The following is a 230,686-nucleotide window of genomic DNA, read 5'->3' on the forward strand; positions in this document are numbered from 1 at the left end:
TTCGCTGTCGTTCTGATCGGATTAGGCTCCGCTACCTTTCATCCGGAGGGAATGCGGGTCGCTCATATGGCTGCAGGCATGCGAAAAGGGTTGTCCCAATCGATCTTTCAAGTAGGGGGCAATGCCGGGCAGTCACTTGCTCCGCTTCTGACACGATACATTTTCGTACCGTTCGGACAGTTTGGCGCGATTGGCTTCACCTTCGTTGCCGCAGCTGGTATCATCGTGCAATCCTATGTTGCCCATTGGTACCACGGCATGCTGAAAGCCGGTTACACGTTTAAAAAGAAAGCTGCCGGACGCATGCTTGATCCCGCCCGCCGCAAAAGCGTACGCAATGCCACGCTGGTTCTCGTCATTCTCGTGTTTATCCGCTCCTGGTACGGCGCAGCCATTAGCAGCTATTATGCCTTCTACCTCATGGATGCATACAAAATCACGATTGATAATGCTCAGATCTATATTTTTCTGTTTCTTGCATCGGGAGCTGTGGGCACCTTCTTTGGCGGTCCGCTGGCCGACCGCTTTGGCCGTCGCAACATGATCATGCTCTCCATGATCGGCACGGCGCCCATTGCGTTGATTCTCCCGTTTGCCTCCCCGTTCTGGGCGGCCGTGTTGCTGCTGATCGGCGGGTTTGTTCTATTGTCCAGTTTCTCGGTCACTGTTGTGTATGCCCAAATGCTGCACCCTGGCAATATCGGTACGGTATCCGGGCTGATTACCGGGTTTGCTTTTGGCATGGGCGGGGTCGGTTCGCTTGTGCTCGGTAATCTCGGGGATGCTTGGGGAATCGGCAATGTGATGATCGCCATCGGCTTCTTGCCGCTGCTAGGTCTGCTCGCCCTGCTTCTTCCGGGTGATGACAAGTTGGATCAGTGGTCAAGGGAATAGTCGTACTATGGAAAAAGACACTCATCGGGCTGCACAATGGTGCGTTGGTGAGTGTCTTTTTATTTCATTTTGTTGACGAGTTTTATGAACCAGTATAGGAATATCCATGGGAGCACGTATTTAGTCACCCACTCGAAGCTCAACTGAATAGCTCCGGCTTCTGATCCCTCAACCAGATTCCCCAGTACAGAAACCATAACGAAAAATAGCACGATTGCAATGGTTGCATAGAACACTGTTCTATATCTCATGTCCTCCCACCCTTCATCGAATTCAGGCGCTACCAAAATATTACACACGCCGGAATATCGAATCAACCTATTTGTAGCAGCCAACACCATTAAAAAGAGGAGATGCCCCATCACGTTGCATGATATGGAGCAACTCCTCTTTAGCTCAATCAGAATTGTATTGAAGCAGCTTAGCCTTCATTAAATTTTATTCAGATAATCCAGCAAACGGTACACAATGACGGATACCTGTGCCCGAGTGGAAGTCTCGCCCGGTGCAAAGCGGTTGCCACTCACTCCCTTCACCAGTCCTTCGTTTACGGCAAAGGCCACGGCCGCACGTGCATCCTCCGAAATCAGATTCGTATCGCTAAATGACAAGGATGCCGTTTCGGAATCCAGCTTCAACGCTTCCGCAATCATGACTACCATGTCCTCGCGGGTCAGCGGATGCTTCGCCCCCGCCTCTTTGCTGCGTGTTTCCCAATCGCTGCCTGTCTCGAAAATACGATCAAGCAGCGTCGCAAATTCGGCACGGGTTACCGCATTGTTCGGCGAGAACCGTCCTGCACCGGTACCGTTCGTGATATGCTGCGAGGCGGCAACTTCAATCTCATCCTTAGCCCAGTGGCTGACGATGTCGTTAAAGGTTACGTTATTCTCGGCAGCTGCATAAGAACCCGGTCCGTTGATACGGAACGTGATCGATCCGCGCTCAGCCGATTGCAGCAATCCTGCGGATTGCAGGTCTCCTTTTTCCGACTGCACGTAGGCACCTACCTTGCGTGTATCCTTCACTTTTGTATGGTCATAATTCAATGTCAGTAAAAGCGGATGTTTGAACTTGTCCCCATGTTTGACCGAAACGATCGAGGATACAGCGTTCAAGGCGTTACCAGATCCCGCTTTGCTTGCAGCTACGGAAACCGTCAAACTGAATCCGCTGCTCGTCGTGAAATCATCCAAGGCATCGACAGGCACCGTCAAGGTAAAACCGTTACCCGTGATAACAAGCGGTTTGCCTGATGCTTTCAGTTTATCGATTGCTGCCTTGCCAAGGGTAATAGCTACGTCGCTGTATTTGCTGAAATCCAGCTTCGATACGTCCAGCTTCACTTCCTTACCGTCACTAGTAATTCCTGCCGTAACCACTGCTTCAGACAGAGCTGCCGTTGCGGACTCGGTGCCATCCGCATTTTTCTTCGTCGTTACTTTGGCATCCCCTGATACTTCAGGAGCCGGAGTGGACGGTGTTCCCGTGGAACCGCCGCCGGAGGACGAGCTGCCACCGCCTCCTCCACCGGATCCGCCACCTGGGTTACCTGGATCCGGGTTCCCTGGTCCAGGCGCGCCTGTCAGCTGCAAGGATACGGAAGCCGTTCCTTGGAGTCCTTGACGGTCTTTGACGGAAAGCTCAACGGTATAGTTGCCTGAAGACAATCCGTCTAAGGCAATGTTAAATGCACCATCTTGCTCGACATCAAAGCTGCCTTCCTTCGCTACCGTTTTATTGGCTCTTTTAATCACATAAGTGGCATCCAACCATTCGCTGACGTCAAAATCAATGGCCCATTCATCCCACAAAGCCGGAACAGCCGTTACGTAGAGATCTTCGATCGTACCGCTTAGTGCAGGATTGTTCTTGCCGGAGATTTTGACATCTGTATTCGTTTGAATCGAAGGTGCTGATCGCTTCACAAAGAAAGGAATCGTGGCATAATCCGAGTGAACCACGAAATTCGTATCCAAGGAAAGAAGCTCGATCGAATATAATCCATCCCGAACCTCTACCTCTTCCTCGGTTTCATATTCGGCATACTTCCCGTTCCAACCGATCGTAAACGAGGTGTTGGCATCAAAATAGGCTTCTCCCCCGAATATTTGACCGATAATCCCGTCACCGTCAACGCCTGCTTCCGGATTAAGGCTATCATACAAGTCCACGATGACGATCTGCATCGGATTGTAGAATTCGAAAGCCAGGTTGAGCTTGCCCAGCTCACCGGTCTCGGTTAACGGAACATGCGGCAAGTAGGTTTCGGTGTCACTATAGGCTTTTGTATATTTCACGCCCGTGATTTCAAGATTAAAGTACGCTACGTAAGGAACCGAATAGGAATGGGTTCCATTCGAAAACGTGATGTAGCCTTGCTGTTCCGATATCCCGTCTATCCCTTCCGGCACTTGAAGCGTTACGATAATCTCCTCTTGACCGTTGAGGGTGAAGGTGCTTTTATCGGTTGTAACACTTACTCCCGGCGTGACCTGCGTGTTATTGATTTGCACATTAAACGTGCCGCCCGCGTTTCCAATGCTCTCTACCTTTATTTTTTTCTGAACGGTCTTGGCAGACTTGCCGGTAAAGTTGCCGAAATTTATGCTTCCAGTGATGTTTTCCTTTTGGTTGGAAGTTCCGTTCTCTTGATACGAAGTCTTGTCCAAGACCTTAACCAGCGCCTCTGCCTGGATGGTCTGGAGCGCCTGTACGCGTCCGGCCCCTTGATCCGTCACATCGTAGGATTCGGTATTCAGCACTTTGGCGTTATTCATCAAGGCGACTTTGACATCGAACGGGGTCCAGTCGTTGTGCTTCTCCAGGATGAGAGCCGCAAGCCCTGCCACATGCGGGGACGCCATACTAGTGCCTGTTAAGCGGTCATAGGACTGACTGTAATCCGCACCTGCAATGTCCTTACCGTATGCCGGAACGGATGACAAAATGCTCGTTCCCGGCGCTACCACGTCAGGCTTGATATCCAGCGTCTTCTTGGCCGGGCCTCTCGAGCTGGAATCATTAATCTCATCGCCTGCGGTTCGGTTTTTAATAAAATCGGAGAAATTCACTTTCAGATCCGGGTTGGCATCGAGCAGCGATTTGATATAATCGCCGTCTTCTTTGCTCATACTAAAGGTTGGAATGAAGGCAAAGCTGTCTCCGAGCAAGACGCCGATCGGCCCAGGGTTCTGATTGAATACGATGGCACCCGTCGCGCCTGCTGCCTTAGCATTCGCAATTTTATCGACGAAAGCGAGTTCACCGCGTTTAATCAATGCGATTTTGCCCGCTACGTCTTTGCCAGCGAAATCCTCTGGTTTACCCAGATCCGCATATATCAGTCCGAAATCCCCATCCAGGACGACTTCTGGGTCCTCGGCCAAATTCCACGCCATTAATTCAAGCTTATACGTAGCATCTACTACCGTAACCGGAGCGGCATCGTCAGCCTGAGGGGCTACTTCATCCTCGGCAGATTCAGCAGGCACTTGATCAGTGGCCGGCTCCTCTGCTGCACCGTCACCCGATTGAACTAAGTTTGAATCCTGCTCCGGATTAACGGAAGGCGCCGTGTCATCGGTCGATGATGCCTGGGCAGCTTCATCAATCTGTGCTTCTGCCTGCTCGTCAGGCGTGACTGATGGTGCTGATCCTTCTCCAAGCTCAACCGTGCCTTCATTGTTTTCAATGGGCTCACCCGGCAATTCCGCGTCCGTGAAAAAGTGCGATGTTGCCGCCATTTCGTCGCTTGGCCCTGTTGAGTTTCCTACCGTAATCGGAAAAGCCGCCGCCCCCGGCGATCCAACCGTCCAGCGGTTTGGCCCTGTATTGCCGCTTGCAACGACTGGCGTGACACCAGCCAGTGCAGCATTGTTAAGTGCTACGGACGTTACATAGTCCGGATCATTTCGGGAATTGCCCAGGGAGAGGTTGATTACATCCATTCCGTCCTGAACGGAACGGTCAATACCTCCCAGCACCCAGCTGGAATAGCCGCTGCCGTACGGGCCAAGAACCCGGTAAGCATAGATATCCGCTTCGGGTGCAATGCCCACGACTCCATATTCGCCGGCATCGCGGGCTCCGATGGTACCCGCTACGTGCGTTCCATGATCGGTCCAGTACGTGCTTCCCCTGTCATCGACCTGCGGGGGATTGGAAGGATCATTCTCCCAATCGAGCGGAGTTGTCTCATAAGGATCATTATCATTGTCAACGAAGTCGTATCCGCCCTTATAAGCATCCTTCAAAACCGGGTGTGCGTAATCGATACCTGTATCAATAACGCCGACTTTAATGCCTTTGCCCGTATATCCGAGATCCCAGACATCCGGAGCACCGATGAACGGCCCCGTGTCTTTCATGTATGGATTTACTTCGCCCTTCGGTCCAACCGTTACCTCCAGATCGGGATAAACGCCTAGAACGCCAGGGATATCCAGCAGCGCTTCAACCTTGCTGCCATCGATCTCCATAGACACCCCGTTGAATGCGTAGCTATATTGATCGGAGATTTCATGCGTGATGTTCTTCGTGTTCAGGCTGCGTATAAAAGTCTGCTGCTCCAATTGTACCTGTGCCTCGACCTTCGCCTCCGCGGAAGAACTAAAAGATTGGCCCTGAATAGAGGAAAGCCCTTTGGCCAGAGCCACTGGTTCGGTAGACAATTCTACGATAACCCTTGTAGGACCCCCGGCCGATCTTTGCAGGCTTTGATCAAGCGCGGGAAACTCCGCAAGCTTCGCTCGCTGTTTCAGCATATCCTTTATCTGCCTAGCTTCTTCGGCACTGAGCGGATTGTCCAGCTCGATCTGCCGTTCGGATGGAGCCGCCCCGGCCGCTGGCGCAACCAATGATAGCGTTAATACAAAACTTAGTAGTGCAGACCATAACTTTTTACTCAAGGCTTTACCCCTCCCATAAGATAGAATTCCCATTCAAATTAGGGTCCGGGATGTCATCAGCATATCTGCGCTGCCTTACGATGGTATCCACTCCTTTCCGCATAAGACTGACCCGTGGTAAATTATTCTAGAATCCAAAATTAGATTCCTTCATCCTTTTCTGTATGTTTTTGTTAAATTGAGTCGAAAGTTTAGGAGCTTTTGACGAATGATCGAAAACGTCATAGTTTCAAGGAAAATATGGCTTACATCGCAAGTAAGGGAGGAGAAAGGAATTCGGGAAAAAGAAAAAACCGAGGCTATCGATAGCCTCGGTTCTTAGGGAGTTGCAACTGATATTGCAAAATATATCCAGGGTATGCTGTTATTCGTTCAGCAACCGCACGAACTCTTCTTCATCCTCCAGGATGTCGATGCCGAGCTGCTGGGCTTTGGCCAGCTTGCTGCCGGCTTTTTCGCCTGCAATGAGGAGGTCGGTTTTCTTGGACACGCTGCCGGTGACTTTGGCGCCGAGCGCTTCCAAGCGTTCGGTTGCCTCTTCGCGGGTCAGCAGATGGAGGGTGCCTGTCAGCACAACCGTTTTGCCGCTGAAGTAGGAATCCGTGCTGACCGGCTTCGGCGCTTCCGGCGCTTTCGCTTGGACGCCCAGCGAGAGCATCTTCTGGATGCTCGCTTGGGCAAACGGGTCGGCGAAGTATCCCGCGATGCTTTCGGCCACGATGCCGCCCACGTCCGGCAGCTCGACCAATTCTTCCGCGGTCGCCGCCATCACGCGAGTCAGATCACGGTAGTGATCTGCCAGCATTTTGGTAGTGGATTTGCCGGTATTCGGTATACCCAGCGCAAAGAGGAACGATGCAAGATCCCGCCCCTTGCTCTTCTCGATGGCATCCAGCAGATTCTGGGCTTTTTTCTCGCCGAAGCGCTCCAGCTTCAGCAAACTGTCAAAAGATAGCGTGTAAAGATCAGCCGGTTCTCTCACGCCCAGTTCATCATATAACTGGATCGCGGTTTTATCGCTGAACGTCTCAATGTCCATGGCGTCCCTGGAGGCAAAATGCGTGATCCGGGCTACGATTTGCGGCTTGCATCCCGTCTTGTTGTTGCAGAAGAGGTGGGCGCCGCGCTGCTCCAGCGGAAATCCGCAGGATGGACACTGTTCCGGATACAGGATCTCTTCGCCATCCTGCTCCTCCGTTACTTTGCCGAGGATCTCGGGAATGACGTCATTCGAACGGCGAATGAAGACCCGCGAGCCGAGCGCGAACTTGAGATTCTTGCGCTCAATATCCCCGATATTATTCAGCGTACAATTTTGCACCGTAACTCCGGCAAGCTCAACGGGCTCTACACGGGCTAGTGGCGTGATTTTTCCGGTCCGTCCCACATTCCAGGTAACCGACTGCAGCACGGTCGTGGTTTCTTCCGCTTCAAATTTGTAAGCGACCGCCCAGCGCGGGAACTTGTCGGTATATCCGAGCACATCGCGGATGCGGAAATCGGTCACCTTCACAACCGCCCCGTCGATGAGGTAATCGAGCTCGGAGCGGCGTTTTTCGATATCGGCCAGCTGCTCCATCACATCATCAAACTGCTCGAAATAGAAGATGTACGGGTTGACCTTGAGCCGATTCTCGCGCAGGAAATCCATCATTTCCTTGTGGTCGGCAAAGGTGATTCCATCCGAGTAGCCGACATTGTAGAAGTACGCGTTCAGCTTACGCTCGGCCGTCACCTTCGGATTCAGATTGCGAAGCGCTCCTGCGGCAGCATTGCGCGCGTTCTTGAGCGGCTCGGCAGCGGTTTGATTGTATTGTTCCAGCACGGACAGGTTCATGATGCCCTCGCCCTGCACTTCGATCGTGCCTTCCGCGTACGGGATCGTCATTGGCACCGACTTGATGGTCTTTACCTGAGCCAAAATGCCTTCGCCTACCGTTCCGTTCCCCCGAGTCGATGCTTGAACCAGCTTGCCGTCCTGATAGGTCAGATTCAGCGTCAGCCCGTCAAACTTCAGCTCCAATGCATAACAAGGCTTCGGCAGAGGATTGCCGGGATTCTTCGTATTATAGTCATTGACCAGCCTGACCACGCGATCATGCCAGGTACGGAGCTGCTCGATGTTCTGGGCTTTATCGAGACTCCATAACGGAGCCAAATGGCGGTGTGGGGCAAAACCTTTCAGAATCTCCCCGCCCACCCGCTGGGTCGGAGAATCCGGGAGCGTCACTCCGGTCTCTGCCTCCAACGCTACCAGCTGGTCGTACAGGGCGTCATACTCCTTGTCGCTTACAAGCGGCTGATCCAGCGTGTAGTAATGGTAATTGTAATTGTTCAGCTCCGCAATGAGCTTCTCCATCTTTTCCTTGAAATCCATGCAGGGGCAATCCTCCTTCAATATAATAAGGCCATCGTGGGTTACGTTGCTTTAGATCATATTTACCTAGTTCTATCCCTTATTCCACCTTCGTAATCGGCGCAAAGCCGGCAAGCAGGCGTTTCACGCCCACAGGCGCCGGGAATGCAATCTGCAATTCCATGTCATTGCCGCTGCCCTTCACCGCTACGATCGTACCGGTCCCCCATTTGCCATGGGCGACTTTGTCGCCGGCCTTAAAATCGCCGCTGCCCGAGGCAGCCGCTGGACGGGATGACCCACCGGTTGTCATCGTCACCCGGCTCTTCGGCGCGGCTTGCGCGGAAGCCGTCGATCCGCTGAGGGAGAGGTCTACGCTGCGGCTTCCGCCAAAGTTGCTGCCTCCACCGCCGCCGAAGCCGCGTCCCGCATAGGATCCGCCCACATTGTTTCCGCCGCCACGGCGGTAGCGGTCATGCGCCATCTGGGTGTCTTCCTTCAGCTCTTCCGGGATTTCCTCCAGGAATCGCGATGGCATGTTCGCCGTCGTGCGGCCAAATAAGGTACGCATGCGCGCACAGGATAAGAACAACTGCTTCTCGGCGCGCGTGATGCCTACATAAGCAAGTCGGCGTTCTTCTTCCAGCTCCTCGTTATCCATAAAGGCACGGCTGTGCGGGAATACCCCTTCCTCCATGCCGATGATGAATACCACCGGGAACTCCAGGCCTTTGGCGCTGTGCATGGTCATGAGCACGACAGCATCGTCGCGGTCTTCCTCGTCATCGTTCATCGAATCGATGTCCGCGATCAGCGCAAGATCCGTGAGGAAGGAGACGAGCGACTTATCCTCGTTGTTCTTCTCGAACTCTTGCGTAACCGACAGGAACTCGTCGATGTTCTCGAGGCGTGATCTGGATTCGATCGTATTCTCGTTCTGGAGCTCGAGGCGGTACTCGGACATCTCGAGAATTTTTTCCGTAAGCTCGGTCACCGACAGAAACTCGACCATTCGGCTGAGCGCGGCAATCATGTCGTAGAAGCCCACCAGCGCATTGCGCGTCCGTCCGGCAAAACCGAGGTCGTCCACGATTTCTAGCACGCGGAAGATCGAGATGCCCCGTTCTCCGGCTGCTGCAGCCAGCTTCGCGACGGTTGTGTCGCCGATGCTTCTTTTGGGCACGTTAATGATCCGCGTCAAGCTGATATCGTCGTCCGGGTTGGAAATCAGGCGCAGATAAGCAAGCATGTCCTTGATCTCTTTGCGATCGTAGAACTTGATGCCGCCGACGATCTGGTACGGAATATCCGACTTGATCAGAATTTCCTCGATCACCCGGGACTGCGCGTTGGTCCGATACAGAATCGCGTGGTCCTGATAGCTCTTGCCGTCCTTGATGTTCTTGCTAATTTCCGAGGTGACAAAATACCCCTCATCATGCTCCGTATCCCCACGGAACACTTTGATCTTCGGCCCTTCGCCCTGCTCGGTCCACAGATTCTTCGGCTTGCGGCCCGTGTTCAGGCCAATAACATTGTTGGCAGCGTTCAAAATGTTCGCTGTCGAACGGTAATTCTGCTCCAGCAGAATCGTGCGCGCCTCCGGGTAATCCTGCTCAAAATTCAGGATGTTCGTGATATCCGCGCCGCGCCAGCGGTAGATCGACTGGTCGCTGTCCCCGACAACGCAGATGCGGTGATGGCTGTCCGCCAGCATGCGGCAGAGCATGTACTGCGCCCGGTTGGTATCCTGGTATTCATCCACGTGGATGTACTGAAATTTGCGCTGATAGAAGTCTAGAACCTCCGGCACTTCCTTAAACAGCTGGATCGTGGTCATGATCAGATCGTCGAAATCGAGCGAATTGTTGCTCTTCAAGCGTTTCTGGTATTCGGTGTAGACCTTGGCAACGAGGGTTTCAAAATAGTCCCCGGCTTTCTGTTCATACTGCTGCGGGGAGATCAGCTCATTCTTGGCCGCGCTCATGGCCGCTTGGATCGCCTTCGGCTCGAATTTCTTCGGATCGATGTTGTGTTGCTTCATCACGTTCCGAATTACGGACAGCTGGTCTGTCGAATCCAAAATACTAAAATTCGAAGTAAAGCCGATCCGCTCAATGTCTTTGCGCAAAATCCGTACGCACATGGAGTGGAACGTCGATACCCAAATGTCCTGGCCTTCCCGGCCGACCAGCTTGGATACCCGCTCCTGCATCTCGCGGGCTGCCTTATTCGTAAACGTAATCGCCAGGATGCTCCATGGTGCGGCTTTGCGCGTGGCGATCAGGTACGCGATCCGGTGTGTTAGCACCCGCGTCTTGCCGGAACCGGCTCCGGCCATAATGAGCAGCGGTCCGTCGGTTGCTTCAACGGCTTGGCGCTGCTGCGGATTGAGACGTCTGACGGCGTCGTGTATGTCAATGGAATGCATAAACATTGCCTCCTAATAGGTGTAGATTTGATAAGGGGGAAACTTGAGTAAAAGTAAAAATTCAATAAAAAATGGGATATAGTCTAGCAGATCGAATTGATTAAAGATGATGAATCGTACCGAATGCTGCCTGTCTAAGGCACAGTGCGTTCTGCATGGATATTCAATGAATAAATACATGCTTACCAGCAGAGGAACTGAAAATGTGATTATAGAGCCTGAGCTGGCTGGCTAAACGCGCCTCTATATTTTTCAGCAGATCAGTTACTAGTCCCATCAGCCCTTCACGGCCTTGACCGTTTCGAGCGCCTGCTCCAGATGATCGTACACCACGTTGCCCACAACGATCGTGTCCGAAATAGCTGCAGCCTCCATCGCCTGCTCGGCATTGGTTATTCCGCCGCCGTAGAACAACCGGGCGTTATCCAGCGATCTTCGAACCGTGCGGACCGTTTCCATATCACCGAACGCACCGCTGTATTCCAGGTACACAATCGGCAGATTCATCAGCTTGTCCGCAATCTGGGCATAAGCGGCAACCGCGCTCGCTTCAATCGAAGTCTCTGCTCCGGTCAATCTCGCCACCGCAGCGTTCTCGTTCAACACGATATAACCCTCGGTCACGACCAGATCCCACGGGATCATGTACCCGTAGCGCTCGATTCCCTCGCGGTGCCGGCCCATGATCCAGGTCGGATCCTGCGTATTCAAAACCATCGGGACCATATATAGATCAAAACCGGGTACAACGGCTTCCAGATCGGATACTTCCTGTACGCACGGCAGCTCGTAACGCCGAACTCGGGACAGCAGATCCACGGTATTTTCATAAGTGACTCCGGTTGAGCCTCCGACCATAATGGCATCGGTTCCTGACAAGCATACCGCATCAAGGGTCTCGTCATCGACCTCCTTGTCGGGATCCAGCTTAAACACATGCCTCCAGGATTGTATCATCTCTTTCAAGCGTCATTCCTCCACGTTCACGGGTTACTATCATACTAAAATAAGTCTATGCTAGCACGGTAAGCAAGTCAATTTATGTTCGTATAAAATACGAACATTTTTTTGGTAATTGCGGTTTATCGTTTCAGCCGATATACGAACCGCGTCGCTGAGAAGAGATTTGGGCGGATAACTGGTTAAGAAAAACGTCTACCGACGTACAATCCCAGACCGCATGAGGCACAATCCCAGAGATATAGATGGTGGCTTTCTGTGATATCAAGTAGGCCAAGCTTCGAAGTTTATATTTTCTGATAGCATGAAAAAAGCCCGCAATCTCTTATGGAGATCACGGACTTCCATGCTCTGCATTATTATGGATGCAAACTCAAACTTTTCCACAGACGGACGCGATATGAGGCGTGCCTTGTAAGGTACATCTACTCCAGTCGCTTTGTCATCGTATATCTCAAGCTGTTCCGCTCCAGCTCCGGCTCGGTCAGCAGATCCGAGTAGACGCCGTACACGCCCCATTTTTCATAATTGTTCACGGTGTTCGTGTCATTGATGGTGTGGACATAGGTCACGGCTCCCGCTTGCCTTAGCTTGGCTACGAAATTCGGGCTGACCTTGTACTCCGGCATGGTAACCGCGTCAATGTGGTTCTCCTGTACGAAGGCAGTGATCTCAGCAGGTGAGTCCTGCGTGGCATACAGCGTATATATAATCGATTGAAACGGGTAGATGTCCTGAACCATATCAAGCATCGGCTCATTGTAAATTTGGACGACGACCCGATCCAGAAGCTTCGGATCCCGTTCTTTAGCAGCGTTTACAATCTCCGCGAACAGGTACTGTATATCCCGGTCCTTCTGCTCCTTCGTATCCGTCACGATGTAGATATCGGGATGACGCTCCATCATATCCATAATCCCCTCAATATCCATCGGCTGGTATTGTTCCAAAATCGGCGTGTTAATAAACTCCTCATGGCTCAGGCGGGCGGCCTGCTTATCGTCCGGAAGCTTCTCCTTCTGACCCAGCTGCTGCGTCATGCTCTCCGTCCACTCATGCCTGGCTACGACTTTGCGATCCTCCGTCAGCATCAAATCAATCTCGAATACCCGGGTGCCTTTCTCGTAGTTAACAACCATGGCTTCATAAGCGTTCGTATAGGGCTGTTCGCCGATGCTTCCCATGGCATGGGCAATCAGGCGATAGGCCGCGAATCCTTGCGGCGCTTCCTCCTCCATCTCCAGATGAGTCAGAAGCAGTATCATAATGGCGGAAAATAATAGAAGGACAGCTGCGATCCGTTTCATGGTATCCCCACCCTTTGTTTCGTTCATTGCTGTTGCTAGGTAAATACCCGGTTAATGGAGGGGCCAAACAAAAAAACCAGCTAATACTTGTCAAGCATTATAACTTGGTTAAATAATAGAATACTGATATACTTTTCTAAACAGCACAAATAACCTTCAGTGGCGTGAAGGTTATGGGAAAATATGGTTTTTAGGCTTTGTAGGGTTCGCTTTTACTTAGGATGGCATAAATGTGATGGAGAAGCTTGTTGGCGCAAGCGATCACGACCACCTTGTAGGGCTTGCCCTCTTTTCTTTTTTTGTCGTAGTAATCACTGATCCTGCGGTTTGCACGTCTGCGAATCCCGCACTGTACGGCAAGATAGAGTGCTCGCCGTAGTCTTTTTGAGCCTCGTTTCGTGATCCGGTTGCTTGTAGCCGTGAATTTTCCTGAGCTGTAAATCCCCGGATCTAATCCTGCGTAGGCTACAAGTTGCTTCGCATCCTTGAACTGGCTTGCATCGCCCAGCTCTGCCACGATGGCTGCCGCAAGTTTGTTCCCTACACCCGGGATACTTTTGACCAATTCCACTTCAGGCAACTCCCCAGCCAGTTCTTCCATCTGCTTTTCCAAATGATTTAACTGTTTATCGAATTCCAACAGCAGGGAGACCATGCTAGTCAACGCTATGCTCTGGGATCGACTCCTCTCTTGTGTTTTCCAGCCCAACACGAGTTCTTTCAACCGTTTTGTTTTCTCCGTAATCCATCCTTTGGAGTGGGATTTACCTACACATTCAAGGATCAGATCCCCCACATCTTCGACCTTGTTCTCCAAACATCGCTCTAGCACTTTTAATGATGTGGTCGCATACAGATTATGAAATAATCCGATGAAGTCCGGAAACACCTGCTCAAGCAAAGCTCTGCTGTTTAACTTGGCCTGTACGTACATCGCGGTTACAAACTCATGTTGCCTCGTTAAGTGTTGAAGCTCGGTGTAGGTTTCCTCCCACTCTCGATGCGCTTTAACGTCCCCTCGGTAGTACATCTCAGCCAAATGCCATGCATCTGCTGCATCTGTTTTCACCTTGCGAAGTTGCGTACCTTTCGATCGTTTCGCTTGCAGAGGGTTAACGATGTAATGAGTCCATCCACTACGTTTAAGATACCCTACCAGACTTCGATGGTAATGTCCGGTCGCCTCAAGGACAACAACGGGCTCGACGCCACTTTTATGTTTGAGTGTTCCTAACAGTTCCCCTAGCCGTTCAAAACCTTCCGGCCCATGATGAAGCTTCTCCATCCTCCCGAAGGGTTTTTCGCGACCGATAAAGGCCTGGATAACGCTAACCCCTTTGGCCACGTCTATTCCTACTACTGGCTGCATAATAACCTCCTTGATTCGATACCGGCATTCCCACATGGTCTCCAACCCCATAGCTTCGCTTGTGATGCGAGGTCTAAAGCCTCTACCAGCTCAAACATAGTCGTTGGACGGTAGTGAGAGAACCGTTTTTTTGACGGGATCTGCGTCCCTAAGCCACCTTCGTTCTCCCGGCTACCACCATCGTATAATGCCTACAAAAATAGGCCAACCAGAAATCTGGTTGACCTAATAATACGAAACGTCACTTGGCGGCTGCCAAATGACGGAACGATTTTTGTAAATACTACGGATCACTAGCTCTTGGCCTTCAAAAGGTGAATATACCATTTCAATCCCGCGTTGTGATTAAACACGCTGACTTTATCTACGACGTCAAACCCATCACAGCTTTCGATTTCGCCGATCTTATGCTCTACCATGAGATAATCAGGATCCTGGGTATTCTTATGTGAATATAGGGAAGAGATGATGACGCCATCCGGGGTCAGGTAACGGGCATATTCCAACAGCTTGCTAGCGGTATTGGGCACATACTGCAGCGATTCATTAAAAACGATGACGTCGTAGCTTTTATGAGGAACATAATGGTTGATGTCCGCGCGCTGGAATAAGTCCCTTGACGTTTTGCCGGATGCGATTCTGATCGCTTCCTCGGACAGGTCTACACCGGTATAATTCGATTTTTCATCGTCCAAGAGCATGTCATACAACAAGCCGGCCCCGCATCCCATATCCAAAATGCCCTCTTCCCCAAGAAACTTTCGGATGTATCCGTACACGACCGAATATCTGGCATATTCCGTGATGTCCGATAAATAATCCCACATGCGGGATCTGTACTCTTCGTCCCATTGCTCTTGGCTGCTTTCGATGAAATCCTGAACCTTGGCGTTTTCCATATCGATTCCTCCCATAAAGCTTATTGGATGTGATCTTTCCTTTGGGCAAATGAAGCGGCAAGATGAAACACGGTTATTTCGAAAACATTAGAAATCTGCATAACACTGAGATTGGACCATCATATTTAACCTGCGACTCTAAGTAATGAACGAACTCTAGCAAAGCATCGACGAGTCTAACATTTCATTATAATAGTATTATAGTTATATTTTGTAAATCATTCCAGACTACTATTGTTCGCTGTGTTCTACATGCATGTTTAAGTGAGCGGAATGGATCGAATGTCCGAAGTTTTTCTCGGGTATGTCACAGACTTACAGGAAGCGACAGCATTCGGTATCTCTACAAGAGGCGAGCGGGACTTGGTAGGCAGCTTTAGTCGAAATGTGCTTCTAGGACAGGTAAATAAAAGACGCCATCCGGCTCATGCCAGATGACGTCATCATTTAAATTTCAATCAATATGCGTTTTTGAATCCGTTGCGGATCGTGCGCAGGATGATTTTGATATCAAACAGAATGGACCAATTCTCGATGTAGAAAATATCGTGCTTGATCCGCTCCTCAATCGAAGTGTCCCCGCGCAGGCCGTTGCTCTGCGCCCACCCCGTGATGCCCGGGCGTACGTGGTGTTTCACCATGTACTTCGGAATCTCCTCTTTGAACTGTTCAACGTAATAAGGTCGTTCCGGTCTTGGGCCCACCACGCTCATATGTCCGAACAGGACATTGAAGAACTGCGGCAGCTCATCCAGACTGGTCTTCCGGAGAAAAGAGCCGAACTTGGTGCGGCGCGGATCATTCTCCACCGTCCAGCCCGTATCCGGCGCCCCTTCCGGCAGCGGCTTCATGGAGCGGAATTTATACATATAAAAGTTCCTGCGGTTCAGCCCGACCCGCTCCTGCTTGAAAATGACAGGGCCCCGGGAGGTCAATCGGACACCGAGGTAAATTCCGATCATCACCGGCAAGGTAAGGATAATCGCCACTAACGAGAATACGATATCAAACGCCCGCTTGAACAGTCGGTTCGCCGCTAGATCGAGCGGGATATCGCGCACGTTGATCATCGGCATGCCCGCAAAGTTATCAAACACCGGCCGTGCCGGGAGATAATCGAAGAAGTCCGGGATAATTAGCGTTCGGACACCTGCTTTTTCACAAGCAGCAATGATCTCCGGATACTTGTGGTGGGCATTCAGAGGAAGTGCCAGTACGACCTCATCGACAAGCTTTTCGTTTAGCACCTTATGTAGATCGCCGACCGAGCCCAAAATGGGTTTAAGCCGTCTCGCTTCAATCTCATCCCACTGCTGGTAATCATCCAGGAAGCCGATGACTTCATACCCCAGCTCCGGATACTGCTTCAGATTTTTGAAGAAGCGCTTGCCGAGCGATCCTGCACCCACGATGAGCACGAATTGGCGGTTGTAGCCTTTTTCCCGAAAATGCTTGAGCGATTTCTTGAGGAAATAACGGTATAGGATGATGAATGCTACATTGAGAATCATGTAGATGGCGAGATACCAACGGGAGATATTCACCTCTTTAACAAAAAACATAATACTGAGGAGAATGAACATCCCGATGAAATGCATCTGGAAAATCTTCATGAACTCGTCGGCAAAACGCTTTTTCCGCTTCGGCGAGTACAAGGTAATCATGATGCCGACAACCACGGCAACCGCGCCGTATACCAAACTCCACATTCCGTACGATTCGATGGGCAGCGGTTTTTCGTACGGAAACCAACCGCTCTCGAATTTCACCCACCATGCGAGCAGAAACGCCAACTGGATGAAGGCAAAGTCGGTCAACATATACAATTTGGTCAGAAAGCCCTGATTCTGGCGGATCATGATTTCACCTCCACTCCACCTGAAGATTGCGTTATCGTTGCTGGACGAATAGGCTTCAGCCGGTTCGTGAGCAGGGACAGGAGCAATTTTAAACCAATGCCCGCATACACGGCTCCATTAACGAATATGTTGTATTTCTGCCGGTAATGCTTCCGATGAAAAAGAATCATCGCCCGATGGAACTCATAAATGATCTTGAACGGCCGGCGCCGTGCGCTGCCGCCTTTATAATGGATGATCGTCGTACGAGGATAATAGTGAATGCCCCATCCCGCCTGCTTGATGCGATAGCACCAGTCGATATCCTCCCCGTACATAAAAAAGGTCTCGTCCAGCCCGCCCACCTGATCAATCGTCTCGCGGCGTACCAGCATGAACGCACCGACCAAACAATCCACCGGATACTCTACGTCCGGATTCAAATACCCCAGCTGATACTGGTTAAACTCCGGCTTGTTCGGGAACAGCTTGCTGAGACCAAAGGCATAATAGAAGGACGCCGAAGGCGTTGGGAACCCTCTCTTTTGCAGGCCTTATCCAGCGAGCCGTCCGGGAGGACGATTTTGCAGCCGGAAGCGCCTACGATCGGGTTATAGTCCATAAAAGCGACCATCGTCTGGATCGTATCCTGCTGGATAATCGTGTCGGAATTTAGCAGCAGCATATAGCGACCTTCCGCCACTTCCATCCCCTGATTGTTGGCTTTGGCAAAGCCGGTATTCTCCGTGTTCTCAATAAGCTTGACCTGCGGGAATAGCTCCCGGATGGTCTGAACGGACTCATCCTTCGAGTTGTTATCTATCAGAATCACTTCATATGTATATTCCGTCTCCGATGCAAACACGGATCGCAAACAATCCACCGTCAGCTGACAGGTATTGTAGTTCACGATTAAAATGCTTAAATCCATTGCATAACGTCTCCTGACAAATATAGTAATCTATCGACATTATAGCACAAAGACGCAGAATGGGCAGGAATAAAGAACTTCTATTGCTAAAATCTAGTTATTGATGACTCTTTATATATAGCCCACAAGAATTAAAAAGCGAAAGAGTAACTGCTCTACAATCGATTGACGATATAGTTTTGATCTTTGAAGAAAATCAATTTTTTCTCTAAGTCGTCCCCTGGGGGCAATAAAAAGTTCGAGTTGTTCTCTCTTACTATCCTCCATTAAATGACCGTACACTCGATAAAACTCACTTGCTTGTTTGACAAGAAGATGCTCTCCTTTATGTTTTATGTAACTGCGGTACTTCTGTTTTAGTTTGTTGAATAATGAGTTACTCCCACCTACAACATTATTTTCATGCTGGCGATACAGCATCGAAGGATTCTTATCATACATTACATTGCCGAAACCAGATACCAATAGGTAAAACCACCAGTCGTGCATGATGATCTTGTTGGGATCTATCTGATTACTCTCCATAAACTTATTCCTCGCTGCCTTGTTTAACGTAATGGTTGCTCCGACAGCAATATTTTGCACCAAAGCATTGTAAAATGAGGGGGCTTTCAAAGGGGGCTTCGGCCAAGTACCGAGAGAATTTAAATCTTTATCGGTAAGCTCCGTAGATGTGAATACCATCCCAGGAACATAATCCGCTTGAGAACTTAACATAGTTACAGCACGCTCAATTTTATGCTCCAGCCATACATCATCCTGATCGCAGAAACAGTAATAATCTGCATAGGAGTTGGATTGCAGAACCAGCTCAAAAAAACTAGAAACAACCCCCACATTACTTCCGGCAATCACTTTGATTCGGTCAGGATAAGTTTTAGCATATTCTTTTAATAAGGCTAGCGTTTGATCGGATGATCCATCATCTCGTATAAGAACAGAGATATGAGGATAACTTTGCTTTAAAATACTTTGTAGCTGGTCGGATATATATTGCTCCCCATTATATGTAGACAAAAGCACCTGAACCTGTTTCATTCTGTAACCTCCAAATAAACGCTAAATACGACATAAGACCTGATCATACAGATCAGGCCAACATTTGCTGTATTCATTTCAAGTATAGTTCAGGGTGTTGTTTCATATCCAGCATAAACTGCTTCAATCCTTCTCGCCAATGCGGCAGATCTTCCAATTGATTTAAACGGATCGAAAGATGATCCAATACAGAATTGGCTGGCCGAGGAGCCGGCCGAAGGAACTGTGCGGTCGTGCATGGCTGCAAACTAGCCATAATCTTTATACCCAGCTGTTCCTCTGCTTCTTCGAAAATAGCTTTCGTAAACTCGAACCACGTGCATGATCCGCGGTTAGAGGCATGGTAAATGCCGTATTTTTCAGTAGTCGATACTTGCAGTAAGAAATGAGCCAAATCTACCGTGTACGTAGGTGATCCCTTCTGGTCATCAACAACTTGCAAAAGCGGTTTCTCTTGTCCTAGGCTAAGCATCGTCTTCACGAAATTACTTCCCTGAAGTCCGAATAACCATGAGGCACGAACAATAAACCACTTAGTACTAAAATCTCTTACGATCTGTTCTCCAGCAAGTTTGGTTTGGCCGTAAACTGTTCTCGGATCGGTTGGATCATACTCATGATAGGCTCTGTCATGGGTACCGCGAAATACATAATCCGTGCTAATATAAACGAGCTTAGCTCCAACTTGTTCGGCTGATCGAGCAACATTTCTTGTACCAATAGCATTGACTAGATAAGCTCCGTCGATATCACTCTCCGCGGCATCCACTGCTGTATAAGCAGCGCAGTGAATGACACAATCTGGACGGTGTGAAGCGATTATTTGTTGGCATTGATTCAGGTTTGTAACATCCAATTCTTGTCGGCTGCAAGGAATCACTTCATGTCCGACCTGACCAAAAATATGAATGACGTCCTGACCGAGTTGTCCTTGAGCCCCAGTTACCAAAACCCTCATTGGTCTTTACCTAATCGACTGCCATATTGCTTGGTCAGATATTCACGATATTCCCCAGATTGAATTCTGGTCCACCATTCCTTGTTACTCAAATACCAAGTGATGGTTTCCTTAATTCCGGTCTCGAAGTTATGCTTCGGCTTCCATCCGAGTTCTTTCATTATCTTGGTTGGATCGATGCCATACCTACGATCATGGCCAGGTCGATCCTTGACAAATTGAATCAGCGTTTCAGGTTTGCCAAGCTCCTCTAAAATTGTCTTAACAATATGAATATTTGTACGCTCGTTATTGCCCCCAATGTTGTAAACATCACCAACTCGGCCTTGATGAATAACAAGATCAATTGCGCTGCAATGATCCTCAACATACAGCCAGTCACGAATGTTCATGCCGTCGCCGTAAACCGGCAAAGGCTCATCATTTAGTGCACGAGAAATCATGAGCGGAATTAACTTTTCGGGAAATTGATACGGACCGTAATTATTGGAGCAACGTGTAATATTCACCGGAAGGCCAAAGGTTTCGTGATATGCTCTGACGAGCAGATCTCCACCCGCTTTGCTGGCAGAGTAGGGACTGTTTGGAGCAAGAGGTGTCGATTCGGAGAAGAGTCCTGTTTCCCCTAGGGATCCGTACACTTCATCCGTCGAAACCTGCACAAATTTGGTTACTCCGTATTTTTTAGACGCGTCCAATAGCACCTGTGTACCGAGTACGTTTGCATTCACAAATACTTCTGGCTCCAAAATACTACGGTCTACGTGGGATTCAGCAGCGAAATTAACTACAACATCGATGCCTTGTTGAAAGATTTGATCTACTGCTTGTTTATCTGCAATATCCGCCTGGATAAAGGTATAGTTAGCTTCCTTCTCAACAGGCTCCAAATTTTCCAGGTTCCCGGCATACGTAAGATCATCCATGTTAATGATCTTATAATCTGGATGCTGCTGCATCATGTATAGAATAAAATTACTACCTATAAAACCGGCACCACCGGTGACTAATAGTCTCATGGCTAGATACTCCCCTACTCAAAATTCATTTCAGCATCCTTCAATAATGGATGCCTCTGATCTTTATACGAAAGAATCGGGTTCGATGTCGGCCAATCAATCCCTAAAACCGGATCACTCCATAATATGCCGCGGTCATGTTCTGGGGAATAATATTCGTCTACCTTGTATAAGACTTGGGTATTCGGTACAAGCGTACAAAATCCGTGCGCAAACCCTTTAGGCACAAGCAGCTGACGGTGATTGTGTTCACTCAGAATAACACCTACCCATTTACCGAAAGTAGGTGAGCTTTTGCGGACATCAACGATGACATCGTAGATTGCCCCGGTCAGGACGCGAATAAGCTTGTTTTGTGCTTTCGGATTCAACTGGTAGTGTAGACCACGGACTACCCCCGGTTCAGTCGAAAGAGATTGGTTGTCTTGTACAAAATTGAATTTGACACCTTGCCCTCCCAACACGGCTTCATTAAAACTCTCCATAAAAAAACCCCGGTTATCTTTATGGACAACCGGTTCGATCAGAAATGCAACTGGCAGATTTAAAGGAGTGACTTTCATAATTGGATTTCCTCCTGTCACTAATGTCTAAGCTTTCCAAATTCGTCCCCAAAAACAACGTCTTTTGCAAGTTCATTTGCACGCGATAAAGAAGCATGCGTGCCCGCATCCGTCCACCAACCTTGGAGAATATCGAAAGTGAGCATATTACTTTTAATATATGCATTATTGACATCGGTGATTTCCAATTCACCTCTTGCGGAAGGCTTTAGTGTTTTAATGATATCGAATACTTGATGATCGAACATATATATTCCCGTTACAGCATATTGACTTGTAGGATTCTGTGGCTTCTCTTTAATTGAGATAATCCGACTACCTTCAAGTTCAGGAACACCAAAACGATGAGGATCAGCAACTTCTTGAATAAGAATCTTTGCACCCTTTTTCTGAACCCGGAAATTATCCACGTATGGAGTAATATCATCTTCAAAAACATTATCCCCTAAAATAACAACCATTTGCTCGTTCCCTACAAATTGCTCAGCTAAAGCGAGAGCCTGCGCAATTCCGCCTGCTTCATCCTGAACTTTATATGTAAAAGAGACACCCATCTCGCTTCCACTACCCAAAAGATTCACCACATCCCCCATGTGATCTTTACCAGTTACGATGAGGATATCATGAAGACCCGCCCGCGTGAGTTTATGGACCGCATGGAAGATCATTGGGTACTTACCGACAGGAAGGAGGTGCTTATTAGTAACCTTTGTCAACGGGTAAAGTCGGGAACCTGTCCCGCCTGCTAGGATGATAGCTTTCATAAAATACACCTCGAAGAAATAAAGAAATTTATCTGTAAAAAAGAAATTTAAATAAAAGTTGCATAGCTTGTTACAATATGCATTAAAAGTCTATCCTCTTTATAATTTTAGCAGGGTTTCCAGCTACAACGGTGTACTCCGGTACATCCTTAGTGACAACTGCCCCAGCTCCAATAATCGCTCCCTTTCCAATTGTAACTCCAGGCAAAATAATTGCACCTACCCCGACAAATACACCGTCATTAATAACAACTGTTTTTTTGATTAATTCGCCATAGAACCCAGCAATAGTTTCAGTTGGATGGAAGTGGCTTAATATTGTTACATTTCGAGTTATTTTGACATCATTACCGATATAAATTAATTCTGGAGTCATATTGTCTATTGTTACGTTATATGCAATAAAGACTTTTGTTATGTCTTTTATATTCACTCCTCTTATTTTATGAAGAAAAGCTATCAATACCGAGGGCCATATTATAATACTAGCTATACTACCAATAACACCTTTGATGAATATTTTCAAGTAAAATTCCTCTCTTAATCTTGATTTTGTTCTTGTTCTAGCATTAGCACTTTGTTGTTACCCTTAAATGTCCAAAACTTATTTATTGCAAAATTAAATATAGGTACCACAATCACAGAAACTGCTTGTCCTAGTATATAATTCAGGTTCAATTTGTATACAATATAATACATTATATATAAATTAATAATTAAACCTGAAACAGACACAATGAAATACTTTATTAAAAACACTTGATTATGATTTTTAATATTAAACGTCCATCGACGATTCACTACATAAGTAAGAAAAATTACTAATACGTAACCAATTATTGTGGAGATAAGCGGTCCAATCTTAAAATACTCTACAAAAATTATTATAAGCAGCATATGGAAAATCGTACTTATTCCACCAACCACCCCGTATTTTAAAAACTGCAAAAAAATTTTTAGCATACTATTATTTCCAACTCACTTATTTTTCATCTTTTTTAAATTGCTCTATTTCTCTTTTTAGAAGCCCAATTTCTTGAGTAAGGTCCTTTATTTTACTCGCATTTCTGGATAACGATACAGTAAGGCTGTAAAGTATAAAAAAAGAAGCTATTATTGCAGCTAAGAAAAGAGCGTTAACGGGCGTTTCAATAAATAACAAATTAGAAATATAAAATAATATATCTGGAAATATGGAAAGCAATATTCCGATTAATGTAAACAAGAACCACAACAATGCATACTTTAGTTCTAGATGAAATTTCCTTATCTTATGCGTCAGAATAATTAATACGAAAAAACAAAGAGTCAAAAGAGTAATTTGAAGTTGAATAGGTATCATCTTACGACAATACCTCATAAGATACTCTTCCTCTTAATACATCAATGAAGATAGCTAATGAGACCTTTATCATATAATATATGGATTTAATTGTTGTTATAGAAGACACTCCCTCTTGTCTTTCTTTCATAGTTACCGGAATCTCTATTACATTATGATTGGATCTTATCAAATGAACTATAGACTCAGGTTCAGGATAATCCACCGGGTAGTATTTTGTCGCAAATACTGACATAGCCTTCCGATTGCAGGCTCTAAATCCTGAGGTTGGGTCTGTGATTTTAGTTTTAGTCAATAAAAAGATTAATTTACTAAAATATGTGATACCAAGCCTTCTTAACTTAGATGATTGAAATCCAATTTTATTAATATACCTTGATCCTATTACCATATCAGCATCCCCGTTTAAAATTGGCAAGATAAGACTGTGTATTTGTTCTGGATCATGTTGACCATCTCCATCTACTTGAACTGCAATATCGTATTTATTCTTTAGAGCGTACTTATAACCAGTTTGAACTGCCCCACCTATACCTAAGTTGCAAGGTAAATCAATTGTGTTGATATTAAGACTCTTACATATTGACGATGTATTGTCTGTCGAACAATCATTAATAACTAATATATCATATTCTTTACCTCTGAATTTCGTAAGAAGCTGTGATATGTTTTGGCTTTCATTAAAGGCTGGAATAATGACTAAAACCTTGTTCATCTCTAACCTCCTGCTTTCTCCCAAATTCCGCAAAACATAGTGGAATTAATATAAACGTACAAAGAATTGATGGAAATAGATATCTCGATTGTTGTGCAGGAATTGCAGCAAGCAATCCTAGTGCATTAAGAAACACAGGTAGAACTGTTATTAATATCTTCAATCTGTTTCTAAACATTAATACAATACTAAATATTATTGATAAAAAAATGTAAAATGCAGGCCGCCATAAAAACCAGACTACATCCGATTCTTGGGTTCTATTTAGAATTTTCGTAATCTTACTCTTAAGCTCTGGTGTTATAGATTCTGATTTTAATTTATATCTATCAAGAGTTTCTACTCCCGTTACAGGAATTTCACGTTCTGTGAAATATGTATTCGAATTGATAGGTTCACTAATTCTCCATACTATAGAAGTTTGATTTATCCAACTTTTAATAAAGGTTATTGGATGTTTGTAAGCTAATTCCACCCATACTTTTATAAAATCCTTTTTATATTCTGGTTCATTAAATACTAGCATATTAAAGTTTGGATTAAATACTATGGTATCCACTAAATACGGATTATAATTTTTTGCCCATAATTCTGTTGGCATAGCTTTATCAATTACACTTTTTTGGTATTCGTCAATTTCGTTACTAGAAGAAGCTAAAACAGATGCAATTTGTTGAATTGGAACATTAAATGTAAGTATGCTGGGACTTGGTGACATATTTAGAGCCTTAGTAAGAATAAATTTTGATCCGAAAAAACATAGTAAAACTGATATTGAGATAAGTAGAATTTGTTTCCATCTTGATTTAAATGCAAATAATAAAGCTACAATTAACCCAATTACAGGAATAATTCCATTATGCCTGAACATTAAAACCAGTAATAAGGAGACTGCAAACAGAATAACATTTGATTTTTTAGAGAACCATGCTTGTTCTTTTGAATATATATTTATTAAAATTACAGTTAGCAATAATATAGAAATACTATAGGTTATATCTTTCCATATACTTATAATCATCATGGAATTTGTCGGTATTACAGAGATAATAATAGAAGTTAACCATAAGACCTTGCTACTAACTTTATGCTGAGCTAGTGTATGGAAGGCATATAGTAATACCATTAATAGAAAAATCATTTGTGCTAATACAATAGCAGCAGGTGAATACCAAATTCTTGTCACTAGTAATTTAAACAATGTATCATAAATTGGATGAGCATCTCCAAATTCAAATGTTGATAATTGCCTCCATTGATCCAATGAGTCACCACTCATTAAACCGGGGTAAAAAGAAAAAAAGTAAATCAACCAAGATATTAATATAGGAATTGTATATTTATAAACATTACCAATTCGATTTTCTGAATTAGCGCTATAAGAGGAGGTACGAGTTATCAAATAAAAAATAAGAAATGAAAGTAAGAATAAATCTGATACGAATACAATACTCTTTTCAAATTTTGATGTATTAGACAATAAATTGTTTAAATCAACTTTCTTAATATTGTTATCTGAACTATATAAATCAATAATTTCTTCTCTTCCATCAATATTAAGTTTAACAAGTCCCGAATATGGATGATTACCTAAAATAATTCCTGCATTCTTCCTTACTCTTCCTTCCCAAATAATTGAGGAATTCATACCATCTGTGTAAACAGGAGTGTTATCTAAAAATTCCCATTCACCTACAAACTTCAATTCATTATTTAATAGATTCTTTTCGTCTATATTGATTTCTTTAACCCATACTTCATTGCCCAATGCTTTTTCATTTTTGGTTCCTAAAGGTTGTATTTCAATTTTATGATAATTAGTAATATTAAATGGAAGCATTAAAAGAAATAATAATGATAGAGAGATGCTAGCAAATAAAATTCTATTTAAACCACCACTTCTCTTCATTTTAAATACAAGAAGCTTTCTAAAAAAGGAATTACTAACAGAGCCAATTATAATCGTGAACAAAAACAATACACTAAGAAAAAGTGTAAATCTGTTAGTTAAACTGATACAAAAGTGGTATATCAAACTCAAGCCAAGACATAAAGCAATAATATACGAAAAATATTTATAGATATTTTTTAAATTCATGTCATTTCTCCATTTATCAAACTATTTAAGCCTTTTTACTTTCACCTTATATTTTACTTTTCTTAAGATATTAAACACCTTTGGAAGGCGATTACGGACTACCGATTTTAAAACACTATAAATATTCTCTTTAATAATAATTGAGTCACTCTTGGCTTGCTCTGCAATAACATACCAGTCAAAATAAAACTTACTCTGAACTTCAATTATTTCTCGGTTATTGATTTGTGCCCCTTTACAGATATCAAAGACAGCATCAAAAAATTTTTTCGATGCTTCATCCCAACTAGGCCAAGCATCTGCCGTTTTAATCGCTGCACTTTTTAATCTTTCCAACTCTTTAGGTGATTCCTTAAGAAGATTAAGATATTCAAGAACCTTATTATCATGATCTCTAGGCGCGACCAATCCATTTTCACCTGATACGATGTATTCATCGTGACCAGTCACATCATATGTTATTGAGGTTCCGCCACAATGGAACATTTCAAGCGGCGGACCAAACATACCTTCTACATAGCTAAGCTTAATAATCACATCACAAGAACGGTAAATTTTTGGAGTCTCAAATATGGGGACTTGAGAAAAGACCTTATCTACACCTGGATATGAGGTTATCGGGCTTGAAGTTAACAACCAAATTTCATCTGCACTTGACTTTTTACAAATCTCAATAGTTTTGGGTACATTTTTAAATGGAACATCTATTGGTCCCTCCACCAAAACTCTTAATTTTCCATTCTCTCTATTCTTGATGAGTTCGCCCTGAACAAAATAAATGTCTTTTCTTATGCCATTGGGTACAAGTACCGCATCCTGATTAAAATTATCTTTTAAGTATTCTTTAATCCATTTTGCCTCAGTAATAATGTGTAAGGGAAGGAGATATGTTGAATCAACTAGTTTTCGAAGAGACCACTCACTCTCCTCATAAAAACGTGACTCGATAGACTGTACGAAATAAGCATATTTTTCAGCTTTAACCCTGTATAGCTCATAAACAGTACGCCACCATGTTGCAATACAAACATCAAAATAAATATCGTCTATTTCCCTAAAAGTTTTCCATATTAGCTTCCTTGCTTCTGGATGCCAATGGAGCCTATCCATATTGACGTGCTCTTCAGTTATTATGGTTACTTCTGCCCCAAGTTTAGTGGCTCTTATTGCATGTTCAAAGATTACATAAGATCCTCCACTTATATCTGGCGATCCTAATAAAAAAGCCCATTTCATATTAAAATACCTCTTTGTTTTATTCTTCTTGCATTCTTTTTGAAAGACTAGCTATCAATGAATCTCTTTCATCTATCATCTTAGTCATGCTTTTAATTGCTGCATCTCGATCATCAATCATTTTTGTCATGTTTTTAATTGCAGTATCTCGGTCGTCGATCATCTTTGTCATTTTTTGAATTGTTTCTTGTTGCTCAGCTAAAGTCTTTTTGAGTTCTTTTGTCAATAGTGAGTCATTTTTTTCACTATAATCTTTGTTATTCCTAAATGTTTTATAGTATTTATATCGGCCATAAAGGGGAATAAGATAACCCAAACCTTCACTTTTAAGCGTTATTGGCCCCCAAAAGCCCCTATCCAGTATTCCGCGAGGATTTTTAAAGAAGGATAGGCTATTCTTAATTGTTCTATTCAAGTTAAAATGTTTACCCTCTTCAATATTAAAAGTCGAGAACTTAAACACCCCAAAATTCTCATAATGGTATAAACCGTTAAAAAATTCAAGCTCAGTTTTAGTAGGAAAAAATATCATTCTAGCGTGAATTTTCGCAAAATGTTCTATTAATATTTCATGATTGATATCCTTCTTGCAAAAGATATCACATAACTGCCCAAACCATTCAAAGATGCTGCTTTGAAGTGGTGATATTATTGTTTCAAAAAGTTCCTTTTCCTTTTCAGTTTGAAAAGTTTCGACTTCCACCGATTTTTTTTGGGTCACATATTTATTTGCACTACCGTGCGATGCTCCTAGCAGAACTTCATATAGTGCTCTATTTTCATTAAATACATTGAAAAATGGGGTTCTGGATGGAATTGAGGAGAATAACACCCCATGTTTGACATTATCTTTACTGGCATCCCCTGGCGCGATCAACCCTAGATAATAACCCTCTACCCTTATTTTCTTGTCTAAAATTTTGAACAGATTATCCTGTATAGTTCCCTTCCAACCAACATCCACTATGGATAACCCTTCCTTAATCTCTACATTGAATTGTTTTAAATAATCGCAAAAATTTTTTTTCTGTTCTGTTCTGATTGATTCAAAGGTTTTAGAGAAGAGATCATGATTAATCAGCTTTGTAAAATACTCACTTTCAGGAAAATTATGGATCGTAGTATATAGTTCGATATTGAGCTTTTCAGATATTTGATTAATTATATCTTCATCAAAGTTTAGACTTGATAAAAAATCATATACGGAAATATTAACATATTGTCTAAACAAAACATCAAATTTTTCTTTATCGAGAGACTGCAAACTTGGGATAAAGGTAGCTTTTCTTGAAACTTTTAGGTAGTGCGCTTTGACACGTTGTGCTTCAAAAAAACCCTCTTTATCTTGGTATAAATCAAACAATTTCAGTAAAAATTCCCCTTCACGCGAAAAAAAGAAAACATTTTTCACTTTGCTTTTAAGAAGGTTTTTGTGAAGTGAAGCTATAAAATAAAATAAAGAGCATGCTATTTCAAAGAATTTACCTTCTACCATCATTTTTCTTGATAAATCATCAAGTTCTTTTCGATAGTAGGATAAATTCCCCACCTTTTCTCGAAACTCCCGATAATATTCGTGTTGCTTTATTCTATTTAAATGAATTGCATCTATACCAAGCGATGTAGGAACATCAAAATCAGAATGTTTATTATCTCCGATCATTAAAATCTCTGAAGGATTCATATTTTCTCTGTTAATAATCAACTCATATAATCTACCACTTCTTTTTGTTAGCAAATATTCGCTGGAAACATATAACTTATCTATAGAATCATAAAGGTTATGAGCAACCAATAAGTTATCCATAATTTCTTTAGTTAAATAAAAATCTGAAACACAATATATTTTAATGTCGTGTTTTTTCAATTCATTAACAGTATTAATCCACTTATTGTCTACATATTGAACACCAAGTTCAACTTCTGTTTCTACTTGTACACATTTTCGTAAGAAATCATTGTAATCATTATCTAGTTGAATCATTTTTTTTTGAATAAGTGTCTCGTGGAACAATTTAATCATACTTAAATAATTAAATTCCAAATCCAGGCCAGAATCCGCATTACTTTGACAAATTGAAACCTCTAATTCTTGTCTTAGGGAATACAATTCACTGTAATCCAAAAAACCACCTAACTCGACACTAATTCTTTTAGCCCATATTTTTTTTACATACTCCGGATCCACTTTACGATATAATATCGTATCAAAAACATCAAAAAAAACGACTGTTTTATTCTCACGTAGAACTCTTTCAACTAAATTATCCATTAAAGGTAAGCTCCTTATTACATTTTCCTTCTAAAATTAATTATTATTTTTTTGTTTTGATAACAATTGATTTTCTCTGTAAACTCCTTTAATTTTTCCTCTTGATCGATAATAGTACTGTTTAATTCTAAAATCTCATTTCTAAGTTTCTCAGAGACGGTGTTTTGTTCCTCAATAAGCACTCCCATTTCTTTAATAACTTTATCACGTTCTCGTATCATCGCTTCATTACTTTCGATCGTCTTATCGCGTTCTCGTATCATCGCTTCATTACTTTCGATCGTCTTATCACGTTCCCTTATCATCGCTTCATTACTTTCGATCGTCTTATCGCGTTCCCTTATCATCGCTTCATTACTTTCGATCGTCTTATCGCGTTCCCTTATCATCGCTTCATTACTTTCGATCGTCTTATCGCGTTGTTGTATCATTAATTCATTAACACTGATGACTTTGTCACGTTCCTCGACCATTTTCGTAAGATCCTTATTTTTGATCTGTTCCAATTCATATAATGCTCTACTAGTATAATAAAGTATTTTATCTTCAATATTTTCTTCCATTAGTTTGTTATACGTATCGGTTCCTTTAGGAAACAATATCCCTAATCCCCAACTATGTTTGAATTCCAAAAATAGGAAATTACCTCGTAACTCTTCCCAATATCTATTCGATCCATATTCCAACGGACTGTAAACATCATGAAAAAAAACAACCCCATTATTTGATATTTTAGGGAGCCACGTTTCAAAATCATGTTTAACTGCTTCATATGTGTGCAAACCATCAATATGTAACAGATCAATCGAATTGTCTTCAAATTCTCTTAAAGCTTCATCAAACGTTTTTCTTTTCAATTGAATATTCAAATTTTTATAAAATAACTCTATTGTTTTTTTTACTGTTTCAAACACTTCTTCTTGATAATAACCAGCCTGAATGTCTCCAGTCCATGTATCGATAGCAGCAATGCTACTTTCCATACTCAAGTCTTTAATAGCCTGACAAAATGAAAAAAAAGAACAGCCATAGTGTGTCCCTAGTTCTACAATTGTTCTTGGTTTAGCAAATCTAACATAATCATAAGCAAATCCTCTGTGTCCCTCCCAAGGAGCGACTCTTAATTTTTCATTATAGCTATCTGATTCAAAAATTGGTGTGCTAACCTTCCATTTTTCCAAAGCAATCTCTCCTTAGCATTCTTCAATGGAAATATAATTAATCTTGTTATTAAAAATTGCATGGATAGTAGTAAGTTCAATATTCTTTAAATGAATAATATTATGGGCCCAACATTGTATAGTGTGTTGCATTTCATGAAACCCTTCTCCAATTCCAATTGTTACGAAGTACTCATTTTCTTGAATTTCAGGCCAATTAATTTGAAACCCTATGGTATACGGCTTATTGGCTAATACAGAACCAATTTCAAGATTTGAACCAATCGTATTCTCACCAAAAATGGCATTACCATATTTATCGTTCACCAGGTATCCGATTATAATTTCAGAAGTTACCTTAGTGCTTTCAACCAGAATGTTAATATTTAATTTATCATTAGCTGAAATATATCCCTTATATTCTTCATCGTTTACCGTGAAATTAACTGCTTTAATTTTAATCTCTTGAGCCCCACCAAGTGAATCCTCTTCAACCGGCATCCAATTTGATGGAACAGAGTAGTTATTGACAGTGGGCACAGTTGTTTTATCAGTAGAAACCGTAGACCGAAACACTTCGGAATGAACAGATTTAGTATAGAATTCTATAGCTTTTAGCGGTTCGCCTTCAAATACCACTCTGCCATGCGAGAGAACGATAGCCCTATCTGCCATACTTGCTATGGAACTGAGATCATGAGTAACAAGTAATTTCGTAATATCTCCCATTTCCTCTTTCATATATCGATTGCATTTTTGTTGAAAAAAAACGTCACCAACAGATAATGCTTCATCAACTATTAGTATTTCCGGTTTAAAACTAATCATTACCGAAAAAGCTAGTCTAGCGAACATGCCACTAGAATAAGTTTTTACAGGTTGATTTATAAAATCGCCTATATCAGCAAATTCAAGGATTTCACCGATCTTTTTACTCATTTCTTCTCTTGAAATCCCTCGCATTGTCCCATTCAAATAAATATTCTCAATACCGGTATACTCTGGATTAAAACCTGTCCCTAGCTCCAGCAAAGCCGAGATTTGACCTCTTACCTCCTTTTTACCGTTCGTTTGGTTAAGTACACCTGTAATTATTTTTAACAAAGTAGACTTTCCTGAGCCGTTTTTCCCTATAATTCCGAGAGTTTCGCCTCTTTTCACCTTTAAAGTAACATCGTTTAGTGCATAGAACTCCGAGTGATAAGAGCGGCCCCAAATATTTATAGCCTCCTTAACTCTGTCGGCTGGTTTGGAATATAACTTATACTTTTTGTACACATTTTCCAACTCAATAACATAATCACTCATAATATTCTCCTCTGTTTATAATACATCTGCAAAATGAGGCTTTAGCTTTTTAAATAAATAACTTCCTATAAGGAAAATAACTATAGAAATCACCCAAAAATAAGCCGTTTGGTTGTATCTATGCCAAAACCAAACATGATTAATAAATGTATCACGATAGCCTTCGACCAAATAATATACCGGGTTTAGTTTAAATATTTTTATAAATTTATCAGAAATAATTTCTGGAGACCAAACAATCGGAATTAGCCAAAATCCAATTTGAATAATTATCCCTAAGACTTGGCCGATGTCCTTCATAAACACAATTAATGATGACATAATTAAACTAATTCCTAAGAGCAAAAACATCATACAAGCCAGATAATAGATGACTTGCAGATATATTAATTCCGGGTGATAGCCAAAATAAAAAAGAATTACTATCAAAAACAATAAGAAAAATAAATGAATAAAAAAAGACGAAATTATTTTCACTATAGGAAGAAAACCTATTCTAAATGCTACTTTTTTTACGAGATAACTATATTCAATAAAGCTGTTCGATGCGGTAATTAAACTTTCAGAAAAGAAAAACCACGGAACCATTCCGCACGTTAACCATAAAATAAAAGGTGTACCGTCGGGTCTATTTCCTGAGCGAAAACCAATTTCAAATACAAACCAATACACACATATTGTCATTAACGGCTGAATAAATGCCCAAATTATCCCAAGGTAGGAACCTGCATATTTTGTTTTAAAGTCATTTTTAGCAAGCTCCATTATAATTTTAAGATGAGACTGTATATTTTTAGTATTCACAAGTATTCTTAAACTCCTTCTGATAATAACCTAGCGTACTTCTCAAACCCTCTTCTAATGAAAATCTAGGAGTCCACCCCAGCAATTCATACGCTGACTTATTAGATAACGAACTACGAAGAATATCCCCTTCTCTATAATCCTTGCATATAGGTTTTAATTTTGTCCCTATAAGGGACGCTATTAATTGGTAGAGTTCTAAAATACTGGTTTCGCTATTTGTGCCAATATTTATAGTTTTATTATCCCCTCTATTAATTGCAAGTAAATTAGCACGGACTATATCATCAACATATATAAAATCTCTTGTTTGTTCTCCACCATATATAAAAGGCGTCTTATTATCTATTAATTTATCTAGGAAAATAGAAATAACCCCTCCCTCTCCCTTCGGGTCTTGCCTAGGCCCGTATACGTTTGCATATCTAAAAATGGTGTACTTTAATCCATATAAATCTGAATAAGTCCTAATATATTTTTCTGGGGTATATTTAGAGATTCCATAAAATGATACCGGTGAGATCGGATGATCCTCATCTATACTTAGGTACCTAGGTGAACCGTAAACTGCTGCTGAAGAAGCATAAATTACTTTGTTGACATTATACTTTATTGAAAGTTCTAACACGTTAACAGTACCTATAATATTTGTTTTGGCGTCTTCTATCGGATGTTGTAAAGATTCATAAACACTTACCTGAGCGGCATGATGTATAACTATCTGCGGAGAGCAACTTAAAAAAACCTCATTTAATTTAGCATAATCACAGATATCTACATTAAAAAAGGTTGCTTTAGAATTTATATTATTTAGATTTCCTGTTGCTAAATTATCAACAATTGTAACTTCATACCCATTATCAAGCAGTGAATCTACAATATTTGAACCAATAAACCCAGCTCCACCTGTAACAATTGCTCTTTTCATTATTCTTCCCTTTCTGAATATAAAGTTAGAAGATTTCTTGTTTGTTAGATAGCATTAACTTCATTTTCACAACTATTTCTTAGTTTTATGTAATTTTCAAAAACTTTCGTCATAGAGTAACTCCAAAAACTAGTTCCTGACAACCTAACTATGCTAAAATATTGTCGTATCTACAAGAAAAGGAGCTAATTACGTTGTCGAAACCAGTATACGGCAAAAAAGCCACTGAGTCGAGGAAGAGAGAGACAAGATCGGCTTTATTTTGGATGTTAATAGTAGGAATCATTCTTTTTCTAGCATGGACGCCATTCCAAACCGCATTATTTAACGGACAAATGTTAGAATTTGAGAAACCGATCTTTTGGGCTGCTATCTTAGCATGTCTACTAATATTCCTTTGGATTGCTCATTCCTATAAAAGCATCCAATTAAAAGATCAAAGAGATTGGTTGGCTGTGGGTGTGCTTTTACTTCCCTTAACTTACATACTCTCGCTAATTAGCGCTGTCTCCCATGTTCTTGCCATGAATATGGTCATCATTAATTGTATCTACGCCATCATGTTTATCATTGGACTGTACGTGCTCCATGACAATTTAGGAAACCGAATCATTCAAAGTACGATTATGGCCGTAGCATATCTTATTGTTGGTTTCGGTCTACTCCATTGGTTTGGCCAGGGAAAGACTGCAGGTGCAATTGCTAAGTGGTTTTCAAATACCGTCTTAAACGGTACATACACTCATGCAGTCATGACCGACTCCAATGGTTTACGTCTCACTTCCATATTTCAGTACGCCAATACTTATGCCGCTTTTCTCATGGCTTTCTTGTTTGCAGCAGTCTTTTACACTACGACATCAAGAAAATGGTACGGTCAAGCCTTTCATAGCTTCATGCTGGTACCCATCATTGTTTCGCTACTCCTGACGTTGTCTCGTGGCGGTCTCGTAATGTTACCTGTTGTGTTTGTTTTGTTACTCCTATTCCTGAAGCCGGCTAAACAATTATTATGGATCCTGTACTGCGGAATAGCAGGCGTGGTTTCGCTGATTATCTCTAAACCGGTTACTGAGCTAGGATTGAGTTTAAATGAAGCCTTCAGCGGCAGTGGTGCCCTTAAGGGCTGGGGAATTTTGCTCGGTGCGTCCGCTATTGTAGGACTCCTCGGATGGTTTATACAAAGTTTTATCGCTCCTAAACTTGAACAAGCTTTAGGCAGTTGGTCCTCTAAAAAGACATCCAACCTATGGATTCCGCTTGGTTCCGTTATAATTGGCGGCCTACTGATATTCCTATTCATTGGTACTGGTTTGAATAATATACTGCCCCAAAGCATTAGCGTCAGACTCGAGAATATTAACTTTAATCAGCACAGCGTTCTGGAACGTTTTACGTTCTATAAGGATGCCATGAAGGTGCTAGCAGACTATCCGATCATCGGAGCCGGCGGGGGAGCATGGGCTTCACTCTATGAGCAATATCAAAACAACCCCTATACAAGCCGTCAAGCGCATAACTTCTTTTTACAGTACCTGATCGAGGTCGGAATTGTCGGATTTCTGATATTCATGTCGTTTATTCTGTATACTTTCTATAAGTATATCCGAGGTTATATCAAAGGCAGTGAGGAAGAACGCAATAGTCACTTCCTGTATCTCATCATCGTCCTTTCAATTTTAATTCATAGTATCTTGGACTTTAACTTGAGTTACGTGTTCATGGGAATTCTTGTATTCCTGGGACTTGGCGGAATGGCTGCGGTAATGGATAATAAACCAATGAAAAAATGGAGCGTAAAAGATTCTACGGCCAGAGGTACTTACAGTACAATCGTCGGTCTTTGCGCTATTCTCGTCATGATTACATCCATCCGGTATGTACAAGCTGCAGACTCGGGAATGGAAGCACGTAGAGTCGTTCAGGTCAGCACTTCCTTTGAGGAAATTAAAGTTCCCCTTGATAAAGACCTGAGCATACGACCGAGCCATCCCGACTCGGTACTGTTAACCGCATCACTCTATCAGAGCGTGTTTAAGCAAAATCAAGATGAGAATTTTTATAACGCATCGGTTGCATTGCTTAACAAAGCATTAAAAGATGAGCCTTATAACAAATCGATGCTCAAGAGTCTAATCGAAAGTTATGAAATGAAACAGGAACCCGAACGGGCTTATGAAGTACTTATCAACAACGCTCATAAATTTAAATGGGACATTAATTGGTACGAACAGATTATCAATAAAGGATACGATCTGGGAACTAAAGCTCTCGGTACAGGTGATACAGAAGCGAAGGACAAATACTTCAAGCAAGCAACTGAGGCATTCACTGATGTTCAAGCCGGCATTCAACACCTAACTACATTACCTGAAGGCCAATTCCAAGGTAATCCTTTTGAAAACACACCCGACATGATTCTCCATGCAGGCAAAATGTACTTCATGATGAATCAGCCGGAGCAAGCAGCGGAAGCACTTAAGCTTGGCATACAAGAAGATCTCTCGCAAACAACCCAACAGGAAATTGTTCGTTGGTATCTGGCAGCATTGCAAAAACAAAACTTAAGCGATGATGCCCTTATGGGGAAATTAACTCAAGTTGATCCGAATGCGAAGCAAAATGTTCAACAGCTTGCTGATCTTCAATTCTAATTAAAAAGGGACAGTTCGTGGTAGAAAACCTCTACCCAACTGTCCCTTTTTTCATATGTTATGTCTTATTAGATTACTCTACTGAACCTTCGTCAAAACTCCACTCAAATACGCAATCAAATCATCTCTCAACTCTTCCCGCTGCAATGCATAATGAATGCTGGTTTCAATAAAACCTAACTTCTCGCCGACATCATGGCGCATCCCGTCAAAGTGATACGCGTAGATGGGGCTGCGATGAGCTAAGGTGGAGAGCGCATCGGTCAGCTGGATCTCCCCGTTCTTCCCAACCTCCTGATTCTCCAGCAAATCGAAGATATCCGGCGGCAAAATATAGCGGCCCATGATGGCCAGGTTGGAAGGCGCCTCGGGACGGGATGGCTTCTCTACCAATCTCGATGTTTCATAGATTCGGTCTGATTTCTGAAGTCCATCTACGATCCCGTACCGATTGACTTCGTTCCAATCGACGGGCTGAACGCCTACAATAGCAGATTGGTGGGTGTCGTAGACCTTCATCATCTGTTTTAGGCAAGGCACTTCCGACTCCACGATGTCGTCGCCGAGCAGCACCGCAAACGGCTCGTCCCCGATGAATTTGCGTGCGCACCAAATGGCATGGCCTAGTCCCTTGGGTTCTTTTTGCCGAATATAGTGGATGTCCGCCATGTTGGAGGGTTTACGCACTTCTTCAAGAAGTCCCCACTTACCCTTCTCCGCTAAATTATGTTCCAGCTCAAAGGAAGAATCAAAATGGTCCTCAATCGCCCGCTTCCCCTTACCCGTTACAATGATAATGTCCTCGATACCGGAAGCGACCGCTTCTTCGATAATGTATTGTATGGTCGGTTTGTCCACAATGGGTAGCATTTCTTTAGGCATCGCTTTCGTAGCCGGCAGGAACCGCGTGCCAAGCCCTGCAGCCGGTATGATCGCTTTACGAATGTTCATCCTATCTTCTCCATTCCCGTATATCTCCCAATATATTGATGCCATTGTACCATGAGTCCAACCAACCTTCGATTAAAATCGGTTTTTGTCAAAATCAGACGACTTATGATTCGTGACTTTGCCGCTTTGGCCGCGTTGCCCAGTTTGACGTTACTACAGTCGGTAAATTGGTTATTGGAACAGGACATGCTGCTAAACGTCTGCGAAGAAGGCGCTATTAAGAATCTAGAATTAGCATCGGCCATATCCTCCTTGGTAATCAGCGGTCCGCCGGACATCAGCCGCTTGATTCCTCCGAAATTCCTCTTCCATCTCAAGTCGTATTTCGAGCAACTCAGAATGACTCCTTCGGTCTTTTATCGGCTGCCGGCACAATTTTCACAAGCTAAATCCGATAACTCCAGATAGCCCAATCCAGTTTTATCCATGGAAATGACCAAGACCCCTCCGATATACTAGTACGAAACTTCGATGGACCAAAAAGCCAAAGGAGCTGGTTGCTGATGAAAGAGAGAGACGCCTATTTCGATAACCTCAAATTCATACTGATCCTGTTGGTGGTCGTAGGACATCTCATCGAGCCGTTTAACGGCGAAGCAGCGATGGGAGCGATCTATCAGTTCATTTACTCGTTTCATATGCCGCTGTTTATTTTTGCGGCCGGTTATTTTGCCAAGTGTATTCAATCCCCCAAACAATACGTCGGCCTGCTGTCGGGATTGGTCGTGCCGTATTTCATATTTGAGACGCTCTATACCCTGTTCGACTATTATATGCAAGGCTTGGATCGGCTCGATTTCACGTACTTTTACCCCAATTGGATCCTATGGTTCCTGTTCAGCATGATGCTGTGGAAAATGCTTCTGCCGTACCTGCTGATGCTCAAATACCCGCTCGTCGTCTGTTTCGCGATGTCCATCATGCTCGGGTACTCGATCGATGTCGACTATTACGCGAGCATTTCGCGCACGCTGTACTTCCTGCCCTTTTTTCTCATCGGATATGTTTTCAAAAGGGAATGGCTGGATGCCATCACGGCCCGGCCATTTCAACTGCTATCGATCATCCTGCTCTCCGCCGGATTCGTCTTACTGTACGTCATATCGCCGATCCTACCAACTAACTGGTTCTACGGGGCGATGCCTTACCTGGAGTTTGGCTTGGACTCGTGGTATGCAGGCCTCTACCGTATGATCACCTACGCCTTCACCGTCATCATGGGACTATGCGTCCTCTCCCTCATTCCGAGGTCGGATACGCCCTTCACGGACCGTGGGGTGAATACCATGTACGTCTTTTTGCTTCACGGGTTCATCGTCAAAACGATGCAGCATCTGGGCTGGTTCGAAGCGTTCCGGTCCACGGGAGGCAAGCTGCTGCTGATTCTGCTCGGCGCAGTCATAACCTGGCTGCTATCCTCGTCCTGGATCACACGTGGCTTCAGTTGGATCGTCGAGCCGAACGTCGGGTTTCTATTCCATTATCGATCCAAGCACCGCCATGAACGCGCAGAAACGAGGCGTTCCGACGCAAAAAGGAGTGATGCCTAACTTGGCATCACTCCCTCATATTATCTCGGTATAAACGCAATCCGCGTACTGCTTCCTTACTTCACCAACTGCCCCCGCGTTACGCCAAGCTGGTTGGTCGCCTTCAGCTTCTTCCACACCTGAGTGCCGCTGATCTCGCCGCGCAAGGCGCGGTTGTAGAGATCGATGACCTCATGGACTTGCTCCGGCGTTTCTTCGAGGAATTCCACGCGGTAACTGGATACGCCCAGCTCCATGAAGTTGGCCAGGTACTCGGCGCCGGATTGCTCGATGGCGTTGTACACGGTATTACGGCAGCCTTCATCTACCCGTACCGGGTGGGACATGCCAATCCGGTCCTGCAGGGACACGCGGCTCTCTTCGCACGGACGACCGCAGTTCGTGAAGTCCGTTCCTTCGCTGAGGAACGTACAGTACACGCAGTGCTCGGTATGGAACATCGGCAGATGCTGATGGATGACGATCTCCATCTTGGATGTGTCGGCCTTCCCGAGAAGATCCACCATCTGCTGGATGTTCAGGTCATAGGAAGGCGTGACGGTGTCGCATCCGGCTTCGACGAACAGGTCAACCGCCTTGTGGTTGGCAATGTTCAGGGAGAAGTCGCCGATCAGCCGGGGATGCTTCGCCCCCGGGTTCTCCATCCGGTGGCGCAGGTAGAAATACAGCGCACCGGTGTTGCGCACCAGCACGGCGTCCGGCTGGAGGCGCAGGATGTTGTTGTGGTAGCCGTTCTCGCCCGGCATGTGAATGCGCGGCGTTGCCAGCGCAATCTGTTTGCCGGCTCCACGCACGGCTTCCACCGCTGCCGGGAACTGCTTGATGAACTCGAAGTCGGCGTAGATCATCCCGACGCCGGCCTCAAGCGCAGCCTCAACCTGCGGGAGGCTGCGGCACAGCGCGGTGAGCTTCGCCTCACCGCGGGCCACGGGCGCTGCGGGCACAGCCGCATCGCCATACACCGACACCGCCCGTTTCACGTACACGGGCGGCTTCGGCCGCTCGCCGGCGAGCAGCTCCACCGCACGGCGGCGGATGCTGTTGAGCTCGCGAATCGGCACGATGACGTCGCCGTACAGGTCGACGTCGAGTGCCTCAAGCTGGAACACCGTTCCGCCCAGGCGGCCAAGCTGCTCCTCCAGGATCTCCTGGCTGAGCGGCCGCTTCTGGGCGATCTCCAGTTCCAGCTCCGAATCCACCTGGACCGTCGTGCCCTTCTGCACATCGGTCCACCAGGTCGACAGCGGCTGTCCGGGACGGCCGCTGACGCGCACATGTACCGGGAATACCCGGTACGGCTTCTCCGTCTCGTATGTCTGACGGAGGCGCTTATCCAGCGCCGGATCGTTCGTCTTCCAGATCCGGTCGCCGACATGCAGCTTGCGCAGGTCCACGTCGCTCCGGCCGGGAACGATATCGACGATCCAGCCTTCCTGCGCTTCGCCCTCCAGCTTGACGCCTTTGCGGCGCACGTCGTAGACGCGTCCGCCTTCTTCTTTTTTCGTTGGGTCCCCGGCATCAAACACGATACCGTCCCCGCGCTTCAGCGGTGCATCCAGCTTGCAGACGACCCCATCACGCAGAATCTGCTCCACCCGCCCGAGGTACACGCCGCGGCTTTTCGGGAACGTGCCCTCGACCAGCTTTTTATTGTTCGTTCCATCCAGGAAGCCATGGGTGAAGCCACGGGAGAAGCTCTGCTGCAGCTCGCGAACCTCTTCCTTACTCGGTCTCGCATCCTCGCCGTCAAAATACCGGTCGATCGCCTTCCGGTACTTGCTCACGACGTTAGCCACGTATTCCGGGCTCTTCAAACGGCCCTCGATTTTGAACGAGGTGACGCCCGCTTCAATCAGCTCCGGCATCAGATCGATCGCGGCCAGATCTTTTGGCGAGAGCAAGTAGGCAACGTCGCCCATCGGCTTCTGCTCGCCATCCACGATCAGATCGTACGGCAGACGGCAGGCCTGGGCGCACTCTCCTCGGTTGGCGGACCGGCCGCCCCACATTTCGGAAGTCAGGCATTGGCCCGAGTAGGATACGCATAGCGCACCATGCACGAATACCTCCATCGGCAGCTTCGCCTGCTCCCCGATCTTCTGGATTTGCTTCAGATTGTTCTCGCGCCCGAGCACGACGCGTTCCATGTTAAACGGCTTCGTAAACTCGACGGCCTCCGGCGACGTAATCGTCATCTGCGTTGAGCCATGGATCGGGAAATCCGGGGAAATCTCGCGAATCATTTTCACCAAACCCAGATCCTGCACGATCACCGCGTCCACGCCGGCATCCACGCACGCATCGATCAGCTCCTTGGCATCCTCCAGCTCATTCTCGAACACCAGGATATTGAAGGTCAGGAACCCCTTAACCCCGTAACTGTGCAAAAAGGCCATAATTTCGGACAGCTCGTCCATCCGGAAATTGTTCGCCCGTGCGCGCGCATTAAATTTTTCGACCCCAAAAAAGATCGCGTCCGCCCCGTTCGCCACCGCGGCCCGCATGCAATCCCAATCCCCTGCCGGCGCCAGCAGCTCCACGTCTTCTCTTCGTAGTGCTTTCGTGTCCATCTATATCCTCCCAGACCGGTCCAAGCCGGCGTGCTGTGTACTACTATTCTTCCATTGAAACCTGCTAGCCATACTCTATGTTCATAGAACAGGGCATCCGACATCTATATCAATTGTTTGTAAACCATTTGAAAGCTTTTCAACTTATCTAGTGTACCAAAAGTCCGGCTTCTCTTCTACCTGCTAACTTGATTTCCACACATTTGATAGTGTTGCCATAATCCGCATGGCACTCGGTTTTGTACAATAACAAAAACAAGCCTTCCCATCGGAAAGCTTGCCTCACATTATCCTCTGTGGCTTTACTGGCGCATGATCACCGTGCGGGGCTATTGCCCTTAACTCTCTTTTCTTTGCCTAAGGAGATTACTTTCCCTTACCTTAATGCCAGGGATACCGCATTGGGATTTCAAAATCCTGTGGTCAGAACCTCCTTAACATCTCAGCGGTCGACAGCCATCCAAGAATGCCCCAACGACCACGCACCGTACGCACAGGGAGCAGTGCACACGATGTACAAAACTTTAGATCGGAATCGTACCGTACCGTCACCTGGTTCCAGGATTCCTTCACCACAGGTTCGTCTGTGCACGACCTGCCCCCAGGTTTGCCAGTACATCCCCTGCACCACGCCCCCTACTCTTACTCCGCGCCCTCCAGCACAAAATCCATGCTGGCCAAACGCTTGCCGTTCACGACGATGTGAAGGCGGTGATCGCCGGAGTAGAAACGGCGGGTGGAGATCGGCTTAAACGATTGCTTCTTCTCGACCTTCCAGCATCCCGGCGCATAAATCTTGTCCGAGCATTTATAGCGTTTCGGTGCAAGCTTGCCGCTTGCCTTCATATAATCGATCTCGTAATCGATGCGGAGCGCCATCGGATAGCCGGTTTCGTTGACTAACTGAAAAGCGAACTCCAAATCGTCCCCCATCGTAATCACGGAACGTTTGATGCGCAGCTCGCGCACCTCCAGTCCTTCCAGCTTCTCAAGCTCCTCGTATCCGAAAATAGCCAGTGCCCGGATATCCCCTTTTCGAAGCAGCGAACGCAGCGCATGACGTACGATCCAATCCGTTAGCGGATGCTTGCCATACCATTTGGCGGCGATCTCCAGCACAAGCTCCGGGTGATCCTTGGAGATATCGTTCAAGTGATTGGCGACGCTTTTTCTAACATACAAGGAGGAGTCCTCTTTCAGCTGCTCCAGAATCGGCAGCGCCGGACGCGGATCCTTGATCAGGGCCGGCAGCTGCGGGGCCCAAGGCAGGCGCGGTCTGCAGCCTTCGCTCGCCAATCGGCGCAGATGCTCGTCATCGGACTGCGCCCATGTCATCATCTGGGCCAGCATCCGATCCTGGTCCCGGATGATAAAAGGCCGGACGGCAAACTCCGCCGTGGAAGAATGCGTGAATACCGCCAAAGCTCCCATCGACGTCTCCAGATCATCCATGCCGTTCACCTCGACATAATCAGGAAAAAACACGTATTCCACGCCTCTGAAATGCGGAGCCACCTGCTTCAGGATCCCGACGGCTTCCGGGTAAGAAGCAGGCAGCGTGTCCGTTAAGGCCAGCGTAATATGCCGGATGCGCTGCTTGAACTCCTCCTGCTCCCAGGCTTCATTATGAATCAGCGTCATGAACCGGTCCGCATCGAATGCCGGATAAGCCTCCTTCAGCCGGTCGGTCACTTGCTGGAACAACGTATTCGAATATAGATCCTTCAGCGTTTCTCTCATATCAGATCTCCCCAAAAAATAATTTTTACGATCTTGCAGCCTCGTCTCATGGAATCCTGAAAGCCCTTTATTCATGCGATAAATCGGCGGTTCCACCTCATCCCCATATGAGCCGCCTACCGCTCTAACCCCATTCCCCGCCTCTTCCCAATCCAAAACATGTGGTGTAGGATGAAGTTGCACGCCTTTCGCTTTAGTGCGGTAGTCTGGTTGATTCCAGTTTACCAAATTGGGGGGGCGTTTTGCTTTATCCGCATCCGGATCGCCCTGTTGGGACCTCAACCGATGCACGGATGGACTGAACACCAATCGAGACCGCAAAGTCATACGTTTATCGACGTACTTACTCCAATGAAAGATCCACATGTAAAGGAAGCGTTTCTTCCAAAAATAAGGCGGGTAAGCCCATGAAGCTTACACTTTCTTATTTCTGATACATGTAATACATACACCATTACTTATCTAAAAAGATGGGAGGCGAAGCTCGAAGGAGTACAACAAATCGCACATCAGGAGATGAAGAAGACATGGAAAGTTGGAAAAAGAATTTATGGATACTATGGTTCGGCTCATTTATCGTTTCATCAAGCTTCTCGATGGTCATACCATTTCTCCCGCTTTTTCTGATTGAGCTCGGCGTTACCAAGCATACGGAATTGTGGTCGGGACTGCTGTTCAGTTCCGCTTTTTTTGCGGGCGCCTTGTCCTCTCCCTTCTGGGGAGCCGTCGGCGATAAATATGGACGCAAACCGATGATTATCCGCGCGGGCTTAGTGCTCTTTGTCATCTATGTACTGATGGCATTCGTCACGAACGAGTATCAAGTGCTGATTCTCCGCCTGCTGCAAGGCCTGCTCTCCGGCTTTATTCCGGGCGCGATCGCGATCGTAGGCACCAATACCCCTGAGAAAAAAGTCGGCTACGCCCTCTCCATGATGTCCACGGCCACCGCAACCGGCGGCATCATGGGCCCGATGATCGGAGGCACCCTGGCCTCCCTGTTCAGCAACCGGATGGCATTCGGATTGGCAGGGATGCTGTGCTTCGCAGCCACGCTGCTCGTCATATTCTGGGTCAAAGAAGAGAAATTCGTACCCAGCAAAGAGCGCGTCTCCGTCATAAACACGTTTAAGGTCGCCGGACACAACAAGGCGCTGATGACCGTGCTCATGCTTACGGTACTGACGCAGTTCTCCGTCATGACGATCGAGCCCGTACTGCCGCTGTATATCGCTCAGATCGGCGGCTCTTCATCGCATACCTCGATGATTGCCGGCTTTGTGTTCTCCATCGTCGGGATCGCCAGCATCCTGTTTGCGGCCCGCTGGGGACGCCTGGCCGATAAAATCGGGTTCCAAAAGGTGCTGCTGATCGGCCTGCTCGCCAGCGGAATCGGATCGCTCGCCCAGATCCTGTTCAGCAACATTTGGGCATTCTCGGCCATCCGCTTTGCTTACGGCGCGTTCTTTTGTGCCGTGTTCCCGGCACTCAACGGCCTTGTGGTCAAACATACGCCTAGCGAATTCCGCGGGCGCGCGTTCAGCCTCAACCAAACCGCCAACCAAATCGGCGGAATGGCCGGGCCGCTCGCGGGCGGCATGATCAGCGGCATCTTTAACATTCACTCGGTATTCTTAATGACAGGCGTCTTAATGCTGATTACGACCGCCATTACGTATTGGACGATGCGGCCGTCTCGCGGGCAGCCTGTAGAAAAAGGCTCTCTTTCTTCATAAATGTCTCCCGTATGCGCACGCGTTAAGTTTTGATATGACGCGTGCGTTATTCATTACGGATATCAATAAACCCTCTCCCACGTTCTTTCCGAGAAGCTCTTTTTCATGAACCAGCATGTACATACACGAATCCCACAGCTATCTTCAATCACACTTTATTGAATCCCTCGTCTCCCTTACAACCGCGAACCTCTTGCCTAACCACTTAGTCTCTTCCACCGCTTCACACATGCATGAGACGATCCGCTTCATCCCAAGGCACCGCATAACCGCTGCCCTTGGCGCAGAATATCGAAGAGGAGCTGTATTCCGGGTCTGCGTTCTTGTCGTATCCTTTGCGTTCAATGACCTCTGCCTCGTTATGGCACCGGTCATATCCGCCGTATACCAGCGATATCGTTCCTCTTCCTTTGGTGTACGCCGCTAATTCCATTCCATATTTCATCATGGTGGATACGGGTGCCGATCCCGTCACCGTCACCTTGTCTCCCACCGTTTCCGGAGGATCGAAGCTTGCTTTGGCCTGGGTCAAATCCGACATTAACCGTCCGATAAACTCGGCATCCACCTTTACCTTGAAATGATAGTATGGCTCCAACAGCAGACTGGTTGTTTTCTCCAGCCCCTGTCGCAAAGCGCGATACGTGGCTTCCCTGAAATCGCCGCCATGCGTATGCTTGTTGTGCGCCCGTCCCTTCAGCAGGGTAATTTTCATATCAGTGACCGGCGAACCTGTAAGCAGCCCGTGATGATCCCTCTCGCCAACATGCTGGGCAACCAGATGCTGATAATTAACCGGCAGCAGATCCGGATGGCACGCATTGGCAAACACGATGCCGCTGTTCCGCTCTCCCGGCTCCAGCCGGAGGTGCACCTCCGCGTAATGCTTCAGCGGTTCAAAATGGCCGCTTCCCACAACAGCCTCCGTTATGGTCTCTTTATATAAAATCTCCGGCTCGCCAAACGCAATGCGGTAACCGAACCGCTCAAACACGATTCGTTCCAGCACTTCAAGCTGAATGATGCCCATCACATGAATATGAATCGCCTGTGCCGGCTCGTCCCACTGCACGGACAGGGAAGGATCCTCCGCATCCAGCAGCCGGAAGCAGCGCAGCATATCCTTGGGATGAATCGAGGACTCGAATTGCACCTTGGACTTCAGCGTCGGCACCAGCTCGTACACCGTCCGGCCGCTAAGAGCCCCCATCCCGACTCCTGCCGCAGCAGCGGAAATGCCGGTAACCGCAAACAGGTCGCCCGCATGCACACGGTCGACAGGGGTTGCCCGCCCCCCATTGATCAAGCGGATATGCGTCACCTTCTCCGTGATCGTCTCCGTTCCGGAGACATACGTGATTTCTTCCCGCACCTGCAGCGTGCCGCCAGTGGCTTTGATATAGGTCAGCCGGGCGCCCTGTTCATCATGGCGAATCTTATAAGCCCTCCCGGCAAATGCCGCCTCGGGATCGTAATCCGTTACCGTCAGCAGATCCAACTGATGCATGAAATGGGTTACGCCCACGTTCTGCAGGGCGGATCCGCTGAAGCACGGAAACAGCTTCCCCTTCCGTACCATTGCTATCATTGCATCCAGCCACCGCGAAACCTCATATCCCTCTTCCATATAGAGCTCCAGCAGCTTCTCGTCCCGCTCCGCAATAAACTCAATGAGCGAAGACTGCATCAGGCCTTCCTGCAGCACATCCTCCTCGGTGACCCAACAGACGTCTTCGGCAAGCTCGCTGCGAATCTCCGCCAGCACGCGCGGCACGTCTGCGCCTACCCGGTCGATTTTATTGATAAACAGGAACGTCGGCACGCCATGCTTGCGCAGTAACTGCCATACCGTCTCCGTATGCCCCTCGACACCTTCCACGGCGCTGATGACGACAACGGCGGCATCCATGACTTGTATGGCCCGCTCCATTTCCGGCGAGAAGTCGACGTGACCCGGCGTATCGATTAAATAATACGTGGAACCGTTAAAATGCATGGTGGCCTGATCGGCAAATACGGTAATGCCCCGTTCTTTTTCAATGTCATGACGATCAAGATATGCGCTCTGGTGATCCACCCGGCCGCGCTCCTGAATCGTATGGGTCGTGTATAACAACTGCTCCGCCAGCGTGGTCTTGCCCGCATCCACGTGGGCGAACATGCCTATCGTTTTTTTCATCCGCTTATCCCTCTTCTGCAAGCCGGTTTCATGAATGATCCATTTGCTCTCACTTTTTAATTTTAACATATCAGGCTCCCTGATCGGCACATATGTTCTACATTATTCGGATGAGGGCCCGTCATTCCGCTGCCTAAACCAAAATAGCTGCCCATCCGCACCATGAGTGCAGCAGGACAGCTATCAGTGTTATCAAACATTCGCTTTATTCCATATGATGTGAGTTCATAATTCCATTCTGCGGGTTATTTCACGAGCTCAAACGAGGTGAGCGTACGCGCCAGCGCCGCTTGCTGCACTTCCGTTGCATTGGCATCATTCAGCGTTGTCATGATCGTGTACGCGATATCCCCGCTTTCAAAGACGATTTCCTCGGTCGCATAACCAACGCCGTTCTTCACCTGATGCACCTTGAACGACACGGCAGGCACGCCGGCAAACGTGATCTTATCGACGCCCAGCAATTTCACCGACGAAGCCGCGCTGGCTTCGTTATAATACCGTTTCAGATTGCTGACGATGACTTCAGCTGTTGTATCCTTTTGGGCGGTAATTTCAAAGCCGCCCCCGGCAAAGCCATACTCCACGATTCCCTGCTCGAACTGATCGTTCAGCGGCTCCCAGTACCTCGGAATATCGATATGATAGCGGTACGTCTCGGAGCTTTTGCTTCTCATCTTGGTTTTATCGGTCAGGTAGCCCTCTTCGCCGATGCGGCCGAAATTTGCCGGTACCACATCGTAATCGATCTCGATTGATTCGAGAACCTTTTTCCAGTTGGAAGCCGTCCGTTCCTGCCCATCCGGTATCGCATACTCCAGATAATAGCGGTAGCCGTTCTTCTGGACTATCACCTCATATTCCGTTATCCATTTATTCCCGAAGTTGTACCGAACCTCTTGAATCTGCCCTTTGACGCCGGAAATCTCCACAGGCGTAAGTCCGACGTATTCGTACGATTCCTCGACAAAGGATTCGGCCAGCCAGTCTTTAAGGCGCTGCCCCCAAGCGGCGAGGGTACCATCGGCCCCCGTCGGAGCGGATGTCACCGAGACGGACAGATAGCCCTCTCCTTCGCTGCCGTATAACATATCCTTGTTGTTGATTTCCCAGCCTGCCGGAATGCCGAACCATATGCCGTATTCTTCGTTTCCTGCTTCGCGGAACCCATCCACGATGGAGGATACGTCTTTTACCGATTTGTCTCCTGCCCGATAGGCCGTTCGGAAAGAGCCCAGCAAGCCTGCGTGTTGGTCCATATCTTTATAGTGAACCGCTTCGGCATCGGCAAAATACAGTTCATAAACGCGGTCGTTGGCATAGTACTGCCGACCTTCCCACAAGACGCCGTCGACATCGCGGGAGACCACTCTGGCATACGGAACCGCTGCGCTTGTGACCGTCTCTTGGTGCAGCACAACGTCTCCGGAGTCGCCCACTTCCTTCAGGAGCCGTTCCATCAGATCATCGGGACTCAGCTTCACCTTGTGGGAGGATGCGTGCACCTCCAGGTAATAGCGGCCCGTAGCATCATTGAAAGCCGAACCGCTCTCATCGTCCGTGCCTCTTCCAACCATCATCCAGGAGGGATAATTCAAGCTCCATTCATAATAGCTGTTCCCGATTCGGGTCTTCCCGGTCGTGTTGTTGATTTCGCTCTCGTCCTGCTTCTCTTCCTTATCCGTGACCATGAGGCTGATGGCCAGCTTGCCCTGGGAGGAGCTTACCTTGGCGCCGATTCCCGCCGCAACCGGGCGAAGCGGCACCATCAGCGTACCGGACACCATGGTCGGTTCCACCGGCAGCTGCACCTTTTTCCCGTCGATCCATGCCGTCTTGTTGTCCATGACGAGCACGACCGTATGCGGCCCTTGCAGCAGCCGTATCCGGTTCTCGCCTTCCAGCCTGATCTCGCTGCCAAACGCTTTCTTGAATACGCCCAGCGGTACCATCAATACGCCATGCTTCAGCTGCGGCTTGGCAATCGTGTAGGAAGTGCCATTGACCGAAGCTGTGCTGCTGCCGTTTTGCACGGTCAGTATGCGCTTCTCCGGCACAACCACTTCATCTCCCCATGCGGGAAGCGACAACGTCGTAAATAACATCAGCGCCGATAAGGTTCCGGCTGTCACCTGCCGCAGGCGCCGGCTTGTTTCCGTTCTTTCTCTCTTTTCCATTACTCGGCCTCCCCAACGCTTGACGAAGCAGCTCCGTTACCATCCTGGCTGAGCGTCAGTTTTACGTTCACGATATCCCCATCCCGCTGCATCAGCAGCTGAACCTGCTGACCGGGCATATAGGGCTTTAACCGTTCGTTGATATCAACAACGGAATAAATGCGCTTGCCGTTAATCGCATATAATACGTCATCCTCTTGAATGCCGGCCTGCTTGGCCTGCTCGGACAACACCTTCGTAACGGTCAACGGATCGTCCGAAGGGAGACCTACGATGGCGGACCAGCTCTCTTCCAGCTCCAATCCGAGTCCGGCTCTAATCACCTCGCCGTATTCCAATAAATGGCCCACAACGTAGCGGACCGTTTCTGCAGGTATGGAGAAGCCCATGTTTTCAATGCCGACGGCGGCGAACTTCTTGCTGTTGATCCCGATGACCTCGCCCTTCAAGTTGACGAGCGGGCCCCCGCTGTTGCCCGGGTTAATGGCGGTATCGGTTTGAATCAGGCGATAAGAGCCGTCTACGCTCCGGTTTAGCCCGCTTACCACGCCCACCGAGGCCGAGTTTCGCAGCGAGAACGAGATCGGCGTGCCAATGGCAACAACCGTCTCCCCGACAAGCGCATGCTGCGCTGTTGCCGCAATTTTGGCCGGCTTCAGGGACTTGGCATTGATTTTGACCAATGCAATATCGCTCTTGGGATCGCTGTATACGCCCTTGGCTTTATAGGATTTGCCGTCTGCGGTCACGACCGTGATTCCGGTAAGCCCGTCCACCACATGGGCGTTCGTCACGATCCAGCCGTCCGACTTCCAGATGACTCCTGTGCCATGCGCCAGATTGTATCTGTCGTCCACTTCGCCGCTTCCTTGAGCGGCCTTCCCGATAATGCCGACCACCGACGGCGACATCCGGCTGATGACTTGAGGCACCTCGTTTTGCTCATATGTATTCTTAGGCTTCGCGCTTGCTGCATCCGCAACCTCTGCCTGTGTGAGCATGCCGCTGCTTCCTGCCAAAATGACGGTCCCCAGCAGCATGGCCGCGGATCTTTTTTGCCATTGTACGTTTTTCAATTGGTATGTTCCTCCCCCGGTTCCATCCTCTACCCAACTTGTACTCCTCAATTTATCATGTTTTTCCATTTGTAACCATTGCTGATAGACCTATTTCTTTTACGTTTTTCCTGCGGATCGTGTAACTTGCCCTCGAAGAAACAAAAAGACGCCTTCACGCTGCAGGGTAGCAGAAGGGCGTCTTGTTTGTATGTATTTCATTCCATTCGTCATGAAGCCGCTTTAATAGCGTGCATCACGCCAACCTAATTGTTAAACCATCCTGTAATCATGGCATAGTCAGAATACAAGAACACAAATAAGCTGACGAGACCGAAAGCGATTGCGAATTTATTTTTTTGACGGGCCATCAACAGGCGAACCACGCCAACAAAGATCAGAATCGTAAACAAAATCATGAAAATATCAAATGTCTTAAATGTCGCGGTCGCATCCGATGCTGCTGCAAGGATCATGAAACGTACCTCCTCGTGGGTTTCTTCTCGGGCAAATTTACATATCTTCTTCTATGTTATCCATGTGCCCGTCCAGATGCAAGCCCTCCGCCCCGAAAAATGAAAAAAAGTCATAGAAATTTCTCATTTTTAACCAAATTGTCAGACATTAGCATGACTTTCATCATGGCAGGGACTAGATCAAGCTAACGAAATGGAAACTTGCACAGGTTCTTCCGTTATCCAAGAGGTACCCGGGTGGGATCGAGAATGGGATCCTCATACTCCTCCTGATCCTCCTGATCCTTTTGTTCCTCTGGAGCCGACTCCTGCCCGGTTACCGTCTCCTCCGCCAGATCCTCGCTTGGCAAAGCCACGGAAGGATCCATGATCGTGATCCGATCCACGGGGTCCTTTCTGACATCCAAAGTTACCTCGTTGGACGGTTCGCTGCGGATATGCCATTCGTTCACGGCGACAACATGAATCGTATACCGGCCGGGCAGACCTGCCAGCATATGGAGATTCGGAATGAGATAGGCCGGACTCTCTAACGGTTCATCGTTCAAACGTGCCCCAGCTCCGTCGGGTCCTGTGTAGTATACATGATAGGTTACGCCTTCCTGTGCATCTGACCAGGTTAAAGCAATGGATTCATCTTCCTCATTTAGGATGGCCTGAAGGCCCGACACTTTATTCGGGCGGCTCGAAACTTCGTTAGAATAACCGCTCTTGCCGAAGCTGTTTACAGCCTCGATCACATAGTAAGAGGGTTCTTGAAAACGTACATCCGTAATGGCATAAGAACCTGCGTCCACATTCGATCCCTCAGCCAATAAGGCATACCCCGATCCCGATTGTCCGCTGGAATAGATATTGTAGGTTACGCCCTGCTGATGCGTCCAGGTTAATTGAGCCTGCCCCTTCACATGGTGGAACCTCAGATCATTCGGAGCTGATGGTGCCGTTGTCGGCAAAGCCTCCGATACGGTAGCTGAAGGTCCCGTCTCTGTCGGAGCTTGCGTTGGTCCGGAATGAACAGGAGTTGCCGAGGTTGATCCCGATGAAGTAGCAACGATGCCATGAATGACCGGAAGAGGGCTATTCGGCGGCGGTGTTTCCGTTTCGCTCACGGCAGCGTTCAAATCGATTGACTCCACGGATTCCAGCCATTTGGCTGTAGCCCTGACAGCTTCTTCCCGAGTGACGGTACCCTTGGGGTTCAAACCGTCAATGCCGGATTCCAGAAACAGTCCTAATTCCAAGGCCAGTGCCATTGCTTCCTTGGCATCATTGCTGGAGGATCCTTCCTGTAAGTTCTGCTGTGAAGGTGAAGGTTCCGCCCCGGATCCGATCTTATCGGAAATTCCTCGCAGAGCTCTTTGATACAGCATAGCCATATCCTGACGCGTCAGCGGCAATCCAAGCCCGAATCGCCCGTTGCCGACCCCTTCTACCAGCCCTTCCTGAACCGCAGCTTCGATCGCGGTGAAGGCATAATGATCCTTAGGCACATCCTTAAAGGTAATGACTTCCGGAGGACTATCCGCATTCAGGTTTAACGTATGGACGATGAATATGACAAAATCCTGCCGGCTTATAGCCTCTGTCGAGCTAGACTTCCCCTGCCCGTCTAGGGTAAGGAACCCTTTATTTAATCGGGTAAGGGCTTCCTGTGCATTGAAGTGTTTCACACCCGAAACGGATACCCCCATCTCTGCCTGCACGCGATCCGTAACGGGTCCCCCTACCTCTGCCTGTACGCCGTCGGTTGAGTTTATGTATAAAGCACTTGCTGCCAAAACGATCAGAATGGAACAGGTGATCCTCTTCATACAATCCCTCCGTTTTAACGAAATCACCAAGATCATACCATATCTTGGAATACGAAGATATTGGAGGATAGCATGAAAATAACGCCGGACATAGGTGCATTCCTTGAAGGTTTCTCTAAATGACTTGCTCGCCGCTCCCTGTTCGCACGGTTCGTGGTCCGGGGCATGCTTCGATGGCTGTCGACCATCACAAAAAAAGAGCCCCTGGCAATTCCACCAGGGACTCCTCTCATTTTCTTATCGATGCCGGCATTGAGAATGGCAATGTGCCATTCCCATTGCTAGGCAATTCCCATGCCGACAAAGAACAACTTTACGTCCGCTAACGTTTATTAGCGGGCTGCTTCCACCTTGTTCAATTCCTCGGTTCGCTTCGTATCGCGTTCCAGAATCGGCTTCAGATACTTGCCTGTGTAAGACTCAGGCACCTTGACCAGATCCTCAGGCGTTCCCGTAGCGATAATGGTACCGCCGCCGCTGCCGCCCTCCGGACCCAGGTCGATCAGATAGTCCGCGGTCTTAATGACATCGAGATTATGCTCGATGACGAGGACGGACTCCCCGGATTCCACCAGGCGGTGAAGCACGACGAGCAGACGATCGATATCGTCCACGTGCAGGCCGGTGGTCGGCTCATCCAGGATATACATCGTTTTGCCTGTGCTGCGGCGGTACAGCTCGGAAGCCAGCTTCACGCGCTGCGCCTCGCCGCCGGACAGCGTGGTGGCAGGCTGCCCCAGCGTAATGTAGCCCAGGCCCACATCCATCAGCGTTTGCATCTTACGGTGAATTTTCGGAATGTTCTGGAAGAAATCCGTTGCATTCTCCACCGTCATCTCCAGGACTTCGGCGATGTTCTTGCCTTTATATTTGACTTCCAGCGTTTCGCGGTTGTAACGCTTGCCCTTGCACACTTCGCAAGGCACGTAGATATCCGGCAGGAAGTGCATCTCAATCTTGATAATGCCGTCTCCGCGGCAGGCCTCGCAGCGTCCGCCCTTCACGTTAAAGCTGAAGCGGCCCTTCTTGTATCCGCGAATCTTCGCTTCATTCGTCTGGGAATAGATATCCCGGATATCGTCGAAGACGCCTGTATAGGTTGCCGGGTTGGAACGCGGCGTACGGCCGATCGGAGATTGGTCGATGTCGATGACCTTCTCGATGTGCTCCAGACCTTTCATTTCACGGTATTGCCCCGGACGTACCTTCGCCCTGTTCAAATCCCGAGCGAGCGTCTTGTACAGGATCTCGTTGACCAGCGTCGACTTGCCGGATCCGGATACGCCCGTTACCGCCGTAAACACGCCAATCGGAATCTTCACGTTAATATTTTTCAGATTGTTCTCTTTCGCGCCCTTAATCTCCAGCCAGCGTCCATCGGTCTTGCGGCGCTTGCTGCTGACCGGAATGAACTTACGCCCGCTCAGGTATTGGCCCGTCAGCGAGTTGGGGTCGTTCATAATCTCCTTCGGCGTTCCTTCCGCAATGACTTGGCCGCCATGAATACCTGCGCCCGGGCCGATGTCGATGATATAGTCCGCGGCCATCATCGTGTCTTCGTCATGCTCGACCACAATCAGCGTATTGCCCAAATTCCGCATATGCTCCAGCGTGGAGATCAGGCGGTCGTTATCCCGCTGATGCAGCCCGATGCTCGGCTCGTCCAGAATGTAGAGCACGCCCATGAGGCTCGATCCGATCTGCGTGGCTAACCGGATCCGCTGCGCTTCGCCGCCGGACAGCGTTCCCGCCGAACGGCTGAGGGTCAGGTAATCCAGCCCGACATTAACCAGGAAGCCCAGGCGGCTGTGAATCTCCTTCAGAATGAGATTGGCAATCTGTTTTTCTTTCTCGCTAAGCTCCAGATGATCGAAGAATTTCAGGGATTCTCCGATCGACAAGCTGGTAACATAGGCCATGTTGCGATCATTGATCGTAACGGCCAAGCTTTCCTTACGGAGACGATGGCCTTTGCACACATCGCACGGCTTGCTGCTCATATAGCCTTCGATGTATTCGCGTATGCCCTCGGAGTTCGTATCGCGGTAGCGGCGTTCCAGATTCGGAATGATGCCCTCGAAGGTGACGTGCGCTTCCTTCCGCTGACCGAAGTCATTCTCATAACGGAAGTGAACCTTCTCGTTGCCCGTGCCGTACAACAGCTTATTCATCTGTTCCTGGCTAAAGGTACTGACCGGCTTGTCCAGCGGAATGCCGAAATGCGCGCAGACCGATTTCAAAAACTGCGGATAATACGTGGATGTGCCCCCGCTCCATGCGGCAAAGGCGCCTTCCTCGACGCTTTTGCTCATATCCGGCACAAGCAGCTCTGGATCCACGATCATCTCCACGCCCAAGCCGTCGCAATCCGGACAAGCACCGAATGGCGTATTGAAGGAGAACATTCTCGGCGTCAGCTCTTCCATGCTGAAGCCGCAGATCGGACAGGCAAAGTTGGAGCTGAACCGCAGCTCCTCCTGGCCCATGATATCGACCAGGAGCTGGCCGCCTGATAGGTTCAGTGCCGTCTCGATCGAATCGGCGAGGCGCGCCTCGATATCTTCCTTAACCACGATCCGGTCCACAACCACCTCGATCGTATGCTTTTTATTCTTCTCAAGCTCGATGTTCTCCGACAGATCGCGAAGCTCCCCATCGACGCGCACCCGAACGAAGCCCTGCTTCGCAATGTCGGCAAACAGATTCTTGTGCTCGCCCTTGCGGCCGGAAATGACCGGCGCGAGAATTTGCAGCCTCGTCTTCTCGGGATACTGCATGATGCGGTCGACCATCTGCTCGACCGTCTGGGAGATAATCTCCACGCCATGCTCCGGACAGTGCGGGTGTCCGACCCGGGCGAACAGCAGACGCAAATAATCGTAAATTTCCGTCACGGTGCCTACCGTCGAGCGCGGATTGCGGCTCGTGGTTTTCTGGTCAATCGATATCGCCGGCGACAGGCCTTCAATGGAATCGACATCCGGCTTCTCCATCTGTCCGAGGAACTGGCGCGCATAAGCGGACAAGGATTCCACGTAACGGCGCTGCCCCTCGGCATAAATCGTATCGAATGCGAGGGAGGATTTGCCCGAGCCGCTAAGCCCCGTCAGAACGACAAACTTGTCACGCGGTATCGTGACGTCGATATTTTTCAGATTGTGTGCGCGGGCGCCTTTGATCACAATTTTTTCACTGGCCAAACGATATCATCTCCTACTCCATATGGCATGCATGTGGTGCTTATATTTCACAAAGAGAACGACCGCATAGGCCGTCCCCCTTGTCATTCGTCTCTCCATATTACTCGGCTTGCAGTTCCAGCAGCGCGTCACGAAGCTCGGCCGCACGCTCGAATTGCAAATTCTTCGCCGCTTCCTTCATCTCGGCCTCGAGGCGTTGGATCAGCTTCTGACGCTCTTTCTTCGACATCTTCTGTCCTTCGCCCACCAGGTAATCCGCCTTGCCCTCGGCGACCTTCGTCGCTTCGATGACATCGCGCACCTTCTTGCGGATCGTCTGCGGCGTGATGCCGTGCTCCTCGTTGTAAGCAACCTGGATGCTGCGGCGGCGCTCGGTTTCCTTGATCGCCCGATCCATCGAATCGGTGATCTTGTCCCCGTACATGATAACCTTGCCTTCCGAGTTCCGGGCCGCCCGTCCGATCGTCTGGATGAGCGAGCGGTCGGAACGCAGGAAACCTTCCTTGTCCGCATCCAGAATCGCTACGAGGGAAACCTCCGGCAGGTCGAGTCCCTCCCGTAGAAGGTTAATACCCACCAGCACGTGGAATGTACCAAGCCGCAGATCGCGCAGGATCTGCATCCGCTCCAGCGTCTTGATATCGGAGTGCATGTAACGGACCTTGATTCCGATTTCCTTCAGGTAATCGGTCAGATCCTCGGCCATTTTCTTCGTGAGCGTGGTGACGAGCACGCGCTCATCGCGATCCACGCGGTCATGGATCTCGCCGATCAAGTCATCGATCTGCCCTTCGGTCGGACGCACGTCGATGATCGGATCAAGCAGGCCTGTCGGCCGGATGATCTGTTCGACCATCGTATCGCAGTGCTCCATCTCATACGGTCCCGGCGTAGCCGATACGTAGATAATCTGGTTCACCTTCTCCTCGAATTCCTCGAACTTCAGCGGCCGGTTATCGAGCGCGGACGGCAAGCGGAAGCCATGATCGACCAGCACCGTTTTACGTGCCCGGTCACCGTTGTACATCGCGCGGATTTGCGGCAGCGTAACGTGCGACTCGTCAATGACGAACAGCATGTCGTCCGGGAAGTAATCGAGAAGCGTATATGGCGTAGCCCCAGGCTCCCTGAAGGTCAGGGGACCTGAATAGTTCTCGATCCCGGAGCAGAATCCGACTTCCTTCATCATCTCGATGTCGTAACGGGTGCGCTGCTCCAGCCGCTGAGCCTCCAGCAGCTTGCCTTCCGAGCGCAGCAGTTCAAGGCGCTCTTCCAGTTCGCGTTCGATATTCACGAGCGCTACCCGCATCGTCTCTTCGCGGGTGACGAAGTGAGACGCCGGGAAGATGGCGATATGCTCGCGTTCCCCAACCAGCTCGCCCGTCAAGACGTCGATCTCCGTGATCCGTTCGATCTCGTCGCCGAACAGCTCGACGCGGACGGCATGCTCTCCCTTCGAGGCCGGGAAGATCTCGACGACATCCCCGCGCACGCGGAACGTGCCGCGCACGAAGTTGATATCGTTCCGCTGGTATTGGATATCGACCAGCCGCGACAGAATCTCGTTGCGAGGCTTCTCCATGCCCACCCGGAGCGAAAGCAGCATTTCTCCGTACTCGTGCGGCGAACCCAAACCGTATATGCAGGATACGCTCGCCACGATGATGACGTCGCGCCGTTCGAACAGCGAGCTCGTGGCGGAGTGGCGAAGCTTATCGATCTCTTCATTAATGCTGGAATCCTTCTCGATATACGTATCGGAGGAAGGAATGTAGGCTTCCGGTTGATAGTAATCGTAATAACTCACGAAATAATCCACCGAGTTGTTCGGGAAGAATTCCTTAAACTCGCTGGCCAGCTGCGCAGCCAGCGTCTTGTTATGCGCAATGACGAGTGTGGGACGGTTTACCTTGGCGATTGTCTGCGCGATCGTAAACGTCTTACCCGTTCCTGTTGCACCTAGCAGCGTCTGATGTTTTTTCCCTTGGCGGAGTCCTTCGACCAACGCATCAATAGCCGTGGGCTGATCGCCCTGCGGCTGGAATTCAGACTGGATCTCAAAGGATTTGGTACTGACAACTAAATCGCTCATTGCCCTTCATCACCCTCATACTCTAAAATGAAATTCATGCTAAAAGATATGTCGAAACTTCCCGATGATATACTATGGGAAATTAGTGGTGTCTGCGTAAGGAATAAGAATATTTGTTCCCGTCTCATTATACCCTTTACGTTTTTTTGATGCAAACAGTTTAGTGAAAATTTCAATAAGTTCCAGGGCAAATCTTTAAGTCCCCGGCTTCCACGACTTCGGGAGCCTTCAGTGTTCATGTCGAACTTGTGGCATACGAACCGATGATCTTAATTAACTTCCTTAAGGAGATGATACAGCGTTATGGATATTACGATTATTCTTGGCATTCTCGCCGGTCTGGCCGCGTTGATCGGAGGGTTTTTATGGGAAGGCGGGCATCTGAGCGGCCTGCTGCAAGGCGCGGCTGCGCTTATCGTATTCGGCGGGACCATCGCCGCCGTCATCGTCAGTTTCCCGGCCACCCGGCTCCGTACGATCCCCGCTGCGCTCAAGCTGGCCTTCGGCCGCAGCAACCGTTCGACGGACGAGCTGATTGATGCCATCGTCGATATGTCGGTAACGGCCAGAAGAGACGGGGTGCTGGCGCTCGAGCGCATCTCGGCCGAACACGAGGATCCGTTCCTGCGGGAAGGCATGCAGATGGTCGTGGACGGCAACGACCCGGAAATGGTGCGTCAAATCCTGGAGCTCGATATCAATGCCGCCGAGCAGAAGCACGAAGGCTATGCCAAAATTTTCGAGTCCGCCGGAGGCTATGCCCCTACCATGGGGATCATCGGTACCGTCATGGGATTGATCCACGTGCTGGGCAGCCTGCAGGACCCGACCGGTCTCGGCCCGTCCATCGCTGTCGCGTTTACCGCCACTTTATACGGCGTCGCAAGTGCCAATATTATCTTTTTGCCCATTGCGTCCAAGATTAAAGCACGTTCCGAAGAAGAAATTGTAAAAATGGAGCTGCTGCTCGAAGGAATCATGGCCGTTCAGAACGGAGAGCACCCGCTGTTGGTTCGCAAAAAGCTAGCCTCCTTCGCTTCCGCAGGCACCACGGACATTCCGTCCTCAAGGGGGATCGCGCATGAGACAGCCGAATAGACGGCGGCGTCAGCGCAAACAGGCCGAAGGCGAACAGCGCGACCGCTGGATGATCACTTATGCCGACCTGATTACGCTGCTTCTGATCTTTTTTGTTGTGATGTATGCCATGAGCCGGCTCGACACGGAAAAATACAAGCTCGTCACCCAATCCCTGCAGGCCACCTTCCAGAGCGGGGACAGCATTCTGGAGATGGGCTCGGGGATTACCGGAACTGCCGATACCGAGAACCATAAAAATCCTCCGCCGATGCCTGCTGCCGACGAGGAAGGCGAGGACAAGGATAACGGGCAGGAACCGCTGACCGAGCGCGAGCTTGCTTTCCGTGCCCAGGAGGAAGAGCTGGCGAACTTTATGGGGCTCATTCAGCAATACGTGAAGGATAACCAGCTCGAAGAGGACATCTTCATCTCGGATGAGCCGCAGGGGATTGCCATTACGTTAAGCGACCGCTTCCTGTTCGATGTTGGTAAGGCCGAGCTTAAACCTGGCGCCGCTCCGGTTCTGGGCAAATTAGCCAGCCTGTTCGGCGATTTAAACACCACGGTGAGCATCGAGGGGCATACGGACGACGTGCCGATCGGCCGCTACTCCAGCTATAAGGACAACTGGGAGCTCTCCGGCGCCCGAGCGATGTCGGTGCTGCGATTCTTCCTGGAGCACAGCAAGCTGGACCCGGGAGGCTTCCAGTATGCAGGCTATGCCGATACGAGGCCGGCCGCGGACAACGCGACCGCCGAAGGCAAGCAGAAGAACCGCCGGGTTGAAATCACGGTGTTACGGCAGCTGAAGGAGTAGGCAATTGCCGCTATGACCGGCCCATGTACTTCCATGCTTTGCGTTGAAGGAAATCGTAACACATCCGCATAAACCGAATAAGCGCCCGGCAGACTGAATCGGCATGGATTCAGATCTGACCGGGCGCTTTTGCATATATAAACAATGGTTGGATCACTAATAACAAACCTGGGCCTCACGATACGGCACCAGGATATGCAACCTCCGGTCGAAGCTTCAAGAGCTTTATTACGGAGGAACTCCTGGAGCGAATAATTTAAGCGCCGTGCCCAACCCCGCTCTCGCTCGGCCGCAGGACAGCGGAACCGACGGCCAGCAGAATGATTGCCATCAGGCCCAGCACGGCAAGCGGCAGTGCGATGTCGGATAACGTGCCGCCCGTAGCAGCGGTCTCCACCGCCTCAATGGCCCATTTTTGCGGGATGAAATTGGCGATCTTCTGCATGAATTCCGGCATGATGGCAAGCGGCCAGAAGCACCCGCCCAGCATGCAGGTCGGCGTGACGATCATGGAATTGATCATGGCCGCATTTTGCCCGTTCCGGATCAGCCCCGCGACCGTGCTTGCCACGCCTAACGATACGAGCATAAAGGCCATCAGAATAAGGAAATGCAGCACGAACGGAACTCCGTAATCGTAACGAAGGACATACCGGCTGAGCACGAGCACGATGACCACCTGCAGCGAGCCGACCACCAGGCTGCCCAGAAAATTACCTAAAGCGATCTGATAGGCGCGTACCGGCGCCGTATACATGCGGGACAGCGTTCGCTGCCTGCGGTCATCAATCATCATCGACACCACGCTGGAGATAAGGGTCATCATGAACATCAGGGTAAATCCCGTTACGTTCGAGAGTCCCGGCTTCGCATATAGATTCAGATCCGTGACCTCGGTATCCACCCGATTCAGCGCGGATTGCTTGAGCACCTCTTGCAGCGCCAGCATACGATCCGCGTCCGGCTCCGAGGTTTCCCGGATCAAGGCGGCCGTACCGCTCAGGCGCGTAACCGCGGAGTCCGCCGTCATTCGGATCATTACCGAGGCCTCCGAGGTGGAGACTTCGTATATTTTAACTGCCGGCCGTTGGCCTTCTATTAATCCGTCGCTGAACCCCTGCGGAATATAAACGCCCACCGTGCTTTTATTCTCCACCAGGTCTTCCCTCAGCATATTCTCGGACCCGGACTCCTTGAGCACGTATTGGCCGCTCCGCTCCAGTTCATTCATCAAGTACCGCCCTGCAGGTCCCTCATCCTCGTTCACGTAAGTGACCAGAATGCTCGCGGCCGTGGTCTGCCCCATGAGAAACACCGTCAAGGTGACCACTACGCAAGGAACCAGCAGGTAAACGATCCAGCCTCTCTTTCGCCCGAGCGTCCGTCTCACCATATGCCAGGCAATGGTTAAGCTATGCATGGTATCCCACCTTCCTGTACGTAATCATGGCTGCAGCCGACAGGGCCGCGGTAATGGCCGCCAGCATGCCAACGCATGTGACAATCAAATGCACGTCGCTGTTCAGCATCATCCGCAGCATGCTCTGCATCGCCCAATGGTTGACGGTGAAGGCGCCGAGCTTCTGGAAGAACTCCACGGGCAGCGGCATAAACCCTCCGCTGACAAACGTCATGGCGATAATGATCGCCTGCATCAGCCCTCTGGCTCCAGCCGCCGTGGAGGAGACCAGGGTTATGAACGTGGCGATGGTCATGGACGATAACGTGATTAATACGCAGACCACGATGAGCAGCAAGGGGTGCGGTCCCCATTTAACGCCGTACAGCCACATGGATCCAAGGACGATGGCGGCTGCCTGTACCAGCGTAATCAGGCTGGATCCGATAATTTTTCCGGCAAACACGGTTCCGGGGTTAACGGGCGCGCTTTGCAAGCGATATAAGGTCCGGCTTTCCCGCTCGCCCAGCAGGCTGCTGCTGGCCATCAGACCAGAATACAGCAAGAACATGATCAGCATGGAGGCAGCGTAATATTGGGCTGCGGAGTACGTTGCTCCTTTCTCGCTCAGCTGCCCGATCGTAACGTTGGGTCCGTCCGACGCATCGACAGGCGCTGCCGCTTGAGCCGCAAGAACTTGGTCTCCGCCCATAACGACTACCTCCGCCTGTTTGTGATTGGCATCTGCGATAAAGGTCTTGAAGACAGTGTCTGCCACGAGGTTTAGATCACGGTCTCTTCCAGGTAGCAGCTCAAGCTTCACATCCGCTCCCTGGCTCATTCGTTCATCAAAGGAAGCAGGAATCACCACCGCGTAATCGACCTCGCCCCGGCGCAGCTTTTCTTCGACTTCTTCGCGGCTGGATACCACCTCAGGTTCCAGTAGGTCCTGAATCTCCGGCAAGCCGGTCAGCGTCTGCATGCTCCCCGGCAGCTGTCCTCCAGCCTCGGCATCTAACACCAATCCCACTCGGACCGATGGCTGTTTAAATTCCTGATCATTGCCAAACCAGCCCGAAAGCGCGTTTCCCAATATGAAAATAAGGATCAGCGGCAGCAAAAATTGGTTGATCAGCACCGATCGGCTGGTGGCCATCCGCTTCAGCTCGAACCAAGCGATAATCATCGTATTCATCTTCGGTATTCCTCCTTCATGGATTCCTCTGCTCGTGTCCGTTATGATCAATCGCGAAGCGTTCGCCCGGTCAGGCTGAGAAACAGCGTTTCAAGCCCCGGCTCCTCGCACTGCAGGGAGCGAAGCGTCGTATGGTGTTTACTGCAAATGAATAAAATATCCTGCAGCTCATCCTGAGCTGACGGTACATAGACTTCGACCTCGTTATCATTCTGCGCCACGCGCCTAACGCGCGGGTGAATGGTCAGCTCCTCCACCAGATCCGGTGTGATCCCATCGGCAGTAAGAATGATTTTTTCCTCATGCGCCACGCGTGCCCGAAGCTCCTGCTGCGTCCCGCAGGCGATAACATGACCTTGATCCATGATGGCCACCCGGTCGCTGATCGCGGCAACTTCCTCCATGTAATGACTTGTATAAATAACGGTAGAACCCATGCGGTTCAACGTCTCCACCGATTCCAGGATATGATTCCGGGACTGCGGATCAATCCCCACCGTCGGCTCATCCATGATAATCAGCTTCGGACGATGCGTAATCGAGCATGCAATATTCAGTCTTCGTTTCATCCCCCCGGAGAAGGTGGACGGCCTTTCTTTTGCCCGATCCTGCAGCCCGACAAACGCCAGCGCCTCCTCCACCCGTTCCTTCAGCAGCTGGCCGCGCAGGCCGTACAATTTGGCGAAAAAAGCGACATTATCCCAAGCCGTCATCTCTTCGTACAGGGCCAGATCCTGGGGCACCAGCCCAATTCTCCGTTTCACTTCCAGCGGCTGCTCCTCGATGGAGATACCGTCTACTTTGATGATGCCCTGATCCTTCGCCAGAAGGCCGCAGATCATATTGATGGACGTGCTCTTGCCCGCTCCGTTCGGTCCCAATAATCCAAAAATCTCGCCTTCGTGCACTTCCAGGTTCATATGATCCACCGACAGCTTGCTACCATATCGTTTTACGACATCCTTCATCTCCAGAAAGACCGTCATAATCATCATCTCCATTTCCCTCGTATCCATCTGTTGATTACATTCTATCTGGAATCGCCGGATTTTGAAGGTAGAGGAAGTCACCTTATGGGGTGACGAAAGTCATCTCCTTGCCGAAAACATCCATGTGCTATAATGAAGCCAATCGTTTGAACGGTTTGACTTCACAATGGAAAAGGGTTGGATCGCACGTGACATCTCCACTTGCCTATCTCAGGTACGGCCTCATTCTCCTGCCCGCCGCAGCGGACATGTTTTTGCAGCAGCTCGACGATTACGGGGAGTATATGGTGTACATCCTGCTTTTTCTGGCGATTGCGGTGCTGAGCCGTTTCCTGCCTTCGCCTGCTTACCGGAAAGCAGCCATACTGCTGGAAATCCCGTTGTCCCTATGGCTATGCCACCAATACGGCTTCATGATGGTATTCCTGTCCATATCCTCCCTATGCGTCTATCTGCCCTTGTTCGAGCGGCCTGGCAGGCTGTGGCTGGCATTCGGTCACCTTGCGCTGCTCAACATCGCGATTACCGATTACGATGCGCTGCTGCATACGACGGCCAATCTGCTGTTTCTGTTCTTGGCGGTCACACTCCACCGCATCCATGAAATGAACCAGAAGGAATTGGATCACATTCATTTATACGACGAGCTGAAAAGACTGCATTTCCAGCAGGACGAAGCAGGCAGGCAGCTGCTGCAGTTCGCCCATCAGGTGGAAAGCGCGGCGCAGGCCGAGGAGCGTAACCGCATCTCCCGCCAGCTGCATGACGATATCGGCCATCGGCTGATTCGCGTCAAAATGATGATGGAAGCCGCTCTTCATATCGTGCCGCAGGATGCCGCCCGGGGCATGGATATGCTCCATCAAATCCGCGACCAGCTGGGGGAGAGCATGGAGCAGATGCGGACCGCCGTGAAACAGATGAATCCGTCAAGGCGGATCACGGACGATTATTCCCTGGATCGGCTGCTGGAGGAGACCGGCAGGGAGACCGGAATCGAGACCGAGCTTGTGCTGCAGGGAATTCCTTATCCGCTTTATCCGAGCCAACAGGTGGTATTATACAAAAATGCCCGCGAAGCCATCACCAACGCCATACGCCACGGCGAGGCCAAGCAGGTCCAAATTTTTCTCCAGTACGGAGACGAGGAAGTTCGAATGGAGGTCTCCAACGATGGCACGGTCCAAGAGGAGGCGAACCCGATCGCTGCGGCAGACCGCCATGGCATCGGGATAAGCGGCATGCTCGAACGAACCAAGGTGGTGGGAGGAGCGCTGGAGGTAAGAAAATCCGTACCTTTTACCGTCATCACCCGGCTGCCTGTCTACCGGAAGCGCGAAATTATGTAACTGGCACGACGGCAGGACCCTAATTTATAGAAAGGATCGTGGCTATCCATGATATCCGTATTGATTGCAGACGATGACCCGTTCATTCGGGAAAGCTTGAAACTGTTGGTGGGGATGGATCCGGATATCGAAGTATCGGCTGTCGCGGAACACGGGGAGGAGGCACTATCGTTATTGATGGACGGACTTCATGCCGACGTCGTGCTCATGGACATTCGGATGCCGGTATGCGACGGCGTGGAAGGAACCCGGCGCATTCGCGAGCGATACCCTGATGTACGGGTGCTGATGCTGACTACCTTCGATGACGATGATTACATCGTGGAGGCGCTGCGGAACGGGGCCAGCGGTTATCTGCTGAAGAACATTCCGCCCGATCGCATCATCCAGGGGATCAAAACGGTGCAGGACGGTAACATGCTGATACATCCCGATATCGCTCGCAAGCTGACCGGCATGCTTCGTCCAACCCCGCAGCCGGTCCCGAGATCCGCTGAGCTGGAACAGTTCGGGCTCACCCCTGCCGAGAAAAAGGTCGTCGCCCTTATCGCGGAGGGCCTGTCCAATAAGGAAATTGCCGCGCAGCTTTACCTAAGCGAAGGCACCGTCAAAAACTACGTCACCGATATTCTGGGCAAGCTGAATCTTCGGGACCGGACGCAAATTGCTATCTTTTATTTAAAAAAGGTGCAGGGCTAGTCCCGCCTATTCATTACATAACGGCATGAAGCTAAAAAACGGGCCCTTGTCCATATTGGACAAAGGCCCGTTTGCCGTATCACGATGAAGGGAATCCGGCTTCTTCGGAACCGCCGGACGTCTTGCTGCCGGAAGCCCCCCGCTTGCTGCGAATATGAAGTTTATTCGCCAGCAGCGTGATCAAGCTTACCGGCTTCAACCCCACTGCAATGCCATCCCTCGGGTCTGGCGCCACGATAGCTCCCAGCTGATGATGATCCCCGGCGTAGATCGCACGCTGGAGAAATTTGCTCTCCCCTTGATGGTTCTGAACCTCCAGCTTGCAGAAGGCCGGATTCTGTCGCAAGGCGCTGTGCAGCTGCTCCTTGCTGTGAATCAGCTTACCGTTCACCTTGAGGATCGTCTCCCCTGCCAAAATGCCGAGCTCGCTCGCCGGACTGTCCGGCAGCACGGCGAGAACGCGTAATCCGCGTACCGGATGTACAAACATCGGGCTGCGTTGCTGTTCTTCGTATCTGCTGTACCATACCAAGCCTTCATGCAGCAGCAGCGCCGCTAATGCGGCCGCGATGGTAAGCGGCGACCACCACTCGGCCAGCAGGCTCAACGCCAGCACAATCGCTCCATAGAATATGAGACGCTTCGACGTGATCCCTGCCTTCTCCTGGGGGAGCATGCTCTGCGTCATCTCTCCGAAGCCGATCACGACCGGAAGGGCCATCATGGTAAAGCCCGTACTCCAAGCATCGCCGCCAAAGAACGGCGTCCACGGCAGCACGCTGCCCCCGCCAACCGCCGGAACGAGCAGGAACAACGGCAGGGGCCAGAAGCTCTGCATATGATAGCCGCCGACAAGCTTGCCGCGCTTGCCCTCCAGAAACAGCGGGGTGGCAAATCCCGCCCCTTGTATCCTTACCAGCAAAGCTTCCGCAAAATGCAGGACGGCGGACAACGCCAGCAAGGCCGGAATGTCCAAACCAAGGATCGTTGCCGTTACCTGATGAATCCAGCCTTCCGGCTGCCAATTCGGAAACCAGCCCAACACAAACTGAATGATCCCAAGCAGACCGACGGAATAGGCAAAGCATAAGTACCGGATATGAAACAGCATCAGGATCAGCGAAGTCACCCATATGCATATAATGGCTTCCAGACTTAATGATATCCCCAAGAAGGCCACCACGATGGACACGCCGATGCCTGCCGCCAGTCCCCCTAGAAACGTACGCCAGGTCTGCAATCCCCAGGAATGCAGCTTCACATGGAACAGCTTGCGCTCCACCAACACCTGCCTTCGGTAAAACAGCATGACAAACAAAATCGAAATATAATAAAAGGGCTGCGTCAGCAGTTGTATGCCTGCATCTATCCCATACATCAGCAGTTGTTTCAATGTCTCCAACGGCTTGCCACGCTCCTTTCGGTTCCAAGATGCTTCGAAGTTTACGCTTTCTGATATCTCCAAAGAAAAAAGAAGGCTAACGTTCAGCCTTCTTACTTGTTCGACGCCTTAGCGGCGATTTCCTTCCGAACCTCGGCAATTCCGCGATTCATTTGATTATCCTCTTTCGGATCCTGAATCTTCTCGATCAATGCCGCTTCCAATGCCTCGGCTGTAGCGCTGTTAATGATGCCGTCCGCTTTCAGCTTGTGCTTGCTCTGGAAGCTCTTGACCGCCTTCTCCGTATTCCGGTCGAAGTAACCATCCGTGCGTCCTGCCGCGTAACCAACCGCTTCAAGCATAATCTGCGCGTTCTTCACATCCGTGCTGTTCGTGTCGTACGCATAAGTTTTCTTCTTATCGATCGGCGCGACGGTAAAGTATTCAGGCTGCGACACCTTAATATCCGGCTCGATTCCCTTCTCATGGATCCAGGTACCGTTTGGCGTCAGCCATTTGGCAATGGTTACCTTGAGCAGGCTTCCGTCGCCAAACTGTTTGTCAAAGCTCGTTTGCACGGTCCCTTTTCCGAAGGAGTGCTCGCCCATCAGGGTAGCTCCGGCGGACTGCTGCAATGCGCCTGCCAAAATCTCGGAAGCGCTGGCGCTGCCCTTGTTCATCAGCACCGTAATCGGGTACGATTTCGCCACGCCATTGGAAGGATGCTTCTCCCGCTTCCTATCCTTGTCTTCGACCTGAACGATCAGCTCGCCTTTAGGCACGAACTGCTCTGCGATGTCAATGACAACGGACAGCACGCCGCCGGGATTGTTCCGGACGTCGATCAGCAGTCCCTTCATGCCTTGGCTTTCCAGCTTCTTGAGCTCTTCCTTAAAGCGTTCGCCCGTATTCAGCGAGAATTGGGAAATCTCGATCACGCCGATTCCGCCCTTCTCCATCCGTGCCGACACGGTTTCCAGATCGACGTCATCCCGAACGATAACATACTCGATCGGCTGCTCGGATCCTGCCCGCTTGATCTGAAGGACGGCCTTGGAGCCCTTCGGACCGCGAATCTTGTTAACGGCCGCATTCAGCTCAAGGCCCTGCAAGGATTCGCCATTGACGGAAAGGATGGTATCCTTGGCCCGAATGCCGGCTTTATCCGCAGGCGATCCCTTGATCGGGGATACAACGACGACGCTGCCGTCTACGGAGGACACTTCCGCGCCAATCCCCGTGAAGGAGCCCTCAATGCTTTCTTCAAACTGGGCCGCCGTTTCTTTGCCCATATAGTTGGAATACGGATCTTCCAGCGCTTCCATCATCCCGTTGATGGCGCCGTCGATCAGCTTCGACCGATCGATATCCTTGTAATAATTGCTTTCGATGAGGTCAATCGCTGTCCCCAGTTTCTTCGCTTCAGACTGCTCCAGTCCATTCCTGTTCGCGATGCTGGCCAGCAATCCCTCGCCGCCGTCTCCGGTCTGACTTGGAGCAGGCAGCTGGGTCAAAGCCATCGTTAACAGTCCGCCGCACAGCATGGCAGCGATGACCAGAAAGACAGCCGTTCGTTTTTTCAGCAAGTACTTCACCGCCTTTGTACGTTTCAACTGCTACACACAGGGGAATCCCGTCCACCTAGTATATGATTGGCTTGCCGGGAATATTTATACAGCGGTATTGAAGGTTATATGGTTTGCGTCATCATTTCTGTTACAGATAAGGCGAAGGATTCACCGGCGATCCGTTGACCCGAACCTCAAAATGAAGATGCGGTCCCGTGCTCTGACCCGTGGAGCCTACTTCGGCAATCTTCTGCCCTCTGGACACCTTGTCGCCTTCGCTGACTTTAATGCCGCCGTTGCGGATATGCCCATACAAGGTCCATACGCCGCCCCCATGATCAACAATAACACAGTTTCCGTAACCGCTCCACCACTCGGCCAAGATGACGGTGCCGCTCTCGGCTGCCCGGATCTCGGTCCCTTGCGGAACCGCGAAGTCCTGACCCGTGTGCATCTTGCCAACCTCGCCCGTTACCGGATGGACGCGCGGTCCGTAACCGGAGGAGAGTCTGGCTCCGGAGACCGGTATCGCGAACGGTCCGCCGTTGCCGGTATACCCGCCGCCGCCTTTGCTGCCGCCGAGGGTTGTCGCCTTCGCTCTCTTCGCCGCAGCCGCTTTGGCAGCCGCCGCTTTACGAGCCGCTTCTTCGGCGGCAAGCTTATTCTTTTCCTTCTGCAGGTCCGAACGCTTGCTTGCCAGGGCAACCAGCATTTTATCCTGTTCTTCGGTCAAGATGTCCGCATCCTCGATATCCTGATCGTACTGGGCCAGCAGAACGCGCTTCTCCTGTTCCTTCTCGTTCAGGATGCTCTTGCGGTCCTCCATCTGGCCGTACAGATCCTTGGCGGTTGCGTACTGCCCTTCTAGTTCTTTCTTCTTGTCGATAACCAGCAGCTTGTCCTGCTTATGCTGTACCAGCAAATCCTGGTCCTGATCGACGATGGTCTTCAAGGAATCGGCACGCTCAATAAAATCGCTGAAGCTGGTTGCGGAGAGCAGCACATCCAGATACGATACTTGCCCATCCATATAGATGAGGCGAATCCGGGATTCCAGCAGCTTCTCGCGGGAGGCGATGCGCTCCTCCGCCGCTTCAAGCTCCTTGGTCGTTGTTCTCAGCAAATCCTCCGTCTCCTCGATCTTGACGGAAATCTTCGTCAATTCATTGCTGACGATGCTGATTTGCTCCATTACGTATTTCAGGTTCTTCGTCGTTTTATTCTTATAATGCTGGGCTTCTTGTTTATCATCCGCAGCCTTGCTCTTCTGCGCCCGCGCTTTCTTGACCTGCTCCTGAAGCACCCTCAGCTCTTTGTCTACATCGGCTGAAGTCTTCTTCTCGGCTTGTCCGACGGTCGGTTGGATCATAACAGTGGCCAGTAATAAGGCTGCTACTCCTGCGGCGATTTTCTTCAAGTTTCGCTCCCCATCCTTTACCTTGTTTTATACTTTCAAAAATTTACGTATCGACATGGTGCTGCCCCAAATGCCAATGACGATGCCCAGGGCCACGATGATGGTCCCGAGCAGCAGCCACAGATCTCCCAATGGAATCAGGCTCTGCGCCAGCGTCAAATCCGTCTGCGACGCGGCGTACAGGCGATTGTAGCCTATAAACAGCAGTGTAACCGTAATGATCGAGCCCAGGAGGCCGATCATGGCTCCTTCCACGAAGAACGGCCAGCGGATGAAGTTGTTGGTCGCGCCGACAAGCTTCATGATGCCGATCTCGCGGCGACGGGCCAAAATCGTTACCCGAATGGTGTTCGAAATCAGAAACATGGACATCAAGCCGAGTCCCGCTACGAAAATAAAGCCGATATTCCGCACCGTTTTCGTAATCTTGAACAAGGTTTCTACCGTTCCCTCCCCGTACTTGACGCGCAGGATCGGCTCTTCCGCATACTTCTCGTTCAGCGCGGTAATCTTGTCGGCAACGAACCCGACCGTGGTCGGTTCGATAACGGAAACCTCGAATGCGTCCGGAAGCGGATTCTGGTCCGCTTCGCTGAAGCCTTCCACCCATTCGGAGCCGAGGCTTTCTTCAAGCTCCTTCATGCCCTCTTCCTTGGACACGAATTTGATGGTGTTGACTTCCGGCATGGCCTCGATCTCGCCTTTGATGGTTTCGCGCAGCTTCTCGTCCACATTGAGATTCAAGTACGTATTGATTTGCACGTTGCTATCTGCTTTATCGGCTAATGCGTTCACATTCATGACTAACAGCATGAAAACGCCCAGTATAAATAATGACACCACGATGGACGTAATCGATGCGACCGACATCCACCCATTCCGGAAAACGCTCTTCGCCCCTTCCCGCAAGTGCCGCAAGAAGGTTCTAAAATTCATACCCGTACTCTCCTCTCTGCTGGTCGCGGACGATTTGTCCGTGCTCAATCGCAAGTACGCGCTTACGCATCGTGTTCACGATATCCCTGTTGTGGGTAGCCATTACGATGGTGGTTCCCCTGAAATTGATTTCGTCCAGCAGCTGCATGATGCCCCAGGAGGTTTCCGGGTCCAGGTTGCCCGTAGGCTCGTCCGCAATAATGACGGACGGATTGTTCACGATCGCCCTGGCGATTGCGATCCGCTGCTGCTCCCCGCCGGAGAGCTGGGAAGGCTCGCGGTTCGCCTTGGCTTTCAGGCCCACCAGATCCAGCACCTCCATAACCCGTCTCTTGATGAGACGCTGCGGCGCTTCGATAACCTCCATGGCAAAAGCTACATTTTCGTAAGCAGTCAGCTTGGGCAGCAGACGATAGTCCTGAAAAATAACCCCGATATTTCGGCGAACATAGGGGATTTTGCGCTGCTTCAGCTTCCCGATATTAAATCCGTTAACGGAAATTTGGCCTTTGGTCGGCACTTCTTCTCTATAGATAAGTTTCATGAATGTCGATTTGCCGGCACCCGACGGTCCGACAACATAGACGAATTCATTGCGGTTAATGGTAACGGAAACTCCTTGAAGCGCATGGGCGCCGCTTGGATAAGTCTTCCATACGTCCTGCATTTCGATCACTTCATCACTTCCCAATCCATAATTAGCCATTATACTTTCGACAGTTTCCATCGAATTCCTTTAAAATCCAAGAAAAATCCTCACGACATCGTCTATTGTAACAAATTTGTTACCTTTTGAGTACCCGAAAGTTTGAGCCCACCGTGACATATACATGAACAAGTGCATGTACTGCGGCCAATACGAAGTTAAGAAGGTGGTTTCAAATGAAAAAAATTCATCTCGGTCTCATCTTTGTCATCAGTATCGCTCTTCTCCTCTCCGTCGGTTTCGGTCTATTGACGATGTACGCGAACCAAAAGGAGCTGCCGAAGGGAGTCGTTCTCTCCGGCTGGCAGGTAGGGGGGCAACCCGCCGACGAGGTATTGTCCGAGCTGGAACAGCGGCTCCACGCCATGACAAGCATCAAGGTGACGCTGGAGTCGGAGGCCCTCAAAGGGCGCACGGAAAGCTTCAGTCTCCAAGAAGCCGGCGTTCGGTTCAGCGCAGCCGATTTCAAAGAAGCCATTGCCAAGCTGTCCGAAGGATCGCTATGGGAACAGGTTCTTTACCGGCGGCAGTTTCAGCTGGAATGGCATATATCTACCGACTGGAATCGCGACGTATTGAAAGGGCGGTTAAACGAAGACTGGCAAAAAGAACGCTTTGGAGAGCCTGTCAACGCAGTGCGGAGCATTTCCGAAGACGATGTGGTCCGGTATACCCCGGAGAAAACCGCGTACCGCATCGATTGGCCTGCGTTCTATGAAGGGTTCAGCGCAGCGCTTCCGAACGAGTCCCACTTCACGGAACCGTATCCGGAAGAAGCCATTGCGGTGCAGCTGCCTCTTATCCGTCAAAAGCCCCCCGTTACCGTAAAGTCGCTGCAGGACGAGGGCATTGAGCGAAAAATCGTTGAATTCTCCACCGGTCTTGGATCCAGCGGGCCCGGACGCGTACATAACGTAACCGCTGCCGCCAAAGCCGTGGACGGCATGATTCTGAAGCCCGGCGATGAGTTCAATTATGCTCATATCATTGATGTTGCGAAGAAGGAGTATGGATTTGAGGAAGCTCCCGTCATCGTGAACGGCAAGCTGGTGCCCGGTATCGGGGGCGGGATCTGCCAGGTATCCAGCACGGTGTATCATGCCGCCCTGCTGATCGGGCTGGAGATCACCGAAAGGCGGAATCATTCCCTTCCGGTCAGCTACTTGCCCAAGGGACAGGACGCCACCTTTGCCGAAGGGGCGATCAACTTTCGCTTCCGGAACAATACAGGCAAGCACCTGCTTATCCTGTCCGAGGTATCGCACGGCAATTTAACGCTGAAGATGTTCGGCACCTTCCCGGAAAATACGGAATACGAGCTGGTATCCACCACGATTGAAACCTTGCCTTCGCCGGAAAAGGTCATCCACAACAACTCGCTGCCGCCGGGATTGAAGCAGGTGGTTCAAAACGGAAAACCAGGCTATGTGGTAGAAACCTACCGAACCAAGAAAGTGAACGGGAAGGTCGTGGAGAACGTGAAAATATCCAAGGATACCTACCGTCCCCAGAACAACATCGTTGCCATCAATCCGACGAACGAGGTCCCGCTGCCGGATGCGAACGAAACGCCCAAAGAGGAAGTCGTTGAGGACGGTATCAGCGCTCCGTAAATCGAAGCTGGCACGAAACAGCCCGCATTCGCGAATCGAATCGCGAATACGGGCTGTTTTCCTTGCCGTTATTTTAATGTCGTGCATCGATTTTATAATAGCTTCCGATTTCCGCCTGGGCATCTGCGCTGAACGTCTCGGTATATTCCACCCGGCCGATGGAGCAGCCCTTTCCGATATGGACTCTACTGCCCCTGACAATGGCCGCGCTCGTATTCTCCAGACGGATATCCTCGCCTTCAACCAGCTCGGCATTCAGATATCCGATCCGTGAGGAACGGAACCATTTGGCCAGCACCGTTGGAGCTACGAAGACCGTGCGGCTTCGTAGCTCGTTGACGCGCGAGGCTTGCGCAACGAGCCTCAGCGTCAATTCCCGAGCTATCACGGACCCGCTCACGCGTAGTATGCCGCGGACCGTCATCTCTTCGGCTTCCAGGTTGCTGCCAACATCCAGGGTACCGTTCACGACGCCTTTGACCGCAAACAGATCGGCTCCCGTGCTCAAGCCGCCATTGATTCCGATGCGGCTGATCCTAACGCTTCCGCCGGCATCCAAGCTTCCATTCACCCGGACGTGCTCCATCTGGACATGATGGGACACCTTCACATGGCCGTTCACTCTAGCCTGCCTTCCGAGCAGGCTTCCGTTTATGACCGCGCTCCCGTTGCAGCTTAGCAGATGGCAATCCGTGTCGCCATGAATGCCGCCTTCACCGTTTATCCGAAGCTTGCCGACAATACCGCCGCCAACGACACCGTCACCCGTTATGGAAACACCGGGTCTTTCTACGGCTGTTCCGTTATGCACCATATCGCTGCCTCCTTGCCATCTATTCGGCCTATGCCCGGATGTTTGGCCCAATGTCGCCCTTAAAACTTAAAACCGCCGGGATGCTCTGACCTGGGCTTCCGGATGCTGCGTCAATTCATCCCGGTATTCCACTTGCCGAATCTCGCACCCTGGGCCGAGAATCACCCGGTTGCCGCGGACGATATCGGCTTCGACATACTCTAGATCCAGGACATCGCCCTCAATAATGCGTGCCTCCAGCCGCGTTCCCCGTAATGGCAGGGACAGCATCTCCCAGAGACGCTTTCCTTTTTTGCGGATCGTGATCCGGTCTCCGACGATTTCCTGCGCAAGGCAGCGGCCCAACAGCCGAATATCCGCTGTTCCTACATGCAGGCGGCCATCGATCTTGAAGCCCCCATGAAACGTGGCCGTCTCACTCCGCACGTCACCATGGCTTCTCAGGTTTCCGGTTACATCAAGCCTCTTCGATTCGGAATCACCGTGAATGCTGCAATGCCCCCCGATAAAAATGGATCGGCTGCGCACGCCTCTCTTCACGCTCAGGCTGCCGGCTACATGCAGCTCCTCCGCGTCCACCGTCCCCTTAATGGTTCCCGAACCGTTCACGCGAATCTTGTCGGCAGCTACGTCGCCGTTCAAACTCATCGTTCCGTTGCCTGTTAATTCCCGGCAATCCAAATCTCCATTCACCTGCCCGGCACCATCGATTCGCACCTTGCCGTATTGGCCGCCGCTTGAGCTGCCGGTTCCCGTAATCTTCAGATCGGACAGTTTATCGTCATGTGGTATCATGAGCATACTCCTCCAGATTCACAAATAGGATCATCATGCTATATCTTAATTGGACACTCGCTGAACTTCTAAATTTATGCTATTGAATCCTCCACCAGATGGAGCCATAATCTCCCTCTAAGATAACACAACGCAGCGCATCATAGAACAGCCCGATGGCTGAACCTCGCCTCGGTCTGAAGACCGAGGCGTTTTATGCACGGATTCATTCCATCCGTTTCGACTCGGTCGCCGACCGCCTTTATGCTCCTGGAGAATGGCGAAGCTTCCGAATGCAGCAGACTTTAAATGCGTTCTCGCCCGCCGCAGACGATGACTTAGATTTACTTGGAGCAAGGGGGATCGATTGTGATATGATCCTAATAGGCTCGTCACTTTGATCTCTCATTTTCAAAAATGAAAGGGGATACATAATCCATGGCTCTTATGCTATGTCACTTTTACTCGGAGGTGCTCGGTCTCAGCACGTCCATGACCGTCATTCTCCCTCAGCAAACCTCTTCACAAATCGGCATGACGAATCATGCCAAAAGCGGTCTGCATCCGACGCTCTTCCTCCTGCACGGCCTGTCCGACGACGATTCCATCTGGCTGCGCAGAACCTCCATCGAACGCTACGTGGCCGAGATGGGCATTGCCGTCGTTATGCCGCAAGTGCATCGCAGCTTCTATACCGACATGGAATACGGCGGCAAATACTGGACCTTTATCAGCCAGGAGCTGCCGGCCATCGCCCGTTCCTTCTTCCCGTTATCCCACGCGAGGGAAGATAACTTCGTCGCCGGGTTGTCCATGGGCGGGTACGGAGCGTTCAAGTTGGCCCTTCGCTGTCCCGAATCCTTCGCCGCTGCTGCCAGCCTGTCGGGCGCGCTCGACATGGCGGGTCATGTTAATAGGAACGAGGCTTTGTTTGAGCATCGTTTAGTCTACGGAGATCGGGACATTACCGGCACCGACAATGACCTGTTGTGGCTGCTTCAGGAAGTGGACCGCTCGGAGGGACCGAAACCGCTGCTGTATCAATGCTGCGGAACGGAAGACTTCCTCTACCAAGACAATCAAGCGTTCCGCAAAGCCTGCGAAGCAACCTCCCTGGATCTCACGTATCAGGAAGGGCCGGGCGGTCATGATTGGGGATATTGGGATACCCACATCCAGGATGTTCTGAAATGGCTTCCGTTGAAAGCCTGATGAGCCCAAAACATGCACGCCATGAACGTGCCTGTGGTTCATTCGCGGTTCCATGAGTGTACTCGGTGTACTTCTCTTCATGAGAGGATTTTAGGCAATCCCCATTCAACAGATCTCATCGTTACACAACAAAAGGTGGATCAGCAAATGTAACATTTGCCGGTCCACCTTTATTTTTGCTACGTCAGGTTTTCTGTATCCTTACTCTACATTCCCCTGGCGGAGACCCAGCCATTCTTCCGTGACCTGAAGGGTCTGCACGCTGCGGTCGATCGCCGCCTTCACCTGATCGGTTGCCGTGCCGCCGTAAACGTTACGCGCATTGACCACCGTCTCGGGTTGAAGCACGCCATAGATGGAGTCGTCGAACAGCTCGGAGAACTGCTTGAATTCGTCCAGCGTCAGGTCCAGCAGATATTTGTTGTTCTGGATGCAGTACAATACGGTCTTGCCGATCACTTCGTGCGCCTGGCGGAACGGAAGACCTTTGCCGACCAGGAAGTCCGCAATGTCCGTTGCATTCGAGAAGTCGGTGTTGACCGCTTCGCGCATGCGGCCTTTGTTGACCTTCATCGTGGCGATCATCGGCGCGAACAGCTGCAATGCGCCTTCCAGCGTAGCCACCGTGTCGAACATGCCCTCTTTGTCTTCCTGCATGTCCTTGTTATAAGCAAGCGGCAGCGACTTCAGCACGGTGAGCAGACCCATCAGGTTGCCGTATACCCGCCCGGTTTTGCCGCGGACAAGCTCGGGCACGTCCGGGTTCTTCTTCTGCGGCATAATGCTGCTGCCCGTGCAGAACGCATCATCCAGCTCGACGAAGTTGAACTCGGTGCTGCTCCAAAGCACCAGCTCCTCGCTCAGGCGGGACAAGTGCATCATGATGATAGAAGCATCCGAGAGGAATTCCAGAATGAAGTCGCGATCGCTGACCGCATCCAGGCTGTTCTCGTAAACGCCGTCGAAACCGAGCTGCTCGGCCACGAAATGGCGGTCGATCGGGAACGTTGTGCCCGCAAGCGCGCCTGCCCCGAGCGGCAGCACGTTAATGCGCTTATAGCTGTCGATCAGACGGTCGATATCCCGCTGGAACATGGACACGTAAGCCATCAGATGATGCGCGAACAGAATCGGCTGCGCACGCTGCAGATGCGTATACCCTGGAATAATCGTATCCAGGTTATCCTTGGCTTGCCCAATCAGCGCGGTCTGCAGCTCGTGAAGCATGCCGGTCAACGCCACGACGCGGTTGCGCAAATACAAGTGCATGTCCGTTGCCACCTGGTCGTTCCGGCTGCGGCCCGTGTGGAGCTTGCCGCCGACAGGTCCGATTTCCTCGATCAGATTCTTCTCGATGTTCATATGGATATCCTCATCCGATACGGAAAACTCGATGCTGCCCTCACGGATGCGCTCCAGCACTTTGCCCAATCCTGCCTTGATCGTCTCTACGTCTTCCGACGGCACGATGCCGCATTTGCCCAGCATGGACACATGCGCAAGGCTTCCCTGGATGTCCTCCTCGGCCAGCTGCTTGTCAAAACCGATGGATGCCGTATATTCCTCTACCAATGCGTTGGTCTGCTTCGTAAAGCGTCCGCCCCATAACTTGCTCACAACACTTGCCCCTCTCTGATTTAAGGCAGAGGGCCGCTTCCCGCTTAAGAGGTTCCGTTCATCCCGTTGCACGAGAATCGACGGAGCTCTCCAGCATGAAAACGGCCTTCAGCCTGTTCATTATTGTAAACTTATTGATTCTGATTCACGCCGGTTGCCACTTTCAAACGCAATGCGTTCAAGCGGATAAAGCCGGTAGCGTCGCCTTGATCGTAAGCTTGCGTCGGATCGGCTTCCATCGTAGCGATGTCCGGGTTGTACAGGCTCACCGGACTCTTCACGCCTGCGCCGATGACGTTGCCCTTGTACAGCTTCACTCGCACCGTGCCCGTAACGTTCTTCTGGCTCTCGGTCACCAGCGCCTGCAATGCCAGACGCTCCGGCGCAAACCAGAATCCGTTATACACCAAGGTGCTGTAGCGGGTAATCAGGCTGTCGCGCAGGTTCATCACTTCACGGTCCATCGTGATGGATTCCATTTTGCGATGAGCGGTGAACAGGATCGTGCCGCCCGGGGTCTCATAGACGCCGCGGCTCTTCATGCCGACGAAGCGGTTCTCCACCATATCCACGCGACCGATGCCGTGCTTGCCGCCCAGCTCGTTCAGCTTCTCCATCACTTGCAGCGGGCTCATCGATTCGCCGTTCAGCGCAACGACATTCCCTTGCTCGAACGTAAGCTCGAGGTATTCCGCCTCATCCGGCGCATCCTCAGGCGATACGCTGAGCAGGTACATATCCTTGCTGTCCTTCGCGCTTGCATCGAACCAAGGATCCTCCAGAACGCCGCTCTCGTAACTGATATGGAGCAGGTTGCGGTCCATGGAGTAGGATTTGGCTGCGGATGCCGTTACCGGAATGCCGTGCGCTTCCGCGTAAGCGATCATCTCCGCGCGTCCCGGGAAGGAGTTACGGAACTCCTCGATGCGCCAAGGCGCGATCACTTCAATGTCCGGTGCCAAGCCGGCAACGCCCAGCTCAAAACGAACCTGGTCATTCCCTTTACCCGTAGCGCCGTGCGCAATCGCCGTCGCGCCTTCGGCACGTGCGATATCCACCATGCGTTTCGCGATCAACGGGCGCGCGATGCTGGTGCCGAGCAGGTACTGCCCTTCGTACATGGCACCCGCCTGGAACATCGGGAAGATGAAATCATTCGCAAATTCGTCGCGCAGATCGTCGATGTATACTTTGGAGGCGCCGGTCGCCAGCGCTTTTTCCTCAAGTCCGTCCAGCTCTTCCTTCTGGCCGATATCGGCCGTGAAGGCAATGATCTCCGCATCGTAGGTTTCTTTCAGCCACTTCAGAATGACGGACGTATCCAGACCGCCGGAATACGCCAGTACGATTTTTTGTTTTGCCATGGTTTAACTCCCTCTCTTTGTTACTAACAACCCTGTCCTTCATTATACTAAAGATAACGTCCATTGACGCATTTTCATAGAGAATGTTCGCTGGTCATGGGCGGCTTTATGCCATCAAAGCAACCATTAAAGCCTTCTGGGCATGGAGACGGTTCTCGGCCTGATCGAAAATGACGGAATTGGCACCGTCGATCACGCCTTCGCTGACCTCTTCGCCGCGGTGGGCCGGGAGGCAATGCAGGAACAAGTAATCCGGCTTCGCCGCTTTCACCAGCTCTTCATTTACCTGGTAGTCCGCAAAGGCGGCTTCCCGCTGTGCCTGCTCCTCTTCAAAGCCCATGCTTGCCCATACATCCGTGTAAATCACGTCCGCATCCTTCGCGGCTTCGAGCGGGTCTCGGGTAATCGTGATTTTGCCGCCCGTTTGCGCCGCGATTTCCTCGCTCAGCTTCACGATGCTGGCATCCGCCTCATAGCCCTTCGGACTGGCCACGGCCACATGCATGCCCATCTTGGCACCGCCGATCAGGAGCGAATGCGCCATGTTGTTGCCATCGCCGATAAAGGCCATTTTGAGGCCTTTCAACTTGCCCTTGTGCTCCAGCACCGTCTGCAAATCAGCCAGCACCTGACATGGATGCGCCATGTCGCTCAGGCCGTTGATGACCGGAATCGAAGCATATTTCGCAAGGTTGACCACGTTGTCGTGCCCGAAGGTACGGATCATCAGGCCGTCCAGATAACGGGACATCACCTGCGCCGTATCGCTGATCGGCTCGCCGCGTCCGAGCTGAATATCGTTTTTGCTTAAAAAGAGTGCGTGTCCGCCCAGCTGGAACATCCCAGCCTCGAACGACACCCGCGTCCGCGTGGACGACTTCTCAAAAATCAAGCCGATCGTCTTGCCTTTCAGCGGCTGATAGACCTCGCCGTTCTTCTGCTTGCGCTTAATCTCGATTGCCGAATCGAGCAAGAACTGAATCTCTTCCGTCGAGTATTCGTCCAGCTCGATCATATCCCGCCCTTTCAGGCTTAATTCCTTCAATTGTCCGCTAGCGGCCATATTCTTCAGTCCTCCTTAACCATGCTGTTATTGTCCATAATGCTGCTGCACGATTCTTCTATGCTTGGCTAACCGCCGTATGCTCATGTATAAGTTCCGTAACGATCGACACCGCCTGGTCGATCTCTTGTTTCGTGACGTACAGATTCGGAAGCAGCCGGATCACGTTCGGTCCTGCCGTTACGAACAGCAGCCCGCGGCTCTGTCCTTTCAGCACCAGCTCCCCAACCGATTCGACGCATTCGATGCCGATCAGCAGGCCTTTCCCCCGGATCGCCTTCACAAAAGGATGACTGCCCAGGCTCTCATTCAGCTTCGTCATCAAATATTCTCCGGCTTCGGCCGCGCGCTGCGGCACGTTGTCTTCCAGCATCGTCTCGATGGTGGCCTGGATGACGGCGCTCGCAATCGGCGTGCCGCCAAACGTCGTGGCATGGCTTCCTGCCGTGAAGGCTTCGCGCAAGTAAGCCTTGCCCAGCATCGCGCCGACCGGGAACCCGGAGCCGAGCCCTTTGGCCACGGTGAAAATATCCGGCTCGATGCCGTAATGCTCGTGCGCAAACAGCTTGCCGGTCCGGCCCATGCCCGTTTGCACCTCGTCCACGATCAGCAGCAGTTCGTGCTTCTTGCACAGCCCAGTGACGGCTTGAAGGAATTCCGGTTCCACTGGATGCACGCCACCCTCCGCCTGCACCATCTCGATCATGATGGCTGCGGTATTGTCGTTGATGGCTGCTTCCAGCGCCGGAAGGTCATGCAGGGGAACGCTTTTGAAGCCTGCCGGAAGCGGAAGGAAGCCTTCCTTCACCTTATCCTGGCCGGTGGCCGTCAGCGTAGCCAGCGTCCGACCATGGAAGGACTGGGTAAACGTAATGACCTCGTAGCGGCCCGTTCCTTTCACCTTCTGATGGTAGCGGCGTGCCAGCTTAATGGCCGCTTCGTTCGCTTCGGCCCCGCTGTTGCAGAAGAAGACCGCATCCGCGCAGGTGTTGGCTGTCAGCAGCTCGGCTGCTTTTTCCTGGCCCGGAATGTGAAACAGGTTCGAGACATGCCACAATTCATCCAGCTGGGCTTTCAGCTTCTCTTTCACTTTTACCGGGGCATGGCCGAGATTCGTTACCGCCAGACCGGCCATAAAATCAAGATACTTGTTGCCTTGATCGTCCCATAGCCAGCTGCCCTCCCCTTTGACCAGGGCGATTGGGTATCTGGCGTACGTTTGGAATAACGAGCTTTCATTAGCTGCTTTAACACCGCCTGCTGCTTCTTTTCCCATAGCCTTCACACACTCCTTTGCATTTGGCATAGCTTCGTTTTTCACGTTTGAACCGTCCTACGATATGAATATCCATTAAGCTTAACCAGCACTGCGAATTCGGATCATTCCTCCGATCCCTGTTGCCCACAGATTTTTATGGAATCATGTAATCAAGGATAAATTCCGTGGACAAAGGGGCCCGCTTCGCTTCTCCGGAATGATTCCGCCTTCTCCGTTGAAGTTTTTTATTATTTCGGTTTGAATATCAAACCGTGCCTTATTACATCCGCACGATACGCGTGCCCAGCACTTCGCCTCCAAGCACCCGGCTCAGCACGTTCGGCTCGCTTCCGTCCACGATGACGACCTCGCTCACTTTGCCGTGAATGCAGCTGATGGCTGCTCTTACCTTCGGTATCATCCCACCATAAATTTCGCCCGTTCCGATCATATCCTCGATCTCCTGCACCGTCACGGTCGGAAGCACCCGCTTCTCGCCGCCCGATCCCTTCATGATCCCCGGCACGTCGGTGACAACGATCATCCGGTTAACGCCCAGATGAGAAGCCACGGCACCAGCCGCCGTATCGGCATTGATGTTATAGCGCTGACCGGATGGATCCACCCCGATCGGCGCAACCACCGGCATGTATCCCATCTCCAGCACGCCGCTCAGGATGGATGACTTCACCAACGTAACGTCGCCGACCCAGCCGACCTCCGCGTGGTTCGTCACCGGTTTGGCCTCGATCAGCCCGCCGTCCGAACCGGACAAGCCGATGGCAGAGCCGCCCACGCTTTGAATCCGACGTACAATCTGTTTATTGATGGTGCCCGCAAGTACCATCTCCACGACGTCCAGCACATCCTCCGTCGTCTTGCGCAGCCCGTTCACAAACTCGGTCTCGATGCCGAGTTTCTCCAGGTTGCCGGAAATTGCGGGACCGCCGCCGTGCACGATAACAGGGTTAACCCCTTTATCCTGCAGATTCTTCAAATCCTCGAAGAAGCTGTCCGGAAGGGCCGCGAGCGTGCTGCCGCCGCATTTCATCACAAACGTATCCGCGCTTGAGGTTTGAACCGGCTGCGAATTCTCCTGATCGATCGTGCTCTTCATATCCATCTCCTCCGTCCTGATTTTTTAGTTATCTAAGTACGATAAGCCGCATTAATGCGGACATAGTCATAGGTTAAATCACAGCCCCAAGCCGTAGCCGACCCGCTGCCGATATGCAGCTTCACGTCGATATCCACGGTGTCGCCTTGAAGGTAAGCCAGCGCCGCATCTTCGTCAAAAGCAACGGGCCTTGACTGCTCCAGCACCGAAATCGGACCAATGGCAATATCCACCGTCTCCGGATTGACCGGACGGCCTGCGCGGCCCACAGCCGCAATGATCCGTCCCCAGTTGGCATCCGCACCGAACACCGCCGATTTGACCAGGCTGGAGCCGATGATCGTCTTGGCGATCGCTTGCGCGTCATCGTCGCTTTCGGCGCCGTCCACGCGAACCTCGATCAAGCGGGAAGCTCCCTCTCCGTCACGTGCGATCGCCTTCGCCAGCTGCTGGCACACATAGTGGAAGCCGGCAGCGAATGCATCCCAATCCGGATGCTCCGGCGTTAACACGTCATGCCCCGCCAGGCCGCTGGCCATCGCAACCAGCATATCGTTGGTGCTTGTATCGCCGTCCACCGTAATCATATTAAAGGTCAGGTTGGTCGTTTGGCGCAGCAGCAGCTGCAGCGCTTCCTGACCAATGACCGCATCCGTCGTCATGAATCCGAGCATGGTCGCCATGTTCGGATGAATCATCCCCGATCCCTTCGCCGTGCCGGCGATGGTCACCTTCGTGCCGTTAACCTGTACGGTAACGCAGGCTTCCTTTTTTACCAGATCGGTTGTCAAAATCGCTTGGCTGAAGCTTTCAGCCCCTTCGCTTTCACCGCTGAGCCGTGCAGGCAAGCCTGCAATACCGGAGGATACTCGGTCCATCTTCAGCAGCTCCCCGATGACACCCGTCGAAGCAACGGCCACATCGTTCACGTCCAGGCCGAATTGCGCAGCCGTGCTGGCGCGCATCGTGTATGCATCCTTTTCGCCCTGCTTGCCCGTGCAGGCATTGGCATTCCCGCTGTTCACGACAATCGCGCGAAGCTTGCCGTCCTCCAAGCTTTCACGCGTTACCTTCAGCGGTGCCGCTTGGAACAGGTTCGTCGTATAGACGGCAGCCGCCACGGCAGGCACATCGCATACAATGACGCCCAGGTCGTTACGGTCGGTCTTCTTAAGTCCACAGTGGAGCCCGGCAGCCTTGAAGCCTTGCGGCGTTACGATGCTGCCCCCATCGATAATCGCATACGTATTCTCTCCCATGTCTGTATCCCCAGCCGCTTACGGATAAATCGGCGTAAACGTAAGTCCGAGGCTCTCCTCCCATCCCATCATCAAATTCAGGTTCTGGATCGCCTGCCCGGCCGCACCCTTCACCACATTATCAATGACCGATATAATGGTCACCCTGTTCGTGCGCGCATCCACCGCAAAGCCGATATCGCAGAAGTTCGACCCGCTGACTTCTTTTGTTGCAGGCCATACGCCCAGGTCGCGGATTCTCACAAATTTACGATCCTTGAAATACTGGCGGTACAGTTCAATGAAATCCTCTTCCGTGTAAGGACCATTCAGCGTGGCATACATGGTGCTCATGATCCCCCGCGTCATCGGTACCAGATGCGTCGTAAAGGTGACCGTAATCGGTTCGCCCGCTACCTGCGTCAATACCTGCTCGACCTCGGGAATATGCTGATGCTTATTCACCTTGTAGGCTTTGAAGTTCTCGTTGATTTCGGCATAATGCGTCATCAGGCTCGTTCCCCGTCCTGCACCGGACACGCCGGATTTGGCGTCGATAATAAGGGATGCAGCATCGATCCAGCCCGCGCTGATGGCCGGAATCAGACCCAGCAGCGTCGCGGTCGGATAACAGCCCGGATTGGAGATGAAATCCACATCGCGGACCTCTTCGCCAAACACTTCGCACAGGCCGTATACGGCCTTTTCCAACAGCTCCGCGCTCGGAGCCGCGTGTTTATACCACTGTTCATAAACGGCTCCATCTTTCAAGCGAAAATCGCCCGAGAGATCAATGACCTTCAAGCCTGCATCCAGCAGCTCCGGTACCAGCTTGGCACTGACGCCCGAAGGCGTAGCCGCAAATACCAAGTCGGCCACCTCGGCGATTTCCGCCGGGTTAACGCCATCCAGGTTGCGTGTGATGATATTGGTCAAATGCGGAAATCCGTCCGATATCGGTACGCCTGCCGTCGATGAAGAGATTACCGATGTAATCTCAACGCGCGGGTGCGCTTGCAGCAAGCGGATCAGTTCCACGCCACCGTAGCCGGTAGATCCAACAATAGCAACTCTTACTGTATTTGTGTCCGTCATATCCTCATCCCTCTCCCCAAGGAACAGCTGAAGGACCTTATGCAAGGTCCCATTCATCCATCCTTCATCTCTACCCCATGCTCTTCCGTTTCCTTCTTCCGATCGAGCCATGCCGCCGTCTAAATTCCCTCTTCATCCTATGTTGGGTATCAAAAACCACGCGTGTCCGCTGATGATTCTTGGTATCATTTTGCTTCAAGAAGTAGTCAGGCTGGTCATGAACTTCTTCGGAAGCGTTCCGTTTCCTGCGTCAAAAGCGATATGTGCTTCCAAGGTATTCATTGACTTTATCCGTCTCATAAATATGTATTATTATACGACCGTATTCATATAAATACAATGGATTATTCAAATTTGGTCCAAACTGCTAACGGGCTCCGAGGCAATGTCTATCGAGATGGATCGAACTCTTCCTTCAGAATGGAATAGAGCTTGAGGTCCCAATGCTGGCCCTTAACCTTGATCCCCTTCCTCACCGTCCCCTCATAGGACATGCCGATCTTCTCCATTACGCGCTGAGAGCCGATATTCTCCACCAAACATCGAGCCTGCACGCGTACAAGCTCCATACGGCCGAAACCAAGCTTGAGCAGCGCGGAGGCCGCCTCGGTCATGATGCCTTGTCCCCAACAATCCCGTGCCAGCACATATCCGATCTCCGCGGCCTGCTGCTCGGGCTTCCACCATACAAAATCAACCGTCCCGACCAGTCGCCCGCTCTCCTTCAGCTCGATCCCCCACGGGGCAATATCATGCTTGGCATACTGAGCCAGTATGAATTGAATAAACCGCTTGCTGTCATCGATCGAGCGATGGGTCTCCCAAGTAACGTATTTCGCCACCTCATCGTCTGAGGCATAGGCATACATCTGATCGGCATCCTGCATCGATACTCTGCGAAGGCGCAGACGGTCGGTTTCCAGCACCGGCAAACTGCCGTAGATCTGTTCGATTTCCATTCGTAAGTCCCCCTTACTTGTTCTATAAACTAAGACTTCACGCTCCCTATTACTTTTAACCTAATAAATAAGTCTATCGACCTAAACTGCGCTTGATATAATCCTCTTAAGGAAATATGTTCCTACAACTTAGATTCCTGGAGGTAAAACCATGATATTCAAAAGAACGACGGGCCTATTATGTCTTCTCTTACTGATCTGCCTAACGTCGCAAGCTCCTCATCCCAGTTTCGCTGCCGCTTCAACCACCCAAGCAAAAACCAAACCTGCGCCAATGTTAATCCTCAACAAGAACACGGCGGCTTATTTGAAAAAAGGAGTCATCCCGGGCTTTGGCGGCGTCCAATTCGGCATGACCCAAAATCAGATCGCTTCCAAATTGGGAAAACTTGTGAGTTCATTCTACCACTACGGCGGCGAGTTTTGGAAATTCAAAAATATTTCGTATGCCGGATTTAATTTCGAAAACCCTTATACAGGCTCTAACGGCATGTGGTGTTTGTTAATAGGTAAAGAAGGCTTGCCGAACCAAACCTTTGCAGACGTCAAAAAGCATTTAGGCAGCGCCTACGAAATGTATTATAACGACATGGAAGAGGCGTACGAGATGGTCTACACTTTCGGCCAGACCCGCATCTCCTTCATGGCGGACACCTCCAAGGCAAAGATTACGCTGGTTCAGATCCGTCGGTAACGATCCCATTACATAAAAAAAGAAGTAACCCATGTTCAGACTACGCCGTCTGTCGAATGGGTTACTTCTTTTTTATAGAGAGTATGCTGACGAGCCGCGAGGCTACGCCTTAATATTGCGGAATCCTTCGCCCAATACCTCATGGGCATTGCTAATGATGACGAAGGCATTCGGATCCACCGATTGGACCACCGTTTTGAGACGGGGAATTTCGCTCTGTCCGACGACGACCATCAGGACCGTCCGGTGTTCGCCCGTATAGCCTCCCTCTGCGGTCAGCTTGGTTAAACCGCGGTCAAGGTCCTCGAGAATGGCCTTGGTTATCGGCTCCGTATGATCGGATATAATGTAGGCCACCTTGGTAAAGCTAAAGCCCAGTTCAATGGCATCAATCACCTTGCCTGTTACGTACAGTCCAATCAGTGCGTATAACGCCTGCTCCAGCGAGAGCACAAGGGCTGCCGACGAGATTACGATCGCATCCAGCAGTACGACGCAGACGGAAAAGCTGAGGCCGCTGTATTTTTGCAGGAGCTGCGCCACGATGGTCAACCCGCCGGTTGACCCCCTGCCTCGATAGACCAGCCCCATGCCGATACCGACGCCGATACCGCCATAAATGGAAGCCAGAAGCGGGTTTGAGGTAGGAATCGGCCAGTCCTTGGTCAAAAAGACGAACAGCGGCAAAATCACGCTTCCCAGCAGGGAGCGGATGCCGTAGTCGCGCCCAAGCAGCCAAAAGCCAAGCACGAACAACGGAATGTTCAGTGCCCACTGCGTAAAGGCCGGTTCAATGCCGAGCCACGCTTGCGCAAGAACGGACAAACCCGACACGCCGCCCGAGGCGATATGATTGGGCAGGAAAAACAGATTAAACGACAGCGCCATAATAAAGGAGCCGACGATAATAAAGATTGCGTCCACCGTCTGCCGGAGCGGACCGTTGATCGGAATCAAGGGTTCTCTTTTTCGTTTGTTGATCGATGGATTGCCAGCGGATTGCGCCATAGTTCTATAAATCTCTCCTCAACGTCCTACTCGACTTCCTGCTTGATCTGGCTGCGCAAATATCCGTCGATAAATCCGTCCAAATCTCCGTCCATGACGGCGCCGACATTACCGGTCTCTACTTGCGTCCGATGATCCTTGACCATGCTGTACGGATGGAATACATACGAACGGATCTGGCTGCCCCAAGCAATATCGGACTGCTCGCCGCGGATTTCCGCCAATTCCTTCTGCTGCTCCTCGATTTTGCGTTCGTAGAGCTTGGAACGAAGCATCGTCATCGCCCGCTCGCGGTTCTTGATCTGGGAGCGTTCATTCTGGCACGTCACCACCACGCCGGTTGGCAAGTGCGTAATCCGAACGGCCGAGTCCGTGGTATTGATATGCTGACCGCCGGCGCCGCTCGCCCGGTACGTGTCGATCTTTAGATCCTCGGTACGGATGTCGATCTCCACGTCATCCGTAATTTCCGGTACGACGTCACAGGACACGAAGGACGTATGCCGTCTGCCCGAAGAGTCGAACGGAGAGATCCGAACCAGTCGATGGACCCCTTTTTCAGCCTTCAAATATCCGTAGGCATTAAAGCCTTTGATCAACAGGGTTACGCTTTTGATTCCCGCTTCATCGCCAGGGAGATAATCCAGCGTCTCCACCTTGAAGCCGCGCTTCTCGGCCCATCGCGTGTACATGCGGTGCAGCATTTGGCCCCAGTCTTGAGACTCGGTACCGCCCGCGCCGGGATGCAGCTCAAGAATCGCATTCATTTTATCGTAAGGCTGGTTCAGCAGCAGCTGAAGCTCAAATTCCTCCACGCGCCCAACCAGGTCCTTGATCGTCTCTCCGATCTCTCCCGCAAGGGAGTCATCGCCCTCTTCATCCGCCAGCTCGATCATCACGACGGCATCATCGTAATCCGCCTGTAGCTTCTGATACTGATCCACGGAAGACTTCACGGCATTCATTTCGGCGATGAGCGCCTGAGCCTTCTCATTATCGTCCCAGAAATCCGGAGCCGCCATCTTCTCCTCAAAATTCTCAATCATTTCCTGCTTGAGATCTAAGTCAAAGAGACCCCCTAAGATTGGTTAGTTTCTTGCTGATTTCACGCAGGTCCTGCTTCACACTTGGATCGATCATGAGTCCTCGTCCTTTCTTATCTACACGTAATAATTTCAGTATACCCTCTCCTCCATGGAAAACGTTCCATTTCAAGAGAATTTTACGTTGCCGTACCAGTAATTTCGCTGTTTATTCAGATAAACTCCCTTAAGCGCGGCAGGGTATTCGGATCACCGTGGAAAAGACCACCATCACCCGATTCATCTGCCGCTCTTAAGGGAGCCAGAAAAATCCGCGCCCATCACCTGGACGGACTATTCTATACGATTCACTGCCTTTGGGACGGATCGCTTACGCGTTCTGTCCATGGCAATGCTTGTACTTCTTTCCGCTGCCGCATGGGCATGGGTCGTTCCGGCCGATCTGTTCAGCTACCTGGACCGGTCGCTTCTCGGCAGGTTCGCTGCTGCTGTTCGTGGAGACTTTGTTCTCGTCCACGACCGCTTGACGCTCCTGGTTCGTTGCGATTTGAGCCTTCATGATGTAGGTCGCCACTTCTTCCTGGATCGTAGCGATCATCGCATTAAACATTTCGAAGCCTTCGAATTGGTATTCGCGAAGCGGATCGGTACCGCCGTATGCACGGAGGTGGATGCCTTGACGCAGCTGGTCCATCGCATCGATGTGATCCATCCACTTGCTGTCTACCGCGCGCAGCACGATAACCTTCTCGAACTCGCGTACCATTTCCTCGCCGATGGCTTGCTCGCGCTCTTCGTATTTCTTCATCACGCGATCGAAGAGATACTCGGTAAGCTCTTCAGCTTCTTTGCCCCACAGATCCTCGCGGGTAACGGCACCCTCGTCCAGCAGCTTGCTGTTCACGTAGTCTGCCACTTCCTGCAGTTCCCAGTTCTCCGGAATGTCATCGCTGCAGTGCGCCTGCACGACGCGGTCAATGACCGGCTTGATCATCTCTACAACGATTTGCTTGATGTCTTGGGATTCCAAGATCTCGCGGCGCTGCTTGTAGATGATCTCGCGCTGCTGGTTCATGACGTCATCGTATTGGAGAACGACTTTACGCATGTCGAAGTTGTTGCCTTCTACCCGCTTCTGCGCGGATTCAACAGCACGGGTAATCATTTTGCTCTCGATCGGCTGATCTTCTTCGAAGCCAAGGCGTTCCATCATGTTCAGCACGTTGTCCGTACCAAAACGCTTCATCAGCTCATCGCCGAGGGACAGGTAGAACTGGGTAGACCCCGGGTCACCCTGACGACCGGCACGGCCGCGCAGCTGGTTATCGATCCGGCGCGATTCGTGACGCTCCGTACCGATAATGTGAAGTCCGCCAATATCCTGTACGCCTTCGCCAAGCAAAATATCCGTACCGCGCCCCGCCATGTTCGTCGCGATCGTTACCGATCCCGGCTGTCCGGCGCGCGAGATGATTTCCGCTTCCTCCGCATGGTATTTCGCATTCAGCACTTTATGCTGGACGCCTTTGCGTTTCAGCATTTCAGACAAACGCTCGGAGTTCTCGATGGACACCGTACCCACCAGAATCGGCTGGTTCTTCTTATGGCGTTCCACGATCTCGGCTACAACCGCCTTAAACTTGCCATCTTCGCTCTTGTAAACCACATCCGGCATGTCGATACGCTGATTCGGTCGGTTCGTCGGAATTTGAAGCACTTCAAGACCGTAAATCTTCTTGAATTCTTCTTCCTCCGTCTTCGCCGTACCCGTCATACCCGCCAGCTTGCGGTACATCCGGAAGTAGTTCTGGAAGGTAATCGTCGCCAGGGTCATGCTCTCGTTCTGAACCTCGATGCCTTCCTTCGCTTCGATCGCCTGGTGGAGACCGTCGCTGTAGCGGCGTCCAGCCATCAGACGGCCCGTAAATTCGTCAACGATGACCACTTCGTCGTCGGTAACCACGTAATCCACATCGCGGCGCATGATCACGTTCGCTTTCAGCGCTTGTACAATGTGGTGATTCAAGGTTACGTGGTTGTGGTCATACAGGTTCTCGATTCCGAAGGAACGTTCAGCCAGCGCCACGCCTTTTTCCGTCAAGGCTACGGATTTGACCTTAATGTCCACCGTATAATCCTCTTCGGCCGTCAGACGCTTCACGAACCGGTCGGCTGCAAAATACAGCTCGGTCGATTTCTGAGCTTGTCCCGAAATGATGAGCGGCGTACGCGCTTCGTCAACCAGGATGGAGTCCACTTCGTCAATGATACAGAAATACAGCGGACGCTGTACCATCTGCTCTTTGTAGAGGACCATGTTGTCACGCAGATAGTCAAAACCGAACTCATTGTTCGTCCCGTACGTAATATCGCAAGCATAAGCCTGCTGTTTATCCGGGTGCTCCATGCCGCTCAGGTTAACCCCAACGGATAGACCCAGGAAGTTATATATTTGCGCCATCTCTTGGCTGTCACGCTGTGCCAAATAATCATTGACGGTAACCACGTGAACGCCTTTGCCAAGCAGGGCATTTAAGTAAACCGGCAGCGTACCTACAAGGGTCTTACCTTCACCGGTCTTCATCTCTGCAATTTTGCCTTCGTGGAGGGCCATCCCCCCGACCAACTGCACGTCATAGTGACGTTTGCCAAGCGTCCGTCTGGAAGCCTCGCGGACTGTCGCAAACGCTTCGGGAAGCAATTCCTCCAGCGTCTCACCTTTCTCGATCCGCGCACGGAACTCCTCGGTTTTGGCTTGCAGCTGCTCATCGGAGAGCTTCTCAAAATCCGGTTCCATTTTGTTGATTACATCGACCGTCTTCATGAGACGTTTGACATCACGCTCGTTGGTGTCGCCGAAAATCTTTTTGACAAGTCCTAGCATGGTTAACCCCTTTCGTGCAAAACAAGTGATAGAATCAACTTCATTAAATGCCAAAGGGTTAAATGATGAAATCGATTCATTGATTCCTTATGATGGTCCCATTTCATGCAGGCTAAAAAGCCCGTCCCATAAAATGAGGGTTTGCATAAATTGTAACAGTTTGTAAGGGATGCCGCAACAATATGTGCTATTACAAGAGGTGTCTGTTACGCGAAGCCTTACTCTATGAGACGCGGAGAGGCCCAAAAAAGTTGCGTGGAGCATTTTCCCGGCGCGCAGCAATGGAATTATCTTCATCCCCGAAGTGAAATTCTACATCTAATGAGGGCTGAAAACTCGATGTCCATTGTACGGAATAAGCTGAGGATGAAGCCTGGAGCCACCGGCTGAAGCCAGCGTTAAATAAGCGGCTAGATGGGCCTCGATCCGGCTATATAGGAAGTCCTGGCTTTCTGTCATCTGAGGCTGTTGTAAGAAGGACCCATGAAGTTCCTTATGAACCCATTCCATTGATAAAAAGGTTGCACTATTCGGCATACACCGATGGGCCTACCATCAAATGCCATCCTTTTCGCGATTCTTACGCGTCTCGAAGCCGTATATCCAAATAAAGAGCCCCACCCGCTTGCACGGATGAAGGCTCATCTTACATTTCGATTTCATTTTAAAATTCGAACCGGGCTAGCTGCCTCCGCATTCCCTCAGGAATGCTGCCGCTTTAAACTCAGTCCCGCTCGATCAATCCGTACTTGCCGTCATCACGCTTGTAGACGACATTTACTTCTTGTGTGTCAATGTTGGAAAATACAAAGAAATTATGGCCTACCATGTTCATCTGCAGGATCGCTTCTTCCACGTCCATCGGCTTCATGGTAAAACGTTTCGTACGGACGACTTCGTATTCGTCCTCGTCATACTCCACTTGCTCTGCATCCACCTGACTGGTGGCCGCTGCCCCGTTCTCCGCAATGAGCGTCTTCAGTCCGCCCTCTTGCTTGATCTTGCGGTTCAGCTTGGTTTTGTGCTTGCGAATCTGACGTTCCAACTTGTCCACAACGGCGTCAATGGAAGCGTACATATCATCGCTTCGGTCTTCCGCACGAAGTACCACACCGGTAAGCGGAATGGTCACTTCCACCGTGTGCAATCCTCGAATGACACTCAGGGTGACGTATCCTTCGGAGGTGGGGGGTGCATCAAAATACTTATCTAGCCTGCTGAGTTTCTTGTCAACATAGTCCTTCAAAGCATCGGTCACTTCAATTTGTTGACCTCGGATAGTGAATTGCATTGGGCACTCCTCCTTTGCACCTTCATTATAGCATTTTGTTAAGGCTATGTAAAAAGACAGAATTGTGAATTTTAGCACAATATTTTTCGGAGGTCGGACACAAAAAAAAGACCCCGGAAGTTCCGGAGTCTTGGGCTAGCGAATCTCCAATTGTTAACCATCGATTACCGTTTATGTAGGTCGGCTATGCCGGGATGATTATAATTTGATTACGTTAGCTGCTTGCGGGCCACGAGCGCCTTCAACGATCTCGAATTCTACGGATTGTCCTTCTTCCAGAGTCTTGAAGCCCTCGGATTGGATCGCGGAGAAATGTACGAATACGTCGCCGCCGTCCTCAGTCTCGATGAAGCCATAACCTTTCTCTGCGTTGAACCATTTCACTTTACCTTGCATGCACTAACATTCCCTTCATTGTCAAATAAAGTGTGACACTAATTGTCCACATTTCCGACTATAGCACCCGACTTATCCAGTGTCAATTACCAAGGAAAAGGTTTTCTTTTGCAGAAAACCGGGAAAAATGTCGACTTGGCTTCACGACTGAGTTGGCGGGCTAAAATAGTTTGCGGACAAAATAGGTTTATGGTTATTTAACCAGGGAGGGAGGGGGGTGAAACAGAGGGAAATACTTTACTAGTTATATTCTCAAATTAATAAATACTGAGAAACATCAAAACAAAGATCAGCTCTCAACAACATTTAGCTATTCCTTAACTAATATAGTCAATAAAGCCCATGTATCAAAATTGCTGTTTTTAATATGATCCGTTAATGACTTCAAAAAAAGTGGGCTGTGATCAATAACTTTTGAAAAAGCTTGTATAATGCTCATTGCTTCATTGACTGACATTTGTTTTGTGTACGCTGCCACACCCTGAATATGAAATCGTAACATGCTATAGAGTGATACTAATAGTGTATATTCCTCTAAGATATCGGAACTTCGATTAAATAAGAATGTTCTCTCAAAAACCTGATTGACCAGGTAATTTTCAAGTATATAAGAATGCTCCTCTATAAAAGGCTTATAGTAATTGTTATAACCCTCAGAGTAGCGTTCTTCAACAATAGTTTGATCCATTGTATCTAAAGCAAATGCGATCGAAGTTTGTTCTGAATAATTGTTGTATCTGATATGGTTACTCTTTCTAGGTTGAAGCATTTCCATCAACAGTTTTATCTGCACGTGCAGAACTTTTGGAAGATCTGTTATCTGTATCTTAGTACTAGGATTATGCATTTTTGTTTGAAACTCATTAATAACATTCATTATTTGCGATTGTGTAAAATCACTAGACCTGGATATGTTAAATAATTTTTCGCAAAAAAATCCCAAAAATATAAGCCGCTGAGAAATTGTATAATTTCTATTTTGAAGAATCTCAATTACGAAAGACCTAACTTGCCAAAAGCAACTATGCCAAATACTTTGGCTACTATTCATAGTCATTCGATAGCTATGCCTTGTATCAAGTTGCTCCTCCTCAATATTAAATTCCATCTTTTCAGGATTCAATAATACTAGCCTTGCTATTTCAGGACAAGATAATTTAGCAGATAGCTCTACTTGTCCATCTACATTATTAAAAACACGCGGGTAAGATAGACACGTTTTAGATAAGTAATCTTCGCCTAAATTAAGTTGTATGTCACACAATCCATTATTTAGAAACCCACAATTACCACCATTCGTTTGAATAGATGCGTATAAATCCTCATTTTTATTATCTTTATTCCGTTTTACTTGTTCTGATATCTTTGTAGCCATTTTCTTATCGTTAATTTTCCGATAATTTTTATAAGTTCGCTTGTCAATATCAACTCGCCACCCAGAACAGCAAGTATCTGAGCAGGCAGCACCTATACACTGAAATTCACTCATATACTGAGGTTTTAGAACTATAAATTCCTTTTTCATGTTTGCTCCTTTCTAAGAGGCTCTCATATCTCATTAATGCAGGCGTATAACCCCTTGTATAAGAGTATCGGTACATTTCTAATGCTTGTTCATAGTTTTTAAGCAATTCGTAATAAATCCCCAGATTATAAGCAGCTTTAAAACTTCCTACCCCAATATAACTTTCGTACTTTGACGAACATTCCCCTAGCTTCAGACAACTTATAAACGCATCTTCTATATTTGCAAATAAACTAGGATCTTGTAATTGTATTAATAACTCGCCATATAAAAAATAGAGGTCTGTATAATCCGGGTACCTATACATAGCATCTGAAAGAGAATTTAATGCAGAATGCCACTCTTCTAGACTCATCAGATTTCGAATATGAAAGTAATATGCAGAGGATAAAAATCCGTGCTGCTTATCCCCTACAATTGCAAAGCATTTATCAAATGACTGTTTTGAATCATCAAATTTTCTGCTTAAATAGAACGTCCTAGCCAACTGGTATAAAACATATGGATCTTCAGATTCATTCTCGCTCTCTTTCAACAGAAGCTCCAAGTTCCTTTTTGATTTGTCTTTTCTCAAAATTTCTGAAGAAAGATAGCCATAGTGATGTATTACAATATCTGTGTTTATTGATGCACAATGTTCTTCATTTAACTTAAGCTGCTCATGTATAATACCGGAATAGCTATATTGGGGTTCATTCGGGAAAAGCCGGGTCGCATGTCCAAGAACTTCACTTTCATCATCTAGATGATTTATTATTGTTACCCTTGCTGCCCCCGGCATACCAATATTTATATATCTTAATATCTCATCTTTGCTATTAATATCAAATACTTCATCTGCATCGAGCATTAATATAAACTTTGAACTTGCCACTGAGATTATTCTATTTCTTGCCTTCGAAAAATCATTTTCCCATGGGATTTCAATAATACTTGCTCCAGTTTCTTTAGCAATATTGATTGTTTGATCTGTTGAGCCCGTATCACCTACAAGTACTTCTCTTGCCCATGATGATACCGATTCAATACATTTTTTTATATTTGTTTCTTCGTTTTTAACCAAGATGCATACAGATACGGGAAACGTCATTTTTCTACACTCCTTTAAAAAATAAAGCAGGTACCATTTCCGGTCCTGCTTCATTCTTTAAATATTTATTTATAGGTATAACCCACAGTATTACTTCCTGTTCCTTCATTATTAATCAGTTGTACTTGAACAGTTTCTCCCGAAATACCCGGTGGCACAGTAACCTTCAAACTTCCGGTATAGGTGCCAGTAATATTGGCTTGCGCATTGCCGAAATAAACAGTCATACCCTTGGTTAAATTTTTCGCATAAATATAAACCGTCTCCCCACCTCCAGCATTTCCACTAGATGAAGTCAAACTTGTGATAACTGGTGCTGGTGCTAGAGCCGGTGCTTCATAGATTAATGTAGCAGAAGCAGTTTGTCCGTTAGTAAAGTTCAAAACAACTGGTGCTTCACCTACAATTGCTAGTACAGGTGCAAAAAAACTGAAAGATTTGTCATTAGTAAATGAAGAAATCGGGACGTTTACTCCACCTACTGTCAGAGTCATCGTTCTCTCAAAGTATTCACCACTTACGTAAACAGTTCCACCCTTGTTGTTAATAACCTTATTAGGAGTGAGATTGTTGATTTTAGGCTGAACTGGCTGATAAGTGTATCCTTGAGGCAATGTGATTGTTCCACCGTCACGATTTGTAAGAACTACATCAACAACTCCTACAACTGTAGAGGCAGGTACAGTAACACTGGCATTAGTTGAACTAGTAATACTATTAACTTTCCCTCTAACCCCGTTAAAATCAATTGTCATTCCAGACTTGAAATTTGACCCTTGAATATACACAACATTTCCACCAAGTATTGAACCAGTATTAGGCGATATTGAAGTAAAGGTAATAGGTTCAGGTAGCGGGGTGAAGTAAGTATAAGCAGATGGAGAAATTGTCTCTTGTCCATCAGGTAATACAACTTTAACATCTACCACTCCGTTGTCATCACCTTCCGGAACAGTAACTTTCAGAGTTTTTCCAGACGTGTTCAGTGTAACGGTCGCTTCTTTTGCACCAAAAAACACCTTAGATCCAGTAGCAAAATTTGCGCCATTTATATACACATTATTTCCACCTGTTAATAAACCCTCACTTGGAGTTATTGATGTAATTGTAGGTGGACTAAGTCTTGGCGGCTCCTCATAAGTATATCCTTGGGTCAAAACAGCAGATTGCCCATCTGGATTTACTATTTTAATATCAACAACTCCAGGATTGCTAGTTGGTGGGGCGATAACTTTAATTTGCGTGTCATTATAGTACGTTACTACACTTGCTTCTTGTTCACCAAAGAAAACATTTACTTCTGGGGAAATGAGTTTACCCGATATATAAACACCCTCACCACCAGTTAACAAGCCTTTATTAGGACTAATTGCTGTTATTTCAAGTTTTGGAACAATTTCATCTTCGTAAGTGTAACCCGAAGGGATTGTCAATTGTGTACCGTCAGGATTAACAAACTTAACGTCTACTGGACCAGAATTATCGGCCGGAGGAGCGATGACTTTTAAGTATGTTTCAGAAGTATTCATCGTTACTTGTGAAGGCTTATCCCCGAAAATAACTTGTATGCCTTTCATAAAGTAATTCCCTTGTATAGTTACTGTATTTCCACCAACAAACGGGCCGATATTCGGGCTAATAGAACTAACAATTGGATCAGCTTGATATGTATATATACCTGTAGCTGATTGTTTATCTGGGTTAGTAACCGTCACAATAACTGGACCCTGTTTTCCAGAGGGAACAATCACTTCCAAATTATTAGCATCAATAAAGCTCACATTTACAGACGTGCTTCCAAAAAGAACCTTTGCACCATTCACAAAATTCTCACCTTGGATCTTAATAATTTCGCCACCAGTAGGGGATCCAACGTTTGGGTCAATCGCTGTAATTATTGGAGCTGGGAGCATTACCTGCAATAGACTGTTTGGTATACTTTTACTTCTACTAGCACCTGCAAAATCTTTGTATGAGATTACGGAATTAATAGTAGATACATTAAACTTTCCATTCTTTGATTTATCTACTGGGCGAACTTTATAAGTAAATTTCAAGTTCTTGTCCTTTAATTCGTTAAAACTCCATGTAAGTGTATTACCATTCACAACAGGCTTAGGAATATTATTATCATATGATCCTGGAACCACTTCAAATTCAGGCGCAACTATGTCTACTACTCTCAAATCGTAAGCACTTGCAACTCCAATCTCCTTAACAATAGCTGCATAAATCTCGGCAAGACCCTTAGAACCAAGAACAAAATGATGATGATTAGAAGTTGTCGCCATATCTTTCAGGAGAATATTGGGTCCACTAGTATCTGGATTATCATTTGTGTTAAGAAGCGCAATTGTATAAAAAACTATCCCCTTTTCTTTTGCCTCATTGGCTTTTTGCAAAGCATATGCATACGCATTACCTTGTGGTTCCGTGGCATCACCATCTGTCAATAAAACAATGACTGGTTGAGCATCCTCACGGACATTTACTAGTTCTGTCATCGCTTTATCTATAGCTGCTCCTGTACCCGTTCCTCCATTAGCGTTAATCCCAGATATATAATTCTTTGCTGCGTCCACATCCGTACCTAGAGGAAACAAACCAATATTATTTTGAGAGCTATAATCAACCACACCGACACGATGCACGTTAAGATCCATCAAATCAATAAATCCTTTAGCAGCATCTTTTGCACTGGCCATCTTATTCTCGGTCGACATACTTCCAGATTTATCGATTACTAGAATTACATCGTTCGGTTTGATTACATTGACTGGTGGAGTTCCAATAATATCCAACACCACTTCTGCTTCATCATTTACAGTAATTGACGTTGGATTAACAGAACGTGTCACATTTACATAATCATAAGTTGCTGCGTTTGATACAGGTACACATATACTTGAAAAAACAATTAGAAATGAAAGAAATACTAGCCAATTAAATTTTATTTTTTTCATCTACATTCCTCCTAAGGTAAGAGATTAATTACTCCTATCAATGTACGACCCGAATTCAGAGTAATCATCTCCTGAATATACTTGTCGTATTTTTTTAGCCGTCTCTAACTTGTTAATTGCAATTCTGGATTTCTCCTGCTCATTGGCTAAGGTAGAAGACAATTCAACCTCCATTTGATAGCATGATCGCAATATATCACTGATATCATCCGGCCATATGGTAATTTTATTCAGATCTTTGTATAGTTGTATTTCATTTCTAACTTCACTTTGCTGCTCTTGGATAGTTTCGACTTTTTGTGCAAAGTCTTCATCGGCTATCGAGAGCTGCAACAACTCTTGGGTTAATTGCTGCAAAAATATTACTTTGGATTTTACATTCATGGTTTTACCAAACCTAGTGCTTCATGCCAGGTATCTCTTAATTCAGTCATCAATTTGATACTCTCCATAAGTGGCTCCTGCTCAGCCTTTACATTTGCCTTAATAATTAATTCCTTTATATAATTGTATAAGCTTGACAATGATTGAGAGATATCATACTTCATATCCAAAGTGATGACTAACTCATCCAATATATTAATTGCTCTTGTCAGGTAACTATTCTTTTGTTCATAGTTCCCATTGTCCATTTCCTTGACTGCTAATTTCAAAAATTTAACACAGCCACTATATAACATAAGTGTTAATTCGCCTTTTGTTGCCGTATTAATCTGTGTATTAAAATAGGTGTTTTGTGCCTGATACAAGAGTCTTCACCTCTTCTCGTCAACAATAGCTCCTCTGGCTAACTGTTGCAATTTTTCTACAAGTTCAATAAGTTTCTCCGGTGGGATTTCTCTAATGATTAAATTTGTGTCTTTGTTAATAATCTTTACAATCACGTCTCCCGTGTTCTCATGAATTTTGTATTCAAATTTTTGTGGAGCACCTTCAAGCACTTTATTGACCTTGTTAATTGCATCCAACACTGCTTGTTCTGAGACTGTTAACCTTTGATACTTCTGTTTATTTGCCAATTCAGAATGTTCTCCACCAACCAGACTGTATGATGGATCCTCTGTTCTCTGTCTTAGACTGGGTGTAGATATCACTGGACTATTTGATACTTCCATATGTAACCCCCCTTTATCCAAATTGTTGTGACAACCACGACATTTGACTATTACTACTCTGCAATGCTTTCTCCATAGCTGAAAACTTTTTATAGTATTGATTTTCTTTTTTTAGGAGTCTTTCCTCCCACCTAATAACGTCTTTTTGAAGATCTGAATACTGCTTCCCTAATTCTGTAGAAACATCCAATAATCCCCCACCTGATCGTCCAGCTTTTTTTGTGATAGAAGATACTGTATCATTCATAGTTTCGTAAAGACGATGTGCAATCCCTTTAGATCCATCATCTACAGAAAAATTTGTAAATGCATTTATAACAGATTCTGGATCTTGTTCAATAGCTTTGAGAAGTTTTTCTTCATCAATGACAATTTTCCCTGTATCTTTTGGATTGTACCCTCCTTTAACAAATTTTCCAGTTGTCAATCCCATTTTATAAAGTGAATTATACTCCTGGGGCAACCCATCAATCGTAGCTGTTATGATTCCACGCATGTCCGTGGCCACATTACTTAGAATTGAATCGTTATGAAGAAGCCCTGACTTCACTTTATCTTCCCATAGCTTTATGTCGTTATCGCTCATTTCTTTTTTTCATCCGATGTCAAAGGGTCGTAACCCCTAACCTTTTTATCCGTTAGTTTTGTATTAACTAATTCAATAACCTCATTAAATTCCTTCACAAAACCTTTTATTTTCTCGTATATTCCATCTATATCCCGATCTGCTTTTACTGTAACAGGCGTAGAGGTCTTATCTAGAAGAGTATATGTCATTCCATCTATGGTGAAATTGTTCGAGTCTCGAAACGAAGTAACACCATCAATCTTTACGTTGGCGTCTTTACCAGTTGCGACCTGAAGATCGACTCCTATAGCGTCCAGGAAATTTCCCGACACATTTTCAAGCTTCACTTGAGAAGCTGCACCTGTTGTTTTAGATGTAATAGTAAAGCGATCAGATACACCATCGTATGACATTTTCACTCCAGCTGCTGACTGGTTTACCTTATTCATGATACTCTGCACGCTATCGCTACTTGAATAACTGATTTCTATGCCATTTATTTTAAAGCTATGGGTTCCCGTTCCTGATGGGATTGTCAAAGGATTATTAAAGCGATTTCCTATTTCACTAATTGGTACGCTTATATCTAACTTCGACGACTGTCTTCCATTAAAACCGAGGGATGCAAGTCCTCCATTTCCTTCACTTACTGTAATTGGAGGAAGGGATCCTGGGGTCCCGATCGCACTTAACTCAATAGCTCCATTATTAAGGGAAGCGCTAATACGATTTGGGCCAAATGCTAGATCAATCTTACTTTGTAATTGAGATTGTAATTGAGATGGGGTATAGCTGCCTGCGTCTAATGTTATGGTTCTTGCCACTCCGTTAAGTGAAACATTCAGGCTATCATTAGTGCTTGATATTACATTAGTAGTTGCAGGAAGTGAATTGCCGGATAAGCCAATACTAGAAACACTATTCGTACTTGATTTAATAGCGTTGGTAGCTAGTTCGAAGACCTCAATCGTATGAGAAGAACTTTGATTGGCTGAACCAGTTACTTTTACTTTAGTATCATCAGATGATGAAAATTTCGACACAGCAATGTTACTCGATAGTCTAAAATCCTTCATACTATCTCGAAATGAACTTATTTTCAAATTCACTTCTCTATATGCATTCATTTTGAAATCTACAAGGTCTCGTTTTTGAATAACCTTCTTATAAGGGATTCTCTCAGCGTTCATGAGCTGTTTGATCATTGAGTCAATATCCATTCCTGACGCCATACCCATTATTCTCATTGGCATTTATATCGCCTCCTTATCAAGATTCTCTATATAATATAAATATCGTAAATTCTCGTTAATTTTATTAGAGTGTGTTGATATTTAAAAAGCCCGCTATTAGATAGCGGGCTTCATAACCATTAAGACGATTAACGAAGCAATTGCAATACACCTTGAGGTGCTTGATTTGCCTGTGCCAGCATTGCTGTAGAAGCTTGCTGCAAAATATTGAATTTAGTATACTTCATCATTTCTGCGGCCATATCTGTATCACGCACACGTGATTCAGCAGCTTGAAGGTTCTCAGCAGTGGCACCGATGTTATTGTAGACATGATCCAATTGATTCTGATAAGCCCCTAGTGTTGCACGAGCAGTATTAACTGTTTCGATAGCAGTATCAACTTTCGCCAACTCTGCCTGAGCATCGGTTGCACTACCTACACCAGCAACTCCAAGAGTTACCGCTTTAACATCAATAGCACTTAAATCAATAGTAACCTTATCGCCACTATTAGCACCATATTGAATATCAGTTGTTGCTGAACCTGTACCATCAAGCAGTTTCTGACCGTTAAAGGTAGTTTTAGTTGCAATATCATCAATTGCAGCTTTCAACTGTTGGTATTCCTGATCCATTGCAGCATAATCATTAGTAGTATACGTAGAGTTACTTGCTTGAGTAGCTAGCTCTTTCATACGTCCCAACATATCAGACACTTCAGTCATTGCACCCTCAGCTGTTTGTACCAAAGAGATACCATCTTGAACGTTACGCATGCCTTGGTTCAAAGATTTGATCTGAGCGCGCATTTTCTCTGAGATTGCAAGACCAGCAGCATCATCAGCAGCTCGATTGATACGGTATCCTGAGGATAATTTTTCACTTGACTTTCCTTGTTGGGTGTTGTTAAACACCAGGTTACGATGAGAATTCATCGCGTTAAGATTGTGGTTGATAATCATTGTTTTTCCTCCTTGAGATTTAAATTTCACATCCTTGTGAAGTAGGCATCTCGTCCTACATTATTTATATCGGAAGGAACCAGAAAATGTTGATACCAAAACCAAAATTATTTTTTTATTTTCAATAATAAATTCGGATCAAGTACTTTTGATATCGCTTCACGATTACTCGCCTCGACCTCTTCGACTAATTCTTTTCTAAGAACAATAACATGTTCCGGAGCCCTGATTCCTATTTTCACATTATCCCCTTCGATTAACGAAATATATATCTCGATATCGTTGTTAATTATTATTGATTCTCCGCGTTTCCTAGATAGTACAAGCATTCATACCTCCTCCTCTTCCAGGTCTTTCTTAACGATTAACGGACTCTTTGCTTGATAACCCACTTTTTGAAGTACATGCTGATTCCCCAGCCTTTTCTCAACATTCACTATCAATGGAGCTACTAAGTTAATTGTCGAAGTATCAAGAGAGTCTTGCAGAGTGACAATACACAGCACTAAAGTGCCTTCAGGATCCTCTAATAGCAATTTATTTTTTATACGTTCGTCTAGAACAAGGGAATAATCTGTGTACCATTCAAACGGCGATGTTGTTAAAAAAGCAATATCGGGTTGTTCAAGACTTTTTAGATATAGAAATGAAGTGTCCTTTATCACCTCTAATTCAAACTCATTTAGTTTTTCAAATCCAAGAATACTTCCTTCAAACGACACTCTCATCGCATTCAATTGTTGTACCATTTTGCATCGCCTCCTATAAGAAAAAACTACAGCTAAGCAGCTATAGTTTTCCTTAAGCAAATATATCATAGTTACTAACCCAAATATCAAGGTTGTTTTTATTCTTTAGGTAGATTTCAACTTTAGCAGGGGAAAAAGAAATATCCGGGCGCTTAGGATTGTAATTAACAACTGTCTGATGCGGGGTCCAATTCATATCAAGTACTGTAGGATTATATCGAACCCGTACATGATCTGAAGATGCTGCCCCATTGTATTCAACGATTGTCTTCTCTTGTATACGCTGCGCCATTATATCTGCAATCGTGTTTCCCCTCTTTGTAAATTGCGCAAGCCTATTACCTTCCTCAACGATTCTAGATACATTGACTAAATATTGTTGCTCCATTTGAGAGGAAATCATTTGCATCCATTCTAAATGGTTTCCTTTTCCTAATGCCATCCAAGCTTTGGAACTATCAACTACTAATTCCCCTGATCTTTTTTGAACATCTAAAGCTGCAGGAGCCGTCTCGACAGTCAACTCTCCAGGAGGTGATTGAATATTATGTTGACCAGAGCGCGTTTCGATCCCTATACTAGCAAAGGTCTGACGTATGGACAAACGCTGTAAATTCATTCAATCACCTTCCAACCAATTTTATGTCATACTCTTTTTACTATCTCAAATAATCAAGTAGACTAACTTGCATTATTTTTGCACTTGTAGCCAAAGAGGCTTGATACACACTTTCATCTTGTTTTAATTTCATAATCGTTTCTGCATAATCTGCATCTTCTACTTTTGATTGCATTGCAGTAAGGTTCATTTCCAAATCACCGAGCCGATTGTTAATAAGATCAACCCTATTCGTTTTGGCTCCAATTTCTGAACGGGCCTCATTTATTTTTGCAAGTCTAGTAGACATGTTCCCTAGTTCAGCTTGGGCTGCGGCCTTATCATCTAGATTAAGTGCTGCTTGGATTCTTTGAATGACTCCAAATAAATTATCTGGATCAGTTGGGAGACCAAACACATCCTGCCCTGAAACGTTAACAGCTAAGGAAGCTCCTTCTGTAAACTTATACGTAATTCCAAAAGTATCTGTATCCTGTGTAGGTGCCAACGCCTCATCATATGGAGCTTGATCAGTTAACTGACCATTAAAAATATATTTATCGTTAAATTTACTATTTCCTAAAGTTACTAATTGCTCATAAATTTGCTGCAGTTCAGTATTAACAGCATTTAACGCTTCTTGAGGATTCGTGCCGTTCACGGATTGAACTAACAATTGATTAGCCCTCTGCGAAATATCATTGACCTGACCAATTACCGTGTCCGTATATTCTAGCCATGATAGCGCCGTGTCCGCATTTTTCTGAAACTGCTCATTAAACGATAACTCGCTCCGATATCTTAATGAATATGTAATCCCTACAGGATCGTCAGACGGCTTATTTAGCTTCATGCCTGTAGAAAGCACATTCATATTGCCGTCCATTCTCACTAAATTCGTATTAATATTCCGGATCATTTGCAGGTTCATCATACCTGGTGTAACGCGTAAAGCCATGAACTATCGCCTCCTCTATCTACCTACAACGCCCATGCTGTTAATGATTTTATCCAGGTTTTGATCCACAGTGGTCATAAAACGGGAAGCAGCTCCATAAGAGTGCTGCAACTTGATCAAATTCGACATCTCTTCATCTAAAGAAACTCCGCTTACCGATTGTCTTCTGGAATCAACCTGATCTACTAGCAGCTGGTTATTATCTTGTTGTCTTAAGGCTTCCCGGCTCTGTACGCCTAATTGCCCCATAACAGCCCGGTAGTAATCGTCTACGGTACCTGTCGTTATGCCATTGTTACTTGCTATGGCGTTAAATGTAAACGGCCGTTCTCTAAGCTGAGACATCAATAAAGCAAGCGTATTATTTCCTTTCACTACTTCATCCCCATTAGTGCCCGCTACAACTCGCAGTGAGGAAGCAATTTTATTAGGATCCTGGACAATGGCATTATTAACACTAAATGAGGCAGCCGTGATTGGCCCACCATCCTTCGAGCTAAAGAAGTCCCCGGCAGCCTGAGCGGGTGAAGTAAATAGATACCCAAGTTTATGAAGCCCATTCAAGCCTTTGACAGTTACTGTCGTATCCGCGGTTAATGTTCTTGTAGTCCCGCTATAGGTTATACCATTTAATACGGTTCCTTCAGGAAGTACCGAACCTGCTGGAATCGTAATGCTTACATCCCCGTTAGCTATCGTATTGGCCAACTCGTTCAATTGGTCCAAGTAATCTTTTACGATACCATCCCTGGATTTAATGATGCCGAAAAGTTCCCCGCTATTTAGCCCGTTGCTTCCATAGGCCGTCTCTAGTTGAGCAGGAGTAACAGGGACAGCAGCGTCTCCGGCGACTAACTCAAGCCCGCCCACAGTAACCCGGTATCCTGTTTCTTCTTCCACCACAGTTACATTAGCCATACGGGATAATTCATCAATGATGAGATCACGTTGATCCCTAAGATCATTGGCATTATCACGAAAACCTTCAATGCGGTTAATCTCATAATTCAGCTGCGCCACTTGAGTGGTCAGGGTATTAATATGATCTGCATTTACAGCAATCCCTTGGGTTAGATCAGCCTGCATATCCGTAATTTTCTTGCTGGTTTCGTTAAAAGCTTCTGCCATCGCCAAAGCATTTTCCCTGACGATCTTTCTTGAAGTTACGTTCTCAGGGTCTTTGCTGAATTCAGACCAAGCCTTCCAAAAGTTATCGATAACCGTTGTTAACCCAGACTCAGAAGGTTCGTTAAAAATCGTTTCCAGTTTAGAGAGCGTTCCTGCTTGTACTTCCCAATCACCAAGAGAGCGATTGGCGTTCCAGTATTGTTGATCCAAAAACTGATCTCTTACACGTTTGATATAATTAACTTCGACACCTGTGCCCAGCTGGCCAGGAGATATCTGATTATACATCCCTGGCATAGCCAGCGGACGTGAAGCGATCAAGCCTACAACTTGCCGTGAGTACCCCGGAGTGCTGGCATTTGCTATGTTATGACCGGTCGTGTTCATGCCTGCCATCTGAGCAAAAAGGCTGCGCTTCGCGGTTTCAATCCCGTGAAATGTAGATACCATGTGTTCTCTCCTTAATAAGTGCCACGCTACGCTTTGGCATCAAAAAAATTGTTTTTATTCGAAAGAGCCGGTGGAGTGTCCGTAGGCTTCTTATAGATCATTTCCTCATCCACACCAACGATTATATTTAAAGAGAAGTCAATAAAATGCAGAGACTGCTCAAGCAACTGGGTCGTTAATTCATTCTGCCTTTTTAATATCATGGCGTTACTCAGCAAGCTATCACGGATTTGCATAAGCTCTTGCTTTTCGTTCGGATCGAATACAAGCCGCGATAGCTCGGTTACGCTTAGACTCAATTGGGAACGTATTCCCTTTTCCTGCAGGAAAAAATTCACTTGCTCCACGCGCTGCTGTTCCAGTTCGTTCATCTGTCTTAACAACCGATTTTCAATCGTCATCAGCCGAGTCAAGTTCGACGAATCATTATCAATGATTGCCTGTTGTTTCTCTTTACTGACGTCTATCATTTCAAGATGGACATCATTTAACTTCGTCATTGCTAAAATGACATTCTGTACACTCACTTGGACTCACCTGATTTATTGTAGGATTGAAAATACGGGAGTAATTTGTCTGCCAAACGGTCAACCGGCACTTCATATGTGCCGTTGGTTACAGCTTCCTTCAAACGCTGGATCTTCTCCGCGCGTTCCGGATCCTGTACTTTACTCTGTGCACTCAGTTCCATCGCCTCCGGGGAGATTGATACTTCATCCTTGCGGCGTTTCTTCTTATCGATATGCTGCATCTCCCGAGATTCAATATTCCGTTGATACGAATTGATGCCGTTCACACGTCCCGATTCGTTAATCTTCACGCCCTATTCACCTCACTTAAAATAAAAGACCGATAAGCTTTACTAAGTTTATCGGCCGGATATGAAACATTGTTAATAGTTCAAAAGTTAGTATTTGCGCAGTTTATCGACTGCACTATAAGTCTCTCTATCTTTGCGGGACCCAGGCTGATGTTCCTGGTCGCCAGCAGCAGCCTGCCTCAGTTCCCTCGTTAATCGGGTCCGGCAGGACTCGCACATATTGCTCTCGCGAATCAACGTTCCGCACACTTCGCAAGGATACGCCAGGTTCGGAGCGTTCGCAATCGAGATCCGGCCTTCCTTGATAAACTTCGTAATCTGCCGCACGGATACTTCCGTAGCCTCAGATACCTCATGGATGGTTGCGCCTTTTTGCTCACGCAGGAAGGTTGCGCATTTCTCGTATTCCTTCTCAATCACTTTCATGCATTCAGGACACATTTCCCGAATATTCACCGTATATAACTTGCCGCACCGAGGGCAATTCCCCAAATTCATGCTCAACAACCTCCATGCCACATAGAACCTTTGATACCCCTAGATTACATTATCTGAAGGCCTACGTCTATCATTCGAAAGGAGAATCCACATATTTTTCCTATTTCGGTTGTTTATGAGCGCGCCCAGGTTAAACTATAAATCTCGATGGGCATTTCCAAGAAGGATTCGTATCCTCGCAAAACCTGCGCACAAGCGTTAATCGTACTGCCGGTGGTATAGATATCATCGACAAGTAATATACGGAGAGGCCCTATGATCCGAGATATCCTCTCTGGAGAACCGGTATTCGCTGCGCTCCGCTTACTTATAGACCACAACACTTCGGGTGCTTGCTGTAACGCGCCAAAAACACCCTCCAGATCCTTTAGCCTGTCCACCCGGCTCTTAAAACTCTGTTTATCCGTGTGACGATTACGTTCCAGCAGCGGAGCATAAGGAGTTTTAATACTAGCGGCAAGCCCCATAGCGAGCACTTCCGCTTGATTGAATCCCCTCTCCCGCAGCCTTTCCTGGCTAACTGGAACCGAAGTGACGGCATGTATGCTCCAAGGCACACAACGAGCGTTCCTCAAACGAGGATTAAACATACGGACGTTCGCCTCTCGATGGAACATCGTATAGGCTCGCAGCATCATCTCGACCAAAAGAGACGCGTACCGCTCATTCCCCCTATATTTATACTGGGCCAGCCACTCCCTCATCTGCGCGTCATAGGTTACCGCACTCCGATTCAAAACAAAGCTCCGATCGTTCACGCCTAATCGAGTACAGTCGGGACAACCGATTCCCCGCCCGCATCGCAAGCATCGGGGTTTGTTGATCCATGGAATCTGCCGATAACAGGCATGGCATATCCCCGGAAGTTCCTGGTTACATGAGCCTATTTTTCCGCAAGCGAGGCAGATCTCGTCCATCGGTTTTAGCAAACGATGCATGTGCCCGAAGAGTTGACTTAAGACGTTGGATATCAAATACAAACCTTCCTTTCTTGGTTAGATTGAAAAAAGAATGCCGCTCTGCGGATAAAAGACTACAGAGTGGACAAACAGTAGGTACATATCGCCATTGCGGCCACTGATACAACCTTTTATTTCGCTTATTATTGAATGAGTTAAATGATTCAGGATTAATATTTACTTGCGCTTTGACCGCGAACTCTCGATTCGGATGAAACCGCAGTTTACTAAATCCCCATGCACAGGAGCTGTTGAAGCTCTCGATCCATTACCATGTCCCCAACAGTCATCTTCGGTCATCTATTATCCTCGTTATGTAAGGATGGTTTGGAGTTATAAGAATCAAAGAACTATGAGAGACACTGGGGATCTAACAGAATCTAAGAAATCCAATAGACTATAAGCATCTATGGAAGACTGCGAGTATCTATGAGAGATGAGAGTGTATGGGAGCAAAAAGTATCTAAGTGAATCTATTAGATTCCATAAGGCCATGAGATTACATCAGGAGGACGAGAACTCTAATTAACGCTCATACGCTGGCTCACAGTCCCCCTTATTTACCCGACAATTCTTGAACTTGTCGTAAATATCCGCCCTTACCAGCGATTCGATTCATCGCCTTGATTTGCCGAACTGCCGAGCTTTGGCACCTGGTCCATTGCGGCGCAGCAAACACTACCCTACCTGCCGGATCATCCTTGGATCGGCCCGCACGACCGGCCATCTGAATCAAGGCTGCTTCATCAAAAAGCTCGCTATCTGCATCCAAAATGAAAACATCACTCTTGGCAACCGTTACCCCACGTTCAAGAATGGTCGTTGTCACCAGCAAGCGAATCTCGCGGTTTCGGAAGGCCATCACTTTGCCCGCCCGCTCCGGGTCGATGGATGAAGTCCCTTCAATCGGCATATGGGCAATCGCCTTGCGGAGCAGTTCCAGAATAGGATCAATATGCTTGATCCGGGAAACGAACAGGAACACTTGAGCTCCGCGTCTCAGAGAGGCACTCAGGCTGCGAACCAGGAGTGGGGAAAGCTTTTTTTCTTGTAGGCAGCGGCTCACCGCAAACATTTTCAGTTTCTGAGGAACGGGTAACGGATGGCCATGGAAGCGTGCGGGAACTTTCGCATGTGGCAATCGGCCAGCAGCTGCTTCGCGCTGTAGAGGCGTTGGCGGGGTAGCCGACAGATAGATATATTTCCCCCCGGTTTGCAAGCACCCTTGGCCGCGTAATCCAGCATCGGATCATTATGATAGGGGAATGCATCAATCTCATCGATCACGATCAAATCAAAAGCTCCCCTGAATCGCAGCAGCTGATGCGTCGTTGCCAGCGTGATGCTCCCCCGCTTCCAACGCTCCGGACTTCCGCCATATAACGTGACCACCGTCTCTTGGGGAAATGCCTTGGATAACCGAGGTGCCAACTCCAGCACCACATCCCGCCTTGGCGCGGCGACCAAGACGCGCCCGTCCGCATCCAAAATGGACTGCAGCAGCGGAAAGATCATTTCGGTCTTTCCGGCACCGGTCACCGCCCAGATGAGAAACCGGGCGGCAGCTCCCGCGGAGCCCCCTGCGGGCGGCTCCGCCAAAAACCGCAGCGCAGCGCCAGCGGCGGCGCTTTGCGCTGCGCTAAGCCCCCACCGGCCCAAGGCCGCGGTGGGGGAACCCCCGGCCGTGCCCCGCACGGCCGACCCTGCTGTGCCATGCAGCAGCAGGGCACAAGCGCGGCTGCGCCCCATCGCGAGGCAAGCCTCGCAATAGGCGCAAGCCGCCGAGCCGCACGCGGCGCATGCCGTGCGGCTCCTGGCCTCGCTGCCGCAGCGCCGGCAGCGTAGGGCCATGGCCCGACGGCGGAGCCAGCCGGGCCCTCTGCGCGGGGCGGGCTGTGCCAGCCCCGCTTCCAAGCGCAGGCGGCCCAGCAGGACGCCGAGCTGGGCCGCGGCGCGCCAGTCGCCGGTGCCCACGGCAACCTCCCCCAACAATGCTTCGACCTCGCCAGCAAGCAAGGCTCGTCCGGCCATGCACTCGATCAGCAGCTCCGCCTGCTGCACCAGTGCGTCCCAGTCCACTAGCACGGCTCCCTTTTCGATCAGGGAACTTAGATAAGTCCCATCCAACAGTTGAGTTTCCTGCAACAAGGCGCTCCATTTGGACCTACTGCTCTCCGGCTCTTGCAGTAAAAACGGGCTTAATGCCCGATACATATATCTCAGCCAATCCGGCCTCTCCCATCGATCCATGTCTGGAACCGGCTGAAATTTCGCTTGGATTTCTACAGCCCATCCCAGTGGTGCTCGAGAGGACAGCAGCACCAAAAACGGTGTACCAGCCCTTTCATCTGCCTTTCTCATTCTTCCATACCACCATTGAAGATCCGCCCTCATATCCAGCGAGAGATAGCAATTCCATTTCTCTGCTTCTCGAATGGCATATATGGCAATCTGCATGACATCAACTCCAATATTGAGACGTATAAACAGCTCAAAAGATCATGTATGGGTACTGGAACTTGGTAGTTCACAACATGCTTCAGTTGCTTTTCAAATCCTTGTTCAAAAAATTTGGTGGATCTAATACCAGTCGGGGAAGCATTGAATGAAAGATTCAATAGAACTCCGTGAATAACTATTAATTATGCTCCTTTCTCGAATACCTATCTTCCTCATCTTCAACAACTCAAACCCTTTAGCCGATCCTGCTAATAGAAGATAGAATCTCAAGCCAGAGTTTGAGTTAGTTTCAAATCAATATAGATGCACAATCGTCCTGATCTAACTGCAGTGACTTCCATTTCCTATTTGTTTCTCACCTCAACGCTCAGATCACCCAAACCAAAACACCTCCCTTTCACAACGCCTTTTGTCGAATACTGTCACAGCTACGATTTATTAGCATCTGATCTCTACATCTTCCACCCCAATACGCCAATAAACGCAAAAAGCACACCCCTCTCTATACGCTCGGAGTGTGCTTCACGCCTTCAACAATATGAGTATCATCCCGGGAACCCAAACAACTTGCCGATGTTTATCCCTGTACATATGGAATCTGAACAGCCTCCATCGGGTTTCTCAGATCGACTCGTATAACTTCGTCTTCATTCGGATCGACATCCGTTTCTTGTGATGCCGGATCACCGGATCTCCAAGTCCCGTATACCAGTTCAATTCCGGACAAATGAGTCAATCTCTTGACAATCTTTAACGTATCATCATACGACTGGTCATCAAGGACGGTGACGCGCACGCGCGTCCCGCTCAGCAGGGCATACCAGGAAAGGGCTCTCAAATACCATTCCACCTGCCGCTCATGGTTGGACGTGATCAGCACATAATGCCTGCGCCGCCCCGTGCCTTCACTAGCTCTTCGGAGATGACGGGCATGCACGATATGAACCAGAGCAACAGCGATCCCGTACACCGCGAGTATCCACAGCAATTGGGCAACCATGAGACTCACCTCCTTCTCTTATCAACAATATATGCTGATCAGGAAAGGACGGTGACAGTTATGTAACCGGTGCCCACACGGAACTTGTCGGGAACGGCTTTTTTGCCAGAAAAACATCTACCGTAATTACTTCACAGTCACTAGACCGCAGTTAAGTGGTTGTTTTTCTTGCGATATCCGTATTCCCCTGCTTCGGTGCTAGTACGAGATGATATCTTAACAAAAGCACCTATCGAGGTTGCTTCACAGAGCCAGACCGCTTAGCGGATGTTTTCTTGCGATATCAGAATGCTCCTGGCTTTTTGAACCTGTACGGTTCGATATCTTGTTACCGTCTAATCGATTGTACCCTCACAGAAGAGACAGACCACGGCTCATGGGTTGTTTCCCCCGGTTTTTCAGGATACCCTTGCCTCGAGACTTTTAGGGTCTGATATCTACACCAAGACGTTTATCTACATTCCCTCATACAAGATAGGCCGCCGTTCTTGCGATACCAATAAAGCCCTGGCACTGTATTGAAAAAAAAGGCAGCGGTATAAGCAGTTATTTATTATGTATGCTTGTTAGCGAAAGGGTTAAGCCATGCTGTAACCCCCCAATGATCATAACAAAAAGGAACCGCCCTTGGCAGTTCCCTCCCTATGTAAGACGCGTCCGTGCATTCGGATCGGCGATTACAACGTCACCCAGCCATATTTGATCGAGTTGATAACCGCTTGCGTACGGTCGTCCACTTCCATCTTCTGCAGGATGCTGCTGACGTGGTTTTTTACAGTTTTTTCACTAATGAACAGGTATTCCCCAATCATCTTGTTGCTCTTGCCTTCGGCCATTAGTCTAAGCACTTCCGCTTCGCGCCTTGTCAATGGGTTGTTCTCGCCTGCCACAAACTTGACTCCAGCTTCACGCGAACCGCTCTCCGCCATCGCGCCTGCTTCGTTTACATACGTCATCCGGCGGAGCTGGTGGATCAGCTTGCCCGTTACTTTCGGATGGATAAATGCATATCCCTCATGTACCGAACGAATCGCATTAATCAGTGACTCGGCTTCCATATCCTTCAGGAGGTAACCGTTCGCTCCCTTACGGAGCGTTTCAAACACATAACTTTCGTCGTCATGAATCGACAGGATAATAACTTTGATCTCAGGAAACATTTCACGTAGTTTCTCGGTCGCTTGAACGCCGTTTTCGGTCGGCATGTTGATGTCCATCAGCACGATATCCGGCTTCACTTCGTTGCAGAACTCCAGCACTTGAATGCCGTCGCCGCATTCGCCGATCACGTCAATGTCGTCCTCCATATTCAGTATGCGTTTCAGACCCTCCCTAAACAGCTGGTGGTCATCCGCTAATAATACTTTGATAATCGTGTTCTCTTTCTCCAAATGTTCCATCCGATTACTCCTTTCTCTTTTCTACGTTCGTCGGGATATGAATCACGATCTTAGTTCCTTGATTCTCGGCTGAATCGATCTCCATTCTCCCTTCGAGCAGCTCAACCCTCTCCCGCATGCCAATTAACCCAAAGTGGTCCTTGCTTTTCTGCTCCAGCAAATCGACATTGAATCCCAGGCCATTGTCCTGTACCACGATTTTGACCAATTGCGCCTGGTACGTGATTTCAACAAGCACATAAGTCGGGTAAGCATGTTTTGCAGCATTCGAAAGTGCTTCCTGCACCAACCGGTAGATGGCCGCCTCCATCGCAGAAGAGAGACGATGCTCTTTCCCCCGTGTCTCGAAGATCGTGCGGATTTTCGATTTCTCTTCATAATCATGCACATATTTACGCAGTGTGGGGATTAATCCTAGATCATCGAGTGCCATTGGACGCAGATTGAAGATAACTTTTCGCATTTCCTCCAGGCTCGAACGCACCTGGCCCTTCAAATCTACTATTTCGTCCTGCACCATCTTAAATTCCTGCTTTGCAAGCATTCTTTCTACAATTTCCGTCCTAAGAACCAGATTCGCCAGCAATTGCGCAGGTCCATCATGAATCTCTCTGGATATGCGCTTCCGTTCCTCTTCCTGCGCCAGAATAATTTTGAGTCCAATGACCTGCCTGTTCTTCGCAGATTCGATGATTCGGGATACCTGGCCCAGCTCGCCGGACAAGTATTCCAACACCACGCCCATCTGAGATCCGATCGATTCTGCGCGCTCCACCGAGTTCTCGACATTGCGAACCCGCTTTTGCAGCTCATCTCGTCTAGCCTTCAGATACATTTCCTTCTCCCGGTAGATCATGAGGTCAAGCTGAAGCTGCGTTGCTTTCTCATACGCCTGCTTGATGTCCTCTTCCTTGTACCGGACGAAATCCCGGCTGACCTCGGTCAGCCGGATCCGGGATCGGCGGTAGTTCAGCTCCAGCTGATCCACCTTCTCTAAGGTTTCCGTCGTTTCTTTTAATGTCCGCTGCAGTTCATGATTGAGAGACGCGAGCTCCTGCCGCGACGCCTCCAATATTTCGAACATTTGGTATTTGCTGTCCTCCATCACTTTGATGGCATTTTTTATGACACGGTCGATGGCATCGGCTTGATAATCCACGCACTCTACTCCATTTCTAACGTTTCATATACATATCATACCATATCATGATTCGATCGTAACGGTCTTCGTGTTCTTGTCCCATTTTACTTTAAGGCCTAATTGCTCGGAAACGAGACGAAGAGGGACCAAAGTCCTACCGCCTTGAACCATAGGTGCCACAGCCGCCGAACTGCGTTTACCGTTGAGGATGAATTCCTTTTTGCCTACCGTCAATTCCATGAGCATGCCGCCTCTCAGAACGCCTACCCGCTGCGCGGATTGGTTCCAGGTCGCTTGCCCGCCGAAGGCGTCGAGCACATGCTTAATCGGAACATAGGTCGTTCCGTTTTTCAGGATTGGCGCGGAATCGATTGCCACTTTCGAACCATTCAGCATGAGCGATTTTTGCCCAATGGTCATGACCGCTTTTCCGGTTGGAAGTCCTTCATTTCCTGACAGGGACGGCATCGTGAAGCGAATATCGTCAAAAGACACAGCCCCAGTCAATGCACGCTCGTCCTGGCCCTCTTCCACGTTCACGACATACAGCCGCTTCATCTGAGCCGGGAACGCAATGTTATATCCGCTCAAATCGATGCTCAGCGTCTTCCAACCGCTCCAATCAATCGCCTTAGCCAGATCGACGTACACGGTTTTCCCGTTATTGTCCTTGAGCTCCGCACGCAGCCAGTTCAGGCTGTTATCTCCCTCCACATCAATTGCCATGGACGTAGCCTGTGCAGGAATCCTCTTGCCTGTCGTGCCATTCAGCTCGGCATAAGCGTACATTTTTTGCCCCAGCCCGCCTGTCATATCATAGGTTAGGTTCAATACTTTGGAGGTTGCCTTTGTTCCGCTGCCATTTTGGATCGCTGCCGTTCCGGTAACTGCAGGCACGTTGGTCGTGAACTTCACCGGGTAATTTACATTCTCGAAGTTCTCCCACGTGCTCTCGCCTGCTGCCGACAAAATAACGACCGTGCTAAATCCGTCATATCGTGCGATGGCATAACCGACTTTCGTATTGCTGTTCACGGAGGATACGTTCAGGCGGCCGTCTTTGACGCTGCCTTTGAATCCGATAAACTCCCATTTCAGCGCACTGCTTGGAACCTCCAAGCTTTGGCCGTTGCTCGTTACGGCGGTTACCGGTACGGAAACGCTCGTTCCAGCCTGCAGCGGTGCACTGGAAACGCCTGTAGTCAAGGCAACGAGATCATCCGCACCCAGCACCTTGACCTGCATCGTCGCTTTGGTGCTGCCGCTTACCGCCGTCAGGGTCGATGTGCCCGGCTTCGTCGCTTTTATGCTTTGGCCGTTAACCGCAAGGTTGCCATTGCTGGATTTCCAGGTCGGTTTAATCGAGCCAGCCTCAATGGGATTATAGTAGGTGTCGTAGCCTTTGAGTTGATATGTTCCGATCTGCCCGATCAGCAGTGTATTGCTGCCGCTTACCTTCAAGCCCTTCAAGCTGCCTTTAGGCGCCGTGGAGAACACGCCGAGTGCATTAACGATGCTTCGCTGCGTCGTCCCGTACTCCGTGTTGAAGGTCAGCTGGGTATTCATCTCGGCTAATGGACGGTTGACCATCGTGGTCGATCCGCCGCCGTCGAGGTTCATTCCCTTCCATACGCCAACCTTCGTCATGAAATCCTGTAGCTGCTGCAGCGTCATGCCTTTGCTGTTATCGTTGCTCTCCGTGGCGATCAGGTAGGCGTAACGTCCGTCTTTGGAGTAACCCACCGCCGTACGCGCACGATTGCCTCCCAGATCATTCACGTTTCTTGAAAAGGACGTCGCTTTGCCGTTATCCACCAGGATCGTATGGCCGCCAATCATCATCTGCAGATTCGTAGGATCCAGCTTTTGACCGGTCTTTTTCGATACGAGCGCATAATCCGCTTCTAACCTCTGGCCTACGGCCAGGTTGTTCTTCACGAACTCGGCTGCGGCGCCATGCGTACGAAGAATGTAGCTTCCTTCCGGAACTGCCGAAGGTATTCCGGCCATCACCGAAATATCCGTAATAACTCCGTCGGTCACCATCACTTCGGTCGGTGTGCTAGAGCTGTTTTTCGGACGCTCGAGAGCCTTCCATGCACTTGTGTATATATAAGCTGCGTTCACATGGCTATAGTTCGATCCGGTTCCCTCCGGCGTGTATGCGGTTTTGTTCATGCCTGCCAGCGGGAATGTCGTTCCGTTCTCGGCGGTAATGCTTCCCGAAAAAGCAAACTCGTCCAGGATCGGCTTTCCGTCATTCGTTACGGCAAAAGCATACATGCCTTTAAGATCCGAAGGCGACGACATCAAAAGACCATTCGAGACCTGAGCGCCCATCGGGGCTCCTTCTCTGCCGGTGTTAAAGAAATCCCCGTTGATCGCTGCTACTGCACCATTTTCCTTCGCCATTCCGCCCGTGCTTTGTCTTGTTGTAAATTGATTGCCTTGCCCTGTCATGACATCCAGCTTCACATATTTGTTGTTGAGATCCACCCGGATGACATTCGCCAGCGATTTCGCGCCGGCACTGTTGGTATACTGATACTTCATCAAAACCGCGCCGGACGTAATGATTTCCTCACCCAGCTTCTTCGCTGATGTGGTTGCCGCGTATGCTACCGGGGAAGTTGATAGATTTCCTATCACCGGTATTCCGCTGCTCAGCACAGGGCCCACCCAGATAACCCCGGCCAATGTGATAATCAACCATTTCTTGCCCACGCCTGATTTTGCAGACTTCAGTGTTTTCCCCTGACTAACCATGTAATCGTAACTCTCCCATCTCTCGTTCAACACGGATGCCGAACATATAAAGTCTCTATTTAATAGACTTCATTTTTGAGGAAAAGTTACGAATTTGTTATAAAAAAAACACTTTCGCGTATCGTACACCAAGTCTTAGCAAAATTGTAGCGGCATTTTTTAGGAGCCTATGTAAATCAATCCTATGTTACTATATTTTCATCTAACAGTAACTAGTTTGTCATAAAGTATATTCCTATATTACCATTTATTAATCAAGAAAAGCCGACGCTTATAATAGGCATCGGCTTTGTAATTATTGCATTTTTGTCATAAACTTAAATTCATCTCCAGTTTCATCACTACATCTTGAAAGGATTTATAGCACAAAAAGGCATGTGCCTTTTTCAAAAGAAAAATGGAATGGCACATGCCTAAACTTTATATCCGGAACATATCTTAAAAATACCTTAGTTTACGCCAGCTTGTTCTTTCAGCGCTTCGGCTTTGTCAACGCGTTCCCAAGGCAGATCCAGGTCAGTACGTCCAAAATGTCCGTACGCCGCCGTTTGCTTGTAGATCGGACGACGAAGATCCAGCATGCGGATGATTCCAGCCGGACGCAGGTCAAAGTTGTTGCGCACAAGCTCAACCAGCTTCTCTTCGCTTACTTTACCTGTACCATATGTGTCGACACTGATCGACACTGGGTTAGCGACACCGATGGCGTAAGCCAATTGGATTTCGCACTTGTCCGCGAGTCCTGCGGCAACCAGGTTCTTAGCTACGTAGCGCGCCGCGTAAGCAGCGGAACGGTCGACTTTTGTAGGATCCTTACCGGAGAATGCACCGCCGCCATGACGAGCGTAGCCGCCATAGGTGTCCACGATGATTTTGCGGCCTGTCAGACCAGCATCGCCTTGAGGACCACCGATGACGAAACGGCCGGTAGGGTTGATGAAGTATTTAGTTTCTGCGTCCAGCAATTCAGCCGGTACGACAGGAAGAATGACTTGTTCTTTAATATCCTTTTGAATTTGCTCCAGTGTTGCTTCTTCGGCATGTTGAGTCGATACCACGATCGTATCCACGCGGACCGGCGTATTGCCGTCATACTCGATCGTTACCTGAGTTTTACCGTCCGGACGCAGGTAATCCAGCGTACCGTCTTTACGAACTTCGGACAAACGACGAGCGATACGGTGAGACAATGCAATTGGAAGAGGCATCAATTCTGGCGTCTCGTTGGTTGCAAAACCAAACATCAGACCTTGGTCACCAGCACCGATGTTCTCGGTTTCCTTGTCCACTTGGGAAGGATCACGATTCTCCAGTGCAGCGTTTACCCCCTGTGCAATATCGGCCGATTGCTCATTCAGCGATGTCAGCACCGCGCATGTATTGGAATCAAAACCGTATTTAGCACGGGTATACCCGATTTCCTTCACGGTATTGCGTACGATGGATGGAATATCCACGTATTCAGATTTAGTGCTAATTTCACCAATGACCAAAACAAGACCAGTCGCAACGGAAACTTCACAAGCTACGCGTGCGTTCGGATCGTTAGCCAAAAAAGCATCGAGTACCGCATCAGAAATCTGGTCACAGATTTTATCCGGATGTCCTTCAGTTACGGACTCAGATGTAAATAAACGTCGCCCTGTTAAAGACATGAGATCAACCTCCCATATGAATAGTATGTGATATATCAAGAGGTCCTACACAAAAAATGAACCTTTTCCGACAGGAAAAGGTTTGAAATGTACAATCCTCAACATGCATATTAACTTATTTGTTACCAGGTGTCAATCCAGTTAGTGAGCTGTTTTTCAAGGATTTTCTTGGGTTTTTCAATCGGATGTTATTCAAGAATAAGTTCCATCTTATATCGAAAAATGACTACAGTCTGCCGAAGAGGCTTTGCTCGGCGTTCTGAACCAAACGCTTCGTGATCTCTCCGCCAACGGATCCGTTCTCGCGGGATGTCAGATGCCCCCATCCAGCACGACGGCTGGAGGAACCTCCTCCGATGGCTCCAAGCTCAGAACCGAATTCCGTATCTGCTCCATACGAGCTGCTGCCATATCCCACCGGTAATCCAAACTCTGCTGCGATTTCGTATTTCATTTGCTTCAGCATTTCACGACTCTCCGGAACCACTTGACGATTACGACTGCTGCGTGCCATGAAAATACACCTCCTGTATTGGTTTTTACAGAAGTAGTATGAGTCGATTTCAAAGCACTCACACGTATAAAACGTTGTCACAACTGGCAATAATTATAAGAGGATTATACCTAGTCATCACGTACTTGGTGGAAGAGGCAATATTAACAGGGGGCTAACCGCCCCTAGTTGCTGACACTATTTAATGGTATAACCGCCACGTACCATGACAATCAGATTGCTTGTCTGGCCTTCTTTCACCTGGATACCGCGACCTTCACGCGGGAAGGAAAGCAGATGGTTCTTAGGCGCCGTTTCGCCGTTTAACAGGTCTTTACCATCGGTCAGATCCGCAACGCCGCTAGCGACTTCTGTGTAGATCACAGCATTGCCTGAACGCACGATGAACTCCGTACCTGCATCGGCGATTAGAATCTTGCCTGGCTTCAGCGCCACGTTCTTCACTTCATCGGCACCTTGGAATGGTTGTGTAGGATTGGTTGGGTTGGTATTCCCTCCACCACCTCCATTGAGTGCTTGCTGGATTTGTTGGTCTACGTAGCTTTTGGTGACGACCGGGTCGTCGGTGGTGCCTGGGGTGGTGCCTGCGCCATCGGCGGGGGTGTTGAGATTATTGAAAACCCACATGCAGCCTAATAACATTACTATGATCCCAATTCGTTTTACTGGTTTCATCATTTACCTCCAAGAAAATCTAATAAAAAACCGAATCCTCGGTTGAGGATTCGGTTCATGTAGAAACTAGAATTAGTCGATGTTTTGGTATTGAGCTGCAAGGTTGATTGTTTTCAAAGCGTTCTTGTTCCAGTCAACAACAGCTTTTGCACCAGAGTTAGCAGCGCCATCGAACACTACAGATACTACATCAGTAGCAGCTGGAGTTGTTCCAGCTTTTGGTGTTACATTCAACGTAATTTTGTTCGCGCTATATGCAACAGTGTTAACGACGGCATCATTTCCACCGATTTTAACTGTAAACAGACCTTTAACAAATGCATCTGTTACAGCAGCAGAGTTTGTGCTAACAGTCTCAGTAGTAATGATTTCGATGTCGTAAGTAGCACCAGTTGCAGTTTTAATATGGAAGCCTTCTTCTTTAGCTTCAGGAGCTACCTTGTCAACAACAGTTACTCCGTTGATTTGAGCGATACGAGTACCGAACGAATCTTGGGTAGATGGTGTTTGACCAGTGTAAATTTTGTATCCTTGAAGATCTGCAGGAAGTTTGTTTGCAAAGTTCAATGTCAAAGTTGTTTTATCAGCACTCAAAGTGTAACTAGTTGGATCATAGTAAGTAGAGCCGTTTGCAGTAACGCGGAAGTCAGAAACATTCACATAAGACAATGGACCTGCAAATACGAGTTTAACAGTTTCATTGCTTTCAGCTACGACATCTTCGTTAGCTTTCAGACCAACTGCAGCTAGACCTACCGTTTCAGTGAACACATAGTCACCAGCTGCGTTAGTGATGAATTTGCCATCAACATCCGACACAAGGTTGATAGTAACGTTTGCAGCTGTTACTTTAGGAGCTACAGAGATACGTACAGTGTCAGGAGTGTAGAGGATTACGTTGTCATCGCTGTCCAAATTAACACCGTTCACTTTGTACTTAGCTTTAGCAGTTGCATCACCTACACCGCTAGTTGCAAGTGTTTTGTTAAATTGAACAAAGATGTAAGATTCATTAGAAGTTGTGGAGTCAACTTGCCATACACGTTGAACTCGACCTTCAGACGCTACATTAGAATCAACAGTTGTAGTAAATGGAAGCATTTGATTAGGAACGTAAGCTCTGTCTTTCACACCGGAAACCTCGAGCGTGTATGTTCCGTTATCCAATTTGCTAGCCAAGTCAATTGTTACAGTACGGCTGTTAGCATTGTATACTGGAGCCAATACTGGTTTACCATTGTTGTCCAAACCTACAGCTTTAGCAGGTTTTCCGTCTTTATCTTTCAAGACGTAGTTAGCGCGTGTTTGAGCGGAAGGAGCATCTACATTCTCGCTGAACTCAATAACAAGCTCATGGTTGGTATTGTTCTTTTGTTGTTTCAATTGAGCTTTAACAACGGTTGGACGCTCAGTATCCAAAGTAGGGTTTACTTTTGCATCACGGTTAGCTTTGTTACCGCTGTAATCAGCTACACCTTCGATGTAGATTGTGTTTTCGTTCAGGTTCAATGGGTTAGCAAAAGTCACAGTAACTTTGTTGTCACGCGGCTTGCCAATTGTGCCCGTGTTACCAGTTGTGTTAGCGTAAACTTTATCTACACTCTTAACTGTTTCATTGAACTCGATTGTAATTTCTCTCAGATCATTTGTTTTGATTGAAGCAACAGTTGGAGCCTCAGTGTCTTCTACAACAGTGAAGGTTTTCTCAACTGGAGCAACTTTCAAACCAGAGTAATCTTCAACATTGCTAACAGTAAGTTTATGCTCACCAACTGCAAGTGGAGTGCTTACGATAGCAATGTTAGGGTATTGATATTCAACAGTAGCGCCGATTACCTTACCATCGATACGATAGTTGTTAGTAATAATCGCTCCAGCTTGTTTAACTGGTTCGCTGAATTCAACTTTGAACGCACCGGTACCAAGAGCTACAACTTCTTTCACTTCAGGGATAGCTACATCTACTGGAGTGAATTTGATTGTTTGTTCGAATGTCTTGGATTTGTCTTCGTTCTTAACATTTTTAACAGTCAATTCTGTTTCCACTTGGTTAACAAGTCTGTTGCTGTCTCCAGCATTAAGTAACAATGTTACGGACTTGTTATCGTCAGCTACAACAGCTTCTTCGATATCGAGTTCACCTTTTACAGTGTAGTTATCTTCGTTAGAAGCACTAGCACGGTCTACAGTACCGTCAAATTTAACAACGATCTCTTTCAGGTTGGAAGCAGATACAGAGTCAATCTTAGTAGCTACAGTCACAACCCAAGTTACGTTATGTGTGTACTCGTAGTTGTTATGTGTAAACTTAACGTCTTGTGCTACGTTAGCTTTCAAAGCAGTTTCCAAAGTTACTTTCACAACTTCATTGTTAGCCAGCGTGAACTCAACTACTTTACCTTCTTCAGATACTTTGTAGGAAACTACAGCTGGTTTTTGTTGAGCCAGGTAGATGGAGTAAGCAACGTCAACCAGTTGGGAACGGGAAGCGTTCGCTTTAGGGTTCGCTTTAGCGTCTACCAGACCAGCGTTGATTGCTGCTTGCACATAACCTTTAGCCCAGTCAGAAGCGTTGTTGTTCGTTTCAGTTGGGATTTCGAGTTTTTGTGCAGTAACGAGAACCTTCGCCATTTCTTGAACGGTGATTTTACCGTTGAAGTCGAAGATCATTTTCGTTGTGTTTTTACCTTCCATCAGACCTGCAGCGTAAACTGCTTCTACGTAAGGAGCTGGCCATTTGTCAGCTTTGTAGTTTTTGTCTTTGAAAGATGCTTTGCCTTCGATTGGCTCAAGACCCATGATACCAACCAGGACTTTAGCGAACTCAGCGCGAGTCATTTCTTTGTCCAGGCCAGCAGTTCCGTCTGGATAACCAGTGAAGATCCCTTTTTCTTTCAGTACATCAAATTTCTGTTGAGTGTTGAGTGCGTCGTCACCGAATGCAACAGAAGCAAACATGGAGAATGCCATTGCTGTAGACAGTGCTACGGATAAAATTTTCTTCATAACCTTTTTTTCTCCTCCTTGAATCATCACTTGATTATTTTCTTTAATTTGGTAGCTCTTATCACTCATTTGTCCTGCACCTCCTTTCCCGAGTTGAGCATAAATCATAAATGATGTCTGTGACGATATCACAGAATCTTGTTAACGAGAGAACACTACATACTAGAATAGATTCCTAATCCTACCTAGGTATTATACAACGAGTCCCCAACACCGTAAAGAACATTTTTCTAATTAATAGACAATCTTCTTGCATCGGATAATCTTGGTTACCTCGTTGGGCTCTACATTATAAACGTTTGATTTTCCAAAAAGTTGCGGCAGTTGCAAAGTTTTTTTAAAAAATTTTTTCGAAGTTTCTCTGCTTCTTATAACAGCGCCCCATTTACATATTGCGACAACAAAAAAGACGCCTTATCGGCGTCCTTTGTAGAATGCTAGCGAATCTTCATAGCGAGTTGGATAATCCGCGCGCGCATCTCCGGGTTGCTATGCAGCGTGCTGTACATCTGATCGATCTCCGCTTTATTCGTACGATATGTCTTATCATGTTTAATTGTAGTATGTGACCATTGGATCAACGCATTCTCAGCCGCTGTCATTTCGTTAAATGAATCATGAAAGCCTGTCTCAACAACGAGTCCCTCCATGACTTCCTGAGTTATCTCATCATGAGTGGCACGAGCCAGCTCAATCTTCTTCTCCATCACTTTGGCTTTTTCCTCGAACTTGGTCTTCGCCTTCATGTAGTCGAGCTGCGCTTTTGATAATATCGGCTTCATAAATTCATCTTCACCCTCTAAAAATAGTATGTGCTTCCGCTATTGTAGCGTATTCTACATGAAATTACAAAACAATAGATATTGGTAACTGCTGACTAACTAGGAAAAACAAACTGCTCCTGCCGCAGAATGTTCTACGTCAGGAGCAGTTTCATTCATCCACTAACTCAAATTTTTAGGGAATAAACTTGTACTTTTCTTCAGCAATTCAACGGCGATCTTCCCTGCTTCTGCACGGGTAAGATTTCCTTTCGGATTGAAATTATACAGAGGTTTCTTCTGTCCTTCTACTGTAAATGGACTGCCTTCCATGATTTTCGCCTTTGATACGGCTACAATCGCAGGACGAGCGTAGAAATCTGCTCTTGAGGCGTCTGCAAACGATTTGGAGAGCGTGTCTCCTAGTTTGTTGTCATTTGCTGCTAATTTTAATTGCAAGGCTCGTGCAATCATGACAGCTGCTTGTTCTCTTGTTACTTTTTGTGTTGCGCCGAAATATCCATCACCTAAGCCTTGAATGATTCCGGCTCTTGCAGCCGTCTCAATATGAGCATAGGTCCAAGTTGTTGTTCCAGTACCCGGTTGGATATCAACGAAGGTGGGCTGATTATCATAATTGAGCGGGAGATCCAAGCCTTTAACGAGAAGCATGGCAAATTCTCCTCGAGTTGTTTGGTCATCCGCCCCAAATTCGCTGAAGCGAAGGTTGTTCATGATTCCTTTAGAGTAAAGAGCATTCAGAACATTACGTGCCCACGGATGATTCGTAATATCGCTATATCCAAGACGCATCTTCATTACTTTATAATAACCAAACTGATCAAAGGAAACTGTAATCGTGTTGTTCTTCGTATCGACCTCACCGCCAATATTCTCCCATTGTCCGTTATCTGTGTAGCGGAATACGGTAACCGTTGTCCCAGCCTCATCTACAATGTTACCGTCAAATGACAGGGTCAATTCTCCACGCAGGGAAGGTACAATTTTTCGGTCAGGCGTATACTCTGTGAAGTTTCCTTCTATAGAATAGGGAGCCAAACCATTGGTTCCAGGTTTATAACCATTCTGACCTCGATCATTCTGTTCTCCAACACCACCGTGAACCCAATAAATATTGGATACCAGCGAGAAATTATTTGTATTTGCCGTAGAGTTAAACCGCTGCACCAGATATTCAGGTATGGTTATTGTATTTAATCCTCCCGGTGTCCGATCATCCGTTGTTACATTTATAATATTTCCATAATCGTTGCGTCTCTCTACTACACCGTCTCTTGGATCCGCAATCCCAAATAAAATTTTGTTATCCGGATAGAACTTCGTAACACCAGAACCTGTCATATTCGCTGACTGTAAAACGGTCCCCTTCGGGAATGACAGTTCTAATTTCTTATTAAAGACCGAATACTTGTTCGCGACCTTCTCTGCCATAAACTGCGAATCAACAGTTACCGAAGATGTGTAGTATACATAGACGGATTCCTTAATTGTCCCTCCTGGACGAACAACCTGAATATCGATTTTGTTTGATTTGTTAGCTTTCAGACCAATGTAATCCAGGACAAATCGGTCTTTTAGATCTGTACGCTTTACAGCCGATTCTTTTCCAATCAGAACCTCCGTTGCTCCTTCAGCCTCAATGTCGAATCTCACAAAGTTCTTATTCACAACGATTTGATCACCGACTGAGGGCTGAGGCGCAAGAATTCGATATGGGACTACCTCACGGATAATCTCCAAACGTTGCGTCGTGCGCGCCCCCGTACCATTAATCAATTCCAAGTTATAAACATGACTTCCAGGTTGTTCAAATGGAATATCCTCAATACGGAGAATGAAATCCTTCTCATCTCCAGCAAAACTGTAAGTGTAATCCTTGCCATTATAATTAAATACAGACGATGGAATATGCTCAAATGAATCTCTGGTTTTAATCTCTTTGGTAAAGAACAACTGCGATCCCGAATACACATTCAGTGTGGATGCACCATTACCACGCAATACAAGATCATACTTGTGCTGACTCGTTACATATTTCTCATTATTCCATACAAAATCAGGAGTGACCGAGAAAATCCGATTCATTTTATCATTAGGATATACACCAGGATTTCCCGAATCAAATGGTTCTCTGGTTGAAACAGAAAGGGTTGGCATAAACTTAGAAATGGTTGAAATGTTTGTATCAATGATATAGATTCTAAGTTCCTTGCGAATTTCGCGGGTATTACCTGCGCCATCTGTTGCGGTCCCAGTGAACACAATTCGGTTTTCACCGTAGACGAGTGGCCTGCAGCGTCAATCTGGAAATTCAGATTAAATGTAGCCTTCCCTTGACTGATCGTCAGCCAACTGCCAGGACTGCTTGGATTCGGATCCATATTTAAGCCGTTCACAAACACCTGTGCATTAAAATGGGGGCTATTAATATTCTCAAACCCTATATATTCACCGGTCACATTTAGTGAGTGTGTCAATCGTGAATCAAATGAGTAGGTCTGCCCATCTTGAAGATTCGCAACATAAATGTAGTTTTTCGATACATAAGAAATATCGGCTGTAAAAATGGCTGTTGAGCCAATATAGTTGAAGCCAACTTTCTGTTGTCCATTGGAGAAACCCGTAATGCGATAAACTTCTTCATTAGCTGAGAGTCCCGGCGGTTGTGGGCTCACTCTGGTAATATTCAAAGGATTTGTTCCTAGTGGCAAGTATTTGGCTTCCAGGACACTTGTTGGCGTTTTATCGGCTTTAACTACGATGTAGAAATCCGCCTTTTCGGTCTGGGATCCTTGCAGAGGAATCCGAGTTACTCCGGAAACATTGTCAGATCCATTATAACCAGGAAGCATGTCCATTCCTATAATGACGGTCTCATTAGGCAGGTGTCTGTAATTAACATTGTAAGCCGATGAGAACGTATCATAAGTGACAACTAGATTGACGGATTGACTCCCGGAGGCAACCGTATATGATTGCGTCTTGAATTTGACCAGTCGGTATGCCGGAGTAACTCCATTGGGTCCAGGAATTATAATCTCACTGATTACATCTCCAGTTGATACGGTTACCAGAGGTTGGCCTGCAAGACTATAGGTAGCCTTACCTCCAAAAGCATCAGAATGATACGGCACGAGAATTTCAACCTCTAATGAAGCGTCAGTGGCTGGATTTGTCAGCGTAGGTGTCTTTCCGATTGCAGGGTACTTATTTCCCCCGTGGACCACATCAATGTTTGTAAAAGGTTCATTTTTATCAAAATAGTAAACGCCTCGCGTGATTTTGATCGAATCGGAAGCATTCTGAATAACAAGCTCAATGGTATTCAGCCCAGGTTTAAAATTCAAGGCAGGCGTAAAAAATGTTCCATCATCCAATAGGGAAGACATGAGTGCTGTAGCACCGTTCAATGCTACTGTGACTTGTGTGGCATTCTTTGCGCTCCCCTGAAGGGTACCCGTCTGATTAGTAACAACAACGTGAGTGCCTTCATTCAAGTTAATTGGCGTCGAGCCACTACCCATTAGCTGCAGATTCTCAAGGAAGGGAACTTTGTCATACAAAACATAAAACGTATCCGACCGCTCCACGTTGCCTTGCAAACCGTTAAACGTGATTTTGTTGAAACCAGAGAAGAGCGTCATGTTGCTGGCGGTATATTTATTTGTCGAATTGGTATCAGCTGTTACCGGGGCTGTTATAGCCGTTGTACTGTCAGTTACCCATCGTACGCCCCCTCCTACGACAGGTACAGAGGTTAATTGCTCGATCTTCACCGATAAGGTGTCCTTCGACACATGAGAATACGTTCCCGTGATTGTTAATGCCGGGTTATTTGTCTTATAAACATTCTCCCGTGTAATTTGGGAAGCTCCCGGTTCAGTCGTCAATAAGGCTGTATTTCTAAATTCAACAATATCTGGAATAAAGTAGGTTGCTGCAGACGGTGCCGCATGGGCTGGGCGATCTAAGCCCGTAGGCAACAGAGTACCCAGCATAGCCGACAGCATCAACCACACAATCGATCGTTTCATACGCTGCATATTAGTTCAATCTCTCCCTTGGTATTATTTTTCGTTACCTTGCTTCCATATATATCGGTCCCAGACATTCAATTATTTAGAAAAAAGCACAAAAAAGCCTCACCCTTTTTGGGCGAGGCTGGCATGTCCGTACCGGACTCATAATGAAAAAGAATAAGTTCTATTTGGTGCGGCTTTCGGGATTTGCCTTCATCCGCATCCGGTTAATCAGCCCGAGAATCGGCCGTTTGGTCTTGCCGACCAGTCCGATGACTTCGGCACCGATCTGCATGAAACACATCATGACGCAGATAACCACAAACGTCACCCAGTTCGCTTCATACATGGCAGCCGACGATTGAATGACGGCCAATACGCCGAAAAACGCGGCAATGACGTAAATGATCAACACGGTCTGGCGATGGCTGAATCCAAGCTCGCGCAGGCAGTGATGCAAATGGCCCTTGTCCGGAGCAAAGATCGGTTTCTTCTGGATTTTGCGGCGAATGATCGCGAAGAACGTATCCGACAGCGGAACGCCGATAATGATCAGCGGCGTAATAAAGGATACAATCGCAATCTGCTTAAATCCAAGCAGGGACAGCATGGCCAAACTGAATCCAAGGAATAATGACCCCGTATCCCCCATGAAAATCTTTGCCGGATGGAAGTTGAAAAACAGGAACCCGATAATGCTGCCGAGGAGCAGCAGGCAGAGCAGGGCTACGGTCGTGTTGCCCATCAAGACGGCCATGACCAGGATCGTGCCGATCGCAATGCCGGATACGCCTGCTGCAAGTCCGTCGAGCCCGTCAATCAAATTAATCGCGTTCGTTACGCCGACGATCCAGAAAATCGTAAGCGGAATCGATACCCAGCTCTCCAGCATGGAGTACCGGTCCTGGAACGGTATATTTACAAAGTCCACGGTAATATTAAATCCGAATACAACCACGCAAGCAGCTGCAATCTGAGCCAAAAACTTCACTTTGGCCGAAAGTTCAAATCGATCATCCAAGGCTCCGATCAATACGATCATGGAACCGCCGATCAGAAATGCCTTCATGAAGTTGGCATCACGAGGCGACAGGCTATCCGGCAAAAAAGGAAGAACCGCAATCAGTCCAAGAATAAAAGCCAGATAAATGCCGAGTCCCCCGAGTCGGGGCATGATCCGGGTATGAACCTTGCGGGCGTTAGGAACGTCAACGGCACCAATCTTAACCGCAAACTTCTTTACAAGCGGCGTTAAGAGCAGAGCGAGCGCCAGCGATACGATAAACCCGATGATGTATATCATTAACATGTAATCATTCGACCCCCAATAAAAGTCTACCGGTTGAATTATACTCCCTTCGGGTCCGAAAACCAATGCCAATTTCCGGTGATTTCCCGGATTTTACCCACAGAAATGAGCCATTTAGCTCGATTTCGTTACGTTTTCTTTCTCGCGCAGCACTTTCACTACGAATTTCGGCAGCGCAAGCATTCTTTTGTAACGGGTGGGCTCCTTCAGAAGGCGATAAAACCATTCGAGACGCAGCTTTTGGAACACCTTCGGTGCCCGCTTCAGTTTGCCGGAGATAATATCGAACGATCCCCCGACGCCCATCACGACCGGAACCTGGAGCGACTGTTTATGCTGGGCAATCCAAGGCTCCTGGTTATCCGCACCGCGCGCCACAAACAAAATATCCGGTGAAGCCGCCCGTATCTGTTCGATGACGGCAGCATCTTCATCAGGCCCAAAAAAGCCGTCCCGGCAGCCGCATATAATTGCAGCCGGATATTGCATTTGTAACCTTTCGGCAGCTTCCTGAATCACTTCGGCGGTAGTTCCCAGCAGAAAGAACTTCCATCTATAGGTTTCCCCGACCTTCAACAATTCATGTAAAAGCTCGAAGCCGGTTACGCGTCCCTCCAACGGATCGCCGCCCACACCGGCGGCCCAGACGATTCCGGTGCCGTCCGGAACGATGATTTCAGCGCTTTGCATCATCTCTTTATACTCCGGATTGTTGACGGCCGTCATCACCATGATCGGATTCGCCGTGATCACATGATGGGGCTGCCCCGACTGCACAGCCTCTGTCAGGTATTTCACCGTATCTTTCATGCTTAGCTTGGAAAAAGGAATCTCGAATACCGATACGGTAGGAAATGGATAGGTCTGTTTCATGTTTATCATCCTCTATGGCGTAAATATTGGGCAATATGGCGTGCAGGCATGGCAGCCTCGCGTTTCAGCACGGCAATCTGCTCGCCATGCTCCGCCTTCCATGCCGCTGCATCGTCCAACAGCTTCAGCATCTGATCCTTTAATACGTTCGGGTCAAGAGATTCACTGCTTCCGACAGGCTCGCTGCCAAGCCGCTTCAAGAAGTGGTTGATTTTCGGATCATAAGAAATTCCGAGCAGCGGCACGCTCTGATTCGCGGCATAGATCAGGCTATGCAGGCGCATGCCCAATATCATATCACAACGGCTAACCTCGCGCAGCATGTCCTGCGGCTGCTTCTCATCGCGATAGAAACTCAAGGCAGAGCCATTCTTGGAGATATCGCCCATGGCATCCGCTATAAACTGCGAAGCCTCAATATCATCCGGCTGATGAAAAGGAAGAAAGCGAAGATGCACCGGTCGTTGTCCGGCCAACGCCTTTAAACCTTCCGCTACAGCCTTCAGCTCTTTTCGTTCCGGATGCCAATACCGAACCGAAATGCCGATGACCGGCAGAGAGCCTTTCGTGTCTCCGCTTGATGACGAGGATGGCTTTACGGGTTCTTCGGATGATTCGTGCTGCTCTTCTATAGAAGAAACTAGTGCAGCTTCATTCTCTTTCAACGCTGATCCCGGGTGGGAATCCCGATGGACACCCTCTCCGGCCGGCAGCGGCAACCCCATTACCGGGTCCGGCACGACGTGCACGGCTTCCCCCGATATTCCCATGGACTGAAGCAGTTCGCCCGACTGCATGTCCCGCACCGAGATATACGTGCATTTACGGAAGATCGAGCGAATCATCGGATAAAACAGTTTACGGTTCACCGGGCCAACGCCTTGGGCATAAATAAACGTCGGTTTACCGAGCCACTGCGCGATCTTGAGAACGCCCAGATAATAAGGAATGGTCTTCGGACTGGTAGCATCCTGCAGCAGGCTTCCTCCGCCGCTGATCAAGCCGTCGCTGTCCTTGATCGCCTGTCGAACCTCACCGAGCTTCATCCGATGAACGGATTTAACCCCGTAGGCAGCCGAAGTCCATTCCGGATCAATGGAAAGCACAACGGGGTTGATATCGACCCCCGCTGCCTGTCCTTCCTGCTCTAATGCGGTCAGAATCGATTTCAGCACCGCTTCGTCACCGCTATTTTTAAATCCGTAATATCCGGAAATGACTATTGTCTTAGAAGTGGAGACCATCGTTTCCAGATCCTTTCTGCCACTTGCCATACCAATATCGCGATCAATCCGATGATCAGGCCGAGTCCAAGGCCCAATACGACGCGAATCGCCGAAATATAAAGAGGCGTGTGAATATGCGTGAATGTTCCGACCATCGACAGCTGCCCCATCACGCCGATAATGAGAAGGTATACGGCATGACGATACTTAAATGACAGGAACACGCCGAGTACCATCATCGGATGGGCAAGCAAGAATTCCTTGTTACGCGGACGTACGCCAAACGTATTTTCCAGGAATGTACGGAATGTCATTTCGATCGAAGATACGGACCCTGCATTACCTGTACGGGTGAGATAGTACCAGCCAACAATGGCCACAATCCCTGCTGCGATGACCCATGTCAACGAGATCGGTGCTTTAAGCAGCTTCAGAATTGCGCTGTAAGTCGATCCTCCGCGATATAGAACCACGTAGATCGCAATAAGTCCAATCGGAGCTGCAGCCAGCAAGCTCACGCCACGGAACTGATCCAGCACGAGCATATAGGTCACATTGTTCAATAACGCAACAACGATCGGTACAGCCGCAAGCGACAAAATCGAGGTTTTGACCAGCAATACGATCGAATGGGTCATTCTTCTGCCAGGACTCATGTCCGGAATGCTCTTCTGCGTTTCATTGACTTTGCGAATGGCCAATATGACGGCAACCGTTGGAGCGCTGATCGCGGCAAATAAAGCCAAGGCTTGTTCAAGCAATGTCGGCTTTAGAACATACAATCCGGCGCTGCCCACGAGCCCGATCAGGAAGGCTGCAATCGTCAAGAACGGAATGTAATAGGAAATCATGAGCGAAATCAGCGCGATGGCTCCCACGACCGCCCCAAGCTTGAAGTAACGCTGCAAGGACGAGTCGGTTACCTTAAACGGCTCTGCAGGACCCATGGTGAAGCCATTGTCCTCGATCTGCTTGATGGCTTGGCCCGATCCGGTCAAACTGTCAATCAGATTGTCGAGCGGATGCGTAACGGTAGCCTTGGTCATATCCCGGCTCGGCTCTGCATTCAAATAGAACATCCGAATGTTACGGTCTTTGGTTGCCAGGGCAAAGCGGTCCCCGATAACCTCGGGCTCCAGATTAGCATCCCGCTCGCTTAAGGAATAAATACGGGTTACGTTGTAATCCGTTAAATAGGCAAGTTTCGTAAAGCCTTTTTGCGGACGCTTGATATTCTCAATCGCCACGAGGCCGATCCCATGTTCGTTCAACAGTTGGCCAAAGGAATCCAGGCTTTTCATGTCGGCTTGATCATTAAAACCTCTGGCGGAATCCCCTTCGAACAGAATGCGTTTCACGCCGTTATCCGCGAAGTACGCCATCAGCTTCTCCATGTAAGCCTGATCATACGGAAGGCTGTCCGACAGACGCGGCACAATGTTAAAGCCCTTCTCCCTCAGCATGCTGATCGTAATCGGGTCTGGAGACAACGGTTTAATGACCGCATTGGAACGCGGAGTTTCCAGCACCAATCCGTCCACTGCGCGATCGAACTGCCATGATCTTACCGGAATCCCCAGTCTCGTGAACGTATCTTGAATGATGGGTTTAATTAAAGCTGCGCTTTCCTCGTTCAGGAATGCAACATACGTAAAATTCTCGTTCGGGGAGACCGTCGTACCTGTCAGATCGGCGACCTGCTGCCCGTCATATACCGATATCCGCCGCGATTTCGCCAGCTCGTCCAGCGTGCTTTCATAAATCGCCATACTGATCACGCCAGCTTCTTTCAGGCGATCCAGCTGCTCGGATATAAAATCCTGCGGCTTGGATTGATACACCGCGACATCCAACAAATCCCGATAATCAAACACCAATTCAACGTTCTTTGATGTTGATTCTGTTTGCAGTCGGTCATAACCTACAGGCAGGGCCGCTGCAACGCCAAGAACAACCAGAATCCACAGCCACTTGCGGGCTGCCGTGTTCCAGCGTTTCCATTTCTGAACCACGAAAGTACCTCCTCATCGAACCTGCGGGGATTTACGATGGAGGGCAACGGCAATTTGATGCCTTGCGCAACCATCGTAAATCCCCTTCGTTCTCTTCTCTCATTAAAATGTATCTATGGTTAAGCGTCTACCCGGGCCATGACTTGATCCGAGAGCGATTGAATTTTGGCCTTCGCATCGGCGAGAGATTCGCCGCACACGGCAAAGTACACTTTGATCTTCGGCTCGGTGCCCGAAGGTCTCAGGCAGAACCAAGAACCGTCTTCAAGCAAATATTTTAACACGTTTTCCTTCGGCAATCCGTCCAAGCCCTCCGCATAGTCAAGGACCTGCTTAACCGTTTGGCCCCCGACCTTCTGGGGCGGATTGTCGCGCCAATCGGACATCTTGGCTTGAATCTGGGCAACGCCATCCTTGCCTTTGAGCGTCCGGGATTCCAGCGTCTCGAGGAAATAACCGAACTGCTCGTAAAGCTCCTGCAGCACATCGTACAGCGTCTTGCCTTGTCCTTTATAGTAGGCGGCGGCTTCGCATATCAGCATCGAGGCCAGCACGGCATCCTTATCGCGGGCATAGTTGCCTGCCAAATAGCCGTAACTCTCCTCATAGCCGAACAGATACGTATGGCTGCCGGACTCCTCGAACTGGGTCATTTTCTCGCCAATGTACTTGAAGCCCGTCAATGTATTCAACACGGCGGCACCATAATGTTCCGCAATCGCCGCTCCCATCTCGCTCGTAACGATGGTCTTGATGACGGCACCGTTATGAGGCAGCTTGCCCGCTTCCTTCAATTGACCCAGCAAATAGTGGATCATTATCGCGCCCGATTGATTGCCTGTCAGCACGACGTATTCGCCCTGAGCGTTCTTCACGACGGCCCCCATGCGATCTGCGTCCGGATCCGTTCCGATCAAAATGTCGGCTCCCACTTCCTCGCCAAGCTTCATCGCAAGCGTGAACGCTTCCCGTTCCTCCGGATTCGGAGATTTCACGGTGGAGAAATTGCCGTCCGGCTGGGCTTGTTCAGGAACGACATGGATATGCTTAAAGCCGATGTTCCGAAGCACCCGCTCGACCGGGGCTTGCCCAGTTCCATGCAGCGGCGTGAATACGATTTTGAAATCCTCGCCCAGCTTGGACGCGATAAGCTCCCGATTCACGCTGATATCAGTCACCGTATCCACAAAAGCCTGATCTTCCGCTTCGCCCAGCCAAACCAGCAGACCCTGAGCCTCGGCATCCGCCTGCGACAGCCTTTTCACGGCGGAGAAAGAATCCACCTCCTGAATCCGGGCAATCACGTTCTCCGCTTCGTCCGGCACTAACTGGCCGCCTTCACGGTTGTACACCTTATAGCCGTTATATTCCGGCGGATTATGGCTTGCCGTGATGACAATTCCGCCAGTAGCGCCCAGGTGGCGCACGCTGAATGACAGTTGCGGCGTAGAACGCAAGGAGGGGTACAGCTTGGCTACAATTCCGTTGCCGGCCAGAACCAAAGCAGCCTCCAACGCAAACTCCGGCGAGAAATGCCGGGAATCATGGGCGATGACAACGGAAGGCTTGCCTTCCGCATCGCCGTGAGCCTCCAGAATATACTGCGCAAAGCCTTGCGTTGCGCGACCTACCGTATATTTATTCATCCGATTGCTGCCTGCACCGATGACGCCGCGCAGACCGCCCGTTCCAAATTCCAGATCACGATAAAACCGCTCTTCCAGCTCTTTGGCATCGTGCTCGAGTGAACGCAGCTCCTGTTTCGTCTCCTCATCTACATAAGGATCATTCAACCAACGCTGTACCGTATCGATTGTTCTCTGACTCATCTCTGACATGAAAAAAAGTCTCCCTTCCTCATCCAAACAAGAATAGTCTGAAAATTACTCCTTATCCGCGAGAGCAAACATAATTTCTCCCTCGGCCACTACGCGTCCATCCACCGTTGCGGTCGCTTTCCCTTTGCCGATCATGCCCTTCAGGCGAATGATCTCGACTTCCAAGCGCAGCGTGTCTCCCGGTACCACTTGTCCACGGAAACGGAAACCGTCAATGCCCGCCAAAAAGCCGAGCTTGCCCCGATTGCTCTCTACGTTGAGAATCGCCACAGCGCCGACTTGCGCCAAAGCTTCTACAATCAGGACCCCCGGCATAACGGCATATTCAGGGAAATGCCCGACAAAAAACGGTTCGTTGATCGTCACGTTCTTGATGCCGACCGCCCGTTTGCCATCCTCGATCTCCACGATCTTATCGACGAGCAAAAACGGGGGACGATGCGGAATAATCTCTTGGATCTGTTTGATGTTCAACATAGTATTAAATCCTCCTTATGTACGTACCCGCCAAGCATAGCGTTTGAAAAGGGGAGTTCGTTCCAGTTGCGCCGCTATGCCGCTTTCTCAAGCAGCGGAAGGTATTGCTGATGGTTGTATCATGCTTCATCTTCGAGGTTCTTTAACGAATTTCGGATCATTTGCATAAAAAGAAGGAGTTGCGGAAAAAATGATGGATATCCTTCACCGCTGCAGAAGTGAAGGTTTCAGATAAGGGGCTTTCTCCTTCGGACATTCCGTGTACGAGGAGAGAGCCCTTTTACAAGTTTTTTGGGGTCCCCGCAAAGTATTTGGAATAAGCATCGCAGCATAGGCTCCACTTTGTGGGGTTATTTTATATACATCCGTCCATTGTCATGAAATGACAAAGTTAATACGCAAGTCCCATCCCATTATACCGTTTAACCCTAAAAAAAGAAAACTCCCTTACAGGGAGTTCGGCATCTTATCAACGACGTTGTATGTCACCCCGACCTTCATCACGGTGCGAAAATCAAATCAAAAACATGCTTCCATGTGCCCCATTCAAACACTTCACTAAGCTCCTGATCCCCCAGGACAACATATCCGAAGACCATGCCCCCGAATAATGCCAGTACGAGCAATACAGGAATCATGATACGGACGGCGATTTTCCATCCGGATGTCTTGGAGCGTTTTTTGGCGTTTGATTCACTCATGATGCCCACCTACCCTCGCATTGTGTTGGCAAGGTTCATCATGGTATCGCTGGAACTAAGCGCGCGTGCCGTCAGCTGGTAGGCCCGCTGAACTTCCATCATCTTGGTCAATTCATCGGTCAGGTTCACGTTGGATTGTTCCACAAACCCGGACAGCACCTTGGATTTAGGAGGCTCGCCCGGAGCAGGCGGCGTCGTATCGAATACGTCGCCTTCCGCTAAACCATTCCCTAAGACGAACAGGTTATCCCCTACAGCGACCAGTCCCTCCGGACGCTCAAGCTCAACCAGCTTCAAGGTGGCATAAGGAGCCGTACGGCCACCCGTTGGGGTCTCCACGATAATCTGACCTCTCTCATTGATGGCAACTTTCCCTTTGGCCGGAAGAGAAATCGGATTATCGTTCACGTCAAGCACAGGATAGCCTTGTGAATTGACCAGCAGCAGATTGTTCGGATTACGGGCGTCCGGGGATACATGGAACCCGCCTTCACGGGTATATCCGATCGCGCCGTCTCCCTGAACCGCAAACATGGCTTGCCCGTCAATCATCAGATCGAGCGGGTTGCCGGTTTCCTTCATGGCGCCCTGCTCCATGTTTGGCACAACGGAAGATAATCTCATGCCGTACCCGAGTGTATAGCCAAGCGGCGTCGCACGGCCCGTTCGGTCGAAATCCTTGTGATGGCCCTGAACCTGTGTCAGCACATCCTCAAAGGATGCCTCCTTTTTCTTATAACCAGCCGTGTTGACGTTTGCCATATTGTCCGCAATGACATCCAATCGCTGCTGGAGGGCATTCATCGACACCATGGCGCTTATCATCGAGTTGTTCATTACTTACCTCCCGTGGGCTCCCATTATTTCGGCAGCAATGTGCTGCCTACCTGCTTACAGACGTTAGCTTAGACGCGGCCAATCTCATTGACCGCCTTCTCCAGCGTTCTGTCGTAATATTGAACGATTTTCTGATTCGTTTCATACGCGCGCAGCGCAGCGGTCAATTCCACCATCGACTGCGTTGGATCCACGTTGGACCCTTCGATGAATCCCTGTCGGACCACTCCGTTATCGGCCGGCGCCATAAAACGCACTTCACCGTCCGGATCAGCCATGCGGAACACGCCATGCCCTTCTCGAATCAGTCCATGAGGCTGGCTCACGATGCTGACGCCGAGAATGATGCCCGTCCCTCTGCCAGCGGCGTCCATGATTTCTCCTTGCTCATTCACTGTAAAGTCACTCGCCGGACCTGTCAATACAATCGGTCTGTTATTGTTATCCAGAACCTTATAGCCGCTCTCGCTCAACAGGTTGCCTTCGGGGCTGACCCGGAAGCTGCCGTTGCGGGTGTACCGGACATCTCCGTTCTCGTTCTGAACCGTGAAAAATCCTTCCGGCCGGTAAATCACCTCGCCGTTCTCATCCACGAATCTGCCCGAAGCATCAAACGGATAAGCCTGGCCCGTTGCCGGATTCTGTACCGTAAACGAGGATACCAGCGCAAAGTCCGTTGTCTTGTTCGTTTCCCGGAGCGCACCTTCGGTATAGAGCGAAATGCTCTCCTCGGCGTATACGCCCGTGTTGAACTTACCCAGCTTCCGTCCCGCATTCGACGACTCGTTGCCGCCGATCATGGAGACCAGCACTTCAGGGAACGAGCGCTGTACGCTGTTCGTTGCCTTATAACCTGTCGTGTTAACGTTGGCGATGTTCTGCGTCACCGTATTATGTCGCTGCTCCTGGGTCATCATCCCTGAAGCGGCTGTATATAGACCTCTTAACAATGAAGGCACTTCCCTTCCATTAACGAATCATAAGAACCTTAGTCGATAAACGCTACGGTTCATCTCCATATTCAACTTGTCCTATCATCTATATCGGAAGGTTAGAACTTTTTCTTAACGACCTTGTCCAAATTATCCAGCATAATTCCCGTTCCTTTAACCACACAGTGCATCGGATCTTCAGCGACAAGCACCGGCACCCGAAGCTCGTCCGTCAACAGCTCGTCCAATCCATGAAGCAGCGCGCCGCCGCCCGTTAGAATAACGCCGCGATCGATGATGTCCGCCGACAGCTCGGGCGGAGTACGCTCCAATACGGATTTGGCTGCGAGCACGATCGATGACACGGGATCCCACAGAGCTTCCTGCACTTCCTCTGACGACACCGTTACGGTAAACGGCAATCCCGATACCATATCGCGTCCGCGAATGTCCATCTCAGCCTGTCTGCCGCCCGGGCGAACCGTTCCGATCGCCATCTTCAAATCTTCTGCCGTCCGTTCCCCGATCAGCAATTTATATTTATGCTTCACGTACTTCGTGATCGCCTCGTCGAACTTGTCCCCTGCCATTTTAATCGAAGAAGCGGTGACCACATCGCCCATGGACAGGACGGCCACATCCGTGGTGCCGCCCCCGATGTCCACGACCATGTTACCGCTCGGTTGGAAAATATCCATTCCTGCGCCGATTGCCGCCGCCTTCGGTTCTTCTTCCAGGAACACATCCCTTGCGCCGCTGCGCTCAGCCGCTTCCCGGATCGCTTTCTGCTCCACCGAAGTAATGTTCGTCGGTGCACAGATCAGGATTCGGGGCCGGCTGTGCCAACTGCGCGCGCCCACGCGATCAATAAAGTACTTCAGCATCGCTTCCGTAATTTCGAAGTCGGCGATGACCCCGTCCCTCAGCGGGCGGATCGCCGTAATGTTGCCGGGAGTACGCCCGACCATGCGCCGTGCTTCCTCACCGACGGCAAGGACTCGTTTGGTGTCGGTCTCAATAGTGACAACGGAAGGTTCGTCTAACACTACCCCCTTCCCCTTTACGTGAATGAGCACGTTCGCCGTTCCGAGATCGATTCCAATATCCTTGCTCAACATCATGAAAAGCCCCCAAAGTGTTATTTTATGGTAAAAGAGTCTGTTCGCTGTACCGTACCACCCTTCGACATAATCTAGCAATCGATGATGATCTTCGGCAAAACAGGTCCCATATTTCGATCCTATACCAGCTTTTAACATATCATACTTTAGGGGAGGGATTCAACGCCAATCTAGCGACCAAAGCCCTAAAAAATCAGGATTTTGCCGTGGCCACCGGTTCACGGTTGCTGCCGGTTTTTTTGTACTTGATCTTGGTAGCTTCTCCGCCTCTCAGATGGCGGATGGATTTGTGGTATTCGAGAATGTGCTTTACCTGATCCGCCAGGTCCGGGTTGATCTCCGGCAGACGTTCGGTTAAGTCCTTATGCACCGTGCTCTTCGACACGCCAAATTCTTTGGCTATAGTTCGAACCGTATGCCTCGTTTCCACGATACAGCGTCCGATCTTAATGGTCCGCTCTTTGATGTAATCGTGCACGCTCCCGCCTCCCTACTGTGTGGATAGTTTGGTACATTATATGAGGGGCCTGACGGGATATTCGCGGTTTCAAGTGCTGACAAGCTTACTTGGACCCATTTATTTTCTGGACATGCCGATCGCGGACAAGCAGAACAACTCCATAAAACAAGGCGCAGCAAGGGTTGGACTTGCCATCCGAACCCGCAGCAAAAAAAAGACAGGATCCCAAGATCCTGCCTCTTCAAGTGCGCGGTGGGCGCATATGACGAAGAAATGAAATTATTTTTGCGGAAGCACGCTCACAGGGTTGACCAGTTTCCCGCCCTCATACACTTCAAAGTGCACGTGGTTGCCGAGATCCTTCTCAAGCTCGCTGCGTCCGGCCGTCGCGATGGAATCGCCCTGCTTCACTTCAGCGCCTTCCTTCACTTTCACTTCGTTCAAGCTTTGGTACACGGTTTTCGTATCGCCGGATGTAATCTCCACGACGTTGCCGTTGACCGGATGATTCTCGACCCGGGTTACTTTACCCGTAAGCGCGGCTCTAACTTCGAACATCGTGTCATCGGCGGCAGCCAAGTCGATTCCCAGATTCGGCGTGAAGGTGTCGTTATATTGCACCATCGCCTCTTGATGGGTCTCCGGATTCGTCTCGTCAAAGTAAGGTTTGACGATGCTCACCGCCACGTCGTCCGCTACCGGCCAGATCATCGCTTGCGCATTGGCCGTCACTTCTACAGCCTCTCCGTCATTGCCTTCGGTTGCAGCAGGCTTCTCCGAGCCTTGAACCGATTCCGATACGGTTGTTGCTTCCTCTTGTGGGTTCAGCGTCTTTTGGCTGGCGTCCTGGTAGACCCACACGAGGGTTAGTATAATTGCCGCTGCTGCTAAGTATGCTGCCGGGAACACCCACCGTTTGGATAATGCTTTCTTCCACGAAGATGACGTTACCGCCGAATCTCCTTGCACAGTTTTAGGAGTTTCTTCGTGGGGTTTACTATTTTTGTTCTGTTCATTCATTTGCAATCACCTCAGTAACCATTGTTACCGGGGCCAACTCTTTTATACGTTATCTCACTATTATTTTTTTTGAGAGGTTGTTCCAAAAGTCGTCTTTTAATCACGGAGTGAATCAAGGGGCAACTAAAGAGAGAAGATTTGAAGTTTTGTCAAAAGAAATATTCGTATAATAGTGCTCCAGGATCGCTTTCGCTTCATATCCTTCGCGGGCCATGCCCTCTGCTCCGTACTGGCTCATGCCGACTCCGTGGCCGTTGCCGTAGGTCGTAATCTCAATCTCTCCGTCTTTCATATGAAGGGTGAATTGGCTGGACCGGAGCCCCAGCTTCTCTCTCACCTCGCGACCGGTGAACTTCTTGCCGCCGACCCGTACGCTCTCAATGCGATGGCCTTGCGTATACGAGAGTACTTTCAAAAAAGAAGAACCCCCGTCCCCGCCTGCCGATACCGGTACGGCTCCATCCGCCAGTCCAAGCTTCCCGATAAACTCCGACCTTGGCATCGTGACCGTTGTCTTGTATTTGGGCGAAATCTTTTTATCCCATGGACTCTCCACGCTGCGCAGGTAGGGAATCTCGTTCTTCCAATAATCCTCTGAATTTTCGGTATACCCGTTGCTGGTGGAGAAAAAAGAAGCCGTAATCGGCTTACCTTCATACGTCATCACCACACCCGCCGTTTCCTTAACGGCCTGCCGCAGCTTCGCCAGCTCGGCTTCCTTCCCCAGCCGACGCCATTCCTTCGTCAGCTCGTCTTGGGCGATATAAGCCTGGTGACTGACCGTGTCGGTCACCAGGGCCTTGCCGTCCGGCACGCCGCTGCGGTCGCCGGACGCCAGCCGCTGCACGATATAGGTTCGTGCCGCGATGGCCTGGGCCTTGAGCGCCTCCAGCTGGAACTCCGCCGGCATCTCGGCGGCCAGGACGCCTACGAGGTATTGTTCCAGCGGCAGCTCCTCCACGGTATCCGTCTTGGTTACATAAACGGATACCGTGGGCTCTTCCGCCGCCTGCGGCTCGGCGGAAGGCAGCGGGGCCGGCCCGGGCGGCAGCGGCTCTGGCGCGTTGTTGCCGGGGGCAACCACCAGCAGAGGCAGCGCCAGCGCCAAGGCCAGCAGCCCGGCCACCGCCCAGACGGCGGGGTGCACCCGCACCCGCCGCTTCCCGGCGGCCGGGCGCCGCGCGGCAAAGCCGCGGCGCCCCCAGCGCGCAGGCCGCACACGGAACGTGCGGCCGCCGCGCGGCACGCGGCCCGGCGCCGCTTGCGCGAAGCGCTGCGGCTCGGCCGCGGAGTGCGGGCCCTGCGGCATGGCCGCCGGCCCGCCGGGGTCTGGCCCGGCGCCATGCGCAGGCGCGCCGGCAGGGCGTTCGGGCGGCGGCGTCTGTGCCGCCCGCGGGCCATGGCCGGACTCGCCGAAGGCGTCCGGCCTGCTCCTCGGGCCGCGGTGCCCGCGCGGCCCTTCCTCCATGTCCTCTGTATCCGGTATCGAACGACGGCTTTGTTCTTCTGTCAGCCCGCCTTTCTTCTCGAGCCCCTCAGGAAATTTCCACTTCAACACGGGAGCCGCCGATCCTTCGGACGGCACCTGATAAGACTCAGCACTTCCTTCTTTCCGAACGTCTTTTGAATCGACCGCTCGTTTGTTCCCTGCGGTGCTCACATTCACACGAACCTTCGAATCTTTCATTGCGTTTCCCTCCTGTGCCTTTTCCCCTGGTATAGGCTCTCGTTCATGCTCCATCACGCTCTACTTATACTTATGAGATACGGGCATTTGATAGAACTATTCTAAGAGACGGGAAAAGTATATGGATGAAGAAACGCTACGGCTGACTACAAGCAAGCTAGCAAAGAGTCTCCTATTCATCCGGAATCCCAACATAAGAGGAGGAGGAGTACCTGCAATGATGATGGCATACCCAAAAAAAGAAGAGGCCTTGCCTCCATCGGCAAAGCCCCTTCTTTGACTTATTGCATCTATTCTGAATGAACAGATCCAGCCTCCCGGTTATACCCAGGTTGGCTGCACTTTAAAATGTTTGGCGTCCTCTGCTTCAGTTGCCGCTTTCTTCGAAACCTTCTCCGTGCTCGGTTCCTCCGTCGAAATACGCCAGATATCCGCGCCAAGTCCGGACAGCTTCTCCGCCAAATGAACATAACCGCGATCAATATGCTGAACGCCGCCAACTTCGGTAGTCCCCTCAGAGACAAGACCGGCTAAAATCAAGGCGGCCCCTGCACGCAGATCCGTTGCCGTTACTTTGGCTCCTTTCAGCTTCGCGCCGCCGGTCACGATGGCGGAACGTCCCTCCACCTTGATCTCCGCATTCATCAATTGGAATTCGTCCACGTGCATAAAGCGGTTCTCAAATACGGTTTCGGTCACGACACTTGTACCTTCCGACACCAGCAAGAGCGCCATCATCTGGGATTGCATGTCGGTTGGGAATCCAGGGTAAGGCAAGGTTTTCACATCCACCGACTTTAACGGCTTGTCAGCGATGACGCGAATCCCGTTCTCGTCCGGCTCGACGGTGATCCCCATCTCCTCCATCTTGGAGATGACAGGGCCGAGATGATCGGCGATGGCTCCTTCCACGTATACGTCCCCGCCGGTAATCGCTGCGGCAGCCATAAAGGTGCCTGCTTCGATCCGGTCAGGAATCACGTTATGCTTCACGCCATGCATCTTCTCAACGCCTTCGATGCGGATCACGCCCGTGCCCGCACCGCGAACTTTGGCTCCCATCGCATTCAGGTAATTCGCTAAATCGACAATTTCCGGCTCTTTCGCCGCATTTTCGATAACCGTTGTCCCTTCAGCCAATGTGGCAGCCATCATAATATTTTCAGTAGCACCTACGCTCGCAACGTCCAAATAGACCTTTGCCCCGCGCAATCTGCCATTGCTCTTAGCTTCAATATATCCTTGTCCGAGGCTGATTTCCGCCCCGAGAGCTTCAAATCCTTTTAGATGCTGATCGATGGGTCTTGTGCCGATAGCACATCCCCCGGGAAGCGAAATCCGGGTTCGTCCACAACGTGCCAATAAAGGTCCCATGACCAGAAAAGACGCCCGCATCTTCCGCACCCATTCATAAGGCGCTTCACATGTCGTTATGTGCTCTGCATTCACACGTATCACTTCATCCTGATATGTAATGCCCGCACCAAGCGACTCCAATACTTTGCTGATTGTAATTACATCGTCAAGAGGAGGCGCGTCAATAATAACACTTTCCCCAACTTCCCCTAGTAGAGAGGCAGCGATGATCGGAAGAACTGAATTTTTTGCTCCGCTGACTTTGACGCTTCCGGTCAGTCTTTTGCCACCGCGGACGATAAATTTGCTCATCATGGTTTCCCTCCGCGTCCATAATTTTCCTGATTGCGTGTGTTAGTAATTAGGTGTTGCTAATTCCCTAACTTTCATCTTAACATTAGTGTTTTCCGCTAAACAAGCGATTTTTGAACTATTTATGACATCTGATACGGTGTCTACATCAGGAATTGAACAATCCATGATGCCACCTTATGAAGCATCTGTTATCCGCAGTATGGACCTACGAAAGGTACCATGACCGACCAGCACTTGTCAATGCGCAACAATTACCGGGTGAACATTATAGTCCGGAAGTCATAGCGTCCGCCCGATCAGTTTCTTGATTTAAGTGTTAACATAATAAAATGCGTTTATTCGACATCTTCTTCTGAAGCAACCTAACAGAGATATAACCATTCATACCGCAATTAAAACAGACACGTAAAAAGATTGCCGAACACATAACCATCCTACAACTCATGTCTTTAAAACAAGCTGCTCCAACACGTTATGTACCACGCCCGTCTTTCGCGTTTAAAACATATATCGGATCATTTGACTCCATGTAATATAGTCAATTAGGAATTCAGCAACGAATCGTCCAAGCACCACCGCCAGCAGCAAATGCAGCAGCTTTCCCTGCGGCCCTTTCGGATGACGGACAACCAAATCCAGCTTTACTTGTTGTAATGCCCACCAAGCCAGTGCGATACAGACCAGTGAAACAACAATCGATATCAATCCGCTAACACCGACGGCACCGATTGAATTGGATAAATCCTGATTCATACTCCCTCCTCCTTCGTGAATTTGTCAGCCCTATTCAGGACCGACTCTTCTATAATACTTGGCTGGAGCCTAAGAATCCAGCACTTTCTATACGACATTTCCTCGGAAATAATAAAATTTATCGACATTGCCCAAAAACGATCAGGAACGCGCCATTAGCCGAAGTCCAAAAAGCTGTTCTTATCGCAATCATGAACCAATGAAACACTAGGAATGGATATAGTTTCATTCCCCATGCTCCTATTTATACTTATTATATTACAAAAAATTACCGGTCCCTAACTTAGCGGCGGTAAAGCTTCCAGCATGGTTAATTCTTGGAATGACCTTTCTCGCTTAGACGCTATATGTTGTGCTGCGACTCTATAAAAGCAAGGCTTAGATACTTGGGATATCCAACATTTCATAGAATCGCAGGCTCCATGAGCTTCATATGACACTGTTAGAGAGCTGCTTTAGCGAATTCATCCTACTATTCTGATCCTTTAAACGATCAAAAAATTAACTATAATCGACGCGGTTTTCAGAAAACGGCCCTTGTTTTCCCCGCTTATCGAAATTCTCCTTGCGATTCAGAGCAACAGGATTCAGCTTCTCTGAAATCCTATCCATGCTGTAAACAAAAAACAGCTTGGCTGCAAGATTGCAGCCAAGCTGTATTGTTAGTTCCGCGTCACTTTAATCCGGTTCATCGCTCTTTGCAGAGCCAATTCCGCGCGACGATGGTCAACTTCATCTTGTCTTCCCTTCGCATGCAGGCGAGTCTCTGCTCTTTCCTTCGCGGCTTCCGCACGCTCCAGATCGATTTCTCCCGCTCTCTCTGCGCTTTCCGCCAGGATGACAATCTTATCTTTGCGGACTTCGACGAAACCGCCCTGTACCGCAAACGGGGTTCTCTCGTTGCCGATCTTCACAAAGACTGGCGCTATTTGAAGCGGCGTAACGAAGGAAATATGACCAGGCAAAATGCCCAGCTCTCCCTCGACCCCACGCACCGTAACACTGTTCACCTGCTCCGAGTAAACCAAGCGGTCCGGCGTTACGATTTCCAACAAAATGGTGCTCACTTCCATCCCTCCTCACCGTTTTCCGCAGAAAACTCGCGCAGCAGACCTCACAGTCCCAATGAGAGCACTGTTTCGGTCTGCCGATCACGGAGCGTCAGCTTACAATGTTTTTGCTTTTTCAACTGCCTCTTCAATCGTACCTACGAACAGGAAAGCGGCTTCCGGAAGGTGGTCGTGCTTGCCTTCCAGGATCTCTTTAAAGCTGCGTACGGTTTCTTTAACCGGCACATATTTACCAGGAATGCCGTTAAACTGCTCGGCAACGTGGAAAGCCTGGGAAAGGAAACGCTGAACACGACGAGCACGTCCAACGATCGCTTTATCTTCCTCGCTCAGCTCATCCATACCGAGGATTGCAATGATATCTTGAAGCTCGTTGTAGCGAGCCAAAATTTTCTTAACGCCTTGAGCTACATTGTAATGCTCTTCACCAACGATTTCCGGAGCCAAGATACGGGAGCTGGATGCCAGCGGATCTACCGCAGGATAGATACCCATCTCGGAAATTTTACGCTCCAGGTTCGTCGTTGCATCCAAGTGAGCAAACGTCGTAGCAGGAGCCGGATCCGTATAGTCATCCGCCGGTACATAGATCGCCTGGATGGATGTTACAGAACCTTTTTTCGTGGAAGTGATCCGCTCTTGCAAGCGTCCCATTTCGGATGCCAGCGTTGGCTGGTAACCTACCGCGGAAGGCATACGCCCCAGGAGGGCGGATACTTCGGAACCGGCTTGAGTAAAGCGGAAGATGTTGTCGATAAAGAGAAGCACGTCTTTACCTTCTTGGTCACGGAAATATTCCGCCATCGTCAAGCCGGTCAACGCTACGCGAAGACGGGCACCCGGAGGCTCGTTCATCTGACCGAATACCATCGCGGTTTTGTTGATAACGCCGGAATCGCTCATCTCGTGGTAAAGGTCATTACCTTCACGAGTACGCTCACCTACGCCGGCGAATACGGAAATACCGCCGTGTTCTTGAGCAATGTTGTTGATCAATTCCTGGATCGCAACGGTTTTACCTACGCCGGCACCGCCAAAGAGACCGATTTTACCGCCTTTTTGGTATGGAGCTAGCAAGTCGATAACTTTAATCCCCGTTTCAAGCATTTCTGCTTGCGTGGAGAGTTCATCGTATGCAGGAGCTTCACGGTGGATCGGGTTATTAACTTCGGACACTACGGCACCTGCATTATCGATCGGCTCACCCAATACGTTAAATACGCGTCCGAGTGTAGCGGAACCTACAGGAACCGTGATCGGTCTGCCCAAATCCACAGCTTCGATACCGCGAACGAGACCGTCCGTGGATGACATCGCGATACAACGAACCAGGTTATCACCCAAATGATTGGATACTTCCAAAGTCAAATCAACCGAGCGGCCGCCTTCCAACGTAGCTTCAATCTTGACAGCATTAAAAATCTCGGGAAGATGACCGCGCTCAAATTCAATGTCAACTACAGCACCTGTAATGCTGACAACGCGTCCTTTTTTCATTGATTCGTTTTCCCTCCTACCCGTTCACCTTCGGCGGTGAACGATGATCGTAAAAGCGGCTGTTCATCACATCGCCGCATATCCGTTAAATACTAAGTTAAGAATTCAAACGTACATTATTGCTGAGCGTTGGCTCCGCCCACAATCTCGGAAATTTCCTGCGTGATGGCAGCCTGACGAGCACGGTTGTAAGTCAGGTTCAACTCGTTGATCAACTTGCTCGCATTCTTCGTTGCTGCTCCCATCGCGGTCATCTTCGCTCCAAGCTCACTTGCCTTCGCATTGAGCATTGCGCTGAAAATCAGCGTTTCCGCGTATTTCGGAAGCAGAACCTCCAGCACGCCTTCCGGAGACGGCTCATACTCATAACCAGTCAGGTTCTCCCCGCCGCCAATGTTCTCCATCGGCAGAAGCTTTGAGATCTCCTGAAGCTGAGTCAAGGCATTCACGAATTGGTTATAGCACAGGTATAACTCATCGATCTGACCCAGCTCGTATTGGTGAACCGCCGCGTTAGCGATGGTCTTAATATCCGCATAAGTCGGACTGTCGGATAAATCGGTGAGCTCCTCAACAACCGGAAGTCCACGACGGCGGAAATAATCGCGTCCTTTACGTCCGATCACAAACAGGCAATACTCGTCCTTGGACTGATGGCGTTCTGCGATAAAATTCGATACTTTACGCAAAATATTGGAGTTCGAAGCACCCGCAAGACCACGGTCGGAAGTGATCACCAGATAACCGGTTTTCTTCACTTCGCGCTTCTCCAGCATCGGATGGCTGATTCCCTTGGTTCCAGCAGCGATGCTGCCTACCACTTCTTTCAGCTTCTCGGAGTATGGAAGCGCGGAGGTCGCCTTCTCTTGAGCTCTTCTCAGCTTGGCAGCAGCAACCATTTCCATCGCCTTGGTGATCTGCCTTGTGTTCTGAACACTCTTGATCTGCCGCTTAATATCACGTAATCCTCTTGCCATGTTTTCACCACCTTAAAACTTTGGCGGAGCCAAAGTTACTTCGTAAGCAATTCGCGCTTTGGCTGGGGCCAAAATTACTTCGTACGGGTAGACTTAGCTTTGGCTAGGACCAAAGCCACATCTGTTGTAATAACCACTTTGGTCACAGCCAAAGCTACATTCCATATGATGAAAGAGGATGCCGGGCTTACCCGGCTCCCCTCCTATTACTTGCCTGAGGAGCTTAAACCGAAGCGGCAAAGCCCTTCTTAAATTGATCGATTGCCGCTTTCAACGCGTTTTCGTTGTCGGACGTCAAATCCTTCGTATCCGTAATGGATTGAAGAATTTCCGGTTTATTGCTTCCAATAAACGCGAGGAATTCGCTCTCGAAACGACGCACGTCAGCAACCTCGATATCATCGATATATCCTTTAACGGCTGCGTACAAGCTAACCACCTGTTGTTCAACGGACAACGGCTGGTTCACGCCCTGTTTCAGGATTTCCATCAATCTTGCACCACGGTTCAAACGAGCCAAGGTTGATTTGTCCAGATCGGATCCGAACTGGGAGAACGCCTGGAGCTCACGGTATTGCGCAAGATCCAGCTTCATGCCGCCCGCAACCTTTTTCATCGCCTTGATCTGCGCGGAACCACCGACACGGGATACCGAAATACCGACGTTAATCGCTGGGCGTTGTCCGGAGTAGAACAGCTCGGACTCCAGGAAGATCTGTCCATCCGTAATCGAAATTACGTTGGTTGGAATGTAAGCAGATACGTCAGAAGCCTGTGTTTCAATAAATGGCAGTGCGGTTAATGAACCACCACCAAGCTCATCGTTGAGCTTCGCTGCACGCTCCAGCAAACGGGAATGCAGGTAGAAAACGTCACCCGGATAAGCTTCCCGACCCGGAGGACGACGGAGGAGCAAGGACAATTCACGGTATGCTGCGGCTTGCTTCGACAAGTCATCATAGATGATGAGCGCATGCTCGCCTTTGTACATGAAGTACTCGCCCATTGCGCAGCCTGCGTATGGAGCGATGTACTGCAGCGGAGCCGGCTCGGAAGCCGAAGCCGTAACAACGATCGTATACTCCAGCGCGCCATGACGGCGAAGAGTTTCAACAACCTGTGCTACAGTGGACTGCTTTTGCCCGATGGCTACATAAATACATTTAACGCCGCTGCCCTTTTGGTTCAGGATCGTATCGATGGCAACGGTGGTTTTACCTGTTTGGCGGTCACCGATGATCAGCTCGCGCTGACCGCGGCCGATAGGTACCATCGCGTCGATCGCTTTAATACCGGTTTGCATCGGCTCATGAACGGATTTACGGTCGATAACGCCTGGTGCACTGCTCTCAACCGGACGGAATGCAGTCGCTTCGATCGGGCCTTTGCCGTCAAGCGGCTGACCCAGCGGATTCACGACGCGTCCAAGCAGAGCTTCGCCTACAGGAACCTCCATGATACGTCCTGTACGCTTTACCTGATCGCCTTCCTTGATTTCGGAGTAAGGTCCCAGGATAACGACACCGACATTGCTCTCCTCAAGGTTCAGCGCCAGACCGAACACGCCGTTTTGGAACTCCAAAAGTTCCCCGGACATCGCGTTCTCCAGGCCGTACACGCGAGCAATACCGTCACTTACTTGAATTACCGTACCTACTTCAGAGACAGTGATATCGGATTTATATTCTTCAATTTGACTTTTGATTAAAGTACTGATTTCTTCAGGTCTGATACTCAACGTTTTCACCCCTATCTACTATGCTCGTCTATTAAAAGACTTTTCGAGACGTTCCAGCTTCCCGGCAATGCTTCCGTCATACAGCTTGTCGCCAATGACGACTTTCAGGCCGCCGAGCAAACTTTCGTCCACAACATTGGTCACGCGGATCTTCTGATGTGCTAACTGTCCGAATTCCGAAGCAACCTGTTCTTTTTCCTGATCGCTAAGCGGGTAGGTGGAGTACACAGTGGCGTCTGCCAAACCCAAGCTCGCACCTTGTATCTTCACATAACTGTTCAGCAGTTCTGCGAACATTTCTGCACGCCCTCTGTCGAGAAGCAATTCGATCGTGTTCAATACAGGCTGCGATACCTTCCCTGCCAACGCCTGGCTGATTACGTTCATTTTCACGGACTGGGGAACATTCGGCGTGGCGATGAATTTCTGGATGTCGGCATCGCCTTCAATGGCATGCACAACAGCCCGCAATTCCTCTTCCACTTCCAGACCCTTCTGCTGCTGAGCCGCCACTTCGAACAGCGCCCGCGCATACCGCTTGGCTGCTACCGTATTTTGGCTCATGGTCTGCCTCCTACCTCTTTAAGGTATTGATCCACCAGTTCTTCTTGAGCTTGGTCGTTCTTGACTTCACGTTCGATCAGCTTGGTCGCGATCTTCACGGAAACGCTGCCGATTTCGCTGCGAAGCTCTTCGACCGCTTTCTTCTTCTCATTCTCGATATCACGAACAGCTTCGGATTTCAGGCGAATCGCCTCTTCCTTAGCTTGTTCCATAATTTGCTCTGCTTGTTTGTTGCTAGTTTGTCTGGAACGCTCGATGATTTCGTGAGCATCTTGACGCGCTTGCTCCAGTGCCTTCTTCTGCTCTTCCACATATGCAGTCGCCTGCTGGCGGGTCTGTGCCGCTTCGTTCATCTGGCTCATGACCAGCTCACGACGCTGCTCCATGATGCCGAACAATTTGCTGAACGCAAACTTTTGAAGCAAGAGGTAAAGAATAACAAACGCGATAATAGTGATTACCATATTTTCCCAAAGAATTGTCATTGAGGTCACTCCTTTCCATCAACACGAAGTGCGGTGCCTAACAAAACGAAGGCGCGGATGGCATCGGCCCTCCCCGCCAAACCGTTGTATTGTTATTAAGAGAACATGATCAAGAACGCGATTACAGTAGCCGCCAAAGGAATAACCTCTACGATACCAACACCGATAAACATCGTTGTTTGCAATTGACCACGTGCTTCTGGTTGACGAGCGATAGACTCAACTGTTCTGCTTACGATCATACCGTTACCCAAACCTGCGCCAAGGGCGCCCAGACCTACTGCAATAGCTGCTGCCAAAAATTCCATTGTTAAATATCCTCCTTAAAATTGTTTCAAAATTGAAATTTGGTGAAACTATAGAAAATATCTCTTTCGAAAAACACCGCTGTTACGGCGGATTCGTCCGAGTTGATCAATGCTCTTCGTGAATCGTAGTTTGCGAGATGTATACCATTGTCAAAATCGTAAAGATAAACGCCTGCAATGCACCGATGAAGATACTGAAACCTTGCCATGCGGCCATGAACGGAATGCCCCAGAAGCCGGTTTTCAGAATCACCGTGATCAATACCTCGCCGGCAAAAATGTTGGCGTAAAGCCGGATTGCCAGAGCGATAGGTTTTGCCAGGTTCTCAATGATATTGAGCGGCAGGAAGATCGGGAACGGTTCGATGTAATGCTTCAGGTAATGCTTGCGATTCAGCTTCAGGCCCAGGTAGTTCATGAGCACGAACACAACGATCGCAAGACCGGCCGTAACGGAAATGTCCGCTGTTGGCGACTTCCACCACAATACGTGAGCATAGTGGCCATGTTCAAGTCCGAGTGTAGCCAGGATTGGCTGACCAAAGACCGTGAAGTTCTCCGGCAAGTCGGTGATAATTGAGAACGGCAAGCCCAGCAAGTTGGCTACAAAGATGAACAGGATCAGAGTAAGCCCCAACGATATGTAAGCTTTCCCTTTCTTCAGATCCATCGCACTCGCTACGACGCCTTGCACAAATTCCACTACCCATTCCATGAAGTTTTGCAGTTTGGAAGGGTTTTCGACAGATAGATTACGTACCGCCAGCCGGCATAATACGAACACCACCACACAGGTGACAAGAAGCATTATGACCGCCGAAAGGTCAATATTCAATCCGCCAAGTTTGATAATCGGTGAATCATGCATATAATTGTTTTCACCCCTTTCCAAGTTAGCGCTGATCAATGATTGTTTCTCAAACTGAACACAATGCTGACAGGAATGGTCAACAATTGGGGTATGAACAGACCGGCGATTGCACCGCCGAGGGATACCTGTTCGAGTTTTACGGCGAAGATCACAATCAGGAGCCCGATGCACAATCTCGTAATGAAGCCGAAGTTGTACTTTTTCGGTTCCGGATCGACAGCCAATTGCGCCAGCTGCTGCACTTTCATGGAGAGGAAGCGTACATTAAACAAGCCCGCCGCCATGCCCATGATCAACCCCATAATTATCGGGCGGAATTCCGGATAGAGAGCCCATCCGAGAAACAAGGCAGACAATAAGAGTAACGATACTCTAAATACAGCGTTCACAATGGAAGTCAAATCATTCACGCCTGCGCCCCCAAAAACTTTTTAATGAGAAGAGCGATATTCAAAATCCCTACAAAGAGCCCCGAAAGCGTACCAATGGCAAGCCACACTCTGGGCCCGTCCAACTGATTCATGAGCCATCGCCCGGTAAAAAAACCGATGAGAATGTAAGCGGCAAGCAAACCGCCCGCCCCGCTAATGTATAGCGCTATCAACCAAGGGTTATCTTGACTTTTCGGATTTTTCATATGAACCTCTAATCCCAACTCATTTTACTGAATATAACAAGAGTTTGTCAATGAATCGATTTGATGGATTTCCCGTGTAAAATCGGCGTTTTGAGCAGTCTGAATTGCGCAAAACGCCGCGGCAACCGTACAGTTCAACTGTATGCTGTCCCCTTGCCAATCAGAATACGGTAAACTATGCCTTTGTGAACATTCTGTGAAATTCCTCAGGACGCTCTTTTCGAATGCCAAAATGGTGCAAAATCGCATTGACAATTCGCTGGGAAGCTTGTCCATCCCCGTAAGGATTAGCGGCTTTGCTCATCTTGTCGTAGAGCTCCTGATCGGTCAGCAGAGCCTTAATGCGTTCGTACACATTCTCTTCCTGGGTGCCTACCAGCTCCAGGGTGCCGGCTTCAATGCCCTCCGGACGTTCCGTCGTGTCCCGAAGCACCAGCGTCGGCACGCCGAAGGACGGAGCCTCCTCTTGCATGCCGCCCGAATCCGTAATGATGAAATGCGTACGGGTGTAAATATTGTTCATATCCACGACATCCAGCGGTTCAATCAGCTTGATGCGCGGGTGGTTCCCCAAAATGCGGTGAGCCGGCTCTTTGACGGCAGGGCTCGGATGCACAGGGTAGACGATGGCGATATCCTCGAACTCGTCGGCAATGCGCTTCACCGCTTCAAAAATCTGACGGTGCGGCTCCCCTTGGGATTCGCGGCGGTGCGCCGTCATCAGGATCAGGCGCTTGCCCTGTGCCCAATCCAGAACCGGGTGGGTATATCCTTCCCGAACCGTATACTGGAACACGTCCGTAGCGGTGTTGCCCGTCACGTAAATGCGGGATTCCGGCTTGTTCTCCTTGCGGAGATTCTCGGCAGACCAGTCCGTCGGCGCAAAGTGCAGATCGGCCAGCACGCCGGTCAGCTGACGGTTCATTTCTTCAGGATAAGGATTCAGCTTGTTCCATGTGCGAAGACCGGCCTCTACATGGCCGACCTGAATCTGCTGCAGGAAGGCTGCATAGCTGGCCAGGAACGTTGTCAGCGTGTCGCCGTGCACCAGCACGATGTCCGGCTTGGCCTCGCGCAGGACAGGCTCAAGCCCCTCCAGAACGCGTACGGTGATCTCATTCAGCGTCTGACGGTCTTTCATCACGTCCAAGTCGTAGTCCGGAACAATCTTGAACACGTCAAGCACCTGATCCAGCATTTGCCGATGCTGCGCAGTTACACAAACCACCGATTCGATATGCTCCGGATGGCGCTGAAGTTCCAGAATAAGCGGCGCCATCTTGATCGCTTCGGGGCGGACCCCAAATATCGTCATCACTTTCACTTTTGACATGTTTGAAATTACCCCTCTTTGCATGCTTGTTTTTTCAATTCAAGTCGTAAGAATGACTGGCTCGGCTCTTATTTCGTGCCGTACAGCCGATCTCCTGCATCACCCAGGCCCGGTACGATGTAGCCATGGTCGTTGAGCCCTTCATCCAGAGCAGCAACGTAAATATCCACGTCCGGATGGACGTCATGCACGGCCTTTACGCCTTCCGGCGCAGCTACGAGATTCATCATCTTGATCTGGGTGCAGCCGCGCTTCTTCAGCACGTCGATCGCAGCGATGGCCGATCCGCCCGTCGCCAGCATCGGATCGATGACGATCAATTCCCGCTCCGTCACGTCGGTTGGAAGCTTCGTATAATATTCCACGGGCTGAAGCGTTTCCGGGTCGCGGAACAATCCGACATGCCCTACCTTGGCAGCGGGAAGCAGCTTGACCACGCCGTCCAGCATGCCAAGACCCGCACGCAGGATGGGCACGAGGCCGAGCATCCGGCCGGAAATGACTTTCCCTTGGGTTTCGGCTACCGGCGTCTGAACAGATATCGATTCAAGAGGAACCTCCCGCGTAATTTCATAAGCCATCAAAGTCGCGACTTCGTCTACCAATTCGCGAAAGTCTTTTGTGTTAGTCCGCATATCGCGTATAAATGTAAGTTTGTGTTGAATCAACGGGTGATCACAAATCACCAATTTTCCCATGTCTGGTCCCTCCGGTTTGAATGCAAATGTTATTTCAATATGGGCGTAAATACTTGTGAGCTCCATAAATCCTGTCTATTATATCATTCCCTCTAGTCAATTGACACCTGCACGAGTCATGTTTATTTCCGTGAGTTTTGACCTTATAACCGGATCTTCGTCAGCCCTGCACCTAGGTTTTCCATTTTCGCCTATATTGATCCTCACCGCCAAGCGACCCGACCGGGAGCATGCGAGCATAGCAATCTGGCCAGAATGTGACAGCTCCTAAAAGAGGACCCCACCTTCAGGTGGGGTCCTCTTATCATAGGCCTCTTATGCTGACGAAACTGTGATTAATATTTCATTTCGGCATAAAGAGGATATTGATCCGTAAGCTCAGCCACCAAACGGCCCGCTTTTTCCAGCGTTGCTTCGTCTTTAGGCTGCTTCAAGGTCATGGCAATAATCTTCGCGATTTTCACCATCGCCTGCTCATCCATGCCGCGGGAGGTTACTGCCGGCGTACCGATACGGATACCGCTCGTGACGAACGGGCTCGTCGGATCAAACGGGATGGCGTTCTTGTTGACGGTAATCCCGATGGAATCCAGCACCTTCTCTGCGTCTTTGCCGGTGATGTCCAGATTGCGGGTATCGACCAGCATCAGATGGTTATCGGTTCCGCCGGAAACGATGTTCAGGCCTTCCTCGATCAGGGTGTCAGCCAGCACTTTCGCGTTCTTCACGACGTTCTCTGCATACGTCTTGAAGGACGGATCCAATGCTTCGCCAAGCGCAACGGCCTTGGAAGCAATGACATGCATGAGCGGTCCGCCCTGGGAGCCTGGGAACACCGCTTTGTCGATCGCCTGTGCCCATGCCTTCTTGCACAGAATCATGCCGCCGCGAGGTCCGCGAAGGGTCTTGTGCGTCGTGGTGGTTACGAAATGGGCATGCGGAACCGGATTCGGGTGAAGACCCGCGGCAACAAGACCCGCAATATGAGCCATATCGACCATGAACAATGCGCCTACGTCGTTCGCGATGGCAGCAAGCTTCTCGAAATCAATGATGCGAGGATATGCACTTGCACCCGCCACGATCAGACGAGGACGGTGTTTGAAAGCCGCTTTGCGGACTTCGTCGTAATCGATAAGGAACGTGTCTTCCTGCACGCCGTACGCAACGAAATTGTACAGAAGGCCGGACGCGTTAACCGGGCTTCCGTGAGTCAAATGGCCGCCGTGGGCCAGGTTCATGCCGAGCACGGTATCTCCAGGCTTGAGCGCAGCCAAATACACCGCCATGTTCGCTTGGGCGCCGGAGTGCGGCTGAACGTTGGCATGCTCGGCACCGAACAATTCCTTCGCGCGGTCACGGGCGATATCCTCCACGATATCCACTCGCTCACAGCCGCCGTAATAACGCTTGCCAGGGTAGCCTTCCGCATATTTATTCGTCAGTACCGTCCCCATGGCTTCCATAACCGCTTCGCTGACGATGTTCTCGGAGGCAATCAGCTCAATGTTGCTGCGTTGACGCTTCAGTTCCAAATCCATCGCTTCCAATACAGCCGGGTCATTCTTCCGCAAATGTTCCATCATGTTCATATCCTCCCATAATCAATCGTTATTTTCTCTTGCCAAGTCAAGACTACAAGTTTACCTAATGACTAAAGCGGGCTCTCATTCGAATCAATCGCACAGCGTGGAATCATCCCGCTGCTCAAGCCGGTACACGGCACGTTCTCCGCCGATCAGCTTCGGCCGGGTGTAAGCCGCCGTTACGCGCGCATCGCCGACATAACGCTCGCTCGGCCTGAACGGAACCGCCACTCTTCGCAAATGCATGCCGATCAGCGTCTCGCCGATATCGACACCCGCATGGGCCTCAATGGATTCCGCAAGGCAGGGCTCCTTCATACTCCGATACGCCGCCGAGGCCATGGAGCCTCCCGCCCCCGGAATCGGTACAGCCGCCACTTCCGTCAGGCGCAGCTCTTCAAGCAGCCCCCGCTCCATGACTAGCGCCCGGTTCAAATGCTCACAGCATTGATAGGCTACAGCGAAGCTGAATTCCGCTTGAACCTCGGCAATGCCCTGAAGAAGCTGCTGCGCCGTTTCAAGAGCGCCGCCCGTGCCGATCCGGCGTCCGACCACTTCACTGGTGCTGGCTCCGATGACCAGCACCTTGCCCGGTCCTAAGGCTGCCGCTTCGGCCAGCTCGCGGACGATCCGCGCCGTCTGTTCGCTCAAGGAAACCTTGGGGATATCCGTCATGTCACAGTCCTCCCGATGATTTTTTTCACAGAAGATGCTTCATTCCATACGCAATAACCGCAGCAGCTTTACGCGTTGACCTATCGCGATTCGCTCTTCAGGTAACGCTCCTCGATGGCCTTGATCTTGTTCACGCGGCCGACATGGCGTTCGCCCTGGCTGAAATCCGTTGTCAGCCATGCGCTGACGATCTCGGCAGCAAGCCCGGGGCCGACGACGCGCTCGCCCAGCGCAATCACGTTGCTGTCATTATGCTCACGCGTGGCTTTGGCCGAAAATACATCATGCGTCAGCGCGCAACGGATGCCCGGCACCTTGTTGGCGGCAATGCTCATGCCGATTCCCGTTCCGCAGATCAGAATGCCCCGATCCGCTTCACCCGAGACCACCTTCTCGCACACCGGAAGCGCGTAATCGGGATAATCCACGGAATCGGAACAGCCGCAGCCAAGATCCTCCACCTCGTGTCCAAGACCCCGAATGACCTCCACGATCTCCTCTTTCAGACGAATGCCGGCATGATCGGTACCCAATGCAATTTTCATCTATGAAAAACCCCCTCGAATGTTCGCTTTTGCGTTTTAGCTTGTTTCATTATAACCCAAACTCCACGCAAAAGACGAAAAAAGAGCAGTCGGCGCACGTATTGTGCTCCAAATGCTCTTTGCCCAGGCGACCGGCCGTATATTCCGATGCTCCATCGTGGTTTCATCCACTTCGTCGCCAGTTACATCGGATTCATGTTTTTCACCTTCATCTTAAAGCAATACCCTGCGAAAGGCAAGCGGCTTTTTTAGCCAGATTGAGCCCGGATCCAGATTCACTCTTCGTTTCCGTGGAACCCGATCCTATTTATGCTGATCCGCTTCCAGCTTGTCCAGCAGGCGGAAGAGCGCCGTCCGAATCTCCGCCGCCGTCGCCTCGTATTCCTCCCGCGAGCCGCCGAAAGGATCGGAGATATCGAAGCTCGGAATGCGCTGGCGCAGCTCGATCAGACGCTCCCGGTCGCGGTCGCTGACATCGCGGCCCAGCGATCTGGCCAGCTCAAGCGTCGCGTACAGGCTGTCCTGCTCCCGCAGATCATCCAGCACCCGCCGGTCATCCTCCACAAACTCCTTCAGCGTGTGCATCTTGTCGGCCGCATGCGGGAACTGCCGAATCGCATACTGCTTATGCGACTGGGTCAGCGTCAGAATCAGGTCTGCCCATTCCACCAGATTCGCGGTCAGCGGCTTAGATACCAAACGATCTTGAATATCCTGGTCCCGCAGTATCGATTCCGCATGACGGGATACCGGCATGCCGTCCACGGCCGAGACGCCGGCGGATTGCGTTTCCAGGGGAATGCCCCGCTGTTTGGCGAGCTTGCGCAGCATCCCTTCCGCCATCGGGCTGCGGCAGGTATTCCCCGTGCAGACAAACAATATATTTTTCACGGTCCCGTACCTCCCGTTGTAGGTTGTTTTGGGATTATTGTAACAAATATTGCATCAAAAGATAAACATCACGCCAAAGATGATCAAAATCAGTCCGCCCAGCATCTCGCCGTACTCCCCCAGCTTGTTGCTCACCTGACGGCCGAGCAGCAGGCCGAGAATGGATAGCAAACCGCCCACGACACCGAAGGAGATCACGATCAGCAGCACATCATCCACGAACATCCCAAGCGAAACGCCTACCGAGAAGGAGTCGATGCTGACGCTGAGCGAAAACAGCAGCATGCCCAAGAACGCGGTAGGATGAATGCGCTGACCTTCCCCGCCCCGCCAAGCATTATACAGCATATGCCCGCCCAGCAGGAGGAGTAGCCCGCCTGCTGCAAACCCTGTGACGTGCCCCAGCAGCATGCCTACATAGCGGCCGGCAAACAAGCCTGCCAGCGGCATAAGCATGTGAAACATTGCGATCATGAAGCTGATGCCCAGCATATGGCCTAAGCGCATGCCGCCTCTCATTCCGACTCCGATGCCAAGCGAAAATGCGTCTAGCCCGAGTGCAACCGCCATCAGCAGAATCGCCGCAAGCTGTCCCGATTGGACAGACGCCTCCAACATCCCCATTCCCCCAAGTCCCATGGTCTTGTACACCATATGCGGACAAGGGGGAAATCATGCTAAAACCGTTCAATCGACCTCTTCATGGACGTGGACGATGTGATGTCCCGCGGCCTTCAGCAGCCGGTTCATGACGGCTGCGCCAAGCCCCTGCTCCGGGCACGCTTCGGCCAGGATGAAAGTCGCGCCTTCTTCATCGAAGCGGCGCAGGCCGGCGTACAGCCGGCGGGCCGCTTCCTCCGGCTCGGCCAGGCTGCCGAGCGAGACGGCAACGTCCGCGCGGTAGCGACCGATGTGCTCGTCGAACGACAGCACGCCGGTCACCTCCCCGCGCCGGGCCGCCGCCTCGAGCTCGGCCGCGATGCGTGCCGACACCGCGTCGGCACGCGGGCCCTGCACCACGCACATCGCACCCTTCGGTGCGTAGTGCGTGTACTTCATGCCCGGCGAGCGCGGCGCCGGGCTCTCCGCCTCCCCGGCAGCGCGCTGCAGCGCCGGGTCCTGGCGCACGCTTGCCGCCACCGCGGCAAGCTGCTCGAGCGTGACGCCGCCCGGGCGGAGCACCGTGACGGCACCGTCTTCGCCGACCTGCACCACCGTCGACTCGACGCCCACCCCGGCCGGGCCGCCGTCGAGCACGCCGTCGATCGCCCCCGCCAGATCCTCCAGCACATGGCTGGCCAGCGTCGGGCTTGGCCGGCCGGAGCGATTCGCGCTCGGTGCGGCAAGCGGACAACCGGCGGCGCTGATCAGAGCCAGCGCCACGGGGTGATCCGGCATCCGCACGGCAACCGTATCGAGCCCGGCCGTCACGCGAGGCGATACGGCGCCCGGTTTCACGGGCAGCACCAGCGACAGCGGTCCGGGCCAGAACGACGCCATCAGCGCCCGCTCCGTCTCGTTCACCTGCTGGACCAAGCCGTCAAGCTGAGCCAGCTCCGAGATATGCACGATCAACGGATTGTCCGATGGCCGACCTTTGGCGGCGAAGATGCGCTCGACCGCCTCCGTATTGCCGGCGTCAGCACTAAGTCCGTACACCGTTTCCGTCGGAAAAGCCACCGTACCGCCCTGTGCAAGCACCTGGCCTGCTTCGTGCAGCGCCTGCTTCGCTTCCTTCTCGGACCCGAGGCTCTCCTTGGAGAGGGAGCTTAAGACGTGCCACACTTTGGTTGGCTTCGATGCAGCATTCCGGGAGCCTTGTTCCCGCTGCAGGTTGCGTTCCTTGTCATTTCCGTTCTGTTCCATACCTATCCCAAGCTTTCTGTATATGAAATATATAAACATCCAAACGCGTTTTGCCTATACTCCAAAAGAAAAAGCGCTTCTCGTTCTTCAGTCCCGTGCCGGTTCCCATGGAAACCGGTCGCGCCAAAGAGAAAGCACTCTTCTAGAGGTTGTTCAAAAAGTCCGCTTTTGATAAGAAAACCCCTCATCGAAGCCACTTCAAGGATGAGCGACCGCGATGCATAGGTAGGTTTTCTTGCGATATAGAATTTCATCAACTCCGTTGATAACTTATAAATCCTATATCTAACACGAAGCGAATCAAGAAGCAGCTCGGCATCGAATCTTGAATTCAGCCGGGCCTTCCGGTGCTCACGTACCCAAAACGTACGCTCCACTCCTCAGTCCCTAGCTTCATCCAACTGAAGCGTTTTGAAAAAACGCACATCGGAAGCATTAGCTTCGGTGCTGAAAATCCACCTTTTTGAACACGTACTTCTTCATCCAAGTTTATCATACCCTGTCCGTATTGGAAATCAATACGCGGGATCATCCTAGAACAAGCTTGCCACCCAATTCCAGAGGCCCAGGAACATATCCCACAGGAAGAAGCGGACCTCCGGCTCGCTTTCGCTTGCCTTCTTCGGCGCTTCCTCCGGAGAAGCGTTGTCGCCCGCATCGGCGGACACCGTTTGAATTCCCGTCTCGACAGGCTGAGCTGCCGCATCCCCGCTGCCGCCGTCGATGAAGCACAGCGGCGGGAACAGGACGCACCACCAGTTTTGTCCTTGACCTTCGCCTAACGTAATCCGCAGCGCATCGTAATCGCCCGCCGGATACACCGTGCCCCCGTACAATTTGGTCGGGAACGGCACGACGCCAAGCTCTACATGGTAATTGTAGGTGATCCCTCTTTTTCTCAGCTCTTCACCCACCAGCTGGCGGATTTCCGGAAGATGCTGCCGGGTTAATGCTTTGGCGTCTTCCAGGCTTTGCGGGTTCTCCAGCTCCAGGACCCAAAGCTGCATTTGCTCAACGACCGCGTCTCGAATCTCTCTTTTGACGAGCTGATCGGACGGGTTATCTGAATTCGCGAGAATGCGAAGCCTTATCGATTCTTGAGGGATCGGACCGCCAACAACGGAAGCATCGATCTGCTGTCCCTCCCAAGCCATGATGAACATAAACATGCAGGATAAGAGCACAACCATTTTTTTCACGATAATACGGAGGGTTTCACTATAATTTTTCATCTCGGACAACCGCCTCTCTATGAACGAAACTCTATGATGCTATCAGTATGTCCGACTGAAAAAGATATAAACGTGGAATCTAGCAAATCGAAAAAAATTCATAGATTGGCGCGTCACGACTTTAACAAAAAAAGATGCCGTTCCCATGGGAACGGCATCCTCTCATATAAATGACGATTCGGTTTTGGTTATTTTCCAGACCGCGACGAAGTTCCACCCGACCATCAAGCCTGCTGCTTAGCGGCCGCCGGGCGATAAGCATGCGGATCCGGCATATCTTCCTCCACTTCCTGACCATGCAGCTTGACGCTCATGGCGACCCCGAGACTCGCCATGCTAATCACAAGGGACGTTCCCCCGTAACTGATGAAGGGCAGCGTAATCCCCGTCAGCGGCATCAAACCGATAAACATCCCGATATTCTCGAAGATCTGATATAAAAACATGGCCACGATTCCTATGATTAGAAACGGTCCCGCACGCTCCCGGGATTCCAGGGAGATCAGGATCAGCCGATGGATCAGGATGAAATACAACAACAGCAGGACGGAGGAACCAATAAATCCGAACTCCTCGGCAATCTGCACAAAGATGGAGTCGGAGTACGCATAAGGCACCCGGCCCGACTGTATCGACGAACCCTGCATGTAGCCCTCGCCGCTCATGCCGCCGGAGGCGATGGCAAGCTTCGCATTCGTCGTATGATAGCTGGCCTTGGCGGTCGCTTTCTCCGGATACAGCCACGGATCAATCCGTTCCACCCAGTGCGGCTTCAGTATTTTCGATTCCAGCAGTTCATCATGATAATGAATGTAAGCCTGAGCGCCGCCGAAGGCCACTCCTGCCACCAGCACAAGCCCGATCAGCGCATGGGAGAACTTGACGTTCCCGATCCAGAGCAGCCCCAGCAAAATGATGACATAGCTAAGCGCGTTACCCAGGTCATTCTGAGCCATAACGAGCACGAAAGGCACGAACGCCAACAGCCCGATCGGAACGACGTCCTTCCAGAAGGACAGCAGCGGTTTGTTTTTTCGCACCAATACAAAAGAAAGAAATATGATCAGGATCAGCTTGAACAATTCAGCAGGCTGTATACTTAAACTGCCAATGTAAATCCAGCCCTGGGCGCCGTTGATGTCCTTCCCGATAAACATCACGAGGACCAGCACGGCTAAACCGCCTAAGTAAATATATTTGGCATATTTAATCAACAACCGGTAATCCAGCAGGCTAATTCCGAAAAAAGCCATGAAGCCGACAATGTAAAAAGCAATCATGCGGATATGAGAGCCTTCGAACTTGGTGTCGACGGTCGTGCTGTATATGGACGTAATGCTGATACCCATCATCAAAACCAGTACGAAAACAATAACGTAATCCATCTTCTTGAATTTCTGAAGCATGCTTTGATCCCCCTGTGCCCGGAGACACGAACCCCCGGTTTGCCTATACAGGCATATAACGATTATTCGAAAAGAAAGTTTGCCATTGCTTATCGTCGTTGATACTCATCATTCCATAAACCCTAATCTGAAGGTGGCATTACGTTCAAGATTTTCAGGGATCCTGCCATGCAAGCCCCTAATGAATTATTCTAAAAGATTTTCACCGCTAACACAATTCGCGATCCTCTTTCCTGGATACGGAGAAAAAAACAAAAGAGATGCTGCTTTCGATAGCATCTCTCCGATTCTAAACCCTAATCACCCGAGTTAAGCCTGTTTGGTTGGCGCGGAACGGTATGTTTGCGGATTCGGCATATCCTCCTCCACTTCCTGTCCGTGCAGCTTCACGCTCATGGCAACCCCGAGGCACGCCATATTAATGATGAGCGACGTTCCGCCGTAACTGATGAAGGGCAAGGTGATTCCCGTCAAAGGCATCAAGCCGATAAACATGCCGATGTTCTCAAAGATTTGGTACAGCAGCATGGCAACGATGCCGATGATCAGAAACGGACCCGCTTTTTCCCGGCTTTCCAGCGAAATCAGGATCATCCTGTGAATGAGTATGAAATATAACAGCAACAGCACGGAAGAGCCGATAAAGCCGTATTCCTCCGCAATTTGCACAAAAATCGAATCCGAATACGTATAAGGTACGCGCGAAGATTGCACGGAGCTGCCTTCCAAGTACCCCTCACCGCTCATACCGCCTGAAGCAATGGCCAGCTTTGCATTGTTCGTATGATAGCTTGCCTTCGCGGTAGCTTTTTCGGGCACCAGCCATGGATCGATCCGTTCCATCCAATGACCGCGGCTCTCCATGATTTTCGATTCTTTAATCTCATCATGAAAGTGGATGTAGGCCTGTGCTCCGCCAAAGGCAATGCCCGCTACCAGCAGCAGCCCGATCAGCGCATGCGAAAACTTCACGTTGCCGATCCATAACAATCCGAGCAGTATGACAATATAACTGAGTCCGTTCCCCAAGTCATTCTGAACCATGACGATGGCAAACGGAATGAACGCCAGAAAACCAATCGGTACGATATCCCGCCAGAAAGACAGCCTCGATTTGTCCTTGCGAATAAGGACATAGGTAATAAATATGATCAATACCAGCTTAAATAATTCGGCAGGCTGAATGTCTACGATGCCGAGATTGATCCAGCCCGTGGCATTATTTTTGGTTTGACCGATGAAGGAAGGCAGCAACAGCGTGATTAACCCTCCGATATAGATGTGCAGCGCATATTTATTCCATATTCGATAATCAATCAAACTAAGCCCGAAGAAAGCCGCGAAACCGAGGATATAAAATACCGCCATTTTAATATGGTGACCCTCGAACCCAGCGGTATCGAACGTGGCGCTATATATCGACGTGATGCTGACGACCATTAGCATCAGCAGCACAAACACAATGACAAAATCTATCTTCTTGAACTTCTGAAGCATGCTTTAGGTCCCCCTGTGCCCGGAGCCCGCAAACCCCGATGTGCCATTCAGGCAGAATAACCATCTGGGCGAACAAACCAACGTTCATTCTGCAGCCCATCCTCTATTTTAAAAGAAATCGGACCCGAATACAATTAACGGAAAATTCCCAGAACATGCCGGTCAATCCCCGCCAAATCGGGTACCGTGACGATTTCCTCCCAGTATCCTGCCTTCCGCAGCAGTTCCGCTACATCCCCGGCCTGTCCCATGCCCAGCTCAAAAGCGATCAGGCGCGGCGGCGCCGACAGCAAGGGCAGCTGCGCCATCATGATCCGGTACGGATTCAATCCGTCCGGCCCGCCGTCCAGAGCCGTACGCGGTTCATAGTCCCGGACTTCCGGCTGCAGCTCTTCGATATCCTCCGCCGGAATGTACGGCGGATTGGAGACGAGGATGTCCGGCCCCGTGCCGGCGAACGGCTCCAGCAGGTTCCCCTGCCGGAACTCAACCTGGGCGCCCAGCTTCTTCGCGTTCCGCGCGGCAACCTCTAGCGCATCGGGCGAAATATCGCTCGCCAACACATCCCATCCCTTTGACTGCAAAGCCAACGTAATGGCAATGGCCCCGCTGCCTGTGCCGATGTCGACGACCTTCAGCCCTCCATCCGGTCGCGGGGTGAGCTCCCGTCCATACTTCAGCACCGCTTCCACGAGCAGCTCCGTTTCCGGGCGCGGAATGAGCACCGCCGGCGTAACTTCAAACGGCCGGCCGTAAAACTCCTGTTCGCCGATAATGTACTGCGCCGGAACGCCTTGCGCTTTTCGATTGATCGCTTCTTCCAGGGCGCGGCGACGGTCCGCCGGAAACGGCTCCGCGAGCGCCATATAATATGAGGTTCCCGACAATCCCAGCACATGCTCCAGCAGCAGCTGCGCATTCCGCTGCGGCTCCATCACCCGCATGCCGTCTAAAAAAGAAGAAGCCTCCACAAAGGCTTCTCTTACGCTGCGCTGCGGCGTCAATTCAAATATCGTCCGCTTCAAAGCGTTATACTCCTTTTTCCATCGCTTCAGCCTGCTCCGCAAGGGTCAGCGCCGAAACGATCTCTTCAATCTCCCCGTTCATCACTTGATCCAGCTTGTGAACGGTAAGTCCGATCCGATGGTCGGTCACGCGGCTTTGCGGGAAGTTGTACGTCCGGATCCGCTCGCTGCGGTCACCGGTGCCGACTTTGCTCTTGCGCTCCCCGGCGTACTTCGCTTCTTCCTCTTGACGCATCATATCGAAGATACGGGCGCGAAGCACCTGCAGCGCCTTCTCCTTGTTGGAGTTCTGCGATTTGCCGTCTTGGCATGTAGCCACGATGCCGGTCGGAATATGCGTTACGCGCACCGCCGACTTGGTGGTGTTAACGGACTGACCGCCTGCGCCGCTGGAGCAGAAGGTGTCCACGCGGATATCCTTGTCATGGATTTCGATGTCCACTTCTTCCGCCTCCGGCATAACCGCCACGGTGGAGGTGGAGGTATGGATGCGGCCGCCGGATTCCGTGGTCGGAATACGCTGCACGCGGTGCGCCCCGCTCTCGAATTTCATTTTGCTGTAAGCGCCGCGGCCGTTGATCATGAAGATCACTTCCTTGAACCCGCCCAGATCGTTGGTGTTGACGTCCATCAGTTCAACCTTCCAGCCCTGGGTATCGGCATAACGGGTATACATCCGGTACAGGTCGGAAGCGAACAGTGCCGCCTCGTCGCCCCCGGCTGCGCCGCGAATCTCGATAATGACGTTCTTATCGTCGTTCGGGTCCTTCGGCAGCAGCAGAATCCGAATTCTTTCGGCCAGCTCTTGCTCGCGCTGGGTGAGCTCCTCGATCTCCATTTTCACCATTTCGCGCATCTCGTCGTCCATCTTTTCGCCCTGCATGGTTTTGGCGGCTTCGAGTTCTTCAATGACGTTTTTATATTCAACATAAGCCTCATAAGCAGGCTGTAAATCGGATTGTTCTTTGGAATAATCCCTGAGCTTCTTGGAGTCATTAGCGACATCGGGATCGCACAACAGCTCGCTCAACTTCTCATAACGGTCCGCAAGGGATTGTAATCGGTCCAACAAAGGAATTCACCTCTCTAAGATATATTCCTGAAGATATGCCATTTCGCACTCCATTTCGTATGACTCATGAAGTGTAAACGACTTTTTATTTTACCATGAAACGACACGTTTGACTAGCAGGCAGTTGACCGAAGAAAGGGTTCTCGCCTTTCCCGTTCGCTTCAAAAAAACCACGGTCCCATGCACAAAGCGACATGGAGCCATGGCCTTTGAAACCTTCATCGATTACACGTTAAAACGGAAGTGCATAACGTCGCCGTCGTTCACGACGTACTCTTTACCCTCCAGACGAAGCTGTCCGCGCTCTTTCGCGCCGTTCATCGAGCCCGCCGCAACCAGGTCATCGTAAGCAACGACTTCCGCACGAATGAAGCCGCGCTCGAAGTCGGTATGGATGACGCCGGCCGCTTGCGGTGCTTTCGTTCCCTTGCGGATCGTCCAGGCACGCACTTCCTGCACGCCGGCGGTAAAGTAGGTATACAATCCCAAAAGACTGTATGCCGCCTTGATCAGACGGTTCAAACCGGACTCTTCCAGTCCCAGCTCCTCAAGGAACATCGCTTTGTCCTCGCCTTCAAGCTCGGCGATCTCGGCCTCAACCTTCGCGCTGATCGGCACCACGATCGCGTTCTCCGCGGCCGCGAAATCGCGAACCTGCTGCACGTAAGGATTGCTGTCGGCTTCCGCAACGCCGTCTTCGCTCAGGTTCGCCGCGTATAATACCGGCTTCAGCGTCAGCAGGTGCAGATCGCGCACGATCAATTTCTCATCGTCGCTCAGCTCCACGCTGCGTGCCGGCTGGTCATTGTACAGGGCTTCCTTCAGGCGCTCCAGCAGCTCCACTTCCTGAGCATACTGCTTGTTGCCGCCCTTCATGTTCTTCTTCGCGCGTTCGATCCGCTTTTCGACGCTGTCGAGATCCGCAAGGATCAGCTCCAGATTGATCGTCTGAATGTCGCTGACCGGGTTCACTTTACCGTCGACGTGGGTAATGTTCTCGTCTTCAAAGCAGCGGACCACATGAACGATCGCATCCACTTCCCGAATATGGGCTAGGAACTTGTTCCCAAGACCTTCCCCTTTGCTCGCGCCGCGAACCAAGCCCGCGATATCGACGAATTCGAAAGCGGTCGGTACCGTCTTGTTCGGCTGAACCAGTTCGGTCAATTTGTCGAGGCGCTCATCCGGCACTTCCACGACGCCCACGTTAGGATCAATCGTACAGAACGGGTAGTTTGCCGACTCGGCGCCCGCCTGCGTAATCGCATTAAACAATGTAGATTTGCCAACGTTCGGCAAACCGACGATTCCAGCTTTTAAAGCCATTTATGTGACAACTCCTTATCAGGTTTACTCTTATTTATAAGTATACGAAGCTCGGGATCTATACGCCAAGCCTCTATCACCAGCTAAACAATCTTATTAATTATAGCAGATACCCCATAGACTTCAACACGAATATACTGCCATCGCGAATTCCCGTTCTGCGGTGTTCTGCGCGCTGTTTTAGGCACGAATCAACCGCTTGGTGGACTTCAGGGCCTCGATATTCCCCGCGCCGATACCGAACATGGCCGTCCGCAGCTCCAGCTCCACCTGGGCAAGCCGCTGATCGAGCGCTTCAACCGAATCGACCGCCGAGTCCAGGAGTCCGCGGCCGAAACCTGCCAGATCTGCGCCAAGCGCGAGCGCTTTGGCCGCATCGACGCCGCTTTGCAGCCCGCCGCTGCCGATCAGCGCGCAGGCCGGCGCGGCTTCGCGCACCTCCGCGATGCATTCCGCGGTAGGATTGCCCCACCCGGCAAAAGCCTCGGCCGCAGCGCGGCGGACCGGATCCGGGCTGCGGAATTTCTCGACCTGGCTCCATGAGGTGCCGCCCGCACCGGCCACGTCGATGAACGCTGCCCCGACGTCCAGCAGAGACCGCGCCGTTTCGCCATCGATACCCCAGCCCACTTCTTTAATCCCGACCGGTATCGAAAGCGTGCGGCACAAATCCTCGACGCGCCCCAGCAGACGGCCGAACCGGGTGTTCCCTTCCGGCTGAAACACTTCTTGCAGTCCGTTTAGATGGAGAACCAGCATATCCGCACCGGCGATATCCACCGCCCGCTGACAATCGTCAAGGCCAAAGCCATAGTTCAGCTGCACCGCTCCTAGGTTCGCGATCACCGGCACGCTCGGCGCGCTCTCGCGCACGCGGAATGTCGAAGCAAGCTCCTCCTTCTCCACCGCAGCCCGCACGGAGCCGACACCCAGCGCCCAGCCGCGCCGTTCCGCCGCTTCCGCAAGACGCATATTGATCTCTCCGGTGGCCTTGCTTCCGCCAGTCATGGAGCTGATCAAGAATGGCGTTCGTACGGAAAAATCAAGAAACGTCGTGTCCAGCTTAATCTCTCCAAAGTCGATCTCCGGCAGTGCGGCGTGACGAAAACGGTATCGTTCAAAACCGGTGGTTACCCCCACGGAGCCCACTTCTTCGTCCAGGCATAATCGAACATGCTCGATCTTCCGCTCGCCGGTGGGCACTTCCGGCATCAGTCTGCCCCCAAATCTTCCTGATCCTCCGCCTGAAACGGTTGCAGGTTTGCCCGCAGTCTGTTCATGTTCTGAGTTCATACCGTGCCTCCTTATCCGATTCACTCATCCTTAATAAAACCGTATTTAAAGCATATCATTGACGTCGCAGGTTGTCCCAGCTGCATGATATGTACATCCTTTGACAATTTTAATACCGATGTTCTCACGATCTCCCGTATATTCGAAACCCAACAACCTTCCCAAATAGCATTCTGCCCCGGCTTCCCGGGATCATCCCCAAACGCGGTGCTTGCCGAATTGCAAAAACTGGAGTGCGTCAGGGCAGCACTTTCATGTTAATTAAAGAAAAGATAGGAGGATGGGTGATCTTGGACTTCCGCCATTTGTTCCTTAACCGCAATTCAGCTAAACCGCTTGCACCGGGTCCAGGCACGCAGCCCCTGCCAGAAAATCCTAATGCCAAAAGCTCCCGAATGCGAAAAACAATATTCATGGGTCTTGTCCTTCTCATGCTATGGCTTATCGGCGTAATGATCTATCAGACTCATAAACCTCTTCCGAATGGAATCTCCTATGAAAGTCCAGTCTACCAGAGCAACGTGAGGATGTGGATCGACCTGACCTATCCCGGACCGGACGGCCAGCCTGTCCACGATCAAGAAATCGGACCGCGCATCGGCCAAATTATCGACGAATCGCGAAAATTCCTGGTGATCGATATGTTTCTGTTCAACGGATATGCCCATAAGGACCAAACATTCCCAAAAGTCAGCGAAGAGCTTGCCCGTCGCCTGGTTACCCATAAGAAGAACCATCCCGATATGGATATATTCTTTATCACCGACGAAGTGAATACCGGGTACGGCTCCTATACGCCGCCGGAGTTCGAGTCCATGAAGGCAGCAGGCATTCATGTGATTGTAACTGATGTCAACCGGCTGCGGGACTCCACGCCCGCTTATTCCGCCGTATGGCGCACGTTCATTCAGTGGTTCGGCCAGTCCGGCAAAGGCACGCTCCCCAATCTGATGGCAACCGAAGCACCCGATATTACCGCTCGCTCCTATCTGCAGCTGCTGAACGTGAAAGCCAATCACCGCAAAGTCGTGATCAGCGAGAACACCGCGCTGGTGACTTCGGCCAACATGCATGACGCCAGCGCCTTCCACTCGAACATCGCCTTCGAAACGAGCGGTGACATCATCGGCGATATGCTTGCGGCGGAGCAAGCCGCCGTTAACCTTACAAGCCCGATCAAGCTGCCGGAATACGAGCCCTGCTCCAAGCCGGCGGTGCAGCCTTCAGGTCAACCAAACGGCGTCGATGTTCGTTATTTGACGGAAGGAAAAATCTATAAATATGTGCTGGAGGCCATTGAACAGTCGCAGCCCGGGGACACGCTTTGGATGGGGATGTTCTACCTGGCCGACAGTAGAGTCATGGAACGGCTTCTGCAAGCCTCGGACCGAGGCGTTGACATCCGTCTCATTCTGGATCCGAACCAGAACGCCTTCGGCCGGGACAAAATCGGCATCCCCAACCGTCCGGCTGCCGCCGAGCTCATTCAGAAATCCAAAGGAAAAATCTCCATTCGCTGGTACAACACCGGCACCGAACAGTATCATACCAAGCTCATGTACATTGCCAAACCGACAGGCAAATCGATTATTACCGGCGGGTCAACCAATTTCACAAAGCGGAACCTGGACGATCTGAATTTGGAGAACAATCTGTGGATCGCCGCCCCTCAGAATCATCCGCTCACCCGGGATTTGGACCGTTACTTTCATCGGATATGGTTCAACGAAGATGCCCAGTTCAGTCTGGACGTCGACGCTTATCTGGGAAAAACCACATGGATGAAGGACATCCTGTTTAAATTGCAAAAAAGCCTGGGCTTCACTACCTTTTAAAATTCTTACAAATAGATGGAACGAACAGGTTTAGGGAAGCGGCCGTTCCCGGCTTCTTCCGCTGCGTTTACAACAGGGGGGACATCAGCCGGGCAGCGGATTCAAGCAGCCGTGTCATGATTCTCTTCTTGCGGGTATGATGGCGGTCGTACACGATGGCGGATTCCAGGTCATGCTCGAAATCGGATACCAGCTTGCTTACGCTGTCCGTGTGTACGAGCAATGCGTTGACTTCAAAATTAAGATGGAAGCTCCGCATGTCCATATTGGCCGTTCCGATGGTGGCCACCTCGCCGTCGACGATCAGCAGCTTGGAGTGCATGAACCCTTTTTCGTATTCATAGACCCTTACCCCAACATCCAGCAGGGCCGGAAAATAGGAATGGGACGCGAGGAAGGGCAGCCACTTGTCCGGCTTCGACGGAAACAGAATGCGCACGTCAAGACCCGATAAGGCGGCAACCCTGAGCGCGGTAAGAATGTCCTCATCCGGTATAAAATAAGGCGTAGCCAGCCACACCGACTTACGAGCCGACACAATCATGGAGAAAAAAATGTTCTTGAGGGCTCTCCGTTCATTATCCGGACCGCTTGCGATAATCTGTACGGCGCCGCTGCGGTTCTCCAGCAAATCCGGGGAGTAATAGATCGGCTCGTTCGGCTGCTCCCCCGTCATATACTGCCAATCCTGCAAAAATACAACCTGAAGCGTACGGACCGCTTCTCCCCGGACAAGCATATGGGTGTCGCGCCAGAAACCGAATGCTTTGCTGCGGCTTAAATACTCGTCTCCCACATTCAAGCCGCCAACGAACCCGACGCTGCCGTCGATCACGACGATTTTGCGATGATTGCGGTAATTCACGCGGCTCGTGAAGAAGATCGTCTTGGGACTGCCGAACACGGCCACCTGCACGCCCGCATCCCGCATCTCCTGCAGGAAGGAAGGCGGCAGCTGGAGGCTGCCGACGGCGTCCACCATAAATCGCACGGCAATCCCTTGCCTCGCCTTCCGTATCAAAATTTCCTGGATCTGCGTTCCGATCGCATCCGGCCGGTAAATGTAATATTCCATATGAATATGGTGCGCCGCTTGCTCCAGCTCCGCAATCAATGCAGCAAAGGTCTCTTCCCCATCGGTCAGCACCTTCGTGTCGCTTGAGAACGATATCGGCGTGCGCGCAAGCCGGGTGGACAGCTGAAGCAGCTGCTGCACTTCCGGCTTGAAGCAGGAGACGTCGGGTGTGTTCTTGCGCAGGACCTCGCTGGTGTAGACCAGACCGTCCTTCCTCGCCTTTTTATCGTATTTTCTCCGTTTGAAATAGTTCTGTCCGAACAAAAAATAAAAGACGAGCCCGACGATGGGGACAAGCGCCAGCAGCAGGATCCAGGCCATGGTGCTGGAAGGATGGCGATTCTCCATAAAAATCATGAATCCGATGGATACGACGGTCAGCGTAGAGAATATCCCGATAACCGTCCCTGTCGTCTTCCCGAAATAATGCATGCCAAAATAATAAAACGCGAACAATAGCGCGGTGATCAGTACAGCCTCTATTCCCTTTCTCATATCCATTTACCCCTTGTTCTTCATCGTTTCTGTCTTTGTATGCACGATGCTGGTCACACATATTCTACATGATCTCCCCCAGGAACTAAAGACTGTTCTCCTTGGGTCGGCAAGTGCCCGATGTCCCAGAAAAAAGAGATTGACAATGCTGACGCCATTTGATAGAAATATAACTAACGATCGTTAGTTAGGAGGAATTCAATGAGTGCCGCCGACATTAAACAGTCCGCTCTTGCCCACTTTGCCAAAAACGGTTACGAAGGGGCATCGCTAAAACATATCGCCGACGATTGCGGTATCAAGAAACCGTCGATATACGCCCATTTTTCGAGTAAGAAGGATTTGTTTCTGCAAGTGCTCCAGGACGTATTCCATCGTCAGGAGGAAATGATGGTAGCCTATTTCCTTGACCATTCCGATTGGCCGCTGGAGCAGCAGCTGCACGGATTTCTTGAGAATCGTCTCCAAGCTTATCAAATAGATGACGAGGTCCAGTTCTTCATGCGGATGGCCTTCTTCCCGCCTAGCACGCTGTATGACGAAGTGATGGCGATGGTGTATCCGCTGCTGGATCAACAGGAGCAGAACCTGTCTAAGCTGCTTGCCGCAGGCTGCCCGGAGCAGGGCCGCATCATCCGTCATCCGCGCAATGCGGCGATAGCCTTTATGACCTTGGTGGACGGGATCCATCTGGAAACCGTGTACGGCGGGGAAGAACGGGCCTCAAGACGCCTTGCAGCTGCTTGGCCTGTGTATTGGTTAGGGGTAACGAAGCAAAGATATAACCACAAGAGTTAAATCCTGATGGAATGACGCATCATAAGCAGGAAGTTGAAGTCGAAAGAATTTGTAATGTAAGGTTACCGTTCTTTTCGTAAAAGGAGTGACAAACATAATGAATCGCAACTGGGGTTACGTGCTGCTGGCTGGATTGGTTGAAATCATATGGGTGATGGGGTTGAAGCACTCCACCAACATCTGGGAATGGATTGGGACCTTGGCCGCCATCGCAGCGAGCTTCTATCTTATTATCGAGGCGGCCAAACGGCTGCCGGTCGGAACCGTGTATGCCGTCTTTACGGGAATCGGCACCGCCGGAACGGTCGCGTCTGAAATGCTGTTCTTCGGAGAGCCGTTTAAACTGGTCAAGGTGCTTCTGATCTGCGTGCTGCTTGCCGGCGTCATCGGCCTTAAGCTTGTTACGGCTGATCACGCCGAACCGGAGGTGAGTAAATAATGGCTTGGATTGCGCTTATATTCGCCGGATTATTCGAAATCGGCGGCGTCATCGGTATCAAAGGCGTGTCGGATCGCAAAGGCTGGCGTTATGTACTGATTTTGGCCTTATCTTTTGCCGCCAGCTTCTCCCTCCTCTCCTACGCCATGACCGAGCTGCCCATGGGGACCGCTTATGCGATCTGGACGGGTATCGGAACGGCCGGCGGGGCCTTGACCGGCATGTTTCTGTTCGGGGAGCCCAAGGAATGGCGGAGAGTGCTGTTTATCGCCATGATCCTGTGCTCGGCCGTGGGCCTGAAATTGATCAGCTAATATTTTTTCAAAAATATCGCAAGTTTTCAGAACCTAACGAAAAGGACGACCGTAGTAAAGTTGAAACGGTCGTTCTTTTTCATATATAATATTTCTTGACCTAATGGTCAATCCAAGAACCGATAAGTTCTCAAGCGAGGTGAGTTATTGATTGGCTGATAAAACGGCAGAAAAACGACAGCAAATTCTCATCACTGCGATGCAGCTGTTTTCCGCGAAGGGCTCTTCGGTTACCTCCATGCAGGAAATCGCCGAAGTATGCGGGATGTCGAAAGGCAGCCTCTATCTTCATTTCAAGTCCAAAGAGGAACTGGAAAAGAGCATTTACGAGCATATCGCAGGCCGGATTAAAGACGAGATTCTCCGGGTCGACCACGATCCGCTGCTTGCGCCTAAGGAACAGCTGCGTAAGCAGACGGAAGTGCTACTGATCCATTTTCTGGAGATCCGGGAATTTCTCCTGAAGCAGTTCCATGATCAGATGCCGGGAAAACCGCCTTTTGACAAGGAAAATATGCGGCAGGAGATGCTCGCTGCATTGCAGTGGTTTAACAATAAGCTTAAAACCATTTATGGACCGGACGTAGAGCCGTATACGATGGAGATCGGCATGTTCTTGGCCAGCATGCTGGGTTCGTATATCCGCTTTCTGTTCATGCCGGGATTTCATTTGAATGTGGGAATCACGGCAGATCACCAGATCCAGCTGCTCGATGATATCGTAGCCAGCATTCTTCGCAGACGGCCGGAGCCGCTGATCCCGATGGAGGCGATTGGCCAAATGGGCCAATTATGCCAGACCGACGTTCGCAAACAGCGCCATCCGCTGATCGTCATTAAGGCAATGAAAAGCGAGCTGAAGAAGAGTCAGGCCGATCTGGAGGATCGGGAAGATGCAATGGAGTCCCTCAATATTATGGAAAAAGAGCTGCTTGGCCTCCAGCCCAGCCGGGCCGTTCTGAAAGGAATGCTTGCTAACTTGGAGGGGATCGAGGAAATCGAAGCATTGTATACCGAGCTCAAAGGCACCATTTCGACTGTGCTTGAAAGCTATCTTACGCCCGGCGGCATGATGCAGGGGAATTCGTTCAAATTAGAGACATAGAGTTTGGAGAGGAGAGAGAATCGCCTAATGAAAGGAATTATCAATTTCTCGCTGCGCAACAAGTTTGCGATCTGGCTGCTGACCATCATCGTCAGCTTCGGTGGATTGTACGGCGGACTGACGATGAAGCAAGAAACCATTCCGGATATTAACGTTCCGTTCTTGAGTGTCACCGCCATTTATCCTGGTGCATCTCCCGAAGGCGTTGTGGAGGATGTAACCAAACCGCTCGAGACGAGACTCCGTAATATCGACGGCGTCAAAACCGTAACCTCCACTTCCATGGAGAATGCAGCGAATGTCATGGTTGAATTTGATTATGGTAGTGATCTGGACAACGCTACGGCGGCTGTTCGCGAAGCCATCAACGAGGTAAAGCTGCCTGACGACGCCCAGAAACCTACCATATCCAAATTCAGCATGAGCTCCATGCCGGTTGTCTCGTTAAGCATTGCTAACAAAGACAACATGGAATTGGATGAATTGACTCGCATCACGGAGAATGACATCGTTCCCGAGCTGGAGGATTTGGACGGGGTTGCTTCCATCCAGGTAGCCGGTCAATTCGTGAATGAGGTACAGCTTAAGTTTAACCAGGACAAAATGAGCGAGCTTGGCCTGACCGAGGATACCGTCAAAGGTATCGTGCAAGGTTCGGCGCTGTACGCTCCGCTCGGCATGTTCGAGATGGAAAAGTCCCAAAAAGCCGTTGCCGTTGATGGCGGCATCATCGGCATCGACGATCTGAAGAATATCGCCATTCCGGTCATTCCAGGTGGCGGCGGGGCGGATGCGTCTGCCGGCGCCGGTGCTCCGAATGCCGGTGCAGGCCAGCAGCAGCAGCCGCCTGGCGATGCTGCAGGGGCCGGTCAGCAAACCGTGCCTGGTGCTGGCGCTGAAGCCGCTGCCGGTGCCGGCGCTGGCGGACAAAATGGCGCTCCTGGTATGCCAACCGGCATTCCAACCGTCAAACTGAGCGAGATTGCCAATATTGAAGTGATCGGCTCCTCGGAATCCATCTCCCGCACCAACGGGAAGGAATCGATCGGTATTCAAATCGTAAAAGCAAACGATGCCAACACGGTTGACGTCGTGAACCAGGTCAAAGACAAGGCTGAAGAATTGAGAGGCCTGTATCCTGGCATGGATCTGACGATCATGCTGGACCAAGGCAAGCCGATTGAGGACTCTGTCCATACGATGCTTTCCAAGGCATTATTCGGTGCGTTGTTCGCCGTTCTGATCATTATGGTCTTCCTGCGCAACATCCGTTCGACGATTATTTCGATCATTTCGATTCCGCTGTCCTTGCTGATTGCGGTTCTGTGCCTGAAGCAAATGGATATCACCCTGAACATGATGTCGCTCGGTGCCATGACCGTTGCCATCGGCCGGGTTGTCGATGACTCCATCGTGGTTATCGAGAATATTTACCGGCGCATGTCCCTCTCGACCGAGAAATTGAAGGGCCGAGAGCTCATCAGCGCCGCTACGCGCGAAATGTTTGTGCCGATCATGTCCTCCACCATCGTGACCATCGCGGTATTCCTGCCGCTTACATTGGTCAGCGGCATGGTAGGAGAGCTGTTCATGCCGTTTGCATTGACGATGGTCTTTGCCCTGCTTGCTTCCCTGGTCGTGGCGATTACGCTCGTACCTGCCATGGCGCACAGCCTGTTCCGCAAAGGCTTGAAGAACACACATGATCATGAAGAGAAGCCGGGTGCCTTGGCCCGCGGCTATCGCTCCATCTTGAAATGGACCTTGAACCACAAAGCGATTACTTTCCTAGCTGCCATCGTGCTGCTCGTCGGAAGCTTATTCTTGACCAAGTACCTGGGCGTAAGCTTTATTCCGGAACAGGAAGACAAATACGCGATGGTCACCTATTCACCTGAGCCTGGCGTAATGCTGGAGGATGTTGAGGATCGAGCCTTAAAAGCCGAGAAGCTGATCCTGGATCAACCAGGCGTGCAATCGATGCAATACTCCATCGGCGGAAGCAATCCGCTGGGCATGGGCTCCGCCAATTCAGGATTGTTCTACGTTATGTATGATCCGGACACGAAAAACTTCGAAGACGTCAAAAAGACGCTCATCGAAGATCTTGCCAAGGAAGTGCCGGACGGCACTTGGTCCAATATGGACATGGCAGCCGGCGGCTTTGGCGGCAGCCAGCTGACGGTGAACGTCTTCGGCGACTCGCTGGAGCAGATCAAGCCGGTGGCCGATCAAATCGCAGAGCTTGCGAACAAGGATACCGCGACGTTTGAAAATGCGGAAACCAGCTTGTCCGAAGCGTTTGAGCAGTACACGCTGGTAGCCGATCAAGAGAAGCTCAGCTCACTGGGCCTGACGGCCGGACAGCTGGCCATGAAGCTGGCCCCGGTACGGGAACGTCCGGTCTTGACCGAAGTCAAGATTGAAGACAAAACCTACAATGTTTACATTGAAGCGGACAGCAAAACCTATAAGAGCATTAAGGAAATCGAGAACGAAACCGTGACCTCTCCGCTCGGCATCGAAGTGCCGATCAAGGATGTGGCCAAGGTGGAAAAAGGAACCACGCCGGATTCCATTACGCGCATCGACGGTAAAATGGTTGTGAGTGTCACAGCCGACATCCTGTCCAGCGACGTAGGCTCGGCTTCGACCAACCTGGAGACCGAAGTGAACAAGCTTGAGCTTCCAGACGGCGTGTCCGTCCAATTCGGAGGCGTCACCGAGCAAATTAACGAAACCTTCGGGCAGCTCGGGCTCGCCATGCTGGCGGCCATCGCTATCGTATACTTTGTACTCGTGGTTACGTTTGGCGGGGGACTCGCTCCATTCGCCATCCTGTTCTCGCTGCCGTTCATTGTCATCGGCGCTATCATAGGCTTGCTCGTCACGGGCGAAACACTGAACGTGTCTGCACTGATGGGCGTGCTCATGCTGATCGGTATCGTGGTGACGAACGCGATCGTGTTGATCGACCGCGTGATCCATATGGAACGCGAAGGAATGAGCACGCGCGAAGCCCTGCTCGAAGCCGGCGCTACCCGTCTTCGTCCTATTCTGATGACGGCACTGGCAACCATCGGCGCGCTCCTGCCTCTCGTATTCGGCTGGGAGAGCAGCGCAGGCATTATCTCGAAAGGACTCGGCATCACGGTTATCGGCGGTCTGATCAGTTCCACGCTGCTGACGCTCGTGGTTGTACCGATCGTATACGAGTTCCTGATGAAGTTCAGCAAGAAAAGAATCGAAGATTAATTAGAACACCAAACGCCCCGGCCCTCCTGATTCAAGGAGACCGGGGCGTTGTTGTGTCTGATGATGATATGATTCTGGCGCTAATGCACCAGCATGGCTTCCTTGGAATGCTTCCAGGTCTTCAGCATGTTCAGATCCTGCGCGAGGAATTCCTCCAACAGGCTGAATAACGACTGGTATAGCGGACTTTGCGTGGACCCCTTCAAATCCTTGCAGAGGGATGGCACCCATGACAACAGATGCTCCTCCAGAAACTTCTCTTGTACCTCCATTAATTGCAACATGCTATCTTCACAATACGTATTGTTCAGCATACGGTCATGAAGCAGCGTCATGAATTCCAGTTCAATGGCTATATGATCGTCCGCTTCGCCATGCAGTTTATTAAAGGCAACACCGGCGGATGCATAACACTCGGCCAAATCCTGAGCGCATCCATCCTTCGTATAATGGGATTCCGCGGCCTGGCGAGGTTTGGACTGCTGAAGCAGCCGGCGGTATTCCGCCCTCTCATATTCGCAAATCCGAACCAATTCCTCAGGCGAGCGTCCGCATAAATATTTCATCAGGTCCGTACCGGCCTTCGAACACTCCGCCGCCTTGCTAATTCCGCTCCCGCGGCTCCATTCCGCAATCATAGACAAGCTGGGCCAATTGCCCAAAAAATCAATCAGCAGCTCGTAGACCGTCCCCCGGTTTTCAAGCCACCTGTGACAGACGTCAGGCACCTCCAAAGTTTGAACAGGTGATATCGCCATATCGAACCTCCTATTGGTAACCTATCTTGTTGGATGTGATATCCTTGACAGTATATCTTAGATGAACGTCTAATGAAAGCAGTTTGAAATGATTTCCGAAAATTTCGGAAAAACCAGGAAACTTTCGGAAATCTAGAATGTCACTACTCGCTTTCAAGGGGAGAAAGCTTTGGTCCACAGGTTCAATATACAGGATTTAGAAAGCGTTTTCTGTGATGCTTCTCACAAATCCTTGAACTTATGCGTGCGGCTTGTCCGGCTGACATGACCCTTACAATGCATTGACTCCTGTTCGGGGAATGGCTACAATGTGACCATGCACGCTAGTAAAAGGGGGATTTCCATGATCGAACCGCTTAAAGATTCCTTCGGTCGTGTCCATGATTATATTCGAATCTCGGTGACGGATCGGTGCAATCTTCGTTGTGTATATTGTATGCCGGAAGAAGGGATGGAATTCCAACCTCACGATCAGATAATGAGCTATGAAGAGATCGCCGCGATCATGCGCGTTCTGGCCCCCATGGGCGTCTCCAAAGTACGCCTTACCGGCGGCGAGCCGCTTGTGCGCAAGGATCTGGAAACCTTGGTCCATCAGATTGCTTCCATTGAAGGAATTCAAGATATATCCCTTACCACCAACGGGATCATGCTCCCATCCAAGGCCCGCTTGCTGAAGGAAGCGGGACTCACCCGCATCAACATCAGCCTGGATTCGCTCCAGGAAGAGCGTTACGCTCGCATCACGCGCGGCGGCCGGGTGCATAAAGTGCTGGAAGGCATTGAAGCCGCCTATGAAGCCGGCCTGAATCCGATCAAGCTGAACATGGTGTTAATGAAGGGCTTCAATGAGGACGAGATTCGCGACTTTATCGCCCTGACCCTTGATCGTCCCCTTCATGTCCGCTTTATTGAATACATGCCGATCGGCCAAGCATCCGATACCTGGCGGGATTCGTACCTGCCGCTGAGCCGGGTAGCCGAAGTGTGCCAAGAGGCCGGCTGGGCCATTCAAGAAGAGCAGGGCCCTTCCGGCAACGGTCCTTCGCGCAATATGAAGGTGGTTGGAGCAACGGGAACGTTCGGTTTGATCCATCCGGTCAGCGATCATTTCTGCGATTCCTGCAACCGGCTCAGGCTGACGGCCGACGGCCATATCAAGGCTTGCCTATATTGGTCGGACGAATTTAACGTGCGCCGCGTCATCGATGACCCTTCGGCGGTGGCGAACCTGTTCCGCAAAGCGCTCGGCGCCAAGCCGCTGAACCATGAAATGGCGCTCGCGCTGGAGAAAAAGGCCCAAAGCCATACTCCTACGGCCCGGCGCATGTCGCAGATCGGCGGATGAGCTTCTGCTCAGCGCATGAGAGCAGAATCAGCATAACCGAAGCAAACCGCCTTTATATACTAGAAAGCCCCGCCAAGCATTTGGTCAAGACCCCATTTAGTGGACATTGAAAAAACACCTAGGCTGTAAACTGGCGTCGGTACTCTACCGGCGTCAGTTTATTTAATTTGCGCTGTGGTCGTCTTCGATTATAAAATCGTATGTATTTCTCAATTCGGCTTTGTGCCTCCGCTAGATTTCGGATATCATAAGGATAGAGCCCTTCCGTTTTGAGATGCGAGAAGAAGCTCTCCATGGAGGCGTTGTCTAGGCAATTGCCCCGGCGAGACATGCTGATTTGGGCGCTAACCTTTGGCAGCATGTCGTGATAGGCATGAGACGTGTACTGGAACCCTTGGTCGCTGTGAACGACCAATCCGGTCACGTCTTTTTGCTTAGCAAACGCTTTGGCGAACGTCTGCAGAACCAATTCATTGTCGTTACGCTCGCTGAGCTGGTAGGCCACAATCTCGTTGTTGAATAAGTCTTTTACCGCCGAGAGATACAGCCAACGCTCACCCACCCGGTATTGGGTTATATCCGTTACCCATTTTTGGTTTGGTCTCTCCGCCGTAAAGTTACGCTTAAGCAGATTCTCCGCCACACGCTCCGCGGCCTTGTATACCATGTTGAATTGGCGCTTCTTGCGAATGCTAGCTTGGAGCCCAAGTTCTTGCATGAGACGTAGCACCTTTTTGTGATTCATCCACACACCGTGATCCTGCCACAGGAACAGTTGGATTTGTCGGTAACCATACTTTCCTTCGTAGCGTTTGTATACTCTGCGGATCAGCCGTTTGTCTTCGGCATCCCGGTCGTTCTCTTTACGCTTTAAATAGGCGTAATAGCCACTTCTAGAAACACCAATGAACTGGCACAGTTCAGCTACTTGCCCTGATTTTGCTGCTTGTTCGATCATGGCGAAGCTTTCTTTCTTACCTCCTTCATCCAGATTTCCAAGCACTTTTTTAGCATTTCATTCTCCCTTTTTAGCTTTTGGACATAGCGATCTTGATCCAAATATTCTTCTCGTCTTCCTCGCTGATCCAATAATCCAAACTCACCTAATTCCCGATACTTTCGCATCCACTTTTTTACACGATCTTTATCTTGAATCTCAAAGTGCTCGGTAATTCGCCTATATGTCCACTTTTCCTCAACATGAAGGCGAATCGCCTCTTTTTTCACTTCATCTGAATATGATTTATACTTTTGACCTTTCTTTGCCATAAAAAATGCACCCCTTAGAATTTATCGGAATAACCAAGGGGGTTTTCCAATGTCTATTCTAAGGGGGGCACTTCACATTCGAATGGCGGGGCTATTTTTATAGGATGCGTGCAGGGGACCGATCATTCTTCCGTATTCAGCAGACCGCCTGCGGCCTCGTAATCCATGGGCGTGTTCATGTTAAATAAGATTCGGCGCGGATCAAGGCCGGTAACCTCCGCTAATTCCTCCTCATTCGAAAAGACGGCATTCAGCTCCTGCACCCACTCCACCATGCGGAGCTGCCCCCGGATCAGCCTGCGCTCAAGGCTTTCCGCGGTCTCTCTGCGATACGCTGCCAGCAGCGGGTGCATCCTTCCTTCCACGACCGGGATTACGGCCTCAGCCGTGTCCTGCTTGTTCGCCAGATCCAGCAGCCCCTGGAGAAACCGCTCGTGGATATAAGGCATATCGCAAGCTGCGACCAGATTCCATGTGCTCCGGGAAGACTTCAGGGCGGCGTGAAGGCCCGCCATCGGACCTTGTCCGACATAAAGGTCGGGGACGCATTCCAAGCCGAGGAAATGATAAGGTTCCGGGTCATTGGCAGACAGGATCACCCTTCCGCTGACTTTGTCCAGCGCGTGGACCGTCCGTTCAATCAAACTCATCCCCTCCATGGGCAGCAGCGCCTTGTTTCTCCCCATTCTCCGGGAGGCTCCTCCAGCAAGGGCGATGCCCGTCACTTGACCCGATGGCAGACGAACATCTTGGGAGTGAACGCTCATATGCTCCACCAGCCTTTCTTCAAGTTATAAAAAATCGGATTCAGTTTATAGGTTAATATCCAGAATAATGGAAAATCATTTAAAAGATGGTTTGTATCCCTTTTCAATGCGTGATACATTGAAAGGAAAGCGGCTTTTTTCTTATACCGCGATTATGGATTGTATTCGGTTTGAAAGGAATGACCTACTTGCGGAATATGGACAATGCTCAACCTTCGCTGACATCGCTCAAGCTGTTCAACTTCTTCATTTACGGAACCATGGTCATCTTCACCGGTTTCTTCCAGTTGTATTTGCAAGATATCGGCATGAGCAAAATCGAAATCGGCAGCCTGATGGCGATTGCGCCATTTGTGTCCATCTTCGCCAATCCGTTCTGGGGATTCTGGAGTGACCGGGCGGCCAACATCAAACGCGTGCTGCTGATCATGATGACCGGTACGCTGCTGCTGGTTCAGCTTGTTTTTCAGGCGAATACCTATGCAATGATATACATGACGATGATTTTCTTTTATTTTTTCCAGACGCCGATGTTCTCGCAAACGAATTCGCTGATTCTGACCTATATTGATGGAACTCAGCAAAAGTTCGGCTCGTTCCGGCTGTGGGGCTCGCTCGGATGGGCGCTGACGGCCATCGCTGCCGGGCCTGTCATCGACCGGCTCGGGTCGGGACGCATCGCCATCGTGTTCTCGATCATGCTGCTGGTGGCGGCCGTGTTCATGTTTACGCTGCCCTCCATTCAGAAAACGGCGGCATCGGCATCGGTCAGCCTTAGGGGGCTCAGCAGGCTGTTCCTGAACTCCTATTTTGTCTGGTTCATCCTGTTAGGCATCATGGTATCCATCCCGAACACGGCGAACAATACCTTTATGTCCCTATACATTCTGGAGCTGGGCGGGAGCAAGCAGACGGTCGGCCTCGCCATCTTCTTCTCATCGATATTCGAAGTGCTGGTCTTCATTCTGTTTGACCGCTTCCTGAAACGGAAAATCAACGTCCTGGTGGGCTGCCTGACGATTGTCAGCCTGCTCTTCGCGCTCCGCTGGCGCTTATGGCCGAAGCCAACAGCCCGCTGGAGGTCGCCTTCATCCAGCTGCTGCACTGCGTTACCTTCGGCGGCTACTTCTATGTCGGCGTTCAGCTGACGATGCTGTTTGTTCCGACGCCGTACCGCGCCTCCGGCCAAGCGATCTATACCTTAAGCTGGAGCGGCATATCCGGTGTCATCGGCGGCCTTGCCGGCGGCTGGATGTTCCAGAACTTCGGGGCGCAGGCCATGTACCGGACCGGTACGATGCTCGCCATCGTGGGCGCCATCGGCTTTGGCTGGATGTGGTACAACCTCCGCAAGCACGGATACCAGCCGCTGCACCCGGACGATCCCGAAGACGACGAGATCGAGGAATACGCTGCGAGTTAGCGCGCAGTTATCTCCCTGACGATTTCAATTACAAGATGATATCACCGTAAATATAACAAGACTCGAATGAATCCTGGAACGGAATCTTCGAGTCTTGTTTACGTTTAGGGGCCAGGTCGACCTGATCACCGCCTAACCGTGCCCTTTTTTTATTCTCTGTCTTGTTTAGTTCTTCGGAAGCTGGAACGAGCTCTTCAGGGAAACCACGCGGTTAAATACCGGACGCCCTGGCTGCGAATACTTCGAGTCGACGTTGAAATATCCGTGGCGGAAGAACTGGAACTTGTCCTGCGGCGCAACATCCTTCATATTCGGCTCCACGAAGCCTTGCACGATTTGCAGCGAATTTGGATTGATGTCGTCCAAGAAGGACTTCTCGGCAGCTGCCTCCTCCGTCTCGCCTGCAACCTCAGGCACCAATTCCGCTTCTTCGTCTTCGTCCTTGAACAGCGGCTCGAACAGACGAAATTCGGCAGGCACGGCCTGCGTGGCCTCCACCCAGTGAATCGTCCCTTTCACCTTGCGTCCGGTAAAGCCGCTGCCGCTCTTCGTCTCCGGATCGTACGTGCAGTGAATCTCGACGACCTTGCCGTTCTCGTCTTTGATCACGTCATTGCACTTGATGAAATACGCATGCTTCAGCCGGACCTCATTGCCCGGGAACAAGCGGAAATATTTGCTCGGCGGATCTTCCATGAAATCCTCTTGCTCAATGTAAATCTCGCGCGAAAACGGAATCTGGCGGATCCCCATCTCCGGATTCTCCGTGTTGTTCTCGGCGTCCAGCCATTCGACCTGACCTTCAGGGTAGTTCGTAATGACCACCTTCAGCGGGTCCAGCACGGCCATGGTACGAGGCGCCTTCAGCTTCAGGTCTTCACGGATAAAGTGCTCCATCACTTGACGGTCCACCGTACCGTAAGCCTTCGAGATTCCCGTCTCGAACACGAAATTGCGAATGGCTTCCGGCGTATAGCCCAGACGGCGAAGTCCGGAGATCGTCGGCATGCGCGGATCGTCCCAGCCGTCTACGATGTTCTCGTCCACGAGCTGCTTCAGCTTGCGTTTGCTGGTGACCGTCTGCGCCACGTTCAGACGCCCGAATTCGTACTGACGCGGCGTGCTGTCCATCTCGCATTCCGCCACGACCCAGTCATAGAACGGGTGCTGATCTTCAAACTCCAGAGAGCACAGGGAATGCGTAACCCCTTCGATGGCATCCTCCAGCGGATGGGCAAAAGCATACATCGGATAGATGCACCACTTGTCGCCTGTATTGTGATGATGCGCGTGGGAGATCCGGTAGATGACCGGATCCCGCAGATTGATATTCGGGGAAGCCATATCGATCTTGGCGCGCAGCACGCGTTCGCCGTTGGCGAATTCCCCTTTCCGCATCCGCTCGAACAGATCCAGGTTCTCTTCCACGCTGCGGTCCCGGTATGGACTGTTCTGTCCAGGCTCGGTCAAGGTTCCGCGCGTTTCGCGGATTTGGTCAGCGGACTGGTCGTCCACGTAAGCCTTCCCTTTCTTAATCAGCAGCACCGCGCGATTGTACATCTCTTCAAAATAATCGGACGCGAACCGCAGCTCTTCCCAATCGAAGCCAAGCCACTTCACGTCTTCCTTGATGGAGTTCACGTACTCGATGTCTTCCTTCACCGGGTTCGTGTCATCAAACCGCAAGTGTGTCCTTCCGCCGAATTCATCGGCCAGCGTAAAATTGATCCAAATGGCCTTGGCATGTCCAATATGCAGGTAACCGTTCGGCTCCGGCGGGAAACGGGTAACGATCTCCTTGACTTTACCGGACTTCAGGTCTTCGGTAATAACATTCTTTATGAAATTGGAGGGGGTGCCCCGATGGTTCTCCACGTTGATCAACCTTTCGTCCTGTAATTTCTGTCTATCTCCTGTATAAACGTGTTTCTCTTAAATATACCTGTAATGACGCGATTGTTCAAGGAATTCGGCACTCCCGCGCAGTAAGCCCGCGACTTGGGACAGGGGGGCCGGCAGGCAATAACTACAAGTCCTCAACCTGTTTGCAGAGGCTCCTCCCTTAGCCGGATATAGCGGCGAAAATCATTTTGACGGGGGCTTTTTAATAGGGTAGCATGGAGAGAAAAACAGTTGAAGGAGGCCGGCGATCATCTTATGAAGCCCAGCAAATTTCCAAAGGAACAGCGCGAACAGCTGATTGAATTGGTGCAGGAATACTTTGAAACGGAACGCGGCGAAACCCTCGGAAATCTGGCCGCAGAGAGTGTTCTTGATTTTTTCGTGGAGACCTTGGGGCCTCATCTATACAATCAAGCGCTCAGCGACTGCCGAACGGTTGTCAATCAGCGCATGATTTCCCTGGAAGAAGATATTTACGCATTGGAGCAAAAAGTGAAGCGAACTCGTTAGAGGTACATATACTTTATACTTCGCAATGGAGAACAAAGGAGATACCGTATGTTTGGATACACATTGGACGATCATGTTGAATTGCGCCCGCTTGCCATCGAACATGCACGGGCGATGTTCGAGATTACCGACCGGTCGCGCGACCGTCTTCGCAAGTGGCTTCCGTGGGTGGATGCCGTCACCGAGGTTAACGATACCCTCAACTATATCAAGGGTGCCATGAAGCAAGCAGCCGACAATGGAGGCTTCTCGGCAGGCATCTGGGTGCGCGAGGAGCTGGCGGGCACGATCTCGTTTCACGAGATCGATTGGAACAACCGCTCGGTCGGCATCGGCTACTGGCTGGATCAGCATTTTACGGGGCAAGGCCTGATGACAAGCGCGTGCCGCGCGTTCACGGATCACGCGCTGATGCGCATGGGCCTGAACCGGGTGGAGATTCGATGCGCAACGGCTAACCATCGCAGCCGGGCGATTCCGGAACGTCTGGGCTTTGTCCTTGAGGGAGTCATACGGGAAGCCGAGAAGCTGCCCCAAGGCTATGTCAACCATGCGGTCTACGGCATGATTCAGAGCGAATGGAAGCGGATGAGGTAACGCATACGGTTTAGCTTCGCCGGTACTGGCATTTTCTATAATCCCAATAAAAAAAACGGCTTGTATCCTACCAAAAGGACGCAAGCCGTTTTTGTTGTCCGTATGTGTTCTAGAACGCGGGCTAACCTTGGCTTAGAGCTTGGCAAGAGTCCGCGCGACTTCAATCCTGACGGCTTCGAAGGGTCGCCAGCCATGTCCCGAATTGCGACTTCAAGCTTGAGGCGAGTTCGTCGATCTCCAGCATGCGTTCAAGCCCTTGTTCATCCTTTCGCCCGTCCTTCATCATGCGAAGCACTTCCAGCACCGTGATGCCGGAAGCTTGGGAATCAAGCCGGGTAACGGGGGAGTCTGCGCTGATGCTTCCTTCCTCGAGCACGCGGAAATAAAAACCGCTGTAACCCGTGTTCAGCACCCTTGCCGGCATGTCCTTGACGCCATGCTTTTGCGACAGCTTAAAGCAGGGATATCGGGGCTGGCTGACCTGCAGCACCGCCCCCCTATCCGGTATACATCTCCAATGCAGACTCCATCCTCCAGCAGCCCTCGCAGCGTCAGATTTTCGCCGAATGCGGCATACGTCATCGGTTTGCCCAAGGACCGTTCCCAGTACGGATAATGCTCCGAAGGGTATGCGCACACCGCCTTATCCAAGCCGCCGTGATTGATGAGATCGGCTTGGCCGTCCCCTTCGAAATTCAATGAACTTAGGAACAGGGGACCTTCCACAGGCTGCTTATAAATTCCGGTAGACAGGTCCTTCCCCTGGTAATCCACCGTTACAGGCTTTCCAACGTTCAGCGATACAATGCCCATGGTCATGGAAAAACAACCTCCGCTATCTTTCTTTTCATCTACTATATGCAATCGGGTATGCCCTTGTCCAGAAGCCGTTTCAGTGGGAGGACCCCAAAAACAAAAAGGCCAACCAGAACTCTCTGGTTGACCTAATCATACGAACAGCCCGGCAAAGCCGCCGGACTGTTCAACCCTATGATCTCATCTCTTTTGCATCCGTGAACCGGACCAGGACGATATCCTGAGGGGAATCATGATAAGAAGTAACACATTAAAATATCATCAACGTAACGTCCATCCACGTAGAACTCCCGAATCAGCCGCCCCTCTTCCTTAAACCCGCAGTTTCTGTAAAAGGAGAGCGCGCCCGGGTTGCTGGACAGCACCCGCAGCCTCAGCTTCGCAATGCCTTCCACCCGCGCCATATCCTTCGCCGCCTCGATCAGCCGCTGTCCGATGCCCTGCCGCTGATGGGCAGGGTGGACCGCGATGTTCAGCTCGAGCACATGGCGATTGCTGTTAAGGCCTGTGGGCGAACGGAAGCCGACGTAACCGCACAGCTCCCCCTCGTGCAGCGCAACAAGCTGCGTGCCTGGCGGGCACTGCAGAAGATAATGGTCCCGCGAGCTCCATTTCAGGGGCTCCGGGGCCGTATTGCGATCCCATACCAGTTCGTCGAGTTCCATAAGCGCAGCGGCATCCTTCATTTCCGAGAACCGGATGGTCACTGTCTCTTGACGGGTCTTCATCGACATCCCTCGCTTCGATAACCATTCCCTCCATTATAACAGACCGGTTCGGTTCCTGCAGACGAGTTTCACGGGTTACGATTTATTGTTCATGAACGCCGCCGTAAATATCCACGACGCAGCCTTGTTCGTCATTTCCGGTCAACCGCTTGAAATCTTCGCCCGAGATGCGAACGCCTCCCGTGCGGTAGCGGTTCTGGACCGTATTCGCGGATACATCCTGCCCGTTAATCGTGACACGGGTCCGCTCGGCGCCATCCATATGATAAACGAATGTTACCGGCACGCCGGCATAGTTGAATTGGAACTCCAAGCCATCCAGCGCCTTCGGCAGAACCGGGTCGATCACCAGGTCGCCTCCCGCTTCGCGGATGCCGAGCGCATTGGAGATCAGCTGGTTCATGTAGATCCCCGGACCGCTGGAATAAATCCGCCATCCCCCTTTGACAGGTATGTCTCCGCTGCGCAGCGCATCAAACGATTCCTGGGCTTCGTAGCGCGTGTTGAACTTTCCGTCCGAGCTGCTGAAATAAGCATTGCTCTGGCGCAGCTCCGCATTCGGCACGACCTCGGTGATGCCGATCGGGTTGATGCGCTCAAGCCCGCTCCAAACCTCGCTGCTCTTGCCGAGCTTGGCCATGGCTTCGACAAAGCGGATATGCGCATGCACATATTGAAGGCCAACCTCCCGGCCGAAATTCGCCGCTTGCTCCGCCCGCTTAAAGTGCGTGCTGACGCCACCGGCATATACCGCCGGGCGGTTCATCAGCCTTACGCCGTCCGGACAGAACAGCTGCTCCCGGATAATCTCGTAATGGCTGGCCGCCTGCTCCGGGGTCAGCAGCTCGCTGATCATGCTGCGCGTCATCGGCAGCAGGCGGTACTGGATTCCCGTTTCCTCATCGGACGGATGCAGCAGGAATCTGCTCTGCTCCTTGCTCTCCATATAGACAAAGCCCGGAATGACTTCGGAGTTCAGGATATACGTATTGAAATCCCGCTGAATTCCTTCCGCGAGTTCCCCCATTGCACCCGACATCGCTTGATCCACGCTTTCCATAACGCGGGAAAACTGGTTCAAGGTCTGATACGTCAAGGCGACCGTCCAGCTGCTGACCATGAACTGCTTCAGCTGGGCGTTAGCCGGTTGCAGCGTATCGTCCCAGTCCCCGTCCCCATAAGAAGACAGATGGGTACCATGTAGGAAATGCTCCTGAATATAGGCTATTTGCTTCTTCACGTGTTCAAGCACGGTGTACGTCCGCTCCGTAAAATCGAAGCTGTGCTTTCTCGTGTATGGAACAGCCGACTCCAGGATGCTGTAATCGTTGGTAACGGCCAAATAATCGCCCAGCACCTTCAGCGGCCATACGATGATGTCGCCGTGGCTCTCTTCCTGCTGGATATGGGCATACTTATCAAACATGAACCACTGCGGCCAGTTTCCGTCATCCTCATATTGGTGGGAATACACCTCAAGCAGGATATCGCGGACCTGCTCGTATTTATGCGTGGCCATGAAATATTCCACGGGTCCCTGGCATACATCGCGCGTTCCCCACGCCGCACCGCCGTACTGTTCCAACCCGTGCGGCACCGAATAATGGACGAGCATGTTGTGCGTATACCACCAGGCAAGCGCATTGACTTTGAATAAACCGTCATCCCGCCCGTTGTTCAAGCTCAGATGGAACCCGTTCATAACGGATGCGTAAAACGAACGATAGTTTGCAATCTCCTCATCCGCATTCCGCGCCTCGATTGGAGCATCAGCTGCATCAAGGCTGCCTTGCACCGTCATGGCCCACTCGGCACTCTCGGCAAGCTCGAGCACCGTTAAGGAAGCGCTCCCTGGCGCAATGTTGCTTGCCAGACAGGTCTCGTCCGTCACCTGGATATCGGCTCCCGTCACCCCAAGGCGATAATGCAGATCCTTGTACACGGACGCGCTCAGCGAAGCCGCGTCGGCACGGAACGTGAGGACGCCGTCTTCCTGGACCACATGATACGGCACTTCATATTCGTTAACATCCATCGTCATCTGCATGGTCACCAAATAACGGTAGGCTCTTCCGCTTTCGGAACGGACCTGAAGCGTAACCTCCGGTGCCGCGGCGGACGTGAAGTTCGTGATGATCAGCTTGTCGTTTTCGGTTTTGTAATACCAGCGTACATAGTTAAACCCGATCTCGAACACGGACGGCATCGTCAAGAGGCGGTACTGTCCGTCCATCTCGACATAGATCCGTTGTCCAGAAGTCTTGGGCACGTTCAGCGCGTTCCGCGCATGACTCATCATTTTGTTAAAGTTCGTGTTTCCCGTCACCAGCTGGGAATTAAACACGCCATACATGTAGGAGGTGGTCGTGATGACCGGGCTGCCCAGCTTGACGTTGTTGCCGCTCATCAAGATATGGCCGTGCGGACGCTCCACGCGAAGCTCCTTCTCCTTCAAGACGATATGCTCATAGGTGTCCGTGAAGAACGAAAGCAGCGTTTCCCCGTCTCGCTCCTCTTGGCGGCGCACAGGATACAGTGCGTTCAGTTCGTCTGCCGTCAGCGGCACGGACTGCAGAGGTTCGCCGAAGCGGTCGGAACGTTCCATCTGCGGCAGCTTATTGCCCGCATCGGTCAAACGGCGTGCTTCCGCCTGCTGCCAGGCGGCCTGGAGCTCCTCCTGGTATTCGAGCGCAGTGACGGCATCCGGATGATCCTCCTTAAACAAACCGTAGAATACGAACCGGGCCGTCCCGTTCAACGTTACGCGAGGGGACTGCAGAGCCGTATAGGCAAACTCGTATTGATATACCTCATTCGGGAGGTTCTCTTTGAATAAAGCCTCTGCCCGATTCGTCTCTTTATAGGAAAGACCGAAGAACTGAAAGCCGTCCGTGGCATACCCGACCGCCGATGTCAGCGATCCCTGCTGAAGATAAGGGAAGACGCCACCCTGCGGCTGATTTTGGCGGGAGCACACGACATAACCCCGATCTTCCTGACGGAACACGGCATGGTCGATGTATTGGGACAAGTACGCTTCATTGTTTCGAACGGCGCCTGGAAGGGCAATCCCGATATCCTGTCCGTAAACGACGTCGGCTTGTATTCCTTCCCCTTGGAGCTCGATGTCCCAAAACCACGCACCGGCATCCGTCGGGGTAAACCGTATCGTATAGGCCACTCCCTTGACGCTGCCTTCCCACATCATCCGGTTATCCGCATGCGTGACCACGCTTCGGGAATGCACCCCGAGCATGGGAACGGCCTCGATGCCGTCTTCGGTATGGATTCTCAGAAACAAATTGTTGAGGGCGCCGTCAATCGAATTGGAGAGCAGTTGATTGATCATCGTCGTGCCGTAAGCAGCTTGATAAAGATCCCCGCTCGGCAAAAAGGTAAACGTCAATTCTCCCGCCTGGAGTACAACTTTCGCATCGTTCATTACATGATTGGCTGTCACAAGTTTCACTTCCTATTCTGCATAAATGATGTTGGTCCGCGTTATTTCCGAAGCCGAAAACGTCTGATCTCCGTGTCCCGGCTATTCCTTCCGACCATGAGGTCGAACTCGCCGGCATCGCTCGTGAAGGACAGGTCCGAATGGTGATAACGCAGCTGTTCTTCGGTCAGGATAAAGGCGATTTCCTGCCGTTCTCCCGGCTGCAGCAGCACCTTGCGGAAATCCTTCAGTTCCCGGACCGGTCTGACGACCTCGCCGGAACAGTCGCGGACGTACAGCTGGACGACTTCTTCCCCGGCCATATCGCCGGCATTCGTGACAGATACTTTGATCTCAAGCGGCTGTTCCGAAGACATCTCTTCCGCTGAAAGCTCCATGTTTCCGTATTCGAATTCGGTATAGCTTAGGCCGAATCCAAAGGGCAGCAGCGGCTCATTCGGAATGTCCAAATACTGCGATACATAGCGCACCTGCGCATCCGGCGCACCCTTCGGCCGCCCGGTATTATAATGGTTGTAATAGACCGGCACCTGTCCGACGGAATAAGGGAACGACATGCTGAGACGGCCGGAAGGATTGATCTCGCCGGTCAGCAGCGAAGCGATGGCCGCCCCGCCTTCGCTTCCCGGGAACCAGGCTTCCAGCACGGCATCGGCCTCATCCAGCACGCCGTGCAAATCCAGCGGGCGGCCGTTGAACAAGACGGCTGCCATCGGCTTCCCCAGCGTTTTCAAATGGCGGATCAATTCGAGCTGCGGCTGCGGCAGCGTGATAAACCCGCGGCTGCCGGCTTCGCCGCTCATCTCGGAATCCTCGCCCAGCGCCAGCACGATCACATCGGCTTGCTTCGCGGTCTCCATCGCCTCTTCCAGCTGCTGATCGGTCATAGCGCTCACGCTGCAGCCCTCGGCCACCGTCAGCGCGCCGGAAGGCAGCTTGGACCGCAGTCCCTGCTCCAGCGTGACGGCATCTTCTTTAGCGCCTGTCCAGGACCATGGGCCGAGTATGTCGCCGCTGGCAGCGAACGGGCCGATCAAGGCTACGCGCTGACCGCCTCTCAGCGGCAGCAGGGAGTCGTTCTTCAGGAGCACGCAGGATTTCGCGGCGGCTTCACGGGCCGCCTGACGGTGCTCCTCGCAAAACACGATCTCCCGTTCGGCTTGCGGGTCGGCTCCCCGCACAGGACGCTCGAACAGTCCAAGCCGCTTTTTCAATGACAGAATACGCAGCACCGCTTCATCGATCAGGCTCTCATCCACCCGTCCATCGCGTACCATTTGCGGCAAATGATGCACGTAGCTGGAGGTCATCATCTCGATGTCCACGCCAGCCTCGATGGCTCTTAACGCTGCTTCTGCCTCGTCCTCGGCAACTCCGTGAGGGATCAGCTCTTTGACCGCTCCCCAGTCGGAAATCAACACACCGTCAAATCCCCATTCGCGACGCAGCAAATCGCGCATCAGCCGCTTATTGCCTGTAGCCGGTATGCCATCGACGGTATTAAAGGCGGTCATGACCATCAAGGCCCCCTCATCCAGCGCGGCCTTGTACGCAGGCAAGTAATACTCCCGAAGCTGGCGCTCGGACATGTCCACCGTGTTGTAATCACGGCCGCCTTCACCGGCTCCATAGGCGGCAAAGTGCTTCACGCACGCAGCCAGCCGGTTTACATCGCCACTCAAATCGTCGCCTTGAAAACCTCTTACAAATGCTCTTGCAAATTCACTGTTCAGATAGGGATCTTCCCCGGTCGACTCCATCACGCGTCCCCAGCGCGGATCGCGCACCAGGTCCACCATCGGCGCAAATGTCACGTGGAGGCCGGATACCGCGGCTTCGCGCGCGGCGATTTCTGCGCTCCGCTCCGCAAGGACAGGGTCCCACGAGCTTCCCAAGGCCAGCGGCACCGGGAAGATCGTTTTGAAGCCGTGTACGATATCGGCCATCATGAGCAGCGGAATTTTTAATCGATTTTTGCGCATATGCGCTTCTTGGACGGCTATCACTTCCTCCGCCCCCGCCAAGCCCAGCACCGAGCCTGCATTGCTTACGATCTCATCGGTGATGCCCAGCGACTCCATCGGTCCTGTAATTTGCCCCGATTCTTGAGCTCCTTCGAAAAAAGGGACGGCCAGTTGTATAAGCTGCGCAATTTTTTCCTCCAGCGTCATCTGCTCGACCAGAGAAGTCAGTTGTTGATCTGCCATTTCCCATCCTCCTATGTCTTAACCTTCACGATCTAGTCAATTCGAAACGTTTTGATTTTTGCTCAAACCATGAAATATATTCATAAAACCTTATACTTAGCAGGATTTTCTACCTATACATCCATTGTTTAAAAAGCGAGAAAATCAGCACGTGTCTGTGACATAATCGAAACGTTTCAATAAAAACGGACGAAAAAATCAGGGCAGTGGCAGCCAATCCAGCACACGCTGAATTTTACGGTCCCAATATCCCCATTCATGTCCGCCCGGTTCTTCCTCGTATGTCATCGGAATCCCCAGACTGTCCGCATATCGTCTAAACGTTTGGTTATCATGATATAAAAAGTCTTCCGTTCCGCAGCACTGATACAGCATCGGTTTGTTACCCCCGTATGCCGCGAATTCCGAGGCTAAATACAGCAAGTCGTCCCCGCTTCCCCGCAGTCGGTCGACGCTTCCGAACAGGGTACGGATTTCCTGCTCCTGGAAGCCCGGTCCCGCAGCCCGGCTGGCGAGATCCAACCCTCCCGACAGGCTTGCGCCGGCCGCATAACGCTCCGGATAACTCATGGCCAGCTTAAATGCGCCATACCCGCCCATGGAAATTCCGGCGACAAAGGTATCTTCCCTGCGTCCGGACACCGGAAAGAACGACTGAACCAGCTGCGGAAGCTCCTCGCTCAGGAAGGTAAAGTAAGACGGACCGTTGGTCATGTCCATATAATAGCTTCGTCCGACTCCCGGCATCACGAGTGCGATGCCTTTATCCTCGGCGTACCGCTCGATGGACGACCTGCGCATCCATTCGGTCTGGTCCGCGCCTCGGCCGTGAAGCAAATAAAGCACCGGCAGCTTCGAAGAAGAACCGTATGGCATCAGCGCGGCTTGCGGTATAAAAACCTCGATGCCGGTAGACAGCTGTAGTGTTTCGGAATAAAAATCACACGTGATCCATGCCAAGTTCCTCATCTCCGATCCGGTACATTAACTTTCTACTTTGCTCTTTCCTGCAGACGCACGCTCCATCATTTCCGTTGTCAGCATGTACGACTGCTTTACGGATTCGCCTCCCAATATCTGAAACAGCAGATGGGCTGCAAGCGATCCCGCTTCGCTCTTGGGCTGCCTGATGGTCGTCAGCGGCGGATTCACGTATTCGGCTAATTGGATATCGTCGAATCCGATGACGGACACATCATCCGGCACCGAAATTCCGCTTTCCTCGAATGCCTTCAGCCCTCCGATGGCCATCTCGTCGTTGCCGTAAAATACGGCCGTTGGGAGCGCCCCCTGCATAATCATCATCTTGGTGGCGTTGTAACCGCCCTCGCGCACGAAGTTGCCGCTGAGGCGCCACTTCGACTGTTCTTCCAGCCCCGCCTCCGCGAGCGCCCTTAAATACCCTTGATAACGCAAATGATTATCGTACGAATCCGAGGATCCGCTAATATAGGCTACGTGCCGATGTCCGTTCTCCAGCAGGTAACGAGTAGCCGTGTATCCTCCCTGCTCCCCGTCGACCAGCACATTGACCAGGAATTCGCTGCATAATGGACGATCCATCACGACGATCGGAAATTGAGGCCCGGAGGTCTCGATCAGAACTTCATCGCGAATATTGGGCGCGAGAATGATGGCGCCGTCGGCCCTCTTCTCCCGCAAAAATTTAACCGCCGTCGAATCCCTGCCGCCCATCGAGCTGCAGGCTATCAGATCATACCCGTTGGTCAAAGCAACTTCCTGTACGCTTCGGATCAACTCGGAATAATAAGGCCCGGATAAATCCGTCAGAATTAGAGCGATTGTCTTGGTGCGGCTCCGCTTCAAATCCATGGCAAATCCGTTCTTCCGATAATTCAGCTGTCTTGCTGCCTCGAGCACCTTTGATCTTGTCTTGGAACTCACCCTGCTGTCGCCGCTTAACGCGTATGAAGCCGTCGACAAGGCGACTCCAGCGAGCTTTGCCACATCCTTTATCGTTGCCATTTCCTTTCGCCCCTTCTAATACTTAAAAACTCTATCTATCTTATTTCATGCCAGAGATCGTATATCCTTCAATAATATGTTTTTGGAAGAAAGAAAATACGATGATGATCGGAACAACCATAAATGCAGCGCCTGCCATTTGCAGACCGAAATCGGATCCATGCTGCCCTTTCAGAAGCTGCAAACCTACCGAAAGCGTGTAAAGCTTCTGGTCGTTAGCCATGATGAGAGGCCACAGGAAGCTGTTCCAAGCGCCGATGAAGGCCAAAATTCCCTGCACCGCAAATACCGGCTTCGTGATCGGAACGATCAAACGGAAGAATATCCGCAGCTCTCCCGCGCCATCCAGCCTTGATGCCTCGATCAGATCCGTCGGGATCGTCGACATGAACTGACGGAACAGGAAAATACCGAAAGCGCCGACCAAGCCGGGGAGCACGATACCCGCCATCGTATTGGTCAAGCCCATGGCGTTAATCAGCAGATACACCGGAATCATCGTCACCTGTCCCGGAATCATCATCGTGGCGAGCACGAGATAGAACAATTTTTTGTTGCCCGGAAACTCAAACTTGGCGAATGCATATCCTGCAAGCGCGTTGAGGAACAGACCCACAAATGACCAGAACACAATAATAAGCGTATTTTTGAGGTAGACCATAAAGTCCAGCTTCGTAAATAAATCCACATAATTTTTCATGGTAAATTCTTTGGGCAATAACGTCGGCGGAACCGCCGTAAATTCATTCTCCGGCTTGAACGAGGACGTGATCATCCAGATAAACGGGACCATCATCAGCAGTCCCCCTGCAATGAGCAGCACCGTCATGACCGTCTTTTCTATTCTTTTCGCTGCCATACCCTAAAGCCTCCTTCAGTTACGATACGGAACATCGCTTGCATCTTAATACTCGACATCTTTTTTCTTGACTGCGAATTGCGCGATCGTCACAACAATGATAATGAAGAAGAGCACAAACGATCCTGCGGCCGCATAACCGAAATTACTGAGCTGGAAGCCATTGTTGTATATGAAGAGGGCCATCGACATCGTGGAATTCAGCGGTCCGCCCTTGGTCATCACCAGCGGCTCTTCGAAGAACTGAATCCAGCCGATCAGCGTCGTAATCGTGACAAAGAAGGTCGCAAAGCTCAGCAGCGGAACGGTGATGTACAACAGCTTCTTCCACTTGCTCGCTCCATCAATCTCCGCCGCTTCATAATAGGAACGCGGAATGCCCTGGAGGGCAGCAAGGAATATAATCATGTTAAGACCGATCGATTTCCATACAGCCAGAAGGATCAGCGATAACTTGGCAAGCGTGGGATCATTCAGCCACTGCTGCGCGGGAATACCAAACCAGGATAACATATGGTTAAAGAGGCCATAATGGCTGTTATAGAGGTAACCCCAAACAACCGCGACCGCCACAATATTCGTAATGGAAGGCATGTAATAAACAACGCGGAATGTCTTGAACAGCCATCCCGTGCCATAGTTAAGCAGCAATGCAGCGCCCATGGCAAGCATAACGACAAGCGGAACTCCGATAATAACATAGAACATGGTGTTAAACATGGATTTCAGGAAAACCGGATCTTTAAATACATTCATGAAGTTATCGAAGCCGACAGCTTCAATATTGGAGTAATTGGCGAGACCCGCCAGGTCGATGTTCGTGAAGCTGATGACAAGCGCAATGATGATCGGAATGATTGAGAACGTCAGAAGCAGCACCAGCGCGGGCGCAATAAACATATAAGGGTACTTATAGCGGTTAAAGCGCTTGATAAAGTTCTGCAATGTCATTCACCTCCTGCAAATATGGGTTTCGATGATACGCTATGGAAGCAGTCAGGCTTGTTTCATCATCGTCTGAAGAAACAAGCCGGGCTGCGTTACACGCTTTTGTTATTTGGATAGAATTTCGGTAGCCTTCGCGTTCAACTGATCCATTTCGGTCTTGATGTCCGCACCGCCCACCGTGATTCTTTCAAAGGCACCGATGGCTTCTTGGGAAACCGCATCCCACTCTTTGATGAACGGAACAGGTCTGGCGTTCTCAAGCTGTTTTCCGAATGTAGCGAAGATCGGATCTTCAAAGCGTTTGTCTTCCCATGCGCTCTTAATCGCAGGCAAGTTTTTGGATACATCGTAGTTGGTCAGCTGCGATTCTTGTTCGCTCATGAAGGAGATGAATTTAACGGCTTCATCTGCATTTTTGGTGCTGCTGAATACGGACATGTTAGCTCCGCCAAGGAACGATGCGTTGTTTTCTTTTGCAGGAAGGGTTGTGGTTGCCCATTTACCCTCAATCTCAGGCGCTTTATCCTTCACGCCTTGAATCATCCAAGGACCGCTGATGAACATCGGGAACTGTCCGTCCTTAAATGCGGCAAACAGATCCAAATCGCTCGCAAGCGGCGTCATGCCTGTGTCGTAGAAGCTCTTCAGGTATTCCATGGCTCCCATGAATTCCGGCTCGTTGAAATGAGGCTTGCGGTTCTCGTCGATCATAGCGCTTCCATTCTGCCAAGCAAACATGGACAGGTAGTTCATATCTTTGGCATCGATGGTGATCGCGTAATTGCCATTGCCTCTGGCTGCCAGTTTCTGGCCGGCATCCTTCATCTCATCCCAAGTCTTAGGACCTTCAGGATAGCCTACTTCAGCAAGAATATCGGTACGGTAGAACAATACGCGTGTTTCCACGTACCACGGAATGCCGACAACCTTGTCGTCGTAACTCATCGTTTGAACGGCACCGTCGAAATAATTCTCCGGCTTCAAATTCGGATATTGCTCAAGGTACGGCGTCAAGTCAAGCAAAGCGCCGGCTTGCGCGAATTCAGGGATCCAGGTTGTACCCATCTGCACGACGTCCGGGCCGCTCTTCGAAGCAACCGCCGTCAACAGCTTGTCATGCGCGCTTCCCCAAGGAATGGATTGAACGCTTACCTTCACGCCGGGATTCTTCTCTTCGTATTGCTTAATCAAGGTTTCGTCCGTTTCGTCACCCATCAACCAGACTTTCAGTTCCTTCTTGCCACCGCCTTCGCTGCCTCCGTCTGCTTTCTCAGACCCGCCCGAGCATCCGGCTAATACGACCGAGAACACCAGCAATGCTGCCAACGTCCACAATATTGATTTTTTTCTCATTCTACATTCACCCCGTTTTTAATGTTTACCAGCATGCGAAACGTAATGCAAAACTTAATTTGAAAGCACTTACTTCGAAACGTTTCGATTTTATTCGAAAAAATAAAGACGCCGGATAAAGGTTATTTCTATAATCCTAATGTCTCTTCATTCCCCCTATGGAGCACCTTTCCATGGTTATCCTAAGGATAATCATGCTCTTGTGTAAACAAAATAAGAAGATTGCTTGCTTGATAAATTCAAAAAACGTATTTCGTTTTGAAACGTTTCGACACGTTCATTATAGCTCCCCCTGAGAGCGATTTCAATATCCTTTTTATTTTTTTTGTAAGGCGTTTCTTTGACAAGGGCTGTAAGCTATGAATCGCTGGCAAAAAAGCAGCAGGCTCCGAAGCATGCCTGCTGCTTAATATGGTTCTGTCATGATCCGTCACTTTATTAGTGCGCTAAGCGTTAAGTTGGCGTTCCCTCTTGTCATGACGGTCGTGGCCCAGCCCCCTGTCCCTGCTAAGCCGGGCATGCACCGCAAACGACAGGAATGACAATACGGCAACTCCCGCGGCCAACCACGCCACCGGGGTCAGTCCGCCGCCGTCATACATCGTTCCCATGGCATAAGGCCCGATCACCCGGCCAGCGGCTCCCATGCCGCCGGTCACGCCGATATAGAACGGAGCGGCTTGTCCCGCACGTTCCGAAATAAAAGCCGGGATCGCTGGCGAAATCAGCATTTCGCCCAATGTGGCCAGCACCATCGCAAGGATCATGCCCGGATAGCTGTGCATCGCCACGATGACAACATAAGCCGCCAGATAGAACAAGGCGCTCGCGGTCATCTGACTGCTCTCTGTGCGGGCCGCCCATCGCTTGATGGCATTGGTCAGCGGCTGCGCGGCGAAAATCAAGATCCCGTTCAGCGTCCACAAATAACCGTAAGCCGTCTTGGACATACCCTCCGAGATGATAAACGGAGACACGCCCGTGTTCCAGATGGAATTGCCGAACCATAGGAACAGCGAGCCTAGTCCCATAAAGAGATAGATGCGGGTGTTCCCAAGCAGTGCCCAAGCGCCGGGCCCCGCCGGAAGCGGACTCTTTGGCTGCGGATGATGCGACCCGTCGGACGCGCTCGTTCCGCCCAGCTTCGTCAGGTAAGACAGGAAGAAAATCGCAAAGCCGAAGGACGTGACGCCGTTTAAGACAAAGCTTAAATGATACGATATCTCCGCCAGGAACCCGCTCATGGCCGTTCCCAAGGCTACGCCGATATTATTGGCAACATAGATGACGTTAAACAATTCGCCCCGCCGATCGGCGAACCGGAAGCCGATAAAGGCCTGGATGGCCGGCATCGATACGGCGTTGCAGAATCCGATGAAGCCCATCATCGCGATGAACAAGCCCCATAATCCGTTAATGAACGGAAGGGTGAACAATCCGAGGGCGTTCAGCAGGAGCGAGCCCACGATCAGCTTCTTCACCCCGACCCGGTGATATAACGCGCCGCCAAGGAGCTGACCCGCGATGCCCCCCATGGACTGAATCAAGATGACAAAGCCCGCATCCTGCATGCTGCGTCCCAGCTCGTCGAATACGTACATCGTTGTCAGCGGCCACATCAAGGAGCCGCCTGCGGAGGCAACGAGACTTGCAACAAGAAAACCTTTTACTTCCTTAGGGTACTGCTCCAACCATTTCATGTTTATTATCTCCCAGCAGCCTCGCAGCAGTATATTTACGCATAAAACCTAAAATAGCCCCACAAAATGGAGCCTACGCTCCGATGCTTATTCCAAATACTTTGCGGGGACCCCAAAAAACTTTATAAATTCTAATATATTAAAAAAAAGCCCATGCGGGCTTTTATAAATCCTTCTTAAAGGAAAGAGGCAAAGGCCTTCTATTTTGATACTCCCATAACCTGTATGAATGCACAATGCTTGTCATTTCTTATCGCCCAAATCCTAGTATCGCTTGAGAGATCCATTTTTAGCAAGCACACTCATTGACGCTTTACCTTAACAGCGAACAGGCGCTAAAAAGCGGATCCCCGCTTCACGAGGAACCGCTCTGGTCCGGGGCTCCCGTCTATCCCCCTCTCTTATCCGGGTTAGCATTTCTCGCTCTTGCAGGTATGCGTATTTGAACCGAGGTCCCGATTCCGACTTTGCTGAAAATGGACACGCCGTACTCGCTCCCGTAATGCAGCTTCACCCGCTGGTCAATGTTGCGGATGCCGCAGCCGGTATGGCTGTTATCCCGGGGATCGAATATCTCCTGTATTCGCTCCTGCTTCATGCCTAGACCATCATCTATGATCCGGTACAGAATATCGTCGCCTTCCTTGTGAACCGAAATCCGAATATGAATGCGATCTCCACTCCAAGCATGCTTCAGCACATTCTCAATAAAGGGCTGGAGGATCAGCTTAATGGTCTCGTAAGGCCATATATTCGTATCGATATCAAAAGTGACTTCCATGCGCTGGCCATATTTTACCTTCTGGATGTCCAGATACGCATTGGCCTGCTCAATTTCCACCGCAACCGGAATCAACGTCTTCCCCGAATTTAAGGTGAGGCGATAGAATTGGGCCAGCTCCACCACCATCTTCTGCAGCTTCTCGTTCTCCCCGAACTTGGCCAGCTGGTTGATCGATGACAACGTGTTGTACAGAAAATGTGGGTTGATCTGAGTCTGCAGCATCTCAAGCTCCGCCTCTTTCTTCTGGATCTGGGTCAGATAAACCTTGTTGATCAGCGCTTCAAAATCTTCTCCCATCTCATTCAAGGCATTGGCGATTTGGGAAAACTCTCCCTTCCCCTTATCCGGCATGCGCTTATGCAGATCTCCTTCCCGGAAGGAGTTCAGCACCGATACAATCTTATTGATCCGCTTAGAGAAATAACGCGAAATAATAAAGCCGGCCCCGATTAATAAAGCTACGCACAGCAAGCAGATCGTAATGAAATACGTCCGAACCCGCACGGCTTCCTGCTCAATGATCGTCAGCGGCACACGCGCAATGATTTTCCAGTCCAGCTGCGGAAGACGCTCCTCGATGGTGAGGTATTCCGAATCCGGATTACCGCCAGGGGAGGCGTTTCGGTTCGTCCCGACGATGCTCGCCGTTCCGCCTTTATGCAGCAGCTGGCCCGAAGTAAAGACAACCTCCCCCGCATCATCCATCACAATCAGCTCGCTGCCCGCACCCAGCTTCTTGAAGTTCACGCTGTCGAACAACTCGCTCTTGCGAACGCTGAAGCGCATAATGCCCACTTCGGCGATCGCCAGCGGATTGTTCATATCGACGATTCGGCGAATCAGCGATATTCTGCCATCACGCTCATCCTCTTCCACCTGCTTCCAAAGCATCGTTTCGTTATACTGCTCAGCAGGAATGCCCCGATACCATGCCGCATCCACAATGCGGCTCATATGGTAAATATCCGCCGTCTGCTCGTTGAAGTCGCGGGTGCTGTCGTCACGCCATACTGTGTACCTTTCATTCACGGACTCATTATGAAAATAAACGGACATCCTCAAGTTCAGACCGATCGCCTTCGAGGCGCTTTCCAGCTTGGGAATGATCACCTGATTCATCCGGTTGTAGCCCTCGACGCCTTCTTCAAACGAACGCAGACTCAGCACCAGAGTGCGGTTATCGTACAGCGTCGCCGAGGTCTGGACGATATCGTTCATTTTGTAGGTCACATTGTCCTTAATCTGCAGCAGCGTCCCTTGAATGTTCAAACGGGTCTGCTTGCGCATGGAAGCATCGTACATCGAATGGGAGACGTAAAAGTTCACGGCTACCAGGATGAGGATGAACAAGATATAGGACAGCATGAGTTTTAAACCGATCGGCACGTATCGCGCTCTTGCCTTCTCCCGGACCGATTGCATCATGGGACCTCCTTAATCCTCCCGCTTCCGGAATTCGAGAGGGGTCATACCGTAGCGCTCCTTGAACTGCCTGCTGAAATAGGGGAGATACCGATACCCTACCTGATCGGCCACTTCGTATATTTTCAGGCCTGGCTGCTTCAGCAGCTCTTGGGCTTTCTCCATACGCAGCTGCACCAACAGCTCGTTGAAAGTGCTCCCCGATTTGTCCTTGATCAGAAAGCCGATATGGCTCGGGGAAAAAGAAAAATGCTGGGCGATATCCTTAATGGTGATATTCTCGCTCATTCGTTCGCGGATGGCATGAATCACGTTACGGATGAATTTGCTGTCCTTCGAGTTGTTTTTTTCATACAGCCGTTCGGAAATCTCGAATATCCGCTGCACAAACCAGGAACGGATATCGTTGATGGTATCGAATTGCATCAGGATATCCAAGTGGTGGATCTCCATGCCGAGCAGCTCGAACAGATCCTCGTTCCGGCTGCTGAGATACTGATCCAGGCGCCAAATGATGTAGTTGGACATATTGTGAACCGAGAAGCGGGAACGCAGATTCGTAATGGAGCCGAACAGCCCCTCTACTTCGTCGCAGATGCGGACAAGCTCATAGCCTTCCATCGCGGCAAGCAGCTTGTTCATGTGCGCATCCAGCATTCTGGAATCCAGCATGCCCGGCTCGGCGCGCACATCCTCGTATTTGATCAGGCTGCCCTTGCCGAGGAACATCTTCCCTTCTACGGCTTCGATCGCCTGCCGATACGATGGCTGAAGCTCCTCCATCGCATATGCCAGCCCGCTGATGCCTGTTGTAATGGAGGCCGGGGTCAGCTGCTGGATGGCGCCATATACCTTATGTACGGTCGGCTCGACGGCCTCGTCCTCCAGCAGCAGCGCCACCCGCTGGGAGGACAGCTTGCAGTAAGGGACGATGCCTTGCCTCGCGATCACATCGTGAATCTGCTGCAGAAATATGCACGAGACTTCCCGCTGCGAGGTAAAGCTCCCTCCCTGCCTCCACAGTAAATTATCCAATTCCATCACCACAACGCGAATGGGCCAGTTCATGCGGTCCAGCCCGCAGGAAACCGTCAGCTTGGATAACGATTCGCTGTCCTCCGTCTCTTCCTCCCGGAGCAGACGGATGAGCAGATCGCTCTTCACGATCGGAATCATTCGCTGGTAAGCCATCTCCACCTCGCGCTGCTTGGTCTCATCGTCCAAATCCCGCTTTACCTTGAGCAGGGAGGTGACCAATTCGCTGTCGTTCATCGGCTTTAGGACATAGCTGTAGGCTTTCAAGGACATAGCCTGCTGAACGTAGCTGAATTCCTGATACCCGCTCACAAATATAATGCGTATGCTGGGCCTGCGCTCGAGTGCAATGCGCGCCAGCTCCAGTCCCGACATATAGGGCATGTTCACGTCGCTGACCAATATATCGATGGGCTCTTCCTCCATGATTTCGCAGGCAGCCAGCGCATTGTTTACGCTCCCCCTCACTTCCATGCCCAGATCAGACCAGGGAATAAAGCGTTTCATGCCCTCCAGATCAAGCTCTTCGTCATCCACTAACAGGACCTTATACATAGCCATCCCTCCATCCGTTTGCCGATGATCACAAAAGCAGAGAGATCCCAAAGGATCTCCTGGAAATCCCTTGGGATAGATATACTCGGTTTTCTTTGTAAACACCGATAGGTTATTCCTGATTCATCTTCTTCAGGTTCTCCTGCCACCTTGCCGTCCGCCATTCCAGCAGCTTGCCGTAACCGAGCGCCATGAGATCCTCATTGCCCTGATCGAGAATTCTATCCACATCCTCATCGCTCTTCGCCATGACCGAATTGGCATAAATCTCGAGGAACAACTCATCCACCGAGGTCTGGATGATGCCTTCCTCGGACTCCGGCGGCGGATTCAGGTTCACGAACTCCGTCACGTTATATTGGGTCGGCCAAGTGATCGTCTGCTGATACTTCGTTCTCCAGTCCTGCTCTTCAAACGGCAGCTCGGCCATGTATTTGTATTTCGCCGGGTCGATGTAACTGGTATTGCCGACAAACATGATCGGTTCGTTCTTCGTCTGAATATCGGCGACCTCTGCCGGGTCGTAGTCCGCCGTAAAGTTCGGTTTCCCTTCTTCATCGAAGCCCTCCCAGTTGTCGCCCTCGGGGCCGAAGAACTGAAGGTTCATACCCTCTGGACCGGTATACCAATCCAGGAAGGCAAAGATGGCTTCCGGATCCTTGGCAGCCGTCGTAATGTAAGCGGCATTCCAGCCAAAGCTGGTATAGGTGCCCGGATAAATCTTGTTCTTATCCAGACCCGGCTTGTGGATCGGCCAGATCATGAAATATCCGCCGTCCGGATCCTCCTTGATGAGCTCAGGCTGCGCATCTCCCGCCATCGTGGTCGGACTGGAGCCGGCAAATACGGCGACCCGGCCGGTCATCACCTTCTCCAGCACCTGATCCTCCGTCTGGGTAAAGGCATCCTGGGAAATTAGCTTCTCGCGGTACAGCTTGGCGATGTACTTCTGTGCCTCGCGAAACACCGGGTCGGTGAACACCGAGGTGAGCTTGCCGTCCTTCGGCACGGCGCGCATGGAGCTGTTCAGATAGGTATACAGCGCGCCTTCGCCGAATGCCGTGTAGAGCACGCCCAATCCCTGCATATCTTTTGCACGATGAGGTTCAAACGGAATCACGCTGTTGCCGTACTTTTCCTTCACTTTGACCAGGTAGTTATAGAGATCGTCCGTCGTTTCCAGCGGGGGAGCGCCCAATTCGTCGTATATTTTCTTGTTGACAACATATCCCGCATTGCCCGCCGGCCTTGACGTGTACCAGTTCGGGAACATATACAGCTTGCCGTCGTCATGGCGGAGCATGTTTAAATTGTCGCCCATCCACGTCTTCAAGTTCGGGTACTTATCAAGATAGTCGTCAAAAGCGACCAGCTTTCCCGCCTCGCGGAGCCTCTCCAGATCCGGGTGATTGCGATCCGTCCAGATCATGTCGGGGAGCTGATCGGAGGCCATCAGGGCGCTCAGCTTCTGCGTATGGGCACCGGCCGCCGCGATCATGCTGATCTTAACGCCCTTGTTCTCGCTGAGCCATTTGCCCGCCGGCGTACTCTCCCATGCAGGGAAATTCGTGTTTTCATAGTGGGCATAGGCCGTGAATTCAAGCGGCTTCTCCCCCAGCACCCATGTTCCGTCAGGATTTCCCGGCTGCTCTGCCTTCGGTGTTCCCCCGTTATCGGTTTGGGCCGTCTTCGGCGTCGTCTCAGGTGATGTGCCGCTTGTGCCGGACTTGCCGCTGCAGCCCGTGAGCGCAGCGGTCAGCAGCAGCATGGCCGATAACGTCAGCAGCATGGGTCTTGACTTTTTTTTCATAAACCTAACCCCTCTCCATTTAACTTCTACTGCACTTTAAGCCGTCAACCTGTTCCTTATATGTCCAAAGCGGAACTTCCGCCCTAAACCAAAACCGATTATTCCTTAAGGGAACCGACCAGCACCCCTTTGACAAAATACTTCTGCAGGAAGGGATACACCATGATAATGGGCATCGTAACCACGATCATGATCGCCATCTGCAACGATTTGGACGTGATCTGTTTCGTCTTCTCCATCAGGGCGATGGAGCTGGTATCCAGCAGCGCGGTCTGCTCGCTCACGATATTGGCATTCAGCGTCTCCCGCAGGATCGTCTGGATGGGCATCAGGTTGCCGTTCGTGATATAGATGCTCGGCAGGAACCAGTCGTTCCAATGCGCCACCGCCGTCAGCAAAGCCAGCGTAGCGATGACCGGACCCGAAAGCGGGAGAATGATCCGAAAGAAGATGCCCCAGGTGCTGCAGCCGTCAATATGAGCGGACTCCTCTAGCCCGTTCGGAAGCCCCTTGAAGAACGTCCGGAAGATGATCATGTTCCATACGCTGATCAGCGAAGGAATGATAAAGACCAGGAAGGAATCCATCAAACCGAGCGAGCGGATCAGCAGATAGGTTGGGATCAGGCCTCCGCCGAAATACATCGTGAAGACAAAGAACACCATGTAAAATCCCCTGCCGATCAAGTAAGTACGCGTCATGCCGTAGGCTAGAAGGGCTGTCATGAAGATGGAGGCCACCGTACCGATGACTGCCCGGCTGATCGATACGGCGAATCCGTTCAGCAGCCGGCTGTCGCCCAAAATAATTTCGTAATTTTGCAGGGTAAACTCCCGGGGCCAGAAAGTAATGCCGCCCTTGGCGGTATCGACGCCCACATTGAACGATACAACGATGGCATTCCAGAACGGGTAGAATGCCGAGAAAGCAAGCAAGGATAACAGACTATAAATGATGACCAGCATCAATCGGTCGCTAAAGCTGAGTCTTCTTAACATACAGAGCCCCCTACCATAAACTATTGCCGGACCTTCGGGCGATGTAATTGGCGATGGTGAGCAGCCCGATGCTGATAATGGCTTTGAACAATCCGATGGCCACGCCGTAGGAATAACGGTGACTGCCGATCCCTACCCGGTATACGTAAGTGTCGATAACGTCCGATACCGGCCGCAGAACGGGATTGGTCGCCAGCAGCAATATATCTTCGAAGCCGGCATTGAGCAGGTTGCCGATGGCCAGAATCATAAAGATGACCACGACCGGCATGATGGAAGGCAGGGTAATAAGAAAAATTTGCTTGAACTTACTCGCCCCATCCATATCCGCAGCTTCATACAGATGCGGATCTACACTTGCGATGGCGGCCAAATACACGATGGAGCCGAATCCGATCTCCTTCCAAACGTTGGCCGAGATGAGAATCGACAGGAAATACTCCTTGAGGGACAGGAAGTTGATAGGCTCCTGGATCGTGCCGATTTTTTGAAGGAGCATGTTGACGCTTCCGTTCTCCGTTGCCAGCAGGGCCGTCGTAAGACCCGCTACGATAACCCAGCTCATAAAATGCGGGAGGTAGGTAATCGTCTGAACGACCCGCTTGAAGAACATGTGACGGACTTCGTTCAGCATTAGGGCGAGAATGATCGGAGCCGGAAAGCCTATAAAAAATTTCAATAAGCTGATCACGATCGTGTTGCGGATCAAGCGTTCGAATTCCGGCGCGGCAAAAAAAGCCTCAAAGTGCTTCAATCCGACCCAGGGATTCTCCCAAATTCGCGAGCCCGTAAACAGGTTGTAATCCATAAAACCCGTCAGCACCCCATACATGGGCAGATAAGAAAAGATCAGGACGAGGATGATGCCCGGAATGACCATCAGCTGGACATCCCATTGCTTCATCAAGCGCCACAGCAAGCTCCGGCTGTAAACCCGACCCTTCGGAGACAACCCTTCAGGCTGCGGTTTCGATGCGGTTGGGGACATATTCTTCCTCCCGTCTATCTAAATTCATTCGTGCTTTTAGCATTTGCCCCGTTCATGTGAATTGGTGGGCCGATTACCGCTATGCAGCGGGCTTAAGGACATTCTACCTTTGACAATTGTGTGAAACTATATAACAAACCCGCGATTTTTGATACTTCGGACGGATTCTGGCTCTTGACAGTTCCGCAAAAAGTATAAGAAATGCCGTCAATGAAAAAAGACCTGTAAGATCAGTAGGATCTTACAGGTCTTTTTGTTTCACGTTTCACGTTTGCAGTATGCAAAAAGAAGCCCTGTGAAGGGGCCTCTTCTGCTTTATCTGTCCTTTGGCCATCCATCTGCAAGGGTGGGTCTATCGCTTTACTGCTTCCGCCTGACCTCGACCACCGTCGAGAAGAAGGTAGCCCCACCCCCCAAGTCGGACAGCCTGTCCGGCGTAAGGGCATTGGCGCGCTGCTTGCGGCCCTCGCCTTCCCACCACAGGCCTTGGCTGACTATGGTGCCCGGCAGCATTTTATCCGTCACCTTCGCCCGGACCTCATAGGTTCCGCGGTCATTATATACGATGACCATCTCGCCGTCCTGAAGCCCGCGTTCCTCCGCATCCGCCGGGTGAATCTGCAGGGCCGGCTCCTTCTCCAGCTTCTGATGCTTCTCCACGTTCGCAAAGGTCGAGTTCAGGAAGTTATGGTTCGGCGGCGAAATGAACATGAGCGGGTATTGATGACCGCGGCCGCGCCTTACCCCGTCATATCCTTCCTTCAGCGGCACGTAGGTCGGAAGGGGCGGCAGACCTGCTTCCTCCAGCTGCGCAGAGTATAACTCGATGCGTCCCGAAGGTGTCGGCAAACGATCCAGATACGTGTCAAGCGGCGTCATATCGAGCTTCACATGGCGCTGTTCCCTCAGCTTGTCCAGCGTGACGCCGTTTAGATAAGGGTTATCCGGGAAGTCGAGCGCTCTTGCGATCATCTCTTCCTCGGTCTCATGAAAAGCCGGTTCCTGGAATCCCATAGCCCGTCCCAGCATGGAGAACAGCTCTACGTTGCCCTTGCTCTCCCCAAGTGCCGGAATGACCGGCTCCTGCAGCTGAACGTACTGATGCCAGTAGGAAGCGTACAGGTCCGTATTCTCGAACGAGGAGGTTGCCGGGAGCACGATATCGGCATACTTGGCCGTGTCCGTCATAAACAGGTCATGCACAACCGTAAACAGATCTTCCCGTGCAAACCCTTCCCTGACCCGCTCGGTATCGGGAGCCACAACCAGCGGATTGCTGCAATAAACGAAGAGCGACTTAATCGGCTGTTCGGTCATGGCAAGCGCTTCGCCGATCCGGTTCATGTTAATGGTGCGCGCTTCGGGATTCGGCCGGAGATCGGGACGCTCAAGCGCGTCGCTATCCATGCTGTTGTAACCGCCGTTCGACTTCGCGGCCCCTCCGCCCCATTGTCCGGTCAAAGCGGGAAGCGCGGCAATGCTGCGCACCGTCAAGCCGCCGTTGTCGTGATGCTGAAGACCGTTGCCGATATGGATGTAGGAGGTATCGGCCCGGCCGTAGAGCTCGGCCAATTTCTCGATATCCTCGATCGAGATGCCGGTAATGGAAGAAACGTGCTCCGGCGTGTATTCTTTGACGTGCTCGCGCAAGGCTTCATGACCAATCGTATACTTGCGGAGGAATTCCTCATTTACCATGCCGTCACGGAACATGATGTGCATGAGGCCGACGGCCAGCGCCGCATCCGTGCCTGGATACAGCGGAATGAACCAGTCCGCCCATTGCCCCGTCTGGTTCTTGTGGACATCGATCACAACGACCTTAGCACCGGCTTTGCGCGCTTTCTCTGCAATCACCATCTGGTGCATATTGGTGCTGACGATGCTGCCGCCCCAGACGAGGATGACGTCGGCTCGTACGGTGTCCTCCGGAACGGTTCCCCCATTAAACCCCATCACGGATTTCCAGCCCTCATTGCCCGCGGAATTGCAGATCGACTGCTTCAGGCGGCTGGCACCCAGCCTGTTGAAGAATCTGCGGTCCATGCCGTCGACGCTCAATATCCCCATATTACCGTAGAAGCTGTAGGGCAGGATGCTCTCGGAGCCGTATTCCTCGATCAAGCCCTTATAGCGTCCGGCTATCTCCTGAATGGCTTCGTCCCAGCTGATCCGCTCGAAGGCGCCCTCTCCCTTGGGACCTACTCTTCGCAGCGGATAGAGCACGCGTTCCGGATGGTACACCCGGTGTGCCATATTACGGACTTTATTGCAGATGGCTCCCTGCGTAATCGGATGCTCCGGGTTACCGGTCACCTTGACGATTTTTCCGTTCTCTTTATGCAGCAGCAGGCCGCATGTATCGGGACAATCCAACGGACATACCGCCGGAAATACGCCGTTTTCCTGATGAATCATCGCTTGAGTCATTTCGTGCTTCCCCCTTTTGCTCGGCTGCATCATATCCCTTTATCTTAAAAGAAAATCGGGGTTCCAGTAAAGTCATACATTTTTTTCTAATCAGGTGATTCACTTTTCTTCCCCCCGGGTATATTCCTATCAAGAGCAAAGAAGAGGAACCCAGACCCTTTCTCTTCCTTGCCGAATCATGGACCACTCCCAAAAAAATTCGCCATGCCAGTGTCTCCTCCCCCGAGACCGGCATGGCGAATTTGTTTATATGGCATCCTCCCAGTGACCGATGTTCCCCGCGAATAACCTTCCATATTATAGAAACTCGTGATTTTCGCAGAAAACATGCAAAATAAAAAGCCTGTCAAAGCCACGTCTTTATGTAAGCGCTTATCTGTCATTTTTTATAAATAATTCTGTTCGAATGATCGTTGGAGGATGTTTTACAAACGATTGGAGCAGGCGTAATATACTATTCAGCTTCGAAAACATTCTTCATATTCACATGACATTCGCTTAATTTCCTTGATGGAAAGCGGGGGAACCAACCGTATGGAGGGATACCTATAGGATCCTTCAACCATACTAAGGGGTGAATCCTGATTCCATCGCGTACGTACGCCGCGATGGAATCAGGTAGGGCGACTCTCACCGCCCGAATCCGACAGCTAACCTCGTCAGCGTTGATCGGGAGGGTTGTGAACTTGTGATCAAACACAGGGTTCTAACCTGTGTTTTTTGTTTGCCAAAAATCAGCATAGGAAGGGTGACCGTTCCTATGTCCAGCATATAAAAAACACCGATAGAAGTCCGTTCAGGGAGCTTCTACCATGAACTTAATCTTAAGCGGCGGTGAAAAACAACCATGTTATCCTCAATCAAGCGCTTCCTCATCGGAAGACCGCTTAAATCGACGGAATTAGGCGAACAAAAGCTGAATAAAACCAAGGCGCTGGCCATCCTGTCATCCGATGCGCTATCGTCCGTGGCCTATGGCCCGGAACAAATCCTCATTGTGTTGATGACCGTCGGGGCAGCTGCCTATTGGTATTCCATACCGATTGCCGTCGGCGTCCTGGTCTTGTTGCTGGCACTTATCCTGTCGTACAGACAAATTATTTTCTCCTATCCGCACGGCGGCGGCGCATATGTCGTGTCCAAACGGAATTTGGGCATGTACCCGGGGCTGGTTGCCGGCGGTTCCTTGCTCGTGGACTATATCCTGACGGTTGCGGTCAGCGTGTCGGCCGGGACGGATGCGATCACGTCGGCTTTTCCGGAATTGCATGCCTATAATCTGCCGATTTCCATCGTGTTCGTTCTATGCTTGACCGTATTGAATTTAAGAGGGGTTACGGAGTCGGCCTCCATACTGGCTTATCCGGTTTACCTGTTCGTGCTTGCGTTATTCATCCTGATCGGGGTAGGGATATTCAACATTGCCACAGGCCATGCGTCTCCGGAGCTTCATACGCCGATCGGCACGCCCGTAGCCGGGCTGAGCTTGTTTCTGCTCCTGCGCGCATTTGCCTCGGGCAGCTCCGCCCTGACCGGCGTGGAGGCGATTTCCAATGCCATTCCGAATTTCAAAGACCCGGCCCCGAATAACGCGGCCAAAACTCTGGTGGCGATGGGATCGCTGCTGGCCCTGTTATTTTCGGGCATCGTTTTCCTGGCTTATTACTATGGGGTCAGTCCCAGCGAACAAGTCACAGTCGTTTCCCAAATTGCCGAGCATACCTTCGGGCGAAATGCGCTTTATTACTTCATACAAGGGACAACGGCCTTAATTCTGATCCTTGCCGCCAACACGGCGTATTCCGCTTTTCCCCTGCTTGCCGTCAATCTGGCGAAGGATAAGTTCATTCCTAGAATGTTCACCGTCCGCGGCGACCGTCTGGGATACTCGAACGGAATCATTATTCTTGGATTTTTCTCCATTCTGCTGCTGCTGGCTTTTGAAGGCAAAACCGAGCATCTGATTCCGCTCTATGCCGTCGGCGTGTTTATCCCGTTTACCCTCTCCCAGACGGGGATGATGGTGAAATGGATTCGCGAAAAGCCCGAAGGCTGGATCGTCAAGCTGATCATTAACACCACCGGCGCATGCATCAGCTTTATCGTGACCATGATCTTCTTCTTTACGAAATTCGCCCAGGTGTGGACCGTGCTGATATTCCTGCCGCTGATCATCTGGATTTTCACCCGGATCCGCAAGCATTACGAGGCGGTAGCGGACCAGCTCCGGATTACGACCTGCGAGCCGGTTAAGCCGATTGAGGGGAATGTCATCATCCTGCCTGTGGCAGGAATCACGCATGTGGTGGAGAACTCGCTGAATTACGCCAAATCGCTGGGAGCGGGCCAAATCATCGCGGTGTACGTGCCGTTCGAGCGGGAGGAGGAAGTCGCCTTCCAGGAAAAATGGAAAAAGTGGCAGCCGGACATCCGGCTGGTAACGCTGCACTCGCCTTATCGGAGCATCATTCAGCAGCTGACGAAATTCATCGATACCGTGCAGCGCAAGGCGAGCGAATCCGACTATCAGGTTACCGTCGTCATTCCGCAGTTCATCCCCAAGAAGGGCTGGCATAATTTCCTGCACAATCAATCCAGCCTGCTCATCCGGGCACATCTCCTGTATCGGAGAGACGTGATCATCACGACGGTTCCCTACCATTTAAAAAAATAGCGGGCTTGTTCCCTGCTTGATTCATTACTGGGAACAGCCTCGCGTATCACGACAAAAAGCTGCGTTCAACCATCCTTGATGAAAGGCAGCGGTTGATCGCAGCTTTTTCTTTAAGCCAGACGCTCGCCAGGCTTCCGGCATTAGGAAACATTCTGCGCCGAATGAACCTGTTGGGGAGCGCCGGCCGATGGCACAGGCGTCTGCTCGCCGCGCGGAGCGGCTGCGGCCTGTTTCTCCTGCTTTAAATAAACGGTTCCGTATGTCGCTCCCACAAATAACGCGCCGCCAACGAAATTGCCCAGCCATACCGGAATGAAGTTCATCAGATACTCGCCCCAGCTGTAATAGCCTTCAAAAATCGCGGCCGGGATGAGAAACATGTTGGCCACCACGTGCTGAAACCCGATGGCGACAAACGCCATGGTCGGAAACCAGATCCCGAGAATTTTGCCGCTCATCTGATCCGATCCGTAGGACAGCCATACGGCGAGGGCTACGAGCCAGTTGCACCCGATGCCCGACAGGAAGGCTTGCAGGAAGCTGTCGTCCAGCTTATGCCCGGCCATATCCACCAGTTTCTCCAGGTAAACGCCGCTGCCTGTCAGACCGGTCACATGGCCGAAGAAGTAAGCGACGAATAACGCTCCCAACATATTGCTGACCGTGACAAGCGCTAAATTCCGCATCATCTCCTTCGTGGAAATTCTCCTCTTGAATCTGGCCAAGGACACGGCCATCATGTTGCCCGTCAGCAGCTCCCCGCCTGCAAGCAGGACAAGAATCAGGCCGACGGGGAATACCGCCGCGCCTATAAAACCGGCAATCCCTCCCCATTCCGGAGACGCTCCGGCAATCACGCGTATGTCAAGCAAAAAGCCGAGCGCAATAAATGCCCCCGCAAGGAATCCTAATATCATCACGTTTATGGCGGAGTTATGCGCTTTTTTCACCCCGTTCTCCAAGGTAATCTCCGCAATGCGCTCAGGTTTATGGTAAGCCATGGTCACTCCCTCATTTCTTCCGCATCCGCTTTGTCTACCTATCCGAATGCAGCTCATGATATTCGTGTTATCGTTACCAACATTGTAACGCAGCTTCTTTGGCAAGAACGTGAATTATATCACGATCGTGTCCGTCAGGGACGGACAGATGCAGATGTGATGTTCCGTATGCCTTGATCTGCTGACCACGCTGCAGCGAATAACATGGATCGGATTCGGTGTGGCCATTTAAGCGATATATGGATATAGGCACAGCACCCTGTCCATGGGTGGAGCTTCGGATCAGCTTTAGCGGGGTGACTGCCTTTCACTTCCTTCGAGGAATCGCATATGCCGAAAAAGCGGTGCCCGGGTTTCTCCCCGGCACCGCTCTTTTGGATTGTCTTTATCAGTACGAAGCCCGTTCGTGTTGGATACCATTCTGCCAGATTCGGTTTAAATGTATAGATTTTCACTCACCCGCTAGGCTTTGGCCGCAGTCTCTACCCTGACAGGCGCCTCCGTTTCCTGCACCGGCACCTTGGCGATCGGCAGCTTCATGCTGATGAATGACGACAGCAGGAAGAGCGCGCCTGCCGTAAAATACACTACGACAATGGAGGTTACCGACATATACCAGCCCGTCAGCCCGGAGCCGATGAGCAGCATGCCGGTAAATATCGGCGTCATCACGCCGTTCAGCCGGCCAATGAATTTCTCTTCCACCTGCTGCATCATCACCGCCATCAGGACCGTCTGGGCCATGGCCATCAGCACCCCGGTGACGAAGCGCATCGAGCCGGTCAGGATCGGCCACTGGGACAGCACCTCGACAAAGGTCGAGAGTCCAAGGAAGGCCAGCCCCGCGAACAGCAAGTAGGAACCTTTCACTTTGCCTGCAATCACCGCTGCGATCACACCGCCGATCAACATGCCCAAGCCCTCAAGCGCGGTGAACCACTGGACGCTGGACATCTCCAGCTGAAGACGCTCGGTGATGACGAAGATGTCGAGCGGCTGTACGAGTCCGCTGCCCAGCGCCAATAAAACGTAGACCACCAGCAGCACCTTCAACAGCCGGCTGGAACCGATGTAGGCGAAGCCTGCCTTCATGTCCTTCACGAACGAACCGGCTGATTCCGAGTCCTTGGAAGGTTCGTCCACGGTGGAAGGCAGAAAGGCCAACACGATCGCCGAAGCGCCGAACAGAATCAGCAAGCTGATTAAAGAGGCCTGCAATCCAAATGCTTGATAAATCGTCGTGCCTACCATAGGTCCCAAAATGATAAACAGCGACATCGAGGTCTGGGATAACGCCGTGGCCGCGGGCACATGCTCATCCGGCAAACACCGCTTGATGATCTTCATGGACGATGGCTGCGAGAATTGCGATACGACGGCCGAGACCAGCGTCACCGCAAACACGGCCTGCCAATATCCCGCATACACAACAAACAAAATAAGCAGAATGGATATGAAGCTTAAAATATCCCCCCATATCATCGTTCGCTTGGGACGCCAACGGTCAGCCAGTACGCCGCCAACCATGGAAATCACGAAGATCGGCGCGTATTCAATCACGGTCAGCAGCGATACGGCGACCGGGTCATGGTTGCTCTGCTCCATAATAAAGAACAACAGCGCCATATTGCGGATCCAGATCCCGATATTTTGCATAAAATCAGATACCATCAACAGCACGAACGCGCGGTTGCCAAACAAATGCTTCATACTCCATCCCCCTGTTAAAACCGACTATTCGGTTTATTTATATTTGCGAAAACGCCCTTTCCTGTTAGCTAAGAAAAGCGTTTTCGATAAATCCTCCTACCGCACCGTACGCTATGAACTTTCACCCGATAACACACCGTTCAAAAAGTACATCACGCTCTTGCGGTACAGCTGCCTTAATTCCTCCTGGGACCGTTCGAAGTACGAAACCGACAACCCGTCCAGCAGCGATCCGAAAATAACGGCTATTTCGTCGATATCCTCTGCCGCTATGCGTCCCTCGTCCGCTCCCTCTGCCAGAATTTCGCGGTAGAGCATACGCGGACCTTGCAGAATCGCCAGCATTTCGCCCACAATCGTCTTATTTTCCGGCTGGTTGATATAGAATTCCTCCGCGATTTTGGTGAGCGGATTCTGGAAGTCGTCAACCATGTGATCGGCGATCCCGTACAGCTTCTCCTCAAAGCTGGCGTAACCGGCCTTTTTGTCGTCCCAGGCTTCCATCCATTCCCGATTCTGCTTTGTCAGCAGCTTGACGAACAAATCTTCCTTGCTCTCGAAGTGATAATAGATGCTTCCCTTGCTGGCCCCCGTATACTTGACCAGTTCATCCATTGACGTTGCCGCATATCCGCGCTGGATGAACAGCTCCTTGGCTTTATCCAGAATCAAATCCCGCTTTCGCTGCGCTTTTTCTGATGACATCGGTGTTAGCACTCCTTGCGTTGGATTCAACAGTCCGCATCAACCAGCGGAAATCCGTGATCCGTAATAAAAAATGTATTCTGTCATGAATGAAACTTCATCCTTCTTTAAAAAACCGACTGTACGGTTTAATCATACTGAAAACCTCCTCCCATGTAAAGGACGCTCATCCGAATGCAACGAAAAAAGGACTTTGCCGAAGCAAAATCCTTGTCCATCTCGCTCATTCCAAAATAACAACATGCGATGTATTGCTGCATTATTCCACTGCCCAAATGGCTCTTCCTTCTTTCATCGGATCGCCGTAACTCAGCTGCAGCCCCTGAACGTCCTGCTTCACCTCGTACGGAATCTCGCCCGTCAGCTCGCCGCCCGGAGGAATGGTTCCGTCCAGCATCTTCACGTCATCCGTAATAGGAACCGTATAGTTAAGATCGCTTGAATCCGTCATGGAAAAAGACAGTGCCGAAGAGATGACCAACGGCTCCTGACCGTTGTTCTTCACGGTAATGTCGACCACCTTAAACGTATGGCCGGGCTGGGGCTTCAAGTACTCGTCGCCTTCGGAGTCGCGTACGCCGTTCAGCGTGATGACCGCGCCGTGGTAATCGACCGTATCGCCTACAGCGGCAGGCTCGTCGATCGGTTTCGTCTCTCCATCGGCAGGTTGACCCTCCCCTTGGGATGGTTCTGCCGGCGGTTCCTCTTCAGCCGCCCCCGTCTGATCCGTTCCCTCGCTATCCACGACAGCCGGCGGGGTTTCTGCCGACGGGTCCGCCTGATTGCTGGAACAAGCAGCCGTCAGCAGCATGGAGAACAACACAGCCGAGACCAGCATTATTTTTTTATTCATACTTTATCCTACCTCCTGAAAGTCGATATCGATATGTCCGGATATTTTCCAATTCGCTGTCAAAATCCATATTCCTTCTAAAACAAGAAAAAGACCCCCGAATCAGGGGGTCTTCGTTATTGCCTAGAATGAATTAAGCGTGTACCGGCGCTTTGGTCTCCACCGCCGGCAGAGCCTGCAGGCCGGCCGTGTTAAGGAAATTCCACGGCTTGTTGTAATGCGGCTGGAAGAAGAAATCGATGAAGGCCAGCTGGTCGATCGTCATGCGGTTCTGGATGCACACCGACAGGGTGTTGATGGACTGCGTCATGTCCGCCTTGGAGATCACCTGTGCACCGAGCATCCGGCGGCTTTCCTGTTCATACACCACCTTCAGCGTAACTTCCTCGAAGGTAGGCATGAACTCCGGACGGTAATGGTCCGTAATGGTGACCGTATCCACCTTCAAACCTTCATCCTTGGCCGCTCCCTCGGTTAATCCTGTCGAGGCAATGTTGTGTTCGTATATTTTCAATCCGGACGTACCCTGGGTTCCCATATAAGTCGTTGTGGGCTGCACCAAATTCCGTGCAACGAGCGTACCCATCCGGACAGCGTTGGTCGCCAGCGGAATGTACATCATTTTACCCGTCGGGTTATAGAGCACCGAGCAGCAATCGCCCGCTGCATAGACATCCTGCTTGCTGCTTTGCATATATTGGTCCACGACGATGGCGCCGTTCTTCAGCATATCGACCTGCCCCTTCAGCAGCTCCGTATTCGGTCGGAAGCCGATGCAGAGAATGACCAGATCCGTGTCGATCTCCCCTTTGTCGGTGATGACCTTATTCACCTTGCCATCCTGGCCTTGGAAGGACGTCACGGTCTGCCCCATGGCCATCTCGATTCCTTTTTCACGGAACGATTCCTCGATCTGGCCGCTGAACTCAGGATCCAGGTATTTGTTCAGAATCCGATCGGCACTGTCGATCAAAGTTACCTGCTTGCCGTTCTGTTGGAAGGCCTCCACCAGCTCCACGCCGATGTAACCGGCGCCGACAACGGTAATATGTTTGGCTCCTTGCGCTTTATCAATGATCGCGTTGGAATGATCGTAGTTTTTGCAGAGCAAAATATTATTCAAATCGATGCCTTCAAGCTTCGGTACGATCGGCCAGGATCCGGTGGTAACAATCAATTTGTCATAGGTATCTTCAAACGTATCTTCCGTGGCCAGGTTGCGGACCTTCAAGGTTTTCCGGTCCGTATCCACCGAGATGATCTCATGCTTCATCTTGGTTTCGACACCAAGCTCGTCGAGTTTCTGCGGCGAAGAATAGAATAGCCAGTCCGGATCCTTCACAACGCCCCCGACGTAAAGCGCAATGCCGCACGACAAGAATGAGATGTTATCATTGCGTTCGTAAACGGTAATCTGTGCATCGGGATAAAGTTTGGCGGTATTCACGATGGCGGACGTTCCTGCATGGGTACAACCGATAACTGCAACTTTCATGGTTTTTCCTCCTCCAAGTATGAAGCTTTACATTGGTTTAAGATGAGCATTTTTGCCTGGATTCATGCTTGGTAACGCTTGTTGAGCATGAATGGGTGACTGGTAATACTAATTGTGAATAATTTCACTTCATGACCTTATTATAATGTGATTTATTTCACAGTTCAATAGGCGAATTGCGTTATTCACATATTGTTCATAATTTCACATAGTGGGAATGATGAATGATCTTGACTCCAAGATTAACGTCTTGATGCCACCGAATAAGGCGAAATCGAGAATACGGGTACGGGATCCGGGGAAGCTAAAAGGGCCCCGCTTGCCAACATTCTCGAGATACCGGAATAGGTTTTTCTTATTAATAACGGATTATTCCCTTTTTGAAACAATCGGCTGCGGGTAATGTTGTGCAGGAGGTGCTTTATCATGACAACCGTATTTGTTGCCGGAGCGCATGGAAATACCGGGAGACGGATCGCGAAGCTTCTCGCCGAGAAGGGGTATCAAGTCCGCGGCCTGATCCCCGATGAGATCCATAAACGGAAGATGGAGCAGGAGGGTGCCGAGGGAATTGTCGGTGATTTGACGCAGTCTTATTCCGATGGTTTAAGGGACGTAGACGCCGTCATCTGCGCAGTTGGCGCCGGGGTAACGGAAGATCCTCAGGAGACGGATCATGTCGGCACCGTGAGGCTGATCGAGCAGTGCGTGCTTCTAGGAATCAATCGCTTCATTATGATTAGCTGCATGGAGACCAAACATCCGGAGCACTTCTCCGAACTAAAGCCCTATTTGCTTGCCAAACATAAAGCTGAGACCATTCTTGAAGAAAGCACGCTGACTCACACGATCATAAGGACCGGCGAGTTAACGGATGACGCTCCTGCCGGCAGGGTTCAGGCACATCCCGATCTCCGGGAAACCGGATCCATATCCCGTCAAGATGTCGCTCAAGCAGCCGTGCTGTGTCTCTCCACGCCAGAGACGGAACTTAAGGCGTTCGATCTGATTCAAGGCGATCATCCCATACAAGATGCCTTGAAGGGTCTTGATTCGGGCTGAATGGACGAAATGGCGAGGGATTTCCCATAAAAAAACAGGACTGTTTCTCCTCCGGGGCAAATCCCCCGACGAAAACAGCCCTGTTATGTGCTCATTACTATCTGGCATTAACCCAGCAGGGATTCAATGGCGCCCTTCATCGATTCAGGCGATTCCTTCGGCTCAAACCGCTGGACCACCTTGCCTTCGCGGTCCACCAGGAACTTCGTAAAATTCCAAGCGATCTCTCCGCCTTCATTCGGTCCGGGCTGCTCCGATTTCAGATACTGAAATAACGGATGAGCATGCTCCCCATTCACGTCAATCTTCTGGAAAACCGGAAAGTTCACGCCATAGTTCAATTGACAGAACGATTCGGCCTCTTCGCTCGTACCCGGCTCCTGTCCGCCAAACTGATTGCACGGAAAGCCAAGAACCTGAAGCCCTTGCTGGCCGTATTGGTCGTACAGCTGTTGAAGCTCTCCATATTGCGGCGTTAGGCCGCATTGGCTTGCCGTATTCGCGATGATCAAGACCTTGCCCGAATACTGATCGAGCGAGACTTCCTGCCCCTTGGTATTGGTTGCATGATACTCATAAACTGACATCCTCGAATCTCCTCTCCAGCTTGTATTGAATGAACCGCTTGCTTCCAAGCTTCTGTAGCCTGGCCCATCTTCTTACATCATACCGAATATACGCCCCTAAACCAAATTTTCGGTTCCAATGCCTCTACCCCGCCATCCGTAAATCCATTATGATAAACGTATATCCGCTTCAAGCAAGAGTTACATAGACTCCTGACAGCTGTTTAGTCAGCAAGTCAGCAGGGTAATGATTTAGGGTTTGGCAAAATATTGCATGATCCCGCATTTCAACAACAGTAAGCGAGGAAACGAAATGAAATTGTATCCCGAAATGTTCTTGTCTCCATGGCATCTCATCGTCGTTGTTCTGGCCCTGATTGCCTTCATCGGATTGATCAAAGGGGGGTATGACCGAAGAACCGTGCTTCGCAGCACAGGGCTGTCGACGCTGGTTTTCTATTTTATTCTGACGATCCCCATTGGCCTGATCACCCAGGAATCGCTTTACAAAGAAGAAACGATGCTAACCGACCTGGATCAGAACTTTGAGGACAAGAAGGCGGATTCCCAGCTGCAGAGCTTGAAAGACTACGTCGTACTTCACGTTGGAGCGTATAAAAATGAGGATGATGCCGACATCGTCGTCTATGCCGGCAATTATCATGAAAGCCAAGCGTTCAACGGTCATATTACCTTGTTCGTGTACGACAAGAACGATGAGGAAGTCTTTACCGAGATGTACAGGGACATCACCCTCGCCCCCGGCGAGAAGAAAAAGCTGGACACCTCTTTTACCAGCCAGCCCATGGATACCTACAGGTACCGATACGAAACGCACCCCCAAATGTGAAGGGTGCGTTTCTTTCGTTTTCGTATTAGGTTGACAGCCGGTCTCCAGACTCGAACCCTGGCTTATCGTTTTCCGTAAGAGGCTGGTACGGCCCCGGCATCGGCGGAAGATTCTTCGCATCCCGCCCTTTGCGCACATACCGGATTCCCAAATAAAAGAGAGCCGCCACAGGCAGCGACAGCATGGCTATCGCAAGGAGCATGCTGGACATTTGGTAGGAAGGATCGGTCTCGATCTCCGAGAAGTCCAGAAACATAAACGATATAAAAGTAACCAGCGAGAACATAATGATCTGTAACCAGCGCATCCATTTCACCAGGAAGAAGAACAGGATCGCCGACAGCGCAACAAGAAGAATGGGGTACAGCGGCTGTTCCGGGTCCGCGTTACCCAGCTCCGCCTGGCGCGTCAGCCAAAAACCGACGGCGAACTGAACCGGGAAAACCAGCCAAGCAAGCAAACCGGTTCCACGAAAAGCCGATCTTCGCTTTTGCAGCGCTTCTTCGTATTCGAGGAGCTTCATCTCGTATTCCAGCTGATCCAGTTCCTCCTCCGTCAGCTCCCTGTCTTCCTCCTCGTTCTCCTGTACCAGGCGATCCAGATACGGACGGAATTGCCGCTCGATATTCCCGTCAAATTCGGCACGCTCTAAATCCTCGTCCTCGCGAAGCACTGACGCCACCGATTCATCCCCCAGATCTTGGATGATGACGGATGTCAGATATAAAGGAATCCCTCGTCTGCCGACGACCTCCAGCCAGCGGTTCGCCTCCATCGGATCCGTGAAAGGAACGGCCACTGCCCGTTCAGCCGTCCCTTCCCCAGCAACAAGGTACATGATGGGCATTAACTCCGCCATAGGCACCGACTCGGTCATTTTGCTGTTTTTATAGGCATAACTGAATTGAAAAATATATCGCCCGTAATATATTTCCTTTACGTCGCCGATCCGAAGGCTCCCCTTCAAGGAGTCTTTCGTCTCGGGATTCCATCGCTCATATTCAATGTGGTCTTCGTATAACAAATATTCGTCCAGATGCGTATTATTCCAGATATGCCCTTTCAGACTCTTGGATAGCCGAATCACCATAAAGATACCGGCGGGTATACCCGCCAGACTCATCCACGTCCAGACATTGGCCCAGAAGTACAACAGAATCAAAGGCCCCATCGTAAACGCCAGTCCCAGCAAAATGCCCAGCACATGCATTTCGAACGTAAGCACCCAATAAAAAGGCTGCATTTTGGGTTTTCTCTGCTCATGAATCACCAGAGACATTCAGGCAGCGCCTCCTCCTTTATTCTTTCGATGTTACCCAATCCAACAGATGGAATAAAGACATTGGAAATCATATTATGTATAAAGCCTAATATCAAGCCCTTCATCCTATAGTTATGTTCATTCCTGCCTTCGAACCAAAAAAACCTTCCCCGGCAAGTCGGCCGGGGAAGGACCCTCATCTTACGCTTCGCCTTATTGAGCCGTACGGTTTTGAGCCAGCTTAACCAGCAGATGAGCCAGCTGATGCTGCTCCGCTTGCGTTCCGACCTTCCATAACTCCTGAAGAAGTTTCTCCTCGGAATTGCGGGGCTCCTCGTTAGCGGCGAGGTATCCGGCTACCTTCTCTGCCGCCTGCGCCAGCTGCTCTTCATTCAAGCCAATGCTCTCGGCAAGCTGAATTCGTTTGTTCAAATAGGATTGAAAGGCATCGAAGTCAGCCAGGATCCGTTCCTTCTCCTTGTCGTCAATCCGGTCCATAGCGTCATCGACCTTACTCACATCCAGCTCACCGTTCTTGTTCACCACATGATTATGTTCAGACATGGTAACGCCTCCTTGTCATTGACTGGGTAACGATCTCTACTTAAACGTGATCCTTCGGATTGAAACAGAAGACCTCCTAAAATTTACCTTGAACTCCCTAGCGGCTCCGACCGCCGCGTCGTCCACCGCTTTGGCCTCTGGCAGCGCGGCCTTCGGAGGATCGGGTTCCGCCTTGTCCGCCGCGGCCTGCGACATTCCCCCGCCCCTCGGTTCTGGACGGTCCGCGGCTGCTGCCTCGTGCTCCGGCTTGCGGTCCGCGGCCCTCGCCTGCACGACCGCCTTCACGCGCTCCGCTGCCTCGGCCTCCGGCCGCCGATGATCCTCGACCCTCTCCGGTACGGCCTCCTGCCCGGCCCGAATCGCGGTCATCCCTGCGCGATGATCCTGCCCTTCCTCTACCCTGCTCGTTACCGCGGCTACGCCCGGAACCCGTGCCCCGATCGGCACGGCTTCTGCCTTGACCACGTTCATTATCGGATTCAAGTGACGAGACATTTCTTGCTTTCTTCGGTCGGCCCGTATCCCTGCCCGAGCCGCCAGAGCTTTCCCGAAGGCTTCCGGCGGCAGAGTCATAGCGTACTCGCTTTAACCGCTGGGAGATCCCTTCTTCGATGCGCTGCAGATCATTAAGGTCTTTTCCGGCCGCAAACGTGATGGCCATACCGCTACCCCCCGCCCGTCCGGTCCGGCCGATACGATGGATGTAACTTTCAACATCATGGGGCATATCGTAGTTAAAGACATGGGTAACGCCTTCGACGTCCAGCCCCCTCGCGGCAACATCCGTTGCAACGAGCAGCTGCAGCTTGGCTTCCCGGAATCGCTTCATGACCGCTTCCCGTTTCGCCTGGGACAGATCCCCGTGCAGCTCGTCCGATTGGTAGCCATGGGCCAGCAGCGCCTCGTTCAACGTGGTGGCTCTGCGCTTCGTCCGGCAGAAGATGATCGCGAGGAAGGGATTATGCTCTTCGATCATTGCGCGTAAGGCATCCTGTTTGGAACGGTCCGTACACTCGACCACTACCTGCTGGATCTGCTCCAGCGGGATCGGGGAAGCCCCCTTAATCACGATATCGACAGGTTGATTCATATAATTGCCGGCAAGCTGCTTCACGCCGGCAGGCATCGTCGCCGAGAAGAGCATCGTTTGGCGCCGATACGGAAGCGCATGGATCAGCGCCTCCACTTCATCCAAAAAGCCCATATGCAGCATCTGGTCGGCTTCGTCCAGCACCAGCTGCTTCACGCCGCCAAGCTCTAACGTGCCTCGGCGCAAATGATCCAGCAGCCGGCCCGGCGTGCCGATGATCAATTGGCGTCCGCCTTCAAGCTTGCGCAGCTGTTTCTCCACGTCCTGCCCGCCATAGACCGCCAGAATTTTGATGCCGTCCGGCTCTCCTGCCGTCAGCTTCTTGGCTTCTTCCGTAATTTGCAATGCCAATTCCCGTGTCGGCGCAACGATGAGCGCCTGCGGGTACGCCCGCTTGGGATCGATATGCTGCAGAATCGGCAGCATGAAAGCCAGCGTCTTGCCTGTGCCGGTCTTCGCCCGGGCAATGACGTCCTTTCCCTGCAGCAGCAGCGGAATGCTCTCTTGCTGTACCGGAGTCGGTTCCGTAATTCCCTGCTCCTTCAGTTTTCGTACTCTTTGTTCGTCAATGCCCAGCTGTTGAAAGTTCGGCAAACGTTCCACCTCATTTAATTTATTTAGCATCTTATGGTCTCAATCCATTCGATTCAGCAAACAAAACCAACATATTTTCATACATAAATCCCAACAAAAGGCCGATACCATTCGTTCTTAGAAGAACAGGGCGCTTCCCTTATGTGTCCAGTGAATGAAGATATGGTTTGAATCCATTCACTATTTTCGCCAGAAAACTGACAAACGACCCTGTCTTTGGTAATGTCAATGATATAGAAATCCAGTATACACCAGCGAGGAGGTGTCCCCGATATGCATATCCTACAGCTCATCCTGACAGCCTTGATCTTGATGATCCTATTCGGCCTTATCAATCTAATGATGAATTATATTTCAAGACGCGACGGGGAGCCCATCGTTCCCTTCCGGAAGAAGCTGTGGCTCATTCCGCTGTTGTCGGCCTTTATCATTATGCCATTGGAGCTCTTTTCCATGCTGTATGCCCAGTGGTTCCCCATGCCCGATCCTTCAGGAACTGGCGAAACGCTTGCCTACGACGGCCAAGGCGTGCTGCTCGGCTTCTCGCTTTTCGTCCTGGTCGGGTTCCTGATCTTCGAAGGTCTCATACATCCATTGGTCATCGCCCTGCTGCGGCTTCTGCTTCGCAAGGATACCTCCATCTATATGAAACAGGCAGTGACGGTCGTGACCGATACGCTGCTGCTGTACATAGCCTCTCTGATCGTGCCCGCCATTCCCGTGGAGGGCTGGCTGCAATCGTTGGTCATCGCCGTATTTTTCCATCTCATAGAGTGGATCCTGATCGGTGTCCAGGCCTGGATGCAGCAACGCAAACGGACAAGAGCCGAATCGGCAGGCTAGAACCTGCCGGATTTGAATATGGCGTACAGCAGCCATGCCACCATCAGCAGGGCTACGATGAATCCGACTTCAATCACCGGGAAGCTCCATATCATCATCGGCTCCCGGCTGAGCGACGATCCGATAATCAGCCCTACCATGATGATGCTGAAAGCCAGAAGCACGATGCTGAAGGACAGCCGGTTACTGATCTGATCCAACTTGCGCATCAGCGTTTTCAGTTCCGGAACGCTGATCTCCACCCGCAGTTTTCCTTTGCTGATCAGGGCCGACAGCTGCCGGGCTTGACCGGGCAGATCGAGCAAACTCTCGGCAAGCCCCGCCACCCCATCCAGCACCTTCCTGCTGATCCGGCGGGTATTGTACCGCTTCTTCAACAGCTTCCTTCCGAAAGGCTCCGCCATATCGATAATGCTCAGGCTCGGGTCCAGCATCTCGATGACCCCTTCCAGGGTCAGCAATGATTTGCCAAGCAGCGTCATATCCGGAGGCAGCATAATCCGGTGCCGCTGGGCAACGGCAAACAGATCGGTCAACGCCTTGCCGATGCGCACTTGAGCAAAAGGCACGTCATAATACTCTTCCCGCAGACGGTCCATATCCGACCGCAGCGCATCCATATCGCAATCGTCCGGAATCAAACCCATTCTGGAAATCGCCCGGATCATCCCCTCCGAATTCCGCCGCATCAATGCAATAATGAGTCCTGACAGATGATCCTTCATATCTTCGCTGAGATGACCGACCAGCCCGAAATCCAGAAAGACCAGCTTGCCGTCCTCCCTGACGAGCAGGTTCCCCGGATGAGGGTCGGCATGAAAGAAGCCCTCAATAAAAATCTGCTGCAGCATGCCGTCGGTCAGATGCTCGGCGATCGCCTTGAGATCATGCCCCTTGGCCACAACCTCCTGCCTGCGGCTTAAGGTAATACCCTCGGCATACTCCATCATCAACACCTTCGATGACGTATAATCCCAATAAATCCGCGGAATATGGACAAATTCCTGCTCCGTCATCCGGGATGCGATCTTCTCCGCATTCCGGGCTTCATGGCTGTAATCCAGCTCCGCCATCATCGCTCTGGCAAACTCGTCAACGATTCGATCCACGCGGTACTGCTTCACCCATTCCCAATGGCGCTCGGCAATCGAAATTAAATCCCGCAGGATTTCCAAGTCGCGGCCGATCATGCGGGCCACGCCGGGACGCTGCACCTTGATCGCTACAAGCTCTCCGGATTTCAGCCTCCCGGCGTGAACCTGGCCGATTGAGGCGGCAGCCAGCGGCTTGTCCTCAAACTCACTCAACACGTCGTCGATCGGCATGCCCCATTCTTGTTCAATCAGCTCCCGTGCGCTCGCGGAAGGGAACGGAGGCACCCGTTCCTGCAGCTTGACCAATTCCTGGATAATGTGGTCTGGCAGCAGGTCCGATCGGGTACTCGCCAATTGGCCCAGCTTCACAAAGGCAGGCCCCAGATCCTCCAGCACTCGCCGAATGCGTTCCCCAAGCGTAATCGTCTCCGGCTGCTCCTTGGAGCTCCAGCGGACAGGCAGCGACAGAACATGGAACAGTCCCATCTCCTCCACCATATAGCCAAAGCCATGACGCATGAGCGCCATGGCGATTTCCCGGTAACGTCCGGCATGTCGAATTCGGACCGCCATCTATTCCTGCCGCGATCCTTCCAGTTCTACAACCTTCTTCTCCAGAGCGGCAATGCGCTGTTCCAGGCTGGCGACATCGCTCTCTTTGGGAACATCCAGATCAGACAACACGCGCTGCACCTGCTCATAAATATATGACTTGATCTGGGATTGCTCCTCTTCGCCGCGCTCGACGAGGCGGTTCACCAGCGCCTTGGATTCCGCAGGAGCCAGCTCCCCGCGTTTGACCAGATCGTCCACGATTTTCTCTACTTTTTCCTTGCTGACCACGGTAAGGCCCAATCCTAACGAGATGGCTTTCTTAAAAAGATCACTCACGATATATCCCTCCCGGTCGTTGTCTGGTTCCATTATAACCTTTAACGCTGGCAAAAACATCTATCCTTGGACTTGCTTTCTAAGTATCGAGAAGCTCCCTTATCAATGTCCCCTGATTTTCCATGAAATATGAGGGCCAATCGGGCGGACGGCGGGAATGCACTAATGCCATGACAAAAAAGCGAACAGCCGGGTTAAAACCCGTGCTGTTCGCTGATACGGCTATCCTACGCAGATGAAGAACGGTTTAATCGTCATCCCGATCATCATCGTAATGATCATCGTGATCATCATCCCAATCATCATGGTCATCGTGGTCGTCATCATCATGGTCGTCGTATTTCTCGTATTCTGCCTTGATCACTTTGCCGCTGACCGCGTTGATCTCAACCTCGGACGAGCCTTTGGCCGTCTTCACTTCGACGTCATACACCCACCGGCCGTCATCGTGGTCCAGATCAACCTCTACGGCTGTCCCGCTCTTGACGTGTTTGACAGCGATGGCGGATGCCTTGCCGGCACCGATCAGATTCCCCGGAATGCTGTCACGGTCATCATCGTCATCATCCCGATCTACTATGACGCCAAGGGATTTGCCTGTGTAGGCATCAATCCATACATCGACATCCCGGTTGCTCTGCTGAATCTCAACATCGTACACCAGCTTGCCCTTTTTGCGGTCGATGTCAATGCTCTCCACTTTACCGCTGGCAGCCGCGAGTGCCAATTGTTCCGCTTTTTCCATTCCAATGAGCTGCTTCTCCTGTTTGGCTGCCGCCTGGGTTCCTGCCGGCGTTGTCTGTCCTGATCCTGCAGCCTGCACGGCGCTATAGCCGTATACTCCACTTGCCGCGATCGCTACGGACAGTGCGCCTGCCCACCATGTTCTTTTGTTCATCATTTTGCCTCCTCAAAACTCTCTGTGTGATCTCTACAAACCCAATATACCGTCACAACATGAGAGCTTTCGGAGAGAAAGATTAGAATACGATGAGAAAATGCGAACAGGCCTCTAATCTATTCATCGTCATCCTCGTCATCCCAAGTCACGGTCATGATCTTGCCGGTAATCGCGTGGACCTGAATGGTCGCTTCGCGCCCGTCTTCCCGCTCGATCTCGACCAGATAATAACGGCTGCTCTTGCTCTCGCGATATTCCACGTCTTCCACCGTTCCCGGTACCTTCTCTAAAGAAAGCTTGATCGCGTACTCTTTGGTGATCATCGTTGCAGGCGGCTCCGCAGTTCCGCTTTCACCATCCGCTGATCCCTTCTCGCCATTCTCAGCGGGCTCCGCAGGAGTCGTGCTTGGATTGTCGGTCGGCTGCTTGGTTTCGCCGGGCTCCGGCTCTGGCTTCGCTGGCGCTTTGTCCAGCTGCTTGATGGACACGATATCGCCTTGACGGGCATCCACCGTCATCTCATACCTTCCGGAATTGGACTCCAGCTCCATCCGGTACATCTCCCCATCCAGCGTTGCTTTTGTAATCTCACCGTCCGGATATTGTTTCAATACTCCGCTTACGGCTTCCTCCTGCGACATCGCCTCCGTCGAACGGGTAAACGGACTCCATACCGCATTCACGATGATCATGACGGCCACCACGATAATGACGCCCAGCAGCACACTCACTTTTTTACGCATTGAAT

184 protein-coding genes, 5 pseudogenes and 2 riboswitches (1 of these 191 only partly in view) are annotated in these 230,686 nt (G+C 50.3%); of the genes and pseudogenes, 25 read left to right on the forward strand and 164 right to left on the reverse strand.

The genetic code is table 11. The features are described from left to right. Nucleotides 1-894, forward strand: the 3' portion of a protein-coding gene (locus P0X86_RS29925) for an MFS transporter (RefSeq protein WP_009591294.1). Its footprint begins 363 nt before the window's first position; only the last 894 of its 1,257 coding nucleotides appear in the window; the start codon falls outside the window, past its left edge; it ends in the stop codon at nucleotides 892-894. Between the two features lie 59 nt (nucleotides 895-953). On the opposite strand, the gene P0X86_RS29930 is transcribed toward P0X86_RS29925, so the two are convergent. The 26 genes and pseudogenes from P0X86_RS29930 to P0X86_RS30045 form a co-directional block, all read right to left on the reverse strand. After that, nucleotides 954-1,145, reverse strand: coding sequence for a hypothetical protein (locus P0X86_RS29930; protein ID WP_277747149.1), 192 nt, complete (start codon nucleotides 1,143-1,145; stop codon nucleotides 954-956). Nucleotides 1,146-1,325: 180 nt separating this feature from the next. After that, nucleotides 1,326-5,804, reverse strand: coding sequence for a S8 family serine peptidase (locus tag P0X86_RS29935; RefSeq protein ID WP_277747150.1), 4,479 nt, complete (start codon nucleotides 5,802-5,804; stop codon nucleotides 1,326-1,328). Nucleotides 5,805-6,168: 364 nt separating this feature from the next. Continuing rightward, a complete protein-coding gene (gene ligA / locus P0X86_RS29940; RefSeq protein ID WP_277747151.1) occupies nucleotides 6,169-8,181 on the reverse strand; it encodes an NAD-dependent DNA ligase LigA in 2,013 nt (670 codons plus the stop codon). A 79-nt stretch (nucleotides 8,182-8,260) separates the two neighbouring features. Further along, the gene (gene pcrA / locus P0X86_RS29945; protein ID WP_277747152.1) at nucleotides 8,261-10,591 is read right to left on the reverse strand and encodes a DNA helicase PcrA; all 2,331 of its coding nucleotides are present in this window, start codon (nucleotides 10,589-10,591) and stop codon (nucleotides 8,261-8,263) included. Nucleotides 10,592-10,867: 276 nt separating this feature from the next. Next, complete coding sequence (gene pcrB / locus P0X86_RS29950; RefSeq protein WP_277747153.1) at nucleotides 10,868-11,557, reverse strand: heptaprenylglyceryl phosphate synthase; 690 nt, start codon at nucleotides 11,555-11,557, stop codon at nucleotides 10,868-10,870. Nucleotides 11,558-11,976: 419 nt separating this feature from the next. Next, nucleotides 11,977-12,858, reverse strand: a complete 882-nt coding sequence (locus tag P0X86_RS29955) for a phosphatidylinositol-specific phospholipase C/glycerophosphodiester phosphodiesterase family protein (protein WP_277747154.1) — start codon at nucleotides 12,856-12,858, stop codon at nucleotides 11,977-11,979. Between the two features lie 190 nt (nucleotides 12,859-13,048). Continuing rightward, nucleotides 13,049-14,227, reverse strand: a complete 1,179-nt coding sequence (locus tag P0X86_RS29960; protein ID WP_277745938.1) for an IS110 family RNA-guided transposase — start codon at nucleotides 14,225-14,227, stop codon at nucleotides 13,049-13,051. Between the two features lie 293 nt (nucleotides 14,228-14,520). Then, complete coding sequence (locus P0X86_RS29965) at nucleotides 14,521-15,126, reverse strand: class I SAM-dependent methyltransferase (RefSeq protein WP_277747155.1); 606 nt, start codon at nucleotides 15,124-15,126, stop codon at nucleotides 14,521-14,523. A 458-nt stretch (nucleotides 15,127-15,584) separates the two neighbouring features. After that, nucleotides 15,585-16,985 carry an undecaprenyl-phosphate glucose phosphotransferase gene (locus P0X86_RS29970; RefSeq protein WP_277747156.1) on the reverse strand — a complete coding sequence of 467 codons (1,401 nt, stop codon included), beginning with the start codon at nucleotides 16,983-16,985 and terminating at the stop codon, nucleotides 15,585-15,587. Continuing rightward, nucleotides 16,982-17,895: pseudogene (locus P0X86_RS29975) on the reverse strand (glycosyltransferase family 2 protein). Before P0X86_RS29975 ends, P0X86_RS29970 begins: the two are co-directional and overlap by 4 nt. A gap of 111 nt (nucleotides 17,896-18,006) precedes the next feature. After that, nucleotides 18,007-18,933 carry a glycosyltransferase family 2 protein gene (locus tag P0X86_RS29980; protein WP_277747157.1) on the reverse strand — a complete coding sequence of 309 codons (927 nt, stop codon included), beginning with the start codon at nucleotides 18,931-18,933 and terminating at the stop codon, nucleotides 18,007-18,009. 73 nt (nucleotides 18,934-19,006) lie between these two features. Beyond that, nucleotides 19,007-19,891 carry a dTDP-4-dehydrorhamnose reductase gene (gene rfbD / locus P0X86_RS29985; protein ID WP_277747158.1) on the reverse strand — a complete coding sequence of 295 codons (885 nt, stop codon included), beginning with the start codon at nucleotides 19,889-19,891 and terminating at the stop codon, nucleotides 19,007-19,009. After that, nucleotides 19,888-20,910 carry a dTDP-glucose 4,6-dehydratase gene (rfbB, locus tag P0X86_RS29990; protein ID WP_277747159.1) on the reverse strand — a complete coding sequence of 341 codons (1,023 nt, stop codon included), beginning with the start codon at nucleotides 20,908-20,910 and terminating at the stop codon, nucleotides 19,888-19,890. Before rfbB ends, rfbD begins: the two co-directional genes overlap by 4 nt. A gap of 14 nt (nucleotides 20,911-20,924) precedes the next feature. Further along, the gene (gene rfbC, locus P0X86_RS29995; RefSeq protein WP_277747160.1) at nucleotides 20,925-21,473 is read right to left on the reverse strand and encodes a dTDP-4-dehydrorhamnose 3,5-epimerase; all 549 of its coding nucleotides are present in this window, start codon (nucleotides 21,471-21,473) and stop codon (nucleotides 20,925-20,927) included. 20 nt (nucleotides 21,474-21,493) lie between these two features. After that, nucleotides 21,494-22,237, reverse strand: a complete 744-nt coding sequence (locus P0X86_RS30000; protein WP_277747161.1) for a sugar phosphate nucleotidyltransferase — start codon at nucleotides 22,235-22,237, stop codon at nucleotides 21,494-21,496. 97 nt (nucleotides 22,238-22,334) lie between these two features. After that, nucleotides 22,335-22,613 (reverse strand): annotated as a pseudogene (locus P0X86_RS33355) (acyltransferase); the annotation flags it as partial. A 164-nt stretch (nucleotides 22,614-22,777) separates the two neighbouring features. After that, entirely contained in the window at nucleotides 22,778-23,200 is a 423-nt protein-coding gene (locus P0X86_RS33360) for a GtrA family protein (protein WP_481858191.1), read from the reverse strand. A gap of 19 nt (nucleotides 23,201-23,219) precedes the next feature. After that, the gene (locus P0X86_RS33365; protein WP_481858192.1) at nucleotides 23,220-23,597 is read right to left on the reverse strand and encodes a DUF2304 domain-containing protein; all 378 of its coding nucleotides are present in this window, start codon (nucleotides 23,595-23,597) and stop codon (nucleotides 23,220-23,222) included. Further along, nucleotides 23,581-24,294, reverse strand: a complete 714-nt coding sequence (locus P0X86_RS30010) for a glycosyltransferase family 2 protein (protein ID WP_277747163.1) — start codon at nucleotides 24,292-24,294, stop codon at nucleotides 23,581-23,583. Before P0X86_RS30010 ends, P0X86_RS33365 begins: the two co-directional genes overlap by 17 nt. Continuing rightward, nucleotides 24,260-26,392, reverse strand: coding sequence for a DUF6020 family protein (locus tag P0X86_RS30015; protein ID WP_277747164.1), 2,133 nt, complete (start codon nucleotides 26,390-26,392; stop codon nucleotides 24,260-24,262). The genes P0X86_RS30010 and P0X86_RS30015 overlap by 35 nt, the downstream gene beginning before the upstream one ends. Nucleotides 26,393-26,413: 21 nt before the next feature. Next, a complete protein-coding gene (locus P0X86_RS30020) occupies nucleotides 26,414-27,628 on the reverse strand; it encodes a glycosyltransferase (protein WP_277747165.1) in 1,215 nt (404 codons plus the stop codon). 19 nt (nucleotides 27,629-27,647) lie between these two features. Continuing rightward, nucleotides 27,648-29,900 carry an HAD hydrolase-like protein gene (locus P0X86_RS30025; RefSeq protein WP_277747166.1) on the reverse strand — a complete coding sequence of 751 codons (2,253 nt, stop codon included), beginning with the start codon at nucleotides 29,898-29,900 and terminating at the stop codon, nucleotides 27,648-27,650. A gap of 17 nt (nucleotides 29,901-29,917) precedes the next feature. Beyond that, nucleotides 29,918-31,081: a class I SAM-dependent methyltransferase gene (locus P0X86_RS30030; protein WP_277747167.1), complete on the reverse strand. Its 1,164-nt coding sequence runs from the start codon at nucleotides 31,079-31,081 to the stop codon at nucleotides 29,918-29,920. Between the two features lie 12 nt (nucleotides 31,082-31,093). Beyond that, nucleotides 31,094-32,368: an ABC transporter ATP-binding protein gene (locus tag P0X86_RS30035; protein WP_277747168.1), complete on the reverse strand. Its 1,275-nt coding sequence runs from the start codon at nucleotides 32,366-32,368 to the stop codon at nucleotides 31,094-31,096. 15 nt (nucleotides 32,369-32,383) lie between these two features. Next, nucleotides 32,384-33,172, reverse strand: a complete 789-nt coding sequence (locus P0X86_RS30040; protein ID WP_277747169.1) for an ABC transporter permease — start codon at nucleotides 33,170-33,172, stop codon at nucleotides 32,384-32,386. Beyond that, the gene (locus tag P0X86_RS30045) at nucleotides 33,162-34,100 is read right to left on the reverse strand and encodes an NAD-dependent epimerase/dehydratase family protein (protein ID WP_277747170.1); all 939 of its coding nucleotides are present in this window, start codon (nucleotides 34,098-34,100) and stop codon (nucleotides 33,162-33,164) included. The genes P0X86_RS30040 and P0X86_RS30045 overlap by 11 nt, the downstream gene beginning before the upstream one ends. A 194-nt stretch (nucleotides 34,101-34,294) precedes the next feature. Here P0X86_RS30045 and P0X86_RS30050 point away from each other — a divergent pair, with 194 nt between their 5' ends. Beyond that, the gene (locus tag P0X86_RS30050; RefSeq protein ID WP_277747171.1) at nucleotides 34,295-36,754 is read left to right on the forward strand and encodes a Wzy polymerase domain-containing protein; all 2,460 of its coding nucleotides are present in this window, start codon (nucleotides 34,295-34,297) and stop codon (nucleotides 36,752-36,754) included. Between the two features lie 78 nt (nucleotides 36,755-36,832). On the opposite strand, the gene galU is transcribed toward P0X86_RS30050, so the two are convergent. After that, nucleotides 36,833-37,705 (reverse strand): UTP--glucose-1-phosphate uridylyltransferase GalU, encoded by an 873-nt coding sequence (galU, locus tag P0X86_RS30055; protein ID WP_277747172.1) that lies wholly within the window; start codon nucleotides 37,703-37,705, stop codon nucleotides 36,833-36,835. A gap of 503 nt (nucleotides 37,706-38,208) precedes the next feature. Between galU and P0X86_RS30060 the strand changes: the two genes are divergently transcribed. Further along, the gene (locus P0X86_RS30060) at nucleotides 38,209-39,255 is read left to right on the forward strand and encodes an acyltransferase family protein (RefSeq protein ID WP_277747173.1); all 1,047 of its coding nucleotides are present in this window, start codon (nucleotides 38,209-38,211) and stop codon (nucleotides 39,253-39,255) included. 56 nt (nucleotides 39,256-39,311) lie between these two features. Here P0X86_RS30060 and P0X86_RS30065 read toward each other — a convergent pair whose 3' ends face one another. Then, nucleotides 39,312-41,825: a U32 family peptidase gene (locus P0X86_RS30065; RefSeq protein WP_277747174.1), complete on the reverse strand. Its 2,514-nt coding sequence runs from the start codon at nucleotides 41,823-41,825 to the stop codon at nucleotides 39,312-39,314. 642 nt (nucleotides 41,826-42,467) lie between these two features. Beyond that, the gene (locus P0X86_RS30070; protein WP_277747175.1) at nucleotides 42,468-43,565 is read right to left on the reverse strand and encodes a DNA alkylation repair protein; all 1,098 of its coding nucleotides are present in this window, start codon (nucleotides 43,563-43,565) and stop codon (nucleotides 42,468-42,470) included. A gap of 527 nt (nucleotides 43,566-44,092) precedes the next feature. On the opposite strand from P0X86_RS30070, the gene P0X86_RS30075 reads away from it, so the two are divergent. Next, complete coding sequence (locus P0X86_RS30075; RefSeq protein ID WP_277747176.1) at nucleotides 44,093-45,301, forward strand: MFS transporter; 1,209 nt, start codon at nucleotides 44,093-44,095, stop codon at nucleotides 45,299-45,301. Nucleotides 45,302-45,524: 223 nt separating this feature from the next. Here the strand turns inward: P0X86_RS30075 and P0X86_RS30080 are convergent, their stop codons facing one another. The 7 genes from P0X86_RS30080 to uvrB form a co-directional block, all read right to left on the reverse strand. Continuing rightward, nucleotides 45,525-47,480 carry a GTP-binding protein gene (locus P0X86_RS30080; RefSeq protein ID WP_277749101.1) on the reverse strand — a complete coding sequence of 652 codons (1,956 nt, stop codon included), beginning with the start codon at nucleotides 47,478-47,480 and terminating at the stop codon, nucleotides 45,525-45,527. A gap of 245 nt (nucleotides 47,481-47,725) precedes the next feature. Beyond that, on the reverse strand, nucleotides 47,726-49,657 hold the full coding sequence (locus tag P0X86_RS30085) for a stalk domain-containing protein (protein WP_277747177.1): 1,932 nt from the start codon (nucleotides 49,655-49,657) through the stop codon (nucleotides 47,726-47,728). Continuing rightward, nucleotides 49,657-50,733 carry a S1C family serine protease gene (locus tag P0X86_RS30090; protein WP_277747178.1) on the reverse strand — a complete coding sequence of 359 codons (1,077 nt, stop codon included), beginning with the start codon at nucleotides 50,731-50,733 and terminating at the stop codon, nucleotides 49,657-49,659. The genes P0X86_RS30085 and P0X86_RS30090 overlap by 1 nt, the downstream gene beginning before the upstream one ends. Nucleotides 50,734-50,978: 245 nt before the next feature. Further along, nucleotides 50,979-51,188, reverse strand: a complete 210-nt coding sequence (locus P0X86_RS30095) for a hypothetical protein (RefSeq protein ID WP_009594213.1) — start codon at nucleotides 51,186-51,188, stop codon at nucleotides 50,979-50,981. A gap of 218 nt (nucleotides 51,189-51,406) precedes the next feature. Further along, a complete protein-coding gene (locus P0X86_RS30100; RefSeq protein WP_277747179.1) occupies nucleotides 51,407-53,002 on the reverse strand; it encodes an S-layer homology domain-containing protein in 1,596 nt (531 codons plus the stop codon). A gap of 332 nt (nucleotides 53,003-53,334) precedes the next feature. Next, nucleotides 53,335-56,202, reverse strand: a complete 2,868-nt coding sequence (uvrA, locus tag P0X86_RS30105; RefSeq protein WP_277747180.1) for an excinuclease ABC subunit UvrA — start codon at nucleotides 56,200-56,202, stop codon at nucleotides 53,335-53,337. Between the two features lie 100 nt (nucleotides 56,203-56,302). Continuing rightward, entirely contained in the window at nucleotides 56,303-58,294 is a 1,992-nt protein-coding gene (gene uvrB / locus P0X86_RS30110; protein WP_009594250.1) for an excinuclease ABC subunit UvrB, read from the reverse strand. A 303-nt stretch (nucleotides 58,295-58,597) separates the two neighbouring features. Here uvrB and P0X86_RS30115 point away from each other — a divergent pair, with 303 nt between their 5' ends. Then, a complete protein-coding gene (locus P0X86_RS30115) occupies nucleotides 58,598-59,392 on the forward strand; it encodes a flagellar motor protein (RefSeq protein WP_090909949.1) in 795 nt (264 codons plus the stop codon). Further along, nucleotides 59,376-60,191, forward strand: coding sequence for an OmpA/MotB family protein (locus tag P0X86_RS30120; protein WP_277747181.1), 816 nt, complete (start codon nucleotides 59,376-59,378; stop codon nucleotides 60,189-60,191). Before P0X86_RS30115 ends, P0X86_RS30120 begins: the two co-directional genes overlap by 17 nt. A gap of 256 nt (nucleotides 60,192-60,447) precedes the next feature. Here P0X86_RS30120 and P0X86_RS30125 read toward each other — a convergent pair whose 3' ends face one another. Genes P0X86_RS30125 through P0X86_RS30135 form a run of 3 tightly spaced genes read right to left on the reverse strand, consistent with a single transcriptional unit; the run spans nucleotide 60,448 to nucleotide 63,780 of the window. Continuing rightward, nucleotides 60,448-61,611, reverse strand: coding sequence for an ABC transporter permease (locus P0X86_RS30125; RefSeq protein WP_277747182.1), 1,164 nt, complete (start codon nucleotides 61,609-61,611; stop codon nucleotides 60,448-60,450). Then, the gene (locus P0X86_RS30130) at nucleotides 61,604-62,785 is read right to left on the reverse strand and encodes an ABC transporter permease (RefSeq protein WP_277747183.1); all 1,182 of its coding nucleotides are present in this window, start codon (nucleotides 62,783-62,785) and stop codon (nucleotides 61,604-61,606) included. Before P0X86_RS30130 ends, P0X86_RS30125 begins: the two co-directional genes overlap by 8 nt. 47 nt (nucleotides 62,786-62,832) lie before the next feature. Next, nucleotides 62,833-63,780 carry an ABC transporter ATP-binding protein gene (locus tag P0X86_RS30135; RefSeq protein ID WP_277747184.1) on the reverse strand — a complete coding sequence of 316 codons (948 nt, stop codon included), beginning with the start codon at nucleotides 63,778-63,780 and terminating at the stop codon, nucleotides 62,833-62,835. Between the two features lie 182 nt (nucleotides 63,781-63,962). Between P0X86_RS30135 and P0X86_RS30140 the strand changes: the two genes are divergently transcribed. Then, nucleotides 63,963-65,123 (forward strand): sensor histidine kinase, encoded by a 1,161-nt coding sequence (locus P0X86_RS30140; RefSeq protein ID WP_277747185.1) that lies wholly within the window; start codon nucleotides 63,963-63,965, stop codon nucleotides 65,121-65,123. A gap of 48 nt (nucleotides 65,124-65,171) precedes the next feature. Then, the gene (locus P0X86_RS30145) at nucleotides 65,172-65,822 is read left to right on the forward strand and encodes a response regulator (RefSeq protein ID WP_277747186.1); all 651 of its coding nucleotides are present in this window, start codon (nucleotides 65,172-65,174) and stop codon (nucleotides 65,820-65,822) included. A 79-nt stretch (nucleotides 65,823-65,901) separates the two neighbouring features. Here P0X86_RS30145 and P0X86_RS30150 read toward each other — a convergent pair whose 3' ends face one another. The 5 genes from P0X86_RS30150 to ftsE all read right to left on the reverse strand — a co-directional run bounded on the left by P0X86_RS30150 (nucleotide 65,902) and on the right by ftsE (nucleotide 71,800). Next, complete coding sequence (locus tag P0X86_RS30150) at nucleotides 65,902-67,224, reverse strand: PDZ domain-containing protein (protein ID WP_277747187.1); 1,323 nt, start codon at nucleotides 67,222-67,224, stop codon at nucleotides 65,902-65,904. Nucleotides 67,225-67,316: 92 nt separating this feature from the next. Next, nucleotides 67,317-68,789 (reverse strand): S41 family peptidase, encoded by a 1,473-nt coding sequence (locus P0X86_RS30155; RefSeq protein WP_277747188.1) that lies wholly within the window; start codon nucleotides 68,787-68,789, stop codon nucleotides 67,317-67,319. A gap of 130 nt (nucleotides 68,790-68,919) precedes the next feature. Beyond that, nucleotides 68,920-70,188 carry a murein hydrolase activator EnvC family protein gene (locus P0X86_RS30160; protein WP_192570432.1) on the reverse strand — a complete coding sequence of 423 codons (1,269 nt, stop codon included), beginning with the start codon at nucleotides 70,186-70,188 and terminating at the stop codon, nucleotides 68,920-68,922. 27 nt (nucleotides 70,189-70,215) lie between these two features. Further along, complete coding sequence (gene ftsX / locus P0X86_RS30165; RefSeq protein ID WP_277747189.1) at nucleotides 70,216-71,124, reverse strand: permease-like cell division protein FtsX; 909 nt, start codon at nucleotides 71,122-71,124, stop codon at nucleotides 70,216-70,218. Further along, nucleotides 71,114-71,800, reverse strand: coding sequence for a cell division ATP-binding protein FtsE (gene ftsE, locus P0X86_RS30170; protein WP_015737694.1), 687 nt, complete (start codon nucleotides 71,798-71,800; stop codon nucleotides 71,114-71,116). The genes ftsX and ftsE overlap by 11 nt, the downstream gene beginning before the upstream one ends. A gap of 206 nt (nucleotides 71,801-72,006) precedes the next feature. Here ftsE and P0X86_RS30175 point away from each other — a divergent pair, with 206 nt between their 5' ends. After that, complete coding sequence (locus tag P0X86_RS30175) at nucleotides 72,007-73,443, forward strand: VanW family protein (protein ID WP_277747190.1); 1,437 nt, start codon at nucleotides 72,007-72,009, stop codon at nucleotides 73,441-73,443. A 73-nt stretch (nucleotides 73,444-73,516) separates the two neighbouring features. Here P0X86_RS30175 and P0X86_RS30180 read toward each other — a convergent pair whose 3' ends face one another. Then, a complete protein-coding gene (locus P0X86_RS30180; RefSeq protein WP_277747191.1) occupies nucleotides 73,517-74,257 on the reverse strand; it encodes a hypothetical protein in 741 nt (246 codons plus the stop codon). A 66-nt stretch (nucleotides 74,258-74,323) separates the two neighbouring features. Then, nucleotides 74,324-75,052: a polymer-forming cytoskeletal protein gene (locus P0X86_RS30185; RefSeq protein ID WP_145039242.1), complete on the reverse strand. Its 729-nt coding sequence runs from the start codon at nucleotides 75,050-75,052 to the stop codon at nucleotides 74,324-74,326. Between the two features lie 417 nt (nucleotides 75,053-75,469). Here P0X86_RS30185 and P0X86_RS30190 point away from each other — a divergent pair, with 417 nt between their 5' ends. Next, nucleotides 75,470-76,243, forward strand: coding sequence for an alpha/beta hydrolase (locus P0X86_RS30190; RefSeq protein ID WP_277747192.1), 774 nt, complete (start codon nucleotides 75,470-75,472; stop codon nucleotides 76,241-76,243). Between the two features lie 201 nt (nucleotides 76,244-76,444). Here P0X86_RS30190 and argH read toward each other — a convergent pair whose 3' ends face one another. From argH to P0X86_RS30230, 8 genes are all read right to left on the reverse strand, one after another. After that, nucleotides 76,445-77,860: an argininosuccinate lyase gene (gene argH / locus P0X86_RS30195; protein WP_277747193.1), complete on the reverse strand. Its 1,416-nt coding sequence runs from the start codon at nucleotides 77,858-77,860 to the stop codon at nucleotides 76,445-76,447. A gap of 131 nt (nucleotides 77,861-77,991) precedes the next feature. Next, nucleotides 77,992-79,224: an argininosuccinate synthase gene (locus tag P0X86_RS30200; protein ID WP_277747194.1), complete on the reverse strand. Its 1,233-nt coding sequence runs from the start codon at nucleotides 79,222-79,224 to the stop codon at nucleotides 77,992-77,994. 106 nt (nucleotides 79,225-79,330) lie between these two features. After that, entirely contained in the window at nucleotides 79,331-80,287 is a 957-nt protein-coding gene (gene argF / locus P0X86_RS30205) for an ornithine carbamoyltransferase (RefSeq protein WP_277747195.1), read from the reverse strand. Between the two features lie 58 nt (nucleotides 80,288-80,345). Further along, nucleotides 80,346-81,563, reverse strand: a complete 1,218-nt coding sequence (locus P0X86_RS30210; RefSeq protein WP_277747196.1) for an acetylornithine transaminase — start codon at nucleotides 81,561-81,563, stop codon at nucleotides 80,346-80,348. Nucleotides 81,564-81,825: 262 nt separating this feature from the next. Continuing rightward, nucleotides 81,826-82,662, reverse strand: coding sequence for an acetylglutamate kinase (gene argB, locus P0X86_RS30215; RefSeq protein ID WP_036660318.1), 837 nt, complete (start codon nucleotides 82,660-82,662; stop codon nucleotides 81,826-81,828). A 32-nt stretch (nucleotides 82,663-82,694) separates the two neighbouring features. Next, the gene (argJ, locus tag P0X86_RS30220; RefSeq protein WP_277747197.1) at nucleotides 82,695-83,921 is read right to left on the reverse strand and encodes a bifunctional glutamate N-acetyltransferase/amino-acid acetyltransferase ArgJ; all 1,227 of its coding nucleotides are present in this window, start codon (nucleotides 83,919-83,921) and stop codon (nucleotides 82,695-82,697) included. A gap of 18 nt (nucleotides 83,922-83,939) precedes the next feature. Beyond that, the gene (argC, locus tag P0X86_RS30225; protein ID WP_277747198.1) at nucleotides 83,940-84,995 is read right to left on the reverse strand and encodes an N-acetyl-gamma-glutamyl-phosphate reductase; all 1,056 of its coding nucleotides are present in this window, start codon (nucleotides 84,993-84,995) and stop codon (nucleotides 83,940-83,942) included. Between the two features lie 389 nt (nucleotides 84,996-85,384). Then, nucleotides 85,385-85,954 (reverse strand): GNAT family N-acetyltransferase, encoded by a 570-nt coding sequence (locus P0X86_RS30230; RefSeq protein WP_009594244.1) that lies wholly within the window; start codon nucleotides 85,952-85,954, stop codon nucleotides 85,385-85,387. A 151-nt stretch (nucleotides 85,955-86,105) separates the two neighbouring features. Between P0X86_RS30230 and P0X86_RS30235 the strand changes: the two genes are divergently transcribed. Next, complete coding sequence (locus P0X86_RS30235; protein ID WP_277747199.1) at nucleotides 86,106-86,648, forward strand: hypothetical protein; 543 nt, start codon at nucleotides 86,106-86,108, stop codon at nucleotides 86,646-86,648. A 102-nt stretch (nucleotides 86,649-86,750) separates the two neighbouring features. Here the strand turns inward: P0X86_RS30235 and P0X86_RS30240 are convergent, their stop codons facing one another. From P0X86_RS30240 to fni, 74 genes and pseudogenes are all read right to left on the reverse strand, one after another. Next, complete coding sequence (locus tag P0X86_RS30240; RefSeq protein ID WP_009594247.1) at nucleotides 86,751-87,656, reverse strand: YitT family protein; 906 nt, start codon at nucleotides 87,654-87,656, stop codon at nucleotides 86,751-86,753. Between the two features lie 26 nt (nucleotides 87,657-87,682). Then, a protein-coding gene (gene prfB / locus P0X86_RS30245) for a peptide chain release factor 2 (protein WP_096775885.1) occupies nucleotides 87,683-88,796 on the reverse strand; the annotation gives its coding sequence in 2 pieces (ribosomal slippage) (nucleotides 87,683-88,723 and nucleotides 88,725-88,796; 1,113 coding nt in all). A gap of 273 nt (nucleotides 88,797-89,069) precedes the next feature. Then, complete coding sequence (secA, locus tag P0X86_RS30250; protein WP_277747200.1) at nucleotides 89,070-91,583, reverse strand: preprotein translocase subunit SecA; 2,514 nt, start codon at nucleotides 91,581-91,583, stop codon at nucleotides 89,070-89,072. Nucleotides 91,584-92,307: 724 nt separating this feature from the next. Next, complete coding sequence (gene hpf / locus P0X86_RS30255) at nucleotides 92,308-92,874, reverse strand: ribosome hibernation-promoting factor, HPF/YfiA family (protein WP_009594286.1); 567 nt, start codon at nucleotides 92,872-92,874, stop codon at nucleotides 92,308-92,310. 198 nt (nucleotides 92,875-93,072) lie between these two features. Then, nucleotides 93,073-93,270: a cold shock domain-containing protein gene (locus P0X86_RS30260; protein WP_009594275.1), complete on the reverse strand. Its 198-nt coding sequence runs from the start codon at nucleotides 93,268-93,270 to the stop codon at nucleotides 93,073-93,075. A gap of 310 nt (nucleotides 93,271-93,580) precedes the next feature. After that, complete coding sequence (gene fliB, locus P0X86_RS30265) at nucleotides 93,581-94,795, reverse strand: flagellin lysine-N-methylase (protein WP_277747201.1); 1,215 nt, start codon at nucleotides 94,793-94,795, stop codon at nucleotides 93,581-93,583. Beyond that, nucleotides 94,752-95,885: a tetratricopeptide repeat-containing glycosyltransferase family 2 protein gene (locus P0X86_RS30270; RefSeq protein WP_277747202.1), complete on the reverse strand. Its 1,134-nt coding sequence runs from the start codon at nucleotides 95,883-95,885 to the stop codon at nucleotides 94,752-94,754. The genes fliB and P0X86_RS30270 overlap by 44 nt, the downstream gene beginning before the upstream one ends. 65 nt (nucleotides 95,886-95,950) lie before the next feature. After that, nucleotides 95,951-98,848, reverse strand: coding sequence for an IPT/TIG domain-containing protein (locus P0X86_RS30275; protein ID WP_277747203.1), 2,898 nt, complete (start codon nucleotides 98,846-98,848; stop codon nucleotides 95,951-95,953). A gap of 24 nt (nucleotides 98,849-98,872) precedes the next feature. After that, nucleotides 98,873-99,232 (reverse strand): hypothetical protein, encoded by a 360-nt coding sequence (locus P0X86_RS30280; RefSeq protein ID WP_277747204.1) that lies wholly within the window; start codon nucleotides 99,230-99,232, stop codon nucleotides 98,873-98,875. Then, the gene (gene fliS / locus P0X86_RS30285; RefSeq protein WP_277747205.1) at nucleotides 99,229-99,597 is read right to left on the reverse strand and encodes a flagellar export chaperone FliS; all 369 of its coding nucleotides are present in this window, start codon (nucleotides 99,595-99,597) and stop codon (nucleotides 99,229-99,231) included. Before fliS ends, P0X86_RS30280 begins: the two co-directional genes overlap by 4 nt. 6 nt (nucleotides 99,598-99,603) lie before the next feature. Further along, nucleotides 99,604-99,963, reverse strand: a complete 360-nt coding sequence (locus tag P0X86_RS30290) for a flagellar protein FlaG (protein WP_277747206.1) — start codon at nucleotides 99,961-99,963, stop codon at nucleotides 99,604-99,606. A 13-nt stretch (nucleotides 99,964-99,976) separates the two neighbouring features. After that, the gene (gene fliD / locus P0X86_RS30295) at nucleotides 99,977-100,549 is read right to left on the reverse strand and encodes a flagellar filament capping protein FliD (protein ID WP_277747207.1); all 573 of its coding nucleotides are present in this window, start codon (nucleotides 100,547-100,549) and stop codon (nucleotides 99,977-99,979) included. Beyond that, complete coding sequence (gene fliD, locus P0X86_RS30300) at nucleotides 100,546-101,784, reverse strand: flagellar filament capping protein FliD (protein ID WP_277747208.1); 1,239 nt, start codon at nucleotides 101,782-101,784, stop codon at nucleotides 100,546-100,548. The genes fliD (P0X86_RS30295) and fliD (P0X86_RS30300) overlap by 4 nt, the downstream gene beginning before the upstream one ends. 128 nt (nucleotides 101,785-101,912) lie before the next feature. Next, on the reverse strand, nucleotides 101,913-102,728 hold the full coding sequence (locus P0X86_RS30305; protein WP_277747209.1) for a flagellin N-terminal helical domain-containing protein: 816 nt from the start codon (nucleotides 102,726-102,728) through the stop codon (nucleotides 101,913-101,915). Between the two features lie 107 nt (nucleotides 102,729-102,835). Further along, on the reverse strand, nucleotides 102,836-103,057 hold the full coding sequence (locus tag P0X86_RS30310; protein ID WP_277747210.1) for a carbon storage regulator: 222 nt from the start codon (nucleotides 103,055-103,057) through the stop codon (nucleotides 102,836-102,838). Beyond that, nucleotides 103,058-103,477, reverse strand: a complete 420-nt coding sequence (locus P0X86_RS30315; RefSeq protein ID WP_277747211.1) for a flagellar assembly protein FliW — start codon at nucleotides 103,475-103,477, stop codon at nucleotides 103,058-103,060. 52 nt (nucleotides 103,478-103,529) lie between these two features. Next, nucleotides 103,530-104,096, reverse strand: coding sequence for a DUF6470 family protein (locus P0X86_RS30320; RefSeq protein WP_277747212.1), 567 nt, complete (start codon nucleotides 104,094-104,096; stop codon nucleotides 103,530-103,532). Nucleotides 104,097-104,136: 40 nt separating this feature from the next. Beyond that, on the reverse strand, nucleotides 104,137-105,033 hold the full coding sequence (flgL, locus tag P0X86_RS30325) for a flagellar hook-associated protein FlgL (RefSeq protein ID WP_277747213.1): 897 nt from the start codon (nucleotides 105,031-105,033) through the stop codon (nucleotides 104,137-104,139). 15 nt (nucleotides 105,034-105,048) lie between these two features. Beyond that, entirely contained in the window at nucleotides 105,049-106,611 is a 1,563-nt protein-coding gene (flgK, locus tag P0X86_RS30330) for a flagellar hook-associated protein FlgK (protein ID WP_277747214.1), read from the reverse strand. Nucleotides 106,612-106,637: 26 nt separating this feature from the next. Beyond that, nucleotides 106,638-107,138 carry a flagellar protein FlgN gene (locus tag P0X86_RS30335; RefSeq protein ID WP_277747215.1) on the reverse strand — a complete coding sequence of 167 codons (501 nt, stop codon included), beginning with the start codon at nucleotides 107,136-107,138 and terminating at the stop codon, nucleotides 106,638-106,640. Continuing rightward, nucleotides 107,135-107,431, reverse strand: a complete 297-nt coding sequence (flgM, locus tag P0X86_RS30340) for a flagellar biosynthesis anti-sigma factor FlgM (RefSeq protein ID WP_015737724.1) — start codon at nucleotides 107,429-107,431, stop codon at nucleotides 107,135-107,137. Before flgM ends, P0X86_RS30335 begins: the two co-directional genes overlap by 4 nt. Nucleotides 107,432-107,518: 87 nt before the next feature. Continuing rightward, entirely contained in the window at nucleotides 107,519-107,929 is a 411-nt protein-coding gene (locus tag P0X86_RS30345; protein ID WP_009594229.1) for a TIGR03826 family flagellar region protein, read from the reverse strand. A gap of 1,515 nt (nucleotides 107,930-109,444) precedes the next feature. Further along, nucleotides 109,445-111,345, reverse strand: a pseudogene (locus P0X86_RS30350) (helicase-related protein). 580 nt (nucleotides 111,346-111,925) lie between these two features. Further along, nucleotides 111,926-112,348: a hypothetical protein gene (locus tag P0X86_RS30355; protein ID WP_015737728.1), complete on the reverse strand. Its 423-nt coding sequence runs from the start codon at nucleotides 112,346-112,348 to the stop codon at nucleotides 111,926-111,928. Nucleotides 112,349-113,025: 677 nt separating this feature from the next. After that, nucleotides 113,026-113,748 (reverse strand): response regulator, encoded by a 723-nt coding sequence (locus P0X86_RS30360; RefSeq protein ID WP_009594205.1) that lies wholly within the window; start codon nucleotides 113,746-113,748, stop codon nucleotides 113,026-113,028. A gap of 4 nt (nucleotides 113,749-113,752) precedes the next feature. After that, the gene (locus P0X86_RS30365) at nucleotides 113,753-114,907 is read right to left on the reverse strand and encodes a sensor histidine kinase (protein WP_009594214.1); all 1,155 of its coding nucleotides are present in this window, start codon (nucleotides 114,905-114,907) and stop codon (nucleotides 113,753-113,755) included. 45 nt (nucleotides 114,908-114,952) lie between these two features. Beyond that, entirely contained in the window at nucleotides 114,953-117,655 is a 2,703-nt protein-coding gene (locus P0X86_RS30370; RefSeq protein WP_277747216.1) for a phosphodiester glycosidase family protein, read from the reverse strand. Between the two features lie 449 nt (nucleotides 117,656-118,104). Next, nucleotides 118,105-119,310 carry a methionine adenosyltransferase gene (gene metK / locus P0X86_RS30375; protein ID WP_009594211.1) on the reverse strand — a complete coding sequence of 402 codons (1,206 nt, stop codon included), beginning with the start codon at nucleotides 119,308-119,310 and terminating at the stop codon, nucleotides 118,105-118,107. Between the two features lie 226 nt (nucleotides 119,311-119,536). Continuing rightward, a complete protein-coding gene (locus P0X86_RS30380) occupies nucleotides 119,537-119,824 on the reverse strand; it encodes an alpha/beta-type small acid-soluble spore protein (RefSeq protein WP_015737730.1) in 288 nt (95 codons plus the stop codon). Nucleotides 119,825-120,001: 177 nt separating this feature from the next. Beyond that, nucleotides 120,002-120,499, reverse strand: coding sequence for a hypothetical protein (locus tag P0X86_RS30385; protein ID WP_277749102.1), 498 nt, complete (start codon nucleotides 120,497-120,499; stop codon nucleotides 120,002-120,004). Nucleotides 120,500-120,571: 72 nt separating this feature from the next. After that, entirely contained in the window at nucleotides 120,572-123,574 is a 3,003-nt protein-coding gene (locus P0X86_RS30390) for an Ig-like domain-containing domain (protein WP_277747217.1), read from the reverse strand. Nucleotides 123,575-123,942: 368 nt separating this feature from the next. After that, on the reverse strand, nucleotides 123,943-124,287 hold the full coding sequence (locus tag P0X86_RS30395; protein WP_009594240.1) for a hypothetical protein: 345 nt from the start codon (nucleotides 124,285-124,287) through the stop codon (nucleotides 123,943-123,945). Nucleotides 124,288-124,449: 162 nt separating this feature from the next. Beyond that, nucleotides 124,450-126,444 (reverse strand): S-layer homology domain-containing protein, encoded by a 1,995-nt coding sequence (locus P0X86_RS33215; RefSeq protein WP_347177564.1) that lies wholly within the window; start codon nucleotides 126,442-126,444, stop codon nucleotides 124,450-124,452. Then, nucleotides 126,369-128,330 (reverse strand): hypothetical protein, encoded by a 1,962-nt coding sequence (locus P0X86_RS30405; RefSeq protein ID WP_277747218.1) that lies wholly within the window; start codon nucleotides 128,328-128,330, stop codon nucleotides 126,369-126,371. The genes P0X86_RS33215 and P0X86_RS30405 overlap by 76 nt, the downstream gene beginning before the upstream one ends. 160 nt (nucleotides 128,331-128,490) lie before the next feature. Next, nucleotides 128,491-129,615, reverse strand: coding sequence for a glycosyltransferase family 4 protein (locus P0X86_RS30410; protein WP_009594254.1), 1,125 nt, complete (start codon nucleotides 129,613-129,615; stop codon nucleotides 128,491-128,493). A gap of 114 nt (nucleotides 129,616-129,729) precedes the next feature. Continuing rightward, on the reverse strand, nucleotides 129,730-130,488 hold the full coding sequence (locus P0X86_RS30415) for a WecB/TagA/CpsF family glycosyltransferase (RefSeq protein WP_277747219.1): 759 nt from the start codon (nucleotides 130,486-130,488) through the stop codon (nucleotides 129,730-129,732). A gap of 5 nt (nucleotides 130,489-130,493) precedes the next feature. Further along, entirely contained in the window at nucleotides 130,494-131,732 is a 1,239-nt protein-coding gene (gene csaB, locus P0X86_RS30420; protein ID WP_277747220.1) for a polysaccharide pyruvyl transferase CsaB, read from the reverse strand. Continuing rightward, a complete protein-coding gene (locus P0X86_RS30425) occupies nucleotides 131,708-133,726 on the reverse strand; it encodes a DUF5693 family protein (protein ID WP_277747221.1) in 2,019 nt (672 codons plus the stop codon). Before P0X86_RS30425 ends, csaB begins: the two co-directional genes overlap by 25 nt. A 119-nt stretch (nucleotides 133,727-133,845) precedes the next feature. Next, nucleotides 133,846-135,564 (reverse strand): phospho-sugar mutase, encoded by a 1,719-nt coding sequence (locus tag P0X86_RS30430; protein ID WP_277747222.1) that lies wholly within the window; start codon nucleotides 135,562-135,564, stop codon nucleotides 133,846-133,848. A gap of 45 nt (nucleotides 135,565-135,609) precedes the next feature. Continuing rightward, the gene (fabZ, locus tag P0X86_RS30435; RefSeq protein WP_007133270.1) at nucleotides 135,610-136,041 is read right to left on the reverse strand and encodes a 3-hydroxyacyl-ACP dehydratase FabZ; all 432 of its coding nucleotides are present in this window, start codon (nucleotides 136,039-136,041) and stop codon (nucleotides 135,610-135,612) included. Between the two features lie 500 nt (nucleotides 136,042-136,541). Continuing rightward, nucleotides 136,542-136,742, reverse strand: a complete 201-nt coding sequence (locus P0X86_RS30440; protein ID WP_009594210.1) for a DNA-directed RNA polymerase subunit beta — start codon at nucleotides 136,740-136,742, stop codon at nucleotides 136,542-136,544. 9 nt (nucleotides 136,743-136,751) lie between these two features. Then, nucleotides 136,752-137,579, reverse strand: coding sequence for a flagellar hook-basal body protein (locus tag P0X86_RS30445; protein ID WP_015737739.1), 828 nt, complete (start codon nucleotides 137,577-137,579; stop codon nucleotides 136,752-136,754). 68 nt (nucleotides 137,580-137,647) lie between these two features. Continuing rightward, nucleotides 137,648-138,529 (reverse strand): flagellar hook-basal body protein, encoded by an 882-nt coding sequence (locus P0X86_RS30450; protein WP_277747223.1) that lies wholly within the window; start codon nucleotides 138,527-138,529, stop codon nucleotides 137,648-137,650. Between the two features lie 101 nt (nucleotides 138,530-138,630). After that, entirely contained in the window at nucleotides 138,631-139,629 is a 999-nt protein-coding gene (gene mreB / locus P0X86_RS30455; protein ID WP_036660372.1) for a rod shape-determining protein, read from the reverse strand. A gap of 196 nt (nucleotides 139,630-139,825) precedes the next feature. Beyond that, entirely contained in the window at nucleotides 139,826-140,110 is a 285-nt protein-coding gene (gene spoIIID, locus P0X86_RS30460) for a sporulation transcriptional regulator SpoIIID (protein WP_009594246.1), read from the reverse strand. Nucleotides 140,111-140,371: 261 nt separating this feature from the next. Beyond that, nucleotides 140,372-141,112: a M23 family metallopeptidase gene (locus tag P0X86_RS30465; RefSeq protein ID WP_015737742.1), complete on the reverse strand. Its 741-nt coding sequence runs from the start codon at nucleotides 141,110-141,112 to the stop codon at nucleotides 140,372-140,374. A 112-nt stretch (nucleotides 141,113-141,224) separates the two neighbouring features. After that, on the reverse strand, nucleotides 141,225-142,799 hold the full coding sequence (gene spoIID / locus P0X86_RS30470) for a stage II sporulation protein D (RefSeq protein ID WP_277747224.1): 1,575 nt from the start codon (nucleotides 142,797-142,799) through the stop codon (nucleotides 141,225-141,227). 321 nt (nucleotides 142,800-143,120) lie between these two features. After that, on the reverse strand, nucleotides 143,121-144,467 hold the full coding sequence (gene murA / locus P0X86_RS30475; RefSeq protein ID WP_176502510.1) for a UDP-N-acetylglucosamine 1-carboxyvinyltransferase: 1,347 nt from the start codon (nucleotides 144,465-144,467) through the stop codon (nucleotides 143,121-143,123). Between the two features lie 501 nt (nucleotides 144,468-144,968). After that, on the reverse strand, nucleotides 144,969-145,223 hold the full coding sequence (locus P0X86_RS30480; RefSeq protein WP_009590551.1) for a DUF1146 family protein: 255 nt from the start codon (nucleotides 145,221-145,223) through the stop codon (nucleotides 144,969-144,971). 662 nt (nucleotides 145,224-145,885) lie between these two features. Continuing rightward, nucleotides 145,886-146,290, reverse strand: coding sequence for a F0F1 ATP synthase subunit epsilon (locus P0X86_RS30485; RefSeq protein WP_015737745.1), 405 nt, complete (start codon nucleotides 146,288-146,290; stop codon nucleotides 145,886-145,888). Between the two features lie 99 nt (nucleotides 146,291-146,389). Further along, complete coding sequence (gene atpD, locus P0X86_RS30490; protein WP_009590553.1) at nucleotides 146,390-147,790, reverse strand: F0F1 ATP synthase subunit beta; 1,401 nt, start codon at nucleotides 147,788-147,790, stop codon at nucleotides 146,390-146,392. A 116-nt stretch (nucleotides 147,791-147,906) separates the two neighbouring features. Further along, nucleotides 147,907-148,767 (reverse strand): ATP synthase F1 subunit gamma, encoded by an 861-nt coding sequence (gene atpG, locus P0X86_RS30495; RefSeq protein WP_009590544.1) that lies wholly within the window; start codon nucleotides 148,765-148,767, stop codon nucleotides 147,907-147,909. 223 nt (nucleotides 148,768-148,990) lie between these two features. After that, nucleotides 148,991-150,505, reverse strand: coding sequence for a F0F1 ATP synthase subunit alpha (gene atpA / locus P0X86_RS30500; RefSeq protein WP_015737746.1), 1,515 nt, complete (start codon nucleotides 150,503-150,505; stop codon nucleotides 148,991-148,993). An 18-nt stretch (nucleotides 150,506-150,523) separates the two neighbouring features. Next, nucleotides 150,524-151,069: a F0F1 ATP synthase subunit delta gene (locus tag P0X86_RS30505; RefSeq protein ID WP_015737747.1), complete on the reverse strand. Its 546-nt coding sequence runs from the start codon at nucleotides 151,067-151,069 to the stop codon at nucleotides 150,524-150,526. Then, nucleotides 151,066-151,554 carry a F0F1 ATP synthase subunit B gene (atpF, locus tag P0X86_RS30510; protein WP_009590554.1) on the reverse strand — a complete coding sequence of 163 codons (489 nt, stop codon included), beginning with the start codon at nucleotides 151,552-151,554 and terminating at the stop codon, nucleotides 151,066-151,068. The genes P0X86_RS30505 and atpF overlap by 4 nt, the downstream gene beginning before the upstream one ends. Before the next feature lie 95 nt (nucleotides 151,555-151,649). Continuing rightward, on the reverse strand, nucleotides 151,650-151,862 hold the full coding sequence (atpE, locus tag P0X86_RS30515; RefSeq protein WP_007128780.1) for a F0F1 ATP synthase subunit C: 213 nt from the start codon (nucleotides 151,860-151,862) through the stop codon (nucleotides 151,650-151,652). A 106-nt stretch (nucleotides 151,863-151,968) separates the two neighbouring features. Further along, nucleotides 151,969-152,730 (reverse strand): F0F1 ATP synthase subunit A, encoded by a 762-nt coding sequence (gene atpB, locus P0X86_RS30520; protein ID WP_009590537.1) that lies wholly within the window; start codon nucleotides 152,728-152,730, stop codon nucleotides 151,969-151,971. Between the two features lie 35 nt (nucleotides 152,731-152,765). Further along, on the reverse strand, nucleotides 152,766-153,143 hold the full coding sequence (locus P0X86_RS30525; RefSeq protein WP_015737749.1) for an ATP synthase subunit I: 378 nt from the start codon (nucleotides 153,141-153,143) through the stop codon (nucleotides 152,766-152,768). Then, nucleotides 153,140-153,370, reverse strand: a complete 231-nt coding sequence (locus P0X86_RS30530) for an AtpZ/AtpI family protein (protein ID WP_009590543.1) — start codon at nucleotides 153,368-153,370, stop codon at nucleotides 153,140-153,142. Before P0X86_RS30530 ends, P0X86_RS30525 begins: the two co-directional genes overlap by 4 nt. Before the next feature lie 175 nt (nucleotides 153,371-153,545). Continuing rightward, complete coding sequence (gene wecB, locus P0X86_RS30535; protein ID WP_096775855.1) at nucleotides 153,546-154,703, reverse strand: non-hydrolyzing UDP-N-acetylglucosamine 2-epimerase; 1,158 nt, start codon at nucleotides 154,701-154,703, stop codon at nucleotides 153,546-153,548. A 68-nt stretch (nucleotides 154,704-154,771) separates the two neighbouring features. After that, nucleotides 154,772-155,401, reverse strand: coding sequence for a uracil phosphoribosyltransferase (upp, locus tag P0X86_RS30540; protein WP_009590550.1), 630 nt, complete (start codon nucleotides 155,399-155,401; stop codon nucleotides 154,772-154,774). A 335-nt stretch (nucleotides 155,402-155,736) separates the two neighbouring features. Next, nucleotides 155,737-156,987: a serine hydroxymethyltransferase gene (locus P0X86_RS30545; protein WP_009590552.1), complete on the reverse strand. Its 1,251-nt coding sequence runs from the start codon at nucleotides 156,985-156,987 to the stop codon at nucleotides 155,737-155,739. A gap of 90 nt (nucleotides 156,988-157,077) precedes the next feature. Then, nucleotides 157,078-157,662 (reverse strand): TIGR01440 family protein, encoded by a 585-nt coding sequence (locus tag P0X86_RS30550; protein WP_277747225.1) that lies wholly within the window; start codon nucleotides 157,660-157,662, stop codon nucleotides 157,078-157,080. A gap of 80 nt (nucleotides 157,663-157,742) precedes the next feature. Beyond that, nucleotides 157,743-158,207, reverse strand: a complete 465-nt coding sequence (rpiB, locus tag P0X86_RS30555; protein ID WP_009590548.1) for a ribose 5-phosphate isomerase B — start codon at nucleotides 158,205-158,207, stop codon at nucleotides 157,743-157,745. A gap of 114 nt (nucleotides 158,208-158,321) precedes the next feature. Continuing rightward, a riboswitch (ZMP/ZTP riboswitch) is annotated at nucleotides 158,322-158,403 on the reverse strand. A gap of 107 nt (nucleotides 158,404-158,510) precedes the next feature. Continuing rightward, on the reverse strand, nucleotides 158,511-159,098 hold the full coding sequence (locus P0X86_RS30560) for a low molecular weight protein arginine phosphatase (RefSeq protein ID WP_009590545.1): 588 nt from the start codon (nucleotides 159,096-159,098) through the stop codon (nucleotides 158,511-158,513). A gap of 54 nt (nucleotides 159,099-159,152) precedes the next feature. Then, entirely contained in the window at nucleotides 159,153-159,716 is a 564-nt protein-coding gene (locus P0X86_RS30565; RefSeq protein ID WP_277747226.1) for a manganese efflux pump MntP, read from the reverse strand. Between the two features lie 69 nt (nucleotides 159,717-159,785). After that, nucleotides 159,786-160,964: an L-threonylcarbamoyladenylate synthase gene (locus tag P0X86_RS30570; protein WP_277747227.1), complete on the reverse strand. Its 1,179-nt coding sequence runs from the start codon at nucleotides 160,962-160,964 to the stop codon at nucleotides 159,786-159,788. 533 nt (nucleotides 160,965-161,497) lie between these two features. Next, nucleotides 161,498-162,196, reverse strand: a complete 699-nt coding sequence (spoIIR, locus tag P0X86_RS30575) for a stage II sporulation protein R (protein ID WP_277747228.1) — start codon at nucleotides 162,194-162,196, stop codon at nucleotides 161,498-161,500. Nucleotides 162,197-162,420: 224 nt separating this feature from the next. After that, nucleotides 162,421-163,602: an FtsW/RodA/SpoVE family cell cycle protein gene (locus tag P0X86_RS30580; protein WP_009594539.1), complete on the reverse strand. Its 1,182-nt coding sequence runs from the start codon at nucleotides 163,600-163,602 to the stop codon at nucleotides 162,421-162,423. Nucleotides 163,603-163,911: 309 nt separating this feature from the next. Beyond that, a complete protein-coding gene (locus P0X86_RS30585; RefSeq protein ID WP_277747229.1) occupies nucleotides 163,912-165,099 on the reverse strand; it encodes an FtsW/RodA/SpoVE family cell cycle protein in 1,188 nt (395 codons plus the stop codon). A gap of 134 nt (nucleotides 165,100-165,233) precedes the next feature. Continuing rightward, nucleotides 165,234-166,124, reverse strand: coding sequence for a peptide chain release factor N(5)-glutamine methyltransferase (prmC, locus tag P0X86_RS30590; RefSeq protein ID WP_277747230.1), 891 nt, complete (start codon nucleotides 166,122-166,124; stop codon nucleotides 165,234-165,236). Nucleotides 166,125-166,128: 4 nt separating this feature from the next. Next, a complete protein-coding gene (gene prfA, locus P0X86_RS30595; RefSeq protein WP_015737758.1) occupies nucleotides 166,129-167,196 on the reverse strand; it encodes a peptide chain release factor 1 in 1,068 nt (355 codons plus the stop codon). A gap of 225 nt (nucleotides 167,197-167,421) precedes the next feature. Continuing rightward, a complete protein-coding gene (gene ychF / locus P0X86_RS30600; protein WP_090909881.1) occupies nucleotides 167,422-168,522 on the reverse strand; it encodes a redox-regulated ATPase YchF in 1,101 nt (366 codons plus the stop codon). A 180-nt stretch (nucleotides 168,523-168,702) separates the two neighbouring features. After that, nucleotides 168,703-169,815: a type 2 isopentenyl-diphosphate Delta-isomerase gene (fni, locus tag P0X86_RS30605; protein ID WP_277747231.1), complete on the reverse strand. Its 1,113-nt coding sequence runs from the start codon at nucleotides 169,813-169,815 to the stop codon at nucleotides 168,703-168,705. A 395-nt stretch (nucleotides 169,816-170,210) separates the two neighbouring features. Between fni and P0X86_RS30610 the strand changes: the two genes are divergently transcribed. After that, the gene (locus tag P0X86_RS30610) at nucleotides 170,211-171,650 is read left to right on the forward strand and encodes a phospholipase D family protein (RefSeq protein ID WP_481858314.1); all 1,440 of its coding nucleotides are present in this window, start codon (nucleotides 170,211-170,213) and stop codon (nucleotides 171,648-171,650) included. A 67-nt stretch (nucleotides 171,651-171,717) separates the two neighbouring features. Here the strand turns inward: P0X86_RS30610 and cls are convergent, their stop codons facing one another. Beyond that, entirely contained in the window at nucleotides 171,718-173,220 is a 1,503-nt protein-coding gene (gene cls, locus P0X86_RS30615) for a cardiolipin synthase (protein WP_036662074.1), read from the reverse strand. Nucleotides 173,221-173,421: 201 nt separating this feature from the next. On the opposite strand from cls, the gene P0X86_RS30620 reads away from it, so the two are divergent. The 5 genes from P0X86_RS30620 (at nucleotide 173,422) to P0X86_RS30640 (ending at nucleotide 179,131) form a co-directional block, all read left to right on the forward strand. Further along, on the forward strand, nucleotides 173,422-174,018 hold the full coding sequence (locus P0X86_RS30620; RefSeq protein ID WP_213580673.1) for a TetR/AcrR family transcriptional regulator: 597 nt from the start codon (nucleotides 173,422-173,424) through the stop codon (nucleotides 174,016-174,018). Between the two features lie 97 nt (nucleotides 174,019-174,115). Next, a complete protein-coding gene (locus tag P0X86_RS30625) occupies nucleotides 174,116-174,457 on the forward strand; it encodes a DMT family transporter (protein WP_277747233.1) in 342 nt (113 codons plus the stop codon). Then, nucleotides 174,457-174,771 (forward strand): DMT family transporter, encoded by a 315-nt coding sequence (locus P0X86_RS30630; RefSeq protein WP_009594524.1) that lies wholly within the window; start codon nucleotides 174,457-174,459, stop codon nucleotides 174,769-174,771. Before P0X86_RS30625 ends, P0X86_RS30630 begins: the two co-directional genes overlap by 1 nt. A gap of 151 nt (nucleotides 174,772-174,922) precedes the next feature. Next, entirely contained in the window at nucleotides 174,923-175,876 is a 954-nt protein-coding gene (locus tag P0X86_RS30635; protein WP_277747234.1) for a TetR/AcrR family transcriptional regulator, read from the forward strand. Nucleotides 175,877-175,903: 27 nt separating this feature from the next. Then, nucleotides 175,904-179,131, forward strand: a complete 3,228-nt coding sequence (locus P0X86_RS30640; protein ID WP_277747235.1) for an efflux RND transporter permease subunit — start codon at nucleotides 175,904-175,906, stop codon at nucleotides 179,129-179,131. 80 nt (nucleotides 179,132-179,211) lie between these two features. On the opposite strand, the gene P0X86_RS30645 is transcribed toward P0X86_RS30640, so the two are convergent. Continuing rightward, nucleotides 179,212-179,889 (reverse strand): TorD/DmsD family molecular chaperone, encoded by a 678-nt coding sequence (locus P0X86_RS30645; RefSeq protein ID WP_096775841.1) that lies wholly within the window; start codon nucleotides 179,887-179,889, stop codon nucleotides 179,212-179,214. 343 nt (nucleotides 179,890-180,232) lie between these two features. Here P0X86_RS30645 and moaA point away from each other — a divergent pair, with 343 nt between their 5' ends. Further along, nucleotides 180,233-181,237, forward strand: a complete 1,005-nt coding sequence (gene moaA / locus P0X86_RS30650; RefSeq protein WP_192570385.1) for a GTP 3',8-cyclase MoaA — start codon at nucleotides 180,233-180,235, stop codon at nucleotides 181,235-181,237. 118 nt (nucleotides 181,238-181,355) lie between these two features. Here moaA and P0X86_RS30655 read toward each other — a convergent pair whose 3' ends face one another. The 3 genes from P0X86_RS30655 to mobA form a co-directional block, all read right to left on the reverse strand. Continuing rightward, nucleotides 181,356-182,195, reverse strand: a complete 840-nt coding sequence (locus tag P0X86_RS30655; RefSeq protein WP_277746116.1) for an IS3 family transposase — start codon at nucleotides 182,193-182,195, stop codon at nucleotides 181,356-181,358. Continuing rightward, nucleotides 182,192-182,506, reverse strand: a complete 315-nt coding sequence (locus P0X86_RS30660) for a helix-turn-helix domain-containing protein (RefSeq protein ID WP_277746115.1) — start codon at nucleotides 182,504-182,506, stop codon at nucleotides 182,192-182,194. The genes P0X86_RS30655 and P0X86_RS30660 overlap by 4 nt, the downstream gene beginning before the upstream one ends. Before the next feature lie 122 nt (nucleotides 182,507-182,628). Next, nucleotides 182,629-183,273: a molybdenum cofactor guanylyltransferase gene (gene mobA, locus P0X86_RS30665; RefSeq protein WP_277747236.1), complete on the reverse strand. Its 645-nt coding sequence runs from the start codon at nucleotides 183,271-183,273 to the stop codon at nucleotides 182,629-182,631. Between the two features lie 179 nt (nucleotides 183,274-183,452). Here mobA and P0X86_RS30670 point away from each other — a divergent pair. After that, nucleotides 183,453-184,696, forward strand: a pseudogene (locus tag P0X86_RS30670) (MFS transporter). A gap of 165 nt (nucleotides 184,697-184,861) precedes the next feature. Here P0X86_RS30670 and P0X86_RS30675 read toward each other — a convergent pair. Then, nucleotides 184,862-186,580 (reverse strand): glutamine--tRNA ligase/YqeY domain fusion protein, encoded by a 1,719-nt coding sequence (locus P0X86_RS30675; protein WP_277747237.1) that lies wholly within the window; start codon nucleotides 186,578-186,580, stop codon nucleotides 184,862-184,864. Between the two features lie 273 nt (nucleotides 186,581-186,853). On the opposite strand from P0X86_RS30675, the gene P0X86_RS30680 reads away from it, so the two are divergent. Continuing rightward, nucleotides 186,854-187,108, forward strand: a complete 255-nt coding sequence (locus P0X86_RS30680) for a DUF2164 domain-containing protein (RefSeq protein WP_036662061.1) — start codon at nucleotides 186,854-186,856, stop codon at nucleotides 187,106-187,108. 48 nt (nucleotides 187,109-187,156) lie between these two features. Then, nucleotides 187,157-187,705 (forward strand): GNAT family N-acetyltransferase, encoded by a 549-nt coding sequence (locus P0X86_RS30685; protein ID WP_009594522.1) that lies wholly within the window; start codon nucleotides 187,157-187,159, stop codon nucleotides 187,703-187,705. A 160-nt stretch (nucleotides 187,706-187,865) separates the two neighbouring features. Here the strand turns inward: P0X86_RS30685 and P0X86_RS33370 are convergent, their stop codons facing one another. The 17 genes and pseudogenes from P0X86_RS33370 to P0X86_RS30770 all read right to left on the reverse strand — a co-directional run bounded on the left by P0X86_RS33370 (nucleotide 187,866) and on the right by P0X86_RS30770 (nucleotide 211,784). Next, entirely contained in the window at nucleotides 187,866-187,991 is a 126-nt protein-coding gene (locus P0X86_RS33370) for a 3-alpha domain-containing protein (RefSeq protein ID WP_481858315.1), read from the reverse strand. Nucleotides 187,992-188,099: 108 nt separating this feature from the next. Beyond that, nucleotides 188,100-188,524 (reverse strand): annotated as a pseudogene (locus P0X86_RS30695) (MOSC domain-containing protein); the annotation flags it as partial. 227 nt (nucleotides 188,525-188,751) lie between these two features. After that, entirely contained in the window at nucleotides 188,752-189,249 is a 498-nt protein-coding gene (locus P0X86_RS30700) for a GNAT family N-acetyltransferase (RefSeq protein ID WP_015737774.1), read from the reverse strand. Between the two features lie 82 nt (nucleotides 189,250-189,331). Then, complete coding sequence (locus P0X86_RS30705) at nucleotides 189,332-192,709, reverse strand: GH36-type glycosyl hydrolase domain-containing protein (RefSeq protein WP_277747238.1); 3,378 nt, start codon at nucleotides 192,707-192,709, stop codon at nucleotides 189,332-189,334. Nucleotides 192,710-192,750: 41 nt separating this feature from the next. Then, nucleotides 192,751-194,916, reverse strand: a complete 2,166-nt coding sequence (locus P0X86_RS30710; RefSeq protein ID WP_277747239.1) for a glycoside hydrolase family 3 N-terminal domain-containing protein — start codon at nucleotides 194,914-194,916, stop codon at nucleotides 192,751-192,753. A 198-nt stretch (nucleotides 194,917-195,114) separates the two neighbouring features. Next, the gene (locus tag P0X86_RS30715) at nucleotides 195,115-195,876 is read right to left on the reverse strand and encodes an alpha/beta hydrolase (protein WP_277747240.1); all 762 of its coding nucleotides are present in this window, start codon (nucleotides 195,874-195,876) and stop codon (nucleotides 195,115-195,117) included. 24 nt (nucleotides 195,877-195,900) lie between these two features. Then, nucleotides 195,901-196,902 carry a LacI family DNA-binding transcriptional regulator gene (locus tag P0X86_RS30720; protein WP_090909864.1) on the reverse strand — a complete coding sequence of 334 codons (1,002 nt, stop codon included), beginning with the start codon at nucleotides 196,900-196,902 and terminating at the stop codon, nucleotides 195,901-195,903. A 40-nt stretch (nucleotides 196,903-196,942) separates the two neighbouring features. After that, nucleotides 196,943-197,761: a carbohydrate ABC transporter permease gene (locus P0X86_RS30725; RefSeq protein ID WP_277747241.1), complete on the reverse strand. Its 819-nt coding sequence runs from the start codon at nucleotides 197,759-197,761 to the stop codon at nucleotides 196,943-196,945. 45 nt (nucleotides 197,762-197,806) lie between these two features. After that, complete coding sequence (locus P0X86_RS30730; RefSeq protein WP_009594508.1) at nucleotides 197,807-198,712, reverse strand: carbohydrate ABC transporter permease; 906 nt, start codon at nucleotides 198,710-198,712, stop codon at nucleotides 197,807-197,809. Nucleotides 198,713-198,814: 102 nt separating this feature from the next. Continuing rightward, complete coding sequence (locus tag P0X86_RS30735) at nucleotides 198,815-200,062, reverse strand: sugar ABC transporter substrate-binding protein (protein WP_009594526.1); 1,248 nt, start codon at nucleotides 200,060-200,062, stop codon at nucleotides 198,815-198,817. A 446-nt stretch (nucleotides 200,063-200,508) separates the two neighbouring features. Further along, nucleotides 200,509-201,762, reverse strand: coding sequence for an MFS transporter (locus P0X86_RS30740; protein ID WP_096775834.1), 1,254 nt, complete (start codon nucleotides 201,760-201,762; stop codon nucleotides 200,509-200,511). Between the two features lie 388 nt (nucleotides 201,763-202,150). After that, on the reverse strand, nucleotides 202,151-203,968 hold the full coding sequence (locus P0X86_RS30745) for a cache domain-containing sensor histidine kinase (RefSeq protein ID WP_277749105.1): 1,818 nt from the start codon (nucleotides 203,966-203,968) through the stop codon (nucleotides 202,151-202,153). 12 nt (nucleotides 203,969-203,980) lie between these two features. Continuing rightward, nucleotides 203,981-205,558, reverse strand: coding sequence for a response regulator (locus P0X86_RS30750; protein WP_277747242.1), 1,578 nt, complete (start codon nucleotides 205,556-205,558; stop codon nucleotides 203,981-203,983). 112 nt (nucleotides 205,559-205,670) lie between these two features. Then, complete coding sequence (locus tag P0X86_RS30755; RefSeq protein WP_096775831.1) at nucleotides 205,671-207,368, reverse strand: extracellular solute-binding protein; 1,698 nt, start codon at nucleotides 207,366-207,368, stop codon at nucleotides 205,671-205,673. 98 nt (nucleotides 207,369-207,466) lie between these two features. Further along, complete coding sequence (locus tag P0X86_RS30760; RefSeq protein WP_096775830.1) at nucleotides 207,467-208,366, reverse strand: carbohydrate ABC transporter permease; 900 nt, start codon at nucleotides 208,364-208,366, stop codon at nucleotides 207,467-207,469. Between the two features lie 10 nt (nucleotides 208,367-208,376). Next, entirely contained in the window at nucleotides 208,377-209,354 is a 978-nt protein-coding gene (locus tag P0X86_RS30765; protein ID WP_096775829.1) for an ABC transporter permease, read from the reverse strand. Between the two features lie 360 nt (nucleotides 209,355-209,714). After that, a complete protein-coding gene (locus tag P0X86_RS30770; RefSeq protein ID WP_277747243.1) occupies nucleotides 209,715-211,784 on the reverse strand; it encodes a molybdopterin-containing oxidoreductase family protein in 2,070 nt (689 codons plus the stop codon). A 485-nt stretch (nucleotides 211,785-212,269) separates the two neighbouring features. Next, nucleotides 212,270-212,465: riboswitch (cyclic di-AMP (ydaO/yuaA leader) on the forward strand. Nucleotides 212,466-212,631: 166 nt separating this feature from the next. Here P0X86_RS30770 and P0X86_RS30775 point away from each other — a divergent pair. After that, nucleotides 212,632-214,458 carry an APC family permease gene (locus P0X86_RS30775; RefSeq protein ID WP_277747244.1) on the forward strand — a complete coding sequence of 609 codons (1,827 nt, stop codon included), beginning with the start codon at nucleotides 212,632-212,634 and terminating at the stop codon, nucleotides 214,456-214,458. Nucleotides 214,459-214,598: 140 nt separating this feature from the next. Here P0X86_RS30775 and P0X86_RS30780 read toward each other — a convergent pair whose 3' ends face one another. From P0X86_RS30780 to P0X86_RS30800, 5 genes are all read right to left on the reverse strand, one after another. Beyond that, nucleotides 214,599-215,459, reverse strand: coding sequence for a formate/nitrite transporter family protein (locus P0X86_RS30780; RefSeq protein WP_277747245.1), 861 nt, complete (start codon nucleotides 215,457-215,459; stop codon nucleotides 214,599-214,601). 462 nt (nucleotides 215,460-215,921) lie between these two features. After that, nucleotides 215,922-217,169 (reverse strand): MFS transporter, encoded by a 1,248-nt coding sequence (locus P0X86_RS30785; protein ID WP_015737789.1) that lies wholly within the window; start codon nucleotides 217,167-217,169, stop codon nucleotides 215,922-215,924. Nucleotides 217,170-217,280: 111 nt separating this feature from the next. Further along, nucleotides 217,281-217,874: a TetR/AcrR family transcriptional regulator gene (locus P0X86_RS30790; protein ID WP_277747246.1), complete on the reverse strand. Its 594-nt coding sequence runs from the start codon at nucleotides 217,872-217,874 to the stop codon at nucleotides 217,281-217,283. Between the two features lie 259 nt (nucleotides 217,875-218,133). Then, nucleotides 218,134-218,727 carry a DUF4352 domain-containing protein gene (locus P0X86_RS30795; protein WP_277747247.1) on the reverse strand — a complete coding sequence of 198 codons (594 nt, stop codon included), beginning with the start codon at nucleotides 218,725-218,727 and terminating at the stop codon, nucleotides 218,134-218,136. A 133-nt stretch (nucleotides 218,728-218,860) separates the two neighbouring features. Next, nucleotides 218,861-220,222, reverse strand: a complete 1,362-nt coding sequence (locus tag P0X86_RS30800; protein WP_277747248.1) for an FAD-dependent oxidoreductase — start codon at nucleotides 220,220-220,222, stop codon at nucleotides 218,861-218,863. Between the two features lie 426 nt (nucleotides 220,223-220,648). Here P0X86_RS30800 and P0X86_RS30805 point away from each other — a divergent pair, with 426 nt between their 5' ends. After that, nucleotides 220,649-221,284: an SDR family oxidoreductase gene (locus tag P0X86_RS30805; protein WP_277747249.1), complete on the forward strand. Its 636-nt coding sequence runs from the start codon at nucleotides 220,649-220,651 to the stop codon at nucleotides 221,282-221,284. 107 nt (nucleotides 221,285-221,391) lie between these two features. Here the strand turns inward: P0X86_RS30805 and P0X86_RS30810 are convergent, their stop codons facing one another. Beyond that, nucleotides 221,392-221,871: a glutathione peroxidase gene (locus P0X86_RS30810; RefSeq protein ID WP_096775822.1), complete on the reverse strand. Its 480-nt coding sequence runs from the start codon at nucleotides 221,869-221,871 to the stop codon at nucleotides 221,392-221,394. Nucleotides 221,872-222,163: 292 nt separating this feature from the next. Here P0X86_RS30810 and P0X86_RS30815 point away from each other — a divergent pair, with 292 nt between their 5' ends. Further along, nucleotides 222,164-222,700 (forward strand): hypothetical protein, encoded by a 537-nt coding sequence (locus P0X86_RS30815; RefSeq protein WP_096775821.1) that lies wholly within the window; start codon nucleotides 222,164-222,166, stop codon nucleotides 222,698-222,700. Nucleotides 222,701-222,725: 25 nt separating this feature from the next. Here P0X86_RS30815 and P0X86_RS30820 read toward each other — a convergent pair whose 3' ends face one another. The 3 genes from P0X86_RS30820 to P0X86_RS30830 form a co-directional block, all read right to left on the reverse strand. Further along, a complete protein-coding gene (locus P0X86_RS30820) occupies nucleotides 222,726-223,979 on the reverse strand; it encodes a hypothetical protein (protein WP_192570369.1) in 1,254 nt (417 codons plus the stop codon). A 195-nt stretch (nucleotides 223,980-224,174) separates the two neighbouring features. Further along, nucleotides 224,175-224,525 (reverse strand): DUF3243 domain-containing protein, encoded by a 351-nt coding sequence (locus P0X86_RS30825; RefSeq protein WP_015737797.1) that lies wholly within the window; start codon nucleotides 224,523-224,525, stop codon nucleotides 224,175-224,177. A gap of 97 nt (nucleotides 224,526-224,622) precedes the next feature. Continuing rightward, the gene (locus P0X86_RS30830) at nucleotides 224,623-226,239 is read right to left on the reverse strand and encodes a DEAD/DEAH box helicase (RefSeq protein WP_277747250.1); all 1,617 of its coding nucleotides are present in this window, start codon (nucleotides 226,237-226,239) and stop codon (nucleotides 224,623-224,625) included. Nucleotides 226,240-226,482: 243 nt separating this feature from the next. Here P0X86_RS30830 and P0X86_RS30835 point away from each other — a divergent pair, with 243 nt between their 5' ends. Continuing rightward, nucleotides 226,483-227,052: a hypothetical protein gene (locus P0X86_RS30835; protein WP_009590358.1), complete on the forward strand. Its 570-nt coding sequence runs from the start codon at nucleotides 226,483-226,485 to the stop codon at nucleotides 227,050-227,052. On the opposite strand, the gene P0X86_RS30840 is transcribed toward P0X86_RS30835, so the two are convergent. From P0X86_RS30840 to P0X86_RS30855, 4 genes are all read right to left on the reverse strand, one after another. Then, nucleotides 227,049-228,719, reverse strand: a complete 1,671-nt coding sequence (locus P0X86_RS30840; RefSeq protein WP_277747251.1) for an ABC1 kinase family protein — start codon at nucleotides 228,717-228,719, stop codon at nucleotides 227,049-227,051. The two genes, P0X86_RS30835 and P0X86_RS30840, sit on opposite strands and share 4 nt — an antisense overlap. Continuing rightward, nucleotides 228,720-229,037: a phasin family protein gene (locus P0X86_RS30845; protein WP_009590344.1), complete on the reverse strand. Its 318-nt coding sequence runs from the start codon at nucleotides 229,035-229,037 to the stop codon at nucleotides 228,720-228,722. It lies immediately after the preceding gene. A gap of 247 nt (nucleotides 229,038-229,284) precedes the next feature. After that, nucleotides 229,285-229,938 (reverse strand): PepSY domain-containing protein, encoded by a 654-nt coding sequence (locus tag P0X86_RS30850; RefSeq protein WP_277747252.1) that lies wholly within the window; start codon nucleotides 229,936-229,938, stop codon nucleotides 229,285-229,287. Between the two features lie 116 nt (nucleotides 229,939-230,054). Then, on the reverse strand, nucleotides 230,055-230,681 hold the full coding sequence (locus P0X86_RS30855; protein WP_036662034.1) for a PepSY domain-containing protein: 627 nt from the start codon (nucleotides 230,679-230,681) through the stop codon (nucleotides 230,055-230,057). Between the last annotated feature and the right edge of the window lie 5 nt (nucleotides 230,682-230,686).

The organism is Paenibacillus sp. BR1-192 (genome assembly GCF_029542445.1).
GTDB classification, from domain to species: domain Bacteria; phylum Bacillota; class Bacilli; order Paenibacillales; family Paenibacillaceae; genus Paenibacillus_AQ; species Paenibacillus_AQ lautus_A.

Bases quoted from the DNA above. Each gene is read 5' to 3' on its own strand.
- P0X86_RS30825 (WP_015737797.1), bottom strand. From the start codon at position 224,525: ATGTCTGAACATAATCATGTGGTGAACAAGAACGGTGAGCTGGATGTG.
- P0X86_RS30445 (WP_015737739.1), bottom strand. From the start codon at position 137,579: ATGAACAACTCGATGATAAGCGCCATGGTGTCGATGAATGCCCTCCAG.
- mreB (WP_036660372.1), bottom strand. From the start codon at position 139,629: ATGTTGAGCAAGGATATTGGAATCGATCTCGGAACGGCGAACGTGCTC.
- P0X86_RS30765 (WP_096775829.1), bottom strand. From the start codon at position 209,354: ATGTCCCCAACCGCATCGAAACCGCAGCCTGAAGGGTTGTCTCCGAAG.
- P0X86_RS29965 (WP_277747155.1), bottom strand. From the start codon at position 15,126: ATGGAAAACGCCAAGGTTCAGGATTTCATCGAAAGCAGCCAAGAGCAA.
- P0X86_RS30810 (WP_096775822.1), bottom strand. From the start codon at position 221,871: ATGTCAGTTTATGAGTATCATGCAACCAATACCAAGGGGCAGGAAGTC.
- P0X86_RS30360 (WP_009594205.1), bottom strand. From the start codon at position 113,748: ATGGAACATTTGGAGAAAGAGAACACGATTATCAAAGTATTATTAGCG.
- P0X86_RS30145 (WP_277747186.1), top strand. From the start codon at position 65,172: ATGATATCCGTATTGATTGCAGACGATGACCCGTTCATTCGGGAAAGC.
- P0X86_RS30755 (WP_096775831.1), bottom strand. From the start codon at position 207,368: ATGAAAAAAAAGTCAAGACCCATGCTGCTGACGTTATCGGCCATGCTG.
- P0X86_RS30275 (WP_277747203.1), bottom strand. From the start codon at position 98,848: ATGAAAAAAATAAAATTTAATTGGCTAGTATTTCTTTCATTTCTAATT.
- P0X86_RS30075 (WP_277747176.1), top strand. From the start codon at position 44,093: ATGGAAAGTTGGAAAAAGAATTTATGGATACTATGGTTCGGCTCATTT.
- spoIIR (WP_277747228.1), bottom strand. From the start codon at position 162,196: ATGAAAAATTATAGTGAAACCCTCCGTATTATCGTGAAAAAAATGGTT.
- mobA (WP_277747236.1), bottom strand. From the start codon at position 183,273: ATGAGCGTTCACTCCCAAGATGTTCGTCTGCCATCGGGTCAAGTGACG.
- spoIID (WP_277747224.1), bottom strand. From the start codon at position 142,799: ATGAAAGATTCGAAGGTTCGTGTGAATGTGAGCACCGCAGGGAACAAA.
- rfbD (WP_277747158.1), bottom strand. From the start codon at position 19,891: ATGAGGGTTTTGGTAACTGGGGCTCAAGGACAACTCGGTCAGGACGTC.
- P0X86_RS30260 (WP_009594275.1), bottom strand. From the start codon at position 93,270: ATGCAAGGTAAAGTGAAATGGTTCAACGCAGAGAAAGGTTATGGCTTC.
- P0X86_RS30745 (WP_277749105.1), bottom strand. From the start codon at position 203,968: ATGCAATCGGTCCGGGAGAAGGCAAGAGCGCGATACGTGCCGATCGGT.
- P0X86_RS30685 (WP_009594522.1), top strand. From the start codon at position 187,157: ATGTTTGGATACACATTGGACGATCATGTTGAATTGCGCCCGCTTGCC.
- P0X86_RS30080 (WP_277749101.1), bottom strand. From the start codon at position 47,480: ATGAAAAAAACGATAGGCATGTTCGCCCACGTGGATGCGGGCAAGACC.
- P0X86_RS30270 (WP_277747202.1), bottom strand. From the start codon at position 95,885: ATGACGTTTCCCGTATCTGTATGCATCTTGGTTAAAAACGAAGAAACA.
- rfbC (WP_277747160.1), bottom strand. From the start codon at position 21,473: ATGAAAGTCACTCCTTTAAATCTGCCAGTTGCATTTCTGATCGAACCG.
- P0X86_RS30660 (WP_277746115.1), bottom strand. From the start codon at position 182,506: ATGGCAAAGAAAGGTCAAAAGTATAAATCATATTCAGATGAAGTGAAA.
- P0X86_RS30815 (WP_096775821.1), top strand. From the start codon at position 222,164: ATGAAATTGTATCCCGAAATGTTCTTGTCTCCATGGCATCTCATCGTC.
- hpf (WP_009594286.1), bottom strand. From the start codon at position 92,874: ATGCAATTCACTATCCGAGGTCAACAAATTGAAGTGACCGATGCTTTG.
- P0X86_RS30405 (WP_277747218.1), bottom strand. From the start codon at position 128,330: ATGCAGCGTATGAAACGATCGATTGTGTGGTTGATGCTGTCGGCTATG.
- upp (WP_009590550.1), bottom strand. From the start codon at position 155,401: ATGGGAAAATTGGTGATTTGTGATCACCCGTTGATTCAACACAAACTT.
- P0X86_RS30415 (WP_277747219.1), bottom strand. From the start codon at position 130,488: ATGAAACAGACCTATCCATTTCCTACCGTATCGGTATTCGAGATTCCT.
- P0X86_RS30620 (WP_213580673.1), top strand. From the start codon at position 173,422: ATGAGTGCCGCCGACATTAAACAGTCCGCTCTTGCCCACTTTGCCAAA.
- P0X86_RS33360 (WP_481858191.1), bottom strand. From the start codon at position 23,200: ATGCTAAAAATTTTTTTGCAGTTTTTAAAATACGGGGTGGTTGGTGGA.
- P0X86_RS30045 (WP_277747170.1), bottom strand. From the start codon at position 34,100: ATGAAAAGAGCAATTGTTACAGGTGGAGCTGGGTTTATTGGTTCAAAT.
- P0X86_RS29930 (WP_277747149.1), bottom strand. From the start codon at position 1,145: ATGAGATATAGAACAGTGTTCTATGCAACCATTGCAATCGTGCTATTT.
- P0X86_RS30185 (WP_145039242.1), bottom strand. From the start codon at position 75,052: ATGATACCACATGACGATAAACTGTCCGATCTGAAGATTACGGGAACC.
- P0X86_RS30120 (WP_277747181.1), top strand. From the start codon at position 59,376: ATGAGACAGCCGAATAGACGGCGGCGTCAGCGCAAACAGGCCGAAGGC.
- flgK (WP_277747214.1), bottom strand. From the start codon at position 106,611: ATGGTATCTACATTTCACGGGATTGAAACCGCGAAGCGCAGCCTTTTT.
- P0X86_RS30180 (WP_277747191.1), bottom strand. From the start codon at position 74,257: ATGGTGCATAACGGAACAGCCGTAGAAAGACCCGGTGTTTCCATAACG.
- P0X86_RS30730 (WP_009594508.1), bottom strand. From the start codon at position 198,712: ATGACATTGCAGAACTTTATCAAGCGCTTTAACCGCTATAAGTACCCT.
- wecB (WP_096775855.1), bottom strand. From the start codon at position 154,703: ATGTCAAAAGTGAAAGTGATGACGATATTTGGGGTCCGCCCCGAAGCG.
- P0X86_RS30085 (WP_277747177.1), bottom strand. From the start codon at position 49,657: ATGGAAAAGAGAGAAAGAACGGAAACAAGCCGGCGCCTGCGGCAGGTG.
- P0X86_RS30125 (WP_277747182.1), bottom strand. From the start codon at position 61,611: ATGCATAGCTTAACCATTGCCTGGCATATGGTGAGACGGACGCTCGGG.
- argF (WP_277747195.1), bottom strand. From the start codon at position 80,287: ATGGCCGCTAGCGGACAATTGAAGGAATTAAGCCTGAAAGGGCGGGAT.
- P0X86_RS30550 (WP_277747225.1), bottom strand. From the start codon at position 157,662: ATGACGGATATCCCCAAGGTTTCCTTGAGCGAACAGACGGCGCGGATC.
- P0X86_RS30190 (WP_277747192.1), top strand. From the start codon at position 75,470: ATGGCTCTTATGCTATGTCACTTTTACTCGGAGGTGCTCGGTCTCAGC.
- P0X86_RS30370 (WP_277747216.1), bottom strand. From the start codon at position 117,655: ATGGTTAGTCAGGGGAAAACACTGAAGTCTGCAAAATCAGGCGTGGGC.
- P0X86_RS30305 (WP_277747209.1), bottom strand. From the start codon at position 102,728: ATGATTATCAACCACAATCTTAACGCGATGAATTCTCATCGTAACCTG.
- P0X86_RS29980 (WP_277747157.1), bottom strand. From the start codon at position 18,933: ATGAAACAGGTTCAGGTGCTTTTGTCTACATATAATGGGGAGCAATAT.
- fliD (WP_277747208.1), bottom strand. From the start codon at position 101,784: ATGCCAATGAGAATAATGGGTATGGCGTCAGGAATGGATATTGACTCA.
- P0X86_RS30800 (WP_277747248.1), bottom strand. From the start codon at position 220,222: ATGAAAGTTGCAGTTATCGGTTGTACCCATGCAGGAACGTCCGCCATC.
- P0X86_RS30740 (WP_096775834.1), bottom strand. From the start codon at position 201,762: ATGAAATGGTTGGAGCAGTACCCTAAGGAAGTAAAAGGTTTTCTTGTT.
- P0X86_RS30130 (WP_277747183.1), bottom strand. From the start codon at position 62,785: ATGAATACGATGATTATCGCTTGGTTCGAGCTGAAGCGGATGGCCACC.
- P0X86_RS30100 (WP_277747179.1), bottom strand. From the start codon at position 53,002: ATGAAGAGGATCACCTGTTCCATTCTGATCGTTTTGGCAGCAAGTGCT.
- atpD (WP_009590553.1), bottom strand. From the start codon at position 147,790: ATGAAAAAAGGACGCGTTGTCAGCATTACAGGTGCTGTAGTTGACATT.
- P0X86_RS30580 (WP_009594539.1), bottom strand. From the start codon at position 163,602: ATGCTTCAGAAATTCAAGAAGATGGATTACGTTATTGTTTTCGTACTG.
- csaB (WP_277747220.1), bottom strand. From the start codon at position 131,732: ATGGTCTCCACTTCTAAGACAATAGTCATTTCCGGATATTACGGATTT.
- P0X86_RS30585 (WP_277747229.1), bottom strand. From the start codon at position 165,099: ATGCTTCAGAAGTTCAAGAAGATAGATTTTGTCATTGTGTTTGTGCTG.
- P0X86_RS30655 (WP_277746116.1), bottom strand. From the start codon at position 182,195: ATGATCGAACAAGCAGCAAAATCAGGGCAAGTAGCTGAACTGTGCCAG.
- P0X86_RS30280 (WP_277747204.1), bottom strand. From the start codon at position 99,232: ATGAATGTAAAATCCAAAGTAATATTTTTGCAGCAATTAACCCAAGAG.
- P0X86_RS30000 (WP_277747161.1), bottom strand. From the start codon at position 22,237: ATGAAAGCTATCATCCTAGCAGGCGGGACAGGTTCCCGACTTTACCCG.
- rpiB (WP_009590548.1), bottom strand. From the start codon at position 158,207: ATGAAAATTGCATTGGGTACCGATCATGCCGGCATTCGTCTGAAAGAG.
- P0X86_RS30795 (WP_277747247.1), bottom strand. From the start codon at position 218,727: ATGAATAAAAAAATAATGCTGGTCTCGGCTGTGTTGTTCTCCATGCTG.
- P0X86_RS30625 (WP_277747233.1), top strand. From the start codon at position 174,116: ATGAATCGCAACTGGGGTTACGTGCTGCTGGCTGGATTGGTTGAAATC.
- argJ (WP_277747197.1), bottom strand. From the start codon at position 83,921: ATGGGAGAGAATACGTATGCGATTATCGATGGGGGCAGCATCGTAACG.
- P0X86_RS30775 (WP_277747244.1), top strand. From the start codon at position 212,632: ATGTTATCCTCAATCAAGCGCTTCCTCATCGGAAGACCGCTTAAATCG.
- P0X86_RS33365 (WP_481858192.1), bottom strand. From the start codon at position 23,597: ATGAGGTATTGTCGTAAGATGATACCTATTCAACTTCAAATTACTCTT.
- ftsX (WP_277747189.1), bottom strand. From the start codon at position 71,124: ATGAATTTTAGAACCTTCTTGCGGCACTTGCGGGAAGGGGCGAAGAGC.
- P0X86_RS30545 (WP_009590552.1), bottom strand. From the start codon at position 156,987: ATGATGGAACATTTGCGGAAGAATGACCCGGCTGTATTGGAAGCGATG.
- rfbB (WP_277747159.1), bottom strand. From the start codon at position 20,910: ATGAGACTATTAGTCACCGGTGGTGCCGGTTTTATAGGTAGTAATTTT.
- P0X86_RS30835 (WP_009590358.1), top strand. From the start codon at position 226,483: ATGCATATCCTACAGCTCATCCTGACAGCCTTGATCTTGATGATCCTA.
- P0X86_RS30015 (WP_277747164.1), bottom strand. From the start codon at position 26,392: ATGAATTTAAAAAATATCTATAAATATTTTTCGTATATTATTGCTTTA.
- P0X86_RS30805 (WP_277747249.1), top strand. From the start codon at position 220,649: ATGACAACCGTATTTGTTGCCGGAGCGCATGGAAATACCGGGAGACGG.
- galU (WP_277747172.1), bottom strand. From the start codon at position 37,705: ATGAACATTCGTAAAGCGATCATACCGGCTGCAGGGCTTGGCACGCGG.
- P0X86_RS30645 (WP_096775841.1), bottom strand. From the start codon at position 179,889: ATGGCGATATCACCTGTTCAAACTTTGGAGGTGCCTGACGTCTGTCAC.
- P0X86_RS30735 (WP_009594526.1), bottom strand. From the start codon at position 200,062: ATGAGAAAAAAATCAATATTGTGGACGTTGGCAGCATTGCTGGTGTTC.
- P0X86_RS30570 (WP_277747227.1), bottom strand. From the start codon at position 160,964: ATGGAACAGAACGGAAATGACAAGGAACGCAACCTGCAGCGGGAACAA.
- P0X86_RS30095 (WP_009594213.1), bottom strand. From the start codon at position 51,188: ATGATCCTTGCAGCAGCATCGGATGCGACCGCGACATTTAAGACATTT.
- atpG (WP_009590544.1), bottom strand. From the start codon at position 148,767: ATGGCAAGAGGATTACGTGATATTAAGCGGCAGATCAAGAGTGTTCAG.
- P0X86_RS30345 (WP_009594229.1), bottom strand. From the start codon at position 107,929: ATGAATTTGGGGAATTGCCCTCGGTGCGGCAAGTTATATACGGTGAAT.
- P0X86_RS30780 (WP_277747245.1), bottom strand. From the start codon at position 215,459: ATGGCTTACCATAAACCTGAGCGCATTGCGGAGATTACCTTGGAGAAC.
- atpF (WP_009590554.1), bottom strand. From the start codon at position 151,554: ATGACAATTCTTTGGGAAAATATGGTAATCACTATTATCGCGTTTGTT.
- P0X86_RS29960 (WP_277745938.1), bottom strand. From the start codon at position 14,227: ATGCAGCCAGTAGTAGGAATAGACGTGGCCAAAGGGGTTAGCGTTATC.
- P0X86_RS30290 (WP_277747206.1), bottom strand. From the start codon at position 99,963: ATGGAAGTATCAAATAGTCCAGTGATATCTACACCCAGTCTAAGACAG.
- metK (WP_009594211.1), bottom strand. From the start codon at position 119,310: ATGTCTTTAACAGGGCGACGTTTATTTACATCTGAGTCCGTAACTGAA.
- P0X86_RS30385 (WP_277749102.1), bottom strand. From the start codon at position 120,499: ATGAAACCAGTAAAACGAATTGGGATCATAGTAATGTTATTAGGCTGC.
- cls (WP_036662074.1), bottom strand. From the start codon at position 173,220: ATGAGAAAGGGAATAGAGGCTGTACTGATCACCGCGCTATTGTTCGCG.
- P0X86_RS30640 (WP_277747235.1), top strand. From the start codon at position 175,904: ATGAAAGGAATTATCAATTTCTCGCTGCGCAACAAGTTTGCGATCTGG.
- atpB (WP_009590537.1), bottom strand. From the start codon at position 152,730: ATGCATGATTCACCGATTATCAAACTTGGCGGATTGAATATTGACCTT.
- P0X86_RS30395 (WP_009594240.1), bottom strand. From the start codon at position 124,287: ATGAAGCCGATATTATCAAAAGCGCAGCTCGACTACATGAAGGCGAAG.
- P0X86_RS30720 (WP_090909864.1), bottom strand. From the start codon at position 196,902: ATGGCAACGATAAAGGATGTGGCAAAGCTCGCTGGAGTCGCCTTGTCG.
- P0X86_RS30200 (WP_277747194.1), bottom strand. From the start codon at position 79,224: ATGGCAAAACAAAAAATCGTACTGGCGTATTCCGGCGGTCTGGATACG.
- P0X86_RS30065 (WP_277747174.1), bottom strand. From the start codon at position 41,825: ATGGACACGAAAGCACTACGAAGAGAAGACGTGGAGCTGCTGGCGCCG.
- argB (WP_036660318.1), bottom strand. From the start codon at position 82,662: ATGAAGAGCACGATCGATCAGGAGAATTCGCAGCCGGTTCAAACCTCA.
- P0X86_RS29955 (WP_277747154.1), bottom strand. From the start codon at position 12,858: ATGAAACGGATCGCAGCTGTCCTTCTATTATTTTCCGCCATTATGATA.
- P0X86_RS30210 (WP_277747196.1), bottom strand. From the start codon at position 81,563: ATGGGAAAAGAAGCAGCAGGCGGTGTTAAAGCAGCTAATGAAAGCTCG.
- P0X86_RS30175 (WP_277747190.1), top strand. From the start codon at position 72,007: ATGAAAAAAATTCATCTCGGTCTCATCTTTGTCATCAGTATCGCTCTT.
- P0X86_RS30700 (WP_015737774.1), bottom strand. From the start codon at position 189,249: ATGAAGACCCGTCAAGAGACAGTGACCATCCGGTTCTCGGAAATGAAG.
- P0X86_RS30380 (WP_015737730.1), bottom strand. From the start codon at position 119,824: ATGGCACGCAGCAGTCGTAATCGTCAAGTGGTTCCGGAGAGTCGTGAA.
- P0X86_RS30235 (WP_277747199.1), top strand. From the start codon at position 86,106: ATGATATTCAAAAGAACGACGGGCCTATTATGTCTTCTCTTACTGATC.
- P0X86_RS30070 (WP_277747175.1), bottom strand. From the start codon at position 43,565: ATGAGAGAAACGCTGAAGGATCTATATTCGAATACGTTGTTCCAGCAA.
- P0X86_RS30315 (WP_277747211.1), bottom strand. From the start codon at position 103,477: ATGGTACAACAATTGAATGCGATGAGAGTGTCGTTTGAAGGAAGTATT.
- P0X86_RS30850 (WP_277747252.1), bottom strand. From the start codon at position 229,938: ATGATGAACAAAAGAACATGGTGGGCAGGCGCACTGTCCGTAGCGATC.
- P0X86_RS30465 (WP_015737742.1), bottom strand. From the start codon at position 141,112: ATGAATGAACAGAACAAAAATAGTAAACCCCACGAAGAAACTCCTAAA.
- moaA (WP_192570385.1), top strand. From the start codon at position 180,233: ATGATCGAACCGCTTAAAGATTCCTTCGGTCGTGTCCATGATTATATT.
- P0X86_RS30840 (WP_277747251.1), bottom strand. From the start codon at position 228,719: ATGGCGGTCCGAATTCGACATGCCGGACGTTACCGGGAAATCGCCATG.
- P0X86_RS30725 (WP_277747241.1), bottom strand. From the start codon at position 197,761: ATGGCAGCGAAAAGAATAGAAAAGACGGTCATGACGGTGCTGCTCATT.
- P0X86_RS30430 (WP_277747222.1), bottom strand. From the start codon at position 135,564: ATGTCAGAGATGAGTCAGAGAACAATCGATACGGTACAGCGTTGGTTG.
- pcrA (WP_277747152.1), bottom strand. From the start codon at position 10,591: ATGCATTCCATTGACATACACGACGCCGTCAGACGTCTCAATCCGCAG.
- P0X86_RS30355 (WP_015737728.1), bottom strand. From the start codon at position 112,348: ATGGTTGCCCAATTGCTGTGGATACTCGCGGTGTACGGGATCGCTGTT.
- P0X86_RS33370 (WP_481858315.1), bottom strand. From the start codon at position 187,991: ATGATGAAGGACGGGCGAAAGGATGAACAAGGGCTTGAACGCATGCTG.
- P0X86_RS30820 (WP_192570369.1), bottom strand. From the start codon at position 223,979: ATGTCTCTGGTGATTCATGAGCAGAGAAAACCCAAAATGCAGCCTTTT.
- P0X86_RS33215 (WP_347177564.1), bottom strand. From the start codon at position 126,444: ATGCCAACCCTTTCTGTTTCAACCAGAGAACCATTTGATTCGGGAAAT.
- P0X86_RS30760 (WP_096775830.1), bottom strand. From the start codon at position 208,366: ATGTTAAGAAGACTCAGCTTTAGCGACCGATTGATGCTGGTCATCATT.
- argC (WP_277747198.1), bottom strand. From the start codon at position 84,995: ATGACGGACACAAATACAGTAAGAGTTGCTATTGTTGGATCTACCGGC.
- P0X86_RS30240 (WP_009594247.1), bottom strand. From the start codon at position 87,656: ATGGCGCAATCCGCTGGCAATCCATCGATCAACAAACGAAAAAGAGAA.
- ligA (WP_277747151.1), bottom strand. From the start codon at position 8,181: ATGGATTTCAAGGAAAAGATGGAGAAGCTCATTGCGGAGCTGAACAAT.
- murA (WP_176502510.1), bottom strand. From the start codon at position 144,467: ATGAGCAAATTTATCGTCCGCGGTGGCAAAAGACTGACCGGAAGCGTC.
- P0X86_RS30480 (WP_009590551.1), bottom strand. From the start codon at position 145,223: ATGAATCAGGATTTATCCAATTCAATCGGTGCCGTCGGTGTTAGCGGA.
- P0X86_RS30855 (WP_036662034.1), bottom strand. From the start codon at position 230,681: ATGCGTAAAAAAGTGAGTGTGCTGCTGGGCGTCATTATCGTGGTGGCC.
- P0X86_RS30390 (WP_277747217.1), bottom strand. From the start codon at position 123,574: ATGAGTGATAAGAGCTACCAAATTAAAGAAAATAATCAAGTGATGATT.
- P0X86_RS30230 (WP_009594244.1), bottom strand. From the start codon at position 85,954: ATGGAAATCGAACAGATCTACGGCAGTTTGCCGGTGCTGGAAACCGAC.
- secA (WP_277747200.1), bottom strand. From the start codon at position 91,583: ATGCTAGGACTTGTCAAAAAGATTTTCGGCGACACCAACGAGCGTGAT.
- atpE (WP_007128780.1), bottom strand. From the start codon at position 151,862: ATGGAATTTTTGGCAGCAGCTATTGCAGTAGGTCTGGGCGCCCTTGGC.
- P0X86_RS30440 (WP_009594210.1), bottom strand. From the start codon at position 136,742: ATGAGTGAATCAAACGCCAAAAAACGCTCCAAGACATCCGGATGGAAA.
- P0X86_RS30505 (WP_015737747.1), bottom strand. From the start codon at position 151,069: ATGAGCCAAAATACGGTAGCAGCCAAGCGGTATGCGCGGGCGCTGTTC.
- P0X86_RS30610 (WP_481858314.1), top strand. From the start codon at position 170,211: ATGCGAAAAACAATATTCATGGGTCTTGTCCTTCTCATGCTATGGCTT.
- P0X86_RS30680 (WP_036662061.1), top strand. From the start codon at position 186,854: ATGAAGCCCAGCAAATTTCCAAAGGAACAGCGCGAACAGCTGATTGAA.
- P0X86_RS30310 (WP_277747210.1), bottom strand. From the start codon at position 103,057: ATGCTTGTACTATCTAGGAAACGCGGAGAATCAATAATAATTAACAAC.
- flgL (WP_277747213.1), bottom strand. From the start codon at position 105,033: ATGGCTTTACGCGTTACACCAGGTATGATGAACCTGCAAATGATCCGG.
- uvrB (WP_009594250.1), bottom strand. From the start codon at position 58,294: ATGAGCGATTTAGTTGTCAGTACCAAATCCTTTGAGATCCAGTCTGAA.
- fliB (WP_277747201.1), bottom strand. From the start codon at position 94,795: ATGAAAAAGGAATTTATAGTTCTAAAACCTCAGTATATGAGTGAATTT.
- P0X86_RS30010 (WP_277747163.1), bottom strand. From the start codon at position 24,294: ATGAACAAGGTTTTAGTCATTATTCCAGCCTTTAATGAAAGCCAAAAC.
- P0X86_RS30565 (WP_277747226.1), bottom strand. From the start codon at position 159,716: ATGTTGGAGGCGTCTGTCCAATCGGGACAGCTTGCGGCGATTCTGCTG.
- P0X86_RS30320 (WP_277747212.1), bottom strand. From the start codon at position 104,096: ATGAATTTACAGCGTTTGTCCATACGTCAGACCTTTGCTAGTATAGGG.
- P0X86_RS30790 (WP_277747246.1), bottom strand. From the start codon at position 217,874: ATGTCATCAGAAAAAGCGCAGCGAAAGCGGGATTTGATTCTGGATAAA.
- P0X86_RS29970 (WP_277747156.1), bottom strand. From the start codon at position 16,985: ATGATCCGCCAGAATCAGGGCTTTCTGACCAAATTGTATATGTTGACC.
- fabZ (WP_007133270.1), bottom strand. From the start codon at position 136,041: ATGTTGAACATCAAACAGATCCAAGAGATTATTCCGCATCGTCCCCCG.
- P0X86_RS30830 (WP_277747250.1), bottom strand. From the start codon at position 226,239: ATGCTAAATAAATTAAATGAGGTGGAACGTTTGCCGAACTTTCAACAG.
- P0X86_RS30710 (WP_277747239.1), bottom strand. From the start codon at position 194,916: ATGGCAGATCAACAACTGACTTCTCTGGTCGAGCAGATGACGCTGGAG.
- P0X86_RS30115 (WP_090909949.1), top strand. From the start codon at position 58,598: ATGGATATTACGATTATTCTTGGCATTCTCGCCGGTCTGGCCGCGTTG.
- P0X86_RS30035 (WP_277747168.1), bottom strand. From the start codon at position 32,368: ATGAGTGATTATGTTATTGAGTTGGAAAATGTGTACAAAAAGTATAAG.
- P0X86_RS30410 (WP_009594254.1), bottom strand. From the start codon at position 129,615: ATGTTAATGATATACATCATCGGGTTTATCGTATCGCTGGCGCTCGCT.
- P0X86_RS30025 (WP_277747166.1), bottom strand. From the start codon at position 29,900: ATGGATAATTTAGTTGAAAGAGTTCTACGTGAGAATAAAACAGTCGTT.
- P0X86_RS30060 (WP_277747173.1), top strand. From the start codon at position 38,209: ATGAAAGAGAGAGACGCCTATTTCGATAACCTCAAATTCATACTGATC.
- P0X86_RS30020 (WP_277747165.1), bottom strand. From the start codon at position 27,628: ATGAAATGGGCTTTTTTATTAGGATCGCCAGATATAAGTGGAGGATCT.
- P0X86_RS30750 (WP_277747242.1), bottom strand. From the start codon at position 205,558: ATGTATAAGGTCCTGTTAGTGGATGACGAAGAGCTTGATCTGGAGGGC.
- P0X86_RS30630 (WP_009594524.1), top strand. From the start codon at position 174,457: ATGGCTTGGATTGCGCTTATATTCGCCGGATTATTCGAAATCGGCGGC.
- P0X86_RS30135 (WP_277747184.1), bottom strand. From the start codon at position 63,780: ATGATGATTATGACGGTCTTTCTGGAGATGAAGGATGTCGTAAAACGA.
- fni (WP_277747231.1), bottom strand. From the start codon at position 169,815: ATGAACTCAGAACATGAACAGACTGCGGGCAAACCTGCAACCGTTTCA.
- P0X86_RS30785 (WP_015737789.1), bottom strand. From the start codon at position 217,169: ATGAAGCATTTGTTTGGCAACCGCGCGTTCGTGCTGTTGATGGTATCT.
- P0X86_RS30770 (WP_277747243.1), bottom strand. From the start codon at position 211,784: ATGACTCAAGCGATGATTCATCAGGAAAACGGCGTATTTCCGGCGGTA.
- P0X86_RS30530 (WP_009590543.1), bottom strand. From the start codon at position 153,370: ATGAAAAATCCGAAAAGTCAAGATAACCCTTGGTTGATAGCGCTATAC.
- fliD (WP_277747207.1), bottom strand. From the start codon at position 100,549: ATGAGCGATAACGACATAAAGCTATGGGAAGATAAAGTGAAGTCAGGG.
- ychF (WP_090909881.1), bottom strand. From the start codon at position 168,522: ATGGCTTTAAAAGCTGGAATCGTCGGTTTGCCGAACGTTGGCAAATCT.